This is a genomic window from Ramlibacter agri (assembly GCF_012927085.1).
In the GTDB taxonomy this organism is placed as follows: domain Bacteria; phylum Pseudomonadota; class Gammaproteobacteria; order Burkholderiales; family Burkholderiaceae_C; genus Ramlibacter; species Ramlibacter agri.
This window is the reverse complement of record NZ_JABBFX010000001.1, coordinates 1,610,042-1,834,735: the sequence shown is the minus strand read 5'-3', so window position 1 is coordinate 1,834,735 and position 224,694 is coordinate 1,610,042. Positions and strand designations below refer to the sequence as shown.

Sequence of the window (224,694 nt, the reverse complement as noted above, 5' to 3'; positions counted from 1 at the left end):
AGCCCAGCTTCTTCATGAAGATGTGGTCGATCTCGGGGTAGCCGATGTGGATGTCGCTGCCCACCGGGAAGGAGCCGTCTTCGGCCAGCAGGTTGACGCCGTCCTTCTCGACGCCGAAGTTGGCGCGGAAGCAGCCGCCGCCGTCCATGACGTTCTTGCTGGTGTCGTAAAGGTTGGGCGAGCCGGGGTGCTTGAGTTCCGGCGTGCCGTAGCAGGGCCAGGGCAGGCCGAAGTAATCACCCTGGATGTCGTAGCCGGTCGCCGGGTCCTTCGCGCTGCCCTTGGCCTTGAGCGTCTTCACGTCGAAGTTCGCCATCAGCTTCATGTGCGCCTTCAGGCGCTCGGGGCTCTGGCCCGTGTAGCCGATCGACCAGTTGGACTTGTTGATCTCGCGCAGGATCTCTTCGGGCATGGGCTCGTCCATGCCCTTGACCTTCTGCATCTTGTAGGTCTTGACCAGCTCCTTGCCGAAGCCCAGCTTGTCGGCCAGCTGGTACATGATCATGTGGTCGCTGCGGCTTTCCCACAGCGGCTCGATCACCTTCTCGCGCCACTGCACCGAGCGGTTGGACGCCGTCACCGAGCCGCTGGTCTCGAACTGCGAGGCGGCCGGCAGCAGGTACACCGCGCGATTGGGGTTGAGGTCCTCGGGCTTGCCGGGCATCGCCGCCATCGCCGCGGTGGCCGACGGGTACGGGTCCACCACCACCAGCAGGTCCAGCTTGTCCATCGCGCGCTTCATCTCCAGCCCGCGGGTCTGCGAGTTGGGCGCGTGGCCCCAGTAGAAGACGCCGCGCAGGTTGGGACCCTGGTCGATGACTTCGTTCTTCTCCAGCACGCCGTCGATCCAGCGCGACACCGTGATGCCGGGCTTGCTCATCATGCCGACGTCGGCGAAGCGGCCCTTGATCCAGTCGTAGTCGACGCCCCAGACCTTGGCGTAGTGCTTCCACGAGCCTTCGACGATGCCGTAGTAGCCGGGCAGCGAGTCGGGGTTGGGGCCGACGTCGGTGGCGCCCTGCACGTTGTCGTGGCCGCGGAAGATGTTGGCGCCGCCGCCGGACACGCCGATGTTGCCCAGCGCCAGCTGCAGGATGCACGAGGCACGCACGATGGCGTTGCCGATCGAGTGCTGCGTCTGGCCCATGCACCAGACGATAGTGGACGGCCGGTTCTGCGCCATCATCGTCGCGACCTTCAGCACCTGCGCTTCGGGCACGCCGCAGGCGTCCTGCACCTTGTCGGGCGTCCACTTGGCCAGCACGTCGTCGCGCACCTTGTCCATGCCGTAGACACGGTCGTTGATGTACTTCTTGTCCTCCCACCCGTTCTTGAACACGTGGTACAGCACGCCGAACAGGAAGGGGATGTCGCTGCCGGAGCGGATGCGCACGTACTCGTCGGCCTTGGCCGCGGTGCGGGTGAAGCGCGGGTCGCAGACGATCAGCTTCGTGCCGTTCTCCTTGGCATGCAGCATGTGCAGCATGCTCACCGGGTGGGCCTCGGCGGCGTTCGAGCCGATGTACAAAGCGCACTTGCTGTTCTGCAGGTCGTTGTACGAGTTGGTCATGGCGCCATAGCCCCACGTGTTCGCCACGCCGGCGACGGTGGTGGAGTGGCAGATGCGCGCCTGGTGGTCGCAGTTGTTGCTGCCCCAGAGGCTGACGAACTTGCGCATCAGGTAGGACTGCTCGTTCGAGTGCTTCGACGAACCGATCCAGTACAGGGCCTCGGGGCCGCTCGCCTTGCGCAGTTCCAGCACCTTGGCGCTGATCTCGTCGAGCGCCTGGTCCCAGGAGATGCGCTGGTACTTGCCGTTCACCAGCTTCATCGGATAGCGCAGGCGGAACTCGCCGTGGCCGTGCTCGCGGATCGCCGCGCCCTTGGCACAGTGCGCGCCCAGGTTGATCGGCGAATCGAACACCGGCTCCTGCCGCACCCACACGCCGTTCTCGACCACCGCGTCGATCGCGCAGCCCACCGAGCAGTGCGAGCACACGGTGCGCTTGACCTCGACGCGGCCCTCGCCGACGGCCGGCCCGTTGTCGTCCTTGGCCTGCGCCTTCTTCACCAGCGCCAGCTGGGTGGCGGCGATGCCGACCCCGACGCCGAGGCCCGAGCGGCGCAGGAAGGCCCGCCGGTCCATCGTCGGAATCGCGGTCGCCAGGCCCCGCTGCAAGCTGTGTACGAAGGGTGAGCGCGCCTGCGCCTGGGCATCCCCCGTCTTCTTCGTGAGCAACATGGATCTCTCCCCGGAGGTCAGATGCGGGTGGACTTGTAGTAGCGCTTGACGTGCTCGCTCACGCGGTAGCCGCCGCCGTTGGCGGGCGGGGGCGGAGCCTTGTCGTCGGTGGCTTGGGGAACAGCTTGGGTCTGGGGCAGCGTGACCACCGCTGCAGTGGCGGCGCCTGCAACAGCCGCTCCCAGCATGAAGCCCCGGCGGCGGGGCTTGGCCTGGCTTTCGGACATGGTCATCTCCTGGAGCACTTATGCACAACCATTCATACTCTAGACGACCATACACCCTGCCGCAATGCGCGGGTTGCGGAAGGAGGCCCGTGAGGCCTCAGGGAAAACGCGGGGGTCAGCGAGGCGACAGCATCGCGTCTCAAATTGAGACGCCCGAGCTCGCGGCTACGCGAGCATGTCGAAGCCCTGGGCCTCGACGCTGAAGAAGGCGCGCGTGAAGTCGGCGAGCACCGCGTAGAAGCGGGCCCGCGGATGGGCGGATATTGCGTCGCACAAATCGCTGGCCCAGGGCTGCAGTTGCGCGATGAAGAACTCGCGCTGCCGGCTCAAGTTGGCGACCCCCGCGTCGTCGCCGGCGATCAGGTAGCGCATCACCTCGCACAGGTAGGCGATGTGGTCCTCGGTCTCCGGCATGGTGTCGTCGCGCGTGAGCCCGAGTTCGGCCAGCGTGTCGCGCAGCCGCGCGAGCGGCTTCTCGTTGAGGAATCCACTCAGGTAGTGCGAGCCGAACAGGTAGACCTCCGGCTTGCCGACGCCGCCGAACAGCGCGTCGTATTCGTCCCGCACCTCGGCATCGGCCACCGCACGGGCCACGCCGACCAGTTCGCGCCAGGGTTCTTCCAGGAAGGCGCCCTGCGCCGGCGCTTCGGTGACGGCGACGCGCAGGGCCGCCATCAGTTCGCCGGTCGGCGGCGCGTAGTAAAGCTGGGAAAGCAGGCCGTACACCTCGGCCCGGGCCGTCTCCTCGTCCAAACCGGAAGAGACCTGGATGCGTTCGTTCATAGGTCCGTGATCTTCGACTCGTCCGTCGCGGAATAGATGTCGATCACGCGACAGTCGCCGCACATCTTCAGCCGTTCGAGCGCCGCGCCCTGGAACATGGCGTGGCCGGCCAGCTTGGCCATCATGGCTTCCACCGCCTTCAACGTGCCGAAAGGCTTGCCGCAACGCACGCAGCCATAGGGCTTGGCCTCGTTCAGAACGCGCGGCTGCTTGCGCTCGGGCGTGAGCAGCAGGCGCGGCTGCAGCGTGATGGCCTGCTCGGGACAGGTCGTCGCGCACAGCCCGCACTGCACGCAGTTGCCTTCCACCAGCCGCAGCTGCGGCTGCTGCGGGTTGTCCTGCAAGGCGCTGGCCGGGCAGGCGCCGACGCAGCTGAGGCACAGCGTGCACTTGTCCTTGTCGACCAGGATGTTGCCGAAGGGCGCAGCCGCGGGCAGCGCGATCGCATCGGGACGAGCGAGCGCCTGTTCCGCCAAGTGGTCCAGCGCGAGGTCCAGGGTCGCGCGCTTGTCGGCGGTCACGGCGAAGCGGCCGCGCACCGCCGGCACCGCGCCGCGGCGCTGGCGAAGCAACTGCAGCTCCGCGTCGAGCTCATTCGCGTCACGCGCATGCAGCAGGCTGAAGTGGAGGCCTGCGTAGCCGAGGCCGGCCAGCACGGCCTGCGCCACGTCCATCTGCGCGCGCAGCGCATCGAGGTACTGCGGCGCCTCCTCGCCCGTAGCGAGCACCGCAACGTGGGCCGCGCCCTGCGCCACAGCGGCCAGCCAGACCTCGATACCGGTGCTGGCCACGTGCCACAGCGCCAGCGGGATCACGTTGGCCGGCACGCCCTGGGCCGCGCCCACGCGGGCCGCGCGCCCGAGCTCCTCCACCTGGGCCTGGCCGCGCTCCTGCGAGTGCAGCAGCAGGATCGGCGCCAGGCCGCCCGCGCGCTCGTAGGTGGCCAGCAGCGTCTTGATCCGCGCCCCCTGCTCGCCAGGCTTCGGATAGGCGTAAGTCATGGCCCCGGTGGGGCAGACCGTGGTGCAGGCGCCGCAGCCCACGCACAGGTTGGCGTTGACCTTGACCTGCTGGCGCGACTTGTCGCTCGTGATCGCTTCGGCGGAGCAGATGTCGATGCAGGCGTTGCAGCCCACTTGCTCGTTGCGGCTGTGCGCGCACAGCTTCTGCTTGTACGCAAAGAACTTCGGCTTCTCGAACTCGCCCACCAGTTCGCGCAGGCGCACCACCGTCTCCAGCGCCTGGGCGCCGGTGGCCTCGCCGGGCGGCAGGTGGAAGTAGCCTTGCGGCGGCGCGTGGCGCAGGAAAGCCGGCTGCTGGCGCAGGTCCAGCACCAGGTCGAACTGCTCTTCGTGCGCCACCGGGGCGCGGGTGAAGTCGATGGCGCCGGCGACGTCGCAGGCCTTCACGCAGGCGCGGTGGCTCTTGCAGGCCTGCAGGTTCACCTGGTAGTCCAGGCCGATCGCGCCTTCCGGACAGGCGGCCACGCAGGCGTTGCAGCGCGTGCAGAGGTCGAGATCGATCGGGTTGTCCTGCGACCAGCGCAGCTGGAAGGCGCCCAGCCAGCCATCGAGCTGCTCGATGCGCCCGCCCATCACGGGGAAGCGGCGCTCCTGCGCGCCGCTGCCGCCGCGCGAGAAGATCGTCACGTCCAGCACGTCGCCGGCGACCGCGGCAAAGCGCTCGGCCAGTTCCAGCGGGCCGATCACCAGCAGGCGGCCGGCGCTCTTGTAGGTGACGGTGGGAACGGGCTCCGGCTCGGGCAGCTTCGCGGCCGCCAGCAGCGCGGCAAGCTTGGGCATGGCGTCGCGCGCATCGCGGCTCCAGCCGCCCGTCTCGCGGATATTGACGAAGCGGATCGGGGCCACGGCGCCCTCGGTCTGCTGCCCAAGCTCGCCAAACAGGCGCTTTTCCTGGGTGCACGCCACCACCACGTCCTCGCTGCCCCGCACCGCCTGCTGGAAGGCGCCGGCCTCGCGGCGGCACAGCGTGGAGTGCAGTGTCAGGTTTTCATTCAGTGCCTTGCCCAGGGCCTGCGGGTCCAGGGGCATGGTCTTGTTGCAATCGCAGATCAGGGTGGCCATCGGCTTCGGACGTAGGCACGTCACTACATAGGCCAGACTGTGCCACGGCTTCGTCCGCGCCGGGTGCGGGCTTTTCCTTGTCTTCCTCGAACAACTTCAGGAACTGCGCTCCGGCCAGCTGCTTCAGCATTTCCGGCGGCAGCGGGTCGGGCTTGTTGTAGTCGCCGATATAGACGTCGAGGCCGTCCTGCACGTTGAAATGCGGGTCGGCAAACAGCTTCTTCAGCGCCGCGTTCCTCACCTCCGGCGCGACGTCCGGGCGGACGAAGCGGGTGAAGTCGGATTCGGGGGTGAGGGAGTGGGTGTCTTCGAGCGTGGGGGGTGGTGGTACGGGTTCGATAGCCGGCACAGGTGCGGCAGCGACCGGCGCCGGCACTTCCTGCGTCGGTTCCGCCACCTCCTCGCCCTTGCGCACCGCCTCCTTGCGCCGGGACCAGCGGTTCAGGAAGTCGTCACTCATGGAACTTCTTCCCCGTGCTCACCGTCGCCGGATTGCCGAAGCGGTCTTCCAGGCGGCGGAAGCTCTCCGGCCGCCTGCGCTTGCGCGGTTCCGGCTCGTAGTGGGCTTCGGCGAAGGCACGCATCCAATCGACCACCTCCTGCGGCGCCGGCACCTGCTCGCAAAATTCCTGGGCGTCGAGCCAGCGGCCGGCGTCGTGGTAGCTCAGGCTCACCATCGCTGGCCGGGCGATAGGCTCGGCGGCGACGCTGGGCTCCTCCTCCATGCGCCACAGCACGAACCAGCAGGGCGCCGTGGCGGTGTAGTTGAGGTAGTAGCCCTCGGGGTCGTCGCGGAACAGTTCGACCTTGAAGGCGGGATGCAGCCAGCGCTGCTCGCTTTCGGTAGCTAGCAGCAGCCGCGGCTCGCGGCCGAAGGCCTCCTCGTGGGGCACGACGTCCGCGAGCTCCCAGCGCCAGGGCTGCCAGCGGTTGTTGCTGTGCACCTTGCGCATGACCACGGCGACTTCGAGGGCGGGGCGCTCCATGCGCCCCACTGTATCGCTTTCAGGCCGTGCCGGTCCCGTAGCCCGCCGGTGGCGTCAGCTTGCCGCCGCGCTTGATGCGCACGGCGCAGTACTTGAACTCCGGGATCTTGCCGAAGGGGTCCAGCGCCGCGTTGGTCATCAGGTTCGCCGCCGCCTCGTAGTAGGCGAAGGGGATGAACACCGCGCCGTTGGGCGTGCCGTCGTCGCGCCGCACGTGGATGGCGACTTCACCGCGGCGCGACTGCACCGTGATGACGTCGCCCGCCGCCAGGCCCATCGCCGCGATGTCGGCACCGTTCATCGACGCCGTCGCCATCGGCTCGATGGCGTCCAGCACGGTGGCACGGCGCGTCATGCTGCCCGTGTGCCAGTGTTCCAGCTGGCGGCCGGTGATCAGCACATAGGGGAACTCGGCGTCGGGCCGCTCGTTGGCCGGGATGATGTCGGCCGGCACCAGCTTGACGCGGCCGTCGGCCGTCGGGAAGCGCTCGACGAACACCGTCGGCTGGCCGGGGTCGCTCTCGGACAGGCAGGGATACGTGACGCTGGATTCGCGCTCCAGCCGCTCCCAGGTGATGCCTTCGATGGCGGCGTGCATGGCCTGCCGCATCTCGTCGTAGACGGCGGCCACGCCGCTTTCCTCGCCCGCGTAGTTCCAGTCCAGGCCGATGCGGCGCGCGATCTCCTGGATGATCCAGAGGTCGGGCTTGGCGTCACCGGGCGGAGTCAGCGCCCGGCGGCCCAGCTGCACCATGCGGTCGGTGTTGCTGACGGTGCCGGTCTTCTCGGGCCAGGCCGAGGCCGGCAGCACCACGTCCGCCAGCCAGGCCGTCTCGGTCATGAAGATGTCCTGCACCACCAGGTGCTCCAGGCTGGCCAGCGCATGGCGCGCGTGGTTCAGGTCCGGGTCGCTCATGGCCGGGTTCTCGCCCATGATGTACATGCCGCGGATCTTGTGCGGGTCGCTGTCCGGCGCCAGCGCCTTGTGCATGATCTCGACGACCGTGTAGCCGGGCTGGTCGTCCAGTTGCATGCCCCAGAAATTCTCGAACCAGCCGCGCGCCTGCTCGTTGTCCACGCGCTGGTAGTTCGGGTACATCATCGGGATCAGGCCCGCGTCGCTCGCGCCCTGCACGTTGTTCTGGCCGCGCAGCGGGTGCAGGCCGGAACCGGGCTTGCCGATCTGGCCGGTGACGCTGCACAGCGCGATCAGGCAGCGCGCGTTGTCGGTGCCGTGCACGTGCTGGCTAACGCCCATGCCCCAGAGGATCATCGCGCCCTTGGCCTTGGCGAAGGCGCGCGCCACCTCGCGGATGGTCTGCGCCGGGATGCCGCAGATCGGCTCCATCGCCTCGGGCGAGTAGCCGCGCACGTTCTCCTTCAGCGCCTCGAAGTTGCTGGCGCGGCTGCGGATGAAGTCGAGGTCGGCCAGGCCTTCCTCGATCACCGTGTGGATCATCGCGTTCAGCATGGCCACGTCGGTGTCCGGCTTGAACTGCATGATGCGCCAGGCGTGCTTGCCGATGTCGGTGACGCGCGGGTCGGCCAGCACGATCTTCGTGCCTTTCTTCGCCGCGTTCTTCATCCAGGTCGCGGCCACCGGGTGGTTGGCCGTCGGGTTGGATCCGATCACCAGGATCAGGTCGGCGTGCTCGACGTCGTTGACCTGGTTGCTGACCGCGCCCGAGCCCACGCCTTCCAGCAGCGCCGCCACGCTGGACGCATGGCAAAGCCGCGTGCAGTGGTCGACGTTGTTGCTGCCGAAGCCGGTGCGCACCAGCTTCTGGAACAGGTAGGCCTCTTCGTTGCTGCCCTTGGCGGAACCGAAGCCGGCCAGCGACTTGCGGCCATGCTGGTCGCGCAGGCCCTTCAACTTGCCGGCGGTGAAGTCCAGCGCTTCTTCCCAGGTGGCTTCGCGGAACACTTCGCTCCAGTGCGAAGGCTGCGGCGCTTCCTCGTCGTTCTTGGCGATGCCCGGCTTGCGGATCAGCGGCTTGGTGAGGCGCTGGTCGTGGTGCACGTAGTCGTAGCCGAAGCGGCCTTTCACGCACAGCCGGCTGTGGTTGGCCGGGCCGTCGCGGCCGTCGACGCTGACGATCTGTTCGTCCTTGACGTTGTACGTGATCAGGCAGCCGACGCCGCAGAAGGGGCAGACCGAATCGACCTTGCGGTCCACCACCTGCGTGCCGATGCGCGTCTTGGGCATCAGCGCGCCGGTGGGGCAGGCCTGCACGCATTCGCCGCAGGCGACGCAGGTGCTCTCGCCCATGGGGTCGTCGAGGTCGAACACGATCTTGCTGCCGCTGCCGCGCAGCGCGTAGCCGATCACGTCATTGACCTGCTCCTCGCGGCAGGCGCGCACGCAGCGCGTGCACTGGATGCAGGCATCGAGGTTGACGGCCATCGCGGGATGGCTGATGTCGGCCTGCGGCTGTTCGCGACGCAGCGCCTTCAGTGCCGGACGCGGCGTGACGGCCATGCGGTCGGCCCACGCGCTCAGTTCGCCATGTTCGCCGTCGCCATGCGTGTGCGGCTCGTCGTTCCACTTGTAGCCCTGCTCCGGCATGTCCGCCAGCAGCATCTCGAGCACCATCTTCTGGCTCTTGCGGGCGCGTTCGCTGGTGGCCTGCACTTCCATGCCGGGCGTCACCGCGCGGCAGCAGCTGGGCGCCAGGGTTCGCTCGCCTTTCAGTTCGACGACGCAGGCGCGGCAGTTGCCGTCGGCCCGGTAGCCGTCCTTGTAGCAGAGGCGCGGGATCTCCACGCCCAGGCGGTCGGCCGCCTGCAGGATGGTCTCGCCCTGGATGGCCTGCACCGGGCGGCCGTCGAGGGTGAAGGAAACGAGGGGCAGGTCAGGAGATTTCATGCGGGAAGTACTTCTGGACGCAGCGGATCGGGTTCGGCGCGGCCTGGCCCAGGCCGCAGATGGAGGCGTCGCCCATGACGACGCTCAGGTCTTCCAGCGTCTGGTTGTCCCAGCGCGGCGCTTCCATCAGCGCAGCCGCCTTGCCCGTGCCCACCCGGCAGGGCGTGCACTGGCCGCAGCTTTCGTGCTCGAAGAAGCGCATGACGTTCAGCGCGGCGTCGCGCGCGCGGTCCTGGTGGCCCAGGATCATCACGGCCGCCGAGCCGATGAAGCAGCCATGCGGCTGCAGGGTGTCGAAATCCAGCGGCACGTCGCCCAGGCTGGCCGGCAGGATGCCTCCTGACGCGCCACCCGGCAGGTAGGCGTAGAAGTCGTGGCCGTCCAGCATGCCGCCGCAGTACTCGTCGATCAGCTCGCGCACGGTGATGCCGGCGGGCGCCAGCTTGACGCCGGGGAACTTGACCCGGCCGCTGACGCTGAAGCTGCGCAGGCCCTTGCGCCCGTGGCGGCCGAAGCCCGCGAACCACTGCGGCCCGCGCTCCACGATGTCGCGCACCCAGTACAGCGTCTCGAAGTTGTGCTCCAGGGTCGGCCGGCCGAACAGGCCTACCTGGGCGATGTAGGGCGGCCGCATGCGCGGTTCGCCTCGCTTGCCCTCGATGCTCTCGATCATCGCGGACTCTTCACCGCAGATGTAGGCCCCGGCGCCGCGCCGCAGCTCGATCTTCGGCAAGGCGCAGGGCGGGTCGGCATACAGCGCGTCCAGCTCCGCGCGCAGCAGCTTGCGGCAGTCGTGGTATTCGTCGCGCAGGTAGATGTAGACGGCCTCGGTGCCGACCACCTGCGCCGCCACCAGCAGGCCTTCCAGGAAGCGGTGCGGGTCGCGTTCGAGATAGGTGCGGTCCTTGAAGGTGCCGGGCTCGCCCTCGTCGATGTTCACGGCCATCAGGCGCGGCGCCGGCTGGTCGCGCACGATGCGCCACTTGCGACCGGCGGGGAAGCCCGCGCCGCCGAGGCCGCGCAGGCCGGAATCTTCCATGGCCTTGATGAGGGTCTCGGCGTCGGCCTCGCCGTTCACCAGCGCCGCGGCCAGCGCGTAGCCGCCGCCGGCGCGGTATTGCGCATAGCCGGTGTAGGCCGGCAGCACCTGCACGCCATCGGGGCGCGGCGACACGCAGCGCTCCGCATACGAAGCCGGGGCGAACGGCGCCGGCGTCAGCGGAGCCTTCGCCACCTGGTCCACGGAGCGCACCGCGGCCACGACCTTGTCCTCGGTCGCCAGCGGCACCGAGCACTGGCCGACGGCCACCGCCGGCGCCTGTTCGCAGCGCCCGATGCAGGGCGCGGGCTGCACGCGCACGCCTTCGCCCAGGATGGCGGGGAGGCGCTCCAGCAGCCGGTCGGCGCCGGCCAGTTCGCAGGCGAGGCTGTCGCACACGCGCACCGTGAGGCCCGGCACGGCGCCGTCGCGCACCACTTCGAAGTGGTGGTAGAAGGTCGCCACCTCGTACACCTCGGCCATCGGGATGTTCATCTCGCGGGCCAGGGCGACGAGCTGGCGCTCCTGCAGGGCGCCGAACGCGTCGTTCAGCGCATGCAGGTGTTCGATCAGCAGGTCGCGCCGATGGCCGCCGGCGGGCGGCGGGCCGATCAGCGCGCGCACTTCCTCCACGGCACCCTCTTCCGGCTGCCGGCCCTTCAACTTGCTCTTGCGGCGGATGCGCTGCCGCAGGTCGTCCGGGGTGGCGACCGCCACCGCTGCAACTTCGGGACTGGGACGGGGATGGTTCATGGAGGACTGCGAACTCTCAATGGAAGAACTTGGCGGCGGCCTGCAGCGTGCGATATACGCCCCAGGCCAGCGGGATGCCCACCACCAGCCAGGCCAGCCACACCTTGACGACCGGCGTGCGCTCGTCGCGCATGGCGCCGGCCTGGCCCGTCTCGGCCATCACTGCCTTTTCGTGGGCGAGGCGTTTCTCTTCGGCCAGCTCGGCGTCCGTCATGAACCACTTGTCAGGCAGCGGCTTGACGAGCAGGTTGCAGATGAGGCCGATGACCAGCAGGCCGACCAGGATGTACATGGTCTGGTTGTAAACCTGTTCGCGCGGAATGCCCAGTCCGAGCTGGTATTCCCGCATGTAGTTCACGACCACGGGGCCGATGATGCCGGCGGTGGACCAGGCGGTCAGCAGGCGGCCGTGGATGGCGCCGACGAACTGCGTGCCGAAGATGTCGGCCAGGTAGGCCGGCACGGTGGCGAAGCCGCCGCCGTACATCGACACGATGATGCAGGCCGCGCCCACGAAGGCCAGCTTGCTGCCCGCCGCCGCCGAGCCGGGCAGGCTGGCGTAGAGCACGCCGCCCAGCACGAAGAAGATGGTGTAGGTCATCTTGCGGCCGAACAGGTCGGACATGCTGGCCCAGAAGAAGCGGCCGGCGATGTTGAACAGCGAGAGCAATGCCGCGAAGCCGCCGGCGACCGCGGCGATGGCGGCCAGCTGGGTCTTGTCCAGTTCGCCGAACTTCTTGCCGACGTCGATGAGGCTGCCGCCGAACACTTCCTGCAGCATCGGCGAGGCCATGCCGATCACGCCGATGCCGGCGCTGACGTTCATGGTGAGCGCCATCCAGATCAGCCAGAACTGCGGGATGCCCCACACCTTCTTCACGTGCACGTGGCGCTGCGTGATCATGGCGTTGTTGGCCTTGGCCACGGGCGGCGTCCAGCCTTCCGGCTTCCAGCCGGTGGGCGGCACGCGGTAGCCGAAGGCGCCGCCGACCATGAACACGAAGTAGACGAGCGCCATCACGACGAAGGTCTGGAGCACGCCGTTGCTGGTGGGCGTGGCGAAGTGCTTCATCAGGTCCACGGCGAGCGGCGAACCGATCATCGCGCCGCCACCGAAGCCCATGATGGCCATGCCGGTCGCCATGCCGCGGCGGTCCGGGAACCACTTGATCAAGGTCGACACCGGCGAGATGTAGCCGAGGCCCAGGCCGATGCCTCCGATGACGCCGGAGCCGAGGATCATCAGCCAGAACTGGTGCATCTGGATGCCCAGGGCCGAGATCAGCATGCCGCCGCACCAGCACACGGCCGACACGATGCCGGCCTTGCGCGGGCCGGCGCGTTCCAGCCAGCCGCCCCACAGGGCCGCGGCGCAGCCCAGGAACACGAAGAACAGCGTGTACATCCACCCGAGGGTGGCGACCGTCCAGTCGCAATTGGTCGCGAACATCTGGGCGAAGAAGCCCATGTCCTTGCAGGACTGCGCACCCGTGCCGGCCGTGGCCAAGGTCTTGGACAGCGGCAGCCAGAACACCGAGAAGCCGTAGGCCATGCCGATGCACAGGTGGATCGCCAGGGCCGCGGGCGGCACCAGCCAGCGGTTGAAGCCGGGGCCGGCAACGATCCGCTCCTTGTCGAGAATGCCTGGCGCGGCGGCGCCTGCGGGCAGGGGAAGGACGCTGGACATGCTTGCTTGTCTCCGTTGTAGTAGTAGCGGAGGCAGTGTCCCGGCCGCCTTGCCGGACGGTCAAATTCGTTTTGGAAACCACTTCATTCAAGAATTGAATGAAGAGCCCAGGAGAAAGGGGAAACCCGAATGAAAGCCGTCAGGCCATCAACAGGCCCGAGTGGGCCGCGGCGTGGCGCAACCAGCCGCCGTCCTGGGCCAGCACCAGCGCGGCTTCCATTGCGCGCGAAGGTCGCACGCCCGCCTGGGCCATGAAGCCGATCGGCGTGCGGATGTCGGGCTCGACCAGCGGCAGGGCTTCCAGTTCGCGGTAACCGCGCACCGTGCCCACGAGGGCGCCAGGCATCACGCTGCACACGCTGCCGGCCACCACGCTGAGCGCCAGCGTGATGATGGAGTTGGTCTCGAAGGCCGGATGGATCGGCGCGCCTGCGGTGACGAAGGCGCTGTCGATGATGGTGCGGTTGTGCATTTCCGGCGTCAGCAGCGCCATCGGCTGGCGCGCGGCGTCGGCCCAGCGGATGGGGCTGCCGATCTGCAGGCTGTCCCCGTGCGGCTTGTCGGCGCGGCGCAACAGGAAGTAGTGTTCGGTGTACTGCGCGTAAGCATCCAGCTTGGTCCCGCGCAGCGACATGCGCTCGGTGTAGCCCAGCGCCAGGTCCAGCGACAGCGTCTCCAGCCCGGTCTCCAGCTCCTGCGAACTGAGCGACAGCACGCGCGGCACGATGCCCGGATGCTTGGCCTGCAGGATGGCGGCGAAGCGCGCCAGCACCGGGATGGCGGTGGGCACCGCGCCCATGCGCAGGCCGCCGCGCGGCCGGTGCGCCTCGCTTTCCAGCTCCTGCTGCAGCAGGTTGTGCTCGTGCAGCATGCGCTGCGCGGTGGCCAGCACCCGCTCGCCTTCGGGCGTCAGGCCGGCGTAGTTGCGCCCGCGCTTGACGATCACCACCTTGAACTCGTCTTCCAGCGTCCGCATGGCGTTGGACAGCGCCGGCTGCGTGATGTGGCAGGCCTCGGCGGCGCGGCCGAAGTGGCGGTGCTCGCTCAAGGCCACCAGGTAGCGCATGGAAGCGAGCAGGTTCATCGCGCGCTCAGGCCGTCTCGGCCGGGAAGTGGCGGTGCAGGCAGCGCAGCGAAGTGGCGGCCGCCCGCGCCAGTGCGCACTCGGGGTTGCCGGCCAGTTCCTGCTGCAGCTTCTGCAGCAGCGCGCCTTCCCACCGCGGTGCGGCCATCAGCTGCGCTGCGCGCATGACGGCGGCGGCGCAGCCGGCGTGCTGGCCGCAGCTGGCGGCGGCGAAGAAGCGCATGCTGGCCAGGGCGGCATCGCGCGCGCGGTCCTGCTGGCCCAGCACCACGATGGCGCCCGGCCCGAGCATGGCGCCATGCGGCTGCAAGGTGTCGGTGTCCAGCGCAACGTCCGCCAGTTCGGCCGGCAGGATGCCGCCGGTGGTGCCGCCCGGCAGCCAGGCGTACAGCGCGTGGCCGTCCTGCATGCCGTCGCAGTGCTCCTCGACCAGCTCGCGCAGGCTGATGCCGGCCGGCGCCAGCTTGATGCCGGGGCTGCGCACACGGCCGCTGACGCTGAAGCTGCGCAGGCCGATGCGCTCGCGCCGGCCTTGCGCCTGGTACCAGTCGGCGCCGCGTTCCAGCAGCTCGCGCAGCGCGAACAAGGTGGCGAAATCGAGTTGCAGCACCGCCGGAACGGCCCAGGCCGCGCGTTCGGCGCACCAGGGCGCGGCGGCGCCACGCTGCAATTCGACGAGAGGCTGCGCCAGCGGACCGTTGGCGCGCAGCTTCGCCAGTTCGTCCTGCAGCAACAGGCGGGCGTCGTGCCAGCTCGGATGCAGGTCGATGGCGACCGATTCGGCGCCGATCGTCAGCGCGGCCAGCAGCACGCCTTCGAGGAAGCGGTGCGGCTCGCGCTCCAGCAGCTGGCGCGCCGCAAACGCGCCCGGCTCGCCGCCGGCCAGGTCGACGACCAGGCGGCGCGGCGCCGGCTGCTCGCGCGCTTGGCGCCACTGCGCGGCCACGGCACCGGCCGGTCCGTGCAGGCGCGCGTCTTCCAGCAGCTGCAACACCTGCGCGGGATCCTGGTGGCCGTTGGCCAGCGCCGCGGCCAGCTCGTAGCCGCCACGGGCGCGATAGTCGTCATAGCCCTCGGCGTCGGCCGCGCCGCGCGCCTGGCCCATCTCGCCGGGCGCGCGTTCGGCTTCGTGCAGCAGCGTGTTCAGAACGGACTCGGGCGTCGCCGGCGCTACCGGCACCTGCCCCACGAGCACTGCCGGCGCATGCTGGCAGCGGCCGATGCAAGCGCTACCGGTGAGCGCGACGTCAGGCGGCAGCAAGGGTGCGAGGTCGGCGCGCAACGCGCTGGTGCCCGCCAGGCCGCAAGGCAGGCCGCCGCAGACCGTCAGCCGCAGCGCGGGCGGCTGTTCGCCGGCGCCGAGCAAGGTGAAGTGGCCGCAGCGGCTGGCCACCGCGCGCACCTGCTCGATCGGCAGCTCCAGTTCCTCCGCCAGCGCGGCGACGTGCTCGCCATGCAACCCGCCCCACTGCTCGTCGAGGCGGTGCAGGTATTCCAGCAGCCAGTCCGCGCGCCGGCCCTGCGCCGGCGGCGGCCCGATCACGGCCTGGACCTCACGCCGTGCGGCGGCGTCGGCTTGGAGGGTGCTCAAGTGTTCTTGGAGACGGTGATGGTCGGGAACTTGGCGGAAAAGTCCTTGGCCTTGGCGGCGATGCTCACCGCGACCTGGCGCGCGACGCTCTTGTAGATGCCCGCGGCCTCGCCGTCGGGGTCGGCGACCACCGTGGGCTTGCCGCTGTCGGCCTGCACGCGGATGTCCATGGACAGCGGCAGCGCGCCGAGATAGGGAATTCCCTTCTCCTGCGCGTAGCGCCTTCCCCCACCTTCGCCGAAGATGTGCTCGGCGTGGCCGCAGTTGCTGCAGATGTGGACGGCCATGTTCTCGATGACGCCGATGATGGGCACGCCGACCTTCTCGAACATGGTCACGGCCTTGCGGGCGTCGATCAGCGCGATGTCCTGCGGCGTGGTGACGATCACCGCGCCGGTCATGGGCACGCGCTGCGACAGCGTGAGCTGGATGTCGCCGGTACCGGGCGGCATGTCGACGATCAGGTAGTCGAGCTCGGCCCAGTTGGTCTGGCGCAGCAGCTGCTCCAGCGCCTGGGTGGCCATGGGGCCGCGCCAGATCATCGCCTCGTCCTGGTTGATCAGGAAGCCGATGGACATGACCTGGATGCCGTGGTTTTCCAGCGGCTCCATGGTCTGGCCGTCCTCGCTCTCGGGCCGGCGGTTGATGCCCAGCATCATGGGCTGGCTCGGACCGTAGATGTCGGCGTCCAGGACGCCCACCCGCGCGCCCTCGGCGGCCAGCGCCAGCGCCAGGTTGGCGGCCGTGGTGCTCTTGCCGACGCCGCCCTTGCCGGAAGCGACGGCGATGATGTTCTTGACGTTGGGCATCAGCTGCAGGCCACGCTGCACGGAGTGCGCGATGACTTTCGTGCTGATGTTCACGGAGACGTTGTCCACGCCCGGCACGCCCTTGGCGGCGGCGACCAGCGCCTTGCGCAGCGCGGGCACCTGGCTTTTCGCCGGGTAGCCCAGTTCGACGTCGAAGGAAACCTCGCCCCCCTCGATATGGACGTTCCTGACGGCCTTGGTGCTGACGAAATCCTTCCCGGTGTTCGGGTCGGTGACGCCCGCCAGAGCGGCGAGCAGCTGTTCCTGGGTAGCCATGCCGCCAGTGTACCCATGGCGAATAGAATTCCCGCTTCCCCGGAAAGTCCCCATGTCCCAGCGCAAGCTCTTCGTCACCACCGCCCTGCCGTACGCGAACGGCAAGTTCCACATCGGCCACATCATGGAGTACATCCAGGCCGACATCTGGGTGCGGCACCAGCGAATGGGCGGCCAGATGGTGCACTTCGTCGGCGCCGACGACGCGCACGGCGCGCCGATCATGATCGCCGCCGAAAAGGCCGGCAAGACGCCGGACCAGTTCGTCGCCGAGATCGCGGCCGGCCGCAAGGAATACCTGGACGGCTTCCACGTCCGCTTCGACAACTGGCACTCGACGCACAGCCCGGAGAACACCGAGCTGGCGCAGGGCATCTACAAGAAGCTCAAGGCCAACGGGATGATCACGTCCCGGACCATCGAGCAGTTCTACGACCCCGTCAAGGGCATGTTCCTGCCGGATCGCTACATCAAGGGCGAATGCCCGGTGTGCCACGCGAAGGACCAGTACGGCGACTCCTGCGAGGTGTGCAGCAGCGTCTACTCGCCCACCGAGCTGATCAACCCCTATTCGACGCTGACCGGCGCGACGCCGGAGCTGCGCAGCTCCGAGCACTTCTTCTTCAAGCTGTCCGATCCCAAGGTGGTGGACTTCCTGAAGGCCTGGACGCAGGACGGCAAGCTGCAGCCCGAGATGGCGAAGAAGGCCGGCGAATGGTTCGAAGCCGGCATGGCCGACTGGGACATCAGCCGCGAGGCGCCCTACTTCGGCATCGAGATCCCCGACGCGCCGGGCAAGTACTTCTACGTCTGGCTGGACGCGCCGATCGGCTACCTCGCCAGCCTGAAGAACCACTTCGACAAGGGCCAGGCCAGGAACCACTGGCATGCGCCCTCGCGCACCGACGTGTCCTTCGACCAGTTCGTCAGCGACCCAGGTGTGGAGCAGGTGCACTTCATCGGCAAGGACATCGTGTACTTCCACACCCTGTTCTGGCCGGCGATGCTGCAGTTCAGCGGCCGCAAGACGCCGAACCAGGTGAACGTGCACGGCTTCATCACCGTCAGCGGCGAGAAGATGTCCAAGAGCCGCGGCACCGGCATCGACCCGCTGAAGTACCTGGCGCTGGGCATGAACCCGGAGTGGCTGCGTTACTACATCGCGGCCAAGCTGAATGGCCGCGTGGAGGACGTCGACTTCAACCCCGACGACTTCGTGGCGCGCGTCAACTCCGACCTGGTCGGCAAGTACATCAACATCGCCAGCCGCGCGGTGAAGTTCATCCCGGGCGGGAAGCTGGCCGGCGGGGACATCGGCGCGCTGAATCCGGGCAAGCTGGTGCAGGACGTGCAGGCACTGTACGAGTCGCGCGACTACGGCAAGGCGCTGCGCGAGATCATGGCCTTCGCCGACCAGGTGAACCTGCGCTTCGACGGTGCGGCGCCCTGGAAGCTGGTGAAGGAAGGCAAGGCCGAGGAGGCGGCGAAGGTCTGCTCCGATTGCGTCGAAGCCTTCAAGGTGCTCACCGCCTGCCTGAAGCCGGTACTGCCGGCGCTGGCCGCGCAGGCCGAGGCTTTCCTGCAATGCGCGCCGCTGGACTGGAGCAATGCCGTCGCGCCTCTGGGTGCGGGGCACCAGGTCGGCGAGTACAAGCACCTGATGCAGCGCGTCGACATGAAGCTGCTGGACGCGCTGTTCGAGCCGCCGGCCGAAGCCGCGCCCGAGAAGCTGGTGCCGGGCGGCGAGGAGATCGCGCCCACGATCAGCATCGACGACTTCGCCAAGATCGACCTGCGCATCGCCAAGATCGTCAACGCGGAAGCGGTCGAGGGTTCGACCAAGCTGCTGCGGCTGACGCTGGATGCGGGCGAGGGCCAGATGCGCAACGTGTTCTCCGGGATCGCATCCGCATACAAGCCGGATCAGCTGGTGGGCAAGTTGACGGTGCTGGTGGCCAACCTGGCGCCGCGGAAGATGAAGTTCGGCGTGAGCGAAGGCATGGTGCTGGCGGCGAGCCATGGGGACGAGAAGGCGAATCCGGGGATCTACGTGCTGGAGCCTTGGGAAGGGGCGCAGCCGGGGATGCGGGTGCGCTAAGGCGCCAAGAAGATCCGGTCCGAGTGGCCGGATTTTTTTGGCCTCGTTTGCAAATGCGAATTCTTCTCGTTTAGACTCCAGGGCAAATGAAGCCCATCCGCCGCACCCTGACCCTCGCCCTGGCTGCCACCGTGTTCTGCGGCTGGGCCGCCGCTGCCGAACCCGAATTCGCGATCGCGATCAAGGACCACCGCTTCCAGCCGGCCGAACTGAAGGTGCCGGCCAACGTGCGCCTGAAGTTCGTCGTGGAGAACCAGGACAGCTCGCCGGAGGAGTTCGAGAGCAAGGACATGGGCGTGGAGAAGGTCATTCCCGGCGGCAAGCGGGCGTCCATCTACATCCGGCCGCTGAAGCCGGGCCGCTACATGTTCTTCGGCGAATTCAACGAGAAGACGGCCCAGGGCGTCGTCATCGCCGAATAAGGGAGGCCGCATGTTCGCCGCCGCCCTGATCGTCTTTCGCGAGTCGCTCGAAGCCGCGCTGTTCGTCGGCATCGTCGCTGCGGCCACCCGTGGCCTGGCCGGCCGCAACCGCTGGCTGGGAGGCGGCGTCGGCATCGGCGTGCTCGGCGCGCTGGTGCTGGCCCTGGCCGCGCAGCACGTGGGCGAATGGTTCGACGGCCTCGGCCAGGACGTGATCAACATCGCCGTGCTGTCGGTGGCGCTGGCGATGCTGCTGTGGCACTGCATCTGGGTTGCCGCCCATGCCCGCGAGATGGCCGCCGAGGCACGCCTGCTGGGGCAGTCGGTGCAGCACGGCAACCGCAGGCCGTGGGCGCTGTTGATCGCGGTGGCTCTGGCGGTGCTGCGCGAAGGCGCGGAGACGGTGCTGTTCGTCGGCGGCGCCCTGACCGGTACGCAGTACGGCACCTCCAGCATCGTCGGCGCCGTGCTCCTGGGCATGACGCTCGGCGTGGGAGCGGGCGTGCTGGTGTACACGGGCCTCGCGCGCATCCCGGCGCGCCACCTGTTCGCCGTCACCAACGTGCTGATCGCCATCCTGGCCGGCGCCATCGGCAGCCAGCTGGTCAAGACGCTGGCGCAGGCCGGCTTCATCGAGCGCTGGACGGCGCCGCTGTGGGACAGCTCGCACCTGCTGGCGCAGGACTCGGCGCTGGGCACCTTGCTGCATGCGCTGGTGGGCTATGACGCGCAGCCTTCGGGCGCGCAACTGGCGTCGTACGTGGCGGTGCTTGCGTTGATCTACGTGGGGAATCGGATGATGCGGCCCGCTTCGCGGGTTGCGGGGGTGCGCTGATCGCGCAAACCAGCCTGCGTTTCGGTCGCTCGACACCATCGTTTCGCGCAGGTGCAGAAGGATTTGGCAGGACTGTTGCAGGCGCTGGCACTTTACGTGCGCGACAAGTCCGGCGCCTGAGCCGGGACCACAATGGAAGCGTCCTCTTGCCGTATCCGGACGCTTCCATGCAGTACACCGCCCTCTTCCGCTCCCTGACCCTGGCTGCCGCCGCATGCGCGCTCTCCGGCTGCGCCGTCGTGACGGTGGCCAGCACGGCCGTCTCCGTGGCCGCCACGGGCGCCGGGCTGGTGGTGGACACCGCGGTCGGTACGGCCAAGGTCGCCGGCAAGGTGGCGGGCGCCGCGGTCGACGCCGTGTTGCCGGGCGATCACTAGCCATTCCGTCGGATTTCGCGCCGGGCGTACACTGCCCGCATGGCCTCCCCGGCTGCCGTCCTGCGCCTGTCGCGGCGCCGGCGCTTCATCACCCGGCTGCACCACTGCGGCCCTCCGGCAGCGGACTGAACGTCTTCGTTCCAGTCTGACTTCCGGAGATTTCCTTGCCCCCAACATTTACCTTCCGTCCGCGGCTGCTGGACGCCTTGCGCGGCTACGACCGTGCCCGTTTCGCGCGTGACCTGGGCGCCGGCCTCACCGTCGGCGTCGTCGCGCTGCCGCTGGCCATGGCCTTTGCCATCGCCTCCGGCCTGAAGCCCGAGGCGGGCCTGTGGACCGCCATCCTCGCCGGCCTGGTGATCTCGCTGTTCGGGGGCTCCAGCGTGCAGATCGGCGGCCCCGCCGGCGCTTTCATCGTCATCGTCTACGGCATCCTGCAGCGCCATGGCCTGGCCAACCTGATGATCGCCACCGCCTGCGCCGGCGTCTTGCTGTTCGTGCTGGGCGCGCTGAAGCTGGGGCGGCTGGTGCGCTACGTGCCACTGTCCATCGTGGTCGGCTTCACCAATGGCATCGCGGTGCTGATCGCCGCCTCGCAGATCAAGGACTGGCTCGGGCTGGCCATTCCCAAGATGCCGGCCGACTTCTTCGCCCAGTTGCAGGCGATGGCCGCGAACATCGGCAGCTTCAATCCCTACGCCTTCGGGCTCGGCCTCGCCTGCGTGGCCTTCCTGTTCGCGTGGCCGCGGCGCTGGCAGGCGCGCGTGCCGGGCGCCGTCGTGGCGCTGGTGGCGCTGACCTTCGTCGCCTGGTCCCTCAGCCTGCCGGTGGAGACCATCGGCAGCCGCTTCGGCAGCATCCCGCGCGGCCTGCCCGCCTTCACGCTGCCGGCGTTTTCCTGGGTGACAGTGAAGGAACTGGTCTCCCCGATCATCACCATCGCCCTGCTCGGGGCCATCGAGTCGCTGCTGTGCGCCCGGGTGGCCGACCAGCTCTCGAACCTGCCGCGGCACGACCCCAACCAGGAGCTGATGGCGCAGGGCATCGCCAACGTCGTCACGCCCTTCTTCGGCGGCATGCCGGCCACCGGCACCATCGCCCGCACCGTCACCAACATCCGGGCCGGCGCCACCTCGCCGGTCGCCGGCGTGATCCACGCCCTGACGCTGGCCGGAATCGTGCTGGTGGCCGGCCCGCTGGCGCTGCTGGTGCCCTTGCCGGTGCTGGCCGGCATCCTGTTCTTCGTTGCCTGGAACATGGGCGAATGGCGCGAGTTCGCCCACCTGGGGCGCTACAGCCACGACTACCGGCTGAAGATGCTGGGCACCTTCGCGCTGACCGTGGTGTTCGACCTGACCGTCGCCATGGAGGTGGGGCTGGTGGCGGCCTGCGTGCTGTTCATCCGGCGAATGAGCTCGCTGTTCCGGGTGGAGCCGGTGCCGGGCGCCGAGGGCGAGCTGCGCTACCGCCTGTACGGGTCGCTGTTCTTCGGCGCCACGGCCAAGATCGACCCCATCGTGCAGGCCGTGGAAACCGGCCCGCGGGCGCCAGCGGTGGTGCTGGACGCCCTGCACATGGTGCACCTGGACACCTCGGGGCTGGACGCCCTGCGCCAGCTGCACAAGGTGGTGCTGCTGCGCGACGGCTCGCTGCGCATCGAAAACCTGCACGAGCAGCCGCTGGAGGCCATCGCCCGGGCCGGTTTCGCCGGGGAACTGGCCCGGCACCAGGCTTCGGAGGAGGTGGCGGCCTAGCCCCCACCCCGGCCCTCCCCCAGAGAGGGAGGGAGCCCGCCTGTAAAATCCCGGCCATGTCCTTCCTGCAACGCATCTTCCGCCGGCCCGACTACCGGTCCGACGTCACCCAGTTCATCGACAAGATGAAGGTGGAAAAGCCGGACCTGGAGGCGCAGCAGCGCCTCGGCCGGTCGATCTGGTGGGACAAGCACCTGGACCGCGAGGCGCTGGACGAGTACCAGGCCGCCCGCGTGGCCCAGAAGCCGTACGTGTACGGCGACGATCCGCGCCACCCGCGCTGAGCGCCGCCCCCGCCTGATGGACAGCAGCAACAGCGGCGACGCCGTCCTGCCCGAAGCGCCGGCCGACGAGGTAACCGGCCTGCCGGGCGTGATCGACCAGGTCGCCCTGGCCCGCCTGTACGGCGAGCCGCTGTTCGCCATGCCGCAGGATCTCTACATCCCCCCGGATGCGCTGGAGATCTTCCTGGAGGCCTTCGAGGGGCCGCTGGACCTGCTGCTGTACCTGATCCGCAAGCAGAACTTCAACATCCTCGACATCCCGATGGCGGCGGTGACCCGCCAGTACCTGGTCTACGTCGAGGAGATCCGCACTCGCAACCTGGAGCTGGCGGCGGAATACCTGCTGATGGCGGCGATGCTGATCGAGATCAAGTCGCGCACCCTGCTGCCGCCCAAGAAGACGGCCGAGGGCGAGGAAGCCGAGGACCCGCGGGCCGAGCTGGTGCGCCGCCTGCTCGAATACGAGCAGATGAAGGCCGCGGCCTTCCACCTGAATGAAATGCCGCAGCTGGGGCGCGACGTGTTGCGCGCCCAGGTCTACATCGAGCAGTCGCTGCAGCCGCGCTTCCCGGACGTCGAGGTCTCCGACCTGCAGGAAGCCTGGCGCGACATCCTGCGCCGCGCCAAGCTGGTCCAGCACCACAAGATCACGCGCGAAGAGCTGTCGGTGCGCGAGCACATGACGATGGTCCTGAAGAAGCTGCAGGGCCGCAAGTTCGTGCCCTTCGAGGAACTGTTCGAGACCGGCAAGGGCGTGCCCGTCCTCGTGGTGACCTTCATCGCCACGCTCGAACTGGCCAAGGAAACGCTGATCGAGCTGACCCAGGCCGAAGCCTACGCGCCGATCTACGTGCGTCTCGCCTACCAGCCCGCGTGATGGCTCCCCCGAAGCGGCCTGCGGCCGCCTCCCCCTCAAGGGGGCGCCCTCAGCGGCCCGGCAAAGCCGGTTCCGCGAGGGCACTGGCAAAATCCAGCCATCCTCTGGAGCTGAATTGAACACTCGCGATTTCGACGTGCTCATCGTCGGCAGCGGCCTCGCCGGCCTGTCCGTCGCCCTGCACCTCGCACCCACCCACCGCGTCGCGGTCCTCACCAAGCGCGCCATGAGCGACGGCTCCAGCGGCTGGGCGCAGGGCGGCATCGCCGCCGTCACCGACCCCAGCGACAGCTTCGAGTCGCACGTGCAGGACACCTTCGTGGCCGGCGCCGGCCTCAACGACCCGGCCGCCACCCGCTTCGTGGTGGAACACGCGCCCGAGAGCGTGGAGTGGCTGCGCGAACTGGGCGTGCCCTTCTCGCTGGAGGACGGCCACCTGCACCTGACGCGCGAAGGCGGCCACAGCGCGCGCCGCATCGTGCACGTCACCGACGCCACCGGCGCCGCCGTGCAGCAGACGCTGATCGAGCGGGTGAAGCGCACGCCCAACATCACGGTGCTGGAAGACCACATGCTGGTAGACCTGGTCTGGTCCGGCAAGCTGGGCCAGCAGCCGAACCGCTGCGTCGGACTGTACGCGCTGGACGAACAGGCCGACGAGGTCGTCACCTTCCGCGCGCCCCACACCATCCTGGCCACCGGCGGCGCCGGCAAGGTCTACCTGTACACGACCAATCCGGATACCGCGACCGGCGACGGCATCGCCGCCGCCTGGCGCGCCGGCTGCCGCGTGACGAACATGGAGTTCATCCAGTTCCACCCGACCTGCCTGTACCACCCGCACGTCAAGAACTTCCTGATCTCGGAGGCGGTGCGCGGCGAAGGCGGCCGCCTGCTGCTGCCGGACGGCACGCGCTTCATGGCCAACCACGACGAGCGCCTGGAACTGGCGCCGCGCGACGTGGTGGCGCGCGCCATCGACTTCGAGATGAAGAAGCACGGCCTGGACTGCGTGCTGCTGGACATCTCGCACCAGCCGCGCGAGTTCATCCTCGCGCACTTCCCGAACATCCACGCGCGCTGCCTGGAGCTGGGCATCGACATCACGCGCCAGCCGATCCCGGTGGTGCCGGCTGCGCACTACACCTGCGGCGGCGTGCACAGCGACCTGCAGGGCCGCACCGACCTGCCCGGGCTGCACGCCATCGGCGAGACCGCCTACACCGGCCTGCACGGCGCCAACCGGCTGGCCAGCAACTCGCTGGTGGAGTGCATGGTGTTCGCCCGCTCGGCCGCCGCCGACATCCTGGCGACGCCGCTGCCGCCGCCGCCCGCGGTGCCGGCCTGGGACGTAAGCCGCGTCACCGATGCCGACGAGGCGGTCGTCATCTCGCACAACTGGGACGAGCTGCGCCGCTTCATGTGGGACTACGTGGGCATCGTCCGCACCAACAAGCGCCTGGAGCGCGCGGCACACCGCATCCAGCTGCTGCAGGGCGAGATCCAGGAGTTCTACGGCTCCTTCCACGTCAGCCGCGACCTGCTGGAACTGCGCAACCTGGTGACCGTGGCCGACCTGATCGTGCGCTCGGCGCAGTCGCGGCACGAAAGCCGCGGGTTGCATTTCAGCCGCGACTATCCGCAGATGGCGGAGGTGGCGGTGCCGACGACTTTGAAGCCCTTCTCCGCGGCGTAGTACGCTCAGCGGTACTACAACGAGGAGGAGATCCGATGATGATCCTGCAGCGGGACGCGATCATGCTGGGCAAGGACGTGGCCGCGTGGCTGCCCTATGCCGTGAATTCGCACGGCGTGGCCACACCGGCGGCACCGCCCGTCGCCGCGCCGCAGCCGGCCGACGCCGCGCAGTAGCCCCTGCGCCACCGGGCGCTTCGCAAACCGGCGGCTTTGTGGCACCTTTGCGGCTCGCCATGCATGCAAGCAGGACCGCCATGCGCCCCTACCTCGCCACTCTCTCCCTCTGCGCCCTCGCGCTGGCCGCGCCTGCCGCGCGGGCCATGGAATTCCACACGGTCGGCGACACGCTGGTCCTTTCGGGTCCCGTAGACGGCGGCGACCTCGCGCGGCTGCGCGACCACATGGCCGATGCGCACTTCAAGCTGGTGCTGCTGCACGAAAGCCCGGGAGGCGACCTCTTCAACGGCTACCAGATCGCCAACTGGGTGCGCTCGGAACACCTGGCCACCGCGGTGTCCGGCAAGTGCGAATCGGCCTGCGCGCTGATCTTCCTGGGCGGCGTGGAGCGCTCCTTCAGCGACGGCCGGCCGCTGGGCGAGACCATGGTCGGCCTGCATGGCGCCTTCCACTACGAGACGCACCAGCCCCTGCCGGAGCTGAGCCCGCGCATGGCCTACGTGATCAAGACGATGACGGACGGCAAGTACCCGCCGGACCTGCTGAAGCGCACGGTGTACCCGCTGCACCCCGACAACCTGGTCTACGCCTTCCACCCGCTGCGCTTCGAGAGCGGGCCGAAGCGCGGCGTGATGGAGTGCCAGAAGCAGACCGACGGCGACTTCAAGTGCGCGATGCTCGACGGCCTCGACGCGATCAAGATCGGCGTGGTGACGAATCCCGAGATCCTGGCGCTGCCGGCGGAGGTGAAGGACGTGCTCCAGCGGCTGGACCGCGCGCCCTGAAGCGCCCTCACTCCCTCCCGGCTGGCGACGGACTCGCGAGTTGTGCGTTGAGAAAGGCGCCGATGCGCGTTGCCGCCAGCGCGGAGATGTGGTCGGTATAGCTGTAAAGCGCGCCTTCCTTGTCCTGCGACCGGCAGGTGCCATGGACCATGTCGCACAGGAAGGGCAACGTGTCCACGACGGTGACCCGATCCGGCGCCAGTTTGCGCACTTGCTGCAGCATGCGCAGGTAGGGCTCCGACAGTTCCCGGTGCCGCTGCACCGTGATCTGGCAGTGCTGCGGGACCGGCGACGCGAACGACTCGACCATGCCCTGGAGCACGCCAAAGCGCAGCGGCAACAGGCACTGGGCCGGATCCGGCAGCGTGGGGTTGTCGACGAGGAGAACGACCTTCTTGCCCGCGCGCAACAATTCCGCGGCGACGCTGCGCAGGCCATCGCGCGCGACCGCGTGATTGGAGTTGGCGCGCAAGTCCTTGATCGTGTCCTCCCGCTTGAGCCGATAGAGGCTGCGCGTGGCCGTGGCGATCACCACCGTTTCGACCTGAGGATTGCGAGCGACGGCGTCCAGGGCGACGCGCAGCGCGACCTGGTTGCGGCGATATTGCGGCAGGTCCGACACCACGGGTACGACCGAGGAATGTTCCCGTGTGCCACCGACGAACAGCCACCGCCCGGCCGGCGAGGAAGTCCGCACGAGGCCATCGAACAGGGCTTCGGCCTTGCTGTCGCCGAGCAGGGCGAAACGCTGCGGCCCGCGCGAATCATGCAGGCAACGCAGCACCTCGCCGCGTGCGCTCGGCTCGGCCAGCCCGCAGCCTTCGGCCAGGACCGGATCGTGGTCCAGCTGGAAGCCGGGGCGCTCCGGGATCAAGCTTGCCCGTCCGCTGTCCTGCAGCACCGCGGGAAAGTTCGCCAGGTGCAGCGCCATCACGGCAACGAACGCCATCGCCAGGGCCAAGCCCCAGGCCTTCTGCACGCTGCGCCCTGGCGATCGCACGGGACGCTCCACGAATCGCCACGTCAGCCACGCCAGCAGGAAGCTCGCGCCGACAAGCAGGAGCATGCCAGGCCAGCCAGGCTCCGCGTTGAAGAGCAGCCGCGCGAACGCAAGCACGGGCCAATGCCACAGGTAGAGCGGATAGCTGATGCCGCCCACCCAGGTCATGGCCCGATTCGAGAGCAACAGGCGATTCAGCGGCGCATCGGCACCTGCGGCGATCACCAGCGTCGCCCCGGCCACGGGCAGCAGCGCCCAGGCGCCGGGGAAAGCCAGTTCCGGATGCAGCAGCAGCGCGCTCAAGGCCAGCAGGACGAAGCCAGCCGCGGAAAGGTGGGCAGCACGCGGCTTCAGTGCCTGGGTCCAGCCCTCGCGTTCAGCCACGGCGAGCAGCGCTCCCGCGAGCAGTTCCCACACCCGGTACAGCGGCACGTAGAAGGCCATCTCGGGGTCGCGCTGCACCACGATGATCCCCGCCACCAGGCTCGCGGCCAGCAGCAGCAGGGTACCGCTTCGCACCGCGCGCCACCGCAGCAGCACCGAAAGGACCAGCGGCCAGGCGAGGTAAAACTGCTCCTCGACCCCCAGGCTCCAGAGGTGCGCAAGGGGCTTGGATTCGATCGCGGCGTCGAAGTAGCCCGCCTCGCCCCAGAGGCGCAGGTTCGAGAAGAATCCCGCACCGGCCAGCACGTGCGAAGCAAGCCGGTCACGTTCCTCCGCGTACATGCAGGCCAGGCCGGCCAGCATGGCGGCCATGAGAACCAGGCATAGCGCCGGGAAGATCCGGCGCACGCGGGCCGCGTAGAACGCGCCGATGGACAAGCCACCGCCGGCCTGCATCGCAAGCAGGATCCGCGTGATCAGGTAGCCGGAGATGACGAAGAAGACGTCGACGCCGGCGAAGCCCGCGGGCAGGATCCCTGGGAAGAAATGGAAGCCGACGACGGCCAGGATGGCGACGGCACGCAAGCCGTCGATATCGGCACGCCAAGCCGGCGCACGCGCCGTTCCCCCAATCGCCGGAACCATTGTTCTAGTACCGTCCGCCCTCTTGCGGACCAGTCTAGCGCGCAGCGCCTTGCGGGATTACGCTGCCCCGATGTTCGGCACCAACGCACCCGCCGGACGGCCATCCTTCAGCGCCGCCGTGAACGCCAGCATGCGGTCGACCGGAACCCGTGCGCGCTCGGCGATGGCCGGGTCGACGAACACCTCGTTCGCGCCCGTCTCCAGCACGTGCGCCAGCCCGGCCAGCCCGTTCATGGCCATCCACGGGCAATGCGCGCAGCTCTTGCAAGTGGCGCTGTTGCCGGCGGTGGGCGCCTCGATGAACACCTTGCCCGGGTTCAGCGTGCGCAGCTTGTGCATCATGCCGTTGTCGGTGGCGACGATGAACTCGCGCGCATCCATCTCGCGCGCCGCCTTCAGGATGCCGGAGGTCGAGCCCACCGCGTCGGCCAGCGCCACCACGTCCGGCGGCGACTCGGGGTGCACGAGCACCTTGGCCTTCGGGTACTGCTTCTTCAGGTCCTCCAGCTCGAAGGCCTTGAACTCGTCGTGCACGATGCAGGAGCCGTTCCAGAACACCATGTCGGCGCCGGTCTCGCGCTGGATGTAGCTGCCCAGGTGCTTGTCGGGCGCCCACAGGATCTTGTGGCCCTTGTCCTTCAGCGCGCGGACGATGTCCAGCGCGCAGCTGGAGGTGACCAGCCAGTCCGAGCGCGCCTTCACGGCGGCGCTGGTGTTGGCGTACACGACGATGGTGCGGTCCGGGTGCTGGCTGCAGAAGCGGTCGAACTCGTCGACCGGGCAGCCCAGGTCCAGCGAGCAGGTCGCGTCCATGTCGGGCATCAGCACGCGCTTTTCCGGCGACAGGATCTTGGCCGACTCGCCCATGAACTTGACGCCGGACACCACCAGCGTCTGCGCCGGGTGGTCGCGGCCGAAGCGCGCCATCTCCAGCGAATCGCTGACGATGCCGCCGGTCTCTTCGGCCAGGTCCTGCAGGTCCGGGTGCACGTAGAAGTGCGACACCATGACCGCGTTGCGCTCCTTCAGCAGGCGCTTGATGCGTTCCTTCAGCGCCGTGCGTTCGGCCGGCGACGGCTCCTCGGGCACGCGCGCCCAGGCGTGCCGCGTGTCGCAGGCGTTGCCGGGCAGCGGGTGCTCGTACTCGATGTCCTTCAGGGGGATGACTGCATTCATAACTCTTGGAGGCGCATGGAGAAGTCCGTGGCCTTCACGTCTTTGGTCAGGGTGCCGATGGAGATGCGGTCGACGCCGGTCTCGGCGTAGGGGCGCAGATTGTCCAGCGTGACGCCGCCGGAGATCTCCAGCACGGCGCGCCCGGCGTTGATGCGGGCGGCTTCACGCAAGGTCGGCAGGTCCATATTGTCCAGGAGGACCATCTTCGCGCCGGCGGCCAGCGCTTCCTGCAGCTGCTCCAGCGTCTCCACCTCGATCTGGATGAAGGTGGCCTGGGCGGCCGCTTGCTCCGCCGCCTGCAGGACGGCGGTGACGCCACCGGCCGCGGCGATGTGGTTTTCCTTGATCAGGACGGCGTCGTACAGGCCGATGCGGTGGTTGCTGCCGCCACCAGTGCGCACGGCGTACTTCTGCGCCAGCCGCAGGCCGGGGATCGTCTTGCGCGTGTCGACGATCTGCGCCTTCGTGCCCCGCACTGCCTCGACATAGCTCGCCGTCTTGGTTGCCACGCCGCTCAGGAGCTGCAGGAAGTTGAGGATGGTGCGTTCGACCGTCAGCAGCGAGCGGGCGCTTCCTTCCACCTCCAGCACCACCTGGTCGGCGGCGCAGCGCTGGCCTTCGGCGACCAGCCAGCGCACCTTCAACCCGGGGTCGACCTGGCGCAGGGTGGCCTCGACCCAGGGGCCGCCGCAGATCACGGCGCTTTCGCGCGCCAGCACGCGGGCGCGGACACGCCGCCCCGCCGGCACCAGGGCCGCGGTCAGGTCGCCGCCGCCCACGTCTTCCGCCAGCGCACGGGCGGCGTCGGTCCGCGCGAGCTCCTCGATGGCCGAGGGAGAAAAATCGAACAGTGCGCTCATGGGCGAAAGCATAGCCGCTCGCAGGTTCCACATTTGGCACGGGGGTTAGCCAGCGGTACATTGCGCGGCATGGACGCCGAGCAACTGCAGAAGATCCTGGAACCGCTCTTCCCCGGCCTCATGGGCGTGCGGCTGGTGGAAGCGACACCGACGCGCGTGACGGCCACCATGCTGGTGCGGCCGGACCTGTGCACCACCGGCGGCGCGCTGCATGGCGGCGCCCACATGGCTTTCGCCGACACGCTGGGCGCGGTGGGCACCTTCCTGAACCTGCCGCCCGGCAAGCGCACGACCACCACCGATTCCTCCACCAAGTTCATCGGCGGGGCCGCGGTCAACACCACGGTCACGGCCGAAAGCGTGGCCCTGCACCGCGGGCGCACCACGCAGGTGTGGCAGACCACCATCCGCAACGAAGCGGGCAAGCTCTGCTCCGTAGTGACGCAGACCCAGCTGGTGCTGGATTAGGCGGCCGCTGACGGCAGCCCTTTCCGCTTCGGCCGACAATGGCTGCATGAACACCACCCCTGCCTCGACGGAGCCCAGCCGCGCCGAAGTGGACGCCCTCGCCGGCGCGACCGTCCTCGAGTTCGGCACCGGCTGGTGCGGCTGGTGCCGCGGCGCCCAGCCGCTGATCGCCGCGGCTTTCGCGGGCCAGCCCGACCTGCGCCACCTGAAGGTCGAGGACGGCCCGGGCAAGCCGCTCGGGCGCAGCTTCCGCGTCAAGCTCTGGCCGACCCTCGTGTTCCTGAAGGACGGGCAGGAAGTGACGCGGGTCGTGCGCCCTGGCGACGAGCAGGCGATCCGCGACGGCCTGGCGAAGATCGTCAATTGACCGCGAAGCAGTAGAGCCCCCCCCCGCCCCCGGTCGACTTCAAGGCCTCCATGCCGCAGCCGCGCGTCGGATGCGAGGAGTTCCACGGGAGACGGAAGCTCCCCAGGAAACAGCGGGAACAAACGGGCTTCGCCCGTCGTTGCGCCTCAGGGGGATTCCGGCGTCGGCCCGCGCTGCATCAGCGCCGCGACCGCCTGCTCCGGACGCAAGCGGCCATCCAGCAGGTCGACCACGGCGCCCGCGATCGGCATCTCGACGCCCAGCCGCGCGGCGCGCTCCACCACGGTGTGCGCGCAGTAGACGCCTTCGGCCACGTGGCCCAGCGAATCCACCGCCTGCTGCAGGCTCAGGCCCTCGGCCAGCAACAGGCCGACCCGCCGGTTGCGGCTCAGGTCGCCGGTCGCAGTGAGCACCAGGTCGCCCAGGCCGGACAAGCCCATGAACGTGTCCGCCCGCGCGCCCAAGGCGGCGCCCAGGCGGGTCATCTCCGCGAGTCCGCGGGTGATGAGCGCCGCGCGGGCATTCAGGCCCAGCGCCAGGCCGTCGCACAGGCCGGTGGCGATGGCCAGCACGTTCTTCACGGCACCGCCCACTTCCACGCCCGGCAGGTCCTCGTTGGCGTAGATGCGCATGGCCGGCCCGTGGAAGGCCGCGACCAGCGCGTCGCGCACGGCGGCGGATTCGCTGGCCGCCACCAGCGCGCTGGGTTGGCCGCGCGCCACCTCCTGCGCGAAGCTGGGCCCACTGAGGGCGCCGCCCGCGAGGGCAGGCGCCACTTCGGCCCGGATCTCGTGGCCCAGGAGCCCGGTGCCGGACTCGAAGCCCTTGCACAACCAGGCCACCGGCCGCGCGCAGTCGCGCAGCGCGATGAGCATGGCCCGCAGCCCCGCCATCGGCGAGGCCACGATCACGAGTTCATGGGAAGCGGCCAGCGCGGCGAGCCCGCTCTCGGGCCCGTCCTGCACGCGCACGCCGGCCGGCAGCCGCAGCCCCCGCAGGTACTTGCGGTTCTCGCCGGCAGCGGCGATGGCGGCGGCCTGGTCCGGGTCGCGCGCCCACAGGGTGACGCGGTGGCGCTCCCCCGCGCTGATGGCCAGCGCCGTGCCCCAGGCACCGGCCCCGAGCACGAGGATGTCCATGGGCCGATCAGGCCTTGGTGATGATCGGCGAGGCGGCCGGCTGCTGCTGCTGCGCCTGCTGCTGCTCGTACATGGCCTGGAAGTTGATCTCGGCCAGGTGCACCGGCGGGAAGCCGGCGCGCGTCACGATGTCGGACACGTTGGCGCGCAGGTAGGGGTAGACGATCTGCGGGCAGGCGATGCCCATGATGGCCTGCATCTGGTCCTGCGGGATGTTGCGGATCTCGAAGATGCCGGCCTGCTTCACTTCGACCAGGAACACGGTGCGGTCCTTGATCTTGGTGGTGACGGTCGCGGCCACGGCCACTTCGTACATGCCGTCGGCGGCCTGCTGCGCTTCCACGCCCAGCTGGATGTCCACGGTGGGCTGCTCCTGCTCCAGCAGGATGGCGGGGGAATTCGGCTGCTCCAGCGAAGCCTCCTTCATGTAGACGCGCTGGATCTGGAACACGGGATCGTTGTTGTCGGCCATGGCCTGCCTTTCGGTGCGGAATGAAAAAGCCCGGCCGGAACGAATGCTCCGGGCGGGCTCGGTGCAGCCGGCGATTATCTCAGGCCGGCGGAGTGCGTCTGGCTCAGGCGGCGGCGCCGTTCAGCAAGGGCATCAGCCCGCCGCGGCCGTCCAGCGCGATCAGGTCGTCGCAGCCGCCGACATGCGTCTCGCCGATGAAGATCTGCGGCACGGTGCGCCGGCCGGTGATCTCCATCATCTTCGCCCGTTCGTCGGGCTGCATGTCGATGCGGACTTCCTCGATCTTGTCGACCCCCTTGGATTTGAGGATCTGCTTGGCGCGGATGCAGAAGGGGCAGACCGCGGTGGTGTACATCTTGACGTGCTGCATGGGCTCGAGATGGGGGTGGTTCAGGCTTTTTCCAGCGGCAGGTTAGCGTCTTTCCAGGCGCCCAGGCCGCCGGCCAGCACAACAGCCTTGTCGTAGCCCAGGCTTTTCGCGATGCGCTCGGCGCGTTGCGCCCGGCCGCCGCTCTTGCAGACCAGGATGACCGGCAGGGCCTTGTTCTTCACCACCTCGGGCAGGCGCTGTTCCAGTTGGCCCAGCGGGATGTTGCGGGCGCCGGCCACGTGGCCGGCGGCGAACTCCTCGGTCTCGCAGACGTCGACGATCACCGCCCTTTCGCGGTTCATCATCTGCACGGCGTCGTTCGGGCTCAGGCCACCGCGGGTGCCCTTGCTCACCACGGGCCAGATCAGCATGCCGCCAGAGACGACGGCGATCAGCACGAGCGACCAGTTGTGGATCAAAAACGGCAGCGGATTCATTTCAACCTTTCTTCCAGGCCCGGCAAGATTCCGGGCAACCCCGGATTCTAGAATGCCGGGTTTCCCCCTGACCTGAACCCTGCCCGCCATGCACAAGCTCGTCCTCATTCGCCACGGCGAATCCACCTGGAACCTGGAAAACCGCTTCACCGGCTGGACTGACGTGGACCTGACTCCCGCCGGCCTGCAGCAGGCCATTTCGGCCGGCAAGCTGCTGAAGCAGGAAGGCTGGGATTTCGACCTCTGCTACACCAGCGTGCTGAAGCGCGCCACGCGCACGCTGTGGCATGTGCTGGACGAGATGGACCGCACCTGGCTGCCGGTGGTGCATTCGTGGCGCCTCAACGAGCGCCACTACGGCGCGCTGCAAGGCTTGAACAAGGCGGACATGGCCAAGCAATATGGCGACGAGCAGGTGCTGGTCTGGCGCCGCAGCTACGACACGCCGCCGCCGGCGCTGGAGGCGAGCGACCCGCGCAGCGAGCGCGGCGACCGCCGCTACGACAAGCTCAATCCCGAACAGGTGCCGCTGACCGAATGCCTGAAGGACACCGTCGCCCGCGTGCTGCCCTTCTGGAATGAAGCAATGGCGCCCGCCATCCGCTCGGGCAAGCGCGTCGTCGTGTCGGCCCACGGCAACTCGATCCGCGCGCTGGTGAAGTACCTCGATGGCATCTCCGACCAGGACATCGTGGGGCTGAACATCCCCAACGGGATTCCGCTCGTTTACGAACTGGATACGGACCTGAAGCCGCTGCGCCACTACTATCTCGGCGACGCTGCGGCAGTGGCCGCCGCCGCGGCCGCAGTCGCGGCCCAGGGCAAGTCCAAGTAAGCGCCGGCGGGGTTTCCCCCTACGTTCCTGTAGGACGGTTGCCCAGGCTTTCCGCGTTTTTTTCACATGCCGCAGGAAAGCGCCCGGGAACCACTCGCGCGGGATGGCGTCTGACAGCTTTCTCAGGTGTATATTGAAGTCGAGAGGACTTTGGACCCCATCCCCATGAGCCACAAACTCAAGATTGCCGGCTGGATTTCCGTAGGCGCGATTGCCGGCGCGCTCACCACGGTCTCTCTGCAGACCGTTGCCCGTGGCTCGCTGGCGCCGTTGCCGCTCGAAGAGTTGCAGCAGCTGGCCGCCGTGTTCAGCATGGTGAAGACGGACTACGTCGAGCCGGTCGACGAGAAGAAGCTGATCACCGACGCCATCTCCGGCATGGTGTCCAGCCTCGACCCGCACTCGCAGTACTTCGACAAGAAGAGCTTCAAGGAATTCCGCGAAGGCACGTCCGGCCGCTTCGTCGGCGTCGGCATCGAGATCTCGCAGGAAGACGGCCTGGTCAAGGTGGTGTCGCCCATCGAGGGTTCGCCTGCCTTCCGCGCCGGCCTGAAGACCGGCGACCTGATCACCAAGATCGACGACACCGCCGTCAAGGGCCTGAGCCTGTCGGATGCCGTCAAGCGCATGCGCGGCGAGCCGAACACCAAGGTGCAGCTGACGATCTATCGCAAGGACGAAAACCGCTCCTTCCCGGTCACGATCACCCGCGAGGAGATCAAGACCCAGTCCGTCAAGGGCAAGATGATCGAGCCGGGCTACGGCTGGATCCGCGTGTCGCAGTTCCAGGAACGCACGGTGGACGACTTCGCCGCCAAGGTGCGCGAGCTGTACAAGGCCGACCCGAACATGAAGGGCATGGTGCTGGACCTGCGCAACGACCCGGGCGGCCTGCTCGATGCGGCTGTCGCGATTTCCGCGGCCTTCCTGCCCGAGAACGTGACGGTGGTCTCCACCAACGGCCAGCTGCCGGAAAGCAAGTTCACCTACAAGGCCGCGCCGGAGTTCTACCAGCGCCGTGCCGGCGCCGATCCGTTGCGCGGCCTGCCCGCCGGCCTGAAGACGGTGCCGCTGATCGTGCTGGTGAACGAAGGCTCCGCCTCCGCTTCCGAGATCGTGTCCGGCGCGCTGCAGGACCAGCACCGCGGCATCATCATGGGCAGCCAGACCTTCGGCAAGGGCTCCGTGCAGACGGTGCGCCCGCTGGGTCCGGACACCGGCCTCAAGCTGACCACCGCGCGCTACTACACGCCGAGCGGCCGCTCCATCCAGGCCAAGGGCATCGTGCCCGACGTCATGGTGGACGAAACCGCCGACGGCAACCTGTTCGCCGCGCTGCGCACCCGCGAAGCCGACCTCGAACACCACCTCACCAGCGGCCAGGGCGCCGAGGTGAAGGACCCGGCACGCGACAAGGCCCGCGAGGACGCCCGCAAGCTGGCCGAGGAAGAAGCCAAGAAGGGCGACAAGGCCAAGATGCCGCCGGAATTCGGCAGCGACAAGGACTTCCAGCTCGCCCAGGCGCTGAACCAGCTGAAGGGCCGCCCGGTCGCCGTCTCGAAGACCCAGGTCGTCGAGAACAAGCAGGAGAAGAAGGAGAACTGACACCGCGCCAGCGATGTCATCCCGGCGCAGGCCGGGATCCACGAAGAGCGGCCTCCGGGCCGCTTTTTCGTTGGTGTCGCACAATCCTTCCATGACCGACGAGCAACTCCTGCGCTACTCCCGCCACATCCTCCTCGACGAGATCGGGGTGGAGGGGCAGCAGCGCCTGCTCCAGGCGCATGCGCTGGTGATCGGCGCCGGCGGCCTGGGCTCGCCGGTGGCGCTGTACCTGGGCACCGCGGGCGTGGGCCGCATCACGATCGTCGACAACGACGTGGTGGACCTCACCAACCTGCAGCGGCAGATCGCGCATGCGACGGACCGCATCGGCCATCCCAAGGCGGAATCGGCGCGCACCGCGGTGGCCGCGATCAACCCCGACGTGCTGGTGCGCCCGCTGGTGCTGAAGGCCGATGCGCAGGACCTGGACGAACTCGTGCCGCCAGCCGACGTCGTCATCGACTGCAGCGACAACTTCGCCACCCGGCAGGCGATCAACCGCGCCTGCTTCCGCCACGGCAAGCCGCTGGTGGCCGGCGCCGCCATCCGCTTCGACGCGCAGATCAGCGTCTACGATCCGCGCGATGCGGCGAGCCCGTGCTATGCCTGCGTGTTTCCGCCGGACCAGGAGCTGGAGGAGACGCGCTGCGCCGTGATGGGGGTGTTCGCGCCGCTGGTGGGCATCATCGGCGCCATGCAGGCGTCGGAGGCGCTGCGGCTGCTGGCCGGCGTCGGCCGCTCGCTCGCGGGCCGGCTGCAGATGCTGGACGGCCGCAGCATGGAGTGGAGCGAGCTGCGCATCCATCGCAACCCGCATTGCCCGGTGTGCGCCGGGCGGTCACAGCACGCCTAGGTGCTGCCGAACAGGCCGGCGACGATGACGTCGACCGGCGCGACTTGGGCCATCTGGACTTCCGCCGACCCCGGCTGCCCCAGCGCGACCAGCGCGGCGGCGAGCAAGGTGCCGAAGAACACGATCGTGGTTTGCAGGACTAGCTTCATGGGATACCTTGCGCGTTCGGAAAGTCGCGCGCTTTGCGCAATGATCCCGCGCGCCCGCGGCCTCGCAAGTAGTCGCCGCACCGCCCTTGCGCGTCGCTCGACGCTAGGCACGCGGTAGGACAGCTCCTACCCTGCGCACGAAGCCGCGCTGGCAAAATGCCCGCTTCCTGGGAACAGGAGGGCCGGGCGCGCGACGGGTGCGCCGGGGAAGCGAGCACCCGTGGAACTGCGAACGTACATCGTCGAAGACAACGCCACCATCCGCGAGAACCTGATCGGCACGCTCGAGGAACTGGCGTCCGTGCAGCCGCTCGGGTGGGCGGAATCCGAGGGGGACGCGCGCCTCTGGCTCGCCACCCATGCGGCAGACTGGGACCTCGCGATCGTGGACCTGTTCCTCAAGCAAGGCAGCGGCCTCGGCGTGCTCGAGGCGATGCAGCAGCGTGGCACCGACCAGCGCGTGGTGGTGCTGAGCAACTATGCGACCGACGACATGCGCCAGCGCTGCGCCCGGCTGGGCGCGGACGCGGTGTTCGACAAGTCGAACGAGATCGATGCGCTGGTGGATTACTGCCTGGCGCTGGGCGCGGGCGCGGCAGGCGGTGCGTGAGGCGATGCGCCTCGCGCGCTCAATCGATCAGCTTGTTCTTCAGCGCGTAGTACGTCAGGTCGCTGTTGGAGGAGAGGTTCATCTTCTCCATCAGGCGCGTGCGGTACGTGCTCACGGTCTTCACCGACAGCGACAGCGCCTTCGCGATGTCGCCGGCGGTTTCGCCCTTGGCCAGCTTCAGGAACACCTGGAACTCGCGCTCCGACAGCTGCTCGTGCGGCGCGCCGCCTTCCTTGCGATTGAGCTGCTGCGCCAGCAGTTCGGCGACCGCGGGCGAGATGTACCGGCGGCCCAGCGCGATGGTGCGGATCGCGTTGACGATCTCCATCGGTTCGCATTCCTTGTTCAGGTAGCCGCTCGCGCCCTGCCGGATCAGGTTCATCGCGTAGTGCTCTTCGGGATACCCGGAGAGGATGAGGATGCCGACATCCGGCGCTTTCGCGCGGATCATGCCGAGCGCATCGATGCCGCTCTGCCCGGGCATCGAAAGGTCCATCACGAGGACGTCCATTTCGGTGGTGCGCACCAGGTCGATGGCCTCACGCCCGCTTGCTGCTTCCCCAACGACCCGCAGGTCGACTTGTTCACTGAAGAATTGTTTGAGGCCTGACCGCACGATGGCGTGGTCATCCACAATGCCGACTTTGATCATGCTTCACCTTCTACGTCAAGCTTGTGTTTCATTGTGCCCCACTTCCGGATGGAAATGGCCTACCCTTGAGTCATGACGTGGGCGGATTTTAGGCACAACGTTGAGGTTTTAGGTTGAGACTGCCGGCTTCTTTCGTATTGCCGCGCACGGCGATCGGCTTGGTCCTCGCGGTTCTCGCGGCGTTGGTGCTCATCGGTATCAATGAAACAGGCTACGTCGCATCGAGCGAAGCGCTCGAGCGCATCGACGAATACACGCAGACGCGCAACGCCGTGAACCACCTGTTGCAGCAGGTGCTCGATGCCGAGACCGGCTCGCGCGGCTACCTGCTCACCGGCGACCCGCGCTACCTGGAGCCGTACAACGCCGCGGTCGCGGAGATCAGCCACGACCTCGACAACCTGCGCATGAAGTACGACCCGGGCAGCGCCGATGCCGCGACGCTGGCCCTGCTCACGCGCAACGTGCAGCGCAAGGCCGCCGAAATGGACATGTCGGTGCGCATGCGCAAGCAGGGCAACGAGGACGCCTGGAAGTTCGTGCTGCTGACCGACGTGGGCCGCGAGCACATGGACGCCATCCGCGAGCAGGCCGGCAAGCTGATCCAGACCGCCACCGCGGGCATGGTCTCGTCACAGCGGCAGGTGGAGAAGACCTTGCGGCTCGCGCGCATCGGCATCGGCCTGGTCACCGCCGCGGCGCTGCTGGCCTTCTACCTGTACCTGCGCCAAAGCACGAAACTGAAGCTCGCCGGCGAGCAGCAGCAGGCCGCGCTGCAGGCCGAACGCGACCTGCTGGAGACGCAGGTGCGCGAACGCACCGCCTCGCTGGCGCAGCTGGCCACGCACCTGCAGCAGGTGCGCGAGGAGGAGCGCGGCCACCTCGCGCGCGAACTGCACGACGAACTCGGGGCGCTTCTGACCGCGGCCAAGCTCGATGTGGCGCGGCTGAAATCGAAGCTGAGTCCGCCGGCGCCGGAAGTGAGCCAGCGCCTGCAGCACCTGACCGAGACCCTCAACAGCGGCATCGCGCTGAAGCGCCGCATCATCGAGGACTTGCGGCCGTCCTCGCTGGCGAACCTGGGGCTGACGGCGGCGCTCGAGATCCTGGCGCGCGAATTCTCCGAGCGCTCCGGCATCGAAGTGGCGAGCAGCCTGGAGCCGGTGGAGCTGGACGAGCCTTCGCAGCTGACGGTCTATCGCCTCGTGCAGGAGTCGCTGACCAACGTGGGCAAGTACGCGGAAGCCAGGCAGGTGGACGTGAGCGTGCGCAGTTACAGCAACCACGTCGAGGTGGAGATCCAGGACGACGGCAAGGGCTTCGACGCCCGCGAAGTGCGTCCCACCACCCACGGCATCGCCGGCATGCGCCACCGCGTGGAAGCCGCCGGCGGCCGCTTCACGGTGAACTCCGGCCCGGGCCGGGGCACGCGCATCACCGCCGTGCTGCCCAAGGCTGCGGCCGCGCAGCCGGCCTGACCTTTCCCGAAACCCTGTCGGCTCCCTCCTACATTCGGTCAGGCGGGGAACTGATCTTTGCTGGGCTGTTTATGCCTAAGCTACAGGCACGCACGATTCGCTTTGTCGTTCCGTGGTTCCATGGCCGCCCCGCGGGGCATTCACTTGCAAGAAAAGAGGACTCGCAGATGAACACCGATACCGAGAACACCCTGGCGACCACCCGCCGCCTGGCGAGCGAGGCGCTCGATCGGGCCAGCAGCACCGTGAAGGACCTGCGGTCCAACATGCAGGACGCAGCGAACCGCGGCATGGACGCCATGTCTTCGCGTGCCTCCGCGGCGCAGCGCTACATGGGCGAGTACGCCCGCACCAGCCAGCGCTACGTCGCCGACAACCCGATGAAGGCGGCGCTGATCGCTGCGGCGGTGGGCGCTGCCGTCGCCGGCATCGTCATCGCGATGCGGCATCGCCGCGACCTGCAGGACAAGTACTTCTGAGGCCGGGGCACGCGCATGCTGCACCCGATCTTCTCGGTGCTGGTGAGCAAGCCGGAGCTGGTGATCCAGCACGTCGCCGGCTACGCCGCGCTGGTGCGCGAGGAAGCCTCCAGCGTGGGCCTGGAAATCGCGAAGCGGGCCATCGCCTGGGGCGTGACCCTTTTCGCGGGCCTCGTGTTCCTGGTCCTCGCGGGGGTCGCGGCCATGATCGGCGCCGTCCACGAATTCCACTGGATGCTGGTGATCGTTCCCGCCATCGCGCTGGCCATTGCGGTGGCCGGCTTCCTGGTGGCGCGCCAGCCCCTGCCCGAGAAAGCCTTCGCGGAGCTGAAGGCGCAACTCGACGCCGACGCGCAGGCGCTGCGCGCCGTGCGGGCGCGCTCTTGAGGCGGAGACCGAATGTCTGAAGCCACGGACAAGCTCGCGCGCTCGCGCCGCGCGATCGTGGACCACATCGCGCGGCGCGAGCGCAAGCACGACCCGCACGAGGAAGCCCCGCCCGGCTACGCCTTCATGGGCGACGAAGGCTCGTTCCCGCCGGACGACGACGCTGCGCCCACGGGCGGCGGCTGGTTCCGCCACCTGCAGCACGTGGTGCAGACCTGGTGGCGCTACCACCCGGCGCACATGGCGGTGGACCTGGCCTCGCCGATGCTGCGCAACTATGCGCGGCGCAAGCCGTGGCAGCTGCTGGCCATTTCGGCGGCGGCCGGCGCGGCGCTGACATTCGCGCGGCCCTGGAAGCTGATCTCGCTGGGCGGGCTGACCCTGGCGCTGCTGAAGTCCTCGCAGGTGTCCAGCCTGCTGATGGCGGCGCTCTCGGCGGCGGATTTCCGCAAGGACGAAGAGCAGCCTTGAAGAAGAAGAGTTTCACAAAGCAAGCCGGGAGGTACGGTGCGGCCCCGGCAAGCTTCCTTGGAAGACCCGCACCATCACAACTCGACCCGAAGGGAGTTCTCATGAAAAACGCACGTGCCTATACCCTGGCCATCCTGACCGGCCTGACCCTGGTGACCAGCGGCTGCGCCGTCTGGCGCGGCCAGGAAAACGTCGGCACCTATGTCGATGACAAGACCATCACCGCCTCCGTCAAGACCAAGCTGCTCGAGGACAAGCGCACCGGCGGCCTGTCCATCAACGTCAGCACGCTGCAAGGCACCGTGGAGCTGTCCGGCTTCGCCAAGTCGCAGCAGGAGAAGGACGTTGCCGGCATGCTCGCCCGCGACACCAAGGGCGTGCGCGAAGTGCACAACAGCCTGCTGGTCCGTCCGTAACAGGGTCGGGAGCGAAGGGCAGGCGCCTGCAGGGCGGCCTGCCCTTTTTCCATTCGCGCGCATCATGAAAACATTCCACTGCCAGCACTGCGGCCAGGCCGTCTTCTTCGAGAACGTCAGCTGCCTGAAGTGCGGCAGCACGCTCGCCTTCCTGCCGGACCGCCTGAACATGGCGGCGCTCGAGCAGGTGCAAGGGAAGGAGGAACTCTGGCGCCCGAAGGCGCGCGGCAAGGAAGGCGCGGCGCGTTATCGCCTGTGCCACAACGCCACGACGCAGAACGCATGCAACTTCGCCGTGCCCGCGGCGGACCCCAATCCCCTGTGCGCGGCCTGCCGGCTGACGCGCATCCTGCCGGACCTGTCGCAACCCGGGAATCCCGGGCGCTGGTACCGGCTGGAAGCGGCCAAGCGCCGCCTGTTCTACACGCTGGCCAAGCTGGGCCTGCTCTCGCCGACGCCGCCGGATGGCGAATCCGACGGGCCCGTCTTCGAATTCCTCGCCGACCAGCCCGGACAGCCCGTGATGACCGGCCACTCGCAGGGCGTCATCACGATCAACGTGACGGAGGCCGACGACGCCGAGCGCGTGAAGCGCCGCGTCGAGATGCACGAGCCCTATCGCACGCTGCTGGGACACTTCCGCCATGAGTCGGGCCACTACTACTGGAACCAGCTGATCGCCGACGGCGGCCAGCTGGAACACTTCCGCGAGGTGTTCGGCGACGAACAGGCCGACTACCAGCAGGCCCTGCAGGACCACTACGCGCGCGGCGGCAGCATCCCGGACTGGCAGGACAACTACGTCAGCGCCTATGCGACCTCGCATCCCTGGGAGGACTGGGCCGAGACCTGGGCCCACTACCTGCACATGGTGGACCTGCTGGAAACCGCGTCCTCGTACAACACGCGCCTGTCCATCCCCGGCCAGGGCGTGGAGCTCGAAGAAGTGATCAACCCGTTGGAGACCGGCCGGCCCGAGTTCGACCAGCTGGTGGAGCAGTGGGTGCCGCTGACGCTGCTGTTGAACAGCCTGAACCGCAGCCTGGGCCAGGAGGACGCGTATCCGTTCGCGCTGTCGCCCGGCGCGCTGGACAAGCTGCGCTTCGTGCACGACGTGATCTTCCAGACGCGCAGCAAGACCAGCGCCGCCGCCACCCGAGCCGCGGCCAAGACGGAGAGCGTCGCGGCGCAGAGCAAGCAGGAGCCTGCCGCCGCGCCTTGACCCGCGTTCAGCCCAGGGTCAGCTGGTTGTCGACCGACTTCACGTCGCGCACGGTCCGCGCGATGTCCCGCGCGCGCTCGCGCGCACCAGGGTCGGGCGCGCGCCCGCGCAAGGTGATCATGCCTTCGTCGCTGAACACGTCGATCTTCATCGAGCTGAAGTCCGGGTCGGCGGCCAGCGCGGTCTTCACGTCGGAAGCGATGCGCGTGTCCTCCTGGTCCATCGCGCCGGGTGCGGACGCGGGTGCCAGCGCAAGGGCGGGCCCGGCGCCCATCGTGTTGGTGTCATGCATGACGCCGACGGCTTCGGTGACGGGCTTGGCACCCTGCTCGCCCTGGCGGTTGATCTCCACGCTGGCTTGCGGCGGTTCGGGCGTCTCGGTGTTGTCCACGCGATCGCCGCAGGCCGCGAGCCATGCGCACATTGCCAGCGCCGCCGGCAAGGCAGCGCGCTTCCACGACATCTTCTTCCTCATTTCCTGCGGACTCCCATCGATAACTGCTGGCCCGCAGTCTAGGAAGCAGGTGTTGCGCGCCGGGTCATATCGCGGAGCAAATGCATGTAGGAGAAAGAAGGGGCCCAAAACTCCGCTACAATGCAGAGCTCCTGAATGCCCAGGTGGCGGAATTGGTAGACGCACTAGTTTCAGGTACTAGCGAGTAACATCGTGGAGGTTCGAGTCCTCTCCTGGGCACCAATCGATTGAACGGAAAATCGCCTCGCGGCGATTTTTTCGTTTGGGCGGCGTCAAGCCTCTTCCTTCTCCATCGCCCGCAGGATGCGGTCGAGGCGTTCGGACAACTGCTCCGTCGTGAGCTTCTCCCGGAAGCGCTCCACCATCAGCGGCAGGCTCATGGGACTCGGGTGGCGCAGTTCGGCGAAGTCCACTGCACGTGCGCGCATGCGCGCCAGCGTTTCCGACAGGCGCGAGAGTTCCAGCTCCTGGCTCAGGACTTCCTGCTCCGCCTGGTTCAACAGCAGGTTGCCCGCGTCGTACTTGCGGAACACCTCGAAGAACAGCGCGCTGGAAGCCTGCAACTGCTTCGCGCTTTTCGGCTGCCCGGGGTAGCCGGGGGTGATGAGGCCGGCCACGCGCGCGATCTCGCGGAAGCGCCGCTGCGCCAGCTCGGTGGAATTGAGCGAGGCCAGCACGTCGTGCAACAGATCGTCGCCGGTGAACAGCGCCTGGCTCGTGACCGGCGCGATGTCGAAGGGCGCGGCCCCCACCAGCTCGAAGCCGTAGTCGTTGATCGACATGCTGAAGGTGTTGGGCTGCAAGCGCGCGAGCCGCCATGCCAGCAGGCTGGCCAGCCCCAGGTGCACGTTGCGGCCGGCGAAGGGATAGACGTACAGGTGCTGGCCCTCGCGCGAGCGGTAGCTCTCGACCAGGAGCGTGCGCGGCGTGGGGATCTTCGACAGCCGCTGCTGCGTCTGCAGCATGGGCCGCGCCGCCAGCAGCTCGGGCTCGGCGAACTCGCCGTGCGCCGCGTTCTGCATCATCTCCAGCACGGCGTCCGAGAGTTCGGTGGACAGCGCCATCTTGCTGCCCTGCCAGGTGGGCACCGTGCCCTTGTTCTTCGTTGCCTTGCGCACGTAGGCCGCCATGTCGCGCACGCGCACGAACTCCAGCAACCGGCCGGCGAAGAAGAAGTGGTCGCCGGCGCGCAGGCGCGCGATGAAGCCCTCCTCCATGGTCCCGATGACGGCGCCCGTCAGGAACTTCACCTGGATGGCGGCGTCGCTGACGATGGTGCCCACGCCGAGCCGGTGGCGCTTCGCCACGCCCTTGTCCTGCACCGTGTACATGCCGTCCTCGCCATGGACGATGCGGTGGTACTCGGGATAAGCGCCCAGGCTCTCGCCGCCGCGCTCGCAGAAGGTGACGGCCCAATCGAACTCCGCGCGCGTGAGGTTGCGGTAGGCATAGGCGCTCGTCACTTCGGCGTAGAACGCATCGGGCGCGAAGCCGCCGCCCAGCGCCACCGTGACGATGTGCTGCACCAGCACGTCCAGCGGCTTCTCCGGTGAAGTGCGCTTCTCCACGCGCCCGGTCTTCGCGGCCCAGCGCGCGGCCGCCGCCTCCACCAGCTCCATCGTGTTGGTGGGCACCAGGGTCACGCGGCTCGGGCGGCCGGGCGCGTGGCCGCTGCGGCCGGCCCGCTGCATCATGCGGGCGACGCCCTTGGCCGAGCCGATCTGCAGCACGCGTTCCACCGGCAGGAAATCGACACCGAGGTCCAGCGACGACGTGGCGACCACGGCGCGCAGCGTGCCCTGCTTCAGGCCTTGCTCCACCCATTCGCGCGTGGCGCGATCCAGCGAGCCGTGATGCAGGGCGATGTGCCCGGCCCATTCCGGCTTCGCTTCCAGCAGCAGCTGGTACCAGATCTCGGCCTGCGAGCGCACGTTGGTGAAGACCAGCGTGGTGCCCGACTTCGCGATCTCCTCCACCACCGGCTGCTGCATGCGCGCACCGAGGTGGCCGGCCCAGGAATACTTGCCAGGGTCGGGCGGGATCAGCGTATCGATGAGGAGCGTCTTGTCGATGCGGCCCTGGACGAGGGCCGGGGCCTTGCCTTCCGCGCCGGGGTGGCAAAGGACTTCCATCGCCTGTTCAAGATTCCCCAGCGTCGCACTGAGGCCCCACGCCACCAGCGCCGGATTGAACTGCCACAGCCGCGCGATCGCCAGCTGCGCCTGCACGCCGCGCTTGCTGCCGATCAGCTCGTGCCATTCGTCCACCACGACGAACTCCACCTGCGACAAGTCCTCGCGCGCGTTCTCGCGCGTCAGCATCAAGGTCAGCGACTCCGGCGTGGTGACCAGCACCGTGGGCATGCGGCGGTCCTGCCTGGCCCGCTCGGCGCTGGGCGTGTCGCCCGTGCGCAGGCCGAGCGTCCAGGCCGGCGCCAGCTCGTTCAGCGGCTGCGCCAGCGCCTTGGCCGTGTCGGAGGCAAGCGCCCGCATCGGCGTGAGCCAGATGGCCCGCAGCGGCTCCGCGCCGCGGCCTGGCGGGTGGCGCGCGAGCAAGGCGTCCAGCATCCCCAGCCACACCGCATAGGTCTTGCCGGAGCCCGTGGTCGCGTGCAGCAGGCCGCTGCGCCCTTCGGCGATCGCCTGCCAGACTTCGCGCTGGAAGGCGAACGGCTGCCAGCCGCGCCGCGCCATCCAGGCTTCGCCCGGGGCCGGTTGAGCTTGCCGTGCAGCGGTTCGTCCAGGCATCCAGCAATGGTTGATTTGAAGAATCGATTGTCGCCAGAATACATTTGCACGTGGTGCGATCGACACCAGGAGACAACATGCAGAGAAGAACCTTGCTGGCCGCGTCCTTGGCCAGCACCGCCGGCGCGCTGCACGCGCAAGCGCCTGAAACCTTGCGCATCGTCAGCGGCTTCGCCCCGGGCGGCGCCACGGACCGCGTGGCGCGCATCGTCGGCGACAAGCTGGCGGCGAAGCTGGGCATCACCGTGCTGGTGGAGAACAAGACCGGCGCCGGCGGCCGCCTGGCCGCGCAGCAGGTCAAGGCCGCGCGCCCCGGCGACAACGTGCTGATGATCGCCAACCCCGCCGTGATGCTGGTGGCGCCGCTCGTGTTCAAGGACAACGGCTACGACCCGGACCGCGACTTCGTGCCGGTCTCGCACGTCAACGACTACGAGTTCGCGCTGAGCGTCGGGGCCGCCGTGCCGGTGCGGGAACTTTCGCACCTGCTCGCCTGGCTGCGTGCCAACCCGGAAAAGGCCAACTTCGGCGTGCCGGCCACCGGCAGCCTGCCGCACTTCTTCGCGCTGATGATCGGCGAGAAAGCCGGCGTCAAGGCGCAGGTCGTGGGCTACCGCGGCTCCGCGCCGCTGATCTCGGACCTGATCGGCGGCCAGGTGCCGGTCTCGATCGACACGCTGGACGTCGTGCTGCCGCAGCACGAGGCCGGCAAGCTGCGCATCCTGGCCGCATCGGGCGCGAAGCGCTCGCCCATCGCGCCGAACGTGCCTACCTTCCGCGAGTCCGGGCTCGACCTCGCGGCGACCGGCTGGAACGCTTTCTTCGCGCCGGCCGCGATGCCGGCCGACAAGGTGAAGCGCTACTCGGACGCGATCGTCGCCGTCATGCGCGACCCCGACACGCAACGCCGCTTCACCGAGCTGCAGATGACGCCCGTGGTCGCCACCCAGGCCCAGACGGCCGCCATGCTCAAGGCCTACCGCGCGCAGTGGGCGCCGGTGGTGCAGAAGTCCGGCTACCAGCCCTGAACACCATGCAACGTCCCAACATCATCTTCATCGTTGCCGACGACCTCGGCTTCGCCGACCTGGGCTGCTACGGCGGCCGCGAGGCGGAGTTCGGCCCCGTCTCGCCCGTGCTGGACGGGCTCGCCGCCAACGGCATCCAGTTCACGCAGGGCTATTCGAACTCGCCCGTCTGCTCGCCCACGCGCTTCGCGCTGATGACGGCGCGCTACCAGTACCGGCTGCGCGGCGCGGCGGAAGAGCCGATCAACAGCAAGAGCCGCGGCAGCACCACGCTGGGCCTGCCGCCCGAGGTGCCCACCATGCCCTCGCTGCTGAAGAAGGCCGGCTACCGCACCGCGCTGATCGGCAAGTGGCACCTCGGCTACCCGCCGCACTTCAGTCCCCTGCGCTCCGGCTACGACGAGTTCTTCGGCCCCATGTCGGGCGGCGTCGACTACTTCACGCACTGCAGCAGCAACGGCGTGCACGACCTGTGGTTCGGCGAGGAGGAGAAGGCGGAGGAAGGCTACCTCACCGACCTGATCTCGAAGCGCGCCATCGACTTCATCGATCGCGTCGCGCAGGACAAGCAGCCCTTCCTCCTCAGCATGCACTACACGGCGCCGCACTGGCCCTGGGAGACGCGCGACGACGCCGCGCTGGCGCAGGAGGTGAAGGACAACCTGTTCCACCTGCACGGCGGCAACATCCACACCTACCGCCGCATGATCCACCACATGGACGAAGGCATCGGGTGGGTGATGCAGGCGCTGCGCCGGCACGGCCTGGAGCGCGACACGCTGGTCATCTTCACCAGCGACAACGGCGGCGAACGCTTCTCCGACAACTGGCCACTGGTGGGCGGCAAGATGGACCTCACCGAAGGCGGCATCCGCGTGCCGTGGATCGCGCACTGGCCGGCCGTCATCCCGCCTGGCAGCGTGAGCCGCCAGCAGTGCATGACCATGGACTGGTCGACCACTGTCATCGAGGCAGCCGGCGCGCAGGCCGACCCGGCGTATCCGCTGGATGGCGTGTCGCTGCTGCCGGTGCTGCGCGACCCGAAGCAGGAGTTCGCGCGCCCGCTGCACTGGCGCATGAACCACCGCGGCCAGCGCGCACTGCGCGACGGCAACTGGAAGTACCTGCGGGTGGACGGCCACGACTACCTGTTCGACATCCCGGCCGACGAGCGCGAGCGGGCCAACCAGGCGGGCCGCCAGCCGGCGCGCCTGGCCGCGATGCGCGAAGCCTGGGAAAACTGGAACCAGACGATGCCTCCGATCCCCGAGGACGCCACCGTCAGCCTGGGTTACGGGGTCAAGGACATGCCGCAGCGATGAGCCGCTCGCGCGGGCAGGCATACTTCGGGGCGATGCCTCCACTGTCCCGCTGGTTCCCCTTCCTGAACTGGCCTCGACCGAGCAAGGAACTGCTGCGCGGCGAGGCCATGGCGGCGATCACCGTCGCCGTCGTCATGATCCCGCAATCGGTGGCCTACGCCGGCCTGGCCGGCATGCCGCTCGTGACGGGCCTGTACGCCACCTTCCTGCCGGCGCTGGCCGCCGTGATGTTCAGCGCGTCCACTCGGCTCTCGGTCGGCCCTTCGGCCCTGAGCAGCGTGCTGGTGGGCGCCTCGCTGATCGGCATGGCGCAGCCGGGCAGCGCCAGCTGGGTCGCGCTGGCCGTCTGGCTGGCGCTGCTGGCCGGCACCTTGCAGTTTGCCGTCGGGGCGCTGCGAGCGGCCTGGGTGCTGAACCTAGTCAGCTCGCCGGTGCTGGCCGGCTTCAGCCAGGCCGCCGCGCTGCTGATCATCGCCTCGCAGCTGCCCTCGCTGCTGGGGCTGGAAGGCTCGCTGTCGCAGCTGCTGCATTCGCCCAGGCTGGACCCGCAGGCGCTGGCCTATGGCCTGGTGAGCCTCGCGCTGTTCATTCTCGCCAAGCGCTTCTGGCCCAAGCTGCCGATCATGCTGATCGTGCTGGCGGCCGCGGCGGCGCTGAGCTATTTCACCGGTTATTCGCCCAACGGCATGGTCGTGGGTCCGCTGCCGCGCGGCCTGCCCGCGCCCTACTGGCCCACCTGGCCGGGCTGGGACCAGTTCTCCTCGCTGATCGCGCCGGCGCTGGTGCTGACGCTGGTGAGCTCGCTGGAGATGGCGTCCAGCGCCAAGATCGAGAACCAGCGGGACGGCAAGCGCTGGGACGCCAGCCAGGACCTGGTCGGCCAGGGCGTGGGCAAGCTGGTCTCAGCGCTGTCCGGCGCCTTTGCCACCAGCACGTCCTTCTCGCGCTCGGCGCTCACCTTGTACGCAGGCGCGCGCACGGCCTGGGCCACGGTGTTCGCCACCGGCTTCGTGCTGCTGGTGCTGCTGTTCCTGACGCCGCTGCTGGCGCACGTGCCGAAGTCGGTGCTGGCCGCGGTGGTGGTGGCCGCGGTGTCCAGCCTGTTCAAGCCGCGCACATTCGTCGGCCTGTGGCGGATCGACAAGGTCGAGGCCGCGACCGGGCTCGCCACCTTCGCCGTCACCATCCTGTCGGCGCCGCGCATCTACTGGGGCGTGCTGACCGGCGTGCTGGTGGGCCTGGCGCACTTCCTCTACCTGCGGCTGCACCCGCGCATCATCGAGGTGGGCCTGCATCCGGACGGCAGCCTGCGCGATCGCCACCTGTGGAAGCTGCCGCCGTTGGCGCCGCAGCTCTATGCACTGCGCATGGACGCGGAGCTGGACTTCGCGTCGGCCACGGCCATCGAGCGCGAGATCGTCGAGCACCTCGCCGCGCATCCCGAGGTGCGCCACGTCTGCCTGTTCGCGCAGCCGATCAACCGCGTCGACGCGACCGGCGTCGAGATGTTCGGGCAGATGCGCAAGATGCTGGCCGAGCGCGGCATCACCTTGCACATCAGCGGCATCAAGCTGCCGGTGGAGCGGGTGCTGCAGCGCGCGGGCGTGCTGAGCGACAGCCCGCTGCTGAAGATGTACCGCACGGACACGGAGGCCTTGCTGGCCTTCGGGCGCTTGAGTCCCTGAGCTACTTCGGCCGCGGCCGCGGCAAATCCTTGCCCGGGTTGCTCAACTTCCCGGCCCGCAAGTCGCGCACGGCCTGGGTGAGCGCCCGCGCCACGTTGCGCACCTCGTCCTGCATCGCCTCGTCGGCGTCCAGCGCCTGGTGGCTGGTGGCGTAGGGTTCGTAATAGCCGATATAGCGGTCCAGCCGTGCGGTATTGCCAGCGTCGATGAGACCCATCCAGTCCAGCCAGTCGCACAGCGCGCGGCGGTTGCCCTCGATGCCCGCGACGTCACCGTGCACCACGACGCCGTAGGCGCGGCCGGCGAGGTGCTTCGGATAGGGCCAGCCTTCCAGCTCCAGCTGCTTCGCCTTCTCCGGGTCCTTGCCGCCGGTGGTGGTGGGATCGGGGTTGCCGCCGTCGGCGCACACCAGCCGGTCCATCATCAGCTTCAACGGGCTGGACGTCGTGTACCAGTGCGTGGGCGTCACCAGCAGCACGCCATGCGCCGACACCCACTTCTCGTAGATCTCGGCCATCCAGTCGTTCACCTGGTTCGTGCTGTGGTTCGGGTAGCAGCTGCAGGGCCAGTGGCACAGCGGCATGGCCGTCGACACGCAGCCCTTGCAGGCATGGATGTGGCGGTCGTAGTCGGAGGCGATCAGGCTGAGGTCGAGGAAATCGACTTCGATCCCGCCCTCGCCCAGCTCGCCGCGGGCGATCTGCGCCAGCCGGAAGCTCTTGGACATCTCGCCCGGGCAGGTGCCGTCGTTGCGCGTCGCGCAGTTGACAACCAGCACGCGTGAAGGCGTGGCGGCCTCGCCCCAGCGCTGCTGCGCGGCCAGCAGCTTGTTGCGGGTCTCGTACCACTCCACCGAGAGGTCGTAGTTCGGGTCCTTGAATTCGCCGCCGGCCTTGCGCGTCACCGGCGCCTTGCGGCCTTCGGTGTAGGCCTTCCAGGCGATCTCTTCCAGCCGGTCTAGCGCCCGGTCTTCCTGGCGGAAGGCGGGGTCGAAGAAACGGGCGCGGAAGCGTTCGCGGAACACTTCGCGGCTGTGCATGGGGGGCGCCTGGCCCTTGCGGACGTCGATGGACATCGGGCCACCTTAGCGGCGATCGTGCGTCGCGCGGGTCGGCCGTTTGCCGGGGTCGTTGCGCGAACCCAGCCTACAGGGAGCCAGCGAAAGCGCACGACGGCCGGGGCCCGTTCAGGCGCTGACGATCCAGCCTTCCAGCGGGTCCAGGTCGGCAGGCAAGCCGTACTGCGGCGCGCCATGCTGCGCGGCCCAGGCGGCCTGCACCAGGCAGAGCACGGCATCCAGGCTGTCGCCGCTGGCGTCCTGCACCAGCGCGTCGGCCTGCGCATGGGTGAGCTTCAGGCGCAGGCCCAGCCGCGTGCGGCCTTGCTCGAGCGCGGTCAGCAGGTCCTTGCGGGCGATCAGCCGGTCCGGCGTCTGCTTGGCCTTCTCGTCGCTCTTGTAGCTGCGGCGTGCTATGAGCTCACGCGCGAGCAGGCCCGGATAGGCCTCCAGCGCCACGCGCTGCGGGTCGCCTGCGTGCAGCCCAGGCATGTGCACGCCGGCCTCCAGCAGCAGCGGGACGGCCGCATGCAGCATGTACGCGACCGGCGGGTTGACCCACTTCATCGAGGGGCTGGAGCCCGCCAGCTTGTCGAAACGGCGGTGCGCGAACTTGGAGCCCGCGGGCCGCGCGTCACAGTAGGCCGCGAAAGTGGCGCGGATCTGCGGCCGCGAGAGCGAAGCGTAATGCCGCATGCATTCGCGCCACTCGGTGGGCCAGCCCAGGTGCTCCACCAGCTCGCGCGGCAGGCCGAAGGGAAAGTCGAAGCCGCCCACCCAGGCCTGCGGCTGGCGCAGCCAGTCGGCGAAGGCGGCCAGCGATTCCAGCTTCTCCAGCTTCGTCAGCTGCACCCGGCCCCCTGCCGCGTGGCCGAGCGCCAGCACGATGGGCTTGCGCCGCGTGGGTGTGCTGGAGAAATCGCAGCCGAGGAGAAGACTCATGGCCTAGCCCAGCGCGAGCGCCATCACGCCGGCGCCGATGCAGAACGCGCCCAGCACGCGGATGCCGCGATCCTTTTCGCCCAGCATCTGGCCGCCGATCAGCGCCGCGAACAGCATGGACACCTCGCGCGCGGGCGCCACGTGCGACAGCGGCGCCGTGCGCATCGCGTACAGCACCAGCACGTAAGACACGGGGCTCAGCACGCCGACGAACAGCGCGTACTTCCATTGCGCCAGCCAGTGCCGCTTCGTTTCCTCCAGGTCGCGCAAGGCCGGCGGCACGACCAGGAAAAGCCGCAGCAAGGCGCCGATGTAATCCAGCAGGATCGGCGAGATCAGCAGCACCTTGACGGCATAGCCGTCCACGACCGTGTAGCCGGCGATGAAGGCGCCGGTCAGCACGCCGTACACCACGCCCTTGCGCACGCGCACCCGCTCCAGCGGGTCGCGGCTGCGGCGCCAGAGCACGGGGCCGCCGGCGATCAGGAACACGCCGCCCACGACGCCGGCGATGCCGAGCGCCCCGAGCGCCGACAGCTGCTCCCCCAGCAGCAGCACCGCGGCCAGCGAGGACAGCAAGGGCCCCGAGCCGCGCGCGAGCGGGTAGACCACCGTGAGCTCCGCCTTGCGATAGCCGCGCAGCAGGGTCAGGTAGTAGATGGAATGCAGGAAGGCACTGGCGGCCAGCAGGCCCCATTCACGCATGCCCCAGGACGGCAGCACTTCCCAGGCCAGCCACAGCCCCAGCGGAGCCCAGGCGACGCAAAGAATGACGGTGGTGAAGGCAGCGAAGCGGACGTCGCCGCCGGCCTTCTTGGCCGCGATGTTCCAGCTGGCGTGGATGACCCCGGCAAGCAGGACCAGCGCCAGCGCGCCTAGCGGCATCGCACCGGCAACTGCGCGGGCATCAGCCGCGGCCGCAGATGGAAGCGGAGGCCATCAGGTCCTCCAGCAGCGCTAGCGAGACCTTGCCCGAGACGCTGTACGGGTCCAGCTCGGGCTTCTCGGAATATTTCAGGACCACCGAGTGGTTCAGCTTGGACATGTTCACCTGGCCCATGCTCCAGCCGCCGAAGCGCCGCTCGAAGATTTCCTCGTAGTGCAGCAGCGCGACGTCCTGGTGGCGCGCGTCCTTCTGGATCGTGCCGAACAGGTCGCTCACCTGCATGCGGCCGCCCTCGATGGCCTGCAGGAAGATGCCGCCGCCGTAGCAGAGGATGCCCGTGATGCCGCTCACCGGGTTGTGGTGGCGCGACTGCGAGAGGATGGACTCGATCGCGTCCGCGCTCGTGTCGACCGCGCGGCTGCAGTACAGGAGGCGAACGAGCATGGGTCTCCTTATTGGCCCTGGCGCGGGATCAGCGCCAGGAATTCGCGCCGCAGCGCAGCGTCCTTCAGGAACACGCCGCGCATGACGGAGTTGATCATCTTGCTGTCCATGTCCTTCACGCCGCGCCAGGCCATGCAGTAGTGGCTCGCCTCCATGACGACCGCCAGGCCGTCGGGCTGCGTCTTTTCCATGATCAGGTCGGCCAGTTGCACCACCGCCTCTTCCTGGATCTGCGGACGGCCCATGATCCATTCGGCCAGGCGCGCGTACTTGGACAGGCCGATCACGTTGGTGTGCTCGTTGGGCATGACGCCGATCCACAGCTTGCCGATGACCGGGCAGAAGTGGTGGCTGCAGGCCGAGCGCACGGTGATCGGGCCGACGATCATCAGCTCGTTCAGGTGCTCCGCGTTCGGGAACTCCGTCATGGGCGGCGCCTTGACGTAGCGGCCGCGGAAGACCTCGTTGAGGTACATCTTGGCCACGCGGCGCGCGGTGTTGCTGGTGTTGTGGTCGCTCGCGGTGTCGATGACCATGCTGTCCAGGACGGTCTGCATCTTGGACTCGACCTCGTCCAGCAGCAGTTCGAGCTCGCCGGGCTCGATGAACTCGGCGATGTTGTCGTTGGAGTGGAAGCGCTTCTTCGCCTGCTGGATGCGTTCGCGGATCTTCACCGAAACAGGCGTTCCCTCGTCGGGGGCGGCCTGGGTCAGCTGGCTGGACGGATCGGCTTTCATGAGCATGGAGGACTTTAACACCAAGGGTTTGGACGCGCCCTTGGACGTCACGAACCCAGCAGGCGTTCCAGGGCTTGCAGGGTATCCGCCTCCTCCAGCGGCTTGTCCTGCCGGATCCGCAGCATGCGCGGGAAGCGCACGGCGATGCCGCTGCGGTGGCGGCCGCTGCGCTGGATGCCCTCGAAGCCCAGCTCGAACACCAGGCTGGGCCGGACGCTGCGCACCGGGCCGAACTTCTCGATGGTGGTCTTGCGGATGATGGCGTCGACCTGCCGGAACTCCTCGTCGGTCAGGCCGGAATAGGCCTTGGCGAAAGGGACCAGCTGCAAGGCGCCCGGCTGCGGCGGCTCCTTGCGGGCGATCGCGTCCAGCACCGCTTCGGCCTCCTCCTTGCTGGCCGGCGCCCGGTTCCAGACCGCGAAGGTGTAGTCGGTGTAGACCGAAGAGCGGCGGCCATGCCCCGCCTGCGCGTACACCAGCACGCAGTCGATGGTCATGGGTTCGATCTTCCACTTCCACCACAGGCCTTCGGCCTTGGTGCGCCCGGTGCCGTAGGCGGCGTCCAGGCGCTTCAACATGAAGCCTTCGACGCCCAGCTCGCGCGAGCGCTCGCGCTGTCGCGCGAACTCCAGCCACGAAGGCGCACTCTCCACCGGCGAGATGCGGAACGGCGTGTCCTGCAACAGCGCTTCGAGCCGCGCGCGGCGCTCGCGCTGCGGCAGCGGGCGCACGTCCACGCCATCCTGCTCCAGCAGGTCGTAGGCCATGAAGCCGACCGGCGCCTCGGCCAGGATCTTCTTCGTCAGGTTCTTGCGGCCGATGCGCTGCTGCAGCAAGGCGAAGGGCGCGGGCCGCTCGGCTTCGGCATTCCACACGAGGATCTCGCCGTCGACCACGGTGCCATCGGGCAGGGAAGCCGCCAGCGCCACGAGTTCCGGGAAGCGCTCGGTCACCAGTTCCTCGCCGCGCGACCAGACCCAGACCTTGCCATGGCGCTTGACGATCTGGCCGCGGATGCCGTCGTACTTCCACTCCACCATCCACTCGTCCACCGGGCCCAGGCGCGCGGTGAACAGCTCCGGCGGCAGGTCCAGCTGGTGCGCGAGGAAGAAGGGATAGGGCTGGCCTTCGTCAGGCTGCTCGCTCGCGCCCTCTTCCACCTGCGCGACCAACGCCCGGTAGCGTTCGGGCGAAGGGACCTGCTTGCCGTCGGTGTAGCCCATCATCCGCTGCGCCACCCGCTTGGCGTCGATGCCGGCGTGCGTGGCAAGGGCGCGCTGCACCAGCAGCTTGCTGACGCCGACGCGGAAGCCGCCGCCCACCAGCTTGGTCAGGAGGAAGCGGCCGAGCGCATCGAGCTCCTGCCAGTAGCCGGCGACGCGGCGTGCCACTTCTTCGTCCGGCAGGCCACGCAGGGGCAGCAAGCGCTGCTCCATCCACTCGGCCAGGCCGATGTCCGAGGTCTCGTCGCCGCGCGGCAGCACCAGCGCGATGGTCTCGGCAAGGTCGCCCACGGACTGGTAACACTCGTCGAACAGCCAGGGCTCGATCTGCGCCATCTGGCAGGCCAGGCCCACCAGCGAAGCGGTCTTCACCACCTGCCGCGGCTTGCCGCCGGCGAGAAAGTAGACGGCCCAGGCCGCGTCGTGCGCGGGCGCTTCGGCGAAGTAGCGCGTGAGCGCCTCCACCTTCTCGTTGGTGGAGGTGGTGGAGTCGAGCTCGCTGAAGAGGCGGGCGAAACGCTTCATTCTGGGGATGGAACAGCCGGACTTCCGGACGCAAAGGGCGCAAAGGTTTCGCAAAAATCGCAAAAGGAATTCATTGACCCGTCCTGCTATAGGTTGACACCTATACGGGGCTGAATTCTCTGCGTTTCTGGGCGGCCAGGGAGGCCCGGTGCACGGCATCGGGCATTTTGTCGTCCAGCGAGTTGTGTGGCCGTTCCTCGTTGTAGATGGAGATCGACTCTCGAACCATGGCGGTTGCCTGCTGCAGGTTGGCAGACCGGCGCAGCAGCAATTCCATTTTCAGGATGCCGCTGACGCGCTCTGCCAAGGCGTTTTGGTAGCAGTCATAGCCGTAGGTCATGGAGCAGGTGATCCGATGCCGCCGGTGGATCGATTGATAGGGGGCCGAACAGTACTGCAGGCCTCGATCCGAGTGGTGCACCAGGCGCTGGCGCAAGGCCATCTTCAACGCCCGGCTGACCTCTTCGGCCTGCAGGCTGGAGTGCACGTGCCAGCCGACGATCTGCGTGAATACGCATCCGTCACCAAGCTCAGATACACCGTCTTTTCTCGGGTCGGCAGGTAGGTGATGTCTGCAACCCACAGCTGCTCGCAGCCGCTCGGTACGACTTGACCTTCGACGCCGGTCTTCAACAGGTTGGGATGGCGGCGCAAATGGTGATGGCTGTGCGTCGTCTTGTGATAGGCCCGCTTGGGCGGCACCAGCATGCCCGCGTCGCGCAGCACTTCGAACAGCCCGTCGCGTCCCAATTTGATTCCCTGGTGCGCAAGCGGCTGCTGCAGCAAGCCGTGCAGCTTGCGCGCGCCGATCCGCGGCTGGCGTTGCCGGGTTAGGCTCACCAGTTCGATGACCGTGGCGTGCTCCTTGGTGCGTTTCAATTCGCACGCAAGGCCCTTGTAATACGCCTGCCGGCTGATCCCGATGTGGCGGCAAGCCCTCGTCACGTTGAGCCCTTGGACGAGCTCTTGCGCAAGGACTTGCCTGACAGCTTTTTTACGGGCACGACCCCGTAGTCTTTCTTCAGGACCTCCAGCACGGCCTCAACTTGAACGTCAGTGTGTAGTCGTAGCGACTTCTCCTAACCCATTGATCCACTTGAGATTTCCTTTCTGAAGACAGAAAGGTGTCAACTCAATTCAGGACGGGTCACATGGATTTCTTTCGCGTCCTTTGCGTACCTTTGCGCCCTTTGCGCCCTTTGCGCCCTTTGCGTCCGGAAGTTCAGAAGTCCGGAAGTTCACGCAGCCTCCTCCTGCCCCGCCTGCAAATCGGCCTCCACCACGTCGTCGCCGTACTCGGTCTCGAAAGCCTCCGCCTGCAGGCCGTGCTCGCGGAGGTAGCGCACCAGCACCGCGGAGCTCCCATGCGTGACGATCACGCGCTGGGCACCGGTGGCGGTGATCGCCTGCAGCAGCCCGGGCCAGTCGGCGTGGTCGCTCAGCACGAAGCCGCGGTCGTAGCCGCCGCGGCGGCGGTTGCCGCGCACCTGCATCCAGCCGCTGGCGAAGGCCACCTGCGCATCGCCGAAGCGGCGCATCCAGGGACTGGCGGCGGCGCTGGGCGGGCAGACGACGAGGCAGCGGCGCAGGTCCGCGCGGTCCTTCACCTCGGTGACCATTCGCGTCTCCGGCAGCGCCACACCCGCCGCGCGGTAGGCGGCGTTCAGCGGCTGCACCGCACCGTGGACGATGATGGGGCCGATGGACGGATCGACCCCCGCCAGCGCGCGCTGCGCCTTGCCGAAGCTGTAGCAGGCCAGCACGCTGGCGCGGCCGTGTTCGATGTTGCGCGCCCACCAGGCGTTGATGTCCGCGAACAGTTCGTCGTCCGGGCACCAACGGTAGATCGGCAGGCCGAAGGTCGACTCGGTGATGAAGACGTCGCAACGCACCGGCTCGAAGGGCGCGCAGGTGGGATCGGGCGCCACCTTGTAGTCGCCGCTCGCCACCCACACGCGGCCCTCGTGCTCCAGCCGCACCTGCGCCGAGCCCAGCACGTGGCCGGCCGGGTGCAGCGACACCGTCACGCCGTGGTGCCGCAGCCGCTCGCCGTAGGCCAGGGTCTGCAGCGCGATGTCGCCCAGGCGCGAACGCAGCACGCCTTCGGACGGTGCCGCGGCCAGGTAGTGCCCCATGCCGTAGCGGGCGTGGTCGGAATGCGCGTGCGTGATGACCGCCCGCGCCACCGGCCGCCACGGATCGATGTAGAAGTCGCCCGGCGGGCAATACAAGCCCTCCGGCCTCTGCACCACCAGGTCGCCGTTCACCGGTACGTCTTCCCCTGCACGATCAGCGCAATGCGCATGATCATCCGCGCCAGCCATTCCTTGCCGCGCTGCAACGGCGGCCGGCGTTCGTATTCCGAAGCTTCCATGCGCTTGCCTTCGTGCTGCATCGCGTAGGCCAGGCGTTCGCGCAGGTGCGCGGCGAAGCGCGCGTCATCGACCACCACGTTCGCTTCGCGCGCCAGCAGCAGGCTCAGCGGGTCCAGGTTGGACGAACCCACCGTGGCCCAGCGGCCGTCGACCACCGCCACCTTGGCATGCAGGAAGCTGGGCGCGTACTCGTGGATCTGCACGCCGGCGGCCAGCAGCACCCCGAACACGGGCCGCGCCGCGTAGTACTGCATGAAGTATTCGTAGCGGCCCTGCAGCAGCAGCTTCACCTGCACGCCGCGCTTGGCGGCTTTCACGAGCGCCCGGCGCAGGCGCCCGCCCGGCACGAAATAGGCATTCGCGATGACAATTTCGCTGCGCGCGCGGCCGATCGCGCGCAGGTAGGCCCGCTCGATCACCGCGCGGTTGCGCAGGTTGTCGCGCAGCAGCAGGGCGGCGCGCGCATTGGGGTCGCTGTGCGTGGGCGGGGTAACGTGCCCGCGCCGCTCGTTGGCCACTGCGCGCACGAAGCCCAGCGCGCCCGCGAGCCGCGCCTTGCGCAGCTGGCCGATGGCTTCGATGCGGCTCCACTGCCGGTGCATCGTGGCGCGCATCTCCGCGACCAGCGGCCCGCCGACCCGCAGCGAGAAGTCGAAGCGCGGCGAGGCCAGCTCGCCGTGGTTGGGGTCGTGGAAGTCGTCGAGGATGTTGATGCCGCCGCAGAAGCCGACCTCGCCGTCCACCACGCACAGCTTGCGGTGCAGCCGGCGCCACTGGCCCGGCATCAGCAGCCCGAAGAAGCCCGGGCGCGAGAACACGGCCCACTGCACGCCGGCCAGGTCCCAGCGCGCGACGCAGGCCGGGGGCAGCTCCGGCGTGCCGAAACCGTCCACCACGACCCGCACCGCAACGCCGCGGCGGGCGGCCCGCTCCAGCGCATACGCCACCTCGGTGGCGCTGCCGGTGAAGTCGAAGATGTAGGTCTCCAGCAGCACCTCGCTGCGGGAGGCGTCGATGGCGGAGACCAGGGCGGGAAAGAATTCGCGGCTGCCTTCCAGCAGTTGCAGCTCGTGGCCGGGACGCAGGGGAGGAATGCCGCGCGCCATGCGCCCTCGCCTAGAGCTTGAACTCCGCGATCAGCGGCAGGTGGTCCGACATGCGCCACCAGACGCGCCCGCGCGGGATCTGGATGCCCACCGGCTTCAGGCCGCGGGCGTAGACGTAGTCCAGCTGCGTCAGCGGCAGCCGCGAGGGATAGGTCAGCGCCCGCTCGCCGATGAAGTCGCGAAAGCCGTTTTCGTACATCAGGGGCCGCAGCTTGCCGCCCCAGTCGTTGAAGTCGCCCGCGACGACCAGCGGCGCCTTGCGGGGTACTTCGCGCTCGATGAACTGCGCCATCTGCTCGATCTGGCGCTGGCGGCTGCCCGCGATGAGCCCCAGGTGCAGCACCACCACATGCACGTCGCGCCGGCCCACCCGCACCTGCACGTGCAGCAGGCCGCGCTGCTCGAAGCGGTGGTCCGACATGTCCTCGTGGCCCTGCGACACCACGGGCCAGCGTGACAGCAGTGCGTTGCCGTGCTCGCCGTGCTTGGTGACCGCGTTGGTCTGGTAGACGGCATAGTAGCCCTCGGGGCAGAGGAACTCGGCCTGCGGCAGCTCGGGCCAGCGGGTGAAGTAGCGCTGCTCGCGCCGGTGGAGCTTGCGCACTTCCTGCAGGCAGACGATGTCCGCATCGAGCTGCTCCACGCCATGCCCGATGTTGTGGATCTCCAGCCGCCGCGCCGGGCCGAGGCCCTGCACCCCCTTGTGGATGTTGTAGGTGGCGATCCGCAGGACTGTCATGTCTGGAATTCTGGCAGCATCAGGATCGCTTCGGCGTTGGAAGGGGAGAAGCACGTGTCCGCCGCCTCCCGCCATGGCAACCATTGGTAAGCCGTGTGCTCGCGCGGGTTCAGCGTCACCGGCGTGCCGGCCGGCACGCGCAGGCCGAACACGTGCTCGCGGTTGCGCGTGATGCCCGGCGCGTAGCGGTGCAGGTAATGCGGGTAGATGTCGTAGACGTTTTCCAGATCCCAGTCGCTGAGCTGGCCGGTCGTGACGTCGATGGCGGTCTCCTCCATCACCTCGCGGGCCGCGGTCTGCGCGAACGCCTCGTCCTCGTGGTCTTTCGATCCCGTGACCGACTGCCAGAAACCGGGCGAATCGGCACGATGGATCAGCAACACGTCCAGCGCCGGCGTGTGGATGACGACCAGGACGGATTGCGGGATCTTGAAAGGCCTCTGCATGCGGCAAGAAAAAAGGCACCCGAAGGTGCCTTTCATTCTGCCGCATGCCCGTGTCAGGCGGGTGTCGGATTGCGCAGGCGGATATGCAGTTCGCGCAGCTGCTTTTCGTCCACCGGGCCGGGGGCCTGCGTCAGCAGGTCCTGGGCGCGCTGCGTCTTCGGGAAGGCGATCACGTCGCGCAGCGATTCGGCGCCCGTCATCAGCATGACGAAGCGGTCCAGGCCGATGGCGATGCCGCCGTGCGGGGGCGCACCATATTGCAGCGCGTCCAGCAGGAAGCCGAACTTCAGCTTGGCTTCCTCTTCGTCGATCTTCAGCGCGCGGAACACCTTGCTCTGCACCTCTTCGCGGTGGATCCGGACCGAGCCGCCACCGAGTTCGATGCCGTTCAGGACCGCGTCGTAGGCCTTGGCCAGGCAGCGGCCCGGGTCGGTTTCCAGCCAGTCCTCGTGGCCGTCCTTCGGCGAGGTGAACGGGTGGTGCACCGCGTTCCAGCGCTGGGCGTCGTCGTCGAACTCGAACATCGGGAAGTCCACCACCCACAGCGGCTTCCACTGGCCTTCGATCAGGCCGTGCGACTTGCCGAACTCGCTGTGGCCCACCTTCACGCGCAGCGCGCCGATCGAGTCGTTGACCACCTTGGCCTTGTCGGCGCCGAAGAAGACCAGGTCGCCGTTCTGCGCGCCGGTGCGCGCCAGGATTTCCTGGAGGGCGCGATCGTGCAGGTTCTTGACGATCGGCGACTGCAGGCCATCGCGGCCCTTGGCGATGTCGTTGACCTTGACCCAGGCCAGGCCCTTGGCGCCGTAGATCTTGACGAACTCGGTGTAGCCGTCGATCTCGCCGCGGCTCATCTCGCCGCCCTGCGGCACGCGCAGGCCCACCACGCGGCCGTCGGCGGCGTTGGCGGGGCCGGAGAAGACCTTGAAGTCCACGTCCTTCATCACGTCGGTGAGCTCGGTGAACTCCAGCTTCACGCGCAGGTCCGGCTTGTCGGAGCCGTACAGGCGCATGGCGTCCGCGTGCTTCATCACCGGGAAGGCCGGCATGTCGACGCCGATCGCGTTCTTGAAGGTGTTGCGGATCATGCCCTCGAACATCGTGCGGATCTCGTCTTCCTGCAGGAAGGAGGTCTCCACGTCGATCTGGGTGAACTCGGGCTGGCGGTCCGCACGCAGGTCCTCGTCGCGGAAGCACTTGGTGATCTGGTAGTAGCGGTCGAAGCCGGCCACCATCAGCAGCTGCTTGAACAGCTGGGGCGACTGCGGCAGCGCGAAGAACATGCCGTCGTGCACGCGCGAGGGCACCAGGTAGTCGCGCGCGCCTTCGGGCGTCGACTTGGTCAGCATCGGCGTCTCGATGTCGATGAAGCCGTTGGCGTCCAGGAACTTGCGCACCTCCATCGTCACCTTGTAGCGCAGCATCAGGTTGTTCTGCATGTACGGGCGGCGCAGGTCCAGCACGCGGTGCATCAGCCGCGTGGTTTCGCTGAGGTTGTCGTCATCGAGCTGGAACGGGGGCGTGACGGACGGGTTCAGCACGACCAGTTCGTGGCACAGCACCTCGATCTTGCCGCTCTTGAGGTTGGCGTTGGTGGTGCCTTCCGGGCGCGCGCGCACCAGGCCCTTGATCTGCACGCAGAACTCGTTGCGCAGGCCCTCGGCGGCCTTGAACATGTCCGCGCGGTCCGGGTCGCACACCACCTGCACGTAGCCTTCGCGGTCGCGCAGGTCGACGAAGATGACGCCGCCGTGGTCACGCCGGCGGTTGACCCAGCCGCACAGGGTGACGGTCTGGCCCATGAGGGCCTCGGTGACGAGACCGCAATAGGTCGTTCGCATCTTTTGCATGGGGAGCCTTGCTGACGCGGAATCAGGTCCGCGTGATCTTCTGTTGGGGGGAGACGACGCCCATCGAGACGACGTACTTGAGCGCGTCGTCCACGCTCATCTTGAGTTCGATGCAGTCGCTCTTGCGCAGCATCACGAAGTACCCGCCCGTGGGGTTGGGCGTGGTGGGCACGTACACGCTGACGAATTCCTCGCCGCGCAGGTAGTTGGTGACGTCGCCGCCGGGCGTGCCGGTGACGAAGCCGATGGTCCAGACGTCGGCGCGCGGCCACTGCACCAGCACGGCGGTGCGGAAGGCATTGCCGCTCTCGGAGAACAGCGTGTCCGAGACCTGCTTCACGCTGGAGTAGATGCCGCGCACCACCGGGATGCGCGAGACCAGGCGGTCGCCGATGGTGACCAGCTTCTTGCCGACGAAGTTGCTGGTGACCGCGCCGACGACCAGCAGCACCGCCAGGGTCAGCAGGACGCCGAATCCGGGGATGTGCGTGCCGAGCAGGCGGTCGGGGTTCCAGGCATCCGGCAGGAACAGCAGCGTCTGGTCGAGCGTATCGATGACCCACCGCAGCACCGCTGCGGTGATGGCCACGGGGACGATGACGAGCAGCCCCGCCAGCAGCCACTTGCGCAGGGCAGCCATCGGGGTGTCAGTGGCAGGCGCAGGAGCCGCCGCAGCTGCCGGCCGAGGCGCTGGGGGCGTCGGACTTGGCCGCCGGGGTGGAGCTGCTGTCGCTCTTGCCGGAATCGGCGGGCTTGTCCGCCGGCTTGTCGGCGGCCGCCGAGCCGGCGCTGGAGCCACCGCGGAAATCCGTCGCGTACCAGCCGGAACCCTTGAGCTGGAAGCCCGCCGCCGTGATCTGCTTGGCGAAGGTGTCGGCGCCGCACGACGGGCAGGCCGTCAGCGGGGCGTCGGAGATCTTCTGCAGGACGTCCTTGGCATGGCCACAGGAGCCGCACTTGTAGGCGTAGATGGGCATGGCTAGGTCAGGAGGTCGTGTGGTGCAAAGCCCTCAATTATAGGTGACCCCCTGAAACTCAAGCCGGCCAGGGGTTGAGTTCCAGGGGGTCATCCTGGCGGAAGCCAGGATCTCGTGCGCCCGTTATGCCGCCGGCAGGCCGGCCACGTGATGAGCCGCCTCGTGGCGGTTGCGCAGCTTCTGCGGCGCCAGCGAACCCACGATCATGCCCACGAAGGCGGCGACCAGGCCGGCCAGCTGCTGCGGGAACATCCTGGACAGGGGCTCGTTCACCTGCGGGAAGAACAGGATCCAGACCGCCACGCCCAGCGCCACGGAGAAGATGGCGCCCTGGGTGGTCGCCCGCTTCCAGTACAGGCCCATCACCAGCGGCACGAAGGCGCCGACCAGCGTCACCTGGTAGGCGGCGGACACCAGTTCGTAAATGGGGGTGCCTTGCATCGAGATCGCATAGACCAGCACCAGGCCCGTGAAGATCACGATCGTGGCCCGCATGGCGAACAGCTGCTGCTTGTCCTTCATGCCCGGGCGCAGGTTCTTCAGGATGTTCTCCACGAAGCTGGTCGAAGGCGCCAGCAAGGTCGCGGAGGACGTGCTCTTGATGGCGGACAGCAGCGCCCCGAAGAACAGGATCTGCATCACCAGCGGCATCTTCGTCAGCACGAAGGTGGGCAGCACCTTCTGGTAGTCGTTCTTCGCCAGCTCCATCGCGCTGTCCCCCATGACGACGACCGCGCTGGCCACGATGAACATCGGCACGAAGGCGAACAGGATGTACGACACGCCGCCGATCACCGCGCCGGCCCGGGCCGTGTTGGAGTCCTTGGCGGACATCACGCGCTGGAACACGTCCTGCTGCGGGATGGAGCCGAGCATCATCGTCAGGCCGGCCGCCACGAAGAACGCCATGTCGGTGAACTTGGGCGCCGGGAAGAAGTTCCACAGCTCCTTGTGGCTGGCCATGTCGAGGACCTTGCCGGCACCGCCGGCCAGGTCGGCCGAGAAGAAGGCGATGACGGAAAGGCCGATCACCAGCACGATCATCTGGATGAAGTCGGTCCAGGCCACGGCCAGGAAGCCGCCGATCACCACGTAGACCAGCACCGCCATCGTGCCGACGATCATGCCGGCCTTCTCGCTCATGGCGCCGTCGGTCAGCACCGAGAACACCAGACCCAGCGCCGTGATCTGCGCGGCGACCCAGCCCAGGTAGCTGAGGATGATGACGCCGGAGCAGAACACCTCGATGCCGCGGCCGAAGCGCTGGCGGTAGAAGTCGCCGATGGTCAGCAGGTTCTGCTTGTAAAGCTTGGCCGCGAAGAACAGGCCCACCAGGATCAGGCAGGTGCCGGCCCCGAACGGGTCTTCCACGATCGCGTTCAGGCCACCCTGGACGAAGCGCGCCGGGATGCCCATGACGGTCTCGGCACCGAACCAGGTGGCGAAGGTGGTGGTCACCACCATGATCAGCGGCAGCCGGCGGCCGGCGATGGCGAAGTCCGTGGTGTTGTGGATCCGCGTGCCGGCCCAGACGCCGATTCCGAGGGTGCCGAGCAGGTACAGCACCACGAAGACGACGAGCGTGATATTCATCCGATGGTCCCCCAAGCAGCCCCTCCACGGGCAGCCGGATTATGCCCAACCGTTGACGGGGCTCAAGACGAGAAATACCGCAGGGCCAGCAGCGCCGCCAGCACGGCGCCGAAGAAGCCGATCAGGACGATGTGGATCATCGCCTGCAGCAGGCGGTTCGTCTTCTTCAATTCCGCCATCAGTTCGTCGGCATCCCGCTTCATGATGCCGCGTTCCTTCTTCAGGTACTGGTGCACCATGTGCGGGAGTTCCGGCAGGATCTTGGCGTAGCGCGGCGCCTGGTCGCGCAGCTCCTGCCACAGCTTTTGCGGACCCACCTGGTCCAGCATCCAGCGCTCCAGGAAGGGCTTGGCCGTGCTCCACAGGTCCAGGTTCGGGTCCAGCTGCCGACCCAGGCCTTCGATGTTCAGCAGCGTCTTCTGCAGCAGCACCAGCTGGGGCTGGATCTCCACGTTGAAGCGGCGCGAGGTCTGGAACAGGCGCATCAGCACCATGCCCAGCGACAGCTCCTTCAGCGGCCGGTCGAAGTAAGGCTCGCAGACGGTGCGGATCGCCCCCTCCAGCTCGTCGACCCGGGTGCCGGGCGGCACCCAGCCGGACTCGATGTGCAGCTCCGCCACCCGCTTGTAGTCGCGCCGGAAGAAGGCCGTGAAGTTCTGCGCCAGGTACTCCTTGTCGTGCTCGGTCAGCGTGCCGATGATGCCGAAGTCCAGCGAGATGTAGCGGCCGAACGTGCCCGGCTCCAGGCTCACCTGGATGTTGCCCGGGTGCATGTCGGCGTGGAAGAAGCCGTCGCGGAACACCTGGGTGAAGAAGATGGTGACGCCGTCGCGCGCCAGCTGGCGCAGGTCGACGCCGGCGGCCGTCAGGCGCTCGGCCTGGCTGATGGGAACGCCGTTCATGCGCTCCATCACCATCACCTCGGGATGCACGAAGTCCCAGTACATCTCCGGGATCATCACGAGGTGCAGGCCGGTCATGTTCCGGCGCAGCTGCGCGGCGTTGGCCGCCTCGCGCACCAGGTCCAGCTCGTCGTGCAGGTACTTGTCGAACTCGGCCACCACCTCGCGCGGCTTCAGCCGGCGGGCGTCGTGCGACAGGTTCTCGACCCAGCGCGCCATCATTCGCATCAGGTCGATGTCCTTGTCGATCACCGGCAGCATCCCGGGCCGCAGCACCTTCACGGCCACTTCGCGCAGCTGGCCGTCGCGCGTGCGCAGGGTGGCGAAGTGCACCTGCGCGATGGAGGCGCTGGCCACCGGCTCGCGGTCGAAGGTCTCGAACACGGCGTCCAGCGGCCGGCGGAAGGCGCGCTCGATGGTGGCGATGGCCACCTCCGAGGGGAAGGGCGGCACGCGGTCCTGCAGCAGCGCGAGCTCGTCGGCCACGTCGGGCGGCATCAGGTCGCGCCGGGTGGACAGCACCTGGCCGAACTTGACGAAGATGGGGCCCAGGTGCTCCAGGGCCTGGCGCAAGCGCTGGCCGCGGGGGGCGTCGAGCTTGCGGCCGAAGGTCACCACCCGGGCCAGCCCGCGCAGCCGGAAGCCGGAGAGCACCAGCTCGTCCAGCCCGTAGCGCAGGATCACCCAGAGGATGAAGACGGCGCGGAAATACCGCGTCATCCGCCCGCCTGCCCCGGGCCCGCCGGGGGCACCGTGCCGTTGTCGGGGCCGCTGGCCTGGGCGCCGCCGGCGAAGCGGCGCACGGCCTCGCCCATGCGGCGCAGCACCTGGCCGATGGCGTGGGCCGGGGCGTCGCCGAACACCCGCGCGAGGTCTTCCTCGATATCCCAGCGGACGTGGTCGACCAGCCACTGCACCTCGGCGGCCAGCTGCACGTCGCCTTCGATGCGGATGGCGGGCTTCTCGCCGCGCACGGCGCCCGTGGCCAGCGCGAAAGGCGAATCCTCGGTGACGGTCAGCAGCAGGTCGGGCACCTGGTTGGGCGAGCCCAGGTCCAGCAGGCCGGCGGGCGTGGCCTGCAGGCGCACGGTGAAGACGCGCCAGCGCGCCTCGACCATCCGGCCGGACTGGCGCTTCAGGCGCGCCTGCGCCTCGGGTTCCTGCTGCAGGACGTGGTTAAGCGTGAGGACCAGCCGCCGCTGCAGTTCCTCGACCAGCCAGGGCGGGGGCTGCAGCAGCTGGCCGACGCGGTCGAACAGCTGGTCGAAGAAGGAGGCGGGGGATGTGGCAGACATCCCGCGATTATGGCGTCGAGCGTTTGGCGTTGAGCGTTTGGGGACCCGCTGAACGCCCAACGCTCAACACCCGACCTACTGGAGCGCTTGCACTCCGGCGACCAGCCAGCCCTGCGAGCCGTCCTTGGGCTTGGTCATGTTCCAGACCTCGCGGAAGGGGCTGGGCCCGGCCGAGACGTCCTCGCGGATCATGCCGGAGAACTCCACGCTGGCCATCCACTCGCCGGCCATCTCCTCGATCCCGAGCAGTTGCGCCTCGAGCATCACCACCTCGGTCTTCTGCGGGCCGGCCGGCTGGCGCTCGCGCTCGCCGAGCTGGGCGGAGATCTCGCGCAGCATGCCGTCGGTCATCATGCTGCGCAGCGACTTCAGGTCGCCGCGGTCCCAGGCGTCCTGCAGGGTCACGAAGTTGCGCTTGGCGGCCGTCAGGAAACCGTCCGCGTCGAAGCCGGCCGGCACGCCCCAGTTCTGCGAGCCGGACAGGCCCGCGGGCGGCATGGGCTCCAGGCCGGAGCCGATGCGGATGCCGGAGCCGGCGTGTTCCCAGGGCCGGGCCGAGGCGTCGTTGCCCACCTTCTCCGGGTTGTACACGCGCGGCTGCAGCGGGTTGTCCACGGTGGAGCCCTGCCAGCCCGGACCCTGCGCCTGCGGCGTGCGCCGGCGCAGCATCATCCCGAACACGACGAACAGCACCAGCGCGATCAGCGCGAACACCAGGAACTGGCCGAAGGCCGGGCCCAGGCCCAGGGTGTTGGCCAGCCAGGCCAGGCCCAGGCCGGCGGCGATGCCGCCGAGGATGCCGCCCCAGGGACGGCGCTGCGGCAGCGTCTGCGCGGCGCTCGGAGCGGCGCCCGGCTGCTGCATGCCGTTGCTCGGCGCGGCCTGCGTGGGCGCGGCCGGCGCCGGTTGCGCCTGGCGCTGCGTGACGTTGGAAGATTGCCGGCCGAGCGAGCCACCGCCGCCCAGGCGCCGCGCCGCATCGGCGTCCAGCGCGCCCAGCGCCAGCACCGCCACCAGCAGGATGCCGAAGATCTTTTTCATGGGCCTAGCTCCTTGCACTTTGTCCCCCCAACTGCGGGCTCAGCACTTGATTGCAACATGCAGTGCCGCCACACCTCCCGTGAGGTTGTGATAGTCCACGTGCCCGAAACCGCCCTTCTTCATCATGGCCTTGAGTTCCTCCTGGCCCGGATGCATGCGGATCGATTCAGCCAGGTAGCGGTAGCTGGACTCGTCGCCAGCCACCAGCCGGCCCAGCCGCGGCAGCACGTTGAACGAGTACCAGTCATACGCCTTTTCCAAGGGGCGCGCCACCTTGGAAAACTCCAGCACCAGCAGCTTGCCGCCGGGTTTCAATACCCGGTGCATCTCGGCGAGCGCCTGGTCCTTGTGGGTCATGTTGCGCAGGCCGAAGCCCACGCTGACGCGGTCGAAGCTCTCGGGCGCGAAAGGCAGTTTCTCCGCGTCGCACACGGTCGTCGGCAGGACCAGGCCGGCATCGAGCAGCCGGTCGCGTCCCACGCGCAACATCGAAGCGTTGATGTCGGTGTGCACCACCATCCCGCTCGGGCCCACCTTGCGCGCAAATGCCTGGGCCAGGTCGCCGGTGCCGCCGGCGATGTCCAGGACACGGTGGCCCGGGCGGATGTCGGCCACCAGCACCGTGAAGGCCTTCCAGGCGCGGTGCAGGCCCAGCGACATCAGGTCGTTCATCCGGTCGTAGCTGGGCGCCACGGAATCGAACACGCCGCGCACGCGCCGCGCCTTCTCGCGCTCTTCGACGGTCTCGTAGCCGAAATGGGTCTTGCTCATCGTGTTTGTTCTTTCAATGGCCGCAGGCGTGGTCGCCGTGGCCCTTGGGCGCCATCGGCGCATCGCGGTCCACGCCGGCGTCCTGCAGGCGGCGTTCGTAGTCCTGCCACAACTGCGCCTGCTGGCTGCCCAGGAAATACAGGTAATCCCAGGTAAACAGGCCGCTGTCGTGGCCGTCGCTGAAGGTCGGCTTGACGGCGTAGTTGCCGACCGGCTCCAGTTGCACGACCGCCACGTCGCGCTTGCCGGTCTGCAGCACCTCCTGGCCCGGGCCGTGGCCCTGTACTTCGGCCGAAGGCGAATACACGCGCATCAGCTCGAAGGGAATGCGGAAGGTGTTGCCGTCGGCGAAGCCGATCTCCAGCACGCGCGAGCGCTCGTGCAGGGTGATGGATTCGGGGGCGGGAGTGTCGTTGCGCAGGCCGGCCATGCCCCGAGTGTAGGGCGTGGCCAGCACCCGGGACGTCAGAAGCGAACGCCGAGGTTCACGTAGAACCGGTCTTCCCCGCTCTGCGGCGACGAACTGTTGAACGCCAGCGGCACCTTGCTGCCCACCACCAGCCGGCCGTAATCCGCCGAGAAGCTGAAGTTGCCCTTCAGGTAGCGGAAGCCCAGGCCGAGGCTGGCGATGCGATCGCTAGCTGGCTTGGTGGTGCCGTTGGGCTGGTTGTTCCAGAGGTAGCCGCCGTCCATGAAGCCGAGGAAGCGCAGCCCGGGGAACACCTCGGGCGTGCTGACCTCCAGGGTCGCGGACACGCCGGAGTCGCCGGAGATCGGCCGCTCGATTTCGGTGCCGCGCACGGAACTGACGCCGCCCAGGCCGAACTGCTCGCCGGAGATCAGCACGTCCGGGCTGTACTGGTACAGGCCGCGCGCCGTCCACAGCCAGCCGCCGGTGAGCTGCGAGGCATAGCTGCCGCCGCCGCGCACGGCCTTCCAGTGCACCGTCTCGATCCGCGGGTCCTCGCTCTGGTAGGAGGCGAGGTCGTTGTGGTCGCCGGTGCCGGTGTTGGCCGCCAGCGAGACGTCGTAGCCCCACACCGTGGTGTCGGTCTCGGTGCGGGCGGTGTAACCGACCGAAAGCGGCCGGCTGCGGCGATCCAGCGCGCCCGGCACGAGCGTGTCGTTGACCTTCGAGGCGTCGAACACCTTGTCGTCGAAGCCGAAGGTGACGTAGCTGCGGCGGCCGCCCTGGGGCGGCAGGTACCAGGTGTAGGTGAGCCCGAAGGTCTGGCCGGCGCCGGTGCTGCGGAAGCTGCCGAAGTCGCCGACCACGTCGGAGTTGGTGTAGCTCGCGCCGATCACGCCGCCGTATTCGTACAGCGGCACCTTGTAGGCCAGGCCGAACTGCCGCACGTCGTCCATCGACTCGAACGAGGTGGTGTAGGCGAAGACGACCTGGTGGTCGAGGTCGAACAGGTTGGTGTGGCCGCCGTACACCGTGAAGCGGTCGCGGCCGGTTTCCTTGGTGCCCGCGTTGGACAGCGAGGCGCCGAAGGTCCAGGGCCGCTGCTCGCGCACGTTGATGCTGGCGTCGATGTGGTCCGGCTCCTCGGACTCGCGCAGGCCCACCTGGATCTGCTTGTTCGGGTTCTCGTTGGCGATGGCCGTCTGGATGGCCAGGCGCTTGAAATTGGGGCTCTCGTTTTCGCGCAGCTCCGGCACGGTGTGGCGGATGTTGGCCTCGCTGTAGATCTGCCGGCCTTCGATTTCCACCTTGCCGATCGTGAACTTCACGATGTTCAGCTTCACCGTGGCGCCCACTTCCTGCGGCGGCAAGGCGACGCGGTGCAGGCCGTAGCCGGCGTCGCGCAGCGCCTTCTCGAGGGCAGCGGTGGCCTGCTGCAGGGTTTCGAGCGTGGCGTCGGGGCGGACGTAGGGCGCGAGCGCGCGGCTGGCCTCGGCCTCGCCGATCGGGTTCTCGCCTTCGATGACGAAGCCGCGGATGGGGAACACGGCTGGCGCGGCCGGCGACGCCATCGGCGGTGTGGCCGGCGCGGCGCCGGCTGCCGGAGCGGGGGACTGGGCGGTGGCGGCGCCGGTGGCCAGCGCCATCAGCGCGGCCAGGGCCGCGGGCCGCGGCAGCCGCGGCCTAACCTTGCCTCGGTTCATGTTTCTTGCCGCCTTCTCTTCTTCTGGAGCGGGCATTCTCGCATCGGGGTGAACAGATTGTCACCCGCCATGCGGGTTACTTGCAGGTTTGCGCGTTGCGGATGCCGGACTCGCCGAGGACCGAGGCAAGCAGCGGATTGCGCGAGTTGGGCATCGGGATCGTGTCGAACTCGAGGAATTTCGGGATGTCGATCGGGCGCACCACCTGGCCGTCGGTGCCCGCGAAGCCCGCTTCGCCCCGCCCGAGATGCAGCACTTCGCTGCCGCTGGCGATCTCGATGTGGCCGTCGCGCACGAACACGAACAGGCCTTGCGAGCCGTCGTTCAGTTGCTGCTCGGAGAACAGGTTGTTGGGGACGTTCACCTGGTCGGGGCGCGGATCGGTGCTCGCCGGCTCGTTGGTGACCGGCACGATGGGACCGCTGGCAGGAATGAACAGGCCCTGCCCCGCCTGCAGCACCTCCAGCGCGGTCTGCCCGGGCTGGCCGACCTCGATGGCGCCCAGCCAGGTCCACAGCGTCAGGCCGGCGCTCGGGTCGCCCGGCTCGCCGGCGCAGGGGCCGGTGCACTGCACGTCGAAGCCGGTGCCGCGGATGCCGATGGTGGCGGTGGCGGTGCTGAAGCCGACGTTGCGGTTGTTTGCCTTGGCGATCAGGCCAGTGAGCGCCCGCACCGAGCCGCGCAGGATGGAGGCCAGGAAGCGGCCCTCGCCCGCGTTCTTGTCGTCGTAGACGAAGTTGTCGACGCGGAAGCGGGTCTGCGAGCCCAAGGTGATGCGCGTGTCGTCGCGGAACGCCAGCACGCCCTGGCTCCCCCGGGTGGTTTCCACCACGTCGCCCGGGTAGACGCTGCCGCCGTCCACCAGCCGGCGGCGCACGCCGCCGCCGTCGGTGGCGTAGACCTCGCCCTGCACGTTGGTGATCTTGGCGCTGGCCTGCACGGCGTTGGGCCGGGCGGCGTCGACGACGCGGGCCGACTCCGCACTGCATTCGGAGCCGGAGCAGACGCGGGCGTCGAAGTCCGTGCCGCGGATGCCGATGGTGGCGGTGTTGGTCTGGATGCGGGCGGCGTTGGGCGCGTTCTTGGAGATCAGGCCGGTGACGGCGCGCAGGCCGCCGCGCACCAGCTGCATCAGCATGCCGTTGTCCTGCGCGTTTTCCTGGAACTGGTACTGCTGCAGGACCAGCTCGGAATTGGGCCGCACCGTCATGCGGGTCCCGTCGGCGAGCTTGATGATGGCCGAGGCGCCGTCGGAGGTGGTCAGGCGGTCGCCCTGCAGCAGCGGCAGGCCCTTGCCCAGGGTGCGGGGCGCCTGGCCCGGGCTTTGCGCGAAGCCGACGCCGCGCGAGAACTCCACTTCACCGGCGCTCTGGGCCAGTGCGAACTGCGCGATGAGGAGCAGCGGAGCTGCCACCAGGGGAGCGAGCCATTTCATGTGATTGTGTACGCCGGGCATGCCAAACCTCCGGTAACCGGTGTTGCAACCGGAAATCCTTCACATCGCGTTATACACGGTAGCGGCTGAGGCGGGCATCCGCCGCTTGGCCGCCCGCGAGGCCTCCGTCGTGCGGATTTCACGGGCGCCAGCGATTTTGCGGCAGGCGCGGGGCGGCCCGCGCCCCGGTTTACACCAGCACGCGCTCGATGCCGCCGGCGTTGGCGGCCTTCACGTACTCCGGCATCCAGTTCTCGCCCAGGATCTTGCGGGCCATCTCCACGACGATGTAGTCGGCTTCCAACAGGCCGTTCTGCAGGTCGTGGTTGTAGCGGGAGAGGCCTTGGAGGCAGCTCGGGCAGCTGGTGAGGATCTTGATGTCGTCCTTGGCCCCGACCGCGCCGGTGGCGCGCAGCGCCGCTTCGTCCTTGCGCAGTTCCTCCTCCTTGCGGAAGCGGACCTGGGTGGAGATGTCCGGGCGGGTGACGGCCAGCGTGCCCGACTCGCCGCAGCAGCGCTCCGACTTGCGCACGTTCTCGCCGACCAGCGCCTTCACCGTCTTCATCGGCTCCTGCAGCTTCATCGGCGTGTGGCAGGGGTCGTGGTACAGGTAGGCGCCGGCGCCCTCGAGCTTGATGCCCTTTTCCAGCAGGTACTCGTGGATGTCCACGATGCGGCAGCCGGGGAAGATCTTGTCGAACTCGTAGCCTTGCAGCTGGTCGTAGCAGGTGCCGCAGGAGACCACCACGGTCTTGATGTCCAGGTAGTTCAGCGTGTTGGCCACGCGGTGGAACAGCACCCGGTTGTCCGTGATCATCTTCTCGGCCTTGTCGAACTGGCCCGAGCCGCGCTGCGGGTAGCCGCAGCACAGGTATCCCGGCGGCAGCACGGTCTGGACGCCAGCGTGCCACAGCATCGCCTGCGTCGCCAGGCCCACCTGCGAGAACAGCCGCTCCGAGCCGCAGCCCGGGAAGTAGAACACCGCCTCGCTCTCGGAAGACGTCGCCTTCGGGTCGCGGATGATCGGGACGTAGTCGCGGTCCTCGATGTCCAGCAGCGCCCGCGCCGTGCGCGTGGGCAGGCCGCCCGGCAGCTTCTTGTTGATGAAGTGGACCACCTGCTCCTTGATGGGAGCCGTGTTGTGCGTTTCCGGCGGGCGCTGCACCTGCAGGTGGGCCAGGCCGCGCAGCAGGCTGTTGCCCATGCGCTGGGCCTTGTAGCCGACGCCGACCACCGCGCTGCGAATCAGCTTGATGCTTTGCGGGCTAGTGGCGTTCAGCATCATCATGGCCGCGGCGTTGCCGGGGCGGAAGCTCTTCTGCCCCATCTTGCGCAGCAGGTTGCGCATGTTCATCGACACTTCGCCGAAGTCGATGTTCACCGGGCACGGGTTCACGCACTTGTGGCAGACCGTGCAGTGGTCGGCGACGTCCTCGAACTCCTCCCAGTGCTTGATCGACACGCCGCGGCGCGTCTGTTCCTCGTACAGGAAGGCCTCGACCAGCAGCGAGGTGGCCAGGATCTTGTTGCGCGGGCTATAGAGCAGGTTGGCGCGCGGCACGTGGGTGGCGCACACCGGCTTGCACTTGCCGCAGCGCAGGCAGTCCTTGACGGAATCGGCGATGGCGCCGATGTCCGACTGCTGCATGATGATCGACTCGTGCCCCATCAGGCCGAAGGACGGCGTGTAGGCGTTGGTCAGGTCGGCGTAGACCGACACGTCCGCGTCCATCACCTTGCCGGCTTCCGAGGGCCGCAGCAGCTTGCCCTTGTTGAAGCGGCCTTCGGGGTCGACCCGGGCCTTGTAGTCGGCGAAGGGCGCGATCTCCTCGTCGCTCAGGAACTCCAGCTTGGTGATGCCGATGCCGTGCTCGCCCGAGATCACGCCGTCCAGCGAGCGGGCCAGCGCCATGATGCGCTTCACCGCCTCGTGCGCCGTCTGCAGCATCTGATAGTCGTCGCTGTTCACCGGGATGTTGGTGTGCACGTTGCCGTCGCCGGCGTGCATGTGCAGCGCCACCCACACGCGGCCCTTGAGCACGCGCTTGTGGATCGCGTTCAGCTCGCCCAGGATGGGCGTGAAAGCGTTGCCGCCGAACAGGTTGGCGAGCGGCGCGCGGATCTGTGCCTTCCAGCTCGCGCGCAGCGTGTGGTCCTGCAGCTGCGGGAACAGGGTGTCGACTTCGTCCAGCCAGCCTTGCCACTGCGCGCGCACGTCGCGGATCAGCGCGATGGCCTGCTGCACGCGGTCTTCCAGCAGTTCGGCCGAGGGGATCTCGCCGGCGTCGTCCTGCCGGCCCAGCGGCAGGTTGCCGCGGGCGAAGAAGGCTTCCAGTTCGGCCGCCAGCTGGATCTTGTTGCGCAGCGACAGCTCGATGTTGATGCGCTCGATGCCGTCGGTGTATTCGGCCATCCGCGGCAGCGGGATCACCACGTCTTCATTGATCTTGAAGGCGTTGGTGTGCTTGCTGATGGCGGCGGTGCGCTTGCGATCCAGCCAGAACTTCTTGCGCGCTTCCGGGCTGATGGCGATGAAGCCTTCGCCGCTGCGCGAATTGGCCAGGCGCACCACTTCCGAAGTGGCGCGTGCCACGGCATCGGGGTCGTCGCCGGCGATGTCGCCGATCAGCACCATCTTCGGCAGCACGGCACGCTTCGACTTGGTCGCGTAGCCGACGGCGCGCAGGTAGCGGTCGTCCAGGTGCTCCAGGCCCGCCAGCACGGTGCCGGTGCGAGCCTGCTCGGCGAACATGAAGTCCTTGATCTCGACGATCGAAGGCACGGCGTCCTTGGCGTTGCCGAAGAACTCCATGCAGACCGTGCGCGTATGCGCGGGCATGCGGTGCACGACCCAGCGCGCGCTGGTGATCAGGCCGTCGCAGCCTTCCTTCTGGATGCCGGGCAGGCCCGACAGGAATTTGTCAGTGACGTCCTTGCCCAGGCCTTCCTTGCGGAAGCGCGAGCCAGGGATCTCCAGGCGCTCGGTGCGCTGCGGCCTGGTCCAGTCGATCTTGCCGGCCGGTTCGAAGTAGCGCAGCTCGAAGGTGGCGACCGGGGCGTCGTGGATCTTCGACAGGTTGTGGTCCAGGCGGATCACTTCCAGCCACTGCGCGTCGGGCGTGACCATGCGCCAGGACACCAGGTTGTCCAGCGCCGTGCCCCACAGCACGGCCTTCTTGCCGCCGGCGTTCATGGCGATGTTGCCGCCGATGCACGAGGCTTCGGCGGAGGTCGGATCGACCGCGAACACGAAGCCGGCCCGTTCGGCGGCGTCGGCCACGCGCTGCGTCACCACGCCGGCCTCGGTCCAGACGGTGGGGATCGGCTGCTCGTGGCCCGGGATGGAGACGTGCTCCACCTCGGTCATGGCCTCGAGCTTCTCGGTGTTGATGACCGCGCTCTTCCACGTGAGCGGAATGGCGCCGCCGGTGTAGCCGGTGCCGCCCCCGCGCGGGATGATGGTCAGCCCCAGCTCGATGCAGCCCTTGACCAGGCCGGCCATCTCGGCTTCCGTGTCCGGGATCAGTACTACGAATGGGTACTCCACCCGCCAGTCGGTCGCATCGGTGACGTGCGACACGCGCGACATGCCGTCGAAGCGGACGTTGTCCTTGTGCGTGTAGCGGCGCAGGGCCTTGAGCGTGCGGGTGCGCAGTTCGGCCGTCTCGGCGAAGGTGTCGTCGAAGCGGCGCACGGCAGCGGAAGCGGCGTCCAGCAGCTCGCCCACCAGGGCGTCGCGCTGCGGGTCGCTGTCCGGCGTGCGGCGCTTCTGCACTTCGTTCAGGCGGTGCTGCAGGGCCTCGACCAGCTGCTGGCGGCGCTTGGGGTTGTCCAGGAGGTCGTCCTGGAGGTACGGGTTGCGCTGGACCACCCAGATGTCGCCCAGCACCTCGTACAGCATGCGCGCGCTGCGGCCGGTGCGGCGCTCTTCGCGCAGGCGGTTCAGGATCTCCCAGGCCCGGGACCCGAGCAGGCGGATGACGATCTCGCGGTCCGAGAACGAGGTGTAGTTGTAGGGGATCTCGCGCAGTCGCGGCGCATCGCCGTCGACTGCTGCCATCAGGTGCTGGATTGTTGTCGGCGCGTTCATCTGGGTTTCTCGCTGTCAGCCAAATGAAGGCAATCCGGCTGAAGGAAGATGTTACCGCAGTGCAGCAAGCCTCACAGGGCCGGGGCTTGCAAGCTACTGGCAAACCCGCTTGTGCCCGCACCGTCCGGCTTTGTCTAATGCCGGTCACAAATCCACCGTACAGTCACGGGCTTTGCATCCCGCAGGAGACGATTTCAATGAAGCTGAAGTATTCCTTCCTCGCGCTGGCCAGCGCTTTCGCGCTCGTTGCGCCGGCCGTGCAGGCCCAGACCGAGATCCAGTGGTGGCACTCGATGACCGCCGTCAACAACGAATGGGTCAACGATCTGGCCAAGGACTTCAATGCCCGCCAGAAGGAATACAAGGTCGTGCCGGTCTACAAGGGCAGCTACGACGAGTCGATGACGGCGGCGATCGCGGCCTTCCGCGCCGGCAACGCCCCGGACATCCTGCAGGTGTTCGAAGTCGGCACGGCCACGATGATGGCCAGCAAGAACGCCATCGTGCCGGTGAGCAAGCTGATGAAGGACGCCGGCAAGAAGTTCGACCCGGCCGCCTACATCCCCGCCGTGGCGAGCTACTACACGGCGCCTAACGGGCAGATGATGAGCTTCCCGTTCAACAGCTCCACGACCGTCTTCTACATCAACAAGGACGCCTTCGAGAAAGCCGGCCTGGACGCGAGCAAGCCGCCGTCCACCTGGCCGGAAGTGGCGCTGGCCGCCGCCAAGCTGAAGGCCAGCGGCCACAAGTGCCCGCTGACCATCGGCTGGCAGGGCTGGACCCAGTTGGAGAGCTTCTCCACCTGGCACAACACGCTGCTGGCGACCAAGCGCAACGGCCTGGACGGCCCGGACGCCCGCCTGGTGGCCAACTCGCCGCTGCACGTGCGCCACATCGAGAACCTGGCGAACATGGCCAAGACCGGCCTGTTCGTCTACAAGGGCCGCAACAACACCGCCGAAGGCACCTTCGTGTCGGGTGAGTGCGCGATGATCACGACGTCGTCGGGCTTCTACGGCAACGTGGCCAAGAACGCCAAGTTCAAGTTCACCGTGGCGCCCCTGCCCTACTACCCCGACGTGCCCGGCGCGCCGCAGAACACCGTGATCGGTGGCGCCAGCCTGTGGGTGATGTCCGGCAAGACCCCGGAGCACTACAAGGGCGTCGCCGCCTTCTTCGACTACCTGTCGAACCCGGAAGTGCAGTCGGCCAGCCACAAGCGCACCGGCTACCTGCCGGTCACCCTCGCTTCGTTCAAGCTGACCGAGGAATCGGGCTTCTACAAGCAGAACCCCGGCACCGACACCGCGGTGAACCAGATGATCCGCAAGACGACCGACAAGTCACGCGGCATCCGCCTGGGCAACTACGTCCAGATCCGCAACATCGAGGACGAGGAACTCGAGCAGGTGTGGGCCGGCAAGAAGGGCCCCAAGGAAGCCCTGGACTCGATCGTGAAGCGCGGCAACGAGTTGCTGGAACGCTTCGAGAAGCAGACCAAGCAATCGTCCTGACCGCTTCCCGGTCCTGTGCAAGCCCCGCTCCCGCGGGGCTTTTTCGTCATTTCATGGAGTCATAGACAATACCCGGCCATGGAGAAGAGGGTCACATTCAAATCGGCCTGGCTGCCGTGGGTTCTGCTCGCGCCGCAGGTCGTCATCATCGCTGTGTTCTTTTTCTGGCCGGCGGGCCAGGCGCTGGTGCAGTCGTTCCAGCAGCAGGACGCCTTCGGCACCTCGGTTCAGTGGGTCGGGCTGGAGAACTTCCGCAACCTGTTCGAGGACGCCAGCTACCTCGAGTCATTCAAGACCACGGCCGTCTTCTCGCTGTCCGTGGCGTTCTTCGGCATCACCCTGTCGCTGCTGCTTGCCTATTTCGCGGACCGCGCGATCCGCGGCGCGCTGTTCTACCGCACGCTGCTGATCTGGCCGTACGCCGTGGCGCCGGCCGTCGCTGGCGTAGTGTGGCTGTTCCTGTTCTCCGGCAGCATCGGCGTGGTCGCCTACTGGCTGCACAGCTGGGACGTGCCCTGGGACCCGCTGCTCAATGGCAACCACGCGATGGCGCTGGTGGTAATGGCCGCAGTCTGGAAACAGCTGTCGTACAACATCCTGTTCTTCGTCGCTGGCCTGCAAAGTGTGCCGCGCTCGCTGATCGAAGCGGCGGCCATCGACGGCGCCGGCGCCTGGCGGCGGTTCTGGACCATCCAGTTCCCGCTGCTGTCGCCCACCGCCTTCTTCCTGCTGGTGATCAACATCGTCTACGCGTTCTTCGACACCTTCGGCATCATCGATGCCGCCACCCATGGCGGCCCGGGGAAGGACACTTCCATCCTGGTCTACAAGGTCTACTTCGATGGCTTCAAGGCCATGGACCTGGGCGGCTCGGCGGCGCAGTCTGCCGTGCTGATGGTGATCGTGATCGCGCTCACCGTCGTCCAGTTCCGGTTCGTCGAGAAGAAGGTCAACTACTGATGGTCGAACGCAACCGATTCCTCACCTTCCTCACCCATGCGGTGCTGATCATCGGCATCCTGCTGGTGGCTTTCCCGGTCTACCTAACCTTCGTCGCCTCGACGCACACGACGCAGGAAGTGGTGCAGGTGCCGATGCCGCTGACGCCCGGCTCCAGCTTCCTGGACAACTACCGCGCGGCCCTCACGGGCGAGCGCGGCGGCGGCGGCTCGCACGCGCCGGTGGCGCACATGATGGCGGTGAGTTTCGCGATGGCCGTGATGATCGCCGTCGGCAAGATCGCGATCTCGCTGCTGTCCGCCTTCAGCATCGTCTACTTCCGCTTCCCGTTCCGGAAGGCTTTCTTCTGGGCGATCTTCGTCACGCTGATGCTGCCGGTGGAGGTGCGGATCCTGCCGACCTACAAGGTAGTCTCCGATCTCGGCCTGCTGAACTCCTATGCCGGCCTGACGATCCCGCTGATCGCCTCGGCGACCGCCACCTTCCTGTATCGGCAGTTCTTCCTGACCGTGCCGGACGAACTGGCCGAAGCGGCGCGCATGGACGGCGCGGGGCCGATGCGCTTCTTCAAGGACGTGGTGCTGCCGCTGTCAGCCACCAGCACAGCGGCCTTGTTCGTTATCCAGTTCATCTACGGCTGGAACCAGTACCTGTGGCCGCTGCTGATCACGACTGACGAGGGCATGTACCCCGTGGTGCTGGGCATCAAGCGCATGATGCCCACGGGCGGTGACGCGCAGGTCGAATGGAGCGTTGTGATGGCCACGGCCATCCTCGCCATGCTGCCGCCCGCGCTGGTGGTGACGCTGATGCAGAAGTGGTTCGTCAAGGGCCTGGTGGATACGGAGAAGTAAATTGCTTCGGGGACAGGCCAACGAGCGCGCAGCGCGGTTGCCCTGTCCTCGACTGATTAGGAGAAAAGATGTCTGGCATCGCATTCCGTGACGTCGTCAAGAAGTACGGCAAGGGCAAGCAGGAACTGCAGGTGATCCACGGCGTGAACGCCGAAGTGGGCGCCGGCGAGTTCGTGGTGATCGTCGGGCCTTCGGGCTGTGGCAAGTCCACTTTGCTGCGCATGGTGGCCGGCCTGGAGGAGATCTCCGGCGGCCAGATCGCCATCGGCAACCGCGTGGTGAACGACCTCGACCCGGCCGAGCGCGACATCGCCATGGTGTTCCAGAACTACGCGCTCTACCCGCACATGAGCGTGTTCGAGAACATGGCTTACGGCCTGAAGATCCGCAAGCTGCCGGAACCCGAGATCAAGGCGCGCGTCGACAAGGCCGCCGGCATCCTGGAGCTGTCGCACCTGCTGGATCGCAAGCCGCGCCAGCTGTCCGGCGGCCAGCGCCAGCGCGTGGCCATGGGCCGCGCCATCGTGCGCCAGCCGCAGGTGTTCCTGTTCGACGAGCCGCTGTCCAACCTGGACGCCAAGCTGCGCGCGCAGACCCGCATCGAGATCCAGAAGCTGCACCGCGAGCTGGGCATCACCTCGCTGTTCGTCACCCACGACCAGGTCGAGGCGATGACGCTGGCGCAGCGCATGATCGTGATGAACGCCGGCCGCATGGAGCAGTTCGGCACGCCCGAGGAGGTGTACCACCGCCCGGCGTCGACCTTCGTCGCCAGCTTCATCGGCTCGCCGCCGATGAACCTGCTGAAGGACGTGCAGGGCGGCCGCAAGGGCGCGATCACCGGCATCCGCCCCGAGCACCTGGACGTCGGCGACTCGGGCTGGGAAATGCGCACCGAGACGGTCGAACTGCTGGGTGCCGAGCGCCTGGTCTATGGCCGCGTGAACGGCGAGCAGATCATCGTGCGCATGGAGGAACACCAGCCGGCCCCGGTGGCCGAGCAGGTGATCCGCGTGAAGCCGCGTGAAGACCGGCTGCACTGGTTCGACGCCGAGAGCGGCCAGCGGATCCCCGCATGAAGCATTGGCCTTACCCGCTGTGGATCGCGCACCGCGGCGCCGGCAAGCTGGCGCCGGAGAACACGCTGGCCGCCTTCCGGCTGGGTGCCGCGCATGGCTATCGCATGTTCGAATGCGACGTGAAGCTGTCGGCCGACAAGGTGCCCTTCCTGCTGCATGACGCGACGCTGGAGCGCACCACCAACGGCATCGGCCGCGGCGCGGACCAGCCCTGGAACCAGCTCGCCCAGTTGGATGCGGGCTCCTGGCATTCGCGCAAGTACACCGGCGAAGCCATCCCCACCTTCGAGAACCTGGCGCGCTGGTGCATCGCCAACCGCCATTTCCTGGACATCGAGATCAAGCCGACGCCGGGCCAGGAAGCCGAGACGGGGGACGTGGTCGCACGTTACGCCGCGCGCCTGTGGCAGGGCCAGGCGGTGCCGCCCTTCCTGACCTCGTTCCGGCCCGAGTCGCTGCAGGCCGCCAAGCAGGCACAGCCCGAGCTGCCGCGCGGGCTGCTGCTGGACACGCTGTGGGACGGCTGGTTCGACATCGCGCGCCAGCTCGATTGCGCGGCGATCGTCTGCAACCATGCGCTGTGGGACGCCGCCACCGTGGCGAAGGTGCAGGGCGCGGGGATGCGCTGCCTGAGCTACACGGTCAACGACGACTGGGCGGCGCAGCGGCTGATCGCGCTGGGCACCGACGGCATCGTCACCGACCGGGTCGACCTCTTCTCGCCGGCCTGATCAGCGCAGGTCGCCGGCGAGGGACGCCAGCGTCTCCGCCCCGACCTGCAGGTGCGCGGGATAGTGGGTGTGGTCGCACCCCAGCTTGACGCCCGCACCGGCCTTCACGGCCTCGCGCATCGCCGGCGCCAGCTCGAAGCGCAGGAAGTGCACCGAGGAGGTCTTCTCCTCGTTCTCGCGATCCAGGTCCTCGTCGGCGATGGCGTAGACCCGGGCCTGGCCTTCCACCTCCACGAACATCCGGTCCTCCACGCCGATCAGGCGGCCCAGCTCGCGCTTGCGCTCGCTGACGTCCGGGTATTCGATCAGCATCGTGGCCTTCCAGTTGCCGCCGTCGGGCACCAGCGGCGCGTAGGCGTCGATCTCCTGCTGGATGCCCTCCTCCTCGAAGATCTTCTCGATGCGCAGCATCTCCTGGATCTGGTAGCGCATGGTCAGCTCGCTCTCGAACTGCACCATGATGTGCTCGCCCAGCTGCACGCTGCGCAGCTTGCGGTGGGCGATGACGTCCTCCTTGTGCGCCTTGCGCCACTTGCTGTACGCCTCCAGCGTCATCAGGCTGTCCGGCGTGATCTTTCCGGTGAGCTGCATCATTCGATCCCGTACGCCTTGCGGACCAGCGACAGCGGGTGGGCGAGCTGCGGCGTGCCCAGCCCGTTGACGTCGAAGCCCTGCGCGATGTGGTGGCCGCCCAGCGGGCAGTCGGAACTGATGTAGTCGGGCGCCTGCTCCGCCATCTTCTTGAACAGGGGCTTGCCGATCTTCATCGCCACCTCATGGTACGGCTTCTTGACCCCGAAGGTCCCGGCATGGCCGGAGCAGCGCTCGGTGGTCTGCACCGTGGTGCCGGGAATCAGCTTCAGCAGTTCCTCGGTCTTCTTGCCGATGTTCTGCACGCGGCCGTGGCAGGGCACGTGGTAGCTCACCTTGCCCAGCGGCTGGGGAAACTCGGTCTTCAGCAGGCCGTCGCGCCGGCGCGCGCCCAAGTACTCGAAAGGGTCCCACATGGCATCGCGCACGGCCAGCACGTCGGCGTCGTCCGGGTACATGAGCGGAATTTCCTGCTTGAACATCAGCGTGCAGCTGGGCACGGCGCTGAGGATCGCATAGCCCTCGCGCGCGTACTTCGCCAGCACCGGGATGTTCGCCTGCTTGCTGGCATCCACCGACTCCAGGTCGCCCAGTTCCAGCTTGGGCATGCCGCAGCACTTTTCCTTGTGCACCAGCTCGTAGGGGATGCCGTTGTGCGCCAGGATCTTCAGCAAGTCCATGCCGATGCCCGGCTCGTTGTAGTTGACGTAGCAAGTGGCGAAGATGGCCACCTTGCCGGGCGAACGCTCGCCGTCCGTGACTGGCGCATCGGCAGATTTCGGCGCGGCCTTGCGGAACTTGCGCGTGGCCAGCGCCGGCAGCCAGGCGTTGCGGTCCACGTGCAGCGTCTTCTCCATGGCCGCCCGCATCGGCTTGGTCTGGTTGACCGCGTTCGCGACCTGCACGACCACCGGGATGCCGGCAAACTGGCCGTGCACGTCGGTGGAGGAGAGGAATTTCTCGCCGAAGCTCACCTCGCCCTTCTTGAACTTGATGGACTTGGCGCGCAGCATGGTGTGCGGGAAATCCAGGTTCCACTCGTGCGGCGGCACGTAGGGGCACTTGGTCATGTAGCAGAGGTCGCACAGGTAGCACTGGTCGACGACCTTCCAGAAGTCCTGCTTCTCCACGCCGTCGACCTCGCCGGTCTTGCCTTCGTCGACCAGGTCGAACAAGGTGGGGAAGGCGCCGCACAGGCTGACGCAGCGGCGGCAGCCATGGCAGATGTCGAAGATGCGCTCCAGCTCCTGGAAGGCTGCGCCCTCGTCGTAGAACTCCCCGGTTTTCCAGGCGATCGGGTGGCGCGTGGGCGCTTCCAGGCTTCCTTCGCGTGCGGCCATCTTGTCTCCCTGCGGCGTTGTGCGTTCAGCGTTCAGCGAGGGGCGCTCACGGGGAACGCCCAACGCTCGACGCTCAACCTCAGTCGGTCAGTTCGTTCAGCGCCCTGGTATAGCGGTTCGCGTGCGAGCGCTCCGCCTTGGCCAGCGTCTCGAACCAGTCGGCGATCTCGTCGTGGCCTTCCTCGCGCGCGGTCTTGGCCATGCCAGGGTACATGTCGGTGTACTCGTGGGTTTCGCCGGCCACCGCGGCCTTCAGGTTGTCGCGGGTGCTGCCGATCGGCAGGCCGGTGGCGGGGTCGCCGCACTGTTCGAGCCACTCGAGGTGGCCGTGCGCGTGGCCGGTCTCGCCTTCGGCGGTGGAGCGGAACAGCGCCGCCACGTCGTTCTGGCCTTCCACGTCGGCCTTGTTCGCGAAATACAGGTAGCGGCGGTTCGCCTGCGATTCGCCCGCGAATGCGGCCTTCAGGTTCTCTTCCGTCTTGGAGCCTTTGAGTGCTGCCATGGAAATCTCCTTCGTGGTGAATGAAGTTTGCCCCGGCCTCCGGGCCGGAGACTCCGACAGCGTAGTGAGGGCCAAGGCGCGCGTCTAATAGGGCGGCTCAATTCGGTCCATGGACGTTGGCTATCGAGTCCAGCTCACCAATAACGATTCTCAACCGCGTTCGCGACCGCGCTTGGGCCTCTCCGGTCGTTACGGTATAGTAAACGCGTTACGCATTGGTAAATCCCGGAGACACCATGGCCCTCCCCGCGCCCGCGCCCATCCAGCAGCTGCACCACTACGCCTACAAGGCGCGCGACGCCGAGGAAACGCGGCATTTCTACGAGGACATCCTCGGCCTGCCGCTGTACCACATCATCCAGAGTGACCACGTGCCGAGCACGGGCGAGTACTGCCCGTACACGCACTTCTTCTTCCGCCTGCAGGATGGCAGCTTCATTGCCTTCTTCGACCTCGGCGACGACCAGGCCTGCGAGCCCTCGCCCAACACGCCGAAGTGGGTCAACCACATCTCCTTCCGCGTCGACTCCATCCAGGCCCTGCAGGACATGAAGGCCCGGCTGGAAGCCAACGGCGTCGAAGTGCTGGGCGTCACCGACCACCACATCTTCCACAGCATCTATTTCTTCGACCCGAACGGCATCCGCCTGGAACTGACGGCCCAGCTGGCCGACGAATTCCAGATGCTCGAGGAGAGCAAGACCGCGCACGCCCGGCTGCGCGACTGGAACGCGCGCAAGGAACAGTGGCGCAAGGAACGGGCGGACGGCAAATCTTCCGCGCCGCTGAAGCCGCAGCAGAACGACCGGCCCGAATTCGGTTCAAACTGACCGCTGCGGCGGTCATCCCGGGCAAGACCCGGGAACCACAATGTTCCTGGAGGAGACCCCATGGCGGAGCGCTACGCCGAAACGGCGTTCACGAACGGCTATGAATTCACCTCGGGCAGCGGCTACGCGCTGCCCGAATATCCCTTCAACCCGCCGCCGGAGATCGCCTCCGGCGCGACCAGCCACCACCCGATCGTCATCGTCGGCGGCGGCATCACCGGCCTGACCATCGCCTGCGCGCTGGCGCAGTACGGCGTGAATGCGGTGCTGCTGGACGAAGACAACACGGTCGGCGTCAAGGGCGCCTCCTCGCGCGGCATCTGCTACACGCAGAAGTCGCTGGAGATCTTCCAGCGCCTGGGCATCTACGACCGCATCGCCGGCAAAGGCATCCAGTGGAGCGTGGGCCGCACCTTCGCCGGCCAGGACGAGGTCTATTCCTTCGACCTGAAGCAGCAGAGCGCCTACAACCTGTCCGCGCAGCCGCCTTTCATCAACATCCAGCAGTTCTACATCGAGGGCTACCTGGTCGAGCGCATCTACGAGCTCGGCGGCGTGGACCTGCGCTGGAGCAACCGCGTCACCGCCTTCCAGGAGGACGGTGAGGGCGCGACGCTCACCGTCACCACACCGGCCGGCGACTACCGGCTGCGCGCCGACTACGTGATCGACGCCACCGGCTCGCACAGCCCTTTCCGCCACTGGACCGGCGCCAGCGTCACGGCGAAGAAGGGGGACGACCGCTGGTGCATCGCCGACGTCCGCTTCAAGGTGAAGCCGCCGGTGGAGCGCCACACCTGGATCGAGGCGCCCTTCAACGAGAACCGCGCCGTCTGGCAGCACCTGATGGGCGACAACGTCTGGCGCATCGACTACCAGATGTCGCCCGACTGCGACCCGGCCCACGTGAGCCGCGAGGAAGTGGTGCGCGAGCGGCTGGCGAAGCAGTTCGGCGCCGATGCCGAAGTGGAAATCGTCTGGGTCGGCCCTTACGCCTACCGCAGCGAATGCGTGGACCGCATGCGCCACGGCCGCGTCTTCTTCATGGGCGACTCGGCCAAGGTCGTCAGCCCCTTCGGCGCCCGCGGCGGCAACACCGGCATCGCCGACGCCGACAACCTGGCCTGGAAGCTGGCCGCCATCATGAAGGGCCGCGCCTCGCCCCAATTGCTGGACAGCTACCACGAGGAGCGCCACGAGGCGGCCCAGCAGAACGTGCAGGTCACCAACCGCACGGCCCGTTTCCTGCGGCCCGCGACGCCGGTGGAGAAGCTGTTCCGCGACGCCGCGCTGAGCCTGGCGCGCCAGCATCCCTTCGCCCGGCAGTTCGTGAACACCGGCCGCATGGCCATCGCCAACCCCTATTCGCGCTCCAGCGCCTGCGACCGCACCGGCGGCCAGTCGGTGCAGAACGTGTCCTTCGAATGGGCCGACGGCTCGCCCGGCCAGGTCAACGACCTGCTGCGCTGGGCCGACGGCCGGCTGCTGGTGTTGGTCTTCGGCGATGCCGCGCCGGGCTCCCTGGAGCGCCTGCGCAGCCTGTGCGAGACCGCGCCGCTGCGCTGCGTGCAGGCGCTGGGCCCGGACGACCAGCCGGGCGCCATCGAATACGTGCGCGACCCCAAGGGCCACCTGCAGGGCGCCTGCCACGTGTTCGGCCATGCCTGGGCGCTGGTGCGCCCGGACGCCTACGTGGCCGCCACCGGCGAGAGCGTGGACGCCACGCTCGTGCATGCCGTGGGCCAGGCGCTGGGCGCCGACCTGGAGGAAGCCGAATGAAGACCACGCTGAACCTGCAAGACGCCGACGGCTTCTACGAGCAGCTGCTGGACGCCCACCACGAGCTCACGCCCCAGCAGTCCGAACTGCTGAACGCGCGGCTCATCATGCTGCTGGCCAACCAGGTCGGCGATGCCAAGGTGCTCAAGGAGTGCGTGGAGGCCGCCCGGCAATTTCCCTGAGGGCCCGTAAAATCCCGGGGTGAGTACCGAACAACCCGGGCTGAACAGCCTTTCCAAGTCCTTCGAACCCGCCGCCATCGAAGCGAAGTGGGGCCCCCTCTGGGAGCAGCGCGGCTACGCCCGCGCCGGCTCCCGCGGCACCGGCGAGCCCGAGCCGGGCCAGCCGTCCTTCTCCATCCAGCTGCCACCGCCGAACGTCACGGGCACCCTGCACATGGGGCACGCCTTCAACCAGACGATCATGGACAGCCTGGCGCGCTACCACCGCATGCGGGGCTTCAACACGCTGTGGGTACCGGGCACCGACCACGCCGGCATCGCCACCCAGATCGTGGTGGAGCGCCAGCTGCAGGAGCAAGGCCAGAGCCGCCACGACCTCGGCCGCGAGAACTTCGTCAAGAAGGTCTGGGAGTGGAAGGAGAAGTCCGGCAACACCATCACCACGCAGATGCGCCGCATGGGCGACAGCGTGGACTGGTCGCACGAGTACTTCACGATGGACGAGAAGCTCTCGAAGGTCGTCACCCAGACCTTCGTGGAGCTGTACCGGCAGGGCCTCATCTACCGCGGCAAGCGGCTGGTGAACTGGGACCCCGAGCTGAAGACCGCGGTCAGCGACCTCGAGGTGGAGAGCGAGGAGGAAGACGGCTTCCTCTGGCACATCCGCTATCCGCTGGTGAATCAGGTTGGAAGCCTGGCGGCTTCGGGTTCCGGCTATCTCACGGTGGCGACCACGCGTCCCGAGACGATGCTGGGCGACACCGCGGTCATGGTCCACCCCGAGGACGAGCGCTACAAGCACCTGATCGGCCAGAAGGTGCAGCTGCCGCTGACCGGCCGCGAGATCCCCATCATCGCGGACGAATACGTGGACCGCGAGTTCGGCACCGGCGTGGTGAAGGTCACGCCCGCGCACGACCCCAACGACTACCAGGTGGGCCAGCGCCACGGCTTGCCGATGATCAGCGTCCTGAACCTGGACGCCACCATCAATGACAACGCGCCGGCCGCCTATCGCGGGCTGGACCGCTTCGTCGCGCGCAAGAAGGTCGTGGCCGACCTCGAGGCACAGGGCCTGCTGGCCGAGGCGAAGAAGCACAAGCTGATGGTGCCGCGCTGCGCCCGCACCGGCCAGATCGTCGAGCCGATGCTCACGGACCAATGGTTCGTGGCGATGACCAAGGTGAGCGACCAGGATCCCACCGGCAAGTCGATCGCGCAGAAGGCCATCGACGCCGTGCAGAGCGGCGCCGTGCGCTTCGTGCCCGAGAACTGGGTCAACACCTACAACCAGTGGATGAACAACATCCAGGACTGGTGCATCTCGCGCCAGCTCTGGTGGGGCCACCAGATCCCGGCCTGGTACGACGAGGACGGCAAGGTGTACGTGGCGGCCAGCGAGGCCGACGCCCAGGCGCAGGCCCCGGGCAAGAAGCTCACGCGCGACCCCGACGTGCTGGATACGTGGTATTCCTCAGCGCTGGTGCCCTTCTCCACCCTCGGCTGGCCGGCGAAGACGCAGGACATGGACCTGTACCTGCCCTCCACCGTGCTGGTCACCGGCTACGACATCATCTTCTTCTGGGTCGCCCGGATGATCATGATGACGACCCATTTCACCGGCCAGGTGCCGTTCCGCCACGTCTACATCCACGGCCTGGTGCGCGACTCGCACGGCAAGAAGATGAGCAAGTCGGAAGGCAACGTGCTCGACCCGGTGGACCTGATCGACGGCATCGCGCTCCCGCCGCTGCTGGACAAGCGGACCACCGGCCTGCGCAAGCCCGAGACGGCGCCGGCGGTGCGCAAGAACACCGAGAAGGAATTCCCGGAAGGCATCCCCGCCTACGGCGCCGACGCGCTGCGCTTCACCTTCGCCTCGCTGGCGACGCTGGGCCGCTCGATCAACTTCGACGCCAAGCGCTGCGAGGGCTACCGCAACTTCTGCAACAAGCTCTGGAACGCCACCCGCTTCGTGCTGATGAACTGCGAGGGCCAGGACCTCACCGAGCAGGACGCCACGCTCACGCCGGCCGATCGCTGGATCATCTCGCGCCTGCAGAAGGCCGAAGCGGAAGTGGCGCGCGGCTTCGCCGACTATCGCCTGGACAACGTCGCCAGCGCTATCTACCAGTTCGTCTGGGACGAGTACTGCGACTGGTACCTCGAGATCGCCAAGGTGCAGGTGCAGACCGGTGAGAAAGCGGAAGACCCGCAAGCGGGTCGCGCGCAGCAGCGCGGCACCCGCCGCACGCTGATCCGCGTGCTGGAAGCGATCCTGCGCCTGGCCCATCCGGTGATCCCCTTCATCACCGAGGAGCTGTGGCAGAAGGTCGCGCCCGTGGCCGGCAAGCAGGGCGACTCGATCAGCGTGTCCGCCTATCCCGAGCCGAACAACGCCTACCTCGACGCCGAAGCCGAAGCCTGGATGGCGCGCCTGAAGGAAGTGGTGGACGCCTGCCGCAACCTGCGCGGCGAGATGAACGTGTCGCCCTCGACCCGCCTGCCCGCCTACGCGGTGGGCGACGCCGGCTTCGTCCGTTCGGCGGCGCCCGTGCTGCAGGCGCTGGCGAAGCTAAGCGAAGTGAAGGTGTTCGACGACGAAGCGGCCTGGGCCGCGGCCGCGCAGGCCGCGCCCGTCGCCGTGGTGGGCGAGACGCGCCTGTGCCTGTACATGGAAATCGACGTGGCCGCGGAGAAGGTTCGCCTGTCCAAGGAAGCGGCGCGCCTGCAGGGCGAACTGGCCAAGGCGCAGGGCAAGCTGTCGAACGAAGCCTTCGTGGCCAAGGCCCCGCCCGCGGTGATCGAGCAGGAGCGCAAGCGCATCGCCGACTTCACGGCGTCTCTGGAGAAGATCCAGGGGCAGCTGGCGCGGCTCGGCTAGGCTGGGTTTCGGGGCCGCCGGGATCCAGCAGGCCCATGAGCCCGCTGACCGTGCCGTCGAACATGCTGGGCGACGGCGCGGTCAAGGTCTCGTGGATGCGTTGCGCCACGTACCAGCTGGCGCGCTGGCGCGACTCGCGCGTGTACGAGCCGAGGCGCGGCGTCAGGAACAGGTTGGCGCGCTCGTGCAGCGGGCTGCCCTGCGAAGCGAAGCCGGCTTCCGCCGAATCCAGCAGCGCGGCCTCGATGCGGCCGTCGGTGAGCGCGCGGGCCAGTGCGTGCGGGTCGAAAAAGTCCGAACGCGTGTTGCTCACCCACACCTGCCCCGGCTTGCAGTGGGCCAGCACCTTGTCGTTGACGAAGCCGCGATAGCGCGAGGCGTAGAGCACCTGCACCGCCACCGCGTCGGCATGCGCGACCAGTTCGTCCAAAGTCACCGGTTGCACGCCGAGCCGGCGCCAGGTGGGCGCCGTCTGGTGCACGGCGGGGTCGTAGCCGATCAACTTGACGCCCAGCGACTGCAGCATGATCGCCAGCGGATGCGCGCTCGGCGCCAGCCCGAGCAGGCCCAGCACGCTGCCATGCAGTTCGCGGCCCAGGCGGATCGGCGCGTGGCGGTCACCTGCCAGCGACTCGCCGATGCCGCGGCGGAACAGCGACAGCAGGCCGGCCAGCAGGTATTCGGCATTGGCGCGCAGGCTGGCGGAACTGGCCTGGATCACGCGCACGCGGCGCTCGCGGCAGGCTTCCAGGTCGGTGTTGTCCGAGCTCACGTGCAGGCGCGCCACCGCCTTCAACATCGGCGCGAAATCGAGGAATTCGCGCGTGACCAGCGCCTTGCGCGAGAGCACCACGGCCTGCGCCTTGTAGACCGCGCGGCGCAGTGCGGCCGTATCGGCATCAGCCAAGTCAGGCCGCAGGGACACGGCATGGCGTTCTTCCAGCCAAGCCTGGGCGTCGGGGGCCAGTCTCTCAAGCAGTAAGATTTCCAAGGCGCGTCCTTGTCTGGCAACCATGCCGGGCGCGTGTGCGCGAAAATCCGGAGCTTGCCGGCATGTGCGGCAAACTGTAAAGAATCCTTTCAAGGCGGTCCACGAAATTGTTCACGCAGATCCAGAAGGCAGTTTTTCCCGTCGCCGGCCTCGGCACGCGATTCCTCCCGGCCACCAAGGCGCAGCCCAAGGAAATGCTGCCGGTGGTGGACAAGCCCCTGATCCAGTACGCGGTCGAAGAAGCCTATGAAGCCGGCATCCGGCACATGATCTTCGTGACCGGACGCAACAAGCGCGCCATCGAGGACCACTTCGACACGGCCTACGAGCTCGAAACCGAGCTCGAAGCCAGCGGTAAGCAGCAGTTGCTGGACCTGGTGCGCTCGCTGGCGCCGGCCGACATGGACTGCTCCTATGTGCGCCAGCCGCGTTCGCTGGGCCTGGGCCACGCGGTGCTGTGTGCCGAGGCGCTGGTCGGAAATGAACCTTTCGCAGTACTCCTGGCCGACGACCTGATGTGCGGGCCGGAGGGCGGCGCCGGCGTGCTGGCGCAGATGGTGAAGCAGTTCCAGCAGACCCCGACTTCGCTGCTGGCGGTGCAGGAAGTGCCGCTGGAGCACGTGCGCCGCTACGGCATCGTGGCGGGCGACACGGTCGACGACCGGCTGGTCAAGGTGCGCGAGATGGTAGAGAAGCCGGCGCCGGACAAGGCGCCTTCCCGCCTGGGCGTCGCGGGCCGCTACATCCTCACGCCGGCGGTGTTCTCGCGCATCCGCAACCAGCCGCGCGGCAGCGGCGGCGAGATCCAGCTCACCGACGGCATCGCGCAGCTGATCGGCACCGAAGGCGTGCACGCCTTCCGCTACCAGGGCAAGCGCTACGACTGCGGCAGCAAGGAAGGCTTCCTGGAAGCGACCGTGGAATTCGCGCTGAAGCACCCGGAGGTGGGCCCCGCCTTCCGCGCCTACCTGCAGGGCCTGAAGCCCTGAGGCTCAAGACGCGGGCTCGAAGCCGTCCGCGTCCGGCAGCTCGATGCGCTGCCTGCCGCGCCACACAGCGCCGGGCTGCAGCGAAACCGGATTCTCGATGGCCGCGGCTTCGATGCACAGCATGCGCGTCCAGTCCTGCGGCGGCATGTCCGCGAAGCGCGCATCGCGCGGCAGCCCCGGATTCCAGACCACCGCATCGGCGAATCCCTGCTGGTGCAGGCGGCGCAAGCCGTTGCCGTCACGTAGTTCCAGCGCCGGCGGGACGCCGCGATAGACCCGGTCGATTTCGCCGTCGACGCGCAGCGCGGGGGCCTTTTCGGTCTTCAACGTGTTGCCATCGAGGGCGTCTTCGTAGGCCAGCCCCTGGAGGCCTGTGAGCGAAGCCTGCCGTACGTCATCGACCGCCAGGTAGGTGTGCAGCGCCGCCGTGAAGTCCAAGGGCTGGGGTCCGGTGTTGTGCGCCTCCAGCGCCAGCTCCAGCCAGCGCGGCCCCAGGCGCACGACCAGCACGAGCCGGAAGGGATGCGGCCAGCCCAAGGTGGCCGGCAGGCCATCGAACTGCCAGCGCCCTTCGGCGATGCGCGCATGCGGCGCGGGAAAGGACGCCATCTCCCAGCGCCGCGTCCGCACCAGGCCATGTCGCGGCAATGGCCCACGCTCGCCAAACTGGGGGAAGCAGACCGGCACGCCGCCCCGCACCGCGCGGTCGGCAGCAGGCCGCGAGAGCGGGCTCCAGTAGATCTGTTCCCGGCCCGCCGCCTTCCAGGACAGCAGCTGGGCACCGTGCAGGCTGATGGTGGCCTCGTCGCCGCCGGCGTTGTGCAGCGTGACGAGGGCCTCATCCGCGTTCGGGTCCACGACCGGATCAGCGCCGGCGCAGCACGTGGACGAACTCGCCGCCCACGGTCTGCTGTTCGACGAGTTCGTTGCCGGTCTGCTTGGAGAAGGCCTGGAAGTCGCGCAGCGAGCCGCCGTCGGTGGAGATGACCTTCAACAGCTGGCCGCTCTGCATGTCCGTCAGCGCCTTCTTGGCCTTCAGGATGGGCAGGGGGCAGTTGAGGCCGCGCGTGTCGATTTCCTTGTCGTATGTCATGGCGTCTCCTCAGGTGCGGGGCGGCAGGTCCATGAACTGCGGCTGGTGGCCCCGGCTGCGCAGCCAGTCCGCCAGCGCGTAGCCGGTGCCGGCGGGCCAGCAGCGCACCTGGTCATAGGCAAACAGCTTGTAGTCTACGAGCTCCGGCGAGAGCCTCACCGCGCCGCTGCAGCGCGCGTGGTAGGCGATGATCACCTGGTTCATGCGCTGGAAGTCGTAGACGCCGATCAGGTTCAGTTCCTCGGCCTGCAGGCTGGTCTCCTCGGCGATCTCGCGCGCGATGCCCTCCTGCGGCGTCTCGCCGGCTTCCATGAAGCCGGTGATCAGCGCGTACATCTTGTGGGTCCAGGCCGCGTTGCGCGCGAGCAGGATGCGGTCGTCGTACTGGATCACTGCCGCCAGCACGGGGGTCGGGTTGTTCCAGTGCGTCCAGCCGCAGGCGGGGCAGCGCAGGCGCTGCTTCTCGCCGCCGTCTTCCATCTGCGCGACCCGTGCCAGCGGCGCCGCGCATTGCGGACAGAACCGGTAATCGCTCACGCCGGAAACACGCCCGTCGAAAGGTAGCGGTCGCCGCGGTCGCAGACCACGAACACGATGGTGGCGTTCTCCACCTGGTTCGAGATCTGCTGCGCGACCCACAGCGCGCCGGCCGCCGAGATGCCGCCGAAGATGCCTTCCTCGCGCGCCATGCGCCGGCACATCTCCTCGGCGTCGTCCTGGCCCACGTAGACCAGTTCATCCACCGTGCTCGGGTCGTAGATCTTCGGCAGGTATTCCTGCGGCCACTTGCGGATGCCCGGGATGCGCGAACCTTCGTTGGGTTGCGCGCCGACGATGCGAACCTTCGGGTTCTTTTCCTTCAGGAAGCGCGACACGCCGGTGATGGTACCCGTGGTGCCCATCGCGCTCACGAAGTGCGTGATGCGCCCGCCGGTCTGCTCCCACAGCTCGGGGCCGGTGGTCTCGTAGTGGATGCGCGGGTTGTCGGGGTTGGCGAACTGGTCGAGCACGCGGCCCTTGCCTTCGCGCTGCATGTTCTCGGCCAGGTCGCGCGCGTATTCCATGCCGCCGCTCTTGGGGGTGAGCACCAGTTCGGCGCCGAAGGCCTTCATGGTCCGCGCGCGCTCGATGGAGAGGTCCTCCGGCATGATCAGGACCATGCGGTAGCCGCGCACGGCCGCGGCCATCGCCAGCGCGATGCCGGTGTTGCCGGAAGTCGCCTCGATCAGCGTATCGCCCGGCTTGATCTCGCCGCGCTCCTCGGCGCGCTTGATCATGGACAGCGCCGGGCGGTCCTTCACCGAACCGGCCGGGTTGTTGCCTTCGAGCTTGGCGAGGATCACGTTGCCGCGGCGCGCGTTCTCCGCCGCACCGATGCGCTGCAGCGCCACGAGCGGCGTGCGGCCGATCGCATCCTCGATGGTGGGGTAGTTCATGGCTGCACTGTGCCATAATTTCGGGCTCCCCTCCCTCGCTGCCGGAGTGGCGAAATCGGTAGACGCAGCAGATTCAAAATCTGCCGGTGGCAACACCGTGCCGGTTCGATTCCGGCCTCCGGCACCAAGCAATTCCCCTGGCCCGCCGCTTGCGCAACAGCGCGGCGCGCCAGCCGTCGGCTCACGCTGTCGACTTCCTGACGGCGGCGTACAGTGCCGCAGGAAGGAACGCGGCCCCTGCGCGGGGCCGAGGGGAACAGCGATGAAGATTCTTCGTGGCGCGTGCGCCGACTGCGAGTTCGCTGAACTCGAGCGCGTGCCGCGCAAGCTGTGGATGCGGCTGCTGCTGCCGCCGCTGCGCCACTACTACTGCAACCAGTGCCGCCAGAACGTGCTCGCCCGCAAGGACGTGGTCGAAGTCAAGCGCTGGATGACGTCCACGCTCAAGGACTTCTCCAAGGACACGAAGCAGCACCCCGGCTGAAACGCCAAAGAAAAAAGCCCGCGCGATGCGCGGGCTCTCCTCATGGCCGAAGCCGGATCAGATGGCGCTGCCGGTGAGCGGGGTCAGGGTGACCGAGCCGGCGCCGACGCCGTTGACGGTCACGGAGCCGTCGCCATTGACCATGACGGTGACCGTGACGCCGCCGGAGGTGGCGCTGTTCAGCACCAGTGTCGCGACACGCTGGACCGCGAGGCCGGTGGCCGTCGTGCCCTTCGTGTTGGCGGTGAAGTGGCAGTTCGCGATCGTGATGGTGTTGCCGACCGCGAGCGGGCTGCCCACCGGGAAGGTCGAAGCCGTGAACTTGAAGATGCACGAGCCGTAATTCAGCTGGCCGGACGCGGTGTTGCCACCGGAACTGACAGCGAACGTGTCGGTCCCGGAGGTGCCCGTGACCGTGACCGTGGTGGTTTGCGAGGTGCCGAAGTCCGGCACGCCGGAGGCAAACGTGAAGGGCAGACCCTGGATTGCGGCAGCATTGCTGGCCGTCACGTTGGTGCTCAGATTGCTCGAGGCGGTGTTGAGCGTTTCATCTCCGCCCCCACCCCCGCAGGCAGCAAGAATCGTGGCGGTGAACAGGGCTGCGATGAGGAGCAGACGTTTCTTCATTGGGATACCTCTCTCAGGGGTTTGCACGGTCGAACACTTTGAGACGCGAGGGTACAAGAAATGCAACCGCTCGTAAACAAGCTGGCACAATGCGGCCGCCGAATTACTGCTTCATGAACCCGAACAAGCACCACGTCTTCGCCCTCACCGCCGCGTTGGTTTCCTGCTCCGCGAGCGCCGTGGACACCACGATGACGCAGGCCGGCTACACCGGATTGGGTATCACGCCGAACGCACGCCTTCTCGACTGGGGGCGCTTCGAATTCGCTTACGACAACCAATTGCCGGGCGCGCAACCCAGTACCCACGGGAGCAACTACGTCGCGGGCTTCGGCATGTTCCCCAACTTCGAGTTCAGTGGACGGCTCGCCGCGAATTCGAATCCGGACAATTGCTTCGTCAACGTCTGTCATGGCGTCCGCGACCTGTCAGCTTCCGGCAAGTTTGCGATCGGCATCGATGCACGCAACCGTTTTCGCCTCGGGCTCGGGGCAACCGACGTCGGTGGCGCTGCAACCAATTTCCGCAGCTATTACGGTGTTCTGACTTTTGATGCGGGTTCGTACGAAGCCAGCGCCGGCCTCGCGAAGCGATCGACCTCCGGCGGGAACCGTCCGCGCTCGCCGCTCGATGGCCCGTTCGCGTCCGCGGCGTGGCAGCCGCTGCCCTGGGTGCGCGGCCAGCTGGAATACACCGACGGCAGCTCCTTTGCCGGCGTGCGCCTGTTCGCGCCGAAGCAATGGCTGCCGGAAGGCTGGTCAGCCTACATCGGCGCGAACCTGGCCCTGAACGACACCAAGTTCACCGAACGCAATTGGTGGAGCGCCGGGGTCTCGATCCCGCTCTACAAGGTGCCTTCGCTGCCTGCCGCAGGCGCGCAAGCGCCGGCGCCCGCGCTCGCCGATGCGCAGAAGCCGCTGCCCGTCTACGAGGCCCGCACGCTGCCCGCGCCAGCGGCGCCTACTCCAAATGGAGGAGCCTCCGTGCCGGCGCAACGCGCCGCGGAGCCGCTTCCGCCAGCGCAACCGATCGGCAACGAGCGGCTCGAAGCCCTCGCGCAGGCGCTGCGCGCCAAGGGCCTGGAAGACATCTCGGTCGGCCGGATGGCCGATGGCAGCATCGCCATCCGCGCCAACAACGCCACCTACAACTGGAATTCGGCGGATGCGATCGGCGCCGCGCTCGGCGCCGTGGCGCGTGAGCTCGGCGACGACCGCGTCGCCTATCGCCTGGTGATCACGCAACGGCAGCTGCCGCTGGTGGCGGTGACCGGCCAGGCCGATTGCCTGCGCCAGTGGATCCAGGGCACGAACACCTGCGCCGGCGGCGAGCTGTCGACGCCCGGCACGATGGCGCTCGACCGGCTCGAGGAAGGCGCGAACTGGGTGGTGAGCGGACTGCAACCGAGCTGGAAGACGCTGCGCATCTCGCTGTCGCCGGTGTTGCGCACGACCGTGGGCACCGAAGTCGGCGTGCTGGACTACTCCGCAGGCATCAACGTCGGCTTCCGCCAGCCGCTGTGGCCAGGCGCCGATTTCGAATGGCGCGTGCAGCAGGAGCTGGCGCACTCCAATGATTTCGGTTCCGGCGGCCTGCTCGAATCGCGCGCCATTCGCAATGGCACCGAACGCCTCGCCTTCACGCAGACGGTGCGGGTGCCGCTGGAGCGCTGGTTCGCGCCGGGTGACGACCTGGCCATCCGCCGCTGGGGCCTGGCCGCCGTCACCGCGCAGGGCACGGTCGGCCGCGTGGGCAACCACTTCGACGGCGTCTACGGCGCGCTGCGCTGGGAGCCGGGCGACGGCCGCCATCGGGTCAACCTGCAAGGCGGGGTGTTCGACAACGCGGACTATCACGCCGTCCCGAACGAACCCAAGTCCGCCCGCCCGCTGCTCCTCGGTTATCGCTACAACGTGGCGCCGACCCGGACCTACCTGGAAGCGACCGGGGGCCAGTTCATGAACAACGACCGCGGGCTGCAACTGGGCGTGCGCCAGTGGTTCAGCGACGTCGCCGTGCAGCTTTACTGGCGGCGTACGCAGGTGAGTTCCCTCACCCGCAGCTTCGCCGGCATCGAGTTCTCGATCCCGATCGGCCCCCGCAAGGACATGAACCCTTCAGAGCTGCAGCTGACGGGCACTCCGCGCTTCTCGCATGCCGTCGAAAGCCTGATCGGCGGCTCCAACAACGCGGTGGTCACCGGCCGCGGCGTGCAACCGCCCACGCCCACCCTGGAAGCCATGCACAACTCCGACCGCGCCAGCCTGCTGTACTTTGAGGACAATATCAGGCGTATCCGCGACGCCGCACGCTGATGCGGTTTGTGGGAACCATTCCACATATTGACATTTTTGGCCCAGCAGGAGCGCTGGGCCGCGCGTGGCCTTAAGTTACAGTCTTCGACTCGCACCATGAACCAGAACACTAAGGGCAAGCGTCAGCTTCGCCCTGCCCTCCAGTTGATGCTCGCCGCAGCAGCCGTGCTGCTGCATGGTTGCGCCGTGGTCACCACGCCCGGATTCGACTATGTCGAATCTGGCTCGCGCAGCAGCGTCACCCTGGGCCAGTACGTCCCGTCCGATGCCGACAACCCGCCGGCCGGCGTGGTCACGCCCATCAGCCCGGCGCTCGTGCAGGCGCAATATGCCGCCCTGCCCCGGGCCGTCGCGCCGGAAGTTGCCCGCCTCTTCGCGGAACCGAAGGCCTACACGATCGGGACCAGCGATATCGTCGGCGTCGTGGTCTATGACCATCCCGAACTGCTGCCGCTGGGCGGCCAGGTGATTGCGCAGAACGCGGACCCCACCGGCATCAGCGGCGCCCCCGGCTTCATCGTGGACGCCGACGGTTACATCTTCTATCCCTATGCGGGACGCGTGAAGATCGGCGGCCTGACCGAAACGCAGGCAGCCGAGCTGATCGCGAGCCGGATCAAGCGCGTCATCAAGGACCCGCAGGTCACCGTCCGCATCTCCTCGTTCCGCAGCCGCCGCGCCTATGTCGAAGGCGAAGTGCGCGTGCCCGGGGCGCAGATCTTCACCGACGTGCCCATGACCCTGATGGAGGGCATCAACCGGGCCGGCGGCATCACGGCCACCGGCGACCGCTCCTTCGTCACCCTCACCCGCGACAACGCCACCACGGTGATCGACCTGATGCGGCTGCAGGAACTGGGTGTCAACGCCAACCGTATCCTGCTGCAGGGCGGCGACCTCGTGACGGTGCACAACCGGGACGAGAACAAGGTGTACGTGATGGGCGAAATCCTCAAGCCCTCCGCCCTGCCGATGATCAACGGCCGCCTGACGCTGAACCAGGCCCTGGGCGAGGCCGGCGGCCCGAACCTCAATACGTCGAACACCAGCCAGATCTACGTCATCCGCAACGGAGCCGCGGGTTCGCCGTCCATCTTCCACCTGAACGCCGGCAACCCGAGCGCGCTCGCGCTCGCCGAGACCTTCTCGCTGCGGCCGCGCGACGTGGTGTATGTCGACCCCGTTCCGCTGGTGCAGTGGAACCGCATCATCAGCCTGATCCTCCCCAGCGCCCAGGCGGCGAACCTGGGACGCAACATCATTTCGCCATGAAGGGCATCCTGGTCCTCTGCGAGGGCAACATCTGCCGCAGCCCGATGGGCGCGGCCCTGCTCGCCAGGGGACTGCCGGACGTCCGGGTCCAATCCGCCGGCTTGAACGCGCTGGTCGGCAGCCCGGCCGACAAGGCCGCGGTCGAGCTGATGCGCGAACGCGGCCTGGACATCACCGGCCACCGGGCGCTGCAGGTCACCCGGGCGATCTGCCAGGATGCAGACATGGTCCTGGTGATGGACGCCGAGCAGCGCAAGCGCCTGCTGGAGCAGTACCCGGAAGCCAGGGGCAAGGTGTTCCGCATGGGGGAATACACCGACCTGGACGTGCCGGACCCCTACCGACAGCCGATGCAGGCCTTCCGCAACAGCCTTACCATTCTCGACGTCGGTATCCAGCACTGGCTGCGACGCATCCAGAGACTCTGAAGCGCATCACCATGAATGCTCCGCACCCGCTGCAATCCGAACTGCTCGCGCCAGCAGCAGCCGCCGCTCCCGAGGAGGAAGACGGCCTGAACCTGGTCGAGTACTGGGACATCATCCTCGACAACCGGCGCCTGATCGGGACGCTGTTCGCACTCGCCGTCGGCCTGGGGGGCACGTACGCCTTGCTCGCCTCTCCGGTGTATGAAGCAAACACGCTGGTGCAGGTCGAAGACACCGATGGCAACGTCAAGGACCTGATCGGGCAGGCCGCGGGCCTGGTCGACACCAAGACGGCGACTTCCGCGGAACTCGAAATCCTGCGCTCACGCCTGGTCATCGGCCAGGCCGTGGACAGCGCCAGGCTGTACATCGAAGCCAGGCCGCGCTACCTGCCGGTCTTCGGCGCCGCGATCGCACGCCATTCGGAGGAACTGTCCTCGCCCGGCTTCCTGGGCCTTCCCGGCTACGTGACCGGCACCGAATCCATCACCGTGCCGTCGTTCGACGTGCCGCGCGCGATGGAAGGCAAGCGCTTCCGGCTGACGGCCCTCGAGGGCGGCCAGTACGTGCTGCAGCACCTCGATTCCGAACAGTCGTGGCGCGGCGTGGTCGGCACGCCCCTGAAGGCCAACACTTCCGATGGTCCGCTGCAATTGCTGGTGACCGACCTGCGGGCCAAGGCCGGCGCGCAGTTCGACCTGGTGCGCCGGTCGCGGCTGTCCGCGATCGAGGACCTGCAGGAAAAGCTGCGGCTCGCCGAAAAGGGCCGCCAGTCCGGCGTGATCGAGGCGACCCTGCGCGGTGCGGACCCGGACCAGCTGAAGTTGATCCTGAACGAGATCGGCCGCCAGTACGTCCGCCAGAACACCGACCGCAAGGCGGCGGAAGCCGGCAAGACGCTGGCCTTCCTCGATACGCAGATGCCGCAGTTCAAGCGGCAGATGAACCAGGCCGAAGACCAGTACAGCCGCTATCGCAACCAGCAGGGCACGATCGCGCTGGACGAGGAAGCCAAGCAGGTCCTCGGGCAGAGCGCCGACCTGCAGGGCAAGCTGGTGGAAGCGGAGCAGAAGCGCCGCGAGCTGATCAGCCGCTTCACGCCAGAACATCCGGCAGTGCAGACGCTGGACGCGCAGATCCGCGCCTGGCAGGCCGAAATCTCCCGCCTGAATTCGCATATCCAGCAGATGCCGACGGTGCAGCAGGACGCGCTGCGCCTGGGTCGCGACGTCAAGCTGACGACGGACTTGTACCAGCAACTTCAGAACAGCGCGCTGCAGTTGCAGCTTGTTCGCGAAGGAAAGATCGGTAACGTGCGCGTGATCGACGAAGCCACGCTGCCCGAACGGCCCGTGGGGCCCAACCGGCTTGGCATCATCGGCATCGCCGGCGTGCTGGGCCTGCTCGGCGGCGTGATGATCGCGGTCGCGCGCAACGCCTTCTTCCGCGGCATCCGCAGCGCGCAGGAGATCGAGGCCCAGACCAACCTGAACGTGTACAGCACCATTCCGCTGAGCAACACGCAGCAGGTGCTGGCTGGCAAGGTGGCCGAAAAGCAGCCGGGCCTGCACCTGCTGGCAGCGACGTCGCCCGACGATGCCGCCATCGAAAGCCTGCGCAGCCTGCGCACCGCGCTGCAGTTCGCGATGCTGGACGCCTCGAGCAACCGCATCATCATCACCGGCGCGACCCCGGGCGTCGGCAAGAGCTTCGTGTCGGCGAACCTGGCGGCGCTGCTGGCCAGCACCGGCAAGCGCGTGCTGCTGATCGACGCCGACCTGCGCAAGGGCCACTTGAACCAGTACTTCGGGATCACGCGTGCGGGCGGCCTGTCCGAAATGGTGATCGGCTCGATGACGCTGGACGAAGTGGTGCGCAAGAACCTGCTGCCCAACCTGGACCTGATCACCACCGGCACGCTGCCGCCGAACCCGGCGGAGATCATGACCAGCAACACGCTGGCGGCGGCGCTGGAGAGCCTGTCTCCGCGTTACGACCTGGTGATCATCGACACGCCTCCGGTGCTGGTGGCTGCGGACACGCCGTCCATCGCTGCCCACGCTGGCACGCTGCTGCTGGTCGCACGGGCTGGCGAAACCCAGATGGGCGAACTCCACGAGTGCTCCAAGCGCCTCACGCACGCCGGCAAGGGCGTGACGGGCGTGCTGCTCAACGCGCTCGACCTGAGTCGCCGCCACTACGGCAGCTACGCTTACAAGTACGGCGGATATCGCTACCGCCAGTACACCTATACACAGACGCGCTGACGCGAACTGCTACAAAAGTGGTGCTGTAGCCAGCGCCACGTGACGAAATTTCCCGACGGCGTGATGGTTAGGGTGTGAGCTGTAAGCATTTCACCCAAACGAGGTATTGCGTCCGGCTTGCCTCTGCAATAAAGTGCTACCTCCTGTCACAACCCGTGCCAGGAGTAGGGGTAACGGGGAACTCTGTTACCAGCTGAGCAGTAAAAGGAATTAAGAGGGGCGCCCAAGTGCTGATGTTCAGTCCTCCCATTGCCATCAGTCTCACCGTGGCGGTCTCTTTTGCGCTGGCACAGGCCCTGGTCCTGAGCGCGCACAAGCATGGCCACCTGACGATGGACCATCCTGGCGCGATCCAGAAGTTCCACATGAACCCCACGCCTCGCGTGGGCGGCATCGCGATCTACATCGCGGTGGTGCTCGCCTGGGTGTGCGCCCCCGACGAAGCCACGCGCAAGCTGCTGACCACCCTGCTGCTCGCCGGCATGCCGGCGCTGTTCATCGGCCTGCTGGAAGACGTCACGAAGCGCGTGAGCGTGTTCAACCGCCTCGTGGTGACCATGGCCAGCGGTGCGCTGGCCGTGTGGATGACCGGCGTCGCGCTGACGCGCGTCGACCTCGCGCCAGCCGACTACCTGCTGTCTTTCTGGCCGGTGGCCCTGTTCTTCACGGCCTTCGCCGTGGGCGGCGTGGCCAACGCGATCAACATCGTCGACGGCTTCCACGGCCTGGCCAGCGGCACCGTCATGATCTCACTGGGATCGCTTGCCATGATCGCCGCCGGTGTCGGCGACTACTCGCTGGCCGCGGTGGCCCTGCTGGTCGCGGCGGCGGTCGCCGGCTTCTGGCTGGTGAACTTCCCCTGGGGCAAGCTGTTCCTCGGCGACGGCGGCGCTTACTTCTCCGGCTTCGCGCTCGCGTGGCTGTCGGTGGAACTGCTGGCGCGCAACGAAGGCGTGTCGCCCTGGGCCAGCGTCCTGTGCTGCGGCTATCCCACCATCGAGGTGATGTACAGCATCATCCGCCGCCGCAAGGTGCGGCAGTCGCCCGGCGCCGCCGACCGCCACCACCTGCACAGCCTGGTGGCGACGCAGGTGATCCAGCCGCGGCTGGCGCACCTGCAACCCAACCTGCGCAATGCGTCGGTGTCGGTGGTGATGTGGCTCTGCGCGCTGGTCCCGGTGTTGCCGGCGGTGTTCTTCCCCAAGAATGGGGAAATCCTGCTGCCGGCCCTGGCGGCCTGTTTCCTCGCGTACCACCTGCTGTATCGCAAGGTCGCATCTTCCGCCGCCGAAGCGGAACTGCCCGAAGCCGCCGACCTGCGCGCCTGAAAAGGCGCGCGCTCGCTTACTTCCCGGCGCCGCGGACGGCGAACTCCTCGATCTTGCGGCCGTCGCGCAGCACCTGCTGCACCCACTGCGGCTTGCGCCCCGGCCCGCCGCCCCAGGTCTCGCCATTGGGGCCCCGGTACTTGATGGTGGCGGGCGGCTTGCCGCGGCTGCCCTTGCCGCCGGTGGCGCGCGCGAAGCCCAGGTCTTCCGCCGTCAGGCCATAGAGCCGGACCTTTTCCTTGATGTCGGCGATCGCGTCAGCGATTTCCTTTTCGCGCATTTCTTCGGCCTGCGCGAGAAGTCGTTCGGCCTGTTCCTTCAGCTCCAGGTAAGTCGCCACGTCGGATTCCTTGATTGGTGATACAGGCAATTATGCGGCGGTTGCGCAGGCGCGCCGATCGGCGCATCCTTGGCCGTTCACTCCCGGGAGATCGCCATGCGGACCTCGCATGAGTGGCATCGATGGCTGGCGGCCTTGTGCTTCGCCGGCGCCGCCACGGCGGCCGGCGCGGCCGCGCCGCAACCGGGCTACCAGGCCATGGTCGAAGCGCTCACCCGCGCGACACAGGCCGTGGTGGGCGTGCAGGTCACAGCGATCGAGGACTCGCGTTCGGCCGAGACGCTGGGACGCGAACGCAGCGGCTCCGGCGTGGTGATCGGCCCCGACGGCCTGATCCTCACCATCGGCTACCTGGTGCTGGAGGCCGACAACATCCAGGTGACCACGCCGGACAACCGCACGCTGCCCGCGCGCGCCGTGGCCTATGACCTGGCCACCGGCTTCGGCCTGATCCGGCCGCTGCTGCCGCTGCGCGGCATCCAGCCCGTGCCCCTGGGCAGCGCCAGCCAGACGACCACCAGCGAGCCGCTGATGGCGGTGGAAGGCGGCGAGGACGGCGGCGTCGCCGTCACGCAGATGGTGAGCCGGCGGCCCTTCTCCGGCTACTGGGAATACCACATCGAAACGGCGATCTTCACCAGCCCGCCACTGCGCAACCACAGTGGCGCGGCCCTGTTCAACCAGCACGGTGAACTCCTGGGCGTCGGCAGCCTGTTCGTGGGCGACGCGCTCGGCGACCACCGGCCGCTGCCTGGCAACATGTTCGTGCCGGTCGACCTGCTGAAGCCGATCCTCGCGGAACTGCAGGCCACCGGCAGCACCAGGACGAGCCGCCGCCCCTGGCTCGGACTCAGTTCCACCGAGCAAGGCGGCAGGGTGCAGATCGTCCGTGTCAATCAGGACAGTCCCGCGCAAGCCGCGGGCCTGTCCCCCGGCGACGTGGTGCTGGCCATCGACGGGTCCACCGTCTCCACCCTCGAAGCGTTCTACAAGAAGTTGTGGGCGCACGCCAACCCGGACGACGAGATCCAGTTGACGGTGCTGCAGGGCGCGGAGATCCGGCAGATCACGCTGCGCGCGATCGACCGGATGACCACCATGCGGCGCCCGGAGGGTATCTGAGCAGTTACGCAATCTGTCCGACAGGGCTTGTAGGCATTGCCTGACGCGCTTGCCGGAGGCAGCCTCTAGCCTAGCGAGTCACTCCAAAAATTCGCGCGCGCGAATTTCTGCAGTGGTTTGCACCGAGTCATCGCAGGCAGGGGGGCAGTCATGACGACGGCGGAATCTCCGGAGACCTCACGGCGGGTGGCACCGCCATCCGCGCTCGCGCGCTGCCTGCGCATCGCGGCAGGCGTCCTCGTGCTGCTGCTCCTGTCGGAGTCCATCTGGCTGTGGCAGACCTGGCCCGTGCGTGAACTGCTGCAGCCCACGCATCTGCAGCCGGCGGCCCGATGAACGCCGCCGACCCGCCCCCCGACCGGCCGGCGCCCGGCTTCCTGCGCCGCCACGCCTACGACATCGCCCGCGTACTGCTGCTCGTGTGGGCCGTGGGCCTGGCCATCGCCGCCGCACAATTGGGCGACTGGCGGCGCGAGCTCACGCGCACGCTGATGCAGCTCAATGCGGATGCGCAGTTCCGCGCCCACGTGCGGCGGCGCGACGCCGTCGACCCCGAGTGGTACCGGCGCAAGGCGCTGTCCCTGCTCTCCGCCACCGAGCGCACGCGGCAGAACGCCACCTGGATGGTCTTCATCCCCGGCTCCTGGCGCTGGTTCGACAACATCGAGGAACAGGTGCAGGACCGCCTCTCGCGCGAGTTCGGCGAGATCGTCGTGGAGACCATCCGGCGCGAGCTCTACGCGCGCGCCAGCCAGCTCACGGGCGTGCCGCAGTCCGCGGGCGGAGGCGACCTGCAGGCCGATGGTGAATGCCAGTCGCCGGTGCCGCAGACGCTGGAACGCAAGCTGGCTTCCTCCGCGGAGGACTTGCCCGAGTTCACGGCGACCGCCGAATACGTGCGTCAGGTCGAGCAGCTCGATGCCGCCGTGCAGGACTACCTCTCGCTGCAATACGCCGCGGGCCAGCCGGAACAACTGCGCAAGCTGGTGGCGTACACGCTGCACACCGAGCTGCCCGGCAAGCTCGCGCGCAGCGCGGTGCTGTTCCACGGGCCGGAGGAAGTGAGCCTGCAGCCCGCGCTGATGCAGTCGCGCCTGCAATGGGCCACGCGCTGCTCGCTGGGCAAGGCGATGACGGCGCTGCACACGCGCCTGCTGAACACCAACGACCTGTTCGCGCTGGAGCAGGGCCTGCAGGAACGCAGCGCCGGCCTGTTCGACGCCCAGCCACGGCCGGTCACCTTCGACCGCACGCTCGAGCGTTATCGCGCCGTGCGCGCCCTGCTCGATGACCAGCAGGCGCTGCTCACCAAGGGCCGCAACGACTGGATGCGCAACGGCACCTTGCAACTGGGCCCGGGCTACCAGGACATGCTGCAGCGGATCACGCGCACACGCCTGTTCGGGCCCGAGGTGGTGCACGACCTGGAGAACCAGTCCGGCGCTGCCTTCCAGGAATTCCGCCGCCAGTTCGAGGCCGCCTTCGGCAGCCAGGGCGAGCCGGGCATCGTCTGGATAGCCAGCGAGCACCGGTTCGGCCTCTCGCCCGATCGCGCCGGCCTGCGCCAGGGGCTGGGCGCCTTGCTGAAGACCTCGTTCATGAGCGAGGAAGGCCAGCCGGCCGGCGGCAAGACGCGTGCGGCCGGTTCGCTGGCCACTGCGACCGACGACGCGCGCGCCCTCGCGGATGCGCGCGTGCGCTTCCTCACCGACCACCTCGGCACCTTCCCCGCCAATGCGCAGCCGATGGTCATGCGCGTGGTGGACGCGCGCGTGTCGGAGCTGATCTACCAGAAGGCCTATCGCTCGCTGAAGGCGGCGTTGCCTACCGATACGCAGGCGCCGCTCGATCCGGTCGCCTTCCGCGCACAGCGCGAGCAGGTGCTGCAACTGCAGGTGCTGCTGCGCGAAACGGGCGGCACGCCCTTCGGCGAGCGCCTGGTCGCCACCATGGACGGCGAACTGCTGCGCCGCCTCGCCGTGCTGCAGGAGGACTGGCAGCACGTGCCGCTGCAGGACGGCCGCGCCGGTGACTTCGGCTGGTGGCAAGGCGACATGCTCTCGGTGTCGAACGCACTGGGCGTGGGCGACCAGTCGGCCATGCCGGCGTTCATCGCACGCACGGCCACGCGGCTGGACCTGCTGAACCAGCAGGCGAAGTCGCTGCTCGCCCTGGGCGGCCCCGCGCTGCAGGCCGACCCCGCGGCGCAGCGCTGGCAACGGCTGCAGGGCGAGTTGGAGCGCTATCACGCGCGCAGCGGCGACAGCAGCCTGCTGCGCCTGGAGCGCTACCTCGTCGCGCTCGGCCCCGACCTGCGGCGCGAGAACTGCGCCGAGCGCCTCGCCACGCAGGCGCCCGCGGCGGGCAACGACGACGACATCGCGCAGCGGCTGCTGCAGATCCACCAAGCCTTGCTGAATCGCTGCAACGACCTGCGCTTGCAGGCGGCATCCGTCGGCGCGCCGAACACCTTGCCGCCTTCGCCGGCGCCTGCGCCTGCGATCGTGATGCCCGCCGCCGCCCTCCCCGCCGCCGCGCAGTGATGCCCCGGTGGCCCACGCCGGCCGCCTTGCGCGCCACGTACGCAGGCTGGGTTGCGCGCCAGCGCACCCCAGCTCTGTCAGCCGCGCAACCCCTCTTCCACCGTCGGATACCGCAGCCGCACCCGCAACTCCCGCTTCATCCGCTCGTTCACGAGCCGCCGCGACTCCCCCATGAAACTGAGCACCACCAGCGGCAGCTGCTCCTGCGCCGCGCCGCGCGTCACGCGCGGCGGCCGCGGCAGGCCGTACAGGTCAGCCGCGAGGTCGAAGTAGTCGCCCATCTTCAGCTCGCTGTCGTCGCTGGTGTTGTAGGCGCGTTGCGGCCGTCCGCGCCACAGCGCCGCCCTCAGCGCACGCGCCAGGTCGTCGGCATGGATGTGGTTGGTGTAGACGTCTTCCTCGGCGCGCAGCACCGGCGTGCCTTTCAGCAGCCGCCCACGCGGCGTGCCGCCGGCGCGGTCGGGCGCATAGATGCCCGGGATGCGCAGCGTGTTCGTGCGCACCTGGTGGCGCAGGCCGAAGGCACGCAGCTGCCGCTCGGCATCGACGCGCCGCTGCGCGCGTGGCGTGTGCGGACGCACGGCGCGCGTCTCGGGCACGAGCTCGCCAGCGCAATCGCCATACACGCCGCTGGTGGACGCATAGACCAGCGCCCGCGGCGGGCTGCGCCGCGCCAGCGCGCGCAGCAGCGCCTGCGTGCGCAGGTCGCGCCACCACTGAGGCGCGCCTTCGGCAGCAGGTGGCGCGAGGTGCACGACCCGGTCCGCGAGGCCGGCCAGGCGCGCGAGCGAAGCGGGAACGTCGAGGTTGCCCTGCAAGGGCGTGATGCCGCGCGCCCGCAGTTCAGCCACGCGCTGCGGACTGGAGGTCAGCGCCAGCAGCCGCGCGCGACCCGCGAGGCCGGCCGCCAGCCGCAGGCCGACGTCCCCGCAGCCGACGACCAGCACCCGCTGGCGCCGGAAACGGCCGGGCAAGGCGCCGAGGGGGCTCTGGTTTGAGGGCAAAATCCGGGGGCCAAGCAGTCCGACAAGAGCCCGAGGATACCGAAAGCATGACAGGCCCCTTCCAAGTCACCGTCCAGCCCAGCGGCCGCACTTTCAGCGTCGAGCCGGGCGAGGCCATCCTGGCCGCCGCCATCCGGCAGGGCATCGGCATGCCTTACGGCTGCAAGGACGGCGCCTGCGGCTCCTGCAAGTGCAAGAAGCTGGAAGGCAGCGTCGTGCACGGCGCGCACCAGAGCAAGGCGCTGTCGGCCGAAGAGGAAGCCAAGGGCCTCATCCTCACCTGCCAGGCCGTGCCGCAGGGCGACGTCGTGCTGGAGTCGCGCCAGGTCACCGACGAAAGCGCCTTCCCGGTGCGCAAGATGCCTTCGCGCGTGACCACGCTGGAGAAGGTTTCGCACGACGTCATGGTCGTCAAGCTGCAGCTGCCGGCCAACGACACGCTGCGCTACCACGCGGGCCAGTACATCGAGTTCATCCTGCGCGACGGCGCGCGCCGCAGCTACTCGATGGCCAACGCGCCGCATAGCGGCCCGCACGTGGAACTGCACATCCGGCATATGCCGGGCGGCAAGTTCACCGACCACGTCTTCACCGCGATGAAGGAAAAGGAGATCCTGCGCGTCGAAGGCCCGTTCGGCAGCTTCTTCCTGCGCGAGGACTCCGACAAGCCGATGATCCTGCTGGCCTCGGGCACCGGCTTCGCGCCGATCAAGGCGCTGATCGAGCACTTGCAGTTCAAGGGCACCCGCCGCGAGGCGGTGCTGTACTGGGGCGGCCGGCGCCCGGGCGACCTCTACATGGACCAGTGGGTGAAGGAGCGCGCGGGCGACCTGCCCAACTTGCGCTACGTGCCGGTGGTCTCCAACGCGCTGCCCGAAGACAACTGGACCGGCCGCACCGGCTTCGTCCACAAGGCGGTGATCGAAGACTTCCCCGACCTCTCGGGCCACCAGGTCTACGCCTGCGGCGCGCCCATCGTCGTGGACTCGGCGCGCGCCGAGTACAGCGACGCGTGCGGGCTGCCGCCTGAGGAGTTCTACGCGGACGCGTTCACCACCGAGGCGGATAAACATCAGGGATAGAGCGATGCTCTATCCCGTTGTTTTCGTCGCAGGCTAACTTCGGCCGCACGGCCGAAGTTAAGCGCAGCGGCCGTAGACACGAACACGGCGGCTGAGCGCCGCCGTGCGCCTGGCGCCAGGCGTCAATGACGCCGGTGCTGCCAGTCCATGTAGGCCTGGTTCATCCGCGTATCGCGCGAGGCCGCGTTGAGGTCGGTCATGGGCGACGCCGGGCCGGCGCCCATGGCGTGCGTGTTGGCGTGATGCGCGCTGGCGTGCATCTCGTGGTGGTGCGCGCTCGCGTGCATGTCGTGGTGGCTCTTCGCCATCGCCTGCTTCTCGGCGTGCTTCTTCTTCGCCACCTTCTTGTGGCTCTTCTTCGGCATCGCCTTGTCGGCGCTGCTGGCTTCGCTCGCGCTCGTCGAGGCGCTGTTGTTCGCCTGCGTGCCGCTCGTGGCGGCGGTGTCGCTGGCGGCAAACGCCGAGCCGGCGGCCGCCAGGGCGACGGCGATCATGAGGGCTTGGATCTTCATGGACGGGTCCTTTCTTCGGAAGTGCCTCATCACAACGCGCCAGGCCGAGGCTGGCTTGTCGGACGAAGCGTACGGGCGGCGTCAGGCGGGACTTGCGCCGCGGGATTGGCACAATGCGCGCCATGATCAAACGCAGAGACATCCTCCTGTCCGGCCTCGCGGCCACCGTCGGCTCGGCCGCCCTGGCCCAGTCCTCCCGCCCGATCCGCCTGGTCGTGCCCTATGCAGCCGGCGGCCCCATCGACGTGACGGCCCGCATCCTGGCCGAGCGGGTGAAGGACTCGCTGGGCACCGTGATCATCGACAACAAGCCGGGCGGCGGCGGAAACATCGGCGCCGACCTGATCGCCAAGGCGCCGGCCGACGGCCTCACCATCGGCATCTCCGCCACCGCCACGCACGCCGTGAACCCGTGGCTGTTCTCGAAGATGCCCTACGACCCCATCAAGGACTTCGCCGCCATCACGCAGATGGTCCGCGTGCCCAACGTGCTGGTCATGAACGCCGACACGGCCGCGCGGCTGAAGATCAACTCCGTGCACGACCTCATCGCCTATGCCAAGGCGAACCCCGCGAAGCTCAATTACGGCAGCGGCGGCAACGGCAGCGCCGGCCACCTCGCGGGCGAGATGTTCAAGCGCGACGCCGGCATCTACGCCGTGCACATCCCCTACAACGGCGGCAATCCGGCGCAGCTGGCGCTGCTGTCCGGCCAGGTCGATTTCAACTTCGACAACCTGGCGACCGCCGCCCCCAACATCCGCTCCGGCAAGCTGAAGGCGCTCGCGGTCACCACGCTGAACCGCTCGCCCATGCTGCCGGACGCGCCGCCAGTGGCGGAAACCCTGAAGGGTTTCGCCATCGACACCTGGTGGGGCCTGGTGGCGCCGGCCGGCACGCCGCACGACGTCGTGCAGAAATTGAACCAGGCCTTCACGGCGGCGCTGCGTACGCAGGAAGCGAAGACCCGCTTCGCCAGCCTGATGGCCGAGCCCGTGCCCACCACGCCCGAGGAGTTCGCCGCCTTCATGAAGGCCGAACTCGCCAAATACGAAAAAGTTGTGAAAGCTTCCGGCGCCAAGGTCGATTAAGGCTGAGCCGCCGCTCCTACAGCGCATGTCAGATTCGTCCGACATGCGCTGGCTGAGCCTTCGCTGCACATTGGCTCCAAGCAGAACGAGGAGACCGCCATGTGGTTGCAGCGCACTCCCTGGGGATGGGTATTCGGCATGGTCCTGGCGGGCAGCGCCGCCGCGCAAGGGCAGGGCATGCTGCGATGGCCGGGAGCCGCCCCCGGCCTGCAGGCGCCGGACCTGAGCCTCGATCTCGAGGCGGCCTACACCGGCCCGAGCCCGATGGAGCGCCGTCTAGCGCAATCGCAACCGCAAGGCGTGAAACTGGTGGGCCGCAGCGCCAAGTTCACGGAACTGGGCGTGTACGGCCGCTTCGGCCTGGGCAGCCGCACGTCCGTCATGGGCAGCAACGCCGGTTACTCGGAAAGCGCCACGAGCTACGGCGTGGGCGTGAGCTGGGATTTCTCCCCGCGCACTTCCGCCACTCTGGGCTGGGACAACTACGACATGCGCACCGCCATCGGCGACCGCGATGTCCGCGCCACCAGCCTCGGGCTGCAGTGGCGGTATTAGGAACTGGATCCCCGCCGGAGCCTGCCCCCGCGTAAGCGGGGGCGGGCATGACGTCATTCGCCGAGGTAGGCGGCCCGCACCTTGGGGTCGCTGAGCATCTGCTGGGCCTGGCCGTTCATGGTGATCAGGCCCGACTCCATCACGTAGCCGCGGTTCGCGATCTCCAGCGCGCGGCTGGCGTTCTGTTCCACCAGCAGGATCGTGACGCCCTGCTTGTGGACCTCGCCCACCACCTCGAAGATCTTGTCCACCATGATGGGCGACAGGCCCATCGACGGCTCGTCCAGCAACAGCACCTTGGGCCGGCTCATGAGCGCGCGGCCCATCGCCAGCATCTGCTGCTCGCCGCCGGACATGGTGCCCGCCAGTTGGTCCTTGCGTTCCTTCAGGCGCGGGAAGGTCGTGAAGACACGCTCCATGTCTTCGGCGATGCCCTGCTTGTCCTTGCGGATGTGCGCGCCCATCTGCAGGTTCTCGGTGATGGTCATGCGGGTGAACACGCCGCGGCCTTCCGGCACCATGGCCAGGCCCTTCTTCACCAGGTCCCAGGCGCCGCGGCCCCGGATGCTTTCGCCGAGGTACGAGATCTCCCCGTCCCTCAGCGGCAGCAGGCCGGTGATGGCCTTCATGGTGGTGGTCTTGCCGGCACCGTTGGAGCCGATCAGCGACACCAGCTCGCCTTCGCGCACCTCGAAATCCACGCCCTTCACCGCCTGGATGCCGCCGTAGGCGACCTTCAGGCCGCTCACTTTCAACAGCGTCTGGCTCATTGCTTCTCTCCGGCGGCGACCGCCTTGTGGCTGGGGCCCAGGTAGGCCTCGATCACCTTCTCGCTGCGCTGCACGTCGTAAGGCGAGCCCTCGGCGATCATCTTGCCGTAATCGAGCACCGTGACGCGGTCGCACAGGCCCATCACCAGCTTCACGTCGTGTTCGATCAGCAGGATGGTGCGGCCGTCCTTGCGGATGCGGTCGATCAGTTCGCGCAGCACCACTTTCTCGGTGCTGTTCATGCCGGCCGCCGGTTCGTCCAGCGCGATCAGCTGCGGGTCGGTGGCGAGCGCGCGCGCGATCTCCAGGCGGCGCTGGTCGCCATACGACAGCGTGCGCGCCTTGTAGTCGGCCAGCCGGCCGATGCCCACGTAATCGAGCAGTTCCTGTGCGCGCTTCGCGATGGCCGCTTCTTCCTCCTTGAAGCCGCGCGTGCGGAAGATCGCGCCCATCAGGCCCGAGCTGGTGCGGATGTGGCGGCCCACCATCACGTTTTCCAGCGCCGTCATGTCCGCGAACAGGCGGATGTTCTGGAAGGTGCGGGCGATGCCGGCCTTGGCCACTTCGTGCACGGCGCTCGGCGTGTAGGGCTTGCCCGCCAGCTCGAAGGTGCCGCTGTCGGGCGTGTACAGGCCCGTGATCACGTTGAAGAAGGTGGTCTTGCCGGCGCCGTTGGGGCCGATCAGGCCGTAGACCTGGCCGCGCTCGATGGTGAGGCCCACGTCCGAAAGAGCCTGCAGGCCGCCGAAGCGCTTGCTGATGCCGGCGACGCGGAGAACGGTTTCGCTCATGCGCCCCCCTGGCCGGTGGTGGTGAGGGCGGGCTCGGCGGCCTTGGCATTGCCGTTCGAACGCTTGAACGCTTTCCCATGCTCCGGTGTCGGCCACAAGCCGCGCGGCCGCAGCAGCATCACGATGATCATGGCCAGCGCGATCAGCAGCTGGCGCAGGATGGACGCATCGAGGCGGCCGCCGGTGGCCGCCTGCAGGTCGATCACGCCGGACACCCAGCGCAGCACTTCGGGCAGCGCCGACAGCAGCACCGCGCCCAGGATCACGCCCGGCAGGTGGCCGATGCCGCCCAGCACCACCATGGCGACGATCATCACCGACTCCATCAGCGAGAAGGACTCGGGCGAGACGAAACCCTGGAAGGCCGCGAACATCGTGCCGGAGACACCGCCGAAGGTGGCACCCATGCCGAAGGCCAGCAGCTTCATGTTGCGGGTGTTGATGCCCATGGCCTTGGCGGCGATCTCGTCTTCGCGGATCGCCATCCAGGCGCGGCCGATGCGGGACAGCTCCAGCCGGTGGCAGATGATCACGCTCAGCACCACCAGCGCGAGGAACAGGTAGTAGTACAGCGTCACCGAGTTGATGTCGTAGTCCTCGGTGACCGGCAGCTTCTTGCCGAAGTTGAAGCTGAGAAGCTGCGCCCCGTCGATCTGCCCCAGGCCCTTGGGGCCGTTGGTGATGTTGATCGGCTGGTCCAGGTTGTTCAGGAACACGCGGATGATCTCGCCGAAGCCGAGGGTCACGATGGCGAGGTAGTCGCCGCGCAGCTTCAGCGTCGGCGCGCCCAGCAGGATGCCGAAGATGCCCGCGACCGCCGCCCCCAGCGGGATGATCCACAGGATGTGCAGGTGCAGCCCGTTGGGGAACATCTGCCCGATCCACTCGAAGGTTTCGGTCAGGTGCGGCGAGGCGAGCAGGCCGTACAGGTAGGCGCCGATCGCGAAGAAGGCGACGTAGCCCAGGTCCAGCAGGCCGGCGTAGCCGACCACGATGTTCAGGCCCAGGGCCAGCAGCACATACAGCAGCGCGGTGTCCGCGATGCGCACCCAGAAGTTGCCGGCCGCCTGCAGCAGCAGCGGCAGGATGGCCAGCGCGAGCGCCGCCAGCACGGTCAGGACGGTGTTCCGGTACTTGGTCGTCATGATGCGCGGCTCCTCAGGCGCGGTCCGCCACGCGTTCGCCCAGCAGGCCGGAGGGCCGCAAGGTGAGCATGATGATCAGCACGATGAAGGCGAAGATGTCGGAGTAGTTGCTCCCCAGCACGCCGCCCGTGACGGACCCGATGTAGCCGGAGCCGATCGCCTCGATCAGCCCGAGCAGCACGCCGCCGACCACCGCGCCGGCCAGGTTGCCGATGCCGCCGAACACCGCCGCCGTGAAGGCCTTCAGCCCGGGCAGGAAGCCCATGGTGTGCTGCACGGTGCCGTAGTTGGAGGCATACATCACGCCGGCGATCGTCGCCAGCACCGCGCCGATGATGAAGGTCGCGGAGATCACGGTGTCCGGTTTCACGCCCATGAGCGCGGCGACCCGCGGGTTCTCCGAGGTGGCGCGCATGGCGCGCCCGAGGCGCGTGTAGTTCACCAGGTAGGTGAGCACCGCCAGCGAGACGACGGTCATCACCAGGATCATGATCTGCGTGGGGGTGATTACCGCGCCGCCGATCTGGATGGGCGCCGCGGGCAGCAGCGTCGGATACGGCTTGTAGTTCGGCTTGAAGATGATCATCGCCAGCGTCTGCAGCAGGATCGACATGCCGATGGCGGTGATCAGCGGCGCCAGCTTGGGGCTGTTGCGCAGCGGCCGGTAGGCGACCTTCTCGATCGTGAAGTTCAAGGCCGCCGCCACGACGCAGGAGATGACGAGCGCGATGATCAACAGCAGCCAGCCGGGCAACCAGGGCATCGCCTCCTGGGCATTGGTGATGATCGCCCAACTGGTGAGCGCGCCCACCATCAGCACGTCTCCGTGGGCGAAGTTGATCAGGTTGATGATGCCGTAAACCATGGTGTACCCGAGGGCAACCAGGGCGTACATGCTGCCGAGGACCAGACCGTTGATGATCTGCTGCAGCAGGATGTCCATAGGGGTGAATCTCCGTTATTCCGCTTGTCGTGTCGATAGTGCCTTTTTGAGGCCCTTCGCCATCTAGCAAAAAACCCGCCAAGCGGATCCGTGGGCGGGTTTTCGAGCGAAATTTTACTGGGGCAACCTGACGGGACCCCCCCTCTTTTCTAGGGGTTTGTCCCCGGCTTCGGAGGCCTCACCTGCGCGTTCCGCTCGCGCAGGTCACGCAGCTTTTCGCCGATCTTGATCTCCAGCCCGCGCTCCACCGGACGATAGAACTGGGGCGGCTTCATGCCCTCGGGGAAATAGGTTTCGCCGGCGGCGAAACCGCCCTCCTCGGCGTGCGCATAGCGGTACTCCTTGCCATAGCCCAGGTCCTTCATCAGGCGCGTGGGCGCATTGCGCAGGTGCAGCGGCACCGGCCGCGTACCGTCGCGGCGCACCAGCGCCTTCGCCTCGTTGTACGCGGTGTAGACGGCGTTCGACTTCGGCGCGACCGCGAGGTACACCAGGCATTCGGCCAGCGCCAGTTCGCCTTCGGGCGAGCCGAGGCGTTCGTACACCTCCGCGGCGTCCAGCGCCAGGCGCAGCGCCCGCGGGTCGGCCAGGCCCACGTCTTCCACCGCCATGCGCACCATGCGGCGCGCGATGTAGCGCGGGTCCGCACCGCCATCGAGCATGCGCACGAACCAGTACAGCGTGGCGTCGGGATCGGAGCCGCGCATGGACTTGTGCAGCGCGCTGATGGTGTCGTAGAACTGCTCGCCGCCCTTGTCGTAGCGGCGCATGCGCTCGCCCAGCACGCGCAGCAGCCAGGCGTCGTCGATCTCCGAACGCTTCTCCTTGGTGGCCGCGACGGCCAGCGTCTCCAGCGTGTTCAGGAGGCGGCGGGCATCGCCGTCGGCATAGGCGATCAGCCTTTCCACCGCCTTGTCCTCGATGGGCGGCACGGCGTCGATCGCCTGCGCCCGCTGCACGATCTGCTTCAGGTCGTCTTCCGACAAGGGCTGCAGCACGTAGACCGCGGCGCGGGACAGCAGCGCGGAGTTCACCTCGAACGAAGGGTTCTCGGTGGTCGCGCCGATGAAGGTGAAGAGGCCGCTCTCCACGTGCGGCAGGAAGGCGTCCTGCTGGCTCTTGTTGAAGCGGTGCACCTCGTCGACGAAGACGATGGTACGGCGGTCGTGCGCCTGCGCGATCTGCGCCTGTTCGACGGCCTCGCGGATGTCCTTCACGCCGCCCAGCACCGCGCTGATGGTGATGAACTGGGCGTCGAAGGCGCTGGCCATCAGGCGCGCGATGGTGGTCTTGCCGGTGCCGGGCGGTCCCCACAGGATGCAGCTGTGGGGCTGGCCGGACTCGAAGGCGATGCGCAGCGGCATGCCCTCGCCCAGCAGGTGCTGCTGCCCGATCACTTCCGCCAGCGAATGGGGGCGCAGCCTTTCGGCCAGCGGTGCGCTGGCGCTTGCGGGCTTGCTCATGCTCGGAGTTTATAGTCCGCCCATCATGGATGCGGCGCTCTGGTCCACCTTCTCGGCCCTCTTCGGCGCTGCCGTCGGCGGCGGCATCAGCTACCTGCTCAATCGCCAGCAGTTGCAGAACCAGTTGCGCGTGCTGCAGGAACAGCACAAGGTGGAGTTCATGGCGGAGGAGACGGCGCGCCATTTCCTGTCGCACAAGAGCTATACCGACCGCTCCTTCGACACCCTGCGCAAGCACCTGGGCGGCTTCGAGGACGACGAACTGCGCAAGATCCTCGTGCGCGCCGGCGCCATCCGCGTCTTCCGCGACGACGGCTCGGAATGGTGGCGGCTGCTGTCCCGCATGGACGAATACATCGAGCGCAAGCAGCTGGACCAGATCGCGCGCGAGATCTGAGCGGCGTCAAGCCCCTGAAATGGCGGCGCAACGTCGCGCGCGCCTCAACACGGCCCATCTTTCGCTGGGCGACTCCTCCATTGGGGGGATGGGGTCGCCGTGTCGTCCGCCCGATACAAAAAGCCCCCGACCTCCGTTCGGGTTTAAATTTGTAACGATCCCTGCACGACACTCCGCCGCTCATCAACGACAGGCGGCAAGGAAAAATGCGCGGATACAAGTCGGGCTTCAGTTTGGTGGCGCTGGCATGCGCCGGAGTGGTCCTCGTGAGTTGCGGCGGCGGAGGTGGCGGGGGAGCAGGCGAGACCATTTCCGTCCCCACCCAGGCTCCGCTGCAGACGCTGCAGAACGCGAGGTACGTGGTCCGCCTGGTGGACTCGGTCACCGGGCAGACGATCAGCGATTCCATCAAGGTGACCTTCGTCGGGGCAGCAACACTGAAGGCCGCGGACTCCAGCGGCCTCAATGGCAAGACCATCACGACCTCGGACGGCCTCGTTTTCGTCGATGCAGCCTTCACGGCCGGCGCGCAGGACTTCTCCATCCAGCTCGCCGACGCCGGGGCCAAGGGTTGGGTGGCGACGGGCACGCGGATCGTCGGCGTGGCGGGCCTCAAGGGCGACCAGGCCGTCGAGATCAAGATGGTCAATACGAACCAGGCCGCCGCCGTCAACGCGTCTGACCTTCCCGTCGCGATGGCCGTGGCGCCGGGTTCGGCCACCGCCAGCGGCGCCTTCGCCGCGCCGGTCGTGCTGGCCACCGCATCGAAGGCGGTGACCAACGCCGAAGGCAATGCGGAAACCATCGGGACGTCGAGCCTCGCGATTCCCGCGGGCACCGTCGGCAGGACCGCCGGCGGCGCTGCCGCCGCTCCCGGCCCGCTGACCGTCTCCAACACCTACTTCGGCAATGCCAACAGCGATTCACTGCGGGCCTTCCCCGGCGGCTTCGCAGCCACGGTCGATGTGCCGGCCGCCAATGCAGCCGTCCTGAACGGCAGCGCCGCGGACCAGGGCAGCTTCATCACGGCGGGCTTCGCCCAGTTCAACGTGACGGACAGCAAGGGCAACGCCATCAAGAAGTTCGACCAGCCACTGACGGTGGGCATCGACCTGCCGAAGTCCACGCTGGACGAGAACGGCCACCCGCTCACGGTCGGCAGCCAGTACCCCGTGTGGAGCTACGACGACACCAATGGCAAGTGGGTGTTCGAGAAGATGGGCACCGTGGCCGAGAAGACGCCGGTCGACGCCGACAACTTCACCGTGCAGTTCCAGACCCAGCACCTGTCCTCGTGGAACCTGGACCAATACGTGAACAGCTGCACGGCGAGCGTGAACATCACCGGCCGCCCGGCGGCCGACGATCGCCCGCTGGAGATCGTGCTGGTCGGCGCCACCGGCCAGCGCTACGGCAACATCACCCGGGCCACGGACTCCAGCCTGACCCTGCTGCGCGCGCCGAACATCGCGGCCACCCTCACGGCCCTGGACCGTGGAAAGGTCGTGGGCAAGGTGAGCGTTTCCTCCCTGTGCGGCGGCCCGGTGGCGCTGCCCGTGACGCTCGCGCCGATCGTCGGGGGCACGTTGAAGGTGGAATCCTATGAGTACTGTTCCGACAACAGCTCGCATCGACGGGAGCTGCCGACCTTGGTCTCCGTGAGCTACGCACCCAATGCCGCCGGCGTGTTCACCGCGTGGACCAGCTTCTACGCCGACCAGCCCTCCAGCACGACGACTGCAGCGCAGGGAAGCATCGCCGGTTTCCCGGCCGGTCCCGTGGAAGTGTCGGTCCAGAACCCACGGACCGGCGAGTGGATGGTGGTCATCGACGGCCTGAGCGGCGACAAGGGGTACGTGAACGAGGTGGGGGCCGGTTCCCCCACCGTCTTCACCGCCCGCTTCCCGATGAACTGCAAGTCGGTCACCGGCGGCGGCGGCTTCTAGCCGCAGGCTCTGGACCGGCGCGGTCCCGCGTCCTACCATCGCGGCATGGACGCGGACTACCGCTGCCGGACCATGACCCGCGACGAAGTCGCGCTCGCGGTGGAGTGGGCTGCGCGGGAAGGCTGGAATCCGGGGCGCGATGACGCCTCGCTGTTCCACGCCGCCGATCCCGCCGGCTTCTTCGTCGGCCTGCTCGATGGCCAGCCGGTCGCCTCCATCTCGGTGGTGAAGTACGGCGCCGGCTTCGCCTTCCTCGGCCTCTACATCGTGCTGCCGGAACACCGCGGCCACGGCCTCGGTTGGGCCCTGTGGCAGCACGGCATGGCCTCGGCCACCGGCCGGCAGGTGGGGCTCGATGGCGTGGTCGCGCAGCAGGACAACTACCGCAAGTCCGGCTTCCAGCTCGCTTGGCGCAACGTCCGGCACGAAGGCGCGGGGCTGGGCCAGGGGGCCGGTGACCCGCACCTGGTGCCGCTGGGCATGCTGCCCTTCGACACCGTGCTCTCCTATGACCGGCCCTTCTTCCCGGCCGACCGCACCGAATTCCTGCGCCTATGGGACGAGCAGCCGCACGCCGCGGGTTACGGCTACGTGCAGGACGGCCGCCTGCGCGGCTGGGGCTTGATCCGGCGCTGCCGCCAGGGCTGGAAGATCGGCCCGCTGGAGGCCGACGGCGAAGCCGAAGCGGAAGCGCTGTTCTGCGGGCTGGCCGGCCACGCCAGCCCCAGCGAAGCGGTTTACCTGGACCTGCCGGAGCCGAACGCGGCCGCCGCGGCGTTGGCGCAGCGGCACGGCATGCACGCGGTCTTCGAGACGGCGCGCATGTACACCGGCAACGCCGCGCCGGGCGTGCCGATGCAGCGCCTGTACGGCATCACGACATTTGAACTCGGTTAATTCGGCGCCTGCACCACGTCCGCGCCCTTGGGCGGCTGGAAGCGGAAGGCATCAGCGCTGACGCCGCCGTTCACCTGCATGTTGTTGAACGTGAGCAGCGAACGCTGGCCGAAGTTGTCCTGGATGTCGAGCGCGGCCAGTTGGTCGCCGCGGAAGCCCACCTTCATGCTGGCGAGCTGGCCTTCCTTGCCCTTCGGCGTGGCCTGCACCCACTGCATGCCGTCCTTGTCCGGCAATGGCTGCAGGTCGAAGTCACGCTTCAAGGACTCGAGGTCCGGCGCCGCGGCGATCAGCGCCGCCGGCGTGCTGCCCAACACCTTGGCCTGCTTGCGCTGCGTCACCTGGTTCAGGTCCTGGTCGTGCAGCCACAGCGTCTGGCCGTCGGCCACGATGATCTGCTGGAAGGGCTTCTGGTAGACGAAGCGGAAGCGGTTCGGCCGCTCGAAGTCGAAGGTGCCGCTGGAGGTCTTGGTCTTGCCCGGCTGGCCGTTCCTGGGCGGCGCGGTCACGACCTGCGTGAAGTCGGCATGCCCGGTCTTCGCGGTGCGGATGAAGTTCTCGAGGCTTTCGATGGGTCCGGCCTGGGCGGCCAGCGCAGCGCCGGCCAGCAGCGCGGCAAAGAGGATCTTTCTCATGGGGCTCCCGTTCGTTCGTCATGGCGGCCTGGCGCCGCCCTTGATGACATTGTCTGTTGGGTGGCCCCTGCAGTCCGAAGTTCGTTACGAACCGTTATTCAGCCCGGCCGGGCACCAGGATCTCACGCTGCCCGCGCGCGTTCATCGGGCTCACCAGGCCTGCTTTCTCCATCGATTCCAGCAGGTTGGCCGCCTTGTTGTAGCCGATGGAGAGATGCCTTTGCACCAGCGAAATACTGGCTTTCTGGTTCTTGAGCACGATTTCGACGGCTTTGTCGTACATCGGGTCGGCCTCTCCGCCGCCTTCACCACCGGCACCGCCGCCGACAGCGCCGTCATCCCCGTCGACGGTGCCGCCTTCCAGCACGCCTTCGATGTAGTTCGGCTCGCCGCCCTGCTCCTTCAGGTAGGCCACCACGCGGTGCACTTCGTCGTCGCTCACGAAGGCGCCGTGCACGCGGATCGGCAGGCCGGTGCCGCTGGCCATGTACAACTGGTCGCCCATGCCCAGCAAAGCCTCGGCGCCCATCTGGTCGAGGATGGTGCGGCTGTCGATCTTGCTGGAGACCTGGAACGAGATGCGGGTCGGGATGTTGGCCTTGATCAGGCCGGTGATCACGTCCACCGACGGCCGCTGCGTCGCCAGGATCAGGTGGATGCCGGCCGCCCGCGCCTTCTGCGCCAGGCGCGCGATCAGTTCCTCGATCTTCTTGCCCACCACCATCATCAGGTCGGCGAGTTCGTCGATCACCACCACGATGTAGGGCAGGCGCTCCAGCGGCTCGGGGCTGTCCGGCGTCAGGCTGAAGGGGTTGTAGATGAACTGTTCCTTCGCCTTGGCGTCATCGATCTTGGTGTTGTAGCCCGCGAGGTTGCGCACGCCCAGCTTGGACATCAGCTTGTAGCGGCGCTCCATTTCGGCCACGCACCAGGTCAGGCCGTTGCCGGCCTGCCTCATGTCCGTCACCACCGGGCACAGCAGGTGCGGGATGCCTTCGTAGACCGACATCTCCAGCATCTTGGGGTCGATCATCAGCAGGCGCACGTCGCGTGCTTCGGCCTTGTACAGCAGCGACAGGATCATCGAGTTGATGCCCACCGACTTGCCGGAGCCGGTGGTGCCGGCCACCAGCACGTGCGGCATCTTGGCCAGGTCCGCCACCACCGGGTTGCCGACGATGTCCTTGCCCAGGCCCAGCGTGAGCTGCGAGCGGGCCTCGTTGTACGCCTGCGAGCCCAGGATCTCCGACAGCTTGATCGACTGCCGCTTGGCGTTGGGCAGTTCCAGCGCCATGAAGTTCTTGCCGGGGATGGTCTCGATCACGCGGATCGACACCAGCGACAGCGAACGCGCCAGGTCCTTGGCCAGGTTGACGATCTGCGAGCCCTTCACGCCCGTGGCCGGCTCGATCTCATAGCGCGTGATGACCGGGCCGGGCGCTGCCGCCACCACCCGCACCTCGACGCCGAAGTCCTTCAGCTTCTTCTCGATCAGGCGCGAGGTCATCTCCAGGGTGTCCGGCGACACCGACTCCTGGCGGGCGCTGGCGCCATCGAGCAGGTCCACCTGCGGCAGCTTGCTGTCCGGCATCTCGGCAAACAGGGGCTTCTGGCGCTCCTTGGCGATGCGTTCGCTCCTGGGCACTTCCACCACCACCGGCTCGATCAGCACCGGCACCGGATGGTGCTCCTCGATGACGACGCGCTCCTCCTTCACCGTGACCTCGCGCTCCTTCGCCGCGCGCTGGCCCACGGCCACGTCCTCGGCGATCTCGCGCTTGCTGCGCCGGCTTTCGACGAAGGCATCGACGCGGGCGCCGATGCGCTCCGCGACCTGGCTCCAGGAGAAACCGAACACGAGCCCGCCGGAAAGCACCAGCAGCGCCACGAACAGCAGGCCGGAGCCGGCAAAGCCGAACCACTGTACGGCCGCCGGCCCGACCAGGAAGCCGAGGGCGCCGCCGGCGTGGTCCGGCAGGTGGCCTTCCAGCCGGTACAGGCGCGACCACTCCAGCCCGCTGCTGGCCACCAGCAGCACCACCAGCGCGATCCAGAAGCTCCAGCGACCATGCAGCCAGGGGTGGGCCGGCGGGGTCACCACGCCGCCGCGCATCCAGCGCGCCAACGAGCCGAGCCAGGCGCGCAGGCCCGCGGCCAGGCACCACCAGACCGAGTAGCCAAGCAGGAAGTAGCTGCCGTCCGCCAGGGCCGCGCCCAGGCGGCCGCCCATGTTGCTGACCGGCCCGTGGCCGCCGGAGGTGGAAAAGGCCGGGTCCTGGCCCGAATAGGTCACCAGCGCCAGCAGCCAGAACACGAGGGCGACCGCGCCCAGCAGCAGCGCGGTCTCGTGGGTGAAGCGGGCCAGGCCGGTGCGCGGGGCGCCGGCTCCAGGCGCGCCCTCGTTCAGGGTGTTCAGGGAGAAAGTCATGCGCGAGTGAAAGCTTACTGCTTTGTCATTGCGGGCTTGACCCGCAATCCATGCGCAGGCGGAAAAGTGTTGGTACGTTGCCATGGATTGCGGCCCAGGGCCGCAACAACATGGCTACGCGGCTCAACCCAGCGTCGTCAGCCGGTCCTTGACGATCATCGAACCGTCTTCGCGCGTCTCGATGAAGCCGCGGTCTTCCAGGTCCTTCATCACCCGGCTGACCATTTCGCGCGAGGCGCCGACCATCTTGGCGATGTCCTGGCGCGAGATGCGCTCGCGGATCAACATCTGGCCTTCGCGGTCCGGCTGCGCGAATTCGAGCAGCGCGCGCGCCACCCGCCCGTACACGTCCATCAGCGCCAGCGACTCGATCTTGCGGTCCGCCTGACGCAGGCGCTGCACCAGGCCCTTCATGATCGCGTACGACATGGAGCTGTTTTCCGGCAGGCAGCGCGCGAATTCGGCGCGGCCCAGCGTCAGCATGTCGGTCTGCACCTCGGCGCGGCAGGTGGCCGAATGCGGCTCGTTGTCGATAAGGCTCATCTCGCCGATGTAGTCACCGGGGTTGAGCGTCGCGAGGATCACTTCGCGGCCGCGCTTGTCGGACGTCACCACCCGCACCCGGCCGGTGAGGATGATGTAGAGCGTGTTGGACTTCTCGCCCTGCTCCACGATGGTCTCCCCGCGCTTGAAGCGGCGCTTGACCACCGCGTCCGCCACGCCCTCCGCCTGGGACGCCGTCAGCAGGGCAAACAAGGGTACCCGGCGAATCAGCTCCAGGTTGGACAGCATCGACATGTTTCAAATCCCTCCTGCACCGGCCTGAGGCCATGGGTTCTTACAATCGACCGCATAGCAATCGATGAAGCGGCCGGCGCGCAGCCAGCGTTGATACTTCTCGACTCGGCCCGAAATGTACACTGACCTGTGGCGTATACCACACAGGTTTCTACCATGAGCAACAAACACGCCAAAGTCCTGATCCTCGGTTCCGGCCCTGCCGGCTATACCGCAGCCGTCTACGCCGCGCGCGCCAACCTCAAGCCGCTTCTTATCACGGGTTTGGCCCAAGGGGGGCAACTTATGACGACGACGGAGGTCGACAACTGGCCCGCCGACGTCCATGGCGTGCAGGGCCCGGAGCTCATGCAACGCTTCCTGGAGCACGCCGAGCGCTTCAAGACCGAGATCGTGTTCGACCACGTCAACAAGGTCGACCTGTCCAAGCGGCCCTTCACGCTCACCGGCGACAGCGGCACCTACACTGGTGACGCCCTGATCATCGCCACCGGCGCGTCGGCGCAATACCTGGGCCTGCCGTCCGAATCGGAGTTCTCCGGCCGCGGCGTCAGCGCCTGCGCCACCTGCGACGGCTTCTTCTACCGCGACCAGGTCACCTGCGTCATCGGCGGCGGCAACACCGCGGTCGAAGAAGCGCTGTACCTCTCCAACATCGCGAAGAAGGTCTACCTGGTGCACCGCCGCGACAAGTTCCGCGCGGAGCCGATCCTGGTGGACAAGCTGATGGAGAAAGTCCAGCAAGGCAAGATCGAACTGAAGCTGTTCAAGACCCTGGACGAAGTGCTGGGCGACCAGAGCGGCGTCACCGGCGTGCGCCTGAAGGACACCAAGACCGGCGCGACCGAGGACGTGACGCTCCAGGGCTGCTTCATCGCCATCGGCCACAAGCCCAACACCGACATCTTCCAGGGCCAGCTGGAGATGAAGGACGGCTACATCATCACCAAGGGCGGCCTCAACGGCTTCGCCACCATGACCAGCGTCCCGGGCGTGTTCGCCGCCGGCGACGTGCAGGACCACGTGTACCGCCAGGCCATCACCAGCGCCGGCACGGGCTGCATGGCGGCCCTGGATTCCCAGCGCTTCCTCGAGCAGGAAGAGTAATCCGGGCTCGGTATATAATCGCGGGCTCTGCCGGATTTGCGTCCGGCATTCATGGGCTACCGCCACCCTTATGGCGAGGTCAGGCGAGAGCGAGGTGGGCGCGCAAGCGCGCCGGCCACCGACAGTTCCGCCGTTTGATAATCGGAGAGTGCTGATGGCACGCGTGTGCGAAGTAACGGGCAAAGGCCCGATGGTCGGGAACAACGTTTCCCACGCCAACAACAAGACCAAGCGCCGGTTCCTGCCGAACCTGCAATACCGCCGTTTCTGGGTCGAGAGCGAGAACCGCTTTGTCCGCCTGCGCGTTTCCAACGCTGCGGTGCGCCTGATCGACAAGAATGGCATCGAAGCCGTGCTCGCAGACATGCGCGCCCGCGGCCAGGCTTAATACCGAAGGAGCAGCACCATGGCTAGCAAAGGCGGTCGCGAAAAGATCAAGCTGGAGTCCACCGCGGGCACCGGCCACTTCTACACCACGAGCAAGAACAAGAAGACGATGCCTGAAAAGATGTCGATCATGAAGTTCGACCCGAAGGCTCGCAAGCACGTCGAGTACAAGGAAACGAAGCTGAAATAAGCTTCGCGCCCTGCAGAAAAGCCCCGCCTCGCGGGGCTTTTTTCATTCCAGGAAGCGAACGCGGCCCGACTCCAGGTGGTACACGGCCCCGACGAGCCGCATGCCGCGCTCCCGCGCGTCCGCCGCCTCGGGCATGGCCTGGATTGCCTCTACCGCATGGCGCACGTTCGCCTCCACCGCCCGTTCCAGCAGCAGCTCCGGCGGCTGCGAGCCATCGAGGCCCTCCAGGGCCGGCTGGATGTTTTCCAGCAGGACCTGGATTCGGGCTCCGTGGGAAACGCCGCGGTAGCGGCTGGCGAGCGCCGCCTCGACGGCGCCGCAACCCTGGTGCCCCATCACCACGAAGAGGGGCGTGTTCAGGTGGCTGCCGGCGTACTGCAGCGTCCCCAGGATCGAGGGCCCCAGCACATTGCCAGCCACCCGGACGACGAACAGCTCGCCGAAGGATGCGTCGAACACCAGTTCGGGCGGCACCCGGCTGTCGCTGCAGCCCAGAACGGTGGCATAAGGCTGCTGGCCTTTCGCCAGGTCGGCCAGCACCTCTTTTTGCACCGTCGGGAAACGCGCCTGCCCGGCGATGAAGCGCGCATTGCCCTCTTTCAGGCGCTGCAGAGCCTCGTCGGCGGAGCAGGACGCGGCAGCGGCAGTCATGTCCCATCCTAGCCCGGCCCCATAAAAAAGGCCCACTTGCGCGGGCCTTTTGCGGGAAAGAGGTAGCTGCCTCAGGCGTGCGCGGCGCGCAGCTTCAGCGAGAACTGGCGCAGGGCCTCGATCCCGCTTTCCTCGGCGCGGCGGCACCAGGCCTGCAGGTCGACGGCCAGCTGCTCGCGCGAGTGGCTGGTGTTCATCCACATCTGGCGCAGCTCTTCGCGCATGGTGACCATCTTGTCCAGCACCGGGTGGGCGGCGCGGGCCTGGGCCAGCTGCGGGCGGGCGGCGGCCGGCACCTTGTCGTCGTCACGGTGCAGCCAGCGCTTGGCCGACTTCAGCAGCGCGGAGTCGCCACCCTTCTGCTGCAGCGCGGAGATCTCGGCCTTGCAGGCGCGCTTCATTTCGCGGGCGTAGCCGGCCATCACCTCGTAGCGGTTGGCGATGACCGCCTCCAGCGTCTTCTCGTCGGCCACGGGCTTGATCGCGCCCAGCACCAGCTTCGGCGGGACCTTCTTGACGGTGGCCCAGCCGATCTTGCGCATGAGGCTGATGTAGACCCAGCCGATGTCGAACTCGTACTTCTTCACGGCGAACTTGGCCGAGGTCGGGTACGTGTGGTGGTTGTTGTGCAGTTCCTCGCCGCCGATGATGACGCCCCAGGGCGAAATGTTCGTGCTGGCGTCCGGCGCCTCGAAGTTGCGGTAGCCCCAGTAGTGGCCGATGCCGTTGATGATGCCGGCGGCGGTGATCGGGATCCACAGCATCTGCACGGCCCACACGGCCGCGCCGACGGCGCCGAACAGGGCCAGGTTCAGGATCAGCATGACGCCGACGCCCTGCCAGCTGTAGCGGGTGTACAGGTTGCGCTCGATCCAGTCGTTGGGCGTGCCGTGGCCGAACTTGGCCATGGTTTCCATGTTCTTGGCTTCCGCGCGGTACATCTCGGCACCGCGCCACAGCACGGCGTCGATGCCGCGGGTCTGCGGGCTGTGCGGGTCATCCACGGTTTCGCACTTGGCGTGGTGCTTGCGGTGGATGGCGACCCATTCCTTGGTCACCATGCCCGTGCCCAGCCACAGCCAGAAACGGAAAAAGTGCGACGGGATGGCGTGCAGGTCCATCGCCCGGTGCGCTTGCGTCCGGTGCAGGAAGATGGTCACGGCCGCGATCGTGATGTGGGTCGTGGCGAGCGTGTACAGCACGATCTGCCACCAGGACAGATCCCAAAGACCGTGGGCGAGCCAGTCGATCGCCGCGTTCAGGACGGCCCAGTCGGGAAGCAACATGGAAATGTGTTCTCTTTCTCGGTAGGCGCAGCAAAACGCTGCGAGACGGTTGGACGGATTCTAAAGGTGGGGGTTCAATCCGCTAACACTTATTTGGGACCGGAAACCACGTACTGGGATTTTTCCCAGGCTGAGCCACCTAGACCCGCTCCCATGCGGCCGCGAAGAAACCGTCCGTCGCGTGCCGGTCCGGCCACAAGCGCAGGTAACGGCCCTCTTCTCCGCTGCAGAGGCTGGCCGCCCCCGCCACCTTGCCGTGTTCCAGCAATTCCCGCACCGGCACCGGCCGGAACTGCGGGTGAGCCAGGCCGAAAGCCTCGGCGATCCCCTCGTTTTCCGCCCGCAGCACGCTGCAAGTGGCGTAGACGAGGCGCCCGCCCGGTTTCAGCAGGCGCGCCGCGCTTTCCAGGATGGCCGTCTGCTTGGCGGTCAATTCGCCCACGGCTTGCGGATCCTGCCTCCACTTGAGATCCGGATTCCGGCGCAAGGTTCCCAGGCCGGAACACGGCGCGTCCACGATCACCCGGTCGATCTTGCCGGCCAGCCGCTTGATCCGCTCGTCGCGCTCGTGGGCGATGGCCGCCGGGTGCACGTTGGACAGCTTGCTGCGCGCCAGCCGCGGCTTCAGCGCGTCCAGCCGGTGGGCCGACACGTCGAAGGCGTAGAGCCGGCCGGTACTGCGCATCGCCGCGCCCAGCGCCAGCGTCTTGCCGCCGGCTCCGGCGCAGAAATCCACCACCATCTGCCCGCGCCGGGCGTCGGTGATCAGGGCCAGCAGTTGCGAACCCTCGTCCTGCACCTCGATGGCGCCGCGGGCGAAGGCGTCCAGCTTGGTCAGGGCCGGCTTGCCGTCCACCCGCAGGCCCCAGGGCGAATACGGCGTCAGCTTGGCGTGGATGCCGGCCAGCTGCAGCTCCTGCCGCACGTCCTCGCGCTTGTCCGTGAGCGCGTTCACGCGCAGGTCCAGCGGCGCCGGCAGCATCAGGCTTTCGGCCAGCGACCAGAACTCCGCCTCGCCCAGCTGCTCCTGCAGCGCCGTGACCAGCCAGTCCGGCAGGTTGTGGCGGTGGCGGTCCTGCAGTTCCGCCGCGGGCACGGCGTCGCAGGCCTTGAGCCAGGCCTTTTCGTCCTCGTTCAGGGCCGACAGCAGGAACTCGCGCGGGCCGGCGAAGCCCAGGATGGCCAGCCGGCGCTCGCGCGGGCCGCTGCCGGAGCGGGCCAGGAATTCGTACAGCAGCTTGCGCCGCAGCACGCCGTAGGCGGTTTCGGCCAGGGTGGCGCGTTCACGCGGGCCGAGGTTGCGATGGTCTCGGAAAAAGCGCGAGACGACGGCGTCGGCCGGGTGTTCCAGTTTGAGGACTTCGCGGACCAGGTCGGCGCAGGCCTCCAGCAGGGCTTTGGGATGCATTACAGGGCGGGCAGGAGTTCGGCGACGGCGCGCGGGTAGATCTGGTGTTCCTGCGTCAGCACGCGGGCGGCCAGCGCCTCGGGCGTGTCGTGCGGCAGCACGGGCACCACGGCTTGCTCCAGGATCGGGCCGTAGTCCAGCTCCGCCGTCACCTGGTGCACGGTGGCGCCGTGGAACTTGCAGCCGGCCTCGATGGCGCGCTGGTGCGTGTGCAGGCCGGGGAAGGCAGGCAGCAGCGAGGGATGGATGTTCAACAGGCGCCCCTGGTAGCGCGCCACGAAGCCGGGCGTCAGGATGCGCATGAAGCCGGCCAGCACCACCAGCGCGGGCTGGTGGCTGTCGATGGCGGCGGCCAGGGCCTCGTCGAAGGCCTCGCGGCTGGGAAAGGCCTTGTGGTCCACGACCTCGGTGGCGATGCCCTGCTCGCGGGCGAAAGCCAGGCCGCCGGCATCCGCCCGGTTGCTCACCACGGCCGCCACGCGCGCGCCGAAACGCTCGCGCCAGTTGTCGCGCTGGGCAGCGCGCACAATGGCGGCCATATTGGAGCCCCCGCCGGAAATCAGGATCACGATGTTCTTCATGTGGGCGGCGATTATCCCAGTCCTCGAATGGAAGCACTGACTCTTACCGAAGCCCGCGTGCTTGGCACGCTCATGGAGAAGGCACGCACCGTGCCGGACACCTATCCGATGTCGCTCAACGCGCTGGTGGCCGGCTGCAACCAGAAAAGCAGCCGCGACCCCGTCACCAACCTGAGTGACGCGGAGGTGCAGGAGGCCCTGGACGGATTGAAGCGGCGCTCGCTAGCCTTCACGACCCGCGGAAGCCGCACCGATCGATGGGAACACAACTTCCAGCGTGCCATGGTGGTGCCGGAGCAGTCCGCCGTGCTGCTGGGCCTGCTGATGCTGCGCGGTCCCCAGACGGCTGGCGAGCTGCGCATCCACAGCGAGCGCTGGTACCGCTTTGCCGACATCTCCTCCGTGGAAGCCTTCCTGGAAGAAATGAAGGACCGGCCCGAGGAGCGCGGCGGCGCGCTGGTGGTGCAACTGCCGCGGGCACCGGGCGCCCGCGAAACACGCTGGGCCCACCTGCTGTGCGGGCCCGTGGAAGTGGCTGCGGTGGACGAGAGCCCGGCTCCGGCTGTGGGCGCCGCCGGCCTGGCCGGACGCGTCGCCGCCCTGGAAGCGGAGGTCGCCCAGCTGCGCGCTGCCTTCGCCGACCTCAGCGCCCAACTTGGTTTGTCGCCGCCCGGACAGGCCAAAACGAACGACCGTGCTTAAATCAGCGAGCTATTCGGAGACACCCCATGGACCTTGCCTTCACCCCTGAAGAACAGAAATTCCGGGAGGACATCCGCGCCTGGGTGCGCGAGACCCTGCCGCAGGACATCGCGCACAAGGTGCACAACGCCCTCCACCTGACCCGCGACGACATGCAGCGCTGGGCGAAGATCCTGGGCAAGAAGGGCTGGCTGGGCTACGGCTGGCCCAAGCAGTTCGGCGGCCCCGGCTGGAGCGCCGTGCAGAAGCACCTGTTCGAGGAAGAACTGGCGCTGGCCGGCGCACCGCGCATCGTGCCCTTCGGCCCGGTGATGGTGGCCCCGGTCATCATGGCCTTCGGCTCGCCCGAGCAGCAGAAGCGCTTCCTCCCCGGCATCGCCAGCGGCGAAGTCTGGTGGAGCCAGGGCTACAGCGAGCCGGGCTCGGGCTCCGACCTGGCTTCGCTGAAGACGCGCGCCGAGCGCAAGGGCGACAAGTTCATCGTCAACGGCCAGAAGACCTGGACCACGCTGGCCCAGTACGGCGAGTGGATCTTCTGCCTGGTGCGCACCTCCACCGAAGGCAAGCCGCAGACCGGCATCTCCTTCCTGCTGATCGACATGAAGACGCCCGGCATCACGGTGCGTCCGATCATCATGCTCGATGGCGGCCACGAGGTGAACGAGGTGTTCTTCGACAACGTCGAAGTGCCGGCCGAGAACCTGATCGGCGAAGAGAACAAGGGCTGGACCTACGCCAAGCACCTGCTTTCGCACGAGCGCACCAACATCGCCGACGTCAACCGCGCCAAGCGCGAGCTGGAACGGCTGAAGCGCATCGCCAGGAGCGAAGGCGTGTACGACGACCGCCGCTTCCGCGACGAGATCGCCAAGCTGGAAGTGGACGTGGTGGCGCTGGAAATGCTGGTGCTGCGCGTGCTGTCCGCCGAGAAATCCGGCAAGAACCCGCTGGACATCGCCGGCCTGCTGAAGATCAAGGGCAGCGAGATCCAGCAGCGCTATTCCGAGCTGATGATGCTGGCCGCCGGCCCCTATGCCATCCCCTTCATCCGCGAGGCGATGGAAGCCGGTTACCAGGGCGACTACGTGGGCGCCGCCGCCCTGGCGCCGCTGGCCGCCACCTACTTCAACATGCGCAAGACCACCATCTACGGCGGTTCCAACGAAGTGCAGCGCAACATCGTCGCCCAGACGGTGCTGGGCTGAGGAGAGGCAGACATGGACTTCAATTTCTCCGACGAACAGGAACAGCTGCGCGACGCGGTCCGCAAGTGGGTGGACCGCAGCTACACCTTCGAGCGCCGGCACGGCATCGTCAAGGCCGGCGGCTTCGACCGCGCGGCCTACAACGAACTGGCGGAACTGGGGCTGACCGGCCTCTACGTGCCGGAAGAACACGGCGGCATGGGCATGGGCCCGGTCGAAGCGATGGTGGTGCTGGAAGAACTGGGCCGCGGCATCGTGCTGGAGCCGCTGGGCGCCTCGCTGGCCGCCAGCGGCGTGCTCGGCGCGTATGGCCCGGACGCGGTGAAGGCGCAGTGGCTGCCCAAGATCGCCTCCGGCGAAGCGCTGGTGGTGCTCGCGCACCAGGAGCGCAAGGCGCGCTACCGCCTGGACCAAAGTGAAGCCAGCGCCACGCAAGCGGGCGGCAACTGGAAGCTGAGCGGCGCCAAGAGCGTCGTGCCCGCAGGCGACCAGGCCGACGCCTTCCTGGTGCCGGCCCAGGCCAACGGCAAGATCGCCCTCTTCCTCGTCGAGCGCAGCGCGCAGGGCGTGACGACCCGCGGCTATCCGACCGTCGATGAAGGCCGCGCCGCCGAAGTGAACTTCCGCGACGCGCCCGCGACGCTGATCGCAGCCGACGGCCTGCCGGCGCTGGAACACGCCGTGGACATCGCCATCGCCTGCACCTGCGCGGAAGGCGTGGGCGCGATCGACAAGACGATGGAACTGACCGCGGAGTACCTCAACACCCGCAAGCAGTTCGGCGTCACGCTCGCCACCTTCCAGGCCCTGCGCCATCGCATGGCCGACATGAAGATGCAGCAGGAACTGGCGCGTTCCATGAGCTACTACGCTTCGCTGAAGCTGAACGCGCCGGCCGAAGAGCGCCGCCGCGCGCTGGCCCGCGCCAAGTACCAGCTGGGCGTGTCGACGCGCTTCGTCGGCCAGAACTCGGTGCAGCTGCATGGCGGCATCGGCGTGACCGACGAATACGTGGGCAGCCACTACTTCCGCAAGCTGACGCAGCTCGAGCTGGTCTACGGCGACACGCTGTTCCAGCTGGGCGAAGTGTCCGAGCGCATGACGGACACCGCGGGCGTGTTCGCCTGATGGACCGCCGCGGCTTCCTGGCGGCCGGCGGCGCGCTGCTCGCAAGCGGTTGCGCCACGCCGGCGGCCGGCGCAGCCGCCCCGCCGGTCGTGTTCGTCCACGGCAACGGCGACAGCGCCTCGATCTGGCAGACCACGATCTGGCGCTTCGAATCCAACGGCTGGCCGCGCGAGCGGCTGCATGCGATCGACCTGCCCTACCCGCTGGCGCGCGACGACGACACGAAAGCGCAGGCGGGCCGGACGTCCACCACCGAGCACATGGAGTACCTGCGCGCCGAAGTGGACAAGGTGTTGCAGGCCACCGGCGCGACCCGCGTCGTGCTGGTGGGCAACTCGCGCGGCGGCAATGCCATCCGCAACTACATTGCCAACGGCGACGGGGCGGCCAAGGTCAGCCACGCGGTGCTGGGGGGCGTCCCCAACCACGGCATCTGGGTGTCGCTGCCCGGCCTGCCGGATGGCAGCGAGTTCTCGGCCTCCAGCGCTTTCCTGAAGGCTCTGAACGTGCCCAAGGACGCGGCCGGCGACGAAGTCACGGGGCCGGTGCAGTGGCTCACGCTGCGTTCGGACCGCAACGACAAGTACGCGCAGCCGGATGGCCGCTGGGTCGGCAAGGCCGGTCAGGCCACGGGCGTCGGCTACGACGGCCCGGCGCTGAAAGGCGCGACCAACATCGTGCTGCCGCGGGTGGACCATCGCGAAACAGCGTTCTCGCCGGCGGCCTTCGACGCCATGTTCCGTTTCCTCACCGGCCACGCGCCGGCGACGCTGGAGATCGTGCCGGAGAACGAAGTCGTGCTCGCAGGCAAGGTGACCGGGCTGGGCGTGTCGTCCACCGACCCGGCCAGCGGCAATTTCTCCAACAACCTGCCGCTGCCAGGCGCGCAGTTGCAGGTGTACGCGCTGGATCCCGCGAGCGGGGTGCGCAAAGGCGAGCCCTTCACGCAGGGGATCGGTCCCGACGGCCATTGGGGACCGTTGCGAGCAACGCCCGGTACGCCCTACGAATTCGTGGTCAGCGCCCCCGGCTATGCCCTGACGCACATCTACCGCAGCGCTTTCCCGCGCTCGAGCGACCTGGTGAACCTGCATCCCGAACGCATTGCCGCGGCCGACCGCGAGGCTCCATCGCTGGTGATCTTCACGCGTCCGCGCGGCTACTTCGACCCGGGCCGCGACCGGATGGTTTTCGACGGCCAGTCGCCGCCGCCCGGGGCGCTGCCCGGAGCGGGCGTGGCCAGTTCGCGGATCAAGCCCGCAGGCGGGCCTCGCACCGTGATGGGGGAGTTCAACGGCGAACGCATCGCCGGTCGCAGCTGGCCGCTGGCGAACAACGAAGTGTCCGTTCTAGAACTGACGTACTAGGTTGGTCAGGCGTCGTGCAGCCGTGAATTCTTCGGCAGGTGCGCCATCAGGAACTCCATCTGGTCCGCCAGGATGCGGCGATTGCGCAGGATGAAGTCTTCCCACAGGCTGGGAACATAAGGCGTGTAGATCAGGGACATGCCCGCCTGTTCCGGCGTGCGACTGCCCTTGCGGTGGTTGCAGCAGCGGCAGGCCGTCACCACGTTCATCCAGTGGTCCTTGCCGTTCTGGGCGAAGGGGACGATGTGCTCGCGGGTAAGCTCTTCTTCGTGGAACAGTCCGCTGCAATAGGCGCAGATGTTGCGATCGCGCGCGAACAGCTTGCCGTTGGTGAGCCCCGGCTTCAGCTCGAAGGGATTGATGTTCGGCACGCCCTTGGTGCCGATGATGCTGTTGACCGTAATGATCGACTGCTGGCCGCTGTGGGCATTGATGCCGCCCCGAAAAACGGCGACCTCTGCCCCTGCCTCCCACCTCACCTGGTCGGCGGCATAGTGCAGCACGGCCTGCTCCAGCGAAATCCACGACTGGGGCAGCCCTTGGGCCGACAGCTTCAATACCTTCAAATCGCGCCTCCATCCGTCATAGAACGCAGGCCCCGGGAGGCTGACGGTGCCTCTCGGCAGCGCGGTCAAGCACAATATACCCTCTTTTGACGGCGGAACCGTGACGAGTCATGGGTTCGTCGGCCTTGCGCCACGGACCACGGCCGCTATCAAAAACATATCAAACCATGCAGATCTTCCGCGGACTCCACCACCCGGGCATCGCGCAGGCCTGCGCGGTCACCATCGGCAACTTCGACGGCGTGCATCGCGGCCACCAGGCCATGCTGGCGCTGCTGAACAACGAGGCGCGCCATCGCGGCGTGCCGAGCTGCGTGCTCACCTTCGAGCCGCACCCGCGCGACTTCTTCGCGTCCGTGCATCGCAAGCCCGAGCTGGCGCCGGCGCGCATCGCCACCCTGCGCGACAAGCTCACCGAGCTGGCAGGCTGCGGCGTCGACCAGTGCGTCATCCTGAAATTCGACGCCCGCCTGTCCAGCCAGGCGCCCGAAGCCTTCATCGACGACGTGCTGGTCGGCGGCCTGGGCGCCAAATACGTGCTGGTCGGCGACGACTTCCGCTTCGGCGCCAAGCGGGCCGGCGACTACGCCATGCTCGATTCGGCCGGCAGCCGCCTCGGCTTCGACGTCGCCCGGATGAACAGCTACGAGGTGCACGGCCTGCGCGTCTCGAGCTCCGCGGTGCGCGAGGCGCTGGCCCGCGGCGACATGGCCGGCGCGGCGCGCCTGCTGGGCCGGCCCTACAGCATCAGCGGGCACGTGGTGCATGGCCGCAAGCTCGGCCGCGACCTCGGTTTCAAGACCCTGAACCTGCGCTTCCAGCACTGGAAACCGGCCGCCAGCGGCATCTTCGCCGTGCGGGTCCACGGCCTGGACGGCAAGCCGCTGGAAGGCGTGGCCAACCTGGGCGTGCGGCCCTCGCTGGACCCGCGCGACGTCAACGGCGGCCGGGTGCTGCTGGAGACGCATTGCCTGCAATGGCCCGCCCACCTCAACGAAGAAGGGGGCTACGGTAAAATCATCCGCGTGGAACTGCTGCACAAACTGCACGACGAGCTGCGCTACGACGGGCTCGATGCCCTGAAGGCGGGCATCGCGCGCGACTGCGACGCCGCGCGGGCGTTCTTCGCTTCCACCCACGCCGAAACCCGGCGGCAGACCACGCGCGACCGAATTTAGCGACCTTGTCATTGCGGACCTGTCCGCAATCCGCCCCACGTTTGGCACCACGCCACCGTGGATGCCGGGTCCAGCCCGGCATGACAAGTTCGTAAAGGCTCCCCCATGACCGACAAGACCGACTACCGCGCCACCCTCAACCTGCCCGACACGCCCTTCCCCATGCGCGGGGACCTCAACAAGCGTGAGCCCGGCTGGGTCAAGGAGTGGGAAGACGAAGGCCTGTACAAGCGCCTGCGCGAAGCGCGCTGCGGCCGCCAGAAGTTCGTGCTGCACGACGGCCCGCCGTATGCCAACGGCCAGATCCACATGGGCCACGCGGTCAACAAGATCCTGAAGGACATGATCGTCAAGTCCCGGCAGCTGAAGGGCCTGGACGCCGCCTACATCCCGGGCTGGGACTGCCACGGCCTGCCGATCGAGAACGCGATCGAGAAGAAGTACGGCCGCAACCTGCCGCGCGACGAGATGCAGGCCAAGAGCCGCGCCTTCGCCACCGAGCAGATCGCCCTCCAGATGGGCGACTTCAAGCGCCTGGGCGTGCTGGGCGACTGGGACCATCCGTACAAGACCATGGACTTCGGCACCGAAGCCGGCGAGATCCGCGCGTTCAAGCGCGTCATCGAGCGCGGCTTCGTCTACCGCGGCCTGAAGCCGGTGTACTGGTGCTTCGACTGCGGCTCCTCGCTGGCCGAATTCGAGATCGAATACGCCGACAAGAAGTCGCAGACGGTGGACGTAGCCTTCAAGTCCAACGACCCGGCCAAGCTGGCCGCCGCCTTCGGCTTGCCGGCGCTGCCGCAGGCCAAGGACGCCTTCGCCGTCATCTGGACCACCACCGCCTGGACCATCCCCGCGAACCAGGCGCTGAACCTGAACCCGGAAATCGTCTACGCGCTGGTCGACACGCCGCGCGGCTACATCATCGTGGCCGAGTCGCTGGTGGAGAAGGTGCTGGCCCGCTTCCAGCTGTCTGGCCAGATCGTAGCCACCACGCCCGGCAAAAACCTGGGCGGCCTGGAGTTCCAGCACCCGCTGTACGACGTGGACGCCGGCTACCGGCGCCTGTCGCCGGTCTACCTGGCCGACTACGCCACCGCCGACGACGGCACCGGCCTGGTCCACTCCTCGCCCGCCTATGGCCTGGACGACTTCAACAGCTGCATGGCCCATGGCCTGAAGTACGACGACATCCTGAACCCGGTGCAGGGCAACGGCACCTACGCGGCGGACTTCCCGCTGTTCGGCGGCGAGCACATCTGGAAGGCCGTGCCGCACATCATCGACACGCTAGCCAAGGCCGGCCGCCTGTTCGCGACGGAAACGATCACGCACAGCTACCCGCACTGCTGGCGCCACAAGACGCCGGTGATCTACCGCGCGGCCGCGCAGTGGTTCATCCGCATGGACGCGGGCGAAGGCGTCTTCACCAAGGACAAGGCGCCCGACACGCTGCGCAACATGGCCCTGGCCGCGATCGAGGAGACCAGCTTCTACCCCGAGAACGGCAAGGTCCGCCTGCGCGACATGATCGCCGGCCGGCCCGACTGGTGCATCTCGCGCCAGCGCAGCTGGGGCGTGCCGCTGCCCTTCTTCCTGCACAAGGACACGAACGAGCTGCATCCCAGGACCATGGAGATCCTCGACGTCGCGGCCGCCATGGTCGATGCCGGCGGCATCGAAGCCTGGAGCAAGGCCAGCACCGAAGAAATCCTGGCCAAGGTCGGCGCCGGCGCCGACGCGCCGCAATACAACAAGAGCCAGGACATCCTGGAAGTCTGGTTCGACTCCGGCACCACGCACACCACGGTGCTGAAGGGCTCGCACAAGGGCGCCGCGCACGAGAACGGCCCCGAGGCCGACCTGTACCTGGAAGGCCATGACCAGCACCGCGGCTGGTTCCACAGCTCGCTGCTGACCGCCTGCGCCATGTACGGCCGCGCGCCCTACCGCGGCATCCTCACCCACGGCTTCACGGTGGACAGCCAGGGCCGCAAGATGTCGAAGTCGCTCGGCAACGGCATCGATCCGCAGCAGGTGTCCAGCAAGCTGGGCGCCGAGATCATCCGCCTGTGGGTGGCCGCCTCCGACTACTCGGGCGACATCGCCGGCGACGACAAGATCCTGGCCCGCGTGGTCGACGCCTACCGCCGCATCCGCAACACGCTGCGCTTCCTGCTCGCCAACGTCAGTGATTTCGACCCGGCCCAGGACGCCGTGCCGCGCGCCGAGATGCTGGAGATCGACCGCTACGCGCTCACGCGCGCCGCGGAGTTCCAGCAGGAGGTGCTGGCCCACTTCGAGGTGTACGAGTTCCACCCGGTGGTGGCCAAGCTGCAGGTGTACTGCTCGGAGGACCTGGGCGCGTTCTACCTGGACGTGTTGAAGGACCGCCTGTACACGACGGCGCCCAAGTCGCTGGCCCGCCGCAGCGCGCAGACGGCGCTGTGGAACATCACCCACGCCATGCTGCGCTGGATGGCGCCTTTCCTCAGCTTCACGGCGGAGGAAGCGTGGAAGGTGTTCGGCAGCTCCGAATCGATCTTCCTCGAGGAATACGCCGAGATCGGCGGCCCGGACCCGGCGCTGCTGGCCAAGTGGAACCGCATCCGCGAGATCCGCGACCTGGCCAACAAGCAGATCGAGGCGCTGCGCACCGCGGGCCAGGTCGGCTCCTCGCTGCAGGCCAACCTGGTCATCACGGCGCCCGCCGAAGACCACGCGCTGCTCGCAGCCCTGGGCGACGACCTCAAGTTCGTCTTCATCGCCTCGGCGGTGCAGCTGAACGCCGGCGACACGCTGGCGATCGAGGCCAGGCCCAGCGCCGACACCAAGTGCGAGCGCTGCTGGCACTGGCGCGCCGACGTCGGCAGCGACCCGGCGCACCCGGCGCTGTGCGGCCGCTGCGTGTCCAACCTGTTCGGCGCGGGCGAGTCCCGGGTGCACGCATGACGGCGCGCGGCGCATTCGGCACCCAGGCCCAGGGCGGCAGCATCCTGCCCTGGCTGGCCCTGGCCCTCATCATCCTCATCGCCGACCAGTTCACCAAGGTTCTCATCCTCGGGTACTACCAGTACGGCGACTCCACGTATGTGCTGCCCTTCTTCAACATCGTGCGGGCGCACAACACCGGCGCGGCCTTCTCCTTCCTGGCCGCGGCCTCGGGCTGGCAGCGCTGGCTGTTCAGCGGCATTGCCATCGTGGCGGTGCTGCTGATCCTGTACCTGCTGCGCAAGCATTCGCACCAGAAGCTGTTCTCCTTCGCCCTGGCCTGCATCCTGGGCGGCGCGATCGGCAACGTGGTGGACCGCCTGATGCGCGGGTACGTGGTGGACTTCCTGCAGTTCCACTGGCAGAACGCCTGGTACTTCCCGGCCTTCAACGTGGCCGACGTCGCCATCACCATCGGCGCGGCCGCCCTGATCCTCGACGAGCTGTTGCGGGTTCGCCGAACCTGAAAGCCCGCAGCGGGTAAGCCCGCGCAGCCCGGCCGGCCCGCGGGCGTATCATTGCTTCAAACATGAAGCATTTGCTGAACCTGCTGGCGGCCGTCGCGCTGCTGGTGTGGGGCACCTATCTCGTCCGGACCGGCATCCTTCGCGTTTTCGGCGCCAACCTGCGCCGCGTGCTGGCCCGCAGCGTCGGCAACCGGTTTACCGCTGCGCTCTCCGGAATAGGCGTCACCGCGCTCGTCCAATCCAGCAACGCCACGGCGTTGATCACCTCGGCCTTCGTCGGCCAGGGGCTGATCAGCCTGCCAGCGGCGTTGGCAGTCATGCGCGGGGCCGACATAGGCACGGCACTGATCGCGGTGCTGTTCTCGTTCGACCTGTCCTGGCTGTCGCCGCTCTTCATCTTCGTCGGCGTGGTGCTGTTCATCTCACGGCAGGCGTCCACGGCCGGCCGCGTGGGCCGCGTGCTGATCGGCCTGGGCCTGATGCTGCTGGCGCTGGGCCTGGTGACCAGCTCCACCACGATGCTGACGAAGAGTCCCGCGGTGCGCGCGCTGCTCGAGTCCGTGCAGAGCGACATCCTGCTGGAGATCACGCTGGGCGCGGTGCTCGCCCTCATCTCGTATTCGAGCCTGGCGGTGGTGCTGCTGATCGCCACGCTGGCCGCGTCCGGCGGCGTGCCGCTGGACATGGCGCTGGGCCTGGTGCTGGGCGCCAACCTGGGCAGCGGCCTGATGGCGGTGGTGACCACGGCGCGCTCCAGCGTCGACGTGCGCCGGGTGCCCATAGGCACGCTGGTCTTCAAGATCCTCGGCGTGCTGGTGATGGCGCCCCTGGTCGCCTGGTGGATCCGCCGCGTGCGTCCCTTCCTGGGCGACGACATCACCTCGGTGGTCGCGCTGTTCCACCTGATGTTCAACGTCGTGGTGGGCGTCGTCTTCATCGGCCTCACCGACGTGGTGGCGCGCTGGGTGCAGAACATGATGCCCGCCACGCGCGGCAACTCGCTGGACCGCCCACACCACCTGGACCCGTCCGCGCTGTTGACGCCTTCGCTCGCGATCTCCAATGCCGCCCGCGAAGCGCTGCACCAGGCCGACGTGGTGGAAACCATGCTGCTCGGCATGCTGCGCGTGATCAGGGAAAACGACCTGCACCTGGCTGCAGACCTGCGCAAGCTGGACGACCAGGTCGACCAGCTCTACTCCGCGATCAAGTACTACCTGACCAAGATCTCGCGCGAGTCGCTGTCGGAAGAGGAAAGCCGCCGCTGGACCGACATCATCAGCTTCACGATCAACATGGAGCAGATCGGCGACATCATCGAGCGGGTGCTGCTGGACATCGAGGACAAGAAGATCCGCAAGGGCCGCAACTTCTCGGACGCCGGCATGGCGGAGATCTGCGAGCTGCATTCGCGCCTGGTCGACAACCTGCGCCTGGGCATGAGCGTGTTCCTCAACGGCTCATTGCGCGACGCACAGCGGCTGCTGGAGGAGAAGGTCCGCTTCCGCGACCTGGAGCGCGCCTACTCGGGCACGCACCTCACGCGCCTGGCCGAAAACACCGTGCAGAGCATCGAGACCAGCTCGCTGCACCTGGACCTGATCAGCGACCTGAAGCGCATCAATTCGCACATCTGCTCGATCGCCTACCCGATCCTCGATTCGGCCGGCGCGCTCGCGCCCAGCCGCATCAAGCAGCTGCTGCCACAGGATCCGTCGCGCGAGCTGGCGTAGCCTGCCGGCGGCAGTAGTCCACCAGCGCTTCGATTTCCGTCGACTTGTCGAACACCGCGTCGGCGCCGAGCTGCGCGCAGCGCCAGCGCACGTCGCGCGTGGCGTGGTTGCTCAGCACGATGACGCGCTGGCCCGGCCGGCGCTTGCGGGCCACCTCCTCCACCACGTTGAGGCCGCTGCCTTCGCGCAGGAACAGGTCCACGATGGCGAGGTCCCACACCTCGTTCTGCGCCAGCCAGCGCCGGCTTTCATGCTCGGTCTCGGCCGTGCCCACGGCCTCGACCAGGGCCAGCTCCTCGAGGGTTTCGATCAGGTTGTGCCGGATCGTCGGGCTGTCCTCCACGATGTAAGCGCGGAACTTCATTTGATTGCTCTCCAGCGTTGGAGACCAATCTACGCGCGCGGCTCGAGCCCGACTGCAAGCGGCGAAGCCATGCCGCTGTAGGAAGCCTTCAATCAGGCAGAGCGAACGCGGTGGCGTACAGCACGCTGGCGTCGTGCGTGAATCCGTCCTGCTCGAGGCGCTGCGCCAGGGCCGCCGGTGCCAGGCACTCGAAGCCCGCCACCTCGCCGTCCTGGTTGGACGGCAGCACGCCGGCCGGCAGCGTGCAGGTGAACCACTCGACGTCCTCCACGACGTAGCCGTGCGGCACGGACGAAGACGGCCCGACCGAGCGCACCATGCCGCCATGGCGCAGGTCCCGCAGTTGCGCGAGCCGCAGGCCGGCCTCCTCCCAGGTCTCGCGCTGCAGCGCTTCCAGCAGCGGCTCGCCGGCCGGCACCATGCCGCCCACCAGCGTGTCCCACAGGCCGGGGTCGGTGTCCTTGGTCCAGGCGCGCTGCTGCACCCAGTGGTGGCCGCGCTCGTCGACGGCCAGCAGGTGCACGGCGACGGTGGCGATGCCCAGCGCCCGCGCGGCGCCGCGTTCGATGGTGCCCAGGACGGCGCCGGCCCCGTTGCGAACGGCGAGTTGCTCGTCGCGCCAGGCGCCCGCCAGGCCCGCAGCGCGCAGGCCGTCGGCGATCGCGTGAGGCTCGTGCATGTGCCAACCCGCAGCGTCGCGAGCCACCAGGTGCAGCATGCCCGCCCGTTCGAACAGGTCCGGCTCCACCGAGCCGATGCGCTCGCCGCGCCAGTGCAGCGCCTCGCGCGGGCGGCGCGGCGGCGTGTCCTGTTGCGCGGCGAGCCGGGCGCGCCATGCGGCGCCCAGCGCCAGCCGCGTCACAGCGTGAGGATGGTGCAGCCGGTCGTCTTGCGCGCTTCCAGCGTGCGGTGCGCTTCCTGCACCTGCGCCAGCGGGAAGCGCTGGTCGATCCGGATCTCCACCTTGCCGCTGGTGACGGCCGCGAACAGGTCGTCGGCCATTTCCTGCGTGGACTCGCGCGTGGCGATGTGCGTGAACAGGGTCTGGCGCGTGACGTACAGCGAGCCCTTGTTGCCCAGGATGCCGGGCGCGAACGGCGCCACCGGGCCGGACGCATTGCCGAAGCTGGCCATCAGGCCGAAGGGCTGCAGGCAGTCCAGCGACTTGTCCCAGGTGTCCTTGCCCACGGAATCGTAGACTACCTTCACGCCCTTGCCGCCGGTGATCTCCTTGACGCGCGCCAGGAAATCTTCCTTGCCGTAGTTGATCATGTGGGCGGCGCCCAGCGACTTGGCCAGCGCGCACTTCTCCTCGCTGCCCGCGGTCCCGATCAACTGCAGGCCCAGCGCCTTCGCCCATTGCACGGCGATCAGGCCGACGCCACCGGCGGCGGCGTGGAACAGCACGAAGTCGCCCGCCTGCAGGCCGCCTTGCGGCAGCGTGCGCTTCAACAGGTATTGCGCCGTCAGGCCCTTCAGCATCATCGCCGCGCCGGTCTCGAAGCTGATGGCATCGGGCAGCTTCACCACGCACTTGGCGGGCATGACGCGCACTTCGCAATAGGCGCCGGGCGGTTGGCTGGCGTAGGCCGCGCGATCGCCTGCTTTCAGGTGCGTGACGCCGGAGCCCACGGCTTCGACGATGCCGGAAGCTTCCATGCCCAGGTTCAGCGGCATGGGCAGCTGGTACAGGCCGCTGCGCTGGTAGACGTCGATGAAGTTCAGGCCGATGGCCTTGTGGCGGATGCGGATCTCGCCGGGGCCGGGTTCGCCGACCTCGACATCGACCAGTTCCATCTCCTCGGGGCCGCCGTGCTTGCGGATCTGCACGGCCTTGCTCTTTGCCATAGCGGGTCTCCTGTGTCCGGGTGCGATGCCGCGCATCGTGCCACGAATCCGTCAGGGCCGCCTCAGGAGGCCTTCGCAGCGTCGGCTAAAGTCGCCTGCCGATGGAACAGCGCCTCACGCCCGCGACCGCCCTGCTGCTCACGCTGCCGCCGCTGCTGTGGGCGGGCAATGCGGTGGTGGGCCGCATGGTCAGCCCGCTGGTGCCGCCGCTGGCCCTGAACTTCATGCGCTGGGCCATCGCCTTCGTGGTGCTGCTGCCCTTCGCGTGGCAGCTGCTGCGCGCGAGCAGCCCGCTGTGGCCGCGCATGGGCCGCTTCGCCGTGCTGGGGCTGCTGGGCGTGGGCTGCTACAACGCGCTGCAATACATGGCGGTGAAGACCTCCACGCCGATCAACGTGACGCTCGTGGGCTCCAGCATTCCCGTGTTCATGCTCGCCGTCGGCGCGCTCTTCTTCAGACAGCAGATCACGCGCCGCCAGGTGGCCGGCGCATTGCTCTCGATCGCGGGCGTGCTGCTGGTGCTGTCGCACGGCGACCTGCGCCACCTGCGTGACATCCACTTCGTCACGGGCGACCTCTACATGATCCTGGCCACCGCGGCCTGGGCCCTTTACAGCTGGCTGCTGACGCGGCCCGGCGACCCGGCGGAGATCCGCGCCAACTGGGCCAACTTCCTGATGGCGCAGCTGGTGCCGGGCCTGGCCTGGTCGGGCCTGTTCGCAGCGGCCGAGGCGGCCGTGGGTTCCCAGCCCTTCGTGTGGGGCTGGCCGCTGGTGGCGGCGCTCGCGTACATCGCCCTGGGGCCGGCCATCCTGGCCTATCGCTGCTGGGGCCAGGGCGTGCAGCGCGCCGGCCCGAACGTGGCGGCCTTCTTCTCGAACCTCACCCCGCTGTTCGCGGCGCTGTTCTCGGCGGCCTTCCTGGGCGAGCCGCCGCAGGCGCATCACGCCGCGGCGTTCGCGCTGATCGTCGCCGGGATCGTGGTGTCGTCCCGGCGCCGGGCTTAGTACGTCCCGGGGTAGGCCCCGCCGTCGATCAACAGGTTCTGGCCCGTGATGTAGCCGGCGTGCTGGCTGCAGACGAACGCGCAGATCGCACCGAATTCCTCCGAGGTGCCGAAGCGCAGCGCCGGCACGGCCTTCGCGCGCGCCTGCCGCACTTCCTCGATCGACTTGCCGCTCTTCTTCGACATCGTCTCGAAGTTGCCCTTCAGGCGGTCGGTGTCGAAGGCACCGGGCAGCATGTTGTTGATGGTCACGTTGCTGCCGGCCAGCTTGCTCTGGCGCGCCACGCCGGCGACGAAACCGGTCAGGCCGCTGCGGGCGCCGTTGGACAGGCCCAGGATGTCGATCGGGGCCTTCACCGCGCCGGAGGTGATGTTGATGATGCGCCCGAAGCCGCGCGCGGCCATGCCGTCGACGGTGGCCTTGATCAGCTCGATGGGCGTCAGCATGTTGGCGTCCAGCGCCTTCACCCAGGCCGCGCGGTCCCAGTCGCGGAAGTCGCCGGGCGGCGGGCCGCCGGCATTGGTGACGACGATGTCGTAGTCCTTGCGGAACGCGAAGACCTTGGCGCGCCCTTCCTCGGTGGTGATGTCCGTCGCGATGGCCTGCACCTGGGTGCCCTGCGGCACCTCGGCGCGCAGCGCGGCGGCGGCCGTTTCCAGGGCCTCGGCGCCACGCGCGACGATCACGACGTGAACTCCTTCACGCCCGAGTGCCTGCGCGCAACCCAAGCCCAGCCCTTTGCTGGCGCCACATACCAATGCCCACTTACCTTTCAGACCCAAGTCCATAGAATGCCTGCCGTTGTCGGATTCGAAGCGCAGATGATAAGCATGCGATGCATCCGCGGCACGGCCGCGCTCCTGTTCCTGGCCGCCCTGGCGGCCCGGGCCGATGAAGCGGCCCTGACCCGGCGCGCCCTGGAGCTGCGCGCGAATCCCGGCGACGCCGGCCCCAGCGTCGCCCAGTTGCCGGCGCAGGCGCCGGTGGCGCGCCTGGACGGCCGGCAAGGCCCCTGGGTCCAGGTGCGCACGCCAGCGGGCGCCACCGGCTGGGTGCACCTGTTCGACCTCGGTCCGGCCAGCGGCGGCGCCAGCACCGAAGCGGGCGCCAGCGGCCTCGCTTCCAACGCGCTGCGTGGCGTCACCAACCTCTTCGGCGGCGGCGGCGCCCCGCGCCAGGCCACGGGCAGCACCGCCGGCATCCGCGGGCTGGAGGCCGAGGCCCTGGCCAACGCGCAGCCGAATCCGGCCGCCGTGCAGCAGATGGCGGGCTGGCGCCAGAGCGAGGGCGATGCCCGCGCCTACGCGAGCCGGGCCCCGTGGAAGGCGGTCCAGGTCGATCCCCTGCCAGCCGCCTCGCGCGCGCCGGCATCCGGCAACGCGGAGCAGCAACCATGAAGGCCCGCACGCTTGCTGCAGCCCTGCTGCTGTCCGCCTGTGGCCTCGCTTCGGCGCAGGACGCCACCAAGGCACTGGGCGGCCTGCTGCGCGGAGTCAACCCGGGTGGCCTGCTGAACAACCTGACGGCGCCGACTCCCGCCGCGCCCGCCGCCAACACGGACGAACTCGTCAAGCTGCTCGCCCAGTCGGTGGACAGCATCGACGAAACGCGCGAGCAGGAGATCGGCCGCCAGCTCGCCGCGCTGCTGGCAGGCAGCAAGCCGCTGCATCCGGACCTGGCGCTGCAGCGCTACGTGAACCGCCTCGGGCGCTGGATCAGCCTGCAGGGCAGCCGCCCCAACCTGCCCTGGACCTTCGCCGTGCTGGACGACCCCGGCTTCAATGCCTTCGCCGCGCCCGGCGGCTACGTGTTCGTCACCAAGGGCCTGGTCGACCGCGTCGACGAAGCGGAGCTGGCCGGCATCCTGGCCCACGAGATCACGCACGTGAACCAGCGGCATCACCTGAAGGCCCTGGCCGCCAAGGCGCGCGCTGGGCTGGCGACACAGGCGATCGCATCGCAGCTGCGCGGCAACGCGGCCAACGCGCTGTCGGGGCAGGTGCTGGCGCTCGGGCGCAACCTCTATTCCAGCGGCCTGGACCAGGGCGATGAATTCGAGGCCGACCGCGAGGGCGTTGCGCTGGCCGCACGCGCCGGCTTCGATCCCTACGGCCTGCCTTCGGTGCTGCAGCAGCTGCGCACCGCGAAGCCGGACAACCCGCTGTTCGCGCTGACCCTCGGCACGCATCCGCCCGCGCAGCAGCGGCTGGAGCAGCTGGAGGTGGCGATGGGTTCGCGGCTGGATGCCTTGAGCGGGAAGCCTTCGGTGCCGGTCGCGCAGCGGCTGCAGTGACACCGCGCTGCAGGTCGTGCGGTGCGCAGCGGAGCTGCACACCCTACGTGGAGCGCCTCGCGGGGCGGGTGAAGACGAAGATTCCCGCCAGCACCAGCGCCGTGCCGGCCGCGACCCAGGCCGTGAAAGGCTCACCGAGCAGCCAGACGCTGAGGAAGATGGTCGACAGCGGCCCCACCATGCCGGTCTGCGCCGTCACCGCCGGGCCGACGCGCTCGATCGCCATCATCACCAGGAGCACCGGCACCGCGGTGCAGAGGAAGGCATTCAGCATCGACAGCCACAGCACCGGCGGCGCCAGCGCCAGCACGCTCGCCACCGGCCGCAGCAACAGGAACTGCGCGATGCACAGCACGCAGGCCACGCTGGTCGCCAGGCCCACCAGGCGCAGCGCGCCGATGCGCTGCACGAACTCGCCGCTGTACACCAGGTACAGCGCGTAGCTCACCGTGCTGCCGAACACCAGCAGCGCGCCCAGCGGCACGTTGCTGCCTTCCACCTGCAGCTCCTGGCCGAACACCAGCAGCACGCCCGCGTAGCTGATCGCCATGCCCACGACCTGCATGCGCTGCCAGCGCCGCCCGTGCAGCAGCGTGCCGAGCAGCAGCACCAGCGTCGGCGTGAGGTACATGATCAGCCGCTCCAGCGAGGCGGTGATGAACTGCAGGCCGAGGAAGTCGAGGAAGCTGGAAAGGTAGTAGCCGCTGAAGCCCAGGCCGACGACGCCTGCCCAGTCGCGCGCCGTCAAGGGTGGCTTGCCGCGCCCGGCCCACCAGGCCATGCCCAGGAACAGCGGCAGCGCGAACAGCATCCGCAGCATGATCAGCGTGACCGCGTCGACGCCGTAGCGATAGGCCAGCTTGACGATGATGGCCTTGCCGCTGAAGGCAATGGCGCCGGCAAAGGCCAATGCCAGTCCGGACAGGTCGCGTGGCGCCTGTCGCTGTTCGATGACTGCGCTCATTCTTCTTCCAGCAGTCGATGGTGCAGCCGCCGCAGCGACCACCAGACGCCGAACGCGACGAACGGGATCGCCGTCGCCGCCGTCGACTCGGCGCTGAACGGCCAGCCGAGGCCGTGCACGCCCTTGGCGACGTAGCTCACCAGGCCAACGATGTAATATGTGATGGCCGCCACCGACAGGCCTTCGACCGTGGCCTGCAATTTCAGCTGCAGGTCCTGCCGCTTGTTCATGGTGGCCAGCAGCGCCTGGCTGCTTTGCTGCTGCTCGATCTCCACGCGCGTGCGCAGCAGGTTGCTGATGCGCGAGACGCGCTGCGACAGCGCGTCCTGCCGGCGCACCGACCAGGCGATGGTGGCGCGCGCCGGCGACAGGCGCCGCTCGATGAACTCGCCCAGCGTCTGCAGGCCGCCCAGCTTGGCCTCGCCGATGTCGGCCAGGCGCCGGTCCACCAGCTCGAAGTAGGCGGCACTTGCCGAGAAGCGCGAATGCGTCGCGGCGTACTGGCTTTCCACCTGGCCCGCCAGCCGCGTGAGTCGATCCAGCAGTTGGGGCTCCTGGTCGCGGCCGGCGGCGCGGATCGCTTCGGCCAGCGCGGCCAGTTCGCGTTCCACCTGCGCCAAGTCGCCGGACGCCGCACGCGCCACCGGCAGCCCCAGCAGCGCAGCCATGCGATAGGTGTCGATCTCCAGCAGCCGCTGCACCATGCGGCCCAGGCGGCGCGCGGTGAGTGATTCGGGCGGGTCGGCGAGCAGCAGCATGCGCGAGCAGCCGTCGGCATGCAGCGCGAAATCGGTGTAGACCTCGGCGTGGCCGTTGGCGATGGCGGCGCCGACCAGCGCGTCTTCCTGCAGCAGTTGCCGCGGCTTGCCTTCGTTGCCCGCACGCGGCAGCACCCACAGGTGCAACGCGCCCAGGGTCTGGCCCGGCAGGCCGGCCAGCCAATCCTGCGGCACGGCCTGCAGCGCGGTGGGCGGCTCGCCGTTGGCCAGGCCGTCAGCGGCGATGGCGCGGTAGAAGGTCCAGGTGACGAATTCGGTGTGCAGTTCCCAGCGGATGCGGAAGCCGCCGAGGTCCATGCGCACGTGGATGCCCTCGGCATCGGGCTGCGGCAGGTGGTGGTCACGCAGCAGCTTGGCCAGGTGCGCGCGGCTGGCGTCGCGTTCGGCGGCGTCCGCGACCATGACCACGTGCGACAGCACCAGTGGCGCGCTCATCGCGTCGGGCGGGCGGGCGTGGATCTCGTTGTGCAGCGCCACCCGCTGCGCGTGAACCGGAGGCAAGGCCATGCACGCATTCTGGCGCAAAGGAGTTACACGGCTGCCTCAAGAACTGCCGGACCGAGAGAACTTCCGGACGCAAAGGTCGCAAAGGTTCCGCACAAGACGCCAAAGGAATTCAGGTCAAATGGAAAAGGCCCCGAAGGGCCTTTTTTCGTGGGAGCGAAGACGTCAGTCCTCGACGAACGCTTCCTCGCGCTTCGCCTTGATCGAGGGCAGCGCCACGATCACCACCAGCAGCACCGCGGCGGCAAGCAGGCCGGCGGACAGCGGGCGCGTGACCAGCACGCTCCAGTCGCCTCGCGACAGCAGCAGCGCGCGGCGCAAGTTCTCTTCCATCATCGGCCCCAGGATGAAGCCGAGCAGCAGCGGCGCCGGTTCGCAACCCAGCTTGATGAAGCCGTAGCCCACCACGCCGAAGATGGCCACCATCCAGATGTCGAACACGTTGTTGTTGGTGGAGTACACGCCGATCGCGCAGAACAGCACGATGGACGGGAACAGCCAGCGGTAAGGCACGGTCAGCAGCTTGATCCACATGCCGATCAGCGGCAGGTTCAGGATGATCAGCATCGCGTTGCCGATCCACATCGAGGCGATCAGGCCCCAGAACAGCTGCGGGTTGCTGGTCATCACCTGCGGGCCCGGCTGGATGTTGTGGATGGTCATCGCGCCCACCATCAGCGCCATCACCGCGTTGGGCGGGATGCCCAGCGTCAGCAGCGGGATGAAGGAGGTCTGCGCGCCGGCGTTGTTGGCCGACTCGGGAGCCGCCACGCCGCGGATGTTGCCCTTGCCGAACGGCACTTCGCCCGGTTGCAGCTTGGTCTTCTTTTCCACGGTGTAGGCCGCGAACGCCGCCAGCAGCGCGCCGCCGCCCGGCAGGATGCCCAGGGCCGAACCCAGCGCCGTGCCGCGCAGCACGGCCGGGACCATGCGCTTGAAGTCCTGCTTGGTCGGGAACAGGCCCTGCACCTTGCCGGTGAACACTTCGCGGTTCTCCTCGCTCTGGCCGAGGTTCGCGATGATTTCGCCGTAGCCGAACACGCCCATGGCGATGGTGATGAAGCCGATGCCGTCGGTCAGTTCCGGGATGTCGAACGAGAAGCGCGCGACGCCGGAGTTCACGTCGGTGCCGACCAGGCCCAGCAGCAGGCCCAGCACGATCATGCCGATGGCCTTGACCAGGGAACCCGAAGCCAGCACCACCGCGCCGATCAGGCCCAGGATCATCAGCGAGAAGTATTCGGCGGGGCCGAACTTGAAGGCCACTTCCGTCAGCGGCGCGGCGAAGGCGGCCAGGATCAGCGTGCCCACGCAGCCGGCGAAGAAGGAGCCCAGGCCCGCCGCGGCAAGCGCCGGTCCCGCTCGGCCCTGCCTTGCCATCTGGTAGCCGTCGATGACCGTCACCACCGAGGACGATTCACCCGGCAGGTTCACCAGGATGGCGGTCGTGGAGCCACCGTACTGGGCGCCGTAGTAGATGCCGGCCAGCATGATCAGCGCCGACACCGGGGGCAGCGCGTAGGTGGCGGGCAGCAGCATGGCGATGGTCGCCACGGGGCCGATGCCGGGGAGCACGCCGATCAGCGTGCCGAGCAGGCAGCCGATGAATGCGTACAGCAGGTTGATCGGCGTGAAGGCGACGCCAAAGCCGATCGCGAGGTTGGTAAAGAGATCCATGGTTTCCTAGTCCTCTTTCAACCGGTGATGAAGCTGGGCCACACCGGGAACTGCAGCTTCAGCATGACGATAAAGGCGAGGTAGCTGCCGATGGCGAGCACGGTGGCGAGGACGGCGACTTCCTTGGCCTTGAATTCCTCGCCGGCGAGCGCGGCGACGAAGGTCAGGGCGAAGATCGCGACGATCAGGCCCATGGCCGGGATCTTCAGGGCCGGCAGGCCCGCCAGCAGCACGCCGAAGATCAGGTTGGACGTGATGATGAAGAACAGCGGCTTCCAGGCCGCCTTGCCGATCTTCTCGCCGTCCTCGGTTTCCACCACCATCGCCTCGAAGGTGACGAAAAGCCCGATGCCCGCGAGCAGGATGCCGAGCATCAACGGGAAATAGCCGGGCCCCATGCGGGCGCCCTCACCGATGCTGTAGTTCGTGGCGCCCCAGGCGAATGCGATGCCGGCCACCATGAACATGAGCCCCGACCAGAAATCCTTCTGGCTCTTGATCTTCATGTTGTCTCCTACGGGATGTGAACCGGCCGGATTCTGGCGGCAATAGGCCTCCCAACCCATGTGGATTCCACCTACATCGGGTTACCCCACCGGAACCTGACTTCCCAAGTAAAACTCGGGGTTATTTCACTCCAGGGGCGGAGTGGCGGTCAGGACTTCCTCGATGGTGGTCAGGCCTTCGGCCACGCGCAGCGCCCCGGCCAGCCGCAGCGGGCGCATGCCATCGGCCACGCCCTGGCGGCGCAGCATGGGGATGCCCGGCTCCTGGTTCACCTTGTCCTTGAAGGCCTCGGTCACCGTCAGCAATTCGTAAAGGCCCATGCGGCCCATGAAGCCGGTCATGCGGCAGTCGACGCAGCCCACCGGCTTGTACGGATGCCAGTCGCCGCTGATCTTCCAGGGCTTGACCACTTCGTCCAGTTCGGCGCGGGCAGTGCCCTCGTCGGGCTGGCGGCAGTTCTTGCACAGGGTGCGCACCAGGCGTTGCGCCAGCACGCCGATCAGGGTGGCGTTGATCAGGTAGGGCGGCACGCCCAGCTCCATCAGGCGCGCCACGGCGGAGGGCGCGTCGTTGGTGTGGAGCGTGGAGAACACGAGGTGGCCGGTCAGCGCCGCCTGCACCGCCATGTCGGCGGTCTGCAGGTCGCGGATTTCGCCCACCATCAGGATGTCGGGGTCCTGCCGCATCAGCGCGCGCAGGCCCTCGGCAAAGCCGAAATCCAGCTGCGGCTGCACCTGCGTCTGGTTGAAAGCCGGCTCGATCATTTCGATCGGGTCTTCCACCGTGGAGACGTTCACTTCCTCGGTGGCCAGGCGCTTCAGCGTCGAATACAGCGTGGTCGTCTTGCCGGAACCGGTGGGTCCGGTCACCAGGACGATGCCGTGCGGCCGCTTGACCAGCCCTTCCCAGCGCTGCGCGTCATGCGGCGTGAAGCCCAGCGCCTCCAGGTCCTTGACCGTGGTGTCGGGGTCGAAGATCCGCATCACCATCTTCTCGCCGAAGGCGGTGGGCAGCGTGGACAGGCGCATTTCCACTTCGTCGCCGCGCGGGTTGCGGGTCTTGATGCGGCCGTCCTGCGGGCGGCGGCGCTCCACCACGTCCATGCGTCCCAGCAGCTTGATGCGCGCGGTCATGGCGGTCAGCACCGTCTGCGGCATCTGGTAGACCGGGTGCAGCACGCCGTCGATCCGGAAGCGGATGACGCCCTGCTCGCGCCGCGGCTCCAGGTGGATGTCGCTGGCGCGCTGGTCGAAGGCGTACTGCCACAGCCAGTCGACGACCTGCACCACGCCCTGGTCGTTGGCGTCCAGCTGCTTGGTGCTCTTGCCCAGCTCGACGAGCTGCTCGAAGTTGGCGCCGGTGTTGCCGCCCGCCTTCTGCGCCTGCCGCACCGACTTGGCGAGGGCGAAGAATTCGGCCGTGTAGCGGTGGATGTCCTGCGGGTTCGCCAGCACGCGGCGCACGCTGCGCTTGGACTGGCGCTCGACCTCGTCGACCCAGTCGCTGATGAAGGGTTCGGCGGTGGCGACCACCACCTCGCTGGGCGTCACCTGCACCGGCAGCACCTTGTGGCGCTCGGCGTAGGCGGCGCTCATGGTGTCGGCGACCTTGGCGACGTCGACCTTCAGCGGGTCGATGCGCAGGTAGTCCATGCCGGCGCGGCCGGCCAGGTACTGGGTGAGGGTGTCGATGTCCAGCGGTTTGCCGTCGCTGGCGCGCGTCATGGCCACGGCCGCCAGCCGCACCAGCGGGTGCTGGACGCTCTGCGCCTGCGACATGCGGGCGATGGTGCGGCGCGCTTCCTCCTGGCCGATCACGCCGTCCTCGCTGAGCCACTCCACCAGTTGTTGCCAGTGCAGCGGCCCGCGCGGCAGGGTGCGGGCAGAAATCGTCCTCGGGTTGGCGCTCATGGCGCCATGGTAGCGAGGCTTGTCGCTCCGGCCGGCGTTCCGCTTGTTGGACTGTCGTTTTGAACGCAGAAGACGCAGAAGTACGCAGAAGGCGCCGAAGAATCTCCCAGATTTCTGCGTCTTCTGCGGAGCTTTTGCGTCTTCTGCGTTCTCCTGCTGGCGCGCTACTCAGCCGGCCTGCTTGAACACCCGCAACCACTTCCGCGCCGGCAGGCCCCAGCGCGATTCGATCTCGTCGGCGCGGGCGGCCAGTTCGCCGCGCTTGGGTTCGACGGGCTCCCGCAGCGCCAGCACCACGGTGTTGCCTTCGCGCGTCGGCTTGAAGGCCCAGACCGCCTCGGCGCCGAAGGCCGCCTGGATGCGCTTCAGGCTGTGCTCGTAGCTCGAGGCGCGGCCGAACAGGTTGACCGTCATGCAGCCGTCCTCGGTCAGCAGGTGCCGGCAGTCGCGGTAGAACTCCTCGCTGTCCAGTACCGGCGCGGCGGCCTCGTGGTCGTACAGGTCCACCTGCAACGCATCGACCTGCTCCGCCCAGTGCTCGTGCTTCGCCACTTCGGCGGCGTCGCCCAGCACCACCGACAGCCGGCTGTCGTCCTTGGGCAGCTTGAACCACAGGCGGCAGGCTGCCACGACCTGCGGGTTCAGCTCGATCGCCGTGGTCTTCATGCGCAGCCTCTTGTGGCAGAACTTGGTGAGCGCGGCCGCCCCCAGCCCCAGCTGCATCGCGTGGCGCTTGGCCACCGTCGCCGGATCTACGAACAACAGCCAGGCCATCATGCGCTGGACGTATTCCAGGTCGATATCGTAAGGCGCGTCCAGGCGCATGGAGCCCTGGATCCACTCGGTTTCCAGGTGCAGGTAGCGGATGTCGCCGTGGTCGGAGAAGTGGACCTCGGGCAGGCGGAGTGTTGCTTTCACGGGCGCGGATTATCGGCTGTCATGCGCCGCGTTACTTCTGGATACAGTCGAGCTAAGATGCGCGCCGTGACGATGAATGACACGCCCTCCCTGTTGTTGGAAATCCGCGAGCTGCTGCGCGCCGCCGCCGAAGTGCACCTCCCCCGCCTGCTGAAGCTGCGCTCCCGCCTGGGCGCCGACGCCGCCGCGCCCGAGCCGGAGCTGGAAGAAGCCCTGCTGGCCCTGCATGACATCGCGACCGGCCTCGACCTGAGCGCCTTCACCGAGGAGGCCTTCGCCTTCCGCGCGGTCCGCAAGCTGGCGGCCGGCGCCGAGCGTCTGCGCAGCGGCCTGTCGACCCTGAGCTGGCAGGCCGGCCAGCTTTGGACGCTGGCCAAGGACTACACCGACGGCCAGGCCCGCCACGATTTCGTGACGCGATCCGTGCTGGTCGACCTGCAGCTGGAAGGCCGCGCGCTCGGCAAGGTGCTGGAGCAGGCCCGCGCGCTGCTGGACGCCGTGGAGCGGGACCTGTCCGCCCGCGCGGCCGACGCCGAAACCGGCGACCTGAAGTGGTCCGAGGAACGCCGCCGCAGCGAGAAGCTGAGCGCGCGGCACGCGCGCCTGGACGCGCTGCGCCGCTCCGCCGACGCCGCGCACCGGCTTTCGCTGGAGATCGACACCACGCGCAAGGCGTTGGTGACCGCCTTGAACGATTGCGCGATCGGCCCGGCCAACGCCCTGCAGAAGGAGCTGCGCCCGCTCGCCGAGCAGCCGGAAAGCTGCGGCGACGCCGGGCCGGCCCGCGACGCTCGCTCGCACCTGCAGTTCGGGCTGGTCCAGGCCAGTGCGCTGGTCGCCCGCCTGCTGCGCCTGCAGGACAAGCGCGCCACCCGCCTGGACTCGCTGGCCTGGGCCGACAGCGCCTTCAACTGAGCGCGAGCGCGGCCAGCCGCGGCAGCGCCGCCTGCGCGTTGCGTGTGCTCGCTTCGGCCAGCGCATCGCCCGCCATGCCGCGCAGCGCCGCCAGTTCCGCGCCGATGCGCGGCAGCTCCGCCGGTTCGTTGCGGCCTTGCGGCGCGCCATCCGCCCGCTCCTCCGCCGTTTTGTAAAGCCAGTGCGGCGGAATGTCGGGCGCGTCCGTCTCCAGCACGATCGCGTCCAGCGGCACGGACGCGGCCAGCCGCCGGATCTGTAAAGCGCGTTCGTAGGTGACCGTGCCGCCGAAGCCCAGCTTGAAGCCGAGGCGCACGAATTCCGCGGCCTGTTGCGCGCTGCCATTGAAGGCGTGCGCAATTCCCTGCACCGGAATGCGGCGCAGGTGTTTGAGCAACTGGTCGGCCGAGCGCCGCACGTGCAGCAGCACCGGCAGGCCGTGGTTGCGCGCGATCTCCAGCTGGAGGCGGTAGAAGTGTTCCTGGCGGGCCGCGTCCAGGCCCGGCACGAAGTAGTCGAGGCCGATCTCGCCTACGGCCACCAGCCGCGGATCCTCGCGCCGCGCGGCCAGTGCGCGGTCGAGCAAGTCGAGGTCGGCGTCGCGCGCGTTTCCAGTGCACATCGGATGGATGCCCAGCGCATAGCTGTCGCCATGCGCGTGAGCCAGTGCTCGCACGGCTTCGAAGTTGGCGGCGGCAACCGCCGGAATGACGCAATGTGTCACGCCCGCGGCGCGGGCGCGGCTGCGCACCGCCGCCACGTCGCCAGCGAATTCCGGTGCGTCCAAGTGGACATGGGTGTCAATCCACGAGCCCATGGCGGCGATCATGCCGCAACCCTGTGCAAGCCCCGGGAAACCGTGCTACCGTGCGTCATCGGTCAGGGCCGCCGTCCGCCGGCAGCCGACCCGCTTAGTTGAAGGAAGACGGATGCGCAGGCCCGCTCTCTACAGCTCCAGTCGATCGACCCGCCCGGACGCTTCCGAGCCGTCGCCCGCAAGCGCACCCGAGGCCGCTGCCGAAACAGCAGCGCCGCCGCCGCGCACCCAGCGCTGGTACGCGCTGTCTCCCGGCAACCCGCTGCTTCTGTGGAGCGCGATCCTGCTGCTAGGCATCGCGCTCGCCACCAGCCTCGCGCTGCGTCCCATGCCGCGCAAGCTGACGCAGCAGGACATCAACCAGGCCGTACTGAAGACGATGGAAACGCAGGTGATGCCGTCCGAGTACGCGCGCGCCTACGAAAAGATCCGGCCCTCCGTGGTGCGGGTCGTGAGCTATATCAAGAAGAGCCGGCTGAAGGAAGAAGAACAGAAGCTCGTCTCGCGCAGCAACAAGCCCAAGCCGCTGGGCCCGGCGCCGGCGGACATCACCGGCGACGGCGACGAAATAGAGAACGGCGTGGGCACCGGCGTCGTCATCATCGACAAGGGCGTGATCCTCACCAACCTGCACGTCGTCAACGGCGCCGACCACGTGAAGGTCACCTTCTTCGACGGCCTCGAGGCCGACGCCAACATCACCGGCGTGCAGGCCGAGAACGACCTGGCCGTGCTGCAGGCCACCAAGATCCCCGACGACCTGTTCGCGGCCACCATGCGCTCCACCGGCGACCTGACGCCCGGCGACAAGGTGCTGGCCGTGGGCTTCCCCTTCGGCATCGGGCCGTCCGCCTCCGGTGGCATCGTGTCCGGCCTGGGCCGCGTGTTCCGCTCGCCCGAAGGCAAGCAGGAAATGCGCAACCTGATCCAGTTCGACGCCGCGGCCAACCCGGGCAACTCCGGCGGGCCGCTGGTCACCATGGACGGCGAGGTCGTGGGCATCGTCACCGCCATCCTCAACCCCACCGCGGCGCGCACCTTCATCGGCATCGGCTTCGCCGTGCCGATCGAGAACGCCGCCACGGCCGCCGGGCTGCCGCCGTTCTGACGGCGCCCCATCCTTCCAACCTGAGCAGGGACCGCATGGACAACACCAGCCGCACGGACAGCGCCACCGCGCAATTGATGGAGCAGATCCTCTACGAGGTCAAACGCGTCGTCGTGGGCCAGGACAGGTTCCTGGAGCGCGTGATGGTGGCCATGCTCGCGGAAGGCCACCTGCTGGTGGAAGGCGTGCCCGGCCTGGCCAAGACGCTGACGGTGAAGACGCTGGCGCACACCATGCGCGGCCAGTTCAAGCGCATCCAGTTCACGCCCGACCTGGTGCCGGCCGACCTGGTGGGCACGCGCATCTACAACCAGCGCACCGGCGAGTTCAACACCTCGCTGGGCCCGGTGTTCGCCAACCTGCTGCTGGCCGACGAAATCAACCGCGCGCCGGCCAAGGTGCAGAGCGCGCTGCTGGAAGTGATGCAGGAACACCAGGTGACGATCGCCGGCGAGACCCACAAGGTGCCGGACCCCTTCCTGGTGATGGCCACGCAGAACCCGATCGAGACCGAGGGCACCTACCCGCTGCCGGAAGCGCAGGTGGACCGCTTCATGATGAAGGTGCTGGTGGACTACCCGACCGACGAAGAGGAATTCGTCATCGTGCAGCGCGTCACCGGCCCGGCCGTCGAAGTGACGCCGGTCGCCACCACCGAGCAACTGCACGAACTGCAGAAGGAATGCCGCCAGGTCTACGTGGACCCGTCGCTGGTGCAGTACGCCGTGAAGCTGGTGTCCGCCACCCGCTGGCCCGAGCGCCATGGCCTGAAGGACATGGGCAAGTACATCACCTACGGCGCCAGCCCGCGCGCGACGATCGCCTTGACCGAAGGCGCGCGCGCCATGGCCATGCTGCGCGGCCGCGGCTACGCGCTGCCCGAGGACATGACGGACCTGGTGCTGGACGTGCTGCGCCACCGCGTGGTGCTGTCGTACGAGGCGCTGTCCGAGGGCCTGAACTCCGACCAGGTGGTGCAGAAGATCATGGCCAAGATTCCCCCGCCGGCCAAACCGCTGGAACATGAAAAGCTGGTGGCGTAAGGACTCCCCGGAACCCGCCGCGGCCCCGGCCACGGCGCTGCCCGTGCATCACGCCGAGCAGGTGCTGCGCCGCCTGGAATGGAAGGTGATCATGCGGCTGGACGGCCTGCTGCAGGGCGACTACCGCACCCTGCTGCGCGGCGCCGGCCTGGACCTGGCGGACCTGCGCGAATACCAGCTGCACGACGACGTGCGCCACATCGACTGGAACGTCACCGCCCGCCTGCAGGTGCCGCACGTGCGCGTGTTCACCGAGGACCGCGAGATGTCGGCCTGGTTCCTGGTGGACCTGAGCCCCTCGGTGGATTTCGGCTCCGGGGACCTGCGCAAGCGCAACGTGTCGGCCGAATTCGTGGCGGTGCTCGCGCGCCTGCTCACGCGCCACGGCAACCGCGTGGGCGCGATGCTGTACGGCGACGGCGTCGAGCAGGTCATCCCCGCCCGCAGCGGCCGCCGGCACGTGTTGCACCTGCTGCACAGCATGCAGGACCGCGTGGTCACCAGCGAGCCCGGGCCGACGCGCCTGTCCGACCTGCTGGTGTCGGCGGCCAGCTTCATCAAGCGGCGCTCCACCGTCTTCGTGGTCTCGGACTTCATCAGCGAACCGGGCTGGGAAAAGCCGCTGGCGCAGCTGGCGCAGCGCCACGAGGTGGTGGCCGTGCGCGTGCTGGACCCGCTGGAACTGGAGCTGCCGGACCTGGGCCTGCTGACGCTGCGCGACGCCGAGACCGGCGACCAAGTGGTGGTGGACACGCATGACACGGGTTTCCGCAAGCGCTTTGCCCGCATCGCCGCCCAGCGCGAAGCGGAGCTGCGCGAGGCCCTCACCCGCGCCAGCGTGGATGCCCTCGAACTGTCCACCGATGCCGACCTGGTGGATGCGATCATCCGGTTCGTCGAGATGCGCAAGCGGCGCAGCCAGCTTGCGGCCGGCAGCCTGCCGGCGCACCTGAAGCGCATGGCTTGAGAAGGGGGAGCATGCAATGAATTTCCTCTGGCCCGAATTCCTGTGGCTGCTGCTGGCCGCGCCGGTGCTGGTCGGCTTGTACCTGCTGCTGTTGCGACGCAAAAGGAAGATGGCGGTGCGCTACGCCTCGCTGTCCATCGTGCGCGAGGCGATGGGCACCGGGCAGCAGCTGCGGCGGCACATTCCGCCGGCTCTGTTCCTCCTGGGCCTGATAGCGCTGGTGTTGGCCTCGGCCCGGCCGGTGGCGGTGGTGACCTTGCCGTCCAACCAGCAGACCATCATCCTGGCCATGGACGTGTCGGGCAGCATGCGTGCCACCGACGTGCAGCCGAACCGGCTGGTGGCCGCGCAGAACGCCGCCAAGGCCTTCATCGGCGAGCTGCCGCGCACCGTGAAGGTGGGCGTCGTCGCCTTCGCCGGCTCGGCCCAGGTGGCGCAGTTGCCCACCACCAACCGCGAAGACCTGATCACCGCCATCGACCGCTTCCAGTTGCAACGCGCCACGGCCACCGGCAACGCCATCGTCATCTCGCTGGCGACGCTGTTCCCGGACCAGGGCATTGACCTCAACTCCATGGGCACGGGGCGCGAGCGCCAGCGCGGCTTCGCCATCGACGGCGAGCGCAAGGAGGCCAAGGAGTTCACGCCGGTGGCGCCGGGCTCGTACACCTCCGCGGCGATCATCATGCTGACCGACGGCCAGCGCACCACGGGCGTGGACCCGCTCGACGCCGCGAAGATGGCTGCCGACCGTGGCATTCGCGTCTACACGGTGGGCATCGGCACGGTGGATGGCGAGACGATCGGCTTCGAGGGCTGGTCGATGCGCGTTCGCCTGGACGAGGAGACTCTGAAGGCGATTGCGCAGAAGACTTCTGCGGAGTACTTCTACGCCGGCACCGCGCATGACCTGCGCAAGGTGTATGAGACGCTGAGTTCGAAGCTGACGGTTGAGAAGAAGGAGACGGAGATTTCGGCGTTGTTTGCGATGGCGGCGGCGGCGTTGGTGTTGATTTCCGCGGCGCTGTCGTTGTGGTGGTTTAACCGGATTCTCTAGCGCTCGTTACCCCGGCGCCGCCCTCGTCATCCCCGCGGAGGCGGGGACCAATAGAGCCAAAGCGGCGCGCTGTTCACTGGTTGCCACGTTAGGCCGGATTCTTATTCGAGCCCAAACTGTCCTCGGGAATAGACGGCAAAGCATCCTTGGGACTCGGCAACAGGGGCGCCGCTGGAGCCCTCTCCTGGACGATCCGCCGGCTAAGTCGATCAAGGTCTTGATAGATCCACTCGGCCCGAAAACCAAGCTGCTCTAGTTCAGACCGAATTTCAGCAGTCATTTCGGCAGCAATCTCAATCTTCTGCAGATGCTGCTCCATGCCAGTGATCTTGTTTAGGGGAGTAGCATCAAAGCCGTGCACGGTGAAGCAGCCCTGCTGCGCAACCAACCGCGAGTTCGAGACGGGTGGCTCGATTGCAATCGGCAGCCGCGGCGTTGTTGGCTCGCCCGAATGCTCCGGACGCAAGCTGTCAGGCAAATAGGAATGGACCGTCCAGTTGAATCCAAAAGGGCTGTAGTCCAGTTTCGGAACAAATAAAGCTTCGCGGTCGTGCGCCAGCTTATTCAGGGCGTACGGATTCATGATCCAAACGGCAGGCGTCTGTTCTGGATCCGCGTCATCTTCGGAGAAATCCAAAGCAAAGAACAACGCGGCCAGTGGCGACTTAGACCAATCTAACAGTCTCGTGGGAAGCCCATGGTGCTGCATGAGCGCATAGATTTCCCACGGATCGGTGTACTGACGGTGAGCGTAGGCCGGGAGGTGCACCCGAAACTCCTCAATCAACGACATCTCGTCATTAATGCCCCGCCAAACAGTGCCCGGCACTAGATCTAGCTCGCTCTTCGAAATACCGCGAAACCAGAGATGCCCATATGGCAAGCTCAAAAAATTTGAAGCGTCAACCACTCGCTGGACGTACTCAGAAACGCGCCTAATCTGCTGCTCGACGGGTGCAGGCTCTTTAGAGTTCATTTGCTAGAGGCTAATGTGAAGGCATTCGACGAATGACGTGCGGTCGATGACCCGCCGCCTAGACGTCCGAAATCCACTGAACTGGTTTACCGTAGCTCAGAACGTGAGATTGCGCTCCAACCAGTCATTCACGTCCTTGGGGCCGAAGCCGGTGTAAGGCTTCCTAAGCGAGATTACATAGAGATTATCATTCGGATCAAGAAACGGCTTCAACCCGTCGTACACCGTCTGAGGATCCGAGGTAGTGGAAATTGCATACGACGACTCGGATAGACGAGCCCACGCATAGCTCTTGATCTTCTTCAGGAGATCCGTGTAATCTTTCCCCGGCTTATTGAGATCGTACGTAATCAAGAACGTTGTCATCCTCATCTCCTCTGCAAGAGGCTCAGAGGATGCGCCATCTGCTTCCGCTGTCCATCGTCCCGTTGGGCGACGAACAAAGTTCTATGGCCTAAACCGTCGGCGGTGCGAGGGTGCGCAGACGCATTGCACCACGAAGTGCACGCTCAGCTGCGGATGACGTCACGGTGCCACTTTGCATTGCCATTTCGTGCACGTCCGAGAGCCGAATGCAGTCGCGACGCCAACTAGAAAGAGCAAGCTCCGCGTCCGTGTCGATGACGTGTTAGAAACAGAAGCGGGAGGCTTGAATTACGCAGAATTCCATGCGGCCCCGTCAGGCCTCACTGGTCGCTCCTCCATGATCAATGGGCTGAGGGTTTACAAATCTGCCCTCCACTTCAGAGACAGGAATCCAGTCTGCCAGTCTCACCGTGAACCCCTGCTGGGCGATTGATCTACCCACCAATTGCAGGTATTCGATGTCTGCGGCGAATTTTCCGAGATCTAGGACCTGCTTGCCAACATCGGTAAGCAGATAGACCTCGAGTTCAAGACGCTTCGCGGCTTCTTCATGCTCTGCGATGAGCGCTTTGTTGTGGGACACGAACACCGTGCGAAACCGACCTTCGATTGACGTCTTGAAGATAGTTGACAGTCCGATTGACTCAACCCCTGACAAAAGGCCCAAGTTTTGCATTCTCAGGAGAAGTGAGACGTCGATTCCTCGTGCTTCCAAGTAAGCACTTGGGCCTTTCATCACGCGTCCGCTGATCACGTAACGGGCCAAAGTACTAAACAAGTCGGCCTCTTCCTTTGAGATCGTTCGCAGGAAATCAAGAGTTCGCAGGGAGTATTTGCCTGGGCACTTCACTTCGCCGGCAAGCACGCTTCCCCACAGTCTCTGGAGGTCCTCGGCCGAGACCCTGCCTGCGTTTTCTTGCCAAGAGTGCAGCCAGTCTTCATCAACTTTTCTCTCTGCCGGCTCCTGCGGGTCGCGAACGAGCTCCTCCTCGGCGAAGAGTACCGCTTTGCTACGATTTATCTCGCCCCGCGCACTTTCTAAAGCAGCTATCGTCGCGCCTGCGTTGGCCACAGACCCGAAGTCAAGTACCGGTTCGATTCGAAAGCATGCGTCTTGCAACACCGACGCCGGTGCGGCAAGAGCCTGGGTACCGTCTGGACTCAATTGCTTTCGGCCAGCTCTCAGGTCGGCGGCGTCTCTCTCCGCTTGCGCAAGCATCAACAGCTCTTGACGGCGCACTTCGATGCGAGCCCGACCTTCGCGAAGCGTTTGCCACGGTGTGAGCAATGAACCAATGCCCTTTTCCGCGAGCGTCTCCCAAAGCCTGATGACCAGCTTCTCGCCAGGAATATCCATGTAGCCTCCTTAGGCTAAAGATCGGGGTAGACCAAGCGGCCGTCGCAGAGCGCAGCGCCGCTATGGGGAACTGCGTCGCTCCGATAAGCCCCGGCCAACCGGTGTCGCCGCCACATAAGCATCGCGGAGCGAGCTCGTTGAATATCCGCGATTGCGACAGGCCCCTTCGGCATGAAGAGGATCGCCCTTCCCTCCTGGCAGAAACAAAGGAGACAATGCATCCAGTATCCCCGCACGTCCAACGCAGTGCCTGTAAGTTCTATAGATAAGAACAATACACCGGATCCTCGACACGTATCAAGTCTCATTGGCGCCACGCGTTCTCGCGCGTCACCTCCAAGCAAAGCGGCCCGAAGGGGCCGCTTTTAATTGATTGAATTCCCGCTCGCGGGGATGACGAAGGGTTAGCCGAGTCGCCCGCTCGTCAGCCGCAACTGGCGCCCACACCGGGCCGCCAGTTGTTCATCATGCGTCACCATCACAAACGCAGTCCCCCGCTCCCGCGCCAACTGCAGCATCAACTGAAACACCACATCCGCCGTCCCTCGATCAAGGTTCCCGGTGGGTTCGTCAGCGAGCACGCAAGCCGGATGCGTCACCAGCGCCCGCGCAATCGCCACCCGCTGCCGCTCGCCGCCAGAGAGTTCAGCAGGCCGATGCTTCACCCGCTCCCGCAACCCCACAGCAGCCAGCATTTCAGCAGCAGTGCGACTCACCTCCTCCAACGGATCCCGCCGAATCCTCAGCGGCATCCCCACGTTATCCAGCGCACTGAACTCCGGCAGCAAATGGTGGAACTGGTAAACAAACCCCAGGTGCTTGTTCCGCAACCGCCCCTGCGCCGCCGCATCCAGCTTCGCCAGCTCCTGCCCCATCAGCTGCACATTGCCAGCCGTGGGCGCATCCAGGCCGCCCAACACATGCAGCAGCGTGCTCTTGCCGGAGCCCGAAGCGCCAACGATCGCCAGCGTCTCCCCCGCATGCACCTGCAAGTCCACGCCTTTGAGAACGTCCACGGAGAGATCCCCCTCGGAGTAGCGCTTGCTCACTCCCTGGCAGGACAGCACCACGCCGGTGTGGGGCTCCACCGCGCCTAGCGTCGGCGCCACAGGATCAAGAGTCGGAACATCATTCATACCGCAAAGCCTCCGCCGGGTTCACGCGGCTCGCGCGCCAGCTCGGATACAGCGTCGCCACGAAGGACAGCACCAGCGAGATCACCGCAATCGGCACGATGTCGCCGGACTGCGGGTCGCTGGGCATGCGGTTGATCAGGTAGACGTCCTTGGGCAGGAAGCTGGCGTTCAGCAAGTGCTCCAGCGCCGGCACGATCACGTCGATGTTGAAGGCCACCAGCAGCCCCAGCAGCAGGCCGACCAGCGTGCCGATCACGCCCACCGCCGCGCCCTGCACGACGAAGATGCCCATGATGCTGCTCGGGCTCGCGCCCAGCGTCCGCAGGATGGCGATGTCGGCGCGCTTGTCGGTCACCGTCATCACCAGCGTGCTCACCAGGTTGAAGGCGGCCACCGCCACGATCAGCGTGAGGATGATGAACATCATGCGTTTCTCGACCTGCACCGCCGTGAACCAGGTGCGGTTCTGGCGCGTCCAGTCACGCACCAGGAAGTCGCCCGAAAGCGTGTGCGTCAGTTCGTCGGCCACCCCGCGGGCCTTGTTCAGGTCCTTCAGCTTCAGGCGCACGCCGGTGGGGCCGTCGAGCCGGAAGATGCGCTCGGCGTCCTCGATGTTCAGCATCACCAGGCCGCTGTCGTATTCGAAGTGGCCGCTGTCGAAGGTGCCGGCCACCCGCATCTGCTTCAGGCGCGGCACCACGCCGGCCGGCGTCATCTCGCCGCCGGGCGCGATCAGCGTCACGGCGTCGCCGGTCTGCACGCCCATGGCGCGCGCCAGCTCGATGCCCAGCACGATGTTGAATTCGCCCGGCTTCAGCCGGTCCAGCGCCGCCTTCGACGTGGCAGCCACGTCCGTGACCTGCCCTTCCAGCGCGGGGTCGATGCCGCGCACGATGGCGCCGCGCATGTCGTCGCCGCGCGCCAGCAGCGACTGGGTCGCCACGAAGGGCGCGGCGCCGATCACCTCGGGGTTCTTCTTCGCCTCGGCCATCGTGCGCTGCGTGTCCGCCAGCGTGCCGCCGCCGGGCCCGAAGATCTCGATGTGCGAGACGACGCCGAGCATGCGGTCCCGCACTTCCTTCTGGAAGCCGTTCATGACCGACAGCACGATGATGAGGGCCGCCACCCCCAGCGCGATGCCGAGCATCGACACGCCGGAGATGAAGGAGATGAAGCCGTTGCGGCGGGTGGCGCGGCCGGCGCGTGTATAGCGCCAGCCCAGCACCAGCTCATAGGGAAGTGCCATTGCAGCCTAGGGTTGGAAGGTGGGCATCGGCGGCGATTGTGGCATCCCCGACAATACGGCTGTGTCAGACGGAGTCCACTTGATCGTTCCCTTCGCCGGTAGCTCTGCCGCCGGCTGCGTCCAGGCCCTGCGCGGCCTGGCGCTGCCCAACCTGCAGAAGCTGCTGGCCCGCCTGCAGCCGGCCGGCAGCGACGCGGGCAACGCCGAAAGCCTGTCCATGCCCCACGAAACAGCCCTGGCCCGCGCCTGCGGCCTGCCCGCCGCCGACGGCCTGGTGCCGCTGGCGGCCTGGCAGGTGCGGCAGCAAGGCGGTGATCCCGGTCAAGCTGAATCAGGAGCCGGCACCGCAAGCGGCGCCGGGTGGGCCTGGATCACCCCCGCCCACTGGCGCGTGGGCCGCGACCGCATCGCCATGGCGCATCCCCAGGAGCTGGCGCTCGACGAGGCCTATTCCCGGGGCCTGCTGGCCGCCATGGCGCCTTATTTCACCGAAGATGGCATCGAGCTGCGCTACGACACACCAACGCGCTGGCTGGCCCGTGCCGACATCTTCCGCGACCTGCCCACGGCCTCGCTCGACCGCGTGGGCGGCGCCGACATCGACCCCTGGCTGCCGCGCAGCGCCGCCGCCGGGCCGCTGCGGCGCCTGCAGCAGGAAATGCAGATGCTGCTCTACACGCTGCCGCTCAGCGAAGAACGTGAGCGCGCCGGCCATTTGCCCGTGAATTCTTTCTGGATCAGCGGCACCGGCGCCTTGCCGCCCGATGCGCCGGCCCAGCCGCCTGCTAGCCTTCGCGTCCCCGGCCAGTTGCGCGAAGCCGCGCTGGTGGGCGACTGGCCCGCGTGGGCCACCGCCTGGCAACAGCTGGACGCGCGCGAGTGCGCCCAGCTGCTGCAGGATCTCGATGCGGGCCGCGCCGTGCAGCTGACGCTGTGCGGCGAGGCCCATGCCCGCACCTGGGCATCGGCGGGCGCCAGCTTCTGGCGGCGCGCCGCCGCCCTGTTCAACAAGCCGTCCGCGGCCGCGCTGCTGGAGGCGCTATGAAGATCATCACCCGCGAGGTGCCCCCGCGCGCCGCCTGGGCGCTGGAGCAGGCGGGCGTGCACCCGCTGCTGGCGCGCCTGTATGCCGCGCGCGGCGTGCTCGCCAAGGAAGAACTCGATAACGGCCTGGGCAAGCTGCTGCCGCCGGCGTCGATGAAGAACGTCAACGAGGCCGCGAAGTTGCTGGCCGACGCCATCACCGCCGGCCGCAAGCTGTGCATCGTCGCCGACTACGACTGCGACGGCGCCACCGCCTGCGTGGTCGGCCTGCGCGGGCTGCGCCTGCTGGGCGCGCAGAACGTCGACTACCTGGTGCCGGACCGCGTGGCCGACGGCTACGGCCTCACACCCGTCATCGCGCAGCGCGTGAAGCAACGCGGCGCCGACATGCTGATCACGGTCGACAACGGCATCGCCAGCCTCGACGGCGTGGCGAAGGCGCGCGCACTGGGGCTGGACGTGCTGGTGACCGACCACCACCTGCCGGGCGCAACGTTGCCCGAAGGCGGCTTGATCGTGAATCCGAACCAACCGGGTTGCGACTTCGAGAGCAAGTCGATCGCCGGCGTCGGCGTGATGTTCTACGTGCTGCTGGCCACGCGGGCTGAACTGCGCGCGCGCGGCGTGTTCGACGAGCAGAACCAGCCGCGCCTGGACACGCTGCTGCCGCTGGTGGCGCTGGGCACCGTGGCCGACGTCGTCAAGCTCGATGGCAACAACCGGCGCCTCGTGGCGCAGGGCCTGCGCCGCATCCGCGCCGGCGCGCTGCCCTGCGGGCTGGCGGCGCTCTTCACGGCTGCTGGGCGCAAGTCGCAGGTGGCCACCACCTTCGACTTCGGCTTCGCGCTGGGGCCGCGCATCAATGCCGCGGGCCGCCTGGCCGACATGACCATCGGCATCGAGTGCCTGCTCACCGACGATGCGGGCCGCGCCGACGAACTGGCGCGCTCGCTCGACGCCATCAACCGCGAGCGGCGCGAGATCGAAGGCGACATGCGCGAGCAGGCGATGGAGATCGTGGACGCGCTGTTCGAGGAAGGCGACGAGCCGCCGCCGGCCATCTGCGTGTTCGACCCCGACTTCCATGAAGGCGTGGTCGGCATCGTCGCCTCGCGCATCAAGGACAAGCTGCACCGGCCCACGTTCGTGTTCGCCGCCAGCCAGGCGCCGGGCAAGGAGCACGAGCTGAAAGGCTCAGGCCGCTCCATCCCCGGCTTCCACCTGCGCGACGCGCTGGACCTGGTGGCCAAGCGGCATCCGGGCGTGCTGCTGCGCTTCGGTGGCCATGCGATGGCGGCGGGCTGCACGGTGGCCGAAGAACACTTCGACGTGTTCGAGGAAGCGCTCGCGCAGGTCGCGCAGGAATGGCTGGACAAGGCAACCTTGCAGCGCCGGCTGCACACCGACGGCCCGCTCGATCCGCAGTACCGCCGGCCCGACCTGGTCGACACCTTGCACGGCGAGGTCTGGGGCCAGGGCTTCGCGCCGCCGGTGTTCAGCGAGGAAGTGGAAGTGCTGTCGCAGCGGCTGGTGGGCGAGAAGCACCTGTCGCTGAAGCTGAAGCACCAGGGCCAGCCGGTGGACGCCATGTGGTTCGGCCACACCGATCCCTTGCCGGCCAAAGTGAAGATGGCTTTCCGCCTGGAAGCAGACGAGTGGCAAGGCGCACGCCGCGTGCGCTTCCTGGTCGAAGGGGTGGAGCTCTAATCCCGCGTCACGCCGTGCCCAGCACCGGCACCGCCGTCTGCTGCGCATCGTCGAAGTAGGCCCGCAGGCACCCCACCAGCGCTTGCAGCTCGGGATCGTTCATCCCGTGCGCGCATTCCAGCTGCCACAGCGCGTATTCGCGGTCGCCCAGCATCATGTCGGTGTTGACGCAGCGGCCGTGCCCCGCCATCAGCAGCGCGAAGCTGGCGAGCATGCGGCGCGGGCAGTAGCACGCGGAGTCGTCCTCCGCGCGCCACTTCCAGTCCTCGGGCGGAACGGACACGCCCGCGCCGGTGGCGGGATGGGCGTGTGCTGGGTCCATGGCCGATTTACCGGGTGAAGCTGACCGGCGTGGCGCCGCTCACGGCCGTATTGGCGGCCGGTGCCGGCGCCTTCGCCGCATCCAGCTGGCTGGTGCAGCTGGCGATGGTGGAACCGGGGATGTACTGCAGGCAGTCGGAGAGTGCCATCTGCTGCACGACGACTTCGTTGCTGCGCACTTCCGCCTTGCGTACCTGGTGGCTGCACACCGCCCAGAACGCCAGCATCTGCGCGCATGCGAGCGCCAGCAATGCGAAGGCCCATGCGCGACTGCGCTCTTGCTCCAGCGGAGAGACTTCATTCGCGTTGACAGGAATGGCAGTCATGGCGGTTTCCTTCGTGTAAACATCCTAGGCTTGTCGTCCCAGGCGCGCCATAGCCGCACTCGCGAGATGCTGTAGGACAGTAGCTCGACCGCTCAGCCCGTTCCCGGGAAGCAATGAAAGCGCCGCGCGCGTCGCCCGGGTTGTCCGCTGGTCCGGCGCGCGCGCATCCAGTGCACGAGATCACCGGGCCGTTGCGCGCCGCCTACGCGCAGCCCGCGCCGACACTGGATTTCGCGCGGTCGGGCGGCGAAGATGTGGCGCCATCGCCGCAAAGCGCGCCGCTTCTGTGCGCGCTTGCAACGGTTGCATCGCTGCTCGGCCTTTGGTGCGAATGGAAGCAAGCGCACACGTGGCCGTGCCCGAAACCCCCTCCTTTGGGATGACGACAACGAAAGGCACCGGACACCGCATGAAACACCTGCTGCTTGTGATTGCATTTATGGCAGCCGCCTGCGCCCGCGCCGACGAAGTGCGTGTGCTCGCCGCCGGCGCCGCGAAGCACGCGCTGGAAGAAATCGCGCCTGCCTTCGAGCGCGCGAGCGGCCACACCTTGCGTGCGAGCTACGACACCGTGGGCGCGCAGCGCGATCGCGTATTGAAGGCGGACGCGGGCAGCGCCGCCGACGTCGTGATCCTGAGCGAAGCGGCCTTGCAGCAACTGCGCGGCGCGCAGCGCCTGCAGCCGGAAGCGGAAGTGGGCATCGGCCGCGTGCTGGTGTCGCTGGCCGCGCCGGCGAACCAGCCGGCGCCTGCGATCGCGGACGCGGAGCAATTGCGCGCCGCGCTGCTCGCCGCATCCAGCATCGCCTACGCCGACCCGGCGCGCGGCGCCACTGCCGGCACGCATTTCGCCAAGGTGCTCGATGCGCTGGGCATCCGCGAACAGGTGGCCGCCAAGGTGACGGTGCTGCCTTTCGGCGGGGACGTGGTCACGGCGCTGTCACAAGGCCGCTATGCGCTGGGCGTGAGCCAGTCCAGCGAGATCATGCCGGCGAAGGGCGTGCGCTTCGTGGGCGCCCTGCCGGCGCCGTATGCGCAGGCCACGGCCTATGGCGCCGCGCTGGCCAGCGACAGCGCCGCGGGGCGGGCGCTGCTGGCCTTCCTCGCGCAGCCGCCGTCGCAGGCGGCCTGGCGGGAAAGCGGTTTCGTGAGCCCCTGACTACGCCTTGGGCAGCGTCACCCCGCGCTGCCCCTGGTACTTGCCGCCGCGGTCCTTGTAGCTCGTCTCGCAGACCTCGTCGCTCTCGAAGAACAGCACCTGCGCGCAGCCTTCGCCGGCGTAGATCTTCGCCGGCAGCGGCGTGGTGTTGGAGAACTCCAGCGTCACGTAGCCTTCCCACTCCGGCTCGAACGGGGTCACGTTGACGATGATCCCGCAGCGCGCATAGGTGCTCTTGCCCAGGCAGATGGTCAGCACGTTGCGCGGAATGCGGAAGTACTCCAGCGTGCGCGCCAGCGCGAAGCTGTTGGGCGGGATGATGCAGACATCGTCATGGAAGTCGACGAAGCTCTTCTCGTCGAAGTTCTTCGGGTCCACCACCGTGCTGTGGATGTTGGTGAACACCTTGAATTCCGGCGCGCAGCGGATGTCGTAGCCGTAGCTGGAGGTGCCGTAGCTGATGACGCGGCGGCCTTCCACCTCCCGGACCTGGCCGGGCTCGAAGGGCTCGATCAAGCCATGCTGTTCGGCCATCCTGCGGATCCATTTGTCGCTCTTGATCATCGTTGGGGACACTCCTGGGGAGAGATTCTATGTGGAGGGGGTGCAACGCCCCCGAATGGCGGAGGTGCGGCCGGGCACGGCCAACCCTAGAATGGGCCGCAAACGCAAGGGGATCGAGGTGGGGGACTGAGCCGCGTGCCGCTGGACACGCTTTACCTGGCAGAGACGCCGGAGGGGATCGCACTCGCGCTGCGGCCGGCCGGCCTCGTGGCGCGCGGCCTCGCCTGGATGATCGACCTGGCCATCCGGCTGGGCCTGTTGGTCGCCGCCAGCATCGTGCTGCGGGCGCTGGGCGGCTTCGGCGGCGCCCTGCTCCTCATCACCTACTTCGCGCTCGAATGGGGCTACCCGGTCGTTTTCGAGCTGTCCAAGAGCGGCGCCACGCCCGGCAAGCGGATCATGGGCCTGCAGGTGGTGATGGATTCCGGCCTGCCGGTGACGCCCGGCGCCTCCATCGTGCGCAACCTGCTGCGCACCGCCGATTTCCTGCCCTTCCTCTATGCCTTCGGCGCCGCCACCTTGCTGCTGCGGGCCGATTTCAAGCGCCTGGGCGACCTCGCGGCCGGCACGCTGGTCGTGTACAGCGAAAGCGTGACCTTGCACGGCGCCCTGCCGCCAGCCGACCCGATGCCGCCTGCCCGCACGCTGACGCAGACCGAACAGGCGGCCGTGGTCGCCTGGGCCGGCCGTGCGCCGCGCCTGACGCCGGCCCGCTTCGAGGAGCTGGCCGAACTCGCCGACAGCATCGCGCCGGCGCCGCAGGGCGGGGCCACCGCGCCGCGGCTGCTAGGCGTCGCCCACTGGCTGCTGGGCCACCGCGGAGCGCCACGATGACGCCGCGCCAGTTCGAGGAAACCCGCGCGCCGCAATGGCAGGAGCTGGAGGCGCTGCTGGAAAAGGCGGAGAACACCAGCGGCCCCGCCGGCAAGCGCTGGGACGGCGCGCGTCTCGCCGCCCTGTACCGCGCCACCTGCGAGGACCTGGCCCTGGCCGAAGCGCGGTCCTACCCGATCCACCTCACCGGGCGGCTGCAGGCGCTGACGCAGCGCGCCCACCGCCAGATCTACCGCCGCCAGGGCTGGGGCCTGCGCCGCGCCGGCCGCCTGGTGTTGATCGACTTTCCGCAGGCGGTGCGGGCCCAGCGCGGCTACCTGCTGCTGGCCCTGGCGCTGTTCGCGCTGCCGCTCCTGGCCGTGGGCTGGGCCAGCTGGCGCGACCCCGGCTTCATCCTGCACCTGATGGACGCGCGCCAGGTGCAGCAGTTCGACCTGATGTACGGGCCCGGCGATGCCGGCATCGGCCGCGAGCGCGCCGCCGACACCGACTGGCAGATGTTCGGCTACTACGTGATGCACAACATCGGCATCGGCTTCCAGACCTTCGCGGCCGGCCTGTTCGCCGGCGTCGGCAGCGCCTTCTTCCTGGTGTTCAACGGCCTGTTCCTGGGCGCGGTGGCGGGTTACCTGATCGCGCGCGGCTACGCGGAGAACTTCCTGTCCTTCGTCGTCACGCACGGCGCCTTCGAGCTGACGGCCATCGTGCTGGCCGGCGCCGCGGGCCTGCGCCTCGGGCGCGCTTTCCTGGCGCCGGGCCGCTTGACGCGGCTGCAGGCGCTGCGCGCGGCCGCGGCGGAAGCCATCGTGGTCGTCTACGGCGTGGTGCTGTTCCTGCTGGTGGCCGCGGCCATTGAAGCCTTCTGGTCCTCGGCGCGCTGGATCACGCCGCAGGTGAAGTACGGCGTCGGCGCGGCCTGCTGGCTGCTGGTCGCGGCCTATCTGCTCTGGCAAGGCCGGCCGGCGCGCGGAGGTGACGATGCGCGTTGAAGCGCTGGCGCTGCAACTGCGGCCGCGGCCGATGGCCGAAGCCGCCGACCTGGGCGTGCTGCTGGTGCACCGCCATGCGCGCAGCCTGCTGCGCACCTGGGCGCCGCTGTTCGCGGTGGTCGCGCTGCTGGCGCTGGCCACCATCGAGATCCGGCCCTGGCTGCCCACGCTGCTGCTGTTCTGCCTCAAGCCCTGGCTGGATCGCAGCCTGCTGTTCGTGCTGGCGCGCGCCGTGTTCAACGACGAGACACGCTTCGCCGACCTCTGGGCGCAGCAGCGGACCGTGTGGTGGCAAGGCCTGCTGTCGACGCTGACCTTGCGGCGTTTGTCGCCCTGGCGCTCGTACACGCAGCCTGCGCTGCAGCTCGAAGGCCAGCGCGGCAAGGCGCGCCGCCAGCGCCGCGCGCAATTGCTTGCCGGCAAACGCGGCGCCGCCTTCGGCATGCACTTCGTCTTCGCCAACGTGGAGATCGCGCTGTGTGCCGGCCTGGCTATGCTGGTCGTGTGGTTCGCGCCCGAGGGACTGCATCGCAACGTGCTGTCCTGGCTGTGGCAATCGGCGGGCGTGGGCAACCAGCTGGTGCTGGCGCTGGCGTATGCGCTGGTCATCTTCGTGCTGGAGCCCTTTTACGTGGCCGCGGGTTTCGTGATGTACCTGAACCGCCGCGTGGAGCTGGAAGCCTGGGACATCGAACAGGAGTTCCGCCGTGCGTTTGCGTGAGCTCCTGCTGGTCCTCGCGCTGCTGCTGGCGCCGGCCCTGCAGGCCGAACCGCTGACCCGCGCCGAGATGCAGAAGGCCGTGGACGCGGTGCGCGCCCACCCGGACCTGGCCGGCACCACCACCGAACACGAACTGCGCTGGCGCGACCGCGCCAAGCCGAAGGAGCAGAAGCGCGAGGAGCCCAGCGCCTTCGAATGGCTGCGCAACCTGATGCGCTGGATGAACGAGACGGCGCGCCTGCTGGTCTGGGCCGGCGGCGCCGTGCTGGTCGCGCTGCTGCTGGTCGGCCTGCGCCGCTGGTACCGCGTGCGCGGCGGCCGCGGACCGGCGCAGCGCGCCCACTTGCCCAGCCACGTGCAAAGCCTCGACATCCGGCCCGAGAGCCTGCCGGAGGACATTGGTGCGGCGGCGGCGCAGCTGTGGCAGCGCGGTGAACAGCGCGCCGCGCTGTCCTTGCTGTATCGCGGCGCGTTGTCGCGCCTGGTGCATGGCTACGCCGTCCCGATCCGCGCGGCCAGCACCGAAGGCGAATGCGTGGCGCTGGCGCGCGGCCGCCTCGAAGCGCCGCGCAGCGCCTTCTTCGCGCGCCTCGTGCAGGCCTGGCAGCTGGCCGTGTACGGCGCGCGCCTGCCCAGTGCGGAGCAGGCCCTGGCCCTGTGCCGGGATTTCGACCAGCAATTGCCGGCGGCAGCCGCCCGCGCCGCATGAGCCGCGACACCGTCATCCGCATCGCGGTCGGTGGCCTCGCCTTGGCGGGCGCATTGTGGCTCGCCAATGCCACCGAATGGGTGGAAGTACAGGTGCCGCGCCCGCCGCGCGGCGCCGCGGCCAAGGACAGCTTCTTCGCCACCGAGCAGGTGCTGAAGCAGATGGGTGCCCGCGTAGAACGCCGGCAGGCGCTCGAACCCTTGCCGCCGCCCGGCGCCCGCCTGCTGCTCACCTCGCAGTACTGGCACCTGTTCCCCGAGCGCGCCGAGCAACTGCGCCGCTGGATCGAAGCCGGCGGCCAGCTGGTGGTGCCCGCGACCTTGCTGGACCGGCGCGAGCTGGCCTGGCTGCCGCTGAAGCCGGTGGACCGGACACGCGATGCGCAACGCATCAAGCGCGGCGTCGACAAGCAGGACTGCTACCAGGTGACCGAGCCCGCCGGGCTGCAGGCACCCGGCAGCGACGGCCAGGGCTTCCGCTTCTGCGGCGGCCCGTCCTTCTGGCGCGACCTGCAGCCGCGCGAGAATGTCGCGCCGCAATGGCAATTGAACGGGCCCTACGGCGTCGAGATGCTGCGCGTGCCGCTCGGCAAGGGTAGCGTCACCGCCTTCGGCTCCTGGACCTTCCTGAACAACCGCGAAGTGCTCAAGGGCGAGCACGCGCTGGCACTGGCGACCGCGCTGCAACTCGAACGCGGCCAGGCCGTCTGGCTGGTGACGGAAGAAGCCCGCCCGCCTTTCCTGGCCTGGATCTGGCAGAACGCGTGGATCGCGGTGCTGCTGGCAGCCGCCGCACTGGCCTGGTGGCTGTGGCGCGGCGCCGTGCGCTTCGGCCCGGTCGGCGCGACGCCTGCGCCGCAACGCCGCTCCATGCGCGAGCAGGTCGCGGGCACCGGCGCCTTCCTGCAGCAGCACGGCACGGCTGCCTTGCACGCGGCGCAGGTGCGCGCGCTGCAGGACGCCGCGCGTGCGCGCCTGCCCGGCTTCGCGCAGCTCACGCCCTTGTCCGTGCCGCAGGCCATCGCTCGCGCCACATCGCTCGATGCCAACGCGCTCACGCGCGCCTTGCTGCCGGGGCCGCGCACGCCCGAGCGCCTGCCGGCCGACCTCGAACTGCTGGAAGCCGCGCGGCGGCGGCTGCTGCAACACCAACAACGGACGTCCTGACCATGATGAACAACCCGAGCCCGATGCTGATCAAGCCCGAGGACCTGGCCCGCGCGGCCGAAGTGATGCAGACCCTGCGCGGCGAGCTGTCCAAGTCCGTCGTCGGCCAGGCGGAAGCCGTGGAGCAGACGCTGGTGGCGCTGGTCGCCAGCGGCCACGTGCTGATCGAAGGCGTGCCGGGTCTCGGCAAGACGCTGCTCGCGCGGGCCTTGGCGCGCACCATGACCCTGGGCTACGCGCGCATCCAGTTCACGCCGGACCTGATGCCTTCGGACATCACCGGCCACGCCGTGCTCGACCCGGCGGCCACCGGCGCCACCGGCCTCGGCAACCTGCGGGTGTTCCAGGGCCCGGTGTTCACCAACCTGCTGCTCGCCGACGAAATCAACCGTGCGCCGGCCAAGACCCAGAGCGCGCTGCTGGAGGTGATGCAGGAATACCAGGTGACCCTGGAAGGCAAGACGCTGGCGCTGCCGCGGCCCTTCATGGTGCTGGCGACGCAGAACCCGATCGACACCGAGGGCACCTATCCGCTGCCGGAAGCGCAGCTCGATCGCTTCCTGCTGAAGATCAGCATCGGCTACCCGAGCCAGGCTGACGAGACGGCCATCGTCCGCGACAGCACCGAAGGCCAGGCCGGCAACCTGCTGCCGCTGGAGCAGCTGAAGCCGGTGGTGGAAGAGCGCCACGTGCTGGGACTGCAGAAGATGGCGTCCTTCATCCGCGCCGACGAGCGCGTGCTCGATTACGCGGTGCGCATCGCGCGTGCCACCCGCGGCTGGCCGGGCCTGTCCGCCGGCGCGGGGCCGCGCGGCGCGATTGCGCTGGTGCGCGCGGCCCGCGCAAGCGCCTTGCTGCAAGCGCGCGACTTCATCACGCCCGACGACATCAAGCAGTACGTGCTGCCGGCACTGCGGCACCGCGTGCTGCTGGCGCCCGACGCGCAGCTGGAAGGCCGCACGGTGGACGAACTGCTGCGCACCGCCGCCGACAGCGTGCCGGCGCCGCGCCTGTAGACGCATGAAGCTGCGCGCCCTGCTCCCCACGCGAGCCGCCGGCTACGCACTGGCCGGCCTCGCCGCATGCGCGGTGGCTGCGCTGCTGCTCGGCGCGGACGTGGCGGATGTGGCGGCCGCGGCCAGCGCAGTGCTCGGGGCCGGCGCGCTCTACGCCGCCATCGACGGCGTGCGCAGCTGGCGCGCCTGGCAGGCGTCGCCCGTCAACGTGCAGCGCCGGCTGCCCACTGCATTTGCGCTCGGCGTGGCGACCGAAGTGCGGCTGCACCTGGACAACCCGGGCAAGCTGCCGTGGCGCCTCCAGGTCTTCGATGCGCCCGATGCGCGCTTCCACTTCGAAGGCCTGCCGCAGTCGGCGACGCTCGCCGCGGGCACGCGTGCGACCTTGCGCTACACGGTGACGGCATTGCAGCGCGGGCTGGTTGCCTTCGGCCCGACGCAACTGCGCTGGCGCAGCCGCGGCGGCTGCTGGGAGTTCCTGCAGGAAGCGGGCGCGGCGCAGGAACTGCGCGTGTATCCCAACTTCGCGGCGGTGGCGGGCTATGCCTGGCTGGCCGGCGACCGCCGGCTCACGCAGATCGGCATCAAGACCTATGCGCGGCGCGGCATGGGCACGGACTTCCGCCAGCTCGCCGACTACCAGCGCGGCGAGCCCGTGCGGCACATCGACTGGAAGGCGACCCTGCGCCAGGGCAAGCCGATCGTGCGGCAGTTCCAGGACGAGCGCGACCAGCGCGTGTTCTTCCTGCTCGATTGCGGCCGGCGCATGCGCGCGGACGAAGGCGCTGTCGCGGCCGGCGGCAGCCACTTCGACCAGGCGCTCAACGCGCTGATGCTGCTGGCCTACGTGGCGCTGAAGGAAGGCGACGAGGTCGGCGCCCTGACCTTCGGCAACCTGCCGGGGCAGCAGCGCGACTTCGCCCCGCGCAAGGGCGTGGCCAGCCTCAACGCGCTGATGAACCGGCTGTACGACATCGAGCCGGCCGCCGTGCACTCGGACTACGTGCAGGCCGCCAACGACCTGCTGCGGCATTTCCCGCGGCGCGCGCTCGTCATCGTGCTGACCAACTTCCGCGACGAAGATGCGACCGAGCTGCAGCCCGCCATCAAGCTGCTGCGCAGCCGCCACCTGGTGATGGTGGCCAGCCTGCGCGAACAGGTGCTGCGCGAACTGGCGCAGCAGCCGATCGCCCGGCCGGAGCAGTCGGTGGAAACCGCGACGGCGCACCTGTTCGAGCAGGGCCGGCGCGATGCATTCGCCCGCGTCACCGGCCATGATGCGCTGTCGGTGGACGTGGAGCCGGCGCAGTTGCCGGCCGCCCTGGTCAACCGCTACCACGCCGTCAAGCGGGCGGGGATGCTGTAGCAAGTTCCGACGAGGAGAGAAGCCATGAGCAACGTGAACCCCTACGCCCCGCCGCAAGCGGCCGTCGCCGACGTCTACGCCGGCGGCGGCGAAGTGCAGCCCGTGAGCCTGTGGTCCAGCCAGGGCCGCATCGGCCGCCTGCGCTTCCTGGCCTACCTGACGGGCGCCTACCTGCTGTTCGCCTTCGCCGGCGGCGTGCTGGCCGGCCTGCTGGGCGCGTTCGCGGGCAGCCGGGTGACGATGGCCGTGATGGCCCTGGGCGGCGTCGCCTACCTGGCCTTCACCATCTTCAAGGCCATCCAGCGCTCGCACGACATGGGCTGGGGCGGCTGGACGGTGATCCTGATGATCATCCCCTTCGTGGCCTTCATCTGGCTGCTGAACCCGGGCACGCCGGGCGCCAACCGCTTCGGCGCACCGCCGCCGCCCAACACGCTGGGCGTGAAGATCCTGGGCTGGATGTTCCCGGTAATCATGTTGATCGGCGTGCTGGCTGCCATCGCCTTGCCGGCCTACCAGGACTACGTGAAGCGGACGAAGACGGTGCAGGTGCGCTAGGCTACGGCCCCATGCAGGTCGTCGCCATCAGCTCCAGTTCCAGCCACTCGTTCTCGAAATCCGGGTCCCGCGAAATCAGGCTCCTCGAAGGCCTGGGCGTCGAAGGCGATGCCCACTGCGGCACGACCGTCAAGCACCGCTCACGGGTGAAGCGGAATCCCACCCAGCCGAACCTGCGCCAGGTGCACCTGATGCATGCGGAGCTGTTCGACGAGCTTTCGGCCCAGGGCCTCAGTGTGCAGCCGGGGGAGATGGGCGAGAACATCACGACCCGGGGCGTCGACCTGCTGGCCTTGCCGGTAGACACCGAGTTGAGCATCGGCGCGACTGCGGTCGTACGCGTCACCGGGCTGCGGAACCCTTGCCACCAGATCGAGGATTTCCAGGCGGGCTTGCTGGCCGCGGTGCTGGATCGCGATGCGGAGGGCCAGCTGGTTCGCAAGGCGGGGGTGATGGGTGTGGTCGTTGCGAGCGGCGTTGTGCGTGCAGGCGACGGGATCCGCGTGCGTCTGCCCTCCGGGCCGCATCGGGCCCTGGAGCCCGTGTAAGGTCAGGCCGGCGCGCCGTCGATGTAGACGCGCTCCACCGCGCGGTCGTCCGCCAGCACGATCAGCGAGAACAGCAGTTCATCGAGATCCTGCGCATTCGAAGTCTTGCGCGCCAGCAGCGGCGTGGCCTTCGGGTTCAGCACGAGGAAATCCGCCTCGCACCCGGGCTGCAAATTGCCCACCACGCCTTCCAATCCCAGCGCCTGCGCGGCGCCGGCCGTGTGCTGCCACCACAGGTTCTGCGGGCTCAGGCTCAGGCCCGGCTTGGTCTGGCCTTCGCGCCCCACGTAGTAGGCCGCCAGCATCGTGTGGAAGGGACAGAAGCTGGTGCCGCCGCCGACGTCGCTGGCCAGCCCGTGCTTGAAACCGACCCGGCGCGCGCCCTCGTAATCGAAGAAGCCGCTGCCCAGGAACAGGTTGCTGGTGGGGCTGACGGCCGCCGCCGCGCCGGTGTCGCGCATCAGCTGGCGGTCCGCGTCGTCGAAGTGGATGCAGTGCGCGTAGATGGCGCGTTCCCGCATCAGGCCGAAGTCCTGGTAGATCGCCAGGTAGCTGCGCGAGCGCGGGAACAGCTCGCGCGCCCAGCGGATCTCGTCCTTGTTCTCGGCCACGTGCGACTGGATCCAGACGTCGCGATGCTGCGCCGCCAGTTCGCCGGCGCCGCGCAACTGCGCTTCGCTGCAGCTGGGCGCGAAACGCGGCGTGATGGCATAGCCCAGGCGGTCCGTGCCATGCCAGCGGCGGATCAGCGCTTCGGTGTCCAGCAGCGACTGCTCGGTCTCGTCGCGCACGCCATCGGGCGAATGGCGGTCCTGCAGGACCTTGCCGCCGATCAGGCGCAGGCGCCGGCGCTGCGCTTCCTCCATCAATGCATCCACCGAGTGCGGGTGCGAAGTGCAGAAGGTAAGCGCGGTGGTGACGCCGTTGCGCTGCAACTCGTCGAGGAAGACCTCCGCCACGCCGCGGGCATAGACCGGGTCGCTGAAGCGCGCCTCGTGCGGGAAGGTGTAGTTCTCCAGCCAGGGCAGCAGGCCTTCGGCCGGCGAGCCGATCACGTCGGTCTGCGGGAAGTGGACGTGCAGGTCCAGGAAGCCGGGCGCCAGGATGCGGCCCGGCAGATGCTCGATGGCGACGCCGGGGAAGTTGTCCTTCAGCCGCGCGTAGGCGCCGGCTGCGCGCACCACCTTGCGGCCATCGGCGCCGGGGCCGACGACCAGCAGGCCGTCCTCGTCGTAGAGGGCTTGTCCTTGGTCGTCGAAGCGAAGCAGGGCGGCGCGGAAGGCTTGCATCGCACTATTGTGCGATCTTCCCCTGCACGCCGGATACGAGAAACTTCATATTCAGTATCTGGTCGTCCGTCATGGCCTGGCCCTTCGCCAGCACCTCATGCCCCTCGTTGTCGACGATGGGCCCCACGAAGGGGCGCAGCCTGCCAGCGCCGATGTCGTCCTGCCGCTTCAGCACCTCGGCCTGCACCGCCTTGGGGACCTTGGGCCCGAACCAGCCGACGCGGATCATCCCTTCCTTGACGCCGCCCCAGACGTTCACCGGCTTCCAGGTCCCGTCCAGCACCGCCTGCGTGCGCTTCTTGTAGTAGTCGGCCCACTGGTGCGTCACCGCCATCAGCTGCGCATCGGGCGCGGTCTTGCGCATGTCCGAGTGGTAGGCGATGGCCAGCTTGCCGCGCTCCTGCGCCGCCTGCATCACCGCTGTGGACGCGGTGTGGAAGGACAGCACGTCGGCGCCCTGGTTCATCAGCGTCAGCGCGGCCTCGCGCTCCTTGGCCGGATCGAACCAGGCGTTGATCCACACCACCTTCACCTGCGCCTTCGGGTTGACCGAACGCATGCCCAGGGTGAAGGCGTTGATGCCTTGCAGCACCTCGGGAATCGGGAAGCCCGCGACGTAACCGGCGACGTTGCTCTTGGTCATGCGCCCCGCGGCGATGCCCGACAGGTAGCGGCCTTCGTAATAACGCGCGTTGGCCGCCGCCACGTTGGCTGCCGTCTTGTAGCCGGTGATGGACTCGAACTTCACGTCCGGGAATTCGCGCGCCACCTTCAGCATCGGCTCCATGTAGCCGAAGCTCGAAGCGAAGATCAGCTTGTGGCCGGTGGACGCGAGATCGCGGATCACGCGCTCCGCGTCGGGGCCTTCGGGCACGTTCTCGACGTAATCCGTCTTCACGCGCCCATCGAACGCGGCTTGCACGGCAAGGCGCGCCTCTTCGTGCTGGTGCACCCAGCCCGCATCGGTGACGGGCGCGACATAGACGAAGCCGACCTTGAGCGGCTCGTTCTTCTGCGCGGTGGACGGGAAAGTGGAAAAAAGCAAGCCGGCCGCAATGCCTGCGGCGGCGAGGTTTTTGTACATGGTGTTCCTCGACATGGTCCCGGTCATCAAAGACAAAAGGCCGCCGGGACAGCAGCCTTGAGGGCGCAATTGTAGTTGCCGGGGATTAACCTTGCGCCGCGAACGCCTGGTCGAGCCGCTCCAGGTAGCGCCGCTTGGCGCCGGCCTCGGCAAAGCTGCCTTCGAAGCTGTTCGCCGCCAACCGGTACGCATGTTCCTTCGCCAGCCCCGTCGCCGCGAAGGTCTGCAGGAAGTTGTCGTTCATGTAGCCGCCGAAATAGGCCGGGTCGTCGGAGTTGACCGTCGCCACCAGCCCCGCATCCAGCAGCTGCCGGATGTTGTGGTCGGCGAGCTTGGGAAACACGCACAGCTTCAGGTTCGACAGCGGGCACACCGTCAGCGGGATGCGGTCCTGCGCCAGCCGCTGCATCAGCGCCGGGTCCTTCACCGACTGCACGCCGTGGTCGATCCGCTCCACCTTCAGCACGTCGAGCGCGGCCCACACGTAGGCCGGCGGGCCTTCCTCGCCCGCGTGCGCGACCAGGTGCAGGCCCAGCGCGCGGCACTTGGCGAACACGCGCGCGAACTTCTCCGGCGGATGCCCCAGCTCGCTCGAGTCCAGCCCGACGCCGATGAACTTGTCGCGCAACGGCAGCGCCTGCTCCAGTGTCAGGAAGGCGTCTTCCTCGCTCAGGTGGCGCAGGAAGCAGAGGATCAGCTCCGCATCGACGCCCATGGTCTTGGCGTCGACGCAGGCGCGATGCAGGCCGTTGACGACGGTCTCCATCGACACGCCGCGCGCCGTGTGCGTCTGCGGGTCGAAGAAGATCTCCGTGCGGATCACGTTGTCGGCCGCCGCCTTCCGCAGGTAGGCCCAGGCCATGTCGTAGAAATCCTGCTCCTTCAGCAGCACGCTGGCGCCGGCGTAGTAGATGTCCAGGAAGCTCTGGAGGTTGGTGAAGGCATAGGCCTTGCGCAGCTCTTCGACGCTGGCGTACGGAATCGCCACGCCGTTGCGCTGCGCCAGCTGGAAGATCAGCTCCGGCTCCAGCGAGCCTTCGATGTGGATGTGCAGTTCGGCCTTGGGCATGGCCGCGAGCAGCGCGGGCAGGGAGGTGGACATCAAAGCACTCCGAAAGTGATTCCCAGTTTGGACAGGTGGCGCCGGTACATAGCCGAGGCGCGGTCGGCCGCCGTGTGCAGTTCGGCCCGCAGGTCCAGCGGCAGCCGCTTGGGTCGTTGCGACTCCAGCACCGGCTGGTCCTGGCGGAAGATGGTGTCCTGGAAGGCGCGCAGCTTGTCGTCCGGCGATTCGAAATCGGCCACGGCCAGGCGGAACCACACGCGGCAGCGCTCCGGCTCCAGCGGGCAGATGAACAGCGCGATCGCCTCGTTCCAGTCCGCCACGGCGACGGTGCCCGCCTCCGGGATCTTCGTCAGCACGCCCGCATAGGGGCCGGTGACTTCATACGTGTACTCCACCTGCGCCGGCGCGGTGGAATGCAGGTTGGACTGCGGCTGCCAGGCCCGGCACTCGGTCGCGCGCAGGCCGGTGGGCGTCTCTTCGACGCGGTAGGCATCGACGGCGGCCGCGCCGCGCGCGCCCAGCCAGCCTTCGTGCACGAAGGCGAAGTGCGTCAGGTCCAGGAAGTTCTCGACCACCCGCGGCGCGCTCGCATGCACGTCGTAGGGACCGCAATTGAGCTTGCGCAGGCGCGCGTCGCCTTCGGCGGCGAAAGCCGGCAGCGGCACGTTGCCGGGAGCAAGCCGCACCCAGGCCAGGCCATGCGCCTCGCAGACCTCGTAGGCCTGCGCGCGGTGTCCTGCGGGCGGAACGAAATCAGGCAGGGCGGGAACGTGGCGGCATCGGGCCTCGGCGTCGAACTGCCAGCCGTGATAGGCGCATTCCAGCCGGTCGCCTTCAACCCGGCCCAGGGACAGCTTCGCACCGCGGTGTGGGCAGCGGTCGGACCACGCGTGGAGCTGGCCGGCGCCGTCGCGCCACAGCACGAGGTCCTCTTCCAGCAGGCGCGCGGCGACCGGCGCGGTGCCCACCGCCTCGGCGGCGATGACGGGATGCCAGTGTTGCTTCTCGATCATGTCTTCTGAAACGAAAAGGGGCCGCGCGCAGGCGGCCCCGTCTTTAGCTCACCCCGCGGGGCTTACTTCTTGTCGCCGCCCGGCACCTTGCCTTCCACGCCCTTGACGTAGAAGTTGATGCCACCCAGGAACTTGTCGTCGGCGGCCTGGTCCTTGGCCACCATTTCCTTGCCCGTGTTGTCGACGATCGGGCCCTTCCAGATCACGAAGCTGCCGTCCTTCAGGCCGGCCTTGACCTCGTCGAGCTTCTTCTTGGTGGCTTCCGGCACGTCGGCGGCCACGGAGACGAAGTCGATCGCGCCTTCCTTCACGCCCCACCAGCTCTGGCCGGTCGTCCAGGTGTTGTTCAGGACGTCGCCGACGGCCTTCTTGTAGTACGGAGCCCAGTTGATGACGGCGGAGCCCAGGTGGGCCTTCGGGCCGTAGGCGCTCATGTCGCTGTCCCAGCCGAAGGCGCGCTTGCCCATCTTCTCGGCGGTCTGCAGCACGGCCGACGAGTCGGTGTTCTGCATCAGCACGTCGGCGCCGCCGTTGATCAGCGAGGTGGCCGCGTCGGTTTCCTTCGGGGGGTTGTGCCAGTCGCCGACCCAGACCACCTTGGTCTTGACCTTCGGGTTGACCGACTGCGCGCCCATGGTGAAGCTGTTGATGTTGCGCAGCACCTCGGGGATCGGCACCGAGCCCACCACGCCCAGCGTGTTGGTCTTGGTCATCGCGCCCGCGACCACGCCGGCCATGTACGCGCCTTCGTAGGTGCGGCTGTCGTACGTGCGCATGTTGGGCGCCGTCTTGTAGCCGGTGGCATGCTCGAACTTGACGTCGGCGTTGTCGGCCGCGACCTTCAGCATGGGCTCCATGTAGCCGAAGGTGGTGCCGAAGATCAGCTTGTTGCCCTGGCTCACCATGTCGCGCATCACGCGCTCGGCGTCGGCGCCTTCCGGCACGTTCTCGACGAAGCTGGTCTCGATCTTGTCGCCGAACTCCTGCTGCACCGCCTTGCGGGCGTTGTCGTGCGCGAAGGTCCAGCCGCCGTCGCCCACCGGGCCCACGTAGGCGAAAGCCACCTTGAGCTTCTGCGGAGCGGGCGCGGGCGCCGCGGCCGCCGGTGCGGGAGCCGGCGCTGCCGCCGGAGCGGGCGCGGGAGCTTCCTGCTTGCTGCAGGCCGCCAGGCCCGCAACAGCCGCCGCCAGGGCGGCTGCGCGCATCAGGTTCCGTTTCTTCAGGTCGGTCATTGCCAGTTCCTTCTGTGAGGAGTGTCGTAAAAGTTGGATTATGTGCCGGGATAGAAGGGCTTACCAAGCGATGCCGGCATGTTGATGCGGATCCACGCGGGGTTGCGGGAGATCAGCGCCAGCACCACGATGGTGGCCAGGTAGGGCAGCATGTTGAGGAATTCGCTGGGCACCTCCACCCCGATCGCCTGCAGGTGGAACTGCAGCATCGTCACGCCGCCGAACAAGTAGGCTCCAAGCAACACCCGTGCCGGGCGCCAGGTCGCGAAGGTGGTCAGGGCCAGCGCGATCCAGCCCTTGCCGGCCACCATGCCCTCCACCCACAGCGGGGTGTAGATGATGGACATGTAGGCGCCGGCCAGCCCGCACAGGGCCCCGCCGGCCACCACGGCGGCCAGGCGGATGCCGCGCACCGGGTAGCCCAGGGCATGGGCCGACTCGGGCGACTCGCCCACCGAGCGCAGCACGAGGCCGGTGCGCGAGCGGTAGAGGAACCACATCAGCCAGGCCACCAGCGCGATGGCCAGGTACACCATGGGATGCTGGCGGAACAGCGCCGGGCCCAGCACCGGGATGTCGCCCAGCAGCGGGATGTTGAAATGCGGCCGCTCCGGCAGCTTGTCCTGCACGAAGCGCTGGCCCGCGAAGGCGGAAAAGCCGGCGCCGAACAGCGATAGCGCCAGCCCGGTGGCGTACTGGTTGGTGTTCAGCCAGATCACCAGCAGGCCCAGGATGGCGGCCAGCGCGCCGCCCGCGGCCATGCCGGCGGCGAAACCCACCCAGTCGTTGCCGGTATGCACCACGGTCGCAAAACCGGCGATGGCGGCGCACAGCATGATGCCCTCGGCTCCGAGGTTGACGATGCCGGCCTTCTCGTTGATCAACAGGCCCAGGGCGGCGATGGCCAGCACCGTGCCCGAATTGAGCATGGAGGCGAACAGGAGTGCGAGCGAATTCGTGTCCATGGTTCAGGCGCCTTTCACGGCGTGGGCGGCGGGCAGGAAGCGGATGCGGTAGGCCATGAGCGTGTCGCAGGCCAGCAGCGTGAACAGCAGCAGGCCCTGGAACACGCCGGTCAGCGACTTGGGCAGCCCCAGGCGCGACTGCGCCAGCTCGCCGCCGATGTAGAACATGCTCATGAGGATGGCGGAGAACACCATGCCCACCGGATGCAGCCGCCCGACGAAGGCCACGATGATGGCCGCGAAGCCGTAGCCGACCGGGATGTAGGGCGTGAGCTGGCCGACCGGGCCGGCCACTTCCAGGCCACCGGCCAGGCCCGCCGCGCCGCCGGAAATGAGCAGCGCCGTCCACAGCGCCTTGCGCGAGGAGAAACCGGCGTAGCGCGCCGCCGCCGGCGCCAGCCCGCCCACCTGCTGCGCGAAGCCCGCGCGGGTGCGGAACAGGAAGACCCACAGGCCGGCCACGCCCAGCAGCGCCAGGATCAGCCCGATGTTCACGCGCGAGCCCTTGAACAGGCGCGGGATCTGCGTGACGGCCTCGAAGGTCTTGGTCTGCGGGAAGTTGTAGCCCGCCGGGTCCTTCCAGGGGCCGAACACCATGTAGTTCAGGAACAGGCTCGCCACGTAGACCAGCATCAGGCTGACCAGGATCTCGTTGGCGTTGAACTTGTCGCGCAGCAAGGCCGTGATCCCGGCCCAGGCCATGCCACCCAGCACGCCGGCCAGCAGGATCGGCACCACGATCCAGTGCGTGGTGTCCTTGCCCGCCAGCAGCGCGACGCCGCCAGCCGCGATGGCGCCCAGCACGAACTGGCCTTCGGCGCCGATGTTCCAGACGTTGGAGCGGAAGCACACCGCCAGCCCCAGCGCGATCAGCAGCAGCGGCGTGGCCTTCACCATCAGTTCGCCGAGGCGGTAGCCGGAGCTGATCGGCTCCCAGAAGAACACCTGCAGGCCGCGCACCGGGTCCTTGCCCAGGGCCACGAACAGGATCACGCCGAGGACCACGGTGATGGCCAGCGCCAGCACGGGCGAGGCCAGGCTCCAGAACCGGGAAGCCTCGGGACGGGGTTCGAGCTTAAACATGGCCTTGGCTTTCCTGGTTGTCTTCCCGGCGCGGCGAGCCCCCCGGCGTTTCACGAAGCTGATGCACCACCCACAGTCCCGACATCCACTCACCGATCTGCGTCACCGTCGCCCGTGCGCGGTCGATCGACGGCGACAGCCGGCCCTTGGCGATCACATGCATGCGGTCGGACACCTCGAACAGTTCGTCCAGTTCTTCCGACAGCACCAGCACCGCGCAGCCTTCGTCGCGCAGCTTCAGGATCTCGCCGCGGATCTGCGCCGCGGCGCCCACGTCCACGCCCCAGGTCGGCTGCGAGACGATCAGCAGCTTCGGCTTCGCATCGATCTCGCGGCCGACGATGAACTTCTGCAGGTTGCCGCCGGACAGCGAGCGTGCCGCCGCGTCCGGGCCGCCGGCCTTGACGTTGAAGCGCTGGATGATGCCGGCCGCCTGGCGCTTGAGCGCCTTCATGGCTATCCAGCCGCTCTTGCCGATGGCGTCGGTGCGCGTCAGCAGCAGGTTGTGCGCGAGGCCCAGCGAAGGCACCGCGCCACGGCCCAGGCGCTCCTCCGGCACGAAGTGCAGGCCCAGGTGGCGCCGGAGCGCCGGCCCGGAGCGGCCCACCGCCTTGCCGGCGACCTGGATGGACTCGTGCGGCGCACGGCGGTCCTCGCCCGAGAGCGCGAACAGCAGTTCGCGCTGGCCGTTGCCGGAAACGCCCGCGATGCCCACGACCTCGCCCGAGCGCACCTCGAACGTGATGTCGTCCAGGTCGTGGCCGAACTGGTCGTCGGCCGGCAGGCTCAGGCTCTTCACGCCCAACACCACTTCGCCCGGCTGGCGCTCGTGGTGCTCCAGCTCCGGCGGCTCGGCGCCGATCATCATGCGGGACAGCGAGGCATTGCTCTCGCGCCGCGGGTCGCATTCGCCCGTGACCTGGCCGGCGCGCATCACCGTGCAGGCGGTGCACAGCTCGCGGATCTCGTGCAGCTTGTGGCTGATGTAGAGGATGGAGCAGCCTTCGGAAGCCAGCTGCTTCAGCACCACGAACAGCTTCTCCACCGCCTGCGGCGTCAGCACCGAGGTCGGCTCGTCCAGGATCAGCAGCTTGGGGTTGGTCAGCAGCGCGCGGATGATCTCCACGCGCTGCATCTCGCCCACCGACAGCGTGTGCACCGGGCGCGTCGGGTCGACGTCCAGCCCGTATTCCTTGGCCTTGGCGCTGATGCTGTGGGTGACCTGGTTGAGCGTGAGGCTCTTGTCGAGGCCGAGCCAGACGTTCTCGGCCACCGTCAGCGTGTCGAACAGGCTGAAGTGCTGGAACACCATGCTGATGCCCAGCGCCCGCGCTTCCTGCGGGTTGCGGATGTGCACCGGCTGGCCGTTGAAGAGGACGCTGCCTTCGTCGGGCTTGACGGCCCCGTAGATGACCTTCATCAGCGTCGACTTGCCGGCGCCGTTCTCGCCCAGCACGGCGTGGGTCTCGCCGGCCTGGACCGTCAGCGACACGTCACTGTTCGCCACCACGGAGGGATAGCGCTTGGTGATGTGCGCGAGCTGGAGTCGCGGAATGCTCAAGGGACTTGTCTCCTGGGTTTGTCATTGCGGGCTCGACCCGCAATCCACGCCTGCGCTCCCACACGCATCGGGTTGGTCTTCACTGCTGTTTTAACGACGCCGCCACACTCTTCACCCGCTCGCGCAGCCAGCGCCCGGCCGCGGACGCGTGCGTCCGCTCGTGCCAGAGCTGGTAGTAGACGAGCTGGGGGAAGTCGACCGGGCATGGCAGCACCTGCACCGGCAGGCGCTCCGTGAACCGTTCGCAGAACTGCCGGCCGGTGGTCAGCACGAGCAAGCTCGATGCCACCATGCGCGGGATCAGGCCGAAATGCGGGCAGCGGGCCGTGATGTTACGGCGCAGGCCCTGGCCTTCCAGGTAGTCGTCGATGACGCCGCGGGCCCCCGGGTAGTTGGGGGTGGGCGCGATGTGCTCGGCCTCGAGCCAGTCTTCCTGCGTCCAACCCCGCTTGGCGGCGGGGTGGTCGCGGGAGACCAGGCAGACGATCTCATCGGAAAACAGCTTGCCCAGGTGCAGGTCCTCGGGCGGCTTGAGCCAGTTGCCGACCACCACGTCGACGTCGCCCTGCGCCAGCTGCGCGTGGTAGTCGGAGGTGGCCGAGAGGGGCTGGATCTCGATGCTGCACAACGGCGCCTGCGCCTTGATCTGCGACACCAGCAGCGGCAGGAAGTGCGGGTCCAGGTAGTCCGCGGCGGCAACCCGGAAGGTGTGCGTGGCGTGCTGCGGTTCGAAGCCGCGCGCGTCGGAGAACAGCATCTCGGCGGCACGGAGGATGCTTGCGCTCGGCTCGATCATGCGCAATCCTGCATCCGTGGGCACCATCCCGGCGCCCGAACGCACCAGCAAGGGGTCGCCGGCCAGTTCCCGCAGCCGCTTCAGCGACGCCGACACCGCAGGCTGGTACATCCCCAGCTTGAGAGCGGCTTTCGAAACGCTGCGTTCGGTGAGCACGGTATGCAGGACCCTGATCAAGTGGAGGTCGATCTTGTCGAAAAGCGCCTGGTCTCTCATACCTTTGCCTGCATTCGTGTCATACGGCCGTCCATATGCGAAGCACCAGGGACTCCACCTACCCTCTCACCACACTGCTATAGACCCTCATTGAGTCCCATGGAATCCAGAACGATCCGATTCGTCCGGCGCGGCGAGCTCGTCAGCTTGACCAATGTACCACCCGACCGCACGCTGCTGGAGGTGCTGCGGGAGGACCTGGCCTGCACCGGCACCAAGGAAGGCTGCGGCGAAGGCGACTGCGGCGCCTGCACCGTCGTCCTCGGCGAAAACGTGGGCGGCCAGCTCCAGTACAAGGCCATCAACTCCTGCATCCGGCTGGCCCATTCCGTCGACGGCCTGGCGCTCTGGACCGTGGAGGATATCGTGGGCGCCGACGGCAGCCTGCACCCGGCCCAGGAGGCCATGGTGCAGTGCCACGGTTCGCAGTGCGGCTTCTGCACCCCGGGCTTCGTGATGAGCCTGTTCGGCATGTACCAGAACCACACATGCCAGGGCGAAGCCATCTCGCGCGAGCTGGCCCAGGAGGAGCTCTCCGGCAACCTGTGCCGCTGCACCGGCTACCGGCCCATTCTTGACGCGGCGCAGCAAATGCAGGCGCTGCCCGAGGTGGCGGTGGACGAGCCGGCCGTCCTCGAACAGCTGGAGGAGCTGGCCGCCAGGCGCGCCCAGGTTCCCGCCACCGGCAACTACCTGCTGCCGGAAACCCTGTCCGAACTGCTGTTCCTGCGGGCGCAGCATCCCCAGGCACAGATCGTGGCCGGCTGCACCGACGTCGGCCTGTGGGTGACCAAGATGCACATGCAGTTCGAGCGCGTGCTGGACGTCACTCGCGTGCGCGAGCTGCGCGCGGTGGAGGACTACCCCAACCACATCGCCATCGGGGCTTCCGTCACCTTGACCGACGCGTATGCGGCGCTGGTGGCCGAGCGGCCGCAGCTGAAGACCTTCGCCAACCGTTTCGCCGGCCTGCCGGTGCGCAACTCCGGCACTCTGGGCGGCAACGTCGCCAACGGCTCGCCGATCGGCGACTCGATGCCGCTCTTGATCGCCCTCGGCGCGCACGTCGTGCTGCTGTCCCAGCGCGGCCACCGCGACATCCCGCTGGAAACCTTCTACACGGGCTATCGCAAGAACGTGCTGGCGCCGGACGAAGTGGTGGGCTGGATCAAGGTGCCGCGTCCTGCCGAAGGTGAGCTGCTGCGCGCGTACAAGATCTCCAAGCGCTACGACGACGACATCTCCGCCGTCTGCCTGGTCATCAACGCCGCCGTCGAGGACGGCGTGGTCGCCCGCGTGCGCATCGGCGCCGGCGGTGTCGCCGCCACGCCGGCGCGCGCCGTGCAGGCGGAAGCCGCGCTGCTGGGCCAGCCGTGGACGGCCGAGACGGCCCGGAAGGCCACCGCTGCCCTGCGCGCCGAGTTCCAGCCGATCAGCGACATGCGCGCTTCTTCGGCGTATCGTTCGGAAGTGCTCGGCAACCTGATGCAGCGCTTCTGGCTGGAGAGCCGGGGGCTTGCGCAGATCAACCTGGAGAGCTTCCGCCTGGCGGAGGCCACCGCATCATGAACGCCCCCGAGAAATTCCTGGCCCGGAGCGCGGCGCGGCCCGCCGCCGGCCATTCGCACTTCCACGAAAGCGCGCGCGCGCAGGTGGCGGGCGCGGCCACCTACATCGACGACATCCCCGAAGTGAAGGGCACGCTGCACGCAGCGCCCATCCTTTCCAACGTCGCCCGCGGGCGCCTGCGCGGCGTCGACGCCAGCGCCGCTCTGGCGATGGCAGGCGTGAAGGACGTGATCCTCGCGCGCGACATCCCCGGTGACACCGTCCTCGCCACCTTCACCCACGACGAGCCGGTGCTGGCGCTGGACACGGTCGAATTCCTCGGCCAGGTGGTCGGAATCGTCGTCGCCGAGACGGTGATGCAGGCGCGCCGCGCCGCCCGCAAGGTCAAGCTGGACATCGAGGCGCTGCCAGCGATCGTCGACGTGCGCGAAGCCTTGAAGGCCGAGAGCTTCGTGCTGCCGCCGGTGACGGTGCGCCGCGGCGAACCCGAGCAAGGCATCGCCAACGCGCCGCACAAGCTCTCCGGCTCGCTGGACGTGGGCGGCCAGGAGCACTTCTACCTGGAAGGCCAGGTCGGCTACGCGTTGCCGCTGGAACAGGACCAGTGGTGGATCTACTCCAGCACGCAGCACCCGGGCGAGGTGCAGCACTGGGTGGCGCATGCGCTGGGCCTCGAGAGCCATGCGGTCAAGGTCGAATGCCGGCGCATGGGCGGCGGCTTCGGCGGCAAGGAGACGCAGGCCGGCCACGTGGCCGTGTGGGCCGCGCTGGCCGCGCGCAAGACGAAGAAGCCGGTCAAGCTGCGGCTGGATCGCGACGACGACTTCATGGTCACCGGCAAGCGCCACCCCTTCGCCTACGACTGGGAAGTGGGCTTCGATGACGACGGCCGCATCACCGGGCTGAAGCTCGCGCTGCTGGCCAACTGCGGCTGGAGCGCCGACCTGAGCGGCCCGGTGGCCGACCGCGCGGTCTTCCACGCCGACAACGCCTATTTCCTCGGCGACGTCGAGATCGTCTCCTACCGCTGCAAGACCAACGTGCAGAGCCACACGGCTTTCCGCGGCTTCGGCGGCCCGCAGGGGATGATCGTCACCGAGGCGATCCTGGGCGACATCGCCCGCGCGCTGGGCAAGGACCCGCTGGACGTGCGCCGCGCCAACCTCTATGGCATCGAAGACCGCAACGTCACCCACTACGACATGCAGGTGGAGGACAACATCCTGGCGCCGCTGCTGGCGCGCCTGGAGGAGAACGCTTCCTACCGCAAGCGGCGCGCGGAGATCGCGCGCTGGAACGCGGGCAGCCAGGTGATCAAGCGCGGGCTGGCGATCACGCCGGTGAAGTTCGGCATCTCCTTCACCGCCACCTTCTTCAACCAGGCCGGCGCGCTGGTGCACTGCTACACGGACGGCAGCGTGCAGGTGAACCACGGCGGCACCGAGATGGGCCAGGGCCTGCATACCAAGGTCTGCCAGATCGTCGCCGACGAACTGGGCATCCCCTTCGAGCGGGTGCGCATCACGGCCACCGACACCAGCAAGATCCCGAACGCCAGCGCCACCGCCGCCTCCAGCGGCACCGACCTCAATGGCCGCGCGGCGCAGTTCGCGGCGCGCCAGGTGCGCGAGCGCCTCGCCGCCTATGTCGCGGAGAAGCAGAACTGCCGCCCCGAGCAGGTGATCTTCGCCCACGGCCAGGTGAGCGGACCCGAAGCGGTGATGACCTGGGAACAGTTGCTGGACGACGCCTACCACTCGCGCGTGCAGCTGTGGAGCGACGGCTTCTACAAGACGCCCAAGATCCACTACGACAAGCACACGCTGACCGGCCGGCCCTTCTACTACTTCGCCTATGGCGCGGCCTGCACCGAGGTGGCGATCGACACGCTGACCGGCGAGAACCGGGTGCTGAAGGTCGACATCCTGCACGACGTCGGCAAGTCGCTGAACCCGGCCATCGACGTCGGCCAGATCGAGGGCGGCTTCATCCAGGGCATGGGCTGGCTCACCACCGAGCAGCTGGTGTGGAACGACAAGGGCTACCTGGCCACGCACGCGCCCAGCACGTACAAGATCCCGGCGACGGGCGACGTGCCGGAGCACTTCAAGGTGGAGCTCTGGCACGAGGCCAACCGCGAGGACAACGTCGGCGGTAGCAAGGCCGTCGGCGAGCCACCCTTCATGTTGGCGATCAGCGTCTGGGAAGCGCTGCGCGACGCCGCAGCCGCGGCCAACCTCGGCAGCGTGCGCATGGATGCGCCGGCGACGGCGGAAACGGTGCTGAAGGCGCTCAGGGCTTGAAGGGGGAGACAATCCTGGCCGTGATCTCCGACGCCTCGCCCGCCCTCGTTGCCGCCCGCGACCGCTTCACCGCCCTGGGCACACGCCTGGCGGCACAGGGCATCGCCTTCCGCGCTCCGCCCTCCGAGCCGGGCACCTGCTGCGGGCGCGGCTGCAACGGCTGCGTGTGGGAAGGCTGGTTCGCCGCCGCCGACTACTGGTGCGAGCAGGCCTCGGAACTGCTGCCATCCGTCCCTTGAAGTTCGCCGCCCGGCGCGGCCGGCGCGCCCCCGGGTAGCGCTTTCCTATACTGCCCCCGACAAGCCCCGGGCCAGGGGCGCGCCGGCGGCACAGTCGCGGCCGGACCAACGACGGGGGTTGACGCATGGTGATCTGGGGAGCCATCTGGGGTGCGGTGCTCGCGCTGCTGTGGCCGGGCTACGGCGACATCGAGATCCGCGTGATGTTCGGCCTCGCACTGGGCGCGCTGGCGGGCTGGAGCCTGCGGCGCGCCGTGCGCAGTGAGGTGGCGCGGCAAGCACGCGCTATGGCGCCGGCGACCCGGCACGCGCCGGTAGCCGCACCGGCGGCGGCAACCGTGCCCGTCCCGGCGTCCATCCAGCCCCCGGCCCAGCCCACCGTTCCGCAGCCCTTGCCGGCCGCGCCGCCGCGGCCCCTGCCCGCCGCGGAGCCCGATTTCGTCACGGTCCTCGTCGGCCGCGCGCGCGACTGGCTGTTCGGCGGCAACACCGTCGTGCGCCTGGGCGTGCTGGTGCTGTTCGTCGGCCTCGCCTTCCTGGCCAAGTACGCCGTCGACAACGCGCTGCTGCCGCCGGCGCTGCGCCTGGCCGCCGTGGCCGCGGCCGGCATCGCTCTGTTCGTCGTCGGCGTGCGGCTGCGCCGGCGCGGCGGCGCGAAGCTCGCGTACGCGCTCACGTTGCAAGGCGCGGGCATTGGCATCCTCTACCTCACCGTGTTCGCCGCCTACCGGCTGTACCAGTACCTGCCGAGCGCGGCCGCCTTCGGCGCGCTGGCGTTGGTGTGCCTGTTCTCCGTCATCATCGCGCTGGCCCAGGACGCGCCGGCGCTGGCCTTCATCGCCTTTGCCGGCGGCTTTGCCGCGCCGGTGCTGGTATCGACCGGGCAAGGCAACTACGTGGCGCTGTTCGGCTACTACCTGCTGCTCGGTGTGGCGATCGCCGTGATCGCCTGGCTGCGGGCCTGGCGCGCGCTCAACCTGCTCGGCTTCTTCGCGACCTTCGGCGTCGCGACAGCGTGGGGCGTGCTGCGCTACCGGCCGGAAGACCTGGCCAGCACCGAGCCTTTCCTGGTCGCCTTCTTCCTGCTCTACCTGCTGGCCGCCCTCTTCTATGCGCTGCGCCACGGCCGTGCCGCGCGGCAGGCCATCGACGCGACCTTGCTGTTCGCGAACCCGCTGGTGGCGATCGGGCTGCAGGCCGGCCTGGTGCGCGACATCCCCTATGCGCTGGCTTTCTCGTCACTGGCGGCCGGCGCGTTGTACCTGGGCCTGGGCTGGTGGCTGGCGAAGCGCCGCCAGGGCGATGCGACCGTGCGCCGCTGGCTGGCCGAGTGCTTCGCCGCGCTGGCGCTGGGCTTCCTCACGCTCGCCATCCCGCTGGCGCTGGACGCCCGCTGGACCTCCGCCGCGTGGGCAGTGGAAGGCGCGGCGGTGTACTCGATGGGCCGCCGCCAGGGCCGCTGGCTGGCCCGCGCCACCGGCATGGTGCTGCAGGTGATTGCGGCCCTGGTGTACCTCAGCGCCAGCGGCAGCGCGGCGCAAGGCCGCTGGCCTTTCGCCAATCCCGGCTTCCTGGGTGCGGCCATGCTGGCCGGCGCGGCCTTCGCCATCGCCTGGTGGTCGCGCGAGCCGCTGGACCCGAAGGAGCAGCCGAGCGCAGCGGCAGCGGGTTTCGCCCACAACGAGAACGGGCTGTCGCCGGTGTTCTTCTGGGTCGGCGTCCTCTGGTGGCAGGCCGCGCTGGGCGTCGAAATCGGCCGGGTGGTCGCGGGTGCGCAAGGCCTCGAAGCCACGCTGTTCGACGCCGCCCAGCGCCAGCTGCTGCACCTGCTGGCCTGGGTGCTGAGCGCCTTCGCGCTGCACCACTTTGCCTTGCCGCGGCGCGCGCGTCCCTGGGCGATCGCCGCGACGCCCGCATGGTGCGTGCTGCCCGTGATGCTGGGCGTGGCGTTCTGGGGCATGGCCACCCTGGACCACGTGTTCCAGTCCGGCGGCTGGCTCGCCTGGCCGGTCGTCCTGGTGCTGCACCTGGTGATGCTGCGCCGCCTCGACGCCGGCGCGCCGCGCGCGTGGTGGCCTTGGGTGCACGCGGGCGGCGTCTGGCTCGCCGTGCTGCTGGCCGGCAACGCGCTGGTGTTCGCGATCGGCCGCGCCCAGCTGTGGCAGACCGCGTGGGCCACGGTGATCCTGCTGGTCGCGGCGACCTTCGTGCTGCTGGCGCTGGGCCGCCGCGCGTGGTTCGAGGCGCCGGCCGGCAGCCTGCGCTGGCCGCTGGATCGCTTTTCCGCGGCCTATCTCTGGCGCGCCGCTGCACCGCTGGCCGTCCTGCTCGCCACCGGTGCCTTGCTGGTGGCCGTGCAATCCAGCGGCGAATCGCGGCCGCTGCCTTACGTGCCGCTGGTCAATCCGACCGACCTCGCGGTCGCACTGGCGCTCGCCGCCTGCTTCCTGTGGCTGCAGCGCGTGCGCGCCAGCGACCTGCCGGTGCCGATGGCGGCGCGCGGCGCCGCGCCGCCGGCCGTGCTGGCGGGCATCTGCTTCATCGCCGTCAACACGGTCTGGCTGCGCGTCGCGCACCACTGGGGCGGCGTGGCCTGGAACGCGCACAGCCTGTTCGCGTCCTTCCTGGTCCAGGCCGGCTATTCGATCCTGTGGACCTTGATCGCGCTGGGCCTCATGGTCGGTGCCCACCAGCGCGGCCTGCGTCTGCCGTGGATGCTGGGCGCGGGGCTGATCGGCCTGACGCTGCTGAAGCTGTTCGTCATCGACCTGTCCAACCGCGGCGGCTCCGAGCGCATCGTGGTGTTCATTGCGGTCGGCCTGCTGATGCTGGTGGTGGGCTGGTTCGCGCCGCTGCCGCCGGCGCGCCGCGAAAGCGACGCGCACCTGCAGGGGGCCGCATGAGGCCGGGCTTGCTCGCTTCGCTGCTGCTGCTGGCCGCGCTGCACGCGCAGGCGGCCGACCCGGGGCCGGCCGAATTCCAGTGGCGCGCCACGCTGGACACAGCGGGCCAGAACGGCTTGATGCACGCGCCGCTGCCGGCCGAGGCGTTGATGCGCCTGCAATCGCGCAGCGCGTCCGACCTGCGCGTGTTCGACCGCGACGGCCAGCCGGTGCCCTTCGCACTGGCCACGCCGCCTGCGCCCAGCCAGGCGCCGCGGCAATCGACGCCCTCGCTGCCCGCCCTGCCCTTGCACGACGCCACGCCCGGCCAGGCCTTGCCGCAAGGCGCCGTGCAGGTCCACATAGCCAGCAACGGCCAGGCGCAATCGGTGTGGGTGCAGATGGGCGGAACGCCGTCGACGGCGGCTGCGCCCTTGCAGGCCGCGCTGTTCGACACCCGCGCACTGAAGGAGCCGCTGGAAGCGCTGGTGCTGCAGGCGAAGCTGCCGCCGAACCTGCCGGTGCACCTTGCCCTCAGCAGCAGCGAGGACCTCGCGAGCTGGACGCCCGTGTCCGTGCGTGGCCGCATCTACCGCTTCGAAGGCGATGGCGCGCCCGCCAACGACAAGCTGGAACTGGACCAGCCCTTGCGGCTGGAGCATCGCTTCCTGCGCATCGACTGGAGCGGGCAGGAGGGCGTGACGGTGGAATCGCTCACCGGGCTGCTCGCCGCGAACCGGCCGCAGCCGGTGCGGCCGTCCGCCTTGCTGGGCGCACCGCAAGCCGACGGCGCGACGGCGCTGGAATGGGAGCTGCCCTTCGCCACACCGATCGCGCAGCTGGAGATCGCGGCGACGCAGCCCAATACGCTGGTGCCGCTGCGCGTGCTCGGGCGCAGCCAGGTGTCGGAGCCCTGGCGCGTGCTGGGCCAGGCCGTCCTGTATCGCCTCGGGTCACCCGGGCAGGAAAGCACCAGCCCGCCGCTGCCGCTGCAGCGCACCTCGGTGCGCTGGCTGCGCGTGGAGGCCACCCATGGCGCGCGGCTGCAAGGCGTGCCGCTGGCAGTGAAGGCGCTGTTCGATCCGGTCGACGTGGTGTTCGTGGCCGGAGTCAACGGGCCGTACCAGCTGGCCGCCGGCCGCAGCGCCACGCCGTCGGCGGCGCTGCCCCTGGGCATGCTGGCGGCCGCGGCGCCGGCGCGCATCGAGGACCTGCCGCAGGCTCGGCTGGTCGATGCGCGCGTCATGCCCGAGGCTGGGCGGCCGGCGTGGGCCAGGTGGCTGCCGCGCGGGGTGGATCCGAAGACTGCGGCGCTGTGGGCGGTGCTGCTGTTCGGGGTGCTGGTGCTGGGAGCGGTGGCGTGGTCGCTGCTCAGGCAGGTGAAGCAGCAGCCGGATTGAGAGCTGGGTCGCTGCGCGAACCCAGCCTACGCGGGCCAGGAAGGAATGCGGAAGGTGGTGGCGAGGAAGTCCACCAGCAGGCGCACCTTGGGCGTGAGGTGCTTGCGGCTCTGGTAGACCGCGTGGATGCCCAGCGTGATCGACCGGTACTGCGGCAGGATTTCCACCAGCTTCCCCGCCGCGAGGTCGGCGCCGACGATGAAGGTCGGCTGCAGGATGATGCCCTGGTGCTGCAAGGCGGCGGCGCGGCAGACGTCGCCGTTGTTGGTGCGCAGCCAGGGCGTGGTGCGGACCGTCACCTTGCCTTCCGGTCCCTCGAACTCCCAGGCATCGCGCTCCGACCAGTAGCTGTAGGCGACGATGGCATGCCGCTCCAGCTCGGACGGATGCTTCGGCTTGCCCGCGCGCCGCAGGTACGCCGGCGAGGCACACAACACCATGCGCGTGGTGGCCAGCTGGCGGCTCACCAGGCTGGAGCTGGGCAGGCGCGCAATGCGGATCGCGAGGTCGAAGCCCTCTTCCGCAATGTCCGCGACGCGGTCCGACAGGCTCACTTCCAAGGCCACCTTCGGATGCTTCTGCCGGAACGCACCCCAGGCCGGCGCGAGATGCAGGATGCCGAAGCTCACCGGCGCGCTGACCCGCAGCAGGCCCACCGCCTCGCGGCTGCGGCTGGTGATCTCGGCTTCCGCTTCTTCCATGTCGGCCAGCAGCTGGCGGGCCCGCGCATGGAACACCTCGCCTTCGGCCGTCAGCGACAGCTTGCGGGTGGTGCGATGCAGGAGCCGCACGCCCAGCCGCGCTTCGAGCTCGGCGACCTGGCGCGAGACGGCGGCCTTCGACAGGCCCAGCCGGTCGGCTGCGCCGACGAAGCTGCCCGCGTCGACGACTTCGGTGAAGGAGCGGAGTTCGAGGAAGCGGTCCATTGTCTTGCCAGGAGAGACAGTGTGTGCCATTGGAGCACGTTTATCTTTGGGTGCGGCACCAATACATTCGTTCCATGGCAAAGACTCCCGTTCTCTTCATTTCCCATGGCGCGCCGACCTTCGCGCTGGAACCCGGCCGGCTGGGCCCGCGCCTGACGCAGGCCGGCGACCAGCTGCCGCGGCCGAAGGCGGTGCTGGTCGTTTCTCCCCACTGGATGACCCGCGGCTTGCGCGTGGCCACCACGGCCGCGCCTGAAACGGTGCACGACTTCGGCGGCTTCCCGCGCGAGCTGTACACGCTGCAATACCCGGCGCCCGGCGCGCCCGCGCTCGCCGCCCGCACGGTGGAAGTGCTGCGCGCCGCCGGCTGGCCGGCCGAGGCCGACGAGGGCCAGGGCCTGGACCACGGCGCCTGGGTGCCGTTGCGCTATCTCTATCCGGAAGCCGATGTGCCGGTGTTCCAGCTCTCGCTGCCTGCCGGCCTGGCGCCGGAACAGGCCTATGCGCTGGGCCAGGCGCTGCAACCGCTGCGCGAAGAAGGCGTGCTGGTGGTGGGCTCGGGCTCGCTCACACATAACCTGTACGAATTCCGCTCGCACGGCGACGACTTCGAAGCGGCGTATGCCCGCGAGTTCGCCGCCTGGGTGCGGCAGGTGGTGGAAGCGCGCGACGACGCGCAGCTGCTGCGCACGCTGGACATCGCGCCGCATGCGCAGCGCGCCCATCCGACCACCGAGCACTTCCTGCCGCTGCTGGTGGCCGCGGGCGCGGCGCAGGGCGACGAGCAGGTGGAGACGCTGGAAGGCGGCATCACCTATGGGGTGCTCTCGATGGACTCCTATCTCTTCGGGGCGCAGGCATGACCGTGATCCTCCAGGCGCCGGCGCTGCCGACCGAACTGGTGCTGCTGTTCCACGGCGTCGGCGCCACGCCCGAAGGCCTGGCGCCCGTGGGCCAGCACATCGCGGCGGTGCGGCCCTCGGCGTTCATCGCCAGCGTGCAGTCGCCGGATGCGTCCGACCTCGGCGGCGGCTACCAGTGGTTCTCGGTGCGCGGCGTGACGGAGGAAAACCGGCCGGCCCGCGTGCAGGAAACCTTGCCGCGCTTCCTGGAAACCGTGCGGGCGTGGCAGCAGCGCGCCGGCGTAGGGGCGGAGCAGACCACGCTGGTGGGTTTCTCGCAGGGGGCGATCATGAGCCTCGCGGCGGCCGTGTCGCCGCAGGCACCGGCCTCGCAAGTCGTGTCGCTGTCAGGGCGTTTCGATGCCTTGCCGCAGCGCGCGCCGCAAGGCGTGCGCTTCCACTTCGTGCATGGGACGCATGATCCGGTGATCGCGGCGTCACATGCGAGCGAGGCGGCAGAACGCTTGAAGGAGCTGGGCGCCGAGGTGACCCTGGATCTGATTCCTGGCCTCGCGCATGGCGTGGACCGACGGGCGTTGGACGCCGTGTTGCGTTACGTGTGATCCGGCCTCAACCGATCACCACCACCCGCGCATTCGGGAAACGCGCATAGGGGTCGTATCCGCGCAGGCCCTCGCGCAGCGTGGGCTCGTGCTTCTCCGCGATGCGGATGCGCTGCGTCGGCGCGGACTTCCACATGGCGTCCAGCAGGTCCTGGTCGAAGCGCAGCATCACCGGCGCCGCATAGGGATAGCGGGCGTCCGGTTCGTCCATGATCGACCACGAGATGACGACGTTGCCATTGGGCGTCTGCGCCGCCAGCGAGTGCGGCGGGAACAGGTGGCGGTAGGACTGCCAGAACACCGAGCGCACGTTGTCCAGCGTGCCGACGCCGATGTGCGGCGGCTGGGTGGACCGGGGCTGGGTCTCGGGCGCGTCGTACTTGCCGGCGCTGCGGAAAGTCATCCACCCCGAAGTCTTGCCGGGCCGGTCGGGGGCGCTCACCGCTGAATTCCTGTCCATTCGCATACCTCCAGGCGAGTGCGAATAGTGGTGCGCCAGCACGCGTTTCGCTGTAGGACAGGACCCACAGGCTTGTCAGCCTCCGACCGGCGGGTGTGCCGGAAGTCACAGGGTGAGCATCCACTCCGCCATTTCATCCGCCACTTGCTCCACCAAAGCCGGCTGGCCGGCCAGGTAGTGGTTGCCGCCGGCGACATCGACGTTGCGGATGCGCTTGCCGCCCGCCGCAAGCCAGGCATCGCGCGTGCTGGGGAAGGTCGACTGGTCGCCGGTGTAGGTGCAGAGCAATGCCGGGACCGAAGTTTTCGCCAGGTTGGCCGGGCCGTCGGCGCGGCTGGCCGGCGACCACTGCGACAGCCAGGCCGCAAGGGAAGTGATGCGCCCCATCTGGCTGGCCGCGTAGTTGACGCCGCGGGCACCGGCCGCGCCGTCGCCCCAGACGCTGCCGACCTTCCGATCGTTGTGGTCCAGCGACAGATCGAGGAAGCGCGGGTCGGCATGGGTCCGGTAGACCACGAACACCTCGTCCCGCGCGCTGCCCGGCTCCCGCTGGGCGCGTAGCAACTGCAGGCGCTCGCGCACCCAGGCGTCCACGCGCTGGTAGCGCGCGAGCTGGGCGGCGCGGAAGCGCAGCAGGAACCCGGCGTCATAGGGGAGCCCATGGCGCGGATCGTACATATCCAGCGCCGAGTCACAAGACAGCGGATCCCGCTCGTCGGTCAAGGACGGATCGATCCAGTGCCGCATCAGGAAGGACCGGCCTTCGTGCGCGGCGCACAGGGCCAGCCCCTGCACCGGCGGCAGGTCCTGCGGCGAGAGCCGGGCCGGGTCGCCGTCCACCATCGTCTCGATGTCGAGGTTCTCCGCCTGCGCCTGGTAGAAGCTCGCCAGCGCCGCCCCGCCGGAGTTGCCGACCAGCACCACCTTGTCGTAACCCTGGCTGCGCAGGAACTGCACGCCGGCGCCCAGGTCCTGGATGGCGCGCTCCATCAGCAGCAGCGTGTCGTTGCCCGCGTAGCGCGAATTCAGGCCCATGCAGGCCACGCCGCGCGCCGCCAGCGGCGCGATCAGGTAATGCCCCATGAAGTTGCTGGTGGGATGCATCACGATCGCCGCGACCTTCTTCGGGCCGGGCGGCTGCATCCAGGCGCCGTAGATGCGCGGGCGCAGCATCTGCAGGCCGGACTGGCTTTCCAGGGCGGCGCCGGGCTGGACGTCGATGACGGCGAGTTGCAGCTTCAGGGTTGAGGGCATGGGCTTCGCCAATTCTGTTTCCAGGGAAGCCCACGATTGTGCGGTAGCCCAACTATCATGGCGGACAGGGAGACCGACAGGCCGGCCAAGGCGCACACAAGCAGCCAGGCCGGCCCATACCGACCAGCATGCCCAATATCGCCGCCCTCCTGAAGGAAGAAATCGCCCGCCTGGCGCGCAAGGAAGTCCGCGCCCAGACCGAGGAATTCAAGAAGGCCTCTGCCCAGTACCGCGCGCACATCGCGGCGCTGCGCCGTCGGGTCGACGACCTCGAACGCCAGCTCAAGCGGGTGGGCAAGGCCGCGGGCCGGGCCCAGCCGGCCGCCGCCAGCGAGGACGACGAGGGCGGGACGGCGCGGCGCTTCAGCGCCAGCCGCCTGGCTGCCCAGCGCCAGAAGCTGGGGCTGTCGGCCGCGGACTTCGCGGCCCTGCTGGGGGTCTCCGGGCAATCCGTCTACAAGTGGGAGCACGGCGAATCCCGGCCCCGCGCCAAGCAGCTGGAAGCCATCGCGGCGCTGCGCGGCGTCGGCAAGCGGGAAGCCGCGGCGCGGCTGGAGAAGCTGCAGGCGTAGGCCGGGAGCGACGGGTCTCCGAATCGCGAGTCCGACCGTCATTTCCCGCGGCTGCCGACAGGGCCGGCGCGCCGCCGCGGCGACGCTCGCTGCATGGACAATCGCAAGATCGAACTCTGCCGCACGGAGCTCGACTTCCTGCGGCGCCTGCTGCTGGATCTGCAGGGCGAATTCAGCTGTGCGCGGGAAGCGAGCAACGCGGAACTGGTCGCGGCGATCGAGCTGTCGCTGGCCATGCTGCACTGGGACGGCATCGAGCCACCGGCGCTGGACTCGCAGGTGGGAGTGGGCGCGGCCGTCGAAATGAGGCTGGGCAACGACGCGATGTACGCCTACCTCGAGTGGCGCAACGCCCGCCGCCGGCGCCCGGCGACGGTGCACTGATCATTCCTTGAAGAGGCCCTCGATCACCCCGCGCATCCAGCGGTTGCCGGGATCGGCCTCGAAGCGGCGGCTCCAGTGCAGGGAGACCGTGAAGTCGCGCTGCGGAAACTCCGGCTCCACCACCGCATAGCCCTCGAAGCCGTGCGCGATGTTGCGCGGCATGATGGCCGCCAGGTCCGTGGCCCGGACAATCGAAGGCAGCACCAGGAAGTGCTCCGTGACCAGGCGCAGCCGCCCTTCCAGCTTCATCTGCTGCACGATGCGCAGCGTGTCCGCATGGGAGCGTACCCCGACGAACTCGAGCTCGCGCAACGCGTCCAGCAGCGCCTTCCCGCGCCGCCGCTTGCGCGTGAAGGGATGGCCTTCGCGCAGCAGCACCACGTAGCGGTCCTTCAGCAGGTTGGAGCGCTGCGTCTCCTTGACCATGGGCAGGAAGCCGAAGGCGAAGTCGATGCGGCCGGCATCCAGCGCCTCGGTGATCTGCTCGCGCGGCACCGGCCGTGTCTCCACGCGCACGCCCGGCGCCTGCTCGCGCAAGGTCACCATCAGTTCCGGCAGGAAGCGGCTCTCGCCGATGTCGCTCATGTGGATGTGGAAGCTGCGGGTGGCGCTGGCCGGCTCGAAGGCCGCCGTCTCGCCCAGCGCCTGTTCCAGCGTGGCCAGCGCGCTGCGCACCGGCTCGGCGAGGCGCTGTGCCTTGGGCGTGGGCTGCACGCCGCCCGCGCCGCGCATGAACAGCGGGTCCTGGATCAGCGCGCGCAGGCGCGTGAGCCCCTGGCTGGCGGCCGGCTGGGTGAGATCCAGCAGTTCGGCCGCGCGGCTGACGTTGCGAGTGCGGTAGACCGCATCGAACAGCCGCAGCAGATTCAGGTCGATGTCCTTGATATGCATGCGCCGAATATGCCTCAGGCGCGGCATCCAGTACCGGCGCTACTTGCCGGGGAAACGCGCGAGGTAGTACGCCAGCACGTCCAGGTCTTCCAGCGGCACCTGGCTGACCGCGGCGCCCATCGCCTGCGTGTAGCCAGGGCGGGTGCCCGATTTGAAGCCGTGCAGGCTGGCCTTCAGGTAGTCCTCGTGCTGGCCGCCGATGCGCGGCACCTGCTGGCCGCCGGCCAGGTCGGCGCCGTGGCAGAACACGCACTTGTGCTGCTCCGCCAGCGCCTGGCCTTTCGCCATGCGGGCCGGATCAGGCGGCGTGGCCGGTGGCGGCGCCGGCACGGGCGGCAAGGTCCCGATGGACTCGGAGAAACCGCGCATGTCGTCGTCGGTCATCGTCCTGGCGACGGCCGTCATGGCTTCGTTGCCGCGGCGGCCTTCGCGGAACAGGAACAGCTGCGTGATCGCGTACAGCGAAGGCTGGCCGGCCAGCACCGGGACGAGCGGATCGGCCGCCCGCCCGTTGGCGCCGTGGCAGGCGGCGCACAGGCCGGCGAAGCGCTCCGCGTACGACACCTTGGCCGGTGTCGCCGGAGCGCTCGCCGCCGCACGCGCTGCAGGCGGCTTCTTCTGCTGCGCCAGGGCAAGCGGCGACACCAGCAGCCAGACCAGCGCCGCCGCGCCCACTGCCCCCTTCACCATCACTTGCCGTAGCTGATGCGGTAGATGGCGCCGGCGTGGTCGTCGCTCACCAGCATCGAACCGTCCTTCAGCACCAGGAAGTCGACCGGGCGGCCGAGGTACTGGTTGTTCTCGACGAAGCCGGTCATGAAGGCTTCAACCTTGGCGCCGCCCTTGCCGTCCGGCCAGGCGACCTGGATGTCCGCGTACTTCTTGGTGCGGTTCCACGGGCCATGGCGGGCGATGAACATCGCGCCCTGGTACTTGGGCGGGAACATCTTGCCCTTGTAGAACACCAGGCCCAGCGAACCCGCATGCGGGCCCAGCAGCGCCGCCGGCTTCTGGAACTCGTCGCACGAGCGGCCCCAGCCGAACTCCGGATCCGGGATGTTGCCCTGGTGGCAGTACGGGTAGCCGAAGTGCTGCTGGCCGACCTTGGTCACGTGATTGAGCTTGTCGTTCGGCAGCTCCTCGCTGAACCAGTCACGCCCGTTGTCCGTGAACCAGAGGTCGCCGGTCTTCGGGTCGAAGTCGAAGCCCACCGTGTTGCGCACGCCGGAGGCGACCGTCTCGAGGCCGGTGCCATCCAGGTTCATGCGGTAGAGCTTGGCCCACTGGCCGGGATCGCAGATGTTGCAGGGCGCGCCGACCTCGTAATACAGCTTGTCGTCGCGGATGCGCAGGTACTTCCAGCTGTGGTCGCCGCCACCCGGAAGCTTGTCGTAGATCACCTTGGGTTCGCCGAGGTTATCGAGCTTGCCGTCGACGTTGTCCCAGCGATAGATCTTCTCGTTGGTCGCCAGGAACAGGCTGCCCTTGTAGTACTCGATGCCCGTCGCGAAGGGCATCTTGTCGATGATGACCCTGGCCTTGCGGTCGCCCTGCTCCGGGATCGCATAGACCTTGTTGGCGACGAACAGCGAGCTGACCAGGACGTTGCCGTTCGGCCCCTGGCGCAGGCCGCGCGCGTCGAGCACGCCCGAAGCCCAGGTCTCCACCTTGAAGCCGGGCGGCAGCTTGAACTTGGCGGTGGGCAGCTGGTCGGCCGCGGTGGGGATCGGGAAGGCCGGCACCGGCGCCATCTTCATGGCGCTGTCGTTGGCCTTCGGGCGTCCCTTCGCCCAACCGGGCTCGTCGGCGGGCGGCGTCTGCGCCAGTGCCGTGAGTCCCAGACAGCAAATCGTGGCGAGTACTGCTAGCGAGTGAGCACGCTTCATGATTGCCTCCTTTGGTATTAAGGAGCGCCGATTCTGGATCAAGCCCATGAGCGCGGCAACGGGGCAAATTCTCATGCCTGGACTGCATACCGCTTAGTCGCTTCATTGGATTGATCGATGGCCGCCATTGGGCGAGACTCGGCGGCTCAGCGCGGGAGACATAGGCTTTGGAAGTTTCATTCAGCAAGGAAATCGAGTCGCTGCGCCTGGGCGCAGGTGACACCTTTCACGGCGAGGGCATCCTCGCGATCACCAAGGCGCTGCTGCAGTCCGGCGTCGCCTACATCGGCGGCTACCAGGGGGCGCCCGTTTCGCACCTGCTGGACGTGATGGTCCAGGCCAAGGACTACATGGACGAACTCGGCGTGCACGTCACCGCGTGCTCGAACGAGGCTTCGGCCGCCGCCATGCTCGGCGCGTCCATCCACTACCCGCTGCGCGGCGCCGTCACCTGGAAGTCCATCGTCGGCACCAACGTCGCGTCCGACGCGCTGTCCAACCTGGCTTCGCCCGGCGTCACCGGCGGCGCACTGATCGTGGTGGGCGAGGACTACGGCGAAGGCGCCTCCGTGATCCAGGAGCGCACCCACGCCTTCGCGCTGAAGTCCAGCATGTGCCTGCTGGATCCGCGCCCGGACCTGGCGGTGATGACGCGGATGGTGGAGGAAGGCTTCCGCCTGTCCGAAACCTCCAACATGCCGGCCATCCTGGAGCTGCGCATCCGCGCCTGCCACGTGCGCGGCAGCTTCGAGGCCAAGGACAACCTGAAGCCGCCGGTTTCCACGCGCCAGCTCATGGAAAATCCCGCCGGCTTCGACTACATGCGCCTCGCGCACCCGCCGGTCACCTTCCGCCACGAGAAGCTGAAGTCGGAGCAGCGCATTCCCGCCGCCCGCAAGTACATCGTGGAGCAGAAGCTCAACGAACTGTTCGACGGCAAGCACCGGGACCTGGGCATCATCGTCCAGGGCGGCCTGTACAACGCGCTGGTCCGCAGCCTGCAGCAGCTGGGCCTGGCCGATGCCTTCGGCGAGACCGACATCCCCATCCTGTGCCTGAACGTCACCTACCCGCTGGTGCCCGAAGAGGTGGCGGATTTCTGCATCGGCAAGCGCGCGGTGCTGATGGTCGAAGAAGGCCAGCCGGAATTCATCGAGCAGGAGATCGCCACGCTGCTGCGCCGCCGCGACATCCAGTCCAGGCTGCACGGCAAGGACCTGCTGCCCTCCGCCGGCGAATACACGGTGGAAGTGATCGCCGGCGGCCTGACGCAGTTCACGTCCTCCTACCTGCCGGGCCCCGACACCGAGGAAGCCAAGCGCTGGCTGGCCGGCAACCGCGACCGGCGCGAGCAGGCTGCCAAGCTGACGCAGCCGCTGCCGGCGCGTCCGCCGGGCTTCTGCATCGGCTGCCCCGAGCGCCCGGTGTTCTCCGCACTGAAGCTGGCGCAGGAGCAGATCGGCAAGGTGCACATCGCCGCCGACATCGGCTGCCATGCGCTGGCGACCTTCGAGCCCTTCCACAGCGGCCACTCCATCCTCGGCTACGGCATGTCGCTGGCCTCGCGCGCCGGCGTGTCGCCGATGATGCAGCGGCGCACGCTGGCCATCATGGGTGACGGCGGCTTCTGGCACAACGGCCTGATCACCGGCGTGCAGAGCGCGCTGTTCAACAACGACGACGCCGTGCTGCTGATCTTCAAGAACGGCTACACCTCCGCCACCGGCACGCAGGAGATCATCTCCACGCCCCAGGAGGACGCCAAGTTCGAGGCCAGCGACAAGGGCGCGAGCATCGTCCACACCAACCAGACCATCGAAGCCGCGCTGAAGGGCCTGGGCGTGCAGTGGATGCGCACCGTCTACACCTACGAGGTGGACCAGATGCGCAACACGCTGACGGACGCCTTCACCAGCGAGTTCAACGGGCTCAAAGTGATCATCGCCGAGGGCGAATGCCAGCTGGAACGCCAGCGCCGCATCAAGCCCTGGATCGCCAACCTGCTGAAGAAGGGCGAGCGCGTGGTGCGCGTGAAGTACGGCGTGGACGAGGACGTCTGCAACGGCGACCACGCCTGCATCCGCTTGAGCGGCTGCCCCACGCTGACGATCAAGGACAACCCGGATCCGCTGAAGGTGGACCCGGTGGCCACCGTCATCGACGGCTGCGTCGGCTGCGGCCTGTGCGGCGCCAACGCGCATGCCGCCACCTTGTGCCCCAGCTTCTACCGCGCCGAAGTCGTGCAGAACCCCAAGTGGCACGAGCGCCTGTTGAACTCTTTCCGGAGCGCCGTGGTCCGCGCGCTGCAACCCGCATGAAGACGAAACCCATCACGTTGTTGGTCGGCGCCCTCGGCGGCGAAGGCGGCGGCGTCCTGACCGAGTGGCTGGTCGAAACCGCGCGCCACGCCGGCTATGCCGCGCAGGCGACCTCGATCCCCGGCGTCGCGCAGCGCACCGGCGCCACCACCTACTACCTCGAAGTGTTCCCCGTTCCCATGAAGGAGCTGGGAGGCAAGCGGCCGGTGTTCAGCCTGAACCCGGTGCCGGGCGCGCTGGACGCGCTGGTGTGCTCCGAGCTGCTGGAATGCGCGCGCCAGGTCGGCGCCGGCCTCGCTTCGCCGGACCGCACGCTGGTGATCTCCTCGTCTGCCCGCGCGCTCACCACCATGGAGCGCATGCAGATGGGCGACGGCCGCGTCGAGACGGCGGACCTGGTGAAGGTGATCCAGCAATTCGCCCGGATCCATCACGTGTTCGACATGAGCGTGGTCGCCAAGGAAGCCGGCACGGTGGTGAGCGCCGTCCTGCTGGGCGCGATCGCGGGCAGCGGGCTGTTCCCGTTCCAGCGCTCCGACTACGAGGCGGTGGTGAAGTCCGGCGGCAAGGGCGCGGAAGCGAGCCTGCGCGGCTTCGCGAAGGCGTTCGAGATCGTGGCGAATGCGAAGCAGCAGCAGGATTTCCTGGCGCACGTGATGGCGCCGAAGGAAGTGGCGCGCGCAGATGGACCCCGGGTCGAGCCCGGGGTGACAAGCTTGTTCCCGGAACCCGTCCGCGAGATGTTCGGCCTCGGGTATGAGCGCCTCCTGGACTACCAGGGCAAGTCCTACGCCGACCTCTATGTCAAGCGCCTGCAGTCGGTGCTGAGCGCGGAAACGGAAGCCGATCCGGCCGGCAAGCAGGGCTTTGCGACCACGAAGGAAATGGCGCGTTGGCTCGCCCTGTGGATGGCCTTCGACGACATCGTCCGCGTGGCCGACCTCAAGAGCCGTGCCTCGCGCTGGACCCGCGTGCAGGGCGAGGTGAAGGTGGGCGACGACGACCTGCTGAAGGTCTACGACCACTTCAAGCCGGGCGTGCCCGAGTTCGCCGCCCTGCTGCCCCAGGGCAGCGCCAACAAGCTCATGGCCTGGGACCGCAAGCGCGTCGCCCGCGGCCAGCAGCCCTGGGCCATGCCGCTGAAGATCGGCACGCACAGCGTGTTCGGCATGGTGGCCCTGCGCGCGCTCGCCAGCATGAAGTGGCTGCGCGTGCGCGGCAGCCGCTTCGCGCTGGAGCAGCAGATGATCGAGAAGTGGTTGCAGGGCGTCGTGCAAGGCAACCGGCGCGGCTGGCAGCTCGGACACGAGATCGCCCTGTGCGGCCGCCTGATCAAGGGCTACGGTTCCACCAACGAGCGCGGCAAGGAGAACCTGCTGCACGTGCTGGACCACCTGGCCAATGGCGGCACGGCGGAGGAAGCCGCGAAGGCGGTCCAGGCCGCCCGCGAAGCGGCCCTTGCCGACGACGCCGGCAAGGCGCTGGACGCCACTTTGGTGCAACACGGGGCGCCGCCGCGCCCGGTGAAGGCGGTCCCGGTGCGTTGGGTGCGCAAGCCGCGCGGCCTGGACGACGCCCCCCTGAAGAAGGCCCATTGAGCGCCGGTTCCACGCTTGGCGAATGGGATATAAAGCGACGTTCACGAACATTCAAACGAAGGAGACCACAACGATGCGCAAGCAATTCCAATACACGGCCGCCGCAGTGGCCGCGGCCCTGGCGCTGGCCACGGGCTTCGCCCAGGCGCAGGACAAGCCGGTGCAGCTGAAGCTTTCCAGCTGGGTGCCCGCACAGCACCCGCTGAACCCCAGCCTGCAGGCCTGGGCCGACGACATCAAGAAGGCCTCCGGCGGCACCATCACCGCCACGCTGTTCCCCAGCGAGCAGCTGGGCAAGGCCTTCGACCACTACGACATGGCTCGGGACGGCATCAGCGACTTCTCGTACGTGAACCCGGGCTACCAGCCGGGCCGCTTCCCCATCATGGCCGGCGCCGGCCTGCCCTTCCTGTTCGCCAACGCCAAGGGCGGCACCGCCGCCATCGACGCCTGGTACCGCGAGTACGCCGCGACGGAAATGAAGGACGTGAAGTTCTGCTTCGCCTTCGTGCACGACCCCGGCACCTTCCACGCCCGCAAGAAGATCACCGTGCCTTCCGACATCAAGGGCATGAAGATCCGTCCCGCCACCAGCACCATCGGCCAGATGGTGACGAGCCTCGGCGGGACCAACGTGCAGGCCTCCGCGCCCGAGTCGCGCGACATGCTGGAGCGCGGCGTCGCCGACGCCATCACCTTCCCCTGGGGCTCCATCGTGCTGTTCGGCATCGACAAGGTGGTCAAGTACCACATGGACGCGCCGCTGTACGTGACGCCCTTCGTCTGGGTGATGAACAAGGACAAGTACAACGCCATGTCGACCGCCCAGAAGAAGGTGATCGACGACCACTGCACCACCGAGTGGGCCGAGAAGGTGGCCTCGCCCTGGGCCGACTTCGAATACGGCGGCCACGCCAAGATCGCCGCCGAACCCGGCCACGAGATCTACAAGCTGACGCCGGACCAGATGAAGGCGTGGCGCGACGCCATGGGCCCGGTCGAGGCGCAGTGGGCCGACAGCGTGAAGAAGGTCGGCCAGGACCCGAAGAAGGTCATGGACGGCCTGAAGGCCAGCCTGGTGAAGTACAAGGCCGCGCTGTAAGCGTGCGGTACCCGGGGCCGCGCCTGCCGACCTGGCAGGCCGGCCCTTTTCTTTCCGGGACCTCCCTGTGAAAAAGAAGAACTTCGCCGACGGCTTCATCAACACCATCGAGTGGCTCGCCGCCATCTTCGTGGGCCTGGTGGCGCTCAACATCTTCATCAACGTGCTGCTGCGCAAGTTCTTCAGCACGTCGATCCCCGATTACTACGACTTCGGCCGGCTGCTGCTCGGCATCCTGATCTTCTGGGGCATCGCCGCCACCAGCTACCGCGGCGGGCACATCACGGTGGACCTGGTCTGGGCCGCCGCGAACAAGAAGTGGAAGCGCATCATCGACGTCTTCGCCACGCTGGTGCTGCTGTTCGTGGTGAGCGTGCAGACTTACACGCTGTTCGACAAGGTGCACACCACCTTCACCGACAACATCCAGACGGCGGACCTCAACATCCCGACCTGGCCCTTCTCGCTGATCGCCTGGATCGGCGACGTCTGCGCGGTGCTGCTGATCGCCGTGCGCACCTGGCGCCTCGTCTTCAAGCCCGAGTCCCTGCACGACGAGCATTTCGAGCAGAAAGCGATGGAATAAAAGAATGAGCAACGACCTCATCGCCCTGGTCGGCTTCGTCTCCCTGTTCGCCCTGATGCTGCTGCGGGTGCCCGTGGGCATGGCCATGGGCCTGGTGGGCATCACCGGCTACGGCGTCATCAACGGCTTCGGGCCGGCGCTGAAGCTGGTCGGCCAGACCTCGATGCGCACGGTCACCGACTACACCTTCGGCGTGATCCCCATGTTCATGCTGATGGGCGCCATCGTCTCGGTCTCCGGCGTCAGCCGCGAACTGTTCAAGGCCGCGAACTCGCTGATCGGCCACCTGCGCGGCGGCCTCGGCGTGGCCACCGTGCTGGCTTGCGGCGGCTTCGCCGCCATCTGCGGATCCTCCGTCGCGACGGCGGCCACATTCTCCAGCGTCGCCTACCCGGAGATGCGCCGCTTCGGCTACCCGCAGTCCTTCGCGACCGGCGTCATCGCCGCCGGCGGCACGCTGGGCGCGATGCTGCCGCCTTCGACGGTGCTGGCGGTGTACGCCATCCTGACGCAGCAGGACATCGGCAAGCTGTTCATGGCCGGCGTCATCCCCGGCCTGTTCGCGATGCTGCTGTACGTGGTCACGATCATGCTGATCGTGAAGCTGCGGCCCGACTGGCTGCCGCGCGGCGAGAAGAAGCCCTGGAACGAGAAGCTGGCGGACCTGAAGAACGTTTGGGCGCCGGTCGTGCTCTTCGTGTTCGTGATCGGCGGCCTTTACGGCGGCCTGTTCACGCCCACCGAAGCCGGCGGCGTGGGCGCCAGCGGCGCCTTCATCCTGGGCCTGGTGCGCGGCAAGCTCGATCGCGCCAAGATCAAGGAGGCGCTGCTGTCCGCCACGCGCACTTCGGCCGCCGTGTTCACGGTGCTGATCGGCGCGCTGATGTTCGGCTACTTCCTGACAATCACGCAGGCGCCGCAGAAGCTGACCGAGCTCCTCACCGGCCTGGGCGTCGGCCGCTACGGCGTGCTGGTGCTGATCATGGTGATGTACCTGGTGCTCGGCTGCCTGATGGACGCCATGGCCATGATCATCCTGACCGTGCCCATCATCTTCCCGGTGATCCAGCAGCTGGGCTTCGACCCGATCTGGTTCGGCGTGATCATCGTGATGACGGTGGAACTGGGGTTGATCCACCCGCCAGTAGGCATGAACGTGTTCGTGATCAAGAGCGTGGTGCACGAGGTCAGTTTCACCACGATCTTCCGGGGCGTGCTGCCCTTCGTCGCGACGGACCTGTTCCGCCTCGTGATCCTTATCAGTTTCCCGATCATCGCCCTGTGGCTGCCGGGAAAAATGGGTTAGTGCAATGAAAGAGATCGTCTACAACTACCGCGTGGAATTCGGCGACTGCGACCCCGCTCGCATCGTCTGGTTCCCCAACTTCTTCCGCTGGATCGACGCCGCCTCGCGGCACTTCTTCGTCGAGTGCGGCGTGCCGCGCTGGGAGGAGACCGAGAAGACCCTGGGCATCATCGGCACGCCGGTGGTCGACACGCACGCGAAGTTCGTGAAGACCGCGACCTACGGCGACACGCTGCAGTTCCACGTCAGCATCCCCGAATGGCGCGGCAAGAGCTTCGTGCAGCGCTACCGCGTGATGCGCGGCGAAGACCTCATCATGGAATGCGACGAGGTCCGCATCTTCGCCGCGCGGCGCGAAGACAACCCGGAGCAGATCCGGGCGGTGGTGGCGCCGGACTCCATTCGCAAGCTCTGCGAATGAAGCCGTAAAACGCGCGCCTACGCCGCCGGCTTGATGTTCTGGTTCACCCGGAACAGATTCCCCGGGTCGTAGATCGCCTTCACCTTCGCCAGCCGCACGTAGTGCTCGCGGTAGGTCGCCTGCACGCGCTCCTGGCCTTCGTCCATCATGAAGTTGACGTAGGCGCCGCCCGCCGAATACGGGTGCAGCGCGTCCCAGTAGTTGCGGCACCAGCTGGCGATGGTCTCGGCGTTGGCCGGGTCCGGGTCCACGCCCACGATCACCGAAGCGAACTTCGCGTCGCGGTAGGCGAACGGCGTGTCGTTGCGGCCCACGCGGTGCACCGCGCCGTCGACCGGGTAGAGGTGCATCGACGATTGCCAGGTCGGCATGCGCGAACCGTGCTCCACGTGCAGCGCAATCGCCTCGTCCGACAGCTCGTTGACGAAGTCCGCCCGCCAATACCACTGGTGGCCCGGCGGATAGATGCCGTCGAAGGCGCCCTGCAGCGCCGGATAGGGCAGCGCATGCACGCCGTGCAGCACCGGCTCCATCGCGCGCACCGGCGCGAAGTCGCGCTCGGCCTGCTCGGCGCTGCCGCTGTGGCACCAGATCACGCCGCACATCTTCTTCATGTGCAGATCCGGCGGGAAAGGCGGGCCGGGCGGCACGGTGAGGAAGGCGAAGAATCCGCCCAGCTCCGGGGGCGCCTGGCCGATGAAGTCGCGGTACCACTTCATCACCTTCGCGGCCTGCTCCAGCGGCCACAGCGACGGCCCCGCATGCACCGTGGACACCGGATGCAGCCGGAACTCGAAGGACGTGACCACGCCGAAGTTGCCGCCGCCGCCGCGCACCGCCCAGAACAGGTCCTCGTTCTCGCGGGCGCTGGCGGTGACGAAACGCCCATCGGCCAGCACCATGTCGACGGCCAGCAGGTTGTCGATGGTCAGCCCGAAGCGGCGCGACAGGTGGCCGATGCCGCCGCCCAGCGTGAGCCCGCCGACGCCGGTGGTGGAGATGATGCCGGCCGGCGTCGCCAGCCCGAAGGCGTGGGTCGCGTGGTCGACGTCGCCCCAGGTGCAGCCGCCTTCGACGCGCACCGTGCGCGCCTTCGGGTCGACGCGGATGCCGCGCATCGCACCGAGGTCGATCACGAGGCCACCGTCGCAGGTGCCCAGGCCGCCGCCGTTGTGCGCGCCGCCGCGCACGGCCAGCAACATGCGCTCGTCGCGCGCATGGTTCACGCAGGCGATGACGTCGGCAACATCGCTGCAACGCGCGATGGCGGCCGGCTTCTTGTCGATCATCGCGTTGTAGACCTTGCGGGCTTCCTCGTAGCCGGCGTCGCCGGGCTGCAGAAGCGCGCCGCGCAGCTGCGCGCGCAGAGCCTGGAAGGAAGGGGTGTCGCTCATGGCGGCTCCTCGAAAGGGGTTGGGAGAGGATCGCAGTCTAGGAAGCGCTCCCGCGCCCGGAAATCCGCAGCAATGATCAATCTGCTGCGGGAACTCCCCCGTTCGGGCATGGTCAGGATTGACTACTTGACCCCTGGCGCCGCGTGCCTCCAGAATGAAAACCACGGCCCGTTACGGGGAGATACAGATGCCCCTGTTCGTCATCGAACGCAATTTCCCGGGTGCGCTCGAGCTCGACGCGCAAGGCGTCGCCGCGATCCGCGCGGTGAACGCCGACGTGGGCGTGAACTGGCTGTACTCCTTCCTCTCGGCCGACCACCGCAAGACCTACTGCCTGTACGAAGCGCCGAGCGCCGAAGCCATCCGCGAAGCCGCGCGGCGCGCCAACGTGCCGGCCGACCGCATCGTCGAAGTCTCGCACCTGCAGCCCGACCTCGTGCGCTGAGGCGCGATGGGCCCCACCTGCCCCCGCTGTGGCCGCCGCACGCGGCCCGATGCGCGCTTCTGCGACGGCTGCGGCCTGGCCCTGGCGCCAAGCGCCGACGAAGGTGCGCACGACCACGCGCGCGCCCCCGAGCTCGCCCTGCTGGAGCGGCGCATGCGCGCGGCGCTCGCCGGCAACGGTGGCGCGGTCGCCCTGTGCGGCGAGCCCGGCATCGGCAAGTCGCACACGGCGCAGGAAGCGGCGCGGCGCGCGGCCGCCCTCGGCCTGCGCGTGCTCTGGGCCCGCTGCAACGAAGAAGCCGGCGCCCCGCCTTACTGGCCCTGGCGCCAGCTGCTGCAGGCCTGGGCCGAAGGCCGCGACGACGCGGCGCAAGCGCGCGTGCTGGGCAGCGCCGCCGCGCCACTGGCCGACCTGCTGCCCGAGCTGGCTGCGCGCCTGCCCAAGCTGCCGCCGCTGCCGCGCGTCGATGCGCTGCAGGCGCGCTTCCGCCTGTTCGATGCGATGGCGGGCTTCTGGCGCCGTGCCACAGCCGACGAGCCGCTGCTGCTGATCGTCGACAACCTGCACTGGGCCGACGCCTCTTCGCTGCGCCTGCTGGAGTTCCTGGCCCCCGAGCTGTCCGCCCGGGCGCTGCTGGTGCTGGCGACCTACCGCGAGATGGAGCTCACGCGCCAGCATCCGCTGTCCGGCACCTTGGGCGAGCTCTCCGCGCAACCGGGTTTCGACCGCCTGCACCTGGGCGGCCTGGACCGCAGGCACACCGCGCACATGATGGGCCGCGCGGCCGGCGCGGTGCCGCCTGCGGCCCTGGTCGACGAGGTCTACCGGCGCACCGAAGGCAATCCGCTTTTCATCGCGGAGATGACGCGCCTGCTCGCGCAGGAGGGGCTGCTGGGCACGGCGGCAGACCCGGCAATGCGCGCCTCACGGCGCATTCCCGAGGGCATCAAGGAGGTGATCGGACGCCGCCTCAATCGGCTGTCCGCGGCGACCAACCAGGTGCTGGCCTGCGCCGCGGTCATCGGCCGCGGCTTCGACACGCGGCTGCTCGCCCGAGTGCTGGACGACGCCGACGAAGATGCCTGCCCGCTCGCGCTGGAAGAAGCCTTGCAGGCCCGGCTGCTGGAAGCGCTGGCCGAACCGGGCCGCTACCGCTTCGCCCACGCCCTCTTCCGCGAGACGCTGTACGAGGAGATCGCGCCACCGCGCCGCAGCCGCCTGCACCTGCGCGTGGCCCAGGCGATCGAAGCCGCGGGCGATGACGATCCGCATGCGGTCGCGGCCCTGGCCTTCCACCACGCAGCGGCGCTGCCTGGCGGCGATCCGCAGCGCGCGGTGGACTGCGCCCAGCGCGCGGCCGAACAGGCCACCGCCATGCAGGCGCACGAAGAAGCGGCGCGCTACCTGCGGCTGGCGCTGCAGGCGCTGGAGGCCCGCAGCGGCTGGCGGCCCGGGCTGCGCAGCGCGCTGCTGGACGCGCTGGGCGAAGCGCACTCGCGCGCCGGCGACTACCTGCTCGCACAGCAGGTGTTCGAGCAGGCGGCGCAGATCGCCTTGCGCGAACAGCGCCCCACGGAGCTGGCGCGGGCCGCGCTGGGCCTCGAGGTGGCCACCTGGTGCCCGGGCATGCCGGGCGGCACGGCGGCGCGCTGGCTGCGCGCGGCCCTCGAGGAAGCCGAGCCCGAGGACGTGGCCACCGCCGCGCGGCTGCTCGCCTCGCTGGCCCGCGCCCTCATCTACAGCGGCGAGGAAACGCAGGCCATGCAGGTCTACGCGCAGGCGCTGGCGGCCGCGCGCCGCTGCGGCGACCCGCGCATCCTGGCGACGACGCTGATCGCCACCGTGTCGCTGCGCTGGCATCCGGAGCTGCGCGCCCGCCGCCGCGCCGATGCGGAGGAAGCCAGCCGCCTGGCCACCGCCGCCGGCGATCGCGCCCTGGCCGTCGAAGCCTCGGCCTGGACCTTGTTCGACCGCTTCGAGGCCGGCGACATTGCCGGCTACCGCACCGGGCTCGCGGCCTACGAGCGCGATGCGGAGGACCTGCGCGACCGCTTCATGCGCTATGTCGCCGCGGCTTCGCGCACCATGCTCGCCTTGCTGGAGGGACGCTTAGCCGAAGTGGAAACGCTGGCGCGCAACACCCTGGCCATCGGCGACCGCATGCCGGGCCTGGACGCGGCCGGCGTCTACGGTGTGCAGATGTTCACCCTGCGGCGCGAGCAGGGCCGGCTGGCGGAGGTCGCCCCTGCGCTGCAAGCCTTCGTGCAAGGCGATGCCGCCAAGCCCTGGCGCCCCGGGCTCGCGCTGCTCTACGTGGAGCTGGACCAGCCGGATGCGGCGCGGCGCGAATTCGAGCTGCTGGCGCAGGACGGCTTCGCCGCGCTGCCGCGCGATGGCGTCTGGGCCGCCAGCACGGCCTACCTGGCGCAGGTCTGCGTGGCGCTGGGCGATACCGCGCGCGCGGGCCAGCTGTACGCGATGCTGCGCCCTTACGCCGGCAGCAACCTGCTGGCCGGCACCTCGATTGCCTGCGTCGGCGCAGCCGACATGCTGCTGGGCATGCTCGCCGGCGTGCAGCGCCGCTGGGAAGCGGCGGACCAGCATTTCACCGCGGCTCTGGCCTTGAACGCGGCGCAGGGCGCGCGGCCGGCGCTCGCGCACACGCGCCGGCACTACGCGGATTTGCTGCTGGCCCGCAACCGCGGCGGCGATCGCTCGCGAGCTGCTGCACTGCTGGCGGAAGCAGGGGCCGAAGCGGAAGCGCTAGGCATGCGGGCGCTGGCTCAGCGTGTCGCGGCCTTGCAGGTGCAGGCCGGGGCCGCGCCCGCGCCCGCCTATCCGGCCGGCCTGAGCGAACGCGAGGCGCAGGTGCTGCGTTTCGTCGCCGCCGGCAAGAGCAACCGCCAGATCGCGGAAGTGCTGTTCGTCAGCCCGAACACGGTGGCCAACCACGTGCGCAGCATCCTGAGCAAGACGCAGTCGGCGAACCGCACCGAGGCGGCCGCCTTCGCGATCAGGAACGAGCTCGGTCCGGCCTGAACTGCGGCAGCGCCGTCACGCGCCGTCGCGCAACAACTGCTGCAGCACGTCCATCTGCACCGGCTTGGTCAGGTGCAGGTCGAAGCCGGAGGACGCCGACTTCTCGCGCGCCGCCTCGTTGCCCCAGCCGGTCAGCGCCACGATGCGCAGCGGCGAGCCGTCCTGCGCCTGCCGCAGCCGCGTGGCGACTTCGTAGCCGCTCAGGTCCGGCAGGCCGATGTCCAGCAGCACCAGCTGCGGCCGGAAGCTGCTGGCCGCGGACAGCGCCTCCTGGCCGCTGTGCACCACGCAGGTCTCGTGGCCGCCGATGGCGAGCAGCAGGCCCAGCGAGTTGGCGGCGTCGACGTTGTCGTCCACCACCAGCACGCGCTGGCCGCGGCCGGAAGCCTGCGTTTCGGCCGCCTGCGCGCCCGCCCGCGGGGCCGCTTGCGCCGGCGCCAGCGGCAAGCTGATGCGCACCGTGGTGCCGCGGCCCGCGCCTTCGCTGCGCAGCGCCACCGAGCCGCCGTGCATCTCCACCAGCTGGCGCACCAGCGACAGGCCGATGCCCAGGCCGCCCTGCGCCGCCGCCAGCGTCTGCGGCCCCTGCACGAACAGGTCGAACACGTTGCCCGCCAGCTCTGGCGCGATGCCGACGCCGTCGTCCTGCACCTCGATGACGGCGGTGCTGTCCTCCATGCGCGCGCGCAGCGCGATGTGGCCGTGCGGCGGCGTGTACTTGACCGCGTTGTTCAGGACGTTGCCCAGCACCTGCGCGAGCCGCGTGGGGTCGCCGAACAGCCACACCGGCGCGGCGGGCACGTCGACCGTGAGCGCGTGGCCGGCGCGTTCCGCCTGCGGGCGGCAGCCTTCCAGCGCGGACTCCACGATGCCCGCGAGCGGCACGCGCTCCTGCCGCAGCTCCACCTTGCCGCGGCTGACGCGGGCGATGTCCATCAGGTCGTCGACCAGCCGCACCATGTGCGCGAGCTGCCGCTCCATCATCGCCACGATGTCGGGCACGCGCTGCGGTTGCGCCACGCCGAAGCGCTTCATCAGTTCGACGCCATTGCGCAGCGGCGCGAGCGGGTTGCGCAGTTCGTGCGCCAGGGTGGCCAGGAATTCGTTCTTGCGCCGGTCCTGCTCGCCGGCCTCGGCGACGCGCTGCGCGAGCTGCCCGTTCAGGTCGCGCAGGCGTTCCTCGCTGGCGCGCAGGGCCGCGCCGGCGGCGCGCCGCACCGCGGCCAGTTCCAGGTTGGAACGCACGCGAGCCACCAGTTCGCGCGCCGAGAAAGGCTTCACCAGGTAGTCGTCGGCGCCGGCCTCCAGGCCGCCCACCCGGGCTTCCTCGCCGGCACGCGCCGACAGCATCATCACCGGCAGGTCGCCCAGCGCCGCATCGGCACGGATGGCGCGCAGCAGGCCGAAGCCGTCCAGCTTCGGCATCATCACGTCGGTGAGCAGCAGGTCGGGCTTGCGCTCGCGCACGCTCGCCAGCGCCTCCTCGCCGTTGGCCACGGGCACCACTTCCCAATGCGCGCCGAGCAGCCGGCAGACGTACTCGCGCATGTCGGGGTTGTCGTCGGCCACGACGATGCGGCCGTGGGCGTGCGGCTGCGCCACCGCGGGTTGCTCCGCCTGCACCGCCGGCAACCAGCGCAGCGCTTCCTCCGCGTAGTTGGCACCGCTGGCGGATTCGCCCTCCTGCGGCGCCGCGCCGACCTGCGCGGCCGGCAAGGTGCTCGGGTCCGAAGGGCAGTGCGACGGTGAAGGTGGTACCCACACCCGGCGCGCTGTCCGCATGGATGCTGCCGCCATGCTGGCGCACGAGTTCCTGAACCAGTGCCAGGCCTATGCCGGAGCCCTCGAAGGAGCGGCTCTGCTGCCCTTGCACGCGATGGAAGCGTTCGAACAGCCGCGGCAATTCGTGCGCAGGCACGCCGACGCCAGTGTCCGCGACGACCAGCAACGCCTGCATACCGTCCTCCGAAGGCCGCACCCGTACCGCGATGCCGCCCTCGAAGGTGAACTTGAAGGCGTTGGACAGCAGGTTGAGGACGACCTTCTCCCACATGCCGTGGTCGACGTAGACGGCGCGCGGCAGCGGTGGGCAGTCGATGGTGAACCGCAGGCCGGCGCGGCTGGTCGCCAGCTCGAAGTTGGAGGCGAGCTCGCGCGTGAACTCCGCCAGCGCCGTGGGCTGGAAGGCGGCGCGCACGCGGCCCGCCTCGATGCGCGAGAAATCCAGCAGCGTGTTGACCAGGCGCAGCAGGCGCTGGCTGTTGCGGTGCGCCAGCTCCAGCAGTTCGGCGTGGCGCGGCGGCAACTGCGCGCGGTCGGCCAGCGCTTCTTCCAGCGGGCCCAGCATCAGCGTGAGCGGCGTGCGGAACTCGTGGCTCACGTTGGAGAAGAACAGCGTCTTGGCGCGGTCGATCTGCGCCAGCGCCTCGGCCCGCCGCTGCTCCGCCTGGTAGGACTCCGCGTTGGCGACGGCGGCCGCGGCCTGCTTGGCCACCAGCACCAGGAAATCGCGGTAGCCGCCGTCGAACAGGCGCACCGGGCTCAGGCCGGCTACCAGCACGCCGCGCGAGCCGCTCTCGCCCGCGGCCGGCAGCGGCAGCAGCACCGCTTCGCGCGCGGCCGCGGACCAGGGGCCGCCGGGCCACGGCGCGTACGAGGTGTCCAGCTTGACGACGCGCGGCTCGGTGTCCAGGCCGGCGAGATCCCAGGGCGCGCCACCTGGCAGCAGCTGCCGCGGCGCCGCAGCGTGGCCGTCCGGCAGGCCGGTGGCGCTCATGAGCGTGTAGTCCGCCTCGCCGGGCGCGGCCAGGTAGATCAGCGCGAACGGCAGGTCGTGCGCGTCGGTGGCGAGCGCCTCGACGCAGCGCGTGCAGGCCTGCGCCGGCGTGCGCGCCTGCGCGGTGCGCGCGGCCACTTCGCGCAGCAGCGCCAGCTGCCGTTCGCCGATGACGCGCTGCGTCTCGTCGGTGTTGGCGCAGATGATGCCGGCCGGCGCGCCGTCGTCACCGGGGATGGGGCTGTACGAGAAGGTGTAGTAGGTCTCTTCCGGGTAGCCGTTGCGCTCCATGATCAGGAGCTGGCTTTCCACGTAGGTGCCGTCGCCGGTCATCGCGGTCGACAGCAGCGGGCCGATGGTGGGCCAGATGTCGCTCCAGACCGCCGCCGTCGGCTTGCCCAGCGCCCACGGATGCTTGCCGCCGATGATGGCCTTGTAGGGATCGTTGTAGAGGTAGCTGAGCTCGGGGCCCCAGCCGATCCAGATCGGCTGGCGAGAAGTGAGCATGATGCGCACTGCGGTCTTCAGGCTGCGCGGCCACTCCGCGGGTTCGCCAAGCGGGTTGCCGCTCCAGTCATGCGCCCGGATCAAGGCACCCAGCTCGCCGCCACCGGCGAGGAAATCGTCGGCACGCTGCGGCGCGTGAGCTGTGGGAGGCATGTACTACAAGGGGCGGCGCTTTGAGTGCGCCATGGTAGAGCGCCGCCCCGAACTGTGGTGTAGGAGAAGACCTACGCCGTGCGTCACGCGCACATCATATGTGCGCTCTATTCCAACCGACTACTTCTTGCCCAGGCCCATGCGCGCCGCGCCTTCGGTGTAGAGCCTGGTTTTGCTGGCCATGAAGCCATCCATCTCTTCCATGCCTACGTTGACGAGTTCGAAACCGTTCTTGGCCGCGAGGTCCTTCATCTCCGGATCGTTGTTGAGCGCGCGCCAGAGGTCCGACAGCCGCTTGCGCTCGGCCACCGGCGTGGACTTGGGCACGCCGATGCCGCGGTAGGCGCCGTCGACCCAGTCGACGCCCAGCTCCTTGAAGGTGGGCACGTCGGGCATCAGCGGATGGCGGTGCTCCATGGCCACGGCGAGCGGCCGCACCTTCTCCTTGTTGACGATGGCGAAGGGTGTGTACGTCATCGCGCCGTCGACCTGGCCGCCCATCACGCTGGTGGCGAGGTCGCCGGTGCCCTTGAAGGGCACGTACAGCGTCTTGATGCCGAAGGCGGCGTCGAGGCGCTCATGCGCGGCGTGGTTGGCCGAGTACTGGCCCGAGCCCGCCAGGCTGAGCTTGCCGGGGTTGGCCTTGGCCGCCGCCACGAAGTCCTGGAAGTTCTTGATCGGGCTCTTCGAGTTGACCACCAGGATGTCCGGCGTGAAGTGGAACCAGAACACCGGCGTGACGTCGCCGGTCTTGTACTGCACGTCGCCCTGGATCGGCTGGAACACGATGTGCGGCAGGTTGATGCCGACCACGTTGAGGCCGTCGCCGGGCAGCTGGTTCATCTGCGTCCACATCAGCGCGCCGCCCGCGCCCGACTTGTACTGCACGATGGTGTCGATGTTCGGGCACTTCTTGTGCAGCACCAGCTGCTGGTGGCGCGCCGAGGAGTCGGACTCGCCGCCAGGCGGGAAGGCCTGCCAGTACTGCACGTTCTTCTCGGGGCAGGTGACCTGCTGGGCCATCGCGACGGGCGCCAGCAGCGCCAGCGCGAGCGCGGGGATGAAACGCTTCATGCTCTTGTCTCCTTTGTTCCTTGGGTTGGCATGCTTACGGTGGCACGGAATCAGCGGTTCAGCAATCGGTGGCGCACCGCAGCCGTGACTTCGGCCGTCTTCGCCGAGCCGCCGAGGTCGCGGGTGTGCAGCTTGGGATCCGCAGTGACTTCCTCCACGGCCTGCATCAGGCGGCGCGCGGCTTCCTGCTCGCCCAGGTGCTCCAGCAGCATCACGCAGCTCCAGAAGGTGCCCACCGGGTTGGCGAGGCCCTGGCCCATGATGTCGAAGGCCGAGCCGTGGATGGGCTCGAACATGCTGGGGTAGCGGCGCTCGGGGTCGATGTTGCCGGTGGGCGCGATGCCCAGGCTGCCGGCCAGCGCCGCGGCCAGGTCGCTCAGGATGTCCGCGTGCAGGTTGGTCGCGACCAGCGTGTCCAGCGAGGCGGGGCGGTTCACCATGCGCGCGGTGCAGGCGTCGACCAGTTCCTTGTCCCACTTGACGTCGGGGAACTCCTGGCTGACCGCCAGCGCGATCTCGTCCCACATCACCATCGCGTGGCGCTGGGCGTTGGACTTGGTGACGACGGTGAGCTGCTTGCGCGGGCGGGACTGCGCCAGCTTGAAGGCGAAGCGCATGATGCGCTCGACGCCGGCGCGGGTCATCATGCTGACGTCGGTGGCCACCTCGATCGGGTGGCCCTGGTGGGCGCGGCCGCCGACGCCGGCGTATTCGCCTTCGGAGTTCTCGCGCACGATCACCCAGTCCAGGTCCTTGGGGCCGCAGCGCTTCAGCGGCGCGTCGATGCCGGGCAGGATGCGCGTCGGCCGGACGTTGGCGTACTGGTCGAAGCCCTGGCAGATCTTCAGGCGCAGGCCCCAGAGCGTGACGTGGTCGGGGATGTGCGGGTCGCCGGCCGATCCGAACAGGATGGCGTCCATGCCGCGCAGTGCGTCCAGGCCGTCGTCCGGCATCATCTTGCCGTGCGCGCGGTACCAGTCACCGCCCCAGCCGAAGCTGGTGAACTCGAAACGGAAGCCGCTGCCGCTCTGGGCCAGGGCCTCCAGCACTTCCTGGCCGGCCGGCACGACTTCCTTGCCGATGCCGTCGCCGGGGATGCAGGCGATGCGATATGTCTTCATGGCGTGTCCTTTCACCGGGGGCACTGTAAGAGGCCGGGCCGGGAAAGGAACACGCCGGAATTCAAGGCATTGTTGAATCCTGGTTCAACAATGCCCAGGCGGCGTCAGAGCGCCTTGTTCAGGTCCACCTCCATGCCGGCCTGCTTCATGGTGCGGGCCAGCAGCAGGCGCCAGAGGCCGCCTTCGTCCATCGTGTGGCGAGCGAGGCCGCCGAGGCCGGGCAGTTCCTCGCCGGGCGGCTGCAGCACGCACATGCGCTGCTTGCCCACCGCGGCCAGCAGGAAGCCGACCTCCAGCTGGCGCTCGCCCTGCAGCACCAGCGCGAAGTCGGCCTGGCGCAGGCTTTCGAGCACGTCCAGCGAGGCGTCGACGCGCGGCTCCATGCTGATGACGGGTTCCAGGCCGAGGTCGGCGACGAAATTGGTGATGGCCTCGCCGGCTTCGTCATCGCGACAGACGATGGCGACGCGGGTGCCGCCGGTGGATGCAGGTGTGGACATGGCAGCGGGGCTCGGTGCGGAGGTGGGGACCGGCGCCGCCTTGGCGGCAGGCGCGGGGGCGGCCTTGGGAGCGGGGGCTGGAGTGGGTTTCGGCGCCGGGGTCGGCGCGGGCGTGGGGGCCGGCGCCGGAGCCGGCTTCGGCGCGGGCGTGGGTGCCGGGGTCGGAGCGGGTGTGGGCGCCGGGGTCGGAGCGGGTGTGGGCGCCGGCGTCGGGGCGGGCGTAGGCGCCGGGGTCGGCGCAGGCGTAGGCGCCGGAGTCGGCGCGGGCGTGGGCGCAGGCGTCGCGACCGGCGGCTCCGCCGGCGCGTTCATGCGCTTGCGCAAGGCTTCGCTGGCCGCATTCAGCTTGCTGACCGCTTGCTGAATTCCCGTGCGCAAGGCCTCGTGGAACTCCTCCGGCGTGAAGCGGTCGCTGAAGGTGGTGTCCAGCGACGCGTCCAGCGGGCCGGTGGAATGCCTCTTGTACTCGGGCGAACCGGCGCCGAAGGCGTCGGCCACGTGGCCGTTGATCTTCCGCTGCAGCACTTCCAGCTGCCCATCCCAGCGATCCTTGATGGCGGACACGTCATAGCCGCGCAGTTCCTTGATGGTGCGCGCGATCTTTTCCAGAGACTTCTCGATGCCGGCACTATCGTTGCCGTTGCCCGCGGATTTGGACATTGCTTCCTCCTGCAGGCCGCAACTCTAACCGTTAGTCGCGTGGGAGAGAATCACGCAAATGAGCAGTGGACCCGCCGCGTCGTCCGAGATGCAGTTCTTCACCGAGCTGGTGCGCTGCGGCAGCCTGTCGGCGGCGGCGCGCGAGCTGCAGGTCAGCACGCCCGCCGTCAGCAAGCGGCTCGCCCAGCTGGAAGCGCGCCTGGGCGTGCCCCTGCTCCACCGCACGACGCGCCGCCTGGGCGTGACGGCCGAAGGGGAGATCTACCTGCAGCACGCCCGCCGCATCCTGGCGGAGATCGAGGCCGCCGAAAGCGAGCTGCGCGGCACCCGGGCCGAGCCCCAGGGCCTGTTGCGCGTGAACGCCACGCTCGGCTTCGGCCGCATGCACGTGGCGCCGCTGATCGCCAGCTTCAGCAAGCGCCACCCGCAGGTGGAAGTGCAGCTGCAACTGTCGGTCAACCCGCCGCCGCTGGCCGAGGACGCCTTCGACGTCTGCGTGCGCTTCGGCGAGCCGCCGGACGCCCGCGTGGTCGCGCGGATGCTCGCCCCCAACCGCCGCCTGCTGTGCGCCGCGCCGGGCTACCTGGCCCGCCAGGGCGCGCCCAAGCTGCCGCAGGAGCTGGCGCGCCACAACATCATCGGCATCCGCCAGGGCGACGAGGCCTACGGCGTGTGGAAGCTGCAGTCGGGCCGCCGCAGCGAGACCGTCAAGGTGCGCGGCAACCTGAGCACCAACGACGGCGAGATCGCCGTGAACTGGGCGCTGGCCGGGCACGGCATCCTGCTGCGCGCCGAATGGGACATCGCGCGCTACCTGCGCAGCGGCCGGCTGCGGCAGGTGCTGGCCGGCTGGCAGGCGCCGGCGGCCGACATCTACGCGGTCTATCCGCAGCGGCACAACGCGACGGCGCGGGTGCGGGCCTTCGTCGAACACCTGGCGGAGCACTTCGCCGCGGCGCGGCTCGACCAGGCCTGACGGCACAATCCGCGCCATGGAAAACCCGGTCCCCGAAACCCCGCAGGAAGGCGGCTCGCGCCTGAACACCTGGGTGGCCTTGTCGGTCGCCATCCTGAGCACCGTCATGGGCGTGTCCAAGGTGAAGGACGACAACATCGTCCAGGCGATGCAGCAGGCCCAGGCGGACAAGAACGACCATTGGGCCTTCTACCAGGCGCGCAACCTGCGCGAGGAAGTGGCGCACGCGCAGGTCGTGCAGTTGCAACTGCAGATCGCGGACAAGCCGCCCGCGCAGCGCGCACCCTACGAGGCCGCGCTGGCGGAGTACCAGAAGATCGAAGCCGACCAGGCGAAGAAGAAGGAAGAACTGCGCCAGCAGGCGGCGCAGGACCAGAAGAACTACGACGCGCTGAACTTCCGCGACGACCAGTTCGACCTGGCGGATGCCGGCATCGCGATCGCCATCGCCGCCCTGGCGGTGGCCTCGGTGACGCAGACCTGGTGGCTGTTCTGGCTGGCGCTGGTGCCGGGCGTGTTCGGCACGATCATGGGCATCGCGGGGCTGGCCGGGTGGAGGTTGCACCCGGACTGGCTGACGACGCTGCTTTCGTGATCAGGCGACCAGGATCGCCCGGAAGTCGTTGACGTTGGTATGCGTCGGCCCCGTCACGACGAGGTCGCCGATCGCACTGAAATAGCCATACGCATCGTTGCGCGCCAGGTAGGCGTCGACCTTCATCCCTTGCGCCAGGGCGCGCTGCAAGGTGTCCGGCGCGACGAAGGCACCCGCGTTGTCTTCCACGCCGTCGATGCCGTCGGTGTCGGCCGCCAGCGCGAACACGCCGGCCTGGCCCTGCAGCGCCTGCGCCAGGCCCAGGCAGAACTCGCCGGCGCGGCCGCCGCGGCCGCGCGGCGTGCCTTCCGGCTCCTTGCGCACGGTGACGGTGGTCTCGCCGCCGGAAAGGATCACGCAGGGCCGCGCGAAAGGCGCGCCGCGCTGGGCCACCGCGCGCGCCAGCGCCGCGTGCACCTTGCCGACTTCGCGCGACTCGCCTTCCATCTCGTCGCTGAGGATGTGCGCCTCGATGCCGGCGGCGCGCGCCGCCTCAGCCGCCGCTTCCAGCGACTGCTGCGGCGTCGCGATCATGTGCACCTGGTGGCCGGCGAAGGCCGGGTCGCCGGGCTTGGGCGTTTCCAGCGCGCCCTGTTCCAGCAGGCTCATGATGGCGCCCGGCACTTCGATGGCGTAGCGCTGCAGGATGGCCACCGCATCGGCGCAGGTGCTGGCGTCCGGCACCGTGGGACCGCTGGCGATGATGGACGGGTCGTCACCCGGCACGTCGCTGATGGTGAGCGTCACCACCCGGGCCGGTGCGCAGGCGGCGGCGAGCCGGCCGCCCTTGATGCGCGACAGGTGCTTGCGCACGCAGTTCATCTCGGCGATGTTGGCGCCCGACTCCAGCAGCGCGCGGTTGACGCGCTGCTTGTCCTCCAGCGTCAGGCCTTCGGCCGG

The 224,694-nt window shown here is 68.4% G+C and carries 210 protein-coding genes, 2 tRNA genes and 2 pseudogenes (2 of these 214 only partly in view); 102 read left to right on the top strand and 112 right to left on the bottom strand.

Annotated features, from left to right (window positions below; translation table 11 throughout):
- The 12 genes from HHL11_RS08850 to apbC form a co-directional block, all read right to left on the bottom strand.
- On the bottom strand, positions 1–2,242 hold the 5' portion of the coding sequence (locus HHL11_RS08850; RefSeq protein ID WP_169418034.1) for a formate dehydrogenase subunit alpha. Its footprint begins 725 nt before the window's first position; the window shows 2,242 of its 2,967 coding nt (coding positions 1–2,242); the start codon lies at positions 2,240–2,242; its stop codon lies off the left edge, out of view.
- Positions 2,243–2,259: 17 nt separating this feature from the next.
- The gene (locus HHL11_RS08845; protein WP_169418033.1) at positions 2,260–2,469 is read right to left on the bottom strand and encodes a formate dehydrogenase; all 210 of its coding nucleotides are present in this window, start codon (positions 2,467–2,469) and stop codon (positions 2,260–2,262) included.
- 165 nt (positions 2,470–2,634) lie between these two features.
- The gene (locus tag HHL11_RS08840; protein WP_169418032.1) at positions 2,635–3,252 is read right to left on the bottom strand and encodes a TorD/DmsD family molecular chaperone; all 618 of its coding nucleotides are present in this window, start codon (positions 3,250–3,252) and stop codon (positions 2,635–2,637) included.
- Complete coding sequence (locus HHL11_RS08835; protein ID WP_240980032.1) at positions 3,249–5,336, bottom strand: 4Fe-4S dicluster domain-containing protein; 2,088 nt, start codon at positions 5,334–5,336, stop codon at positions 3,249–3,251. The genes HHL11_RS08840 and HHL11_RS08835 overlap by 4 nt, the downstream gene beginning before the upstream one ends.
- Positions 5,263–5,796: a DUF3306 domain-containing protein gene (locus HHL11_RS08830; RefSeq protein WP_169418031.1), complete on the bottom strand. Its 534-nt coding sequence runs from the start codon at positions 5,794–5,796 to the stop codon at positions 5,263–5,265. Before HHL11_RS08830 ends, HHL11_RS08835 begins: the two co-directional genes overlap by 74 nt.
- A complete protein-coding gene (locus tag HHL11_RS08825; RefSeq protein ID WP_169418030.1) occupies positions 5,789–6,322 on the bottom strand; it encodes a DUF3305 domain-containing protein in 534 nt (177 codons plus the stop codon). Before HHL11_RS08825 ends, HHL11_RS08830 begins: the two co-directional genes overlap by 8 nt.
- A gap of 19 nt (positions 6,323–6,341) precedes the next feature.
- On the bottom strand, positions 6,342–9,188 hold the full coding sequence (gene fdhF / locus HHL11_RS08820; RefSeq protein ID WP_169418029.1) for a formate dehydrogenase subunit alpha: 2,847 nt from the start codon (positions 9,186–9,188) through the stop codon (positions 6,342–6,344).
- Positions 9,175–10,980 (bottom strand): NADH-ubiquinone oxidoreductase-F iron-sulfur binding region domain-containing protein, encoded by a 1,806-nt coding sequence (locus tag HHL11_RS08815; protein WP_169418028.1) that lies wholly within the window; start codon positions 10,978–10,980, stop codon positions 9,175–9,177. Before HHL11_RS08815 ends, fdhF begins: the two co-directional genes overlap by 14 nt.
- 16 nt (positions 10,981–10,996) lie before the next feature.
- Entirely contained in the window at positions 10,997–12,667 is a 1,671-nt protein-coding gene (locus tag HHL11_RS08810; RefSeq protein WP_169418027.1) for an OFA family MFS transporter, read from the bottom strand.
- A 139-nt stretch (positions 12,668–12,806) separates the two neighbouring features.
- Complete coding sequence (locus tag HHL11_RS08805) at positions 12,807–13,751, bottom strand: LysR family transcriptional regulator (protein WP_169418026.1); 945 nt, start codon at positions 13,749–13,751, stop codon at positions 12,807–12,809.
- Positions 13,752–13,758: 7 nt separating this feature from the next.
- A complete protein-coding gene (locus HHL11_RS08800; RefSeq protein ID WP_169418025.1) occupies positions 13,759–15,342 on the bottom strand; it encodes an NAD(P)H-dependent oxidoreductase subunit E in 1,584 nt (527 codons plus the stop codon).
- The gene (gene apbC / locus HHL11_RS08795) at positions 15,339–16,427 is read right to left on the bottom strand and encodes an iron-sulfur cluster carrier protein ApbC (RefSeq protein WP_169418024.1); all 1,089 of its coding nucleotides are present in this window, start codon (positions 16,425–16,427) and stop codon (positions 15,339–15,341) included. The genes HHL11_RS08800 and apbC overlap by 4 nt, the downstream gene beginning before the upstream one ends.
- A gap of 52 nt (positions 16,428–16,479) precedes the next feature.
- Here apbC and metG point away from each other — a divergent pair, with 52 nt between their 5' ends.
- The 10 genes from metG to HHL11_RS08745 all read left to right on the top strand — a co-directional run bounded on the left by metG (position 16,480) and on the right by HHL11_RS08745 (position 25,734).
- Complete coding sequence (metG, locus tag HHL11_RS08790; protein ID WP_169418023.1) at positions 16,480–18,525, top strand: methionine--tRNA ligase; 2,046 nt, start codon at positions 16,480–16,482, stop codon at positions 18,523–18,525.
- Positions 18,526–18,611: 86 nt separating this feature from the next.
- The gene (locus HHL11_RS08785; protein WP_169418022.1) at positions 18,612–18,947 is read left to right on the top strand and encodes a cupredoxin domain-containing protein; all 336 of its coding nucleotides are present in this window, start codon (positions 18,612–18,614) and stop codon (positions 18,945–18,947) included.
- Between the two features lie 10 nt (positions 18,948–18,957).
- The gene (locus HHL11_RS08780; RefSeq protein WP_169418021.1) at positions 18,958–19,782 is read left to right on the top strand and encodes an FTR1 family iron permease; all 825 of its coding nucleotides are present in this window, start codon (positions 18,958–18,960) and stop codon (positions 19,780–19,782) included.
- A 167-nt stretch (positions 19,783–19,949) separates the two neighbouring features.
- Positions 19,950–20,159, top strand: coding sequence for a hypothetical protein (locus HHL11_RS08775; RefSeq protein WP_169418020.1), 210 nt, complete (start codon positions 19,950–19,952; stop codon positions 20,157–20,159).
- 158 nt (positions 20,160–20,317) lie between these two features.
- The gene (locus HHL11_RS08770) at positions 20,318–21,913 is read left to right on the top strand and encodes a SulP family inorganic anion transporter (protein WP_425355206.1); all 1,596 of its coding nucleotides are present in this window, start codon (positions 20,318–20,320) and stop codon (positions 21,911–21,913) included.
- A gap of 56 nt (positions 21,914–21,969) precedes the next feature.
- Positions 21,970–22,197, top strand: a complete 228-nt coding sequence (locus tag HHL11_RS08765) for a DUF3460 family protein (RefSeq protein ID WP_169418018.1) — start codon at positions 21,970–21,972, stop codon at positions 22,195–22,197.
- 16 nt (positions 22,198–22,213) lie between these two features.
- A complete protein-coding gene (locus HHL11_RS08760; protein WP_169418017.1) occupies positions 22,214–23,074 on the top strand; it encodes a segregation and condensation protein A in 861 nt (286 codons plus the stop codon).
- 115 nt (positions 23,075–23,189) lie between these two features.
- Entirely contained in the window at positions 23,190–24,770 is a 1,581-nt protein-coding gene (gene nadB, locus HHL11_RS08755; RefSeq protein ID WP_169418016.1) for an L-aspartate oxidase, read from the top strand.
- A gap of 35 nt (positions 24,771–24,805) precedes the next feature.
- Complete coding sequence (locus HHL11_RS08750) at positions 24,806–24,946, top strand: hypothetical protein (protein WP_169418015.1); 141 nt, start codon at positions 24,806–24,808, stop codon at positions 24,944–24,946.
- Between the two features lie 80 nt (positions 24,947–25,026).
- Entirely contained in the window at positions 25,027–25,734 is a 708-nt protein-coding gene (locus HHL11_RS08745) for a hypothetical protein (protein ID WP_169418014.1), read from the top strand.
- 7 nt (positions 25,735–25,741) lie between these two features.
- Here HHL11_RS08745 and HHL11_RS08740 read toward each other — a convergent pair whose 3' ends face one another.
- From HHL11_RS08740 to nadC, 3 genes are read right to left on the bottom strand one after another with little or no spacing between them, the layout of a single operon-like run.
- The gene (locus tag HHL11_RS08740; protein WP_169418013.1) at positions 25,742–27,763 is read right to left on the bottom strand and encodes an acyltransferase family protein; all 2,022 of its coding nucleotides are present in this window, start codon (positions 27,761–27,763) and stop codon (positions 25,742–25,744) included.
- A gap of 57 nt (positions 27,764–27,820) precedes the next feature.
- On the bottom strand, positions 27,821–28,939 hold the full coding sequence (nadA, locus tag HHL11_RS08735) for a quinolinate synthase NadA (RefSeq protein WP_169418012.1): 1,119 nt from the start codon (positions 28,937–28,939) through the stop codon (positions 27,821–27,823).
- Positions 28,936–29,799, bottom strand: a complete 864-nt coding sequence (gene nadC, locus HHL11_RS08730) for a carboxylating nicotinate-nucleotide diphosphorylase (RefSeq protein ID WP_169418011.1) — start codon at positions 29,797–29,799, stop codon at positions 28,936–28,938. The genes nadA and nadC overlap by 4 nt, the downstream gene beginning before the upstream one ends.
- A gap of 69 nt (positions 29,800–29,868) precedes the next feature.
- On the opposite strand from nadC, the gene HHL11_RS08725 reads away from it, so the two are divergent.
- Positions 29,869–30,267: a PaaI family thioesterase gene (locus HHL11_RS08725; RefSeq protein WP_169418010.1), complete on the top strand. Its 399-nt coding sequence runs from the start codon at positions 29,869–29,871 to the stop codon at positions 30,265–30,267.
- Between the two features lie 46 nt (positions 30,268–30,313).
- Positions 30,314–30,634, top strand: a complete 321-nt coding sequence (locus tag HHL11_RS08720) for a thioredoxin family protein (RefSeq protein WP_169418009.1) — start codon at positions 30,314–30,316, stop codon at positions 30,632–30,634.
- A 146-nt stretch (positions 30,635–30,780) separates the two neighbouring features.
- Here HHL11_RS08720 and HHL11_RS08715 read toward each other — a convergent pair whose 3' ends face one another.
- From HHL11_RS08715 to HHL11_RS08700, 4 genes are all read right to left on the bottom strand, one after another.
- Positions 30,781–31,773 carry an NAD(P)H-dependent glycerol-3-phosphate dehydrogenase gene (locus HHL11_RS08715; RefSeq protein WP_169418008.1) on the bottom strand — a complete coding sequence of 331 codons (993 nt, stop codon included), beginning with the start codon at positions 31,771–31,773 and terminating at the stop codon, positions 30,781–30,783.
- 7 nt (positions 31,774–31,780) lie between these two features.
- On the bottom strand, positions 31,781–32,245 hold the full coding sequence (gene secB, locus HHL11_RS08710) for a protein-export chaperone SecB (protein ID WP_169418007.1): 465 nt from the start codon (positions 32,243–32,245) through the stop codon (positions 31,781–31,783).
- A 103-nt stretch (positions 32,246–32,348) separates the two neighbouring features.
- Entirely contained in the window at positions 32,349–32,615 is a 267-nt protein-coding gene (gene grxC / locus HHL11_RS08705; RefSeq protein ID WP_169418006.1) for a glutaredoxin 3, read from the bottom strand.
- A gap of 20 nt (positions 32,616–32,635) precedes the next feature.
- Positions 32,636–33,043, bottom strand: coding sequence for a rhodanese-like domain-containing protein (locus HHL11_RS08700; protein WP_169419965.1), 408 nt, complete (start codon positions 33,041–33,043; stop codon positions 32,636–32,638).
- Positions 33,044–33,140: 97 nt separating this feature from the next.
- On the opposite strand from HHL11_RS08700, the gene gpmA reads away from it, so the two are divergent.
- The 3 genes from gpmA to HHL11_RS08685 all read left to right on the top strand — a co-directional run bounded on the left by gpmA (position 33,141) and on the right by HHL11_RS08685 (position 36,345).
- Complete coding sequence (gene gpmA / locus HHL11_RS08695) at positions 33,141–33,887, top strand: 2,3-diphosphoglycerate-dependent phosphoglycerate mutase (RefSeq protein ID WP_169418005.1); 747 nt, start codon at positions 33,141–33,143, stop codon at positions 33,885–33,887.
- 165 nt (positions 33,888–34,052) lie between these two features.
- Complete coding sequence (locus tag HHL11_RS08690; protein WP_169418004.1) at positions 34,053–35,492, top strand: S41 family peptidase; 1,440 nt, start codon at positions 34,053–34,055, stop codon at positions 35,490–35,492.
- A 91-nt stretch (positions 35,493–35,583) separates the two neighbouring features.
- A complete protein-coding gene (locus tag HHL11_RS08685; RefSeq protein ID WP_169418003.1) occupies positions 35,584–36,345 on the top strand; it encodes a HesA/MoeB/ThiF family protein in 762 nt (253 codons plus the stop codon).
- Here HHL11_RS08685 and HHL11_RS08680 read toward each other — a convergent pair.
- A complete protein-coding gene (locus HHL11_RS08680) occupies positions 36,342–36,494 on the bottom strand; it encodes a hypothetical protein (RefSeq protein WP_169418002.1) in 153 nt (50 codons plus the stop codon). The two genes, HHL11_RS08685 and HHL11_RS08680, sit on opposite strands and share 4 nt — an antisense overlap.
- A 220-nt stretch (positions 36,495–36,714) precedes the next feature.
- On the opposite strand from HHL11_RS08680, the gene HHL11_RS08675 reads away from it, so the two are divergent.
- Entirely contained in the window at positions 36,715–37,104 is a 390-nt protein-coding gene (locus HHL11_RS08675) for a response regulator (RefSeq protein WP_169418001.1), read from the top strand.
- Between the two features lie 19 nt (positions 37,105–37,123).
- On the opposite strand, the gene HHL11_RS08670 is transcribed toward HHL11_RS08675, so the two are convergent.
- Complete coding sequence (locus tag HHL11_RS08670) at positions 37,124–37,756, bottom strand: response regulator (RefSeq protein WP_169418000.1); 633 nt, start codon at positions 37,754–37,756, stop codon at positions 37,124–37,126.
- 158 nt (positions 37,757–37,914) lie between these two features.
- On the opposite strand from HHL11_RS08670, the gene HHL11_RS08665 reads away from it, so the two are divergent.
- The 6 genes from HHL11_RS08665 to HHL11_RS08640 all read left to right on the top strand — a co-directional run bounded on the left by HHL11_RS08665 (position 37,915) and on the right by HHL11_RS08640 (position 42,209).
- The gene (locus HHL11_RS08665; protein ID WP_240980031.1) at positions 37,915–39,234 is read left to right on the top strand and encodes a CHASE3 domain-containing protein; all 1,320 of its coding nucleotides are present in this window, start codon (positions 37,915–37,917) and stop codon (positions 39,232–39,234) included.
- Between the two features lie 167 nt (positions 39,235–39,401).
- Positions 39,402–39,713, top strand: a complete 312-nt coding sequence (locus HHL11_RS08660) for a DUF883 family protein (protein ID WP_169417999.1) — start codon at positions 39,402–39,404, stop codon at positions 39,711–39,713.
- Positions 39,714–39,728: 15 nt separating this feature from the next.
- Positions 39,729–40,100 carry a hypothetical protein gene (locus HHL11_RS08655; RefSeq protein WP_169417998.1) on the top strand — a complete coding sequence of 124 codons (372 nt, stop codon included), beginning with the start codon at positions 39,729–39,731 and terminating at the stop codon, positions 40,098–40,100.
- A 12-nt stretch (positions 40,101–40,112) separates the two neighbouring features.
- Positions 40,113–40,571, top strand: a complete 459-nt coding sequence (locus tag HHL11_RS08650; protein WP_169417997.1) for a hypothetical protein — start codon at positions 40,113–40,115, stop codon at positions 40,569–40,571.
- A gap of 101 nt (positions 40,572–40,672) precedes the next feature.
- Complete coding sequence (locus tag HHL11_RS08645; protein ID WP_169417996.1) at positions 40,673–40,987, top strand: BON domain-containing protein; 315 nt, start codon at positions 40,673–40,675, stop codon at positions 40,985–40,987.
- Between the two features lie 64 nt (positions 40,988–41,051).
- A complete protein-coding gene (locus tag HHL11_RS08640; RefSeq protein WP_169417995.1) occupies positions 41,052–42,209 on the top strand; it encodes a zinc-binding metallopeptidase family protein in 1,158 nt (385 codons plus the stop codon).
- A gap of 7 nt (positions 42,210–42,216) precedes the next feature.
- Here HHL11_RS08640 and HHL11_RS08635 read toward each other — a convergent pair whose 3' ends face one another.
- Complete coding sequence (locus HHL11_RS08635; protein ID WP_169417994.1) at positions 42,217–42,684, bottom strand: BON domain-containing protein; 468 nt, start codon at positions 42,682–42,684, stop codon at positions 42,217–42,219.
- Between the two features lie 137 nt (positions 42,685–42,821).
- On the opposite strand from HHL11_RS08635, the gene HHL11_RS08630 reads away from it, so the two are divergent.
- Positions 42,822–42,906: transfer RNA gene (locus tag HHL11_RS08630), tRNA-Leu, on the top strand.
- Positions 42,907–42,956: 50 nt separating this feature from the next.
- Here the strand turns inward: HHL11_RS08630 and HHL11_RS08625 are convergent.
- Entirely contained in the window at positions 42,957–45,431 is a 2,475-nt protein-coding gene (locus tag HHL11_RS08625) for a ligase-associated DNA damage response DEXH box helicase (protein WP_169417993.1), read from the bottom strand.
- Between the two features lie 77 nt (positions 45,432–45,508).
- Between HHL11_RS08625 and HHL11_RS08620 the strand changes: the two genes are divergently transcribed.
- The 3 genes from HHL11_RS08620 to HHL11_RS08610 are packed head-to-tail and all read left to right on the top strand — an operon-like array spanning position 45,509 to position 49,466.
- A complete protein-coding gene (locus HHL11_RS08620) occupies positions 45,509–46,459 on the top strand; it encodes a Bug family tripartite tricarboxylate transporter substrate binding protein (RefSeq protein WP_169417992.1) in 951 nt (316 codons plus the stop codon).
- A gap of 5 nt (positions 46,460–46,464) precedes the next feature.
- Positions 46,465–47,781, top strand: a complete 1,317-nt coding sequence (locus HHL11_RS08615) for a sulfatase family protein (RefSeq protein ID WP_169417991.1) — start codon at positions 46,465–46,467, stop codon at positions 47,779–47,781.
- 32 nt (positions 47,782–47,813) lie between these two features.
- On the top strand, positions 47,814–49,466 hold the full coding sequence (locus HHL11_RS08610) for a SulP family inorganic anion transporter (protein ID WP_169417990.1): 1,653 nt from the start codon (positions 47,814–47,816) through the stop codon (positions 49,464–49,466).
- Between the two features lies 1 nt (position 49,467).
- On the opposite strand, the gene HHL11_RS08605 is transcribed toward HHL11_RS08610, so the two are convergent.
- The 23 genes and pseudogenes from HHL11_RS08605 to HHL11_RS08490 form a co-directional block, all read right to left on the bottom strand.
- Positions 49,468–50,541 carry a flavodoxin family protein gene (locus tag HHL11_RS08605; protein ID WP_169417989.1) on the bottom strand — a complete coding sequence of 358 codons (1,074 nt, stop codon included), beginning with the start codon at positions 50,539–50,541 and terminating at the stop codon, positions 49,468–49,470.
- Between the two features lie 111 nt (positions 50,542–50,652).
- A complete protein-coding gene (locus HHL11_RS08600) occupies positions 50,653–51,465 on the bottom strand; it encodes a DUF429 domain-containing protein (RefSeq protein ID WP_169417988.1) in 813 nt (270 codons plus the stop codon).
- 3 nt (positions 51,466–51,468) lie between these two features.
- Positions 51,469–52,350, bottom strand: a complete 882-nt coding sequence (locus tag HHL11_RS08595; protein WP_169417987.1) for a DMT family transporter — start codon at positions 52,348–52,350, stop codon at positions 51,469–51,471.
- A gap of 22 nt (positions 52,351–52,372) precedes the next feature.
- Positions 52,373–52,795 (bottom strand): BLUF domain-containing protein, encoded by a 423-nt coding sequence (locus tag HHL11_RS08590; protein ID WP_169417986.1) that lies wholly within the window; start codon positions 52,793–52,795, stop codon positions 52,373–52,375.
- A gap of 8 nt (positions 52,796–52,803) precedes the next feature.
- Positions 52,804–53,538, bottom strand: a complete 735-nt coding sequence (folE, locus tag HHL11_RS08585) for a GTP cyclohydrolase I (protein ID WP_425355188.1) — start codon at positions 53,536–53,538, stop codon at positions 52,804–52,806.
- A gap of 41 nt (positions 53,539–53,579) precedes the next feature.
- Positions 53,580–55,280 carry an ATP-dependent DNA ligase gene (locus tag HHL11_RS08580; protein WP_169417984.1) on the bottom strand — a complete coding sequence of 567 codons (1,701 nt, stop codon included), beginning with the start codon at positions 55,278–55,280 and terminating at the stop codon, positions 53,580–53,582.
- 100 nt (positions 55,281–55,380) lie between these two features.
- Positions 55,381–56,323 (bottom strand): annotated as a pseudogene (locus HHL11_RS34335) (IS3 family transposase); the annotation flags it as partial.
- Between the two features lie 195 nt (positions 56,324–56,518).
- On the bottom strand, positions 56,519–57,547 hold the full coding sequence (locus HHL11_RS08565; RefSeq protein ID WP_342593191.1) for a ligase-associated DNA damage response exonuclease: 1,029 nt from the start codon (positions 57,545–57,547) through the stop codon (positions 56,519–56,521).
- Positions 57,544–58,761 (bottom strand): cardiolipin synthase ClsB, encoded by a 1,218-nt coding sequence (clsB, locus tag HHL11_RS08560; protein WP_169417980.1) that lies wholly within the window; start codon positions 58,759–58,761, stop codon positions 57,544–57,546. The genes HHL11_RS08565 and clsB overlap by 4 nt, the downstream gene beginning before the upstream one ends.
- A gap of 10 nt (positions 58,762–58,771) precedes the next feature.
- Complete coding sequence (locus HHL11_RS08555; RefSeq protein ID WP_169417979.1) at positions 58,772–59,500, bottom strand: endonuclease/exonuclease/phosphatase family protein; 729 nt, start codon at positions 59,498–59,500, stop codon at positions 58,772–58,774.
- Positions 59,497–59,946, bottom strand: a complete 450-nt coding sequence (gene nudB, locus HHL11_RS08550; protein WP_169417978.1) for a dihydroneopterin triphosphate diphosphatase — start codon at positions 59,944–59,946, stop codon at positions 59,497–59,499. The genes HHL11_RS08555 and nudB overlap by 4 nt, the downstream gene beginning before the upstream one ends.
- Positions 59,947–59,999: 53 nt before the next feature.
- Positions 60,000–61,787 (bottom strand): aspartate--tRNA ligase, encoded by a 1,788-nt coding sequence (gene aspS, locus HHL11_RS08545; RefSeq protein WP_169419963.1) that lies wholly within the window; start codon positions 61,785–61,787, stop codon positions 60,000–60,002.
- 31 nt (positions 61,788–61,818) lie between these two features.
- Positions 61,819–62,436 (bottom strand): DUF502 domain-containing protein, encoded by a 618-nt coding sequence (locus tag HHL11_RS08540; protein WP_169417977.1) that lies wholly within the window; start codon positions 62,434–62,436, stop codon positions 61,819–61,821.
- A gap of 7 nt (positions 62,437–62,443) precedes the next feature.
- Positions 62,444–62,773 carry an FmdB family zinc ribbon protein gene (locus HHL11_RS08535; protein ID WP_169417976.1) on the bottom strand — a complete coding sequence of 110 codons (330 nt, stop codon included), beginning with the start codon at positions 62,771–62,773 and terminating at the stop codon, positions 62,444–62,446.
- A 123-nt stretch (positions 62,774–62,896) separates the two neighbouring features.
- Entirely contained in the window at positions 62,897–64,366 is a 1,470-nt protein-coding gene (locus HHL11_RS08530; RefSeq protein WP_169417975.1) for a high affinity choline transporter 1, read from the bottom strand.
- A 62-nt stretch (positions 64,367–64,428) separates the two neighbouring features.
- Positions 64,429–65,988: a ubiquinone biosynthesis regulatory protein kinase UbiB gene (gene ubiB, locus HHL11_RS08525; RefSeq protein WP_169417974.1), complete on the bottom strand. Its 1,560-nt coding sequence runs from the start codon at positions 65,986–65,988 to the stop codon at positions 64,429–64,431.
- On the bottom strand, positions 65,985–66,563 hold the full coding sequence (locus tag HHL11_RS08520; protein ID WP_169417973.1) for a ubiquinone biosynthesis accessory factor UbiJ: 579 nt from the start codon (positions 66,561–66,563) through the stop codon (positions 65,985–65,987). Before HHL11_RS08520 ends, ubiB begins: the two co-directional genes overlap by 4 nt.
- Positions 66,564–66,638: 75 nt before the next feature.
- Positions 66,639–67,604, bottom strand: coding sequence for a Tim44 domain-containing protein (locus HHL11_RS08515; protein ID WP_169417972.1), 966 nt, complete (start codon positions 67,602–67,604; stop codon positions 66,639–66,641).
- 39 nt (positions 67,605–67,643) lie between these two features.
- Positions 67,644–68,375, bottom strand: a complete 732-nt coding sequence (gene ubiE / locus HHL11_RS08510; RefSeq protein ID WP_169417971.1) for a bifunctional demethylmenaquinone methyltransferase/2-methoxy-6-polyprenyl-1,4-benzoquinol methylase UbiE — start codon at positions 68,373–68,375, stop codon at positions 67,644–67,646.
- Positions 68,376–68,388: 13 nt separating this feature from the next.
- Entirely contained in the window at positions 68,389–68,805 is a 417-nt protein-coding gene (locus HHL11_RS08505; protein WP_169417970.1) for a gamma-butyrobetaine hydroxylase family protein, read from the bottom strand.
- A 35-nt stretch (positions 68,806–68,840) separates the two neighbouring features.
- Positions 68,841–70,487 carry a ShlB/FhaC/HecB family hemolysin secretion/activation protein gene (locus tag HHL11_RS08500; protein ID WP_169417969.1) on the bottom strand — a complete coding sequence of 549 codons (1,647 nt, stop codon included), beginning with the start codon at positions 70,485–70,487 and terminating at the stop codon, positions 68,841–68,843.
- 76 nt (positions 70,488–70,563) lie between these two features.
- Positions 70,564–71,922 carry a FecR family protein gene (locus HHL11_RS08495; RefSeq protein WP_205964231.1) on the bottom strand — a complete coding sequence of 453 codons (1,359 nt, stop codon included), beginning with the start codon at positions 71,920–71,922 and terminating at the stop codon, positions 70,564–70,566.
- Positions 71,923–72,112: 190 nt separating this feature from the next.
- The gene (locus tag HHL11_RS08490; RefSeq protein WP_169417968.1) at positions 72,113–76,012 is read right to left on the bottom strand and encodes a DUF3683 domain-containing protein; all 3,900 of its coding nucleotides are present in this window, start codon (positions 76,010–76,012) and stop codon (positions 72,113–72,115) included.
- Positions 76,013–76,209: 197 nt separating this feature from the next.
- Here HHL11_RS08490 and ugpB point away from each other — a divergent pair, with 197 nt between their 5' ends.
- The 5 genes from ugpB to ugpQ all read left to right on the top strand — a co-directional run bounded on the left by ugpB (position 76,210) and on the right by ugpQ (position 81,153).
- The gene (gene ugpB, locus HHL11_RS08485; RefSeq protein WP_169417967.1) at positions 76,210–77,529 is read left to right on the top strand and encodes a sn-glycerol-3-phosphate ABC transporter substrate-binding protein UgpB; all 1,320 of its coding nucleotides are present in this window, start codon (positions 76,210–76,212) and stop codon (positions 77,527–77,529) included.
- 78 nt (positions 77,530–77,607) lie between these two features.
- Complete coding sequence (gene ugpA / locus HHL11_RS08480) at positions 77,608–78,489, top strand: sn-glycerol-3-phosphate ABC transporter permease UgpA (protein WP_169417966.1); 882 nt, start codon at positions 77,608–77,610, stop codon at positions 78,487–78,489.
- A complete protein-coding gene (ugpE, locus tag HHL11_RS08475) occupies positions 78,489–79,343 on the top strand; it encodes a sn-glycerol-3-phosphate ABC transporter permease UgpE (protein WP_169417965.1) in 855 nt (284 codons plus the stop codon). Before ugpA ends, ugpE begins: the two co-directional genes overlap by 1 nt.
- A 68-nt stretch (positions 79,344–79,411) precedes the next feature.
- The gene (gene ugpC / locus HHL11_RS08470; RefSeq protein ID WP_169417964.1) at positions 79,412–80,422 is read left to right on the top strand and encodes a sn-glycerol-3-phosphate ABC transporter ATP-binding protein UgpC; all 1,011 of its coding nucleotides are present in this window, start codon (positions 79,412–79,414) and stop codon (positions 80,420–80,422) included.
- On the top strand, positions 80,419–81,153 hold the full coding sequence (ugpQ, locus tag HHL11_RS08465) for a glycerophosphodiester phosphodiesterase (protein ID WP_169417963.1): 735 nt from the start codon (positions 80,419–80,421) through the stop codon (positions 81,151–81,153). The genes ugpC and ugpQ overlap by 4 nt, the downstream gene beginning before the upstream one ends.
- On the opposite strand, the gene HHL11_RS08460 is transcribed toward ugpQ, so the two are convergent.
- The 3 genes from HHL11_RS08460 to HHL11_RS08450 form a co-directional block, all read right to left on the bottom strand.
- Positions 81,154–81,744 (bottom strand): DUF3501 family protein, encoded by a 591-nt coding sequence (locus tag HHL11_RS08460; protein ID WP_169417962.1) that lies wholly within the window; start codon positions 81,742–81,744, stop codon positions 81,154–81,156.
- The gene (locus tag HHL11_RS08455) at positions 81,744–83,084 is read right to left on the bottom strand and encodes a (Fe-S)-binding protein (protein WP_169417961.1); all 1,341 of its coding nucleotides are present in this window, start codon (positions 83,082–83,084) and stop codon (positions 81,744–81,746) included. The genes HHL11_RS08460 and HHL11_RS08455 overlap by 1 nt, the downstream gene beginning before the upstream one ends.
- Before the next feature lie 79 nt (positions 83,085–83,163).
- Entirely contained in the window at positions 83,164–83,586 is a 423-nt protein-coding gene (locus tag HHL11_RS08450) for a rubrerythrin family protein (protein WP_169417960.1), read from the bottom strand.
- 236 nt (positions 83,587–83,822) lie between these two features.
- Here HHL11_RS08450 and HHL11_RS08445 point away from each other — a divergent pair, with 236 nt between their 5' ends.
- The 4 genes from HHL11_RS08445 to HHL11_RS08430 are packed head-to-tail and all read left to right on the top strand — an operon-like array spanning position 83,823 to position 89,261.
- Positions 83,823–84,416: a VOC family protein gene (locus HHL11_RS08445; protein ID WP_169417959.1), complete on the top strand. Its 594-nt coding sequence runs from the start codon at positions 83,823–83,825 to the stop codon at positions 84,414–84,416.
- Between the two features lie 60 nt (positions 84,417–84,476).
- Positions 84,477–86,195 carry an FAD-dependent oxidoreductase gene (locus tag HHL11_RS08440; RefSeq protein ID WP_169417958.1) on the top strand — a complete coding sequence of 573 codons (1,719 nt, stop codon included), beginning with the start codon at positions 84,477–84,479 and terminating at the stop codon, positions 86,193–86,195.
- Positions 86,192–86,377 carry a DUF2783 domain-containing protein gene (locus HHL11_RS08435; RefSeq protein ID WP_169417957.1) on the top strand — a complete coding sequence of 62 codons (186 nt, stop codon included), beginning with the start codon at positions 86,192–86,194 and terminating at the stop codon, positions 86,375–86,377. Before HHL11_RS08440 ends, HHL11_RS08435 begins: the two co-directional genes overlap by 4 nt.
- Before the next feature lie 19 nt (positions 86,378–86,396).
- On the top strand, positions 86,397–89,261 hold the full coding sequence (locus tag HHL11_RS08430; RefSeq protein WP_169417956.1) for a valine--tRNA ligase: 2,865 nt from the start codon (positions 86,397–86,399) through the stop codon (positions 89,259–89,261).
- Here the strand turns inward: HHL11_RS08430 and HHL11_RS08425 are convergent.
- Complete coding sequence (locus HHL11_RS08425; RefSeq protein ID WP_240980030.1) at positions 89,212–90,276, bottom strand: NAD(P)-dependent oxidoreductase; 1,065 nt, start codon at positions 90,274–90,276, stop codon at positions 89,212–89,214. The genes HHL11_RS08430 and HHL11_RS08425 overlap by 50 nt on opposite strands.
- Before the next feature lie 83 nt (positions 90,277–90,359).
- Between HHL11_RS08425 and galU the strand changes: the two genes are divergently transcribed.
- Positions 90,360–91,241, top strand: coding sequence for a UTP--glucose-1-phosphate uridylyltransferase GalU (gene galU / locus HHL11_RS08420; protein ID WP_205964230.1), 882 nt, complete (start codon positions 90,360–90,362; stop codon positions 91,239–91,241).
- Between the two features lie 3 nt (positions 91,242–91,244).
- Here the strand turns inward: galU and HHL11_RS08415 are convergent, their stop codons facing one another.
- Genes HHL11_RS08415 through cysM form a run of 4 tightly spaced genes read right to left on the bottom strand, consistent with a single transcriptional unit; the run spans position 91,245 to position 93,770 of the window.
- Positions 91,245–92,099, bottom strand: a complete 855-nt coding sequence (locus tag HHL11_RS08415; protein ID WP_169417954.1) for an aldose epimerase family protein — start codon at positions 92,097–92,099, stop codon at positions 91,245–91,247.
- Positions 92,100–92,106: 7 nt separating this feature from the next.
- Complete coding sequence (locus tag HHL11_RS08410; RefSeq protein WP_169417953.1) at positions 92,107–92,334, bottom strand: sulfurtransferase TusA family protein; 228 nt, start codon at positions 92,332–92,334, stop codon at positions 92,107–92,109.
- Between the two features lie 9 nt (positions 92,335–92,343).
- A complete protein-coding gene (locus HHL11_RS08405; protein ID WP_169417952.1) occupies positions 92,344–92,871 on the bottom strand; it encodes an NUDIX domain-containing protein in 528 nt (175 codons plus the stop codon).
- Positions 92,868–93,770 (bottom strand): cysteine synthase CysM, encoded by a 903-nt coding sequence (gene cysM / locus HHL11_RS08400; protein WP_169417951.1) that lies wholly within the window; start codon positions 93,768–93,770, stop codon positions 92,868–92,870. Before cysM ends, HHL11_RS08405 begins: the two co-directional genes overlap by 4 nt.
- Positions 93,771–93,810: 40 nt before the next feature.
- Here cysM and HHL11_RS08395 point away from each other — a divergent pair.
- Together HHL11_RS08395 and HHL11_RS08390 are read left to right on the top strand one after the other, a co-directional pair.
- Positions 93,811–93,897: transfer RNA gene (locus tag HHL11_RS08395), tRNA-Leu, on the top strand.
- Between the two features lie 135 nt (positions 93,898–94,032).
- Positions 94,033–94,254 (top strand): hypothetical protein, encoded by a 222-nt coding sequence (locus HHL11_RS08390; protein WP_169417950.1) that lies wholly within the window; start codon positions 94,033–94,035, stop codon positions 94,252–94,254.
- 57 nt (positions 94,255–94,311) lie between these two features.
- Here the strand turns inward: HHL11_RS08390 and HHL11_RS08385 are convergent, their stop codons facing one another.
- The gene (locus HHL11_RS08385; protein WP_169417949.1) at positions 94,312–94,764 is read right to left on the bottom strand and encodes a hypothetical protein; all 453 of its coding nucleotides are present in this window, start codon (positions 94,762–94,764) and stop codon (positions 94,312–94,314) included.
- 230 nt (positions 94,765–94,994) lie between these two features.
- On the opposite strand from HHL11_RS08385, the gene HHL11_RS08380 reads away from it, so the two are divergent.
- The 5 genes from HHL11_RS08380 (at position 94,995) to HHL11_RS08360 (ending at position 102,491) form a co-directional block, all read left to right on the top strand.
- On the top strand, positions 94,995–97,196 hold the full coding sequence (locus HHL11_RS08380; protein WP_169417948.1) for a YjbH domain-containing protein: 2,202 nt from the start codon (positions 94,995–94,997) through the stop codon (positions 97,194–97,196).
- Positions 97,197–97,292: 96 nt separating this feature from the next.
- Positions 97,293–98,468, top strand: a complete 1,176-nt coding sequence (locus HHL11_RS08375; RefSeq protein WP_240980029.1) for a polysaccharide biosynthesis/export family protein — start codon at positions 97,293–97,295, stop codon at positions 98,466–98,468.
- The gene (locus tag HHL11_RS08370; protein ID WP_169417947.1) at positions 98,465–98,896 is read left to right on the top strand and encodes a low molecular weight protein-tyrosine-phosphatase; all 432 of its coding nucleotides are present in this window, start codon (positions 98,465–98,467) and stop codon (positions 98,894–98,896) included. Before HHL11_RS08375 ends, HHL11_RS08370 begins: the two co-directional genes overlap by 4 nt.
- 11 nt (positions 98,897–98,907) lie before the next feature.
- A complete protein-coding gene (locus HHL11_RS08365) occupies positions 98,908–101,163 on the top strand; it encodes a polysaccharide biosynthesis tyrosine autokinase (protein ID WP_169417946.1) in 2,256 nt (751 codons plus the stop codon).
- A gap of 233 nt (positions 101,164–101,396) precedes the next feature.
- A complete protein-coding gene (locus HHL11_RS08360; RefSeq protein WP_169417945.1) occupies positions 101,397–102,491 on the top strand; it encodes an MraY family glycosyltransferase in 1,095 nt (364 codons plus the stop codon).
- Between the two features lie 16 nt (positions 102,492–102,507).
- Here HHL11_RS08360 and HHL11_RS08355 read toward each other — a convergent pair whose 3' ends face one another.
- Positions 102,508–102,831 (bottom strand): H-NS family nucleoid-associated regulatory protein, encoded by a 324-nt coding sequence (locus HHL11_RS08355; protein WP_169417944.1) that lies wholly within the window; start codon positions 102,829–102,831, stop codon positions 102,508–102,510.
- Between the two features lie 96 nt (positions 102,832–102,927).
- Between HHL11_RS08355 and HHL11_RS08350 the strand changes: the two genes are divergently transcribed.
- From HHL11_RS08350 to HHL11_RS08340, 3 genes are all read left to right on the top strand, one after another.
- Positions 102,928–103,953, top strand: coding sequence for a S1C family serine protease (locus tag HHL11_RS08350; RefSeq protein WP_169417943.1), 1,026 nt, complete (start codon positions 102,928–102,930; stop codon positions 103,951–103,953).
- A gap of 186 nt (positions 103,954–104,139) precedes the next feature.
- Complete coding sequence (locus HHL11_RS08345) at positions 104,140–104,289, top strand: hypothetical protein (RefSeq protein ID WP_169417942.1); 150 nt, start codon at positions 104,140–104,142, stop codon at positions 104,287–104,289.
- Complete coding sequence (locus HHL11_RS08340) at positions 104,286–106,496, top strand: hypothetical protein (RefSeq protein WP_169417941.1); 2,211 nt, start codon at positions 104,286–104,288, stop codon at positions 106,494–106,496. The genes HHL11_RS08345 and HHL11_RS08340 overlap by 4 nt, the downstream gene beginning before the upstream one ends.
- Before the next feature lie 77 nt (positions 106,497–106,573).
- Here HHL11_RS08340 and HHL11_RS08335 read toward each other — a convergent pair whose 3' ends face one another.
- The gene (locus HHL11_RS08335) at positions 106,574–107,500 is read right to left on the bottom strand and encodes an SDR family oxidoreductase (RefSeq protein ID WP_169417940.1); all 927 of its coding nucleotides are present in this window, start codon (positions 107,498–107,500) and stop codon (positions 106,574–106,576) included.
- A gap of 47 nt (positions 107,501–107,547) precedes the next feature.
- Between HHL11_RS08335 and HHL11_RS08330 the strand changes: the two genes are divergently transcribed.
- The gene (locus HHL11_RS08330; protein WP_169417939.1) at positions 107,548–108,582 is read left to right on the top strand and encodes a CDP-6-deoxy-delta-3,4-glucoseen reductase; all 1,035 of its coding nucleotides are present in this window, start codon (positions 107,548–107,550) and stop codon (positions 108,580–108,582) included.
- Positions 108,583–108,704: 122 nt separating this feature from the next.
- Here HHL11_RS08330 and HHL11_RS08325 read toward each other — a convergent pair whose 3' ends face one another.
- Positions 108,705–109,094 carry a hypothetical protein gene (locus HHL11_RS08325; RefSeq protein WP_169417938.1) on the bottom strand — a complete coding sequence of 130 codons (390 nt, stop codon included), beginning with the start codon at positions 109,092–109,094 and terminating at the stop codon, positions 108,705–108,707.
- 122 nt (positions 109,095–109,216) lie between these two features.
- On the opposite strand from HHL11_RS08325, the gene HHL11_RS08320 reads away from it, so the two are divergent.
- Together HHL11_RS08320 and HHL11_RS08315 are read left to right on the top strand one after the other, a co-directional pair.
- Positions 109,217–110,185: a Bug family tripartite tricarboxylate transporter substrate binding protein gene (locus HHL11_RS08320; protein ID WP_169417937.1), complete on the top strand. Its 969-nt coding sequence runs from the start codon at positions 109,217–109,219 to the stop codon at positions 110,183–110,185.
- Positions 110,186–110,284: 99 nt separating this feature from the next.
- Entirely contained in the window at positions 110,285–110,740 is a 456-nt protein-coding gene (locus tag HHL11_RS08315; protein ID WP_169417936.1) for a porin family protein, read from the top strand.
- A gap of 53 nt (positions 110,741–110,793) precedes the next feature.
- Here HHL11_RS08315 and HHL11_RS08310 read toward each other — a convergent pair whose 3' ends face one another.
- The 5 genes from HHL11_RS08310 to HHL11_RS08290 all read right to left on the bottom strand — a co-directional run bounded on the left by HHL11_RS08310 (position 110,794) and on the right by HHL11_RS08290 (position 115,852).
- Positions 110,794–111,510: an ABC transporter ATP-binding protein gene (locus tag HHL11_RS08310; protein ID WP_169417935.1), complete on the bottom strand. Its 717-nt coding sequence runs from the start codon at positions 111,508–111,510 to the stop codon at positions 110,794–110,796.
- Positions 111,507–112,301: an ABC transporter ATP-binding protein gene (locus HHL11_RS08305; RefSeq protein ID WP_169417934.1), complete on the bottom strand. Its 795-nt coding sequence runs from the start codon at positions 112,299–112,301 to the stop codon at positions 111,507–111,509. The genes HHL11_RS08310 and HHL11_RS08305 overlap by 4 nt, the downstream gene beginning before the upstream one ends.
- Entirely contained in the window at positions 112,298–113,446 is a 1,149-nt protein-coding gene (locus HHL11_RS08300) for a branched-chain amino acid ABC transporter permease (protein ID WP_169417933.1), read from the bottom strand. The genes HHL11_RS08305 and HHL11_RS08300 overlap by 4 nt, the downstream gene beginning before the upstream one ends.
- Positions 113,447–113,459: 13 nt before the next feature.
- Complete coding sequence (locus HHL11_RS08295; protein ID WP_169417932.1) at positions 113,460–114,389, bottom strand: branched-chain amino acid ABC transporter permease; 930 nt, start codon at positions 114,387–114,389, stop codon at positions 113,460–113,462.
- A gap of 149 nt (positions 114,390–114,538) precedes the next feature.
- A complete protein-coding gene (locus tag HHL11_RS08290) occupies positions 114,539–115,852 on the bottom strand; it encodes a replication-associated recombination protein A (RefSeq protein WP_169417931.1) in 1,314 nt (437 codons plus the stop codon).
- Positions 115,853–115,877: 25 nt separating this feature from the next.
- Between HHL11_RS08290 and HHL11_RS08285 the strand changes: the two genes are divergently transcribed.
- The 3 genes from HHL11_RS08285 to HHL11_RS08275 all read left to right on the top strand — a co-directional run bounded on the left by HHL11_RS08285 (position 115,878) and on the right by HHL11_RS08275 (position 119,092).
- The gene (locus HHL11_RS08285; protein WP_169417930.1) at positions 115,878–116,249 is read left to right on the top strand and encodes a hypothetical protein; all 372 of its coding nucleotides are present in this window, start codon (positions 115,878–115,880) and stop codon (positions 116,247–116,249) included.
- A 206-nt stretch (positions 116,250–116,455) separates the two neighbouring features.
- Positions 116,456–118,195, top strand: coding sequence for a hypothetical protein (locus HHL11_RS08280; protein ID WP_169417929.1), 1,740 nt, complete (start codon positions 116,456–116,458; stop codon positions 118,193–118,195).
- 45 nt (positions 118,196–118,240) lie between these two features.
- Positions 118,241–119,092 (top strand): GNAT family N-acetyltransferase, encoded by an 852-nt coding sequence (locus tag HHL11_RS08275; protein ID WP_169417928.1) that lies wholly within the window; start codon positions 118,241–118,243, stop codon positions 119,090–119,092.
- Here the strand turns inward: HHL11_RS08275 and lolA are convergent.
- The 3 genes from lolA to HHL11_RS08260 all read right to left on the bottom strand — a co-directional run bounded on the left by lolA (position 119,089) and on the right by HHL11_RS08260 (position 122,953).
- On the bottom strand, positions 119,089–119,727 hold the full coding sequence (gene lolA / locus HHL11_RS08270; protein ID WP_169417927.1) for an outer membrane lipoprotein periplasmic chaperone LolA: 639 nt from the start codon (positions 119,725–119,727) through the stop codon (positions 119,089–119,091). The genes HHL11_RS08275 and lolA overlap by 4 nt on opposite strands.
- 94 nt (positions 119,728–119,821) lie before the next feature.
- Positions 119,822–122,155, bottom strand: coding sequence for a DNA translocase FtsK (locus HHL11_RS08265; protein ID WP_169417926.1), 2,334 nt, complete (start codon positions 122,153–122,155; stop codon positions 119,822–119,824).
- A 123-nt stretch (positions 122,156–122,278) separates the two neighbouring features.
- The gene (locus tag HHL11_RS08260; protein WP_169417925.1) at positions 122,279–122,953 is read right to left on the bottom strand and encodes a Crp/Fnr family transcriptional regulator; all 675 of its coding nucleotides are present in this window, start codon (positions 122,951–122,953) and stop codon (positions 122,279–122,281) included.
- A gap of 156 nt (positions 122,954–123,109) precedes the next feature.
- Here HHL11_RS08260 and trxB point away from each other — a divergent pair, with 156 nt between their 5' ends.
- From trxB to rpmG, 3 genes are all read left to right on the top strand, one after another.
- Complete coding sequence (gene trxB / locus HHL11_RS08255; RefSeq protein ID WP_169417924.1) at positions 123,110–124,060, top strand: thioredoxin-disulfide reductase; 951 nt, start codon at positions 123,110–123,112, stop codon at positions 124,058–124,060.
- 154 nt (positions 124,061–124,214) lie between these two features.
- Positions 124,215–124,448 (top strand): 50S ribosomal protein L28, encoded by a 234-nt coding sequence (rpmB, locus tag HHL11_RS08250; RefSeq protein ID WP_169419959.1) that lies wholly within the window; start codon positions 124,215–124,217, stop codon positions 124,446–124,448.
- Between the two features lie 18 nt (positions 124,449–124,466).
- Entirely contained in the window at positions 124,467–124,637 is a 171-nt protein-coding gene (gene rpmG, locus HHL11_RS08245; protein ID WP_055899695.1) for a 50S ribosomal protein L33, read from the top strand.
- Positions 124,638–124,679: 42 nt separating this feature from the next.
- On the opposite strand, the gene HHL11_RS08240 is transcribed toward rpmG, so the two are convergent.
- From HHL11_RS08240 to purN, 4 genes are all read right to left on the bottom strand, one after another.
- A complete protein-coding gene (locus HHL11_RS08240; RefSeq protein ID WP_169417923.1) occupies positions 124,680–125,288 on the bottom strand; it encodes a carbonic anhydrase in 609 nt (202 codons plus the stop codon).
- Positions 125,289–125,359: 71 nt separating this feature from the next.
- Positions 125,360–126,574 carry a DesA family fatty acid desaturase gene (locus HHL11_RS08235; protein WP_169417922.1) on the bottom strand — a complete coding sequence of 405 codons (1,215 nt, stop codon included), beginning with the start codon at positions 126,572–126,574 and terminating at the stop codon, positions 125,360–125,362.
- Positions 126,575–126,713: 139 nt separating this feature from the next.
- On the bottom strand, positions 126,714–127,982 hold the full coding sequence (locus tag HHL11_RS08230; RefSeq protein ID WP_169417921.1) for an RsmB/NOP family class I SAM-dependent RNA methyltransferase: 1,269 nt from the start codon (positions 127,980–127,982) through the stop codon (positions 126,714–126,716).
- A complete protein-coding gene (purN, locus tag HHL11_RS08225; protein WP_169417920.1) occupies positions 127,982–128,563 on the bottom strand; it encodes a phosphoribosylglycinamide formyltransferase in 582 nt (193 codons plus the stop codon). The genes HHL11_RS08230 and purN overlap by 1 nt, the downstream gene beginning before the upstream one ends.
- Positions 128,564–128,590: 27 nt before the next feature.
- Between purN and HHL11_RS08220 the strand changes: the two genes are divergently transcribed.
- The 4 genes from HHL11_RS08220 to HHL11_RS08205 are packed head-to-tail and all read left to right on the top strand — an operon-like array spanning position 128,591 to position 132,965.
- A complete protein-coding gene (locus tag HHL11_RS08220) occupies positions 128,591–129,265 on the top strand; it encodes a YceH family protein (RefSeq protein WP_169417919.1) in 675 nt (224 codons plus the stop codon).
- Between the two features lie 26 nt (positions 129,266–129,291).
- Complete coding sequence (locus tag HHL11_RS08215; protein ID WP_169417918.1) at positions 129,292–130,470, top strand: acyl-CoA dehydrogenase family protein; 1,179 nt, start codon at positions 129,292–129,294, stop codon at positions 130,468–130,470.
- A 12-nt stretch (positions 130,471–130,482) separates the two neighbouring features.
- Complete coding sequence (locus HHL11_RS08210; protein WP_169417917.1) at positions 130,483–131,598, top strand: acyl-CoA dehydrogenase family protein; 1,116 nt, start codon at positions 130,483–130,485, stop codon at positions 131,596–131,598.
- The gene (locus HHL11_RS08205) at positions 131,595–132,965 is read left to right on the top strand and encodes an alpha/beta fold hydrolase (protein WP_425355205.1); all 1,371 of its coding nucleotides are present in this window, start codon (positions 131,595–131,597) and stop codon (positions 132,963–132,965) included. Before HHL11_RS08210 ends, HHL11_RS08205 begins: the two co-directional genes overlap by 4 nt.
- Before the next feature lie 5 nt (positions 132,966–132,970).
- On the opposite strand, the gene HHL11_RS08200 is transcribed toward HHL11_RS08205, so the two are convergent.
- Entirely contained in the window at positions 132,971–133,531 is a 561-nt protein-coding gene (locus HHL11_RS08200; RefSeq protein ID WP_169417915.1) for an HNH endonuclease, read from the bottom strand.
- A 167-nt stretch (positions 133,532–133,698) separates the two neighbouring features.
- Here HHL11_RS08200 and HHL11_RS08195 point away from each other — a divergent pair, with 167 nt between their 5' ends.
- From HHL11_RS08195 to HHL11_RS08180, 4 genes are all read left to right on the top strand, one after another.
- Entirely contained in the window at positions 133,699–134,709 is a 1,011-nt protein-coding gene (locus HHL11_RS08195; protein WP_169417914.1) for a bifunctional riboflavin kinase/FAD synthetase, read from the top strand.
- Between the two features lie 105 nt (positions 134,710–134,814).
- Complete coding sequence (gene ileS, locus HHL11_RS08190; protein ID WP_169417913.1) at positions 134,815–137,661, top strand: isoleucine--tRNA ligase; 2,847 nt, start codon at positions 134,815–134,817, stop codon at positions 137,659–137,661.
- Positions 137,658–138,167, top strand: coding sequence for a signal peptidase II (lspA, locus tag HHL11_RS08185; protein ID WP_169417912.1), 510 nt, complete (start codon positions 137,658–137,660; stop codon positions 138,165–138,167). The genes ileS and lspA overlap by 4 nt, the downstream gene beginning before the upstream one ends.
- Positions 138,168–138,229: 62 nt before the next feature.
- Positions 138,230–139,900, top strand: a complete 1,671-nt coding sequence (locus tag HHL11_RS08180) for a Na/Pi cotransporter family protein (RefSeq protein ID WP_169417911.1) — start codon at positions 138,230–138,232, stop codon at positions 139,898–139,900.
- On the opposite strand, the gene HHL11_RS08175 is transcribed toward HHL11_RS08180, so the two are convergent.
- The 3 genes from HHL11_RS08175 to HHL11_RS08165 all read right to left on the bottom strand — a co-directional run bounded on the left by HHL11_RS08175 (position 139,857) and on the right by HHL11_RS08165 (position 142,112).
- Positions 139,857–140,264: a response regulator gene (locus HHL11_RS08175; RefSeq protein ID WP_169417910.1), complete on the bottom strand. Its 408-nt coding sequence runs from the start codon at positions 140,262–140,264 to the stop codon at positions 139,857–139,859. The two genes, HHL11_RS08180 and HHL11_RS08175, sit on opposite strands and share 44 nt — an antisense overlap.
- 88 nt (positions 140,265–140,352) lie before the next feature.
- Positions 140,353–141,126, bottom strand: a complete 774-nt coding sequence (locus HHL11_RS08170) for an NUDIX domain-containing protein (protein ID WP_169417909.1) — start codon at positions 141,124–141,126, stop codon at positions 140,353–140,355.
- Positions 141,123–142,112 carry a quinone oxidoreductase family protein gene (locus HHL11_RS08165; RefSeq protein ID WP_169417908.1) on the bottom strand — a complete coding sequence of 330 codons (990 nt, stop codon included), beginning with the start codon at positions 142,110–142,112 and terminating at the stop codon, positions 141,123–141,125. The genes HHL11_RS08170 and HHL11_RS08165 overlap by 4 nt, the downstream gene beginning before the upstream one ends.
- A 101-nt stretch (positions 142,113–142,213) precedes the next feature.
- On the opposite strand from HHL11_RS08165, the gene HHL11_RS08160 reads away from it, so the two are divergent.
- Entirely contained in the window at positions 142,214–143,119 is a 906-nt protein-coding gene (locus HHL11_RS08160) for a DMT family transporter (RefSeq protein WP_169417907.1), read from the top strand.
- Here the strand turns inward: HHL11_RS08160 and HHL11_RS08155 are convergent.
- On the bottom strand, positions 143,116–143,907 hold the full coding sequence (locus HHL11_RS08155) for an SDR family oxidoreductase (protein WP_169417906.1): 792 nt from the start codon (positions 143,905–143,907) through the stop codon (positions 143,116–143,118). The genes HHL11_RS08160 and HHL11_RS08155 overlap by 4 nt on opposite strands.
- Positions 143,908–143,949: 42 nt before the next feature.
- Between HHL11_RS08155 and HHL11_RS08150 the strand changes: the two genes are divergently transcribed.
- Together HHL11_RS08150 and HHL11_RS08145 are read left to right on the top strand one after the other, a co-directional pair.
- Positions 143,950–144,516: an SH3 domain-containing protein gene (locus HHL11_RS08150; protein WP_169417905.1), complete on the top strand. Its 567-nt coding sequence runs from the start codon at positions 143,950–143,952 to the stop codon at positions 144,514–144,516.
- Positions 144,513–145,412: a M48 family metalloprotease gene (locus HHL11_RS08145; RefSeq protein WP_169417904.1), complete on the top strand. Its 900-nt coding sequence runs from the start codon at positions 144,513–144,515 to the stop codon at positions 145,410–145,412. The genes HHL11_RS08150 and HHL11_RS08145 overlap by 4 nt, the downstream gene beginning before the upstream one ends.
- Before the next feature lie 43 nt (positions 145,413–145,455).
- Here the strand turns inward: HHL11_RS08145 and HHL11_RS08140 are convergent, their stop codons facing one another.
- The 6 genes from HHL11_RS08140 to HHL11_RS08115 form a co-directional block, all read right to left on the bottom strand.
- A complete protein-coding gene (locus HHL11_RS08140) occupies positions 145,456–146,376 on the bottom strand; it encodes a DMT family transporter (RefSeq protein WP_169417903.1) in 921 nt (306 codons plus the stop codon).
- The gene (locus tag HHL11_RS08135) at positions 146,373–147,662 is read right to left on the bottom strand and encodes a DUF3422 family protein (RefSeq protein WP_169417902.1); all 1,290 of its coding nucleotides are present in this window, start codon (positions 147,660–147,662) and stop codon (positions 146,373–146,375) included. Before HHL11_RS08135 ends, HHL11_RS08140 begins: the two co-directional genes overlap by 4 nt.
- Before the next feature lie 162 nt (positions 147,663–147,824).
- Positions 147,825–149,336, bottom strand: coding sequence for a tripartite tricarboxylate transporter permease (locus tag HHL11_RS08130; protein WP_169417901.1), 1,512 nt, complete (start codon positions 149,334–149,336; stop codon positions 147,825–147,827).
- A 17-nt stretch (positions 149,337–149,353) separates the two neighbouring features.
- On the bottom strand, positions 149,354–149,842 hold the full coding sequence (locus HHL11_RS08125; protein WP_169417900.1) for a tripartite tricarboxylate transporter TctB family protein: 489 nt from the start codon (positions 149,840–149,842) through the stop codon (positions 149,354–149,356).
- A gap of 126 nt (positions 149,843–149,968) precedes the next feature.
- Positions 149,969–151,753 carry a type IV pilus assembly ATPase TfpB gene (tfpB, locus tag HHL11_RS08120; protein ID WP_169417899.1) on the bottom strand — a complete coding sequence of 595 codons (1,785 nt, stop codon included), beginning with the start codon at positions 151,751–151,753 and terminating at the stop codon, positions 149,969–149,971.
- A gap of 168 nt (positions 151,754–151,921) precedes the next feature.
- The gene (locus HHL11_RS08115) at positions 151,922–152,671 is read right to left on the bottom strand and encodes a spermine/spermidine synthase domain-containing protein (protein WP_342593190.1); all 750 of its coding nucleotides are present in this window, start codon (positions 152,669–152,671) and stop codon (positions 151,922–151,924) included.
- 72 nt (positions 152,672–152,743) lie between these two features.
- Between HHL11_RS08115 and HHL11_RS08110 the strand changes: the two genes are divergently transcribed.
- Positions 152,744–153,586 carry a hypothetical protein gene (locus HHL11_RS08110; RefSeq protein ID WP_169417898.1) on the top strand — a complete coding sequence of 281 codons (843 nt, stop codon included), beginning with the start codon at positions 152,744–152,746 and terminating at the stop codon, positions 153,584–153,586.
- On the opposite strand, the gene HHL11_RS08105 is transcribed toward HHL11_RS08110, so the two are convergent.
- The gene (locus HHL11_RS08105) at positions 153,579–154,403 is read right to left on the bottom strand and encodes a TatD family hydrolase (RefSeq protein WP_169417897.1); all 825 of its coding nucleotides are present in this window, start codon (positions 154,401–154,403) and stop codon (positions 153,579–153,581) included. The genes HHL11_RS08110 and HHL11_RS08105 overlap by 8 nt on opposite strands.
- A 112-nt stretch (positions 154,404–154,515) precedes the next feature.
- Between HHL11_RS08105 and HHL11_RS08100 the strand changes: the two genes are divergently transcribed.
- Genes HHL11_RS08100 through HHL11_RS08085 form a run of 4 tightly spaced genes read left to right on the top strand, consistent with a single transcriptional unit; the run spans position 154,516 to position 158,578 of the window.
- Complete coding sequence (locus tag HHL11_RS08100) at positions 154,516–155,511, top strand: S1C family serine protease (protein WP_169417896.1); 996 nt, start codon at positions 154,516–154,518, stop codon at positions 155,509–155,511.
- A 35-nt stretch (positions 155,512–155,546) separates the two neighbouring features.
- Positions 155,547–156,554 (top strand): AAA family ATPase, encoded by a 1,008-nt coding sequence (locus HHL11_RS08095; protein WP_169417895.1) that lies wholly within the window; start codon positions 155,547–155,549, stop codon positions 156,552–156,554.
- The gene (locus HHL11_RS08090) at positions 156,535–157,521 is read left to right on the top strand and encodes a DUF58 domain-containing protein (protein WP_169417894.1); all 987 of its coding nucleotides are present in this window, start codon (positions 156,535–156,537) and stop codon (positions 157,519–157,521) included. Before HHL11_RS08095 ends, HHL11_RS08090 begins: the two co-directional genes overlap by 20 nt.
- Positions 157,522–157,537: 16 nt before the next feature.
- On the top strand, positions 157,538–158,578 hold the full coding sequence (locus tag HHL11_RS08085; protein ID WP_169417893.1) for a VWA domain-containing protein: 1,041 nt from the start codon (positions 157,538–157,540) through the stop codon (positions 158,576–158,578).
- Between the two features lie 88 nt (positions 158,579–158,666).
- On the opposite strand, the gene HHL11_RS08080 is transcribed toward HHL11_RS08085, so the two are convergent.
- The 5 genes from HHL11_RS08080 to HHL11_RS08060 all read right to left on the bottom strand — a co-directional run bounded on the left by HHL11_RS08080 (position 158,667) and on the right by HHL11_RS08060 (position 163,659).
- On the bottom strand, positions 158,667–159,554 hold the full coding sequence (locus tag HHL11_RS08080; RefSeq protein WP_169417892.1) for an FRG domain-containing protein: 888 nt from the start codon (positions 159,552–159,554) through the stop codon (positions 158,667–158,669).
- Between the two features lie 96 nt (positions 159,555–159,650).
- Entirely contained in the window at positions 159,651–159,920 is a 270-nt protein-coding gene (locus HHL11_RS08075; RefSeq protein WP_169417891.1) for a SinR family protein, read from the bottom strand.
- A gap of 313 nt (positions 159,921–160,233) precedes the next feature.
- Positions 160,234–161,277 carry a DUF2806 domain-containing protein gene (locus tag HHL11_RS08070; RefSeq protein WP_169417890.1) on the bottom strand — a complete coding sequence of 348 codons (1,044 nt, stop codon included), beginning with the start codon at positions 161,275–161,277 and terminating at the stop codon, positions 160,234–160,236.
- 404 nt (positions 161,278–161,681) lie between these two features.
- Positions 161,682–162,413 carry a lipoprotein-releasing ABC transporter ATP-binding protein LolD gene (lolD, locus tag HHL11_RS08065; protein ID WP_169417889.1) on the bottom strand — a complete coding sequence of 244 codons (732 nt, stop codon included), beginning with the start codon at positions 162,411–162,413 and terminating at the stop codon, positions 161,682–161,684.
- Entirely contained in the window at positions 162,406–163,659 is a 1,254-nt protein-coding gene (locus HHL11_RS08060) for a lipoprotein-releasing ABC transporter permease subunit (protein ID WP_169417888.1), read from the bottom strand. The genes lolD and HHL11_RS08060 overlap by 8 nt, the downstream gene beginning before the upstream one ends.
- A gap of 79 nt (positions 163,660–163,738) precedes the next feature.
- Here HHL11_RS08060 and HHL11_RS08055 point away from each other — a divergent pair, with 79 nt between their 5' ends.
- Positions 163,739–164,704, top strand: a complete 966-nt coding sequence (locus tag HHL11_RS08055; RefSeq protein ID WP_205964229.1) for a phosphoglycerate mutase — start codon at positions 163,739–163,741, stop codon at positions 164,702–164,704.
- Positions 164,701–166,410: a single-stranded-DNA-specific exonuclease RecJ gene (gene recJ, locus HHL11_RS08050; protein ID WP_169417886.1), complete on the top strand. Its 1,710-nt coding sequence runs from the start codon at positions 164,701–164,703 to the stop codon at positions 166,408–166,410. The genes HHL11_RS08055 and recJ overlap by 4 nt, the downstream gene beginning before the upstream one ends.
- A 7-nt stretch (positions 166,411–166,417) precedes the next feature.
- Here the strand turns inward: recJ and HHL11_RS08045 are convergent, their stop codons facing one another.
- Together HHL11_RS08045 and HHL11_RS08040 are read right to left on the bottom strand one after the other, a co-directional pair.
- Positions 166,418–166,732, bottom strand: coding sequence for a hypothetical protein (locus HHL11_RS08045; protein WP_169417885.1), 315 nt, complete (start codon positions 166,730–166,732; stop codon positions 166,418–166,420).
- Between the two features lie 7 nt (positions 166,733–166,739).
- Entirely contained in the window at positions 166,740–167,057 is a 318-nt protein-coding gene (locus HHL11_RS08040) for a hypothetical protein (RefSeq protein ID WP_169417884.1), read from the bottom strand.
- Positions 167,058–167,496: 439 nt separating this feature from the next.
- On the opposite strand from HHL11_RS08040, the gene HHL11_RS08035 reads away from it, so the two are divergent.
- Entirely contained in the window at positions 167,497–168,216 is a 720-nt protein-coding gene (locus HHL11_RS08035) for a molybdate ABC transporter substrate-binding protein (protein ID WP_169417883.1), read from the top strand.
- Here the strand turns inward: HHL11_RS08035 and dcd are convergent, their stop codons facing one another.
- The gene (gene dcd / locus HHL11_RS08030) at positions 168,217–168,780 is read right to left on the bottom strand and encodes a dCTP deaminase (protein WP_169417882.1); all 564 of its coding nucleotides are present in this window, start codon (positions 168,778–168,780) and stop codon (positions 168,217–168,219) included. It abuts the gene before it with no gap.
- Positions 168,781–168,915: 135 nt separating this feature from the next.
- On the opposite strand from dcd, the gene HHL11_RS08025 reads away from it, so the two are divergent.
- The 9 genes from HHL11_RS08025 to HHL11_RS07985 are packed head-to-tail and all read left to right on the top strand — an operon-like array spanning position 168,916 to position 176,687.
- On the top strand, positions 168,916–169,614 hold the full coding sequence (locus tag HHL11_RS08025) for an RDD family protein (protein WP_169417881.1): 699 nt from the start codon (positions 168,916–168,918) through the stop codon (positions 169,612–169,614).
- A complete protein-coding gene (locus HHL11_RS08020) occupies positions 169,611–170,603 on the top strand; it encodes a stage II sporulation protein M (protein WP_169417880.1) in 993 nt (330 codons plus the stop codon). The genes HHL11_RS08025 and HHL11_RS08020 overlap by 4 nt, the downstream gene beginning before the upstream one ends.
- Positions 170,593–171,324, top strand: coding sequence for a hypothetical protein (locus tag HHL11_RS08015; RefSeq protein WP_169417879.1), 732 nt, complete (start codon positions 170,593–170,595; stop codon positions 171,322–171,324). Before HHL11_RS08020 ends, HHL11_RS08015 begins: the two co-directional genes overlap by 11 nt.
- Positions 171,311–172,033, top strand: coding sequence for a DUF4129 domain-containing protein (locus HHL11_RS08010; protein ID WP_342593189.1), 723 nt, complete (start codon positions 171,311–171,313; stop codon positions 172,031–172,033). Before HHL11_RS08015 ends, HHL11_RS08010 begins: the two co-directional genes overlap by 14 nt.
- Positions 172,030–173,199: a DUF4350 domain-containing protein gene (locus HHL11_RS08005; RefSeq protein WP_169417878.1), complete on the top strand. Its 1,170-nt coding sequence runs from the start codon at positions 172,030–172,032 to the stop codon at positions 173,197–173,199. The genes HHL11_RS08010 and HHL11_RS08005 overlap by 4 nt, the downstream gene beginning before the upstream one ends.
- Positions 173,200–173,201: 2 nt before the next feature.
- Positions 173,202–174,215 (top strand): AAA family ATPase, encoded by a 1,014-nt coding sequence (locus HHL11_RS08000; protein ID WP_240980028.1) that lies wholly within the window; start codon positions 173,202–173,204, stop codon positions 174,213–174,215.
- Between the two features lie 4 nt (positions 174,216–174,219).
- Positions 174,220–175,581: a DUF58 domain-containing protein gene (locus tag HHL11_RS07995; RefSeq protein ID WP_169417877.1), complete on the top strand. Its 1,362-nt coding sequence runs from the start codon at positions 174,220–174,222 to the stop codon at positions 175,579–175,581.
- 24 nt (positions 175,582–175,605) lie between these two features.
- Positions 175,606–176,139 (top strand): DUF805 domain-containing protein, encoded by a 534-nt coding sequence (locus HHL11_RS07990; protein WP_169417876.1) that lies wholly within the window; start codon positions 175,606–175,608, stop codon positions 176,137–176,139.
- Positions 176,140–176,150: 11 nt separating this feature from the next.
- On the top strand, positions 176,151–176,687 hold the full coding sequence (locus HHL11_RS07985; RefSeq protein WP_169417875.1) for an MOSC domain-containing protein: 537 nt from the start codon (positions 176,151–176,153) through the stop codon (positions 176,685–176,687).
- 2 nt (positions 176,688–176,689) lie between these two features.
- Here HHL11_RS07985 and guaD read toward each other — a convergent pair whose 3' ends face one another.
- The 9 genes from guaD to HHL11_RS07940 all read right to left on the bottom strand — a co-directional run bounded on the left by guaD (position 176,690) and on the right by HHL11_RS07940 (position 186,992).
- A complete protein-coding gene (gene guaD / locus HHL11_RS07980) occupies positions 176,690–177,976 on the bottom strand; it encodes a guanine deaminase (protein ID WP_169417874.1) in 1,287 nt (428 codons plus the stop codon).
- Between the two features lie 4 nt (positions 177,977–177,980).
- Entirely contained in the window at positions 177,981–179,060 is a 1,080-nt protein-coding gene (locus tag HHL11_RS07975) for a BMP family ABC transporter substrate-binding protein (protein ID WP_169417873.1), read from the bottom strand.
- Between the two features lie 85 nt (positions 179,061–179,145).
- The gene (locus HHL11_RS07970) at positions 179,146–180,162 is read right to left on the bottom strand and encodes an adenosine deaminase (protein WP_169417872.1); all 1,017 of its coding nucleotides are present in this window, start codon (positions 180,160–180,162) and stop codon (positions 179,146–179,148) included.
- Positions 180,162–181,139, bottom strand: a complete 978-nt coding sequence (locus HHL11_RS07965; RefSeq protein WP_169417871.1) for an aromatic ring-hydroxylating dioxygenase subunit alpha — start codon at positions 181,137–181,139, stop codon at positions 180,162–180,164. The genes HHL11_RS07970 and HHL11_RS07965 overlap by 1 nt, the downstream gene beginning before the upstream one ends.
- 62 nt (positions 181,140–181,201) lie before the next feature.
- Positions 181,202–182,371 (bottom strand): BMP family ABC transporter substrate-binding protein, encoded by a 1,170-nt coding sequence (locus HHL11_RS07960; RefSeq protein ID WP_169417870.1) that lies wholly within the window; start codon positions 182,369–182,371, stop codon positions 181,202–181,204.
- A 38-nt stretch (positions 182,372–182,409) separates the two neighbouring features.
- On the bottom strand, positions 182,410–183,336 hold the full coding sequence (locus tag HHL11_RS07955) for an ABC transporter permease (protein WP_169417869.1): 927 nt from the start codon (positions 183,334–183,336) through the stop codon (positions 182,410–182,412).
- A 3-nt stretch (positions 183,337–183,339) separates the two neighbouring features.
- Positions 183,340–184,419, bottom strand: coding sequence for an ABC transporter permease (locus HHL11_RS07950; RefSeq protein WP_169417868.1), 1,080 nt, complete (start codon positions 184,417–184,419; stop codon positions 183,340–183,342).
- Positions 184,412–185,980 carry an ABC transporter ATP-binding protein gene (locus HHL11_RS07945; RefSeq protein WP_169417867.1) on the bottom strand — a complete coding sequence of 523 codons (1,569 nt, stop codon included), beginning with the start codon at positions 185,978–185,980 and terminating at the stop codon, positions 184,412–184,414. The genes HHL11_RS07950 and HHL11_RS07945 overlap by 8 nt, the downstream gene beginning before the upstream one ends.
- Before the next feature lie 79 nt (positions 185,981–186,059).
- Positions 186,060–186,992: a LysR family transcriptional regulator gene (locus HHL11_RS07940; protein ID WP_169417866.1), complete on the bottom strand. Its 933-nt coding sequence runs from the start codon at positions 186,990–186,992 to the stop codon at positions 186,060–186,062.
- A gap of 99 nt (positions 186,993–187,091) precedes the next feature.
- Here HHL11_RS07940 and xdhA point away from each other — a divergent pair, with 99 nt between their 5' ends.
- From xdhA to HHL11_RS07915, 5 genes are all read left to right on the top strand, one after another.
- Positions 187,092–188,561 carry a xanthine dehydrogenase small subunit gene (gene xdhA, locus HHL11_RS07935; RefSeq protein ID WP_169417865.1) on the top strand — a complete coding sequence of 490 codons (1,470 nt, stop codon included), beginning with the start codon at positions 187,092–187,094 and terminating at the stop codon, positions 188,559–188,561.
- On the top strand, positions 188,558–190,864 hold the full coding sequence (gene xdhB / locus HHL11_RS07930; protein ID WP_169417864.1) for a xanthine dehydrogenase molybdopterin binding subunit: 2,307 nt from the start codon (positions 188,558–188,560) through the stop codon (positions 190,862–190,864). Before xdhA ends, xdhB begins: the two co-directional genes overlap by 4 nt.
- Positions 190,865–190,884: 20 nt before the next feature.
- Positions 190,885–191,103, top strand: a complete 219-nt coding sequence (locus HHL11_RS07925; RefSeq protein ID WP_425355187.1) for an oxidoreductase-like domain-containing protein — start codon at positions 190,885–190,887, stop codon at positions 191,101–191,103.
- Positions 191,104–191,228: 125 nt separating this feature from the next.
- Positions 191,229–194,006, top strand: a complete 2,778-nt coding sequence (locus HHL11_RS07920) for a DUF2339 domain-containing protein (protein ID WP_169417863.1) — start codon at positions 191,229–191,231, stop codon at positions 194,004–194,006.
- The gene (locus tag HHL11_RS07915) at positions 194,003–195,385 is read left to right on the top strand and encodes a DUF3999 family protein (RefSeq protein WP_169417862.1); all 1,383 of its coding nucleotides are present in this window, start codon (positions 194,003–194,005) and stop codon (positions 195,383–195,385) included. The genes HHL11_RS07920 and HHL11_RS07915 overlap by 4 nt, the downstream gene beginning before the upstream one ends.
- 26 nt (positions 195,386–195,411) lie before the next feature.
- On the opposite strand, the gene HHL11_RS07910 is transcribed toward HHL11_RS07915, so the two are convergent.
- A complete protein-coding gene (locus HHL11_RS07910) occupies positions 195,412–196,311 on the bottom strand; it encodes a LysR family transcriptional regulator (RefSeq protein ID WP_169417861.1) in 900 nt (299 codons plus the stop codon).
- 74 nt (positions 196,312–196,385) lie between these two features.
- On the opposite strand from HHL11_RS07910, the gene HHL11_RS07905 reads away from it, so the two are divergent.
- Both HHL11_RS07905 and ypfH read left to right on the top strand, forming a co-directional pair.
- Positions 196,386–197,174 (top strand): dioxygenase family protein, encoded by a 789-nt coding sequence (locus HHL11_RS07905; protein WP_169417860.1) that lies wholly within the window; start codon positions 196,386–196,388, stop codon positions 197,172–197,174.
- Positions 197,171–197,776 carry an esterase gene (gene ypfH, locus HHL11_RS07900; protein ID WP_169417859.1) on the top strand — a complete coding sequence of 202 codons (606 nt, stop codon included), beginning with the start codon at positions 197,171–197,173 and terminating at the stop codon, positions 197,774–197,776. Before HHL11_RS07905 ends, ypfH begins: the two co-directional genes overlap by 4 nt.
- 7 nt (positions 197,777–197,783) lie before the next feature.
- Here ypfH and HHL11_RS07895 read toward each other — a convergent pair whose 3' ends face one another.
- Positions 197,784–198,218, bottom strand: a complete 435-nt coding sequence (locus HHL11_RS07895) for a hypothetical protein (protein WP_169417858.1) — start codon at positions 198,216–198,218, stop codon at positions 197,784–197,786.
- Positions 198,219–198,341: 123 nt separating this feature from the next.
- Positions 198,342–199,490, bottom strand: coding sequence for an alpha/beta hydrolase family protein (locus tag HHL11_RS07890; RefSeq protein ID WP_169417857.1), 1,149 nt, complete (start codon positions 199,488–199,490; stop codon positions 198,342–198,344).
- Positions 199,491–199,618: 128 nt separating this feature from the next.
- Between HHL11_RS07890 and HHL11_RS07885 the strand changes: the two genes are divergently transcribed.
- Both HHL11_RS07885 and HHL11_RS07880 read left to right on the top strand, forming a co-directional pair.
- Positions 199,619–200,062, top strand: a complete 444-nt coding sequence (locus tag HHL11_RS07885; protein ID WP_169417856.1) for a helix-turn-helix domain-containing protein — start codon at positions 199,619–199,621, stop codon at positions 200,060–200,062.
- A 93-nt stretch (positions 200,063–200,155) separates the two neighbouring features.
- Positions 200,156–200,446 (top strand): hypothetical protein, encoded by a 291-nt coding sequence (locus HHL11_RS07880; RefSeq protein WP_169417855.1) that lies wholly within the window; start codon positions 200,156–200,158, stop codon positions 200,444–200,446.
- Here HHL11_RS07880 and HHL11_RS07875 read toward each other — a convergent pair whose 3' ends face one another.
- Genes HHL11_RS07875 through HHL11_RS07865 form a run of 3 tightly spaced genes read right to left on the bottom strand, consistent with a single transcriptional unit; the run spans position 200,447 to position 203,223 of the window.
- Positions 200,447–201,337, bottom strand: a complete 891-nt coding sequence (locus HHL11_RS07875) for a LysR family transcriptional regulator (protein WP_205964228.1) — start codon at positions 201,335–201,337, stop codon at positions 200,447–200,449.
- A 39-nt stretch (positions 201,338–201,376) separates the two neighbouring features.
- Complete coding sequence (locus HHL11_RS07870) at positions 201,377–202,027, bottom strand: c-type cytochrome (protein ID WP_240980197.1); 651 nt, start codon at positions 202,025–202,027, stop codon at positions 201,377–201,379.
- Positions 202,027–203,223, bottom strand: a complete 1,197-nt coding sequence (locus HHL11_RS07865) for a PQQ-dependent sugar dehydrogenase (protein ID WP_205964227.1) — start codon at positions 203,221–203,223, stop codon at positions 202,027–202,029. Before HHL11_RS07865 ends, HHL11_RS07870 begins: the two co-directional genes overlap by 1 nt.
- A 167-nt stretch (positions 203,224–203,390) precedes the next feature.
- Here HHL11_RS07865 and HHL11_RS07860 point away from each other — a divergent pair, with 167 nt between their 5' ends.
- From HHL11_RS07860 to HHL11_RS07835, 6 genes are all read left to right on the top strand, one after another.
- Positions 203,391–205,541, top strand: a complete 2,151-nt coding sequence (locus tag HHL11_RS07860; RefSeq protein WP_169417853.1) for a thiamine pyrophosphate-dependent enzyme — start codon at positions 203,391–203,393, stop codon at positions 205,539–205,541.
- Positions 205,538–207,139, top strand: coding sequence for an indolepyruvate oxidoreductase subunit beta family protein (locus tag HHL11_RS07855; protein WP_169417852.1), 1,602 nt, complete (start codon positions 205,538–205,540; stop codon positions 207,137–207,139). The genes HHL11_RS07860 and HHL11_RS07855 overlap by 4 nt, the downstream gene beginning before the upstream one ends.
- Positions 207,140–207,212: 73 nt before the next feature.
- Positions 207,213–208,241, top strand: a complete 1,029-nt coding sequence (locus tag HHL11_RS07850) for a TRAP transporter substrate-binding protein (RefSeq protein WP_169417851.1) — start codon at positions 207,213–207,215, stop codon at positions 208,239–208,241.
- A 67-nt stretch (positions 208,242–208,308) separates the two neighbouring features.
- Positions 208,309–208,827 (top strand): TRAP transporter small permease subunit, encoded by a 519-nt coding sequence (locus HHL11_RS07845; protein WP_169417850.1) that lies wholly within the window; start codon positions 208,309–208,311, stop codon positions 208,825–208,827.
- A 4-nt stretch (positions 208,828–208,831) separates the two neighbouring features.
- Positions 208,832–210,133: a TRAP transporter large permease gene (locus HHL11_RS07840; protein WP_169417849.1), complete on the top strand. Its 1,302-nt coding sequence runs from the start codon at positions 208,832–208,834 to the stop codon at positions 210,131–210,133.
- Positions 210,134–210,137: 4 nt separating this feature from the next.
- Positions 210,138–210,554, top strand: coding sequence for an acyl-CoA thioesterase (locus HHL11_RS07835; protein WP_169417848.1), 417 nt, complete (start codon positions 210,138–210,140; stop codon positions 210,552–210,554).
- A 17-nt stretch (positions 210,555–210,571) separates the two neighbouring features.
- Here HHL11_RS07835 and HHL11_RS07830 read toward each other — a convergent pair whose 3' ends face one another.
- Positions 210,572–211,948 (bottom strand): FAD-binding oxidoreductase, encoded by a 1,377-nt coding sequence (locus HHL11_RS07830; protein ID WP_169417847.1) that lies wholly within the window; start codon positions 211,946–211,948, stop codon positions 210,572–210,574.
- 187 nt (positions 211,949–212,135) lie between these two features.
- On the opposite strand from HHL11_RS07830, the gene HHL11_RS07825 reads away from it, so the two are divergent.
- Both HHL11_RS07825 and HHL11_RS07820 read left to right on the top strand, forming a co-directional pair.
- Positions 212,136–212,393, top strand: a complete 258-nt coding sequence (locus HHL11_RS07825) for a DUF4242 domain-containing protein (protein WP_169417846.1) — start codon at positions 212,136–212,138, stop codon at positions 212,391–212,393.
- A gap of 6 nt (positions 212,394–212,399) precedes the next feature.
- The gene (locus HHL11_RS07820; protein WP_169417845.1) at positions 212,400–215,432 is read left to right on the top strand and encodes an AAA family ATPase; all 3,033 of its coding nucleotides are present in this window, start codon (positions 212,400–212,402) and stop codon (positions 215,430–215,432) included.
- A 15-nt stretch (positions 215,433–215,447) separates the two neighbouring features.
- Here the strand turns inward: HHL11_RS07820 and HHL11_RS34330 are convergent, their stop codons facing one another.
- The 5 genes and pseudogenes from HHL11_RS34330 to HHL11_RS07800 all read right to left on the bottom strand — a co-directional run bounded on the left by HHL11_RS34330 (position 215,448) and on the right by HHL11_RS07800 (position 222,223).
- Positions 215,448–217,214, bottom strand: a complete 1,767-nt coding sequence (locus tag HHL11_RS34330; RefSeq protein WP_240980027.1) for an ATP-binding response regulator — start codon at positions 217,212–217,214, stop codon at positions 215,448–215,450.
- A 7-nt stretch (positions 217,215–217,221) separates the two neighbouring features.
- Positions 217,222–217,779 (bottom strand): annotated as a pseudogene (locus HHL11_RS34325) (sensor histidine kinase); the annotation flags it as partial.
- Between the two features lie 1,209 nt (positions 217,780–218,988).
- Positions 218,989–219,942, bottom strand: coding sequence for a tripartite tricarboxylate transporter substrate binding protein (locus HHL11_RS07810; protein WP_169417844.1), 954 nt, complete (start codon positions 219,940–219,942; stop codon positions 218,989–218,991).
- Positions 219,943–219,992: 50 nt separating this feature from the next.
- Positions 219,993–221,063, bottom strand: coding sequence for a tartrate dehydrogenase (locus HHL11_RS07805; protein WP_169417843.1), 1,071 nt, complete (start codon positions 221,061–221,063; stop codon positions 219,993–219,995).
- A 104-nt stretch (positions 221,064–221,167) separates the two neighbouring features.
- The gene (locus HHL11_RS07800; RefSeq protein ID WP_169417842.1) at positions 221,168–222,223 is read right to left on the bottom strand and encodes a hypothetical protein; all 1,056 of its coding nucleotides are present in this window, start codon (positions 222,221–222,223) and stop codon (positions 221,168–221,170) included.
- 58 nt (positions 222,224–222,281) lie between these two features.
- On the opposite strand from HHL11_RS07800, the gene HHL11_RS07795 reads away from it, so the two are divergent.
- A complete protein-coding gene (locus HHL11_RS07795; protein WP_169417841.1) occupies positions 222,282–223,199 on the top strand; it encodes a LysR family transcriptional regulator in 918 nt (305 codons plus the stop codon).
- Positions 223,200–223,215: 16 nt separating this feature from the next.
- A complete protein-coding gene (locus tag HHL11_RS07790; protein ID WP_169417840.1) occupies positions 223,216–223,794 on the top strand; it encodes a DUF4337 domain-containing protein in 579 nt (192 codons plus the stop codon).
- Here HHL11_RS07790 and HHL11_RS07785 read toward each other — a convergent pair whose 3' ends face one another.
- A protein-coding gene (locus HHL11_RS07785; RefSeq protein ID WP_169417839.1) for a glycerate kinase type-2 family protein crosses the window boundary here: on the bottom strand, positions 223,795–224,694 show its 3' portion. Its footprint extends 417 nt past the window's final position; the window shows 900 of its 1,317 coding nt (coding positions 418–1,317); its start codon lies beyond the right edge, outside the window — the gene reads right to left on this strand; its stop codon occupies positions 223,795–223,797.

Bases quoted from the DNA above. Each gene is read 5' to 3' on its own strand.
- HHL11_RS08085 (WP_169417893.1), top strand. From the start codon at position 157,538: ATGAATTTCCTCTGGCCCGAATTCCTGTGGCTGCTGCTGGCCGCGCCG.
- HHL11_RS08015 (WP_169417879.1), top strand. From the start codon at position 170,593: ATGCGCGTTGAAGCGCTGGCGCTGCAACTGCGGCCGCGGCCGATGGCC.
- ypfH (WP_169417859.1), top strand. From the start codon at position 197,171: ATGACCGTGATCCTCCAGGCGCCGGCGCTGCCGACCGAACTGGTGCTG.
- HHL11_RS08555 (WP_169417979.1), bottom strand. From the start codon at position 59,500: ATGACAGTCCTGCGGATCGCCACCTACAACATCCACAAGGGGGTGCAG.
- HHL11_RS08740 (WP_169418013.1), bottom strand. From the start codon at position 27,763: ATGGTTCCGGCGATTGGGGGAACGGCGCGTGCGCCGGCTTGGCGTGCC.
- HHL11_RS08780 (WP_169418021.1), top strand. From the start codon at position 18,958: ATGTTCGCCGCCGCCCTGATCGTCTTTCGCGAGTCGCTCGAAGCCGCG.
- HHL11_RS07870 (WP_240980197.1), bottom strand. From the start codon at position 202,027: ATGGTGAAGGGGGCAGTGGGCGCGGCGGCGCTGGTCTGGCTGCTGGTG.
- HHL11_RS07885 (WP_169417856.1), top strand. From the start codon at position 199,619: ATGCCCAATATCGCCGCCCTCCTGAAGGAAGAAATCGCCCGCCTGGCG.
- HHL11_RS08535 (WP_169417976.1), bottom strand. From the start codon at position 62,773: ATGCCCATCTACGCCTACAAGTGCGGCTCCTGTGGCCATGCCAAGGAC.
- xdhB (WP_169417864.1), top strand. From the start codon at position 188,558: ATGAACGCCCCCGAGAAATTCCTGGCCCGGAGCGCGGCGCGGCCCGCC.
- HHL11_RS07840 (WP_169417849.1), top strand. From the start codon at position 208,832: ATGAGCAACGACCTCATCGCCCTGGTCGGCTTCGTCTCCCTGTTCGCC.
- HHL11_RS08370 (WP_169417947.1), top strand. From the start codon at position 98,465: ATGAAGGGCATCCTGGTCCTCTGCGAGGGCAACATCTGCCGCAGCCCG.
- HHL11_RS34330 (WP_240980027.1), bottom strand. From the start codon at position 217,214: ATGCGGACAGCGCGCCGGGTGTGGGTACCACCTTCACCGTCGCACTGC.
- recJ (WP_169417886.1), top strand. From the start codon at position 164,701: ATGAAGATCATCACCCGCGAGGTGCCCCCGCGCGCCGCCTGGGCGCTG.
- HHL11_RS07855 (WP_169417852.1), top strand. From the start codon at position 205,538: ATGAAGACGAAACCCATCACGTTGTTGGTCGGCGCCCTCGGCGGCGAA.
- HHL11_RS08325 (WP_169417938.1), bottom strand. From the start codon at position 109,094: ATGAAGATCCAAGCCCTCATGATCGCCGTCGCCCTGGCGGCCGCCGGC.
- nadC (WP_169418011.1), bottom strand. From the start codon at position 29,799: ATGAGCGCACTGTTCGATTTTTCTCCCTCGGCCATCGAGGAGCTCGCG.
- HHL11_RS07880 (WP_169417855.1), top strand. From the start codon at position 200,156: ATGGACAATCGCAAGATCGAACTCTGCCGCACGGAGCTCGACTTCCTG.
- HHL11_RS08305 (WP_169417934.1), bottom strand. From the start codon at position 112,301: ATGAGCGAAACCGTTCTCCGCGTCGCCGGCATCAGCAAGCGCTTCGGC.
- HHL11_RS08130 (WP_169417901.1), bottom strand. From the start codon at position 149,336: ATGGATCTCTTTACCAACCTCGCGATCGGCTTTGGCGTCGCCTTCACG.
- HHL11_RS08600 (WP_169417988.1), bottom strand. From the start codon at position 51,465: ATGAGTCTTCTCCTCGGCTGCGATTTCTCCAGCACACCCACGCGGCGC.
- HHL11_RS08425 (WP_240980030.1), bottom strand. From the start codon at position 90,276: ATGGTTGCCAGACAAGGACGCGCCTTGGAAATCTTACTGCTTGAGAGA.
- HHL11_RS08105 (WP_169417897.1), bottom strand. From the start codon at position 154,403: ATGGGCTCGTGGATTGACACCCATGTCCACTTGGACGCACCGGAATTC.
- HHL11_RS08655 (WP_169417998.1), top strand. From the start codon at position 39,729: ATGCTGCACCCGATCTTCTCGGTGCTGGTGAGCAAGCCGGAGCTGGTG.
- HHL11_RS08035 (WP_169417883.1), top strand. From the start codon at position 167,497: ATGGCAGCCGCCTGCGCCCGCGCCGACGAAGTGCGTGTGCTCGCCGCC.
- HHL11_RS08160 (WP_169417907.1), top strand. From the start codon at position 142,214: ATGGAACAGCGCCTCACGCCCGCGACCGCCCTGCTGCTCACGCTGCCG.
- HHL11_RS08455 (WP_169417961.1), bottom strand. From the start codon at position 83,084: ATGGCCGCACGCGAAGGAAGCCTGGAAGCGCCCACGCGCCACCCGATC.
- HHL11_RS07970 (WP_169417872.1), bottom strand. From the start codon at position 180,162: ATGTCCACCTCCCTGCCCGCGCTGCTCGCGGCCATGCCCAAGGCCGAA.
- HHL11_RS08215 (WP_169417918.1), top strand. From the start codon at position 129,292: ATGGACCTTGCCTTCACCCCTGAAGAACAGAAATTCCGGGAGGACATC.
- trxB (WP_169417924.1), top strand. From the start codon at position 123,110: ATGAGCAACAAACACGCCAAAGTCCTGATCCTCGGTTCCGGCCCTGCC.
- ubiE (WP_169417971.1), bottom strand. From the start codon at position 68,375: ATGAGCAAGACCCATTTCGGCTACGAGACCGTCGAAGAGCGCGAGAAG.
- HHL11_RS07990 (WP_169417876.1), top strand. From the start codon at position 175,606: ATGAGCAACGTGAACCCCTACGCCCCGCCGCAAGCGGCCGTCGCCGAC.
- HHL11_RS08725 (WP_169418010.1), top strand. From the start codon at position 29,869: ATGGACGCCGAGCAACTGCAGAAGATCCTGGAACCGCTCTTCCCCGGC.
- HHL11_RS08210 (WP_169417917.1), top strand. From the start codon at position 130,483: ATGGACTTCAATTTCTCCGACGAACAGGAACAGCTGCGCGACGCGGTC.
- HHL11_RS08365 (WP_169417946.1), top strand. From the start codon at position 98,908: ATGAATGCTCCGCACCCGCTGCAATCCGAACTGCTCGCGCCAGCAGCA.
- HHL11_RS08595 (WP_169417987.1), bottom strand. From the start codon at position 52,350: ATGCCGCTAGGCGCGCTGGCGCTGGTCCTGCTTGCCGGGGTCATCCAC.
- HHL11_RS08660 (WP_169417999.1), top strand. From the start codon at position 39,402: ATGAACACCGATACCGAGAACACCCTGGCGACCACCCGCCGCCTGGCG.
- HHL11_RS07825 (WP_169417846.1), top strand. From the start codon at position 212,136: ATGCCCCTGTTCGTCATCGAACGCAATTTCCCGGGTGCGCTCGAGCTC.
- HHL11_RS08605 (WP_169417989.1), bottom strand. From the start codon at position 50,541: ATGTCCATCGACGTCCGCAAGGGCCAGGCGCCCCCCATGCACAGCCGC.
- HHL11_RS08825 (WP_169418030.1), bottom strand. From the start codon at position 6,322: ATGGAGCGCCCCGCCCTCGAAGTCGCCGTGGTCATGCGCAAGGTGCAC.
- HHL11_RS07795 (WP_169417841.1), top strand. From the start codon at position 222,282: ATGAGCAGTGGACCCGCCGCGTCGTCCGAGATGCAGTTCTTCACCGAG.
- ugpQ (WP_169417963.1), top strand. From the start codon at position 80,419: ATGAAGCATTGGCCTTACCCGCTGTGGATCGCGCACCGCGGCGCCGGC.
- HHL11_RS08005 (WP_169417878.1), top strand. From the start codon at position 172,030: ATGAGCCGCGACACCGTCATCCGCATCGCGGTCGGTGGCCTCGCCTTG.
- HHL11_RS08835 (WP_240980032.1), bottom strand. From the start codon at position 5,336: ATGGCCACCCTGATCTGCGATTGCAACAAGACCATGCCCCTGGACCCG.
- HHL11_RS08240 (WP_169417923.1), bottom strand. From the start codon at position 125,288: ATGACTGCCGCTGCCGCGTCCTGCTCCGCCGACGAGGCTCTGCAGCGC.
- HHL11_RS08805 (WP_169418026.1), bottom strand. From the start codon at position 13,751: ATGAACCTGCTCGCTTCCATGCGCTACCTGGTGGCCTTGAGCGAGCAC.
- HHL11_RS08640 (WP_169417995.1), top strand. From the start codon at position 41,052: ATGAAAACATTCCACTGCCAGCACTGCGGCCAGGCCGTCTTCTTCGAG.
- HHL11_RS08285 (WP_169417930.1), top strand. From the start codon at position 115,878: ATGGATGCGGCGCTCTGGTCCACCTTCTCGGCCCTCTTCGGCGCTGCC.
- HHL11_RS08815 (WP_169418028.1), bottom strand. From the start codon at position 10,980: ATGAACCATCCCCGTCCCAGTCCCGAAGTTGCAGCGGTGGCGGTCGCC.
- ileS (WP_169417913.1), top strand. From the start codon at position 134,815: ATGACCGACAAGACCGACTACCGCGCCACCCTCAACCTGCCCGACACG.
- HHL11_RS08310 (WP_169417935.1), bottom strand. From the start codon at position 111,510: ATGAGCCAGACGCTGTTGAAAGTGAGCGGCCTGAAGGTCGCCTACGGC.
- clsB (WP_169417980.1), bottom strand. From the start codon at position 58,761: ATGGCGCGCGGCATTCCTCCCCTGCGTCCCGGCCACGAGCTGCAACTG.
- aspS (WP_169419963.1), bottom strand. From the start codon at position 61,787: ATGCGAACGACCTATTGCGGTCTCGTCACCGAGGCCCTCATGGGCCAG.
- HHL11_RS08495 (WP_205964231.1), bottom strand. From the start codon at position 71,922: ATGAAATGGCTCGCTCCCCTGGTGGCAGCTCCGCTGCTCCTCATCGCG.
- grxC (WP_169418006.1), bottom strand. From the start codon at position 32,615: ATGCAGCACGTCAAGATGTACACCACCGCGGTCTGCCCCTTCTGCATC.
- HHL11_RS08350 (WP_169417943.1), top strand. From the start codon at position 102,928: ATGCGGACCTCGCATGAGTGGCATCGATGGCTGGCGGCCTTGTGCTTC.
- HHL11_RS08440 (WP_169417958.1), top strand. From the start codon at position 84,477: ATGGCGGAGCGCTACGCCGAAACGGCGTTCACGAACGGCTATGAATTC.
- nadA (WP_169418012.1), bottom strand. From the start codon at position 28,939: ATGAATGCAGTCATCCCCCTGAAGGACATCGAGTACGAGCACCCGCTG.
- HHL11_RS08615 (WP_169417991.1), top strand. From the start codon at position 46,465: ATGCAACGTCCCAACATCATCTTCATCGTTGCCGACGACCTCGGCTTC.
- HHL11_RS08070 (WP_169417890.1), bottom strand. From the start codon at position 161,277: ATGGATATTCCTGGCGAGAAGCTGGTCATCAGGCTTTGGGAGACGCTC.
- rpmB (WP_169419959.1), top strand. From the start codon at position 124,215: ATGGCACGCGTGTGCGAAGTAACGGGCAAAGGCCCGATGGTCGGGAAC.
- fdhF (WP_169418029.1), bottom strand. From the start codon at position 9,188: ATGAAATCTCCTGACCTGCCCCTCGTTTCCTTCACCCTCGACGGCCGC.
- secB (WP_169418007.1), bottom strand. From the start codon at position 32,245: ATGGCCGACAACAACGATCCCGTGTTCCAGATCCAGCGCGTCTACATG.
- HHL11_RS08580 (WP_169417984.1), bottom strand. From the start codon at position 55,280: ATGAAGCGTTTCGCCCGCCTCTTCAGCGAGCTCGACTCCACCACCTCC.
- HHL11_RS08260 (WP_169417925.1), bottom strand. From the start codon at position 122,953: ATGTCGATGCTGTCCAACCTGGAGCTGATTCGCCGGGTACCCTTGTTT.
- HHL11_RS08155 (WP_169417906.1), bottom strand. From the start codon at position 143,907: ATGGACTTGGGTCTGAAAGGTAAGTGGGCATTGGTATGTGGCGCCAGC.
- HHL11_RS08635 (WP_169417994.1), bottom strand. From the start codon at position 42,684: ATGAGGAAGAAGATGTCGTGGAAGCGCGCTGCCTTGCCGGCGGCGCTG.
- HHL11_RS07960 (WP_169417870.1), bottom strand. From the start codon at position 182,371: ATGACCGACCTGAAGAAACGGAACCTGATGCGCGCAGCCGCCCTGGCG.
- HHL11_RS08390 (WP_169417950.1), top strand. From the start codon at position 94,033: ATGAAGATTCTTCGTGGCGCGTGCGCCGACTGCGAGTTCGCTGAACTC.
- lolA (WP_169417927.1), bottom strand. From the start codon at position 119,727: ATGAGAAAGATCCTCTTTGCCGCGCTGCTGGCCGGCGCTGCGCTGGCC.
- tfpB (WP_169417899.1), bottom strand. From the start codon at position 151,753: ATGAGCGCCAACCCGAGGACGATTTCTGCCCGCACCCTGCCGCGCGGG.
- HHL11_RS08410 (WP_169417953.1), bottom strand. From the start codon at position 92,334: ATGACATACGACAAGGAAATCGACACGCGCGGCCTCAACTGCCCCCTG.
- HHL11_RS07790 (WP_169417840.1), top strand. From the start codon at position 223,216: ATGGAAAACCCGGTCCCCGAAACCCCGCAGGAAGGCGGCTCGCGCCTG.
- HHL11_RS08295 (WP_169417932.1), bottom strand. From the start codon at position 114,389: ATGGACATCCTGCTGCAGCAGATCATCAACGGTCTGGTCCTCGGCAGC.
- HHL11_RS08280 (WP_169417929.1), top strand. From the start codon at position 116,456: ATGCGCGGATACAAGTCGGGCTTCAGTTTGGTGGCGCTGGCATGCGCC.
- HHL11_RS07810 (WP_169417844.1), bottom strand. From the start codon at position 219,942: ATGAAGCGTTTCATCCCCGCGCTCGCGCTGGCGCTGCTGGCGCCCGTC.
- HHL11_RS08040 (WP_169417884.1), bottom strand. From the start codon at position 167,057: ATGACTGCCATTCCTGTCAACGCGAATGAAGTCTCTCCGCTGGAGCAA.
- ubiB (WP_169417974.1), bottom strand. From the start codon at position 65,988: ATGACGCGGTATTTCCGCGCCGTCTTCATCCTCTGGGTGATCCTGCGC.
- rpmG (WP_055899695.1), top strand. From the start codon at position 124,467: ATGGCTAGCAAAGGCGGTCGCGAAAAGATCAAGCTGGAGTCCACCGCG.
- lolD (WP_169417889.1), bottom strand. From the start codon at position 162,413: ATGAATGATGTTCCGACTCTTGATCCTGTGGCGCCGACGCTAGGCGCG.
- HHL11_RS07835 (WP_169417848.1), top strand. From the start codon at position 210,138: ATGAAAGAGATCGTCTACAACTACCGCGTGGAATTCGGCGACTGCGAC.
- HHL11_RS08500 (WP_169417969.1), bottom strand. From the start codon at position 70,487: ATGAACCGAGGCAAGGTTAGGCCGCGGCTGCCGCGGCCCGCGGCCCTG.
- HHL11_RS08670 (WP_169418000.1), bottom strand. From the start codon at position 37,756: ATGATCAAAGTCGGCATTGTGGATGACCACGCCATCGTGCGGTCAGGC.
- HHL11_RS08275 (WP_169417928.1), top strand. From the start codon at position 118,241: ATGGACGCGGACTACCGCTGCCGGACCATGACCCGCGACGAAGTCGCG.
- HHL11_RS08540 (WP_169417977.1), bottom strand. From the start codon at position 62,436: ATGGCTGCCCTGCGCAAGTGGCTGCTGGCGGGGCTGCTCGTCATCGTC.
- HHL11_RS08145 (WP_169417904.1), top strand. From the start codon at position 144,513: ATGAAGGCCCGCACGCTTGCTGCAGCCCTGCTGCTGTCCGCCTGTGGC.
- folE (WP_425355188.1), bottom strand. From the start codon at position 53,538: ATGCTCATGAAAGCCGATCCGTCCAGCCAGCTGACCCAGGCCGCCCCC.
- HHL11_RS07805 (WP_169417843.1), bottom strand. From the start codon at position 221,063: ATGAAGACATATCGCATCGCCTGCATCCCCGGCGACGGCATCGGCAAG.
- HHL11_RS08090 (WP_169417894.1), top strand. From the start codon at position 156,535: ATGAAAAGCTGGTGGCGTAAGGACTCCCCGGAACCCGCCGCGGCCCCG.
- HHL11_RS08020 (WP_169417880.1), top strand. From the start codon at position 169,611: ATGACGCCGCGCCAGTTCGAGGAAACCCGCGCGCCGCAATGGCAGGAG.
- HHL11_RS08515 (WP_169417972.1), bottom strand. From the start codon at position 67,604: ATGAAAAAGATCTTCGGCATCCTGCTGGTGGCGGTGCTGGCGCTGGGC.
- xdhA (WP_169417865.1), top strand. From the start codon at position 187,092: ATGGAATCCAGAACGATCCGATTCGTCCGGCGCGGCGAGCTCGTCAGC.
- HHL11_RS08000 (WP_240980028.1), top strand. From the start codon at position 173,202: ATGATGAACAACCCGAGCCCGATGCTGATCAAGCCCGAGGACCTGGCC.
- HHL11_RS08095 (WP_169417895.1), top strand. From the start codon at position 155,547: ATGGACAACACCAGCCGCACGGACAGCGCCACCGCGCAATTGATGGAG.
- HHL11_RS08840 (WP_169418032.1), bottom strand. From the start codon at position 3,252: ATGAACGAACGCATCCAGGTCTCTTCCGGTTTGGACGAGGAGACGGCC.
- HHL11_RS08315 (WP_169417936.1), top strand. From the start codon at position 110,285: ATGTGGTTGCAGCGCACTCCCTGGGGATGGGTATTCGGCATGGTCCTG.
- HHL11_RS08610 (WP_169417990.1), top strand. From the start codon at position 47,814: ATGCCTCCACTGTCCCGCTGGTTCCCCTTCCTGAACTGGCCTCGACCG.
- HHL11_RS08505 (WP_169417970.1), bottom strand. From the start codon at position 68,805: ATGGCCGGCCTGCGCAACGACACTCCCGCCCCCGAATCCATCACCCTG.
- HHL11_RS08445 (WP_169417959.1), top strand. From the start codon at position 83,823: ATGGCCCTCCCCGCGCCCGCGCCCATCCAGCAGCTGCACCACTACGCC.
- HHL11_RS08235 (WP_169417922.1), bottom strand. From the start codon at position 126,574: ATGTTGCTTCCCGACTGGGCCGTCCTGAACGCGGCGATCGACTGGCTC.
- HHL11_RS07920 (WP_169417863.1), top strand. From the start codon at position 191,229: ATGGTGATCTGGGGAGCCATCTGGGGTGCGGTGCTCGCGCTGCTGTGG.
- HHL11_RS08360 (WP_169417945.1), top strand. From the start codon at position 101,397: ATGTTCAGTCCTCCCATTGCCATCAGTCTCACCGTGGCGGTCTCTTTT.
- HHL11_RS08045 (WP_169417885.1), bottom strand. From the start codon at position 166,732: ATGGACCCAGCACACGCCCATCCCGCCACCGGCGCGGGCGTGTCCGTT.
- HHL11_RS08680 (WP_169418002.1), bottom strand. From the start codon at position 36,494: ATGAAGCTAGTCCTGCAAACCACGATCGTGTTCTTCGGCACCTTGCTC.
- ugpA (WP_169417966.1), top strand. From the start codon at position 77,608: ATGGAGAAGAGGGTCACATTCAAATCGGCCTGGCTGCCGTGGGTTCTG.
- HHL11_RS08450 (WP_169417960.1), bottom strand. From the start codon at position 83,586: ATGGCAGCACTCAAAGGCTCCAAGACGGAAGAGAACCTGAAGGCCGCA.
- HHL11_RS08520 (WP_169417973.1), bottom strand. From the start codon at position 66,563: ATGTCTGCCACATCCCCCGCCTCCTTCTTCGACCAGCTGTTCGACCGC.
- HHL11_RS08590 (WP_169417986.1), bottom strand. From the start codon at position 52,795: ATGCTCGTTCGCCTCCTGTACTGCAGCCGCGCGGTCGACACGAGCGCG.
- HHL11_RS07965 (WP_169417871.1), bottom strand. From the start codon at position 181,139: ATGATCGAGAAGCAACACTGGCATCCCGTCATCGCCGCCGAGGCGGTG.
- HHL11_RS08290 (WP_169417931.1), bottom strand. From the start codon at position 115,852: ATGAGCAAGCCCGCAAGCGCCAGCGCACCGCTGGCCGAAAGGCTGCGC.
- HHL11_RS08435 (WP_169417957.1), top strand. From the start codon at position 86,192: ATGAAGACCACGCTGAACCTGCAAGACGCCGACGGCTTCTACGAGCAG.
- HHL11_RS07995 (WP_169417877.1), top strand. From the start codon at position 174,220: ATGAAGCTGCGCGCCCTGCTCCCCACGCGAGCCGCCGGCTACGCACTG.
- HHL11_RS08645 (WP_169417996.1), top strand. From the start codon at position 40,673: ATGAAAAACGCACGTGCCTATACCCTGGCCATCCTGACCGGCCTGACC.
- lspA (WP_169417912.1), top strand. From the start codon at position 137,658: ATGACGGCGCGCGGCGCATTCGGCACCCAGGCCCAGGGCGGCAGCATC.
- HHL11_RS07950 (WP_169417868.1), bottom strand. From the start codon at position 184,419: ATGTTTAAGCTCGAACCCCGTCCCGAGGCTTCCCGGTTCTGGAGCCTG.
- HHL11_RS08720 (WP_169418009.1), top strand. From the start codon at position 30,314: ATGAACACCACCCCTGCCTCGACGGAGCCCAGCCGCGCCGAAGTGGAC.
- HHL11_RS08175 (WP_169417910.1), bottom strand. From the start codon at position 140,264: ATGAAGTTCCGCGCTTACATCGTGGAGGACAGCCCGACGATCCGGCAC.
- HHL11_RS08625 (WP_169417993.1), bottom strand. From the start codon at position 45,431: ATGCCTGGACGAACCGCTGCACGGCAAGCTCAACCGGCCCCGGGCGAA.
- HHL11_RS08340 (WP_169417941.1), top strand. From the start codon at position 104,286: ATGAACGCCGCCGACCCGCCCCCCGACCGGCCGGCGCCCGGCTTCCTG.
- HHL11_RS07905 (WP_169417860.1), top strand. From the start codon at position 196,386: ATGGCAAAGACTCCCGTTCTCTTCATTTCCCATGGCGCGCCGACCTTC.
- HHL11_RS08100 (WP_169417896.1), top strand. From the start codon at position 154,516: ATGCGCAGGCCCGCTCTCTACAGCTCCAGTCGATCGACCCGCCCGGAC.
- HHL11_RS07985 (WP_169417875.1), top strand. From the start codon at position 176,151: ATGCAGGTCGTCGCCATCAGCTCCAGTTCCAGCCACTCGTTCTCGAAA.
- HHL11_RS07940 (WP_169417866.1), bottom strand. From the start codon at position 186,992: ATGAGAGACCAGGCGCTTTTCGACAAGATCGACCTCCACTTGATCAGG.
- HHL11_RS08375 (WP_240980029.1), top strand. From the start codon at position 97,293: ATGAACCAGAACACTAAGGGCAAGCGTCAGCTTCGCCCTGCCCTCCAG.
- HHL11_RS08810 (WP_169418027.1), bottom strand. From the start codon at position 12,667: ATGTCCAGCGTCCTTCCCCTGCCCGCAGGCGCCGCCGCGCCAGGCATT.
- metG (WP_169418023.1), top strand. From the start codon at position 16,480: ATGTCCCAGCGCAAGCTCTTCGTCACCACCGCCCTGCCGTACGCGAAC.
- HHL11_RS08685 (WP_169418003.1), top strand. From the start codon at position 35,584: ATGACCGACGAGCAACTCCTGCGCTACTCCCGCCACATCCTCCTCGAC.
- dcd (WP_169417882.1), bottom strand. From the start codon at position 168,780: ATGATCAAGAGCGACAAATGGATCCGCAGGATGGCCGAACAGCATGGC.
- apbC (WP_169418024.1), bottom strand. From the start codon at position 16,427: ATGGCTACCCAGGAACAGCTGCTCGCCGCTCTGGCGGGCGTCACCGAC.
- HHL11_RS08750 (WP_169418015.1), top strand. From the start codon at position 24,806: ATGATGATCCTGCAGCGGGACGCGATCATGCTGGGCAAGGACGTGGCC.
- HHL11_RS07915 (WP_169417862.1), top strand. From the start codon at position 194,003: ATGAGGCCGGGCTTGCTCGCTTCGCTGCTGCTGCTGGCCGCGCTGCAC.
- HHL11_RS07865 (WP_205964227.1), bottom strand. From the start codon at position 203,223: ATGAAGCGTGCTCACTCGCTAGCAGTACTCGCCACGATTTGCTGTCTG.
- HHL11_RS08490 (WP_169417968.1), bottom strand. From the start codon at position 76,012: ATGAACGCGCCGACAACAATCCAGCACCTGATGGCAGCAGTCGACGGC.
- HHL11_RS08165 (WP_169417908.1), bottom strand. From the start codon at position 142,112: ATGGCAAAGAGCAAGGCCGTGCAGATCCGCAAGCACGGCGGCCCCGAG.
- HHL11_RS07800 (WP_169417842.1), bottom strand. From the start codon at position 222,223: ATGTCCAAATCCGCGGGCAACGGCAACGATAGTGCCGGCATCGAGAAG.
- HHL11_RS08330 (WP_169417939.1), top strand. From the start codon at position 107,548: ATGACAGGCCCCTTCCAAGTCACCGTCCAGCCCAGCGGCCGCACTTTC.
- HHL11_RS08745 (WP_169418014.1), top strand. From the start codon at position 25,027: ATGCGCCCCTACCTCGCCACTCTCTCCCTCTGCGCCCTCGCGCTGGCC.
- HHL11_RS08150 (WP_169417905.1), top strand. From the start codon at position 143,950: ATGCGATGCATCCGCGGCACGGCCGCGCTCCTGTTCCTGGCCGCCCTG.
- purN (WP_169417920.1), bottom strand. From the start codon at position 128,563: ATGAAGAACATCGTGATCCTGATTTCCGGCGGGGGCTCCAATATGGCC.
- HHL11_RS07875 (WP_205964228.1), bottom strand. From the start codon at position 201,337: ATGCATATCAAGGACATCGACCTGAATCTGCTGCGGCTGTTCGATGCG.
- HHL11_RS08080 (WP_169417892.1), bottom strand. From the start codon at position 159,554: ATGAACTCTAAAGAGCCTGCACCCGTCGAGCAGCAGATTAGGCGCGTT.
- HHL11_RS08785 (WP_169418022.1), top strand. From the start codon at position 18,612: ATGAAGCCCATCCGCCGCACCCTGACCCTCGCCCTGGCTGCCACCGTG.
- ugpC (WP_169417964.1), top strand. From the start codon at position 79,412: ATGTCTGGCATCGCATTCCGTGACGTCGTCAAGAAGTACGGCAAGGGC.
- HHL11_RS08530 (WP_169417975.1), bottom strand. From the start codon at position 64,366: ATGAATATCACGCTCGTCGTCTTCGTGGTGCTGTACCTGCTCGGCACC.
- HHL11_RS08830 (WP_169418031.1), bottom strand. From the start codon at position 5,796: ATGAGTGACGACTTCCTGAACCGCTGGTCCCGGCGCAAGGAGGCGGTG.
- HHL11_RS07955 (WP_169417869.1), bottom strand. From the start codon at position 183,336: ATGGACACGAATTCGCTCGCACTCCTGTTCGCCTCCATGCTCAATTCG.
- HHL11_RS08620 (WP_169417992.1), top strand. From the start codon at position 45,509: ATGCAGAGAAGAACCTTGCTGGCCGCGTCCTTGGCCAGCACCGCCGGC.
- HHL11_RS08180 (WP_169417911.1), top strand. From the start codon at position 138,230: ATGAAGCATTTGCTGAACCTGCTGGCGGCCGTCGCGCTGCTGGTGTGG.
- ugpE (WP_169417965.1), top strand. From the start codon at position 78,489: ATGGTCGAACGCAACCGATTCCTCACCTTCCTCACCCATGCGGTGCTG.
- HHL11_RS08110 (WP_169417898.1), top strand. From the start codon at position 152,744: ATGAATGACACGCCCTCCCTGTTGTTGGAAATCCGCGAGCTGCTGCGC.
- ugpB (WP_169417967.1), top strand. From the start codon at position 76,210: ATGAAGCTGAAGTATTCCTTCCTCGCGCTGGCCAGCGCTTTCGCGCTC.
- HHL11_RS07975 (WP_169417873.1), bottom strand. From the start codon at position 179,060: ATGTACAAAAACCTCGCCGCCGCAGGCATTGCGGCCGGCTTGCTTTTT.
- HHL11_RS08690 (WP_169418004.1), top strand. From the start codon at position 34,053: ATGAGCCACAAACTCAAGATTGCCGGCTGGATTTCCGTAGGCGCGATT.
- HHL11_RS08460 (WP_169417962.1), bottom strand. From the start codon at position 81,744: ATGCAGCTCACCGGAAAGATCACGCCGGACAGCCTGATGACGCTGGAG.
- HHL11_RS08715 (WP_169418008.1), bottom strand. From the start codon at position 31,773: ATGGACATCCTCGTGCTCGGGGCCGGTGCCTGGGGCACGGCGCTGGCC.
- HHL11_RS08060 (WP_169417888.1), bottom strand. From the start codon at position 163,659: ATGGCACTTCCCTATGAGCTGGTGCTGGGCTGGCGCTATACACGCGCC.
- cysM (WP_169417951.1), bottom strand. From the start codon at position 93,770: ATGAACTACCCCACCATCGAGGATGCGATCGGCCGCACGCCGCTCGTG.
- HHL11_RS08230 (WP_169417921.1), bottom strand. From the start codon at position 127,982: ATGCATCCCAAAGCCCTGCTGGAGGCCTGCGCCGACCTGGTCCGCGAA.
- HHL11_RS08845 (WP_169418033.1), bottom strand. From the start codon at position 2,469: ATGTCCGAAAGCCAGGCCAAGCCCCGCCGCCGGGGCTTCATGCTGGGA.
- HHL11_RS08125 (WP_169417900.1), bottom strand. From the start codon at position 149,842: ATGAAGATCAAGAGCCAGAAGGATTTCTGGTCGGGGCTCATGTTCATG.
- guaD (WP_169417874.1), bottom strand. From the start codon at position 177,976: ATGCAAGCCTTCCGCGCCGCCCTGCTTCGCTTCGACGACCAAGGACAA.
- HHL11_RS08300 (WP_169417933.1), bottom strand. From the start codon at position 113,446: ATGACGACCAAGTACCGGAACACCGTCCTGACCGTGCTGGCGGCGCTC.
- HHL11_RS08265 (WP_169417926.1), bottom strand. From the start codon at position 122,155: ATGACTTTCTCCCTGAACACCCTGAACGAGGGCGCGCCTGGAGCCGGC.
- HHL11_RS08380 (WP_169417948.1), top strand. From the start codon at position 94,995: ATGAACCCGAACAAGCACCACGTCTTCGCCCTCACCGCCGCGTTGGTT.
- HHL11_RS08320 (WP_169417937.1), top strand. From the start codon at position 109,217: ATGATCAAACGCAGAGACATCCTCCTGTCCGGCCTCGCGGCCACCGTC.
- gpmA (WP_169418005.1), top strand. From the start codon at position 33,141: ATGCACAAGCTCGTCCTCATTCGCCACGGCGAATCCACCTGGAACCTG.
- HHL11_RS08775 (WP_169418020.1), top strand. From the start codon at position 19,950: ATGCAGTACACCGCCCTCTTCCGCTCCCTGACCCTGGCTGCCGCCGCA.
- HHL11_RS08650 (WP_169417997.1), top strand. From the start codon at position 40,113: ATGTCTGAAGCCACGGACAAGCTCGCGCGCTCGCGCCGCGCGATCGTG.
- HHL11_RS07910 (WP_169417861.1), bottom strand. From the start codon at position 196,311: ATGGACCGCTTCCTCGAACTCCGCTCCTTCACCGAAGTCGTCGACGCG.
- HHL11_RS08140 (WP_169417903.1), bottom strand. From the start codon at position 146,376: ATGAGCGCAGTCATCGAACAGCGACAGGCGCCACGCGACCTGTCCGGA.
- HHL11_RS07890 (WP_169417857.1), bottom strand. From the start codon at position 199,490: ATGCCCTCAACCCTGAAGCTGCAACTCGCCGTCATCGACGTCCAGCCC.
- HHL11_RS08220 (WP_169417919.1), top strand. From the start codon at position 128,591: ATGGAAGCACTGACTCTTACCGAAGCCCGCGTGCTTGGCACGCTCATG.
- HHL11_RS08135 (WP_169417902.1), bottom strand. From the start codon at position 147,662: ATGGCCTTGCCTCCGGTTCACGCGCAGCGGGTGGCGCTGCACAACGAG.
- HHL11_RS08195 (WP_169417914.1), top strand. From the start codon at position 133,699: ATGCAGATCTTCCGCGGACTCCACCACCCGGGCATCGCGCAGGCCTGC.
- HHL11_RS07850 (WP_169417851.1), top strand. From the start codon at position 207,213: ATGCGCAAGCAATTCCAATACACGGCCGCCGCAGTGGCCGCGGCCCTG.
- HHL11_RS08765 (WP_169418018.1), top strand. From the start codon at position 21,970: ATGTCCTTCCTGCAACGCATCTTCCGCCGGCCCGACTACCGGTCCGAC.
- nudB (WP_169417978.1), bottom strand. From the start codon at position 59,946: ATGCAGAGGCCTTTCAAGATCCCGCAATCCGTCCTGGTCGTCATCCAC.
- HHL11_RS07820 (WP_169417845.1), top strand. From the start codon at position 212,400: ATGGGCCCCACCTGCCCCCGCTGTGGCCGCCGCACGCGGCCCGATGCG.
- HHL11_RS08760 (WP_169418017.1), top strand. From the start codon at position 22,214: ATGGACAGCAGCAACAGCGGCGACGCCGTCCTGCCCGAAGCGCCGGCC.
- HHL11_RS07830 (WP_169417847.1), bottom strand. From the start codon at position 211,948: ATGAGCGACACCCCTTCCTTCCAGGCTCTGCGCGCGCAGCTGCGCGGC.
- HHL11_RS08075 (WP_169417891.1), bottom strand. From the start codon at position 159,920: ATGACAACGTTCTTGATTACGTACGATCTCAATAAGCCGGGGAAAGAT.